Below are 230,686 nucleotides of genomic sequence, written 5' to 3'. Positions count from 1 at the left end.
CGCTGGTGGATTACAGCTTCAAGGTGATGATCTGCCTGCTGTTCTTCCTGCCGATGTACGGCGTGTTGCTGAACATGCTGCTCAAACGCATCGCGGCGCGCAGCGGCAGCCTGCAGCCGAGCTGAGCCGTGCTATTCTGGGCGGCCCTATCCTTTGGAGGCCGCCCATGACCCCAATCGTTCGCAACGCCACGCTCGAAGAAATCCACCGTCTTTATCAACGCATCCCCGAATTCGGCAACCTGCATAGCCTGGCCGATCTGCAGCGGCGCATCGGCATCGCCCCCGCCAGCCTGTTGATCGCCGAAATCGACGGTCAGCCGGCCGGTTTCAAGCTCGGTTATCAACAGCGGGAAACGGTGTTTTACAGCTGGCTGGGCGGGGTGCTGCCGGCGTTTCGTCGCCACGGCGTGGCGCAGGCCTTGTTGGCCGAACAGGAACGCTGGGCGCAGGCGCAGGGCTATCACCAGCTGACGGTCAAAACCCGTAACCGGTTCCGCGCCATGCTGACGATGCTGCTCTCCCATCACTATCAGATTGTTCAGCTGGAAAAGAAAGGCGAAGTGGCTGATTATCGGCTATTACTGGAAAAAAACTTGTGACAACATCTGCCTTGCATTTCAACCTGGAATAGGTTGCGATACGACAGTGAATCCCTACCGGAAAGGAATAAGGAAGCCCGATGCGTAAAGTAGCGAAATTGATGGGTATCAGCCTGCTGGCGCTTGGCCTCGCGGCCTGCGACGGCAACACCAAAGACACCAAGGCAGCGCCAGACGGCGCGGCGGCCAGCGCACCGGCCGGGCAGCAGGTGAGCCTGCTGGACGGTAAACTGGCGTTCACGCTGCCGGTCGGCATGGCGGATCAGAGCGGCAAGCTGGGTAACCAGGCCAACAACATGCATGTTTACGCAGACAGCACTGGTCAGCGCGCGGTGATCGTGATCCTGGGCGACAAGACCGCCGACAGCCTGGAGACTCTGGCCAAGCGCCTGGAGAATACCCAGCGCGCGCGTGACGCCAACCTGCAGGTGATCACCAACAAGGCGCTCGACGTCAACGGCGTGCCGCTGCGTCAGCTGGACAGCATCATCACCAGCAGCGGCGAAAAAGCCTATTCCTCCGTCCTGATCGGCTCGCTGAACAACAACATGCTGACCATTCAGGTGACGCTGCCGGCGGACAATCAGCAGCAGGCGCAGACCGAAGCCGAAGGCATCATCTCCACCCTGAAGCTGAAGCAGTAATCCCACAGGGGCCGGCTTGCCGGCCCTTTCGTTTTTACGCCAGCGCCTGCGCCAGCAGGGTGATCGGATGTTCACAGCGCTTGCTGGTGGACATTTCTATCTGCCATTTGCAGGTCTCGCAGTCGGTCACCACCAGATCCACCCCGCTCTCTTCGATCTGCCGGAACAGCGGTGCGCCGATGCCTTGCGAAGTGGCGTAGTTCTCCGATTTGAACCCGTAGGTGCCGGCGATGCCGCAGCACTGGGAATCCAGCACCACCAGCTCCAGCCCCGGTATCTGCCGCAGCAGCTCCAGCGTGTAGGCGGTCCAGCCCATCTTCTCCATATGGCAAGGCGTGTGATAAGCCACCCGCAGCGGCGTGTGCTTCAGCGGCAGGCTACGCCCCTGATTGATCAGGCGGTAGAGATAGCGCGTCGCCAGCTCCACCCGATCGCGCACCGGGGTGGTGTCCACGTCCAGCAGATGAGGGTATTCGTCGCGCAGGGTGAAGGTGCAGCTCGATGAGGTCGCGACCACCGGAATGCCGCGCTCCAGCACCGTTTCATGCAGCGACTCGGCGTTGACCCTGGCCTGCTTTTTGGCCTGCTCGATAAACCCGTTGGCGATCAGCGGCACGCCGCAGCATTTCTCGCGTTTCAGCAGCTGCACGCCGATATCCAGCGCGTTGAACACCCGGATCAAATCCTTGCCCAGCTGCGGATGGTTATAGTTGACGAAGCAGCCGTGGAAAAACGCCACCTGCTCGGCATAACGCTGCTGAGCCTGCGCCTGTTGCCGGTACCAGCGGCGGAAAGTGCCGAACGAGTATTTCGGCAGTTCGCGACGGTGATCGATCTTCAGCGCCTTGTCCAACAGCTTGCGCACCGGTTTCAGCCCGGTAGCGGCGTTGACGATCGGCGCGAACGGCGTCGACAGCGAGCCCATGATGTCGGTGTGGCTGAGGATGGTGTCGCGCAGCGTCGGCTTGCTCTGGGCGAAGTCGGCGCGGGCGCGCTGAATGATGTCGCCGATTTTGACGTCGGACGGGCAGGCCACTTCACAGCGCTTGCAGTTGGTGCAGTATTTCAGCGCTTCGTCGTACAGCGCCGGATCTTTCAGCCGCAGCCGCTCGCCGTCCGGCCCCGCCTGTTTTGGCCCCGGATAGAGCGGGTTCACTTTGGCGACCGGACAGTAGGTGGTGCAGACGGTGCATTTGATGCAGCTTTCAAAGCTGTGGTCCTGATGCAGGCTCATGCGTTTTCCTCCGCGGCAATCTGCTGCGCGACGTGCAGCGCACCGATCAATGACACGCCGGCGCCGCAGCCCTGCTGCAGCGGATCGTAGCCGCCGGCGACCGCGCCGATGGCATACAGATTGTCGAACGGCATTCCCTGCTTCATCGCCCGCAGCCTGCCGTCGGTGCGCACGCCAAACTGCAGATAAGGCTGCGGTGCAAACAGCTCGCGCCGGCTCCAGTCGGCGCGATCGGCGCGGCTGTGCACGTCCAGTCCGAAGATCGGTTCGCGCACCCCGTCGAAATCCGCCACCAGCCCATTGCTGAAGAAGCTGCCGCTGGCCAGCACCACCTGCTGTGCCCGCAGCGGAATATCGCCGTGGTTACGGGTATACAGGCCGGTGACGCGGCCGGCTTCACACTCGGCGCGTAGCACGCTGTCGCCAGGCATGAAAACGCCGCCCAGCTGTTGGAAACGCCGCCGCAGTGCCTGATGCAAGCGCATGCCGGGCACCGAAGGCGGCAGCGTCGGCAGCAGCCGGATCGGTTTGCCGACCGCATCCTGCAGCACCGCCAGCGACGCGTCGTCCTCCATGCCCAAACAGGCCGGCAGGAAGAGCGCGTCGGCCTCGCCCGCCAACCGCCGCAGCTCCTCGGCCATCGGCGGCAGGCTTTCCATCAAATCCAGCACCCGGGCGATGTTCACCGCGCGGAACTCGCTGGGGTTATTGCGCAATCTGTCCAGCGCCGGCATGTGCAGATAGGCTACCTCCGTCTCTACGCCGAGCTCCCGGCTCAGAGAGTCAGCGGCCATCTGCGGCTGGAAGTCGAGGAACCCCTCGATGCCGATCACTGCAATACGCCGCCACGGCAGTTGGCCGGTCAGCGGCAGCGTCGGGATCGCCTGCGGGCTGAGCCAGGTGGCGCGGCGCGTGCCTAGCGGCGTAATACGCAGATGGTTATTGGCGCCCTCGCCCTGCAGGTTCAGCCCGCAGCGCTCCAGCAGCCGCTGCGCGGCGGCGGACAGCGCCGCCACCCGGCCGGGCCCGATCAGGGCATACGGATGCTGCGGCGCCTGCTGCGCCAACTGGGGTAACGCCGCCAGCGGCATCTCGACCGGCGTGCCGTCCGGCAATCTCGCCAGCAGATCGAGCGAGCCGGAGGAGAAGTAGAGCGCGCTCTGGCCGGAACTGACCACCGCGCAGCGCTTGCCCTGTTCGGCTACGGCAATGGCGCAGCTCAGGCCGGCCAGGCCGCCGCCAATCACCACTACGTCAAATCGCATCATCCGCCTCCTGCTCCTTGTCGGCCTGGGCCTCAAGCCCGCATAACCCCTGGTAAACCCAGCTGGTAAATTCACTCTCACGCAGCGCATCGCCCCAGGCGATCGGCCGTACGCCTTTCCACCGTTCGTTGAGGAACTGCGACAGCTGCGCGATGGACTGCTGCGGCGTGCTGACCTTGAAGCGCGTCAGCAGCCCGGCGGCGCGGCAGGCGCAGAGTTCCCCCTGGCAGGTGCCCATGCCGACGCGGGTGCGGCGGCGCAGATCCACCAGGTTATTGACGGTCAGCGAGTTGACCGCATAGCGCACTTCCCCGGCGGTCACCGCCTCGCATTCGCACACCAGGCTGGTGTCGAGCCGATCGGCCGCCGGCACCTGGCTGGCGCGATCGCCGTGGCGGTAAATTGCCGAGCCGCGAATGCTGGCGGGCAGAGAAACCACGCTGCGCACCGTTTCCTCCGCCGACTGGCGGGAGCCGGGCAACGCGTCCTGCGCGGTGGTGCACGGGCGGTTTACGCCAAGCTTTTCGCACACCTTGTCAGTGGCCCACTCCGCCATCAGGCGGTAGGTCATCAGCTTGCCGCCGGTGATGGTGATAAACCCTTCCAGCCCGTCGCGAGCGGCGTGATCGAGCAGCACGATGCCGCGGCTGACGTTGCGCCCGCTGGGATCGTCGTCGCTGGCCACCAGCGGCCGCACCCCGGCATAGGCGCGCAGAATGCGGGTCTGCGCCAGGGTGGGCGCCAGCAGCGCTCCCTCGCGGATCAGAATGTCCACCTCCTGCGGGGTCACCAGCATGTTGTCAATTTGGTCGTAATCGATATGGGTCGAGGTGGTGCCGATCAGCGAGATGGTGTCGCCCGGCACCAGGATGTCGGCATCCGCCGGTTTGCGACAGCGGTTGATCACCATGTTGTTGATGCGGTGGCCGAGGATCAGCAGCGCCCCTTTGGCCGGGAACATGCGGATGCGCAAGTCGGCGTATTCGGCGATCTGCTGGCCCCAGATGCCGGCGGCGTTGACCACCACCGGCGCATGCAGCTCATAACGCCGCTGATTCTGATGGTCGTAAACGCGCACGCCCGTCACCCGGTCGCCGCTGCGCAGCAGCCCCACCACCTGGTGGTAGGTCAGGATCTGCGCGCCGTGTTCACGCGCGTCCAGCATGTTGGCGGCGGTCAACCGGAAGGGATCGACGGTGCCGTCCGGCACCCGCACCGCGCCGATCAGCGTCGGGTTGGCCGCCGGCTCCAGGCGCAGCGCCAGCTGCGGGTCGATAGCTTCAGCGTCGATGTCGGCCTGGCGACAGGCGTCGATAAACTGTTGCTGATAGTCCAGCGAGTCCTGCGGCAAGGTGATGAACAGCCCATCGGTGCGCTCGATGCAGTGGTGGGCAATGCGTTTCAGGATGCGGTTCTCTTCGATGCACTCGCGCGCCGACTCGCCGTCGGTCACCGCATAGCGCGCGCCGCTGTGCAGTAAACCGTGGTTGCGGCCGGTGGCGCCGGTGGCGATGTCGTGGCGCTCCAGCAAGATGCAGCGCAAGCCGCGCCGCGCACAGTCGCGGGCGATGCCTGCACCGGTGGCGCCGCCGCCGATGATGATCACATCCGTTTCGCCGCCGTCAAAATAGCTGCTCATGTCGCTCCCTCAGGATCGGTAGTTATGAGCCTATTGAGCCACGGTTATTAGGGTCTTTGTTTGATAAGGAACAATAACGAACATGAAACGAAATAAAAATGTCCACAAAAAACCATCAATGTGATCATAATCACGATTTTTGGACGTTTTTCTATTTCATAACGTTAACGAATCGCTCAAAATCCGCCGTGGTTTCATGAAAGTGTAACAATTGCGCCATTCGTCACAGCGACACCAGGCGTATTTGATGACAATGGCGCTCGTTATGGAACACAAAAACACCACATTCGATATCCGCTCAATCATCAAATGAACGTAAAAGGTCATATTGATGTGATAACAGATAAAGCCATCGGAGGCGCTCATGTTGAGTATTTTTAAGCCGGCCGCACACACCGCCCGTGTGCCGAGCGATAAGGTAGACCCGCTCTACCGTAAGCTGCGCTGGCAAATTTTCCTGGGGATCTTCTTCGGTTACGCCGCTTACTATCTGGTGCGTAAGAACTTCACCCTGGCCATGCCTTACCTGATCGAACAAGGCTTCAGCCGCGGTGACCTCGGCTTCGCGCTGTCGGGCATCTCCATTGCCTACGGCTTCTCCAAATTCATCATGGGTTCGGTCTCCGACCGTTCCAACCCGCGGGTGTTCCTGCCTGCCGGCCTGATCCTGGCGGCGGCGGTGATGTTGTTCATGGGCTTCGTGCCGTGGGCCACCTCCAGCATCGCCATCATGTTCGTCCTGCTGTTCCTGTGCGGCTGGTTCCAGGGCATGGGTTGGCCGCCGTGCGGCCGCACCATGGTGCACTGGTGGTCGCAGAAAGAACGCGGCGGCATCGTTTCCATCTGGAACTGCGCCCACAACGTGGGTGGCGGCCTGCCGCCGCTGCTGTTCCTGCTGGGTATGGCCTGGTTCAACGACTGGCACGCGGCGCTGTACATGCCGGCCTTCGGCGCCATCCTGGTGGCCCTGATCGCCTTCGCCCTGATGCGCGACACCCCGCAATCCTGCGGCCTGCCGCCGATTGAAGAGTACAAAAACGACTATCCGGACGACTACAGCGAAAAAGACGAAGAAGAGCTGACCGCCAAGCAGATCTTCATGCAGTACATTCTGCCGAACAAGCTGCTGTGGTACATCGCGGTCGCCAACGTATTCGTCTATCTGCTGCGTTACGGCATTCTGGACTGGTCGCCGACCTACCTGAAAGAAGTGAAACACTTCGCGCTGGACAAGTCGTCCTGGGCCTACTTCCTGTATGAATACGCCGGTATCCCGGGCACCCTGCTGTGCGGCTGGATGTCGGACAAAGTGTTCAAAGGCAACCGCGGCGCCACCGGTGTGTTCTTCATGACGCTGGTGACCATCGCCACCGTGGTGTTCTGGATGAACCCGGCCGGTAACCCGACCGTGGACATGATCTGTATGCTGGTCATCGGCTTCCTGATCTACGGCCCGGTGATGCTGATCGGCCTGCACGCGCTGGAGCTGGCGCCGAAGAAAGCCGCCGGCACCGCCGCGGGCTTCACCGGCCTGTTCGGTTACCTGGGCGGCTCGGTTGCAGCCAGCGCCATCGTCGGTTACACCGTGGACTTCTTCGGTTGGGACGGCGGCTTCATGGTGATGATCGGCGGCGGCGTGCTGGCGGTTATCCTGCTGCTGCTGACCATGCTGAACGAAAAGAAACACCACGCGGAAATCGCCGCCAAGCGCGGTTAAGCGTCACACGACTTTTGCATGATTTAAAGGCCGCCCTGCGGCCTTTTTACTACCCTGCCCCCAACAACACGGAGAAAAACGGAATGCGGACTCAAGTCAAAGCCCTGCTGACAGGGATCATTCTCGCCACCTCGATGGTCAGCGCCGCACAGGCGGCGGACAAAGTGGTGATCGCCCACCGTGGCGCCAGCGGCTACCTGCCGGAACACACCCTGCCGGCGAAAGCGATGGCCTACGCCCAGGGCGCCGATTACCTCGAACAAGATCTGGTGATGACCAAGGACAACGAGCTGGTGGTGCTGCACGACCATTATCTCGATCGCGTCACCGACGTCGCCGAACGCTTCCCGGACCGCGCGCGCAAAGACGGCCGCTACTACGCCATCGACTTTACGCTGGCGGAGATCAAATCGCTGAAGTTCACCGAAGGCTTTGAAATCGAAAACGGCAAGAAGGTACAGGGTTATCCTGGCCGCTTCCCGATGGGCAAATCCGACTTCCGCGTACACACCTTCCAGGAAGAGATCGAGTTCGTGCAGGGTCTGAACCATTCGACCGGCAAAAACATCGGCATCTACCCTGAAATCAAGGCGCCGTGGTTCCACAAACAGGAAGGCAAAGACATCTCCAGCAAAGTGCTGGCGGTGCTCAAGCAGTACGGTTACACCGGCAAGAACGATAACGTCTACCTGCAGTGCTTCGACGCCAACGAGCTCAAACGCATCAAGAACGAGCTGGAGCCGAAGCTGGGCATGGATCTGAAGCTGGTGCAGCTGATCGCCTATAACGACTGGCAGGAAACCTACGAGCAGAAAGCCGACGGCAAGTGGGTAGAATACGACTACGACTGGATGTTCAAGCCGGGCGCGATGAAGAAAATCGCTCAGTATGCCGACGGCATCGGGCCGGACTACCACATGCTGGTGGTCGCGGATCAATCCAAGCCGGGCCACATCGTGCTGACCGACATGGTGAAAGAAGCGCATGCCAGCAAGCTGGCGGTGCACCCGTTCACCATCCGCGCCGATGCGCTGCCGAAGTACGTGACCGACGTGAACCAGCTGTATGACGTGATTTACAACCAGGCCGGCGTCGACGGCGTGTTCACCGACTTCCCGGACAAGGGCGTGCAGTTCCTGCAGAAGCAGGGCCAGCACAAGTAATGCCAAGGGCGCCGCAAGGCGCCCTTGAATTGCTGACAAAGGAGGAAAAAACGTGGTTTTTCCTCCTTTGTGGATATCAGTCGAAAATCAATAAATTGATTTTCCTTGTTTTTTAGATATTGCCCTCTGTCAGCTCGGCAACGTCATCCGGTTTATCATTGACTTTAAGGGCGCCGCAAGGCGCCCTTGTTATTTCAGAGAAACGGCCGGGTGATTTCAGAGGAACATCTTGCGCAGGTAGTGCGGCACCGCGTTATCGACGTTGGAGCCGATCACTTCCAGCTCCGGCAGCATATCCTTCAGGCGCTGATGCGCGTCGCGCATGATGCAGCCCTTACCGGCCATCGACAGCATCTCCAGATCGTTCATGCCGTCGCCGAAGGCGATGCACTCTTGCAGCGTATAGCCGATGATCTTGGCCACTTCTTCCAGCGCATGCCCTTTCGACACGCCGCCCGCCATCACTTCCAGGCAGGTCGGGAACGAGAAGCTGACGTTGACCCGATCGCCCCAGCGCGCGTTGATGGCGTCTTCCACCTGCAGCAGCCGCTCGTGATTTTCGCAGGTGAAGTAGACCTTACAGACGCCGTCGGTTTCCAGTAGGCCCGGCTCGAACAGCTGATATTTGAACACCGACTCCTGGAAGAACTCTTCCTGCTCAGGGCTTTCGCGGTTGATGAACCAGTCATCGTTGCGGTAGACGTTGGTGGTGATCTCCGGATCGTCGTGCAGCATGCCGTACAGATCGCGGGCGATATCCCCGTCCAGGTTATGGCTGAAGATCAACTCGCCGGCGGTGTTGTGCACCCGCGCGCCGTTGGAGGTGATCATAAAGGCGCTGATCTCCAGGCTGTCGCGGATCTGCGCCACGTCGATATGGTGACGGCCGGTGGCGAACACGAAATGTACGCCGCGCTGGGTCAGCAACTTCAGCGTTTCTTTGGCGTACGGCGACAGGGTATGGTCGGGAGACAGCAGCGTGCCATCTAAATCGGAAGCGACGACGTGATACATAGCGTTATGTTCTAACCTCTGATGGAGTTGTCGGCGGCAGCGCGCCGCCTAAGTGTTGAGCAAAGAAGCGCAGGATTGCGTTCAGTGCTTCGGCGCGCATCGCGTCCCGCTCGAACAGGATCTCGTGGCGTGCGCCGTTGATAACCCACGGGAGCCCCCCTTCGCAAGGGCGCCCCGCGTCTGACAGAGCCTGACAAAAAGCCTGATGCGAACGGTTGTCGACCACCCGTTCCTCACCGGCCTGCAAAAGCAACAGCGGCGTTGTTATCTCCCCGGCCTGAGCAATAATCTGCCGGCCGGCGCGGATGCTCTCCCGCACCCAATGGTAGGTCGGCCCGCCCACCTGCAGCTCGGGGTAATCGGCGTAATAGCGCAGGCTGCGCCGATAGCGCTCGCGGCTATGGGTCAACACGTTGACCACATAGGGCAACGGACGCCACTGGCCGGTGCCCACCGCGTAGTAGTCGCGGATCGCCGGGCGCGTCTCCACCCAGTCGAGGATGCGGTCGGCCAGCCAGCCCGGCATCGGCAACTGGATGCCGAACATCGGCGCGCAAAACGCCGCCGCGTCGAATGCCTGCGGCCGGCGCTGCAGGAACTGCGCCAGGATCGCGCCGCCCATCGAATGCGCCAGCGCTACGCGCTGCCGATAACCGCACGATTCGACCTCGCGCTGCCAAAGCTGCTCGAAATCGTCCACGTAGTCGGCGAAGTTTACCACATGACCGCGGTGCGTATCCGCCAGTAAACGGCCGGAGCGCCCCTGCCCGCGATGATCGACGATCACCACATCGTAACCGCAGTGGAACAGATCGTAGGCCACCTCGGGGTATTTCACGTAGCTTTCGATGCGGCCGGGGCTGACCACCACCACCCGCTGATGTCGTGCGGAGCGAAAACGCACAAAGCGGATCGGCACGCCGCCCACGCCGCTGAACTCGCCCTCTTCCCGTAGCCGCCAGAAGTCCAGCAGCGGCCCGGTGGCGAAGGCAGCGAACTGCGTTTCACGCGTTAACCAGTCATCGGAGCTGAGAGTGAACGAGGTCATCGAGAGCGTTTTCCCTGTGGGGCCGGCGGAAAATGTGACCGCTGGCACAAGAAATCATACTAGCGTATTGTGATTCAATTCTTACAAAAAACGGCGCCGCCTCGGCGCATTGTGGCACAAAACGACACTTTCAGGGAGCCGAGAACCATGACCTTGGACTGGTGGTTAACCTACCTGCTGACCACGCTTATCCTCAGCCTGTCCCCCGGCTCAGGCGCCATCAACACCATGAGCACCGGCATCAGCCACGGCTATCGCGGCGCCGCCGCGTCGATCGCCGGGCTGCAGGTCGGGCTGAGCGCGCACATCGTACTGGTGGGCATCGGCCTCGGCGCGCTGATTTCTCAATCGCTGCTGGCGTTCGAGCTGCTGAAATGGCTGGGCGCCGCCTACCTGGTGTGGCTCGGCATCCAGCAATGGCGCGCCGCCGGGGCGCTGGATCTGCATGCGCTGGCGGGCAGCATGCCGCGCCGCCGTCTGTTCCGCCGCGCGGTGCTGGTCAACCTGACCAACCCGAAAAGCATCGTGTTCCTCGCCGCGCTGTTCCCGCAGTTTATCTTGCCCAATCAGCCGCAGGCCGAGCAGTATCTGGTGCTCGGCGTCACTACCGTGGTGGTGGATATTCTGGTGATGATCGGTTACGCCACCCTGGCGACGCGCATCGCCGGCTGGCTGAGAACGCCGCGCCAGATGCAGCTGCTCAACCGGGTATTCGGTTCGCTGTTCATTTTGGTGGCGGGGCTGCTGGCGACCGCCCGCAAAGCCTGACAAAAAAGGCCGGGCATCGCTGCTCGGCCTTGGGCATGTCACTGCCGATCAGCGGGTAAAGATCAGGTGTAACCCGAAGCCGGTGAACAGCACGCCCGCCACCCCGTCGATCCACTTGGCCAACCGCTGGTAGCCGCGGCGCATCGCCGGCAGCGCGAACACCACCGCCACCAGGCTGAACCAGACGAAGGTCTCGGCGACGATCAGCAGGAACAGTCCCCAGCGCGCCCCGGCGCCGACGCTGTCGCCGACGAACAGCGAGAACACGCTGCCGAAATAGATCACCGCTTTCGGGTTGGACAGATTGGTCAGGAAGCCGCGAATAAAGCTGCGCCCGGCCTTCGGCAACGCCACCTGAGTCTCCGCCGCCGGCTGCGCTTGCTGCGCCCGCGCGGAACGCAGCAGCTGCCACCCCATCCAGCACAGGTAAATGCCGCCGCCGACCATGATGATCTGATGCAGCCAGGCCATTTTCTGCAGGATCAGGTGCAGCCCCATCAAGGCCACGCCGGCCCACACCACGATGCCGAGCGAAATGCCGACCACGCCCATCATCGCCTCGCGGCGCGAGCGGCTGGCGGCGGTTTGCGACACGAAAAAGAAGTCCGGCCCCGGGCTCATCAGCGCAATCAGATGTACCAGCGCCACGGTGAGAAACAGCATCAGCATGATTTATCGCCCTTAGTCTTCGTCATTGTCGAGATGGTCGCGGATCATCGCCATAAAGGGCGCGCCGAAACGCTCCAGTTTGCGCTGGCCGACGCCGTTGACGCTCAGCAGATCGCCGGCCTTGATCGGCATCTGTTCGGCCATTTCCAGCAGCGTGGCGTCGTTGAACACCACGTAAGGCGGAATGTTTTCTTCGTCGGCGATCGATTTGCGCAGTTTGCGCAGCTTGGCGAACAGCTTGCGATCGTAATTGCCGCCGTAGGATTTCTGGTTGGCGCTGCTGCGCGACTTCAGGCTCTGGATGCGCGGCACCGCCAGCTGCAGCGCCACCTCGCCGCGCAACACCGGACGCGCCGCCTCGGTCAATTGCAGCGCCGAGTGCATGGCGATGTTCTGGGTGATAAAGCCCAGGTGGATCAGCTGACGCAGCACGCTGGTCCAGTGTTCAGTGGTTTGATCGCGGCCGATGCCGTACACCGGCAGCTTATCGTGGCCGTATTCGCGAATGCGTTGGTTGTTGGAGCCGCGCAGCACTTCCACGATGTACCCGAGGCCGAAGCGCTGGCCGACGCGGTACACGCAGGACAGCGCCTTGCGCGCGTCCTCCAGCCCGTCGTAGCGCTTGGGCGGATCGAGGCAGATGTCGCAGTTGCCGCAGTTCTCGTGCTTGCCTTCGCCGAAGTAGTTGAGCAGCACCAGACGGCGGCAGGTTTGCGCCTCGGCGAACGCGCCCATGGCGTTCAGCTTGTGGCGCTCGATGTCCAACTGCTGCCCGGCAGGTTTTTCCTCCAGGCAGCGGCGCAGCCAGGCCATGTCGGCCGGATCGTACAGCAGGATGGCTTCGGCCGGCAGGCCGTCGCGCCCGGCGCGGCCGGTCTCCTGATAATAGGATTCGATATTGCGCGGGATGTCGAAATGCACCACGAAGCGCACGTTGGGTTTATTGATGCCCATGCCGAAGGCGACGGTAGCCACCACCACCTGCAAATCGTCACGCTGGAACGCTTCCTGCACCTGCGCGCGGCGATCGTTGTCCAGCCCGGCGTGGTAGGCGCCGACGCTCAGCCCGCGGCTTTGCAGACGCGCGGCGGTGTCTTCCACCTTGGCGCGGCTGTTGCAATAGATAATGCCGCTCTTGCCGCGCTGATCCTGCACGAAGCGCCACAGCTGATCGAGCGGTTTGAATTTTTCCACCAGCGTGTAGCGGATGTTCGGCCGGTCGAAGCTGCTGACCTGCACCAGCGGGTCCTGCAGCGCCAGCAGGCGCACGATATCGCCGCGGGTGGACTCGTCGGCGGTGGCGGTCAGCGCGATCACCGGCATCGACGGGAAGCGCTGTTTCAGCTGACCCAGCGCGCGATATTCCGGCCGGAAGTCATGGCCCCACTGCGAAATACAGTGCGCCTCATCCACCGCCAGCATCGCCGGCGGACAGTGATCGAGCAGGCTGAGGAAGCTTTCCATCATCAGCCGTTCCGGCGCGATGTACAGCATCTTGATGGTGCCGTTGCGGCAGCCGGCCATAACGTCCAGCTGCTCCTCGCGAGTTTGCGTCGAGTTATAGCAGGCGGCGGAAACGCCGTAGGCCAACAGTTGGTCGACCTGATCCTTCATCAGCGAGATCAGCGGGGAAACCACCAGGGTCAGGCCGTCCATCACCAGCGCCGGGATTTGGTAACACAACGACTTGCCGCCGCCGGTCGGCATCACCACCAGGCAATCCTGCCCGCCGATCGCGGCGTTGATAATCGTTTGTTGGCCCGGACGGAATTGCTGGTAGCCAAAGGTATCGCGCAATACCTGCTCGGCCAGCAATTCTCTGTTAATCACTGCTGCGGTTGACACACACTTCCCCATTTTTTAATCGGTACACACCCAGCGGGTATGATTACATAATATCGTTCAGCATGACACCAACGCCCACCCGTGTCTGCCGGAAGTTATAGTCGATCAGCGATTCGCCGTAGCCGCTGAACACCTGGGTATAGAAACGCACGTTGCGGGTGATCGGATAGCTCCAGCCCAGCTCCGCGCCGCCGTAGCCGCTGTTCCAGTTATAGTGGCTGTCGACGCTGAATACGCTGTCGCCCCAAGCGTAACCGACCTTCAGCCGGTAGTATCCCATGTATTTGGTGATGTCCGGGTTGTCGTCGTTGCTCGAGCTCTCCGAGAAGCGGAACCAGGGCTTGAGATCCACCTGCCAGTTGCCGTTTTGCGCCATCAGCCGCGCATAGCCGCGATTCCAGCTGCGCGACGTCGGATCCGAACGGCCGTTAGACTGATGGTTAACGCCGATTTCAACATCGCGCAGCGTCCAACCGGCAAAGCGGTAATCGGTCGCCCACCCTACGAACAGCTGCGGCTCGTAGTTGGTTTCGCGGAACGGCGAAGACTCGCCGCGGTTGGACAATTGCCACCAGGAGCGCTGAGTATAAGACGCGCCGAGCACCGAGTTGTCGCCGGCAATGCCCCGCCACAGCGGAAACGCCAGGCTAAGCTGGTATTTCACCTCGTCCTTGCGCGCCTTGTCGGCCCAGTTGTACGTCTTGATGGCCTCTTTGTTGATATCGCTGGTGTCGGTGTACAACAGGTAATTGGGATCGTAAGGATACAGCGTGAACGGATTATCGTGCTCCTGCAGCAGGTTGGCGATAATGCTGCCGCGCACCGCCGGCTTATCGTGAATCTGCTGCTCTTTGGCTTCCTCAGCCAATGCCAGCGCCGGCATCAGCAGCGTGGCGGAAACGATCCCTGACAAAATGCGCATAACCTCTCCTCACTCCAACGAAAAAGGGCAAGCCCAGAAAAAATCAGGCCATTTTACACACAAAGGAGGCTTTACCGCAGCGCAGGTCGGTTTTATTGGAATAGTCTGGAAAGCAACAAAGGTTAAGCATAAAATCAACATTCCATTAACCTGGACTGACCAGTTAGCTCCCTTAAAACGCAAAAGAAAAACGGAAACCCGCTATGTCGACCACACCACTGACCCTGGAAGCCGCCCGCCGCAAGATCGGCGAAATCTTTGTCTACCACATGCCATTCAACCGCGAGCTTGGCCTGGAGCTACGCCGCTTCGACGATGATTACGTCGAGCTGAGCTTCACCAACCAACGCAAGCTGGTGGGCAACGCGGCACAGGAAATTCTGCACGGTGGCGTGATCGCCGCGGTGCTTGACGTCGCCGCCGGATTGGCCTGCGCCGGCGGCGTGCTGACGCGCCTGGAGCCGCTGATCGAAGAGGAGATCGCCGCCAAGCTGTCGCGCATGGGGACCATCGATCTGCGCGTCGATTACCTGCGCCCTGGCCGCGGCGAGCACTTCGTCGCCTCCGCCAGCGTGCTGCGCAGCGGCAACAAGGTCGCCGTCGCGCGCGTAGAGCTGCATAACCACGACGGCCTGCATATCGCGAGCGCCACCGCCACCTATCTGGTCGGCTGATGATTGTGTGCGGTGAGCGTCTTCAGTACACTCACCGCATCTTACGTTCCCCACCCGAGTGACGTCATGGACGCAAAGCAAACGCGTCAGGGCATTTTCTTCGCCCTGGCCGCCTATTTTATGTGGGGCATCGCCCCGGCCTATTTCAAACTGATTCAGCAAGTGCCCGCCGATGAGATCCTCACCCACCGGATCATCTGGTCGTTTTTCTTCATGCTGGCGCTGATCTCGCTGGGCCGCAGCTGGCCGAAAGTGCGGGCCGCCTGTCAAAATCGCAAACGGCTGCTGCTGCTGGCGGTCACCGCGCTGTTGATCGGCGGCAACTGGCTGCTGTTCATCTGGGCGGTGAACAACCACCATATGCTCGAGGCCAGCCTGGGCTACTTCATCAACCCGCTGGTTAACGTGCTGTTGGGGATGCTGTTTCTCGGCGAACGCTTCCGCCGCATGCAGTGGGTGGCGGTGGCGCTGGCGTTCACCGGGGTGCTGGTACAGCTCTGGCAGTTCGGCTCGTTGCCGATCATCGGTCTGGGGCTGGCGTTCAGCTTCGCCTTCTACGGCCTGCTGCGCAAGAAAATCGCCATCGACGCCCAGACCGGCATGCTGATCGAAACGCTGTGGCTGCTGCCGGTGGCGGCGGCCTATCTGTTCCTGTTCGCCGACAGTCCCACCAGCCACCTGAGCGCCAACCCGTGGTCGCTGAACCTGCTGCTGGTCGCCGCCGGCATCGTCACCACCGTGCCGCTGCTGTGCTTCACCGCGGCGGCCACCCGGCTGCGCCTGTCGACGCTCGGTTTCTTCCAGTATCTCGGCCCGACGCTGATGTTCCTGCTGGCGGTCACCTTCTACGGCGAAACCGTCGGCCAGGACAAACTGGTGACCTTCGGCTTTATCTGGGCGGCGCTGATCCTGTTCACCCTCGACGCGCTCTATACCCAGCGCAAGCTGCGCTGAGCCCGGCGCCGCCGGGTTACAGCCAGTTCTTGCGCTTGAAGTACAGGTAAGGGGCCAGGCCGGCCAGGATCATCAAGGTGATGGCGCCCGGGTAGCCGAACGACCATTTCAGCTCCGGCATGAATTCGAAGTTCATGCCGTAGCTGGAGGCCACCAGCGTTGGCGGCAGGAACACCACCGACACCACCGAGAAGATCTTGATGATGCGGTTCTGCTCGATGTTGATGAAGCCCATCGCCGCCTGCATCAGGAAGTTCACTTTCTGGAACAGCGATTCGTTGTGCGGCAGCAGGGATTCGATGTCGCGCAGCACTTCACGCGCCTGCTCCAGTTGGCCGGTCGGCAGACGCGCCTTGCGCACCAGGAAGTTGAGCGCGCGCTGGGTATCCATCAGACACAAACGCACCTTCCAGCCGATATCTTCCAGCTCCGCCAGCGTCGACAGCGCGGCGTCGTATTCGTCGCCCTGATGCCCTTCCATGATCACCCGGCTGAGCTGTTCCAGATCGCTGTAGATGTTCTCTATCTCGTCCGCCAACTGCTCAATCTTGGTTTCGAACAGATCCAGCAGCAGTTCGTAGGCGTTGCCTTCGAGCATGGTCTGGTTGCGGGCGCGCATGCGGTACAGGCGAAACGCCGGCAGTTCACGCTCGCGCAGGGTATACAGGCGGCCGTCGCGGATGGTGAACGCCACCGTGGAGTTGCCGGCGTGATCTTCCGCATCTTCAAAGTAGAAGAAGGAGTGGATATGCAGACCGTCTTCGTCTTCGAAGAAACGGGCGGAGGCTTCGATGTCGTCCAGCTCGGGACGCGTCGCCAGGCTTTGTCCCAGCTCATTCTGCACGCGCTCACGCTCGCCCTCTTCCGGCTCGACCAGGTCAACCCACAGCGATGACGTGAGATCATCCGAGTCGTCCAGCTCCAGACGGGACAAGCGGCGGTTATCTAATTTAAAAGCGCTCAGCATGTGCCAAAACTCCGTGAAGGTAACGGGTGCGGACAACGCGTTGAAGCACAGAAACAGAGGGGATGCGTATCACCGATTTGTTTCAGACCATGAAGAGATCTGACTCATAGCGACGCTTTGCGGGGTCGCCGACAACCACGAAGGCTATCAGCAAAAACGGAGAGCCTTAGAAGTTATACCTGCGGCGCAGGTCAGTGAGCCAGTATCTACTGGGTGTGTCCAAGGCGTCTGTCCTCAATGATAATAGTGCGCGCATGTTACGCCGAGAGGAAAAAGCCTGTCAACACGTTAGGCGGGATAATTGCGCAACAAATCATCACGATGATCAATGGTAAAAATGGCGCTTAAACCGTGCTGAAAAAGTCGCGGCGATCGCTTACCGCCACCAAGAATGTTGTTAAGATGACATCACCCTAATGGTACGACAAGCATGCGGATTTAAATGATGAAACAGATTACCGCCCATGAACTGACCGCGATGAGCGAACAGGCCGCCAGCGTGGCCCGCCTGCGCGCGCACCGCACTTTACACGAAGAGTTGAGCGACCCGGTGCAACGCCTGGCGATCGCCATGGAACCCGGCACCTATATCCGCCCGCACCGTCACCCGCAAACCTGGGAATTGCTGACGCCGCTGCGCGGCCGTTTTGTCGTGTTGCAGTTCAACGATGACGGCGTCGTCACGCAGCGCACCCTGCTCGGCGAAGAAACCAAAGTGCTGGAGATGCCGGCATTTACCTGGCATGCGGTGCTGTCGGTCGATGCCGGCGGCGTGGTATTCGAAGTGAAGCAGGGCCCGTATCAGGCACTGACCGAAGAGGACTGCATGCAATGGGCGCCGCAGGAAGGCGGCGAAGGCACCGAAGCGGTGATGCGCTGGTATGCCACCGCGCAGGTCGGCGATCGCTACCCTCACTGATAATGAACGATTGCAGGGGCGTGCCCCTGCAACTCTCCCCTCTCTTTATACCGTTTCCAGGCGAGCGTAGGCCGCCACCAGCCACTTGATGCCCTCGCCCGGGAAAGCGATCTGCAGCCGGCTGTGCTCGCCGCTGCCCTCCAGATTGACGATGGTGCCTTCGCCAAACTTGGGATGGCGCACGCGCTGGCCCAGCTTGTAGCCGGTATCGTTTTCGCTGATCGGTGTGCCCATGCGGCGGTGATTGACCGGGCGCGATACGCTGGCGCGCAGGCGCACTTCTTCCACGCACTCTTCCGGCAGCTCACCGATAAAGCGCGACGGCCGGTGGTAAACCTCTTTGCCGTACAGACGGCGCGTTTCGGCATAGGTCAGCGTCAGCTTCTGCATGGCGCGCGTTACGCCCACATAGGCCAGGCGGCGCTCCTCTTCCAGACGGCCGCCTTCATCCAGCGACATCTGGCTCGGGAACATGCCTTCTTCCATGCCGACGATAAACACCAGCGGGAACTCCAGGCCCTTGGCGGAGTGCAGGGTCATCAGCTGCACCGCGTCCTGGTAGGCGTCGGCCTGCCCTTCGCCCGCCTCCAGGGCCGCATGCGACAGGAACGCCTGCAGCGGCATCAGATCCTGATCTTCTTCCTGATAGCTGAACTGGCGCGTCGCCGTCACCAGTTCCTCAAGGTTTTCGATGCGCGCCTGCCCCTTTTCGCCTTTCTCCTGCTCATACATGATGAACAGCCCGGAATCGCGGATCACCCGGTCGGTCTGCACGTGGAGCGGCATGTCGGCGGTTTCATGCGCCAGCGACTCCACCAGTTCGATAAAGCGCTGCAGCGCCGAGGCGGCGCGGCCGGCCAACACTTTGTCCTGCATCAGCTCGCGCGTCGCCTGCCACAGCGTCAGCTGGCGATCGCGCGCCGCCTGGCGCACCACGTCAAGGGTACGATCGCCGATGCCGCGCGTCGGGGTGTTGACCACGCGCTCGAAGGCCGCATCGTCGTTGCGGTTGGAAATGAGGCGCAGGTAAGCCAGCGCATCCTTGATTTCCTGGCGTTCGAAGAAGCGCTGGCCGCCGTAGATGCGGTACGGCATCGCCGTCTGCAGCAGCGCCTCTTCCAGCACGCGCGACTGGGCGTTGCTGCGGTACAGGATGGCGCAGTCGTTCAGCGCCCCGCCGTTGTCCTGCCAGGTCTTGATGCGGTTGACCACGAAGCGCGCTTCGTCGAGTTCGTTAAAGGCGCAGTAGATGGAGATCGGTTCGCCTTCGCCGCCTTCGGTCCACAGGTTTTTGCCCATGCGCCCGTCGTTGTTGGCGATCAGGGTGTTGGCCGCTTTCAGGATGTTGCTGGTGGAACGGTAGTTCTGTTCCAGGCGGATGGTTTCCGCGCCGGGGAAATCTTTCAGGAAGCGCTGGATGTTTTCCACCTGCGCGCCGCGCCAGCCGTAGATCGACTGGTCATCGTCACCGACGATCATCACGTTGCTGTTGCCGCCCGCCAGCAGACGGATCCAGGCGTACTGGATGCTGTTGGTATCCTGGAATTCGTCCACCAGCACGTTGGTGAAACGTTCGCGGTAGTGGTTGAGGATATGCGGCTTGTTCAGCCACAGCTCGTGCGCGCGCAGCAGCAGCTCGGCGAAATCCACCAGCCCCGCGCGATCGCAGGCTTCCTGATAGGCCTGGTAGATGCGCAGCCAGGTGGCCTCTACCGGGTTGTTGTAGGTCTCGACGTGCTGTGGCCGCAGGCCCTCGTCTTTCTTGCCGTTGATGTACCACATCGCCTGACGCGGCGGCCACTGCTTCTCGTCGACGTTCAGCGCCTTGATGATGCGCTTGAGCAGCCGCAGCTGGTCGTCGCTGTCGAGGATCTGGAAATCCTGCGGCAGGTTGGCTTCCAGGTGGTGGGCGCGCAACAGACGATGCGCCAGGCCGTGGAAGGTGCCGATCCACATGCCGCCCTGGCTGGTGCCGATCAGATGTTCGATACGGTGGCGCATTTCCGCCGCCGCCTTGTTGGTGAAGGTCACCGCCATGATCGAATACGGCGAACAGTTCTCCACCGACAGCAGCCAGGCGATGCGATGCACCAGCACCCGGGTCTTGCCGCTGCCCGCCCCGGCCAGAACCAACAGGTTGCTGCGCGGCGCCGCCACGGCTTCACGTTGTTTTTCATTCAGGCTGTCGAGCAGATCGGAGACGTCCATAGGCACCACTAATGGTTAAGGGAAAACCCGCCGCTGGCGGGTTTTTCACTGGAAATTTATACAGAGTTCTGGCAGGGATTATAACAATGCTGTCAGCGATGCCAACTGCGAAATCTCAATATGCGGCAGCAGGCGGCTGTCGGCGGCCCGCATCAGATCCCGTTGCCGATCGTTGATCCAACAGGCCTGCAGCCCCGCGCGCAGCGCGCCGGCGACGTCGGTAGTCAGATCGTCGCCCACATGCAGGATCTGCTCGGGCGCCACGCCCAGCCGCTCGACGGCTAGGTGGTACATGTCCTGGTACGGTTTGGCGCGGCCGTCCGGCCCGGAGCGCAACACGAACTGGAAGTAGCCGTCCAGGCCACACTGTGCCGGATCGGCGTTGCCGTTGGTGATCGCCACCAGCGGATAGCGCGCGGCCAGCGCCTTCAGCGTGGCGTGGGTCGCTTCCGGTACCTCGATGCGGCTGCGCCACAGCGCGAAGTTTTGCATCGCCGCATCGGCCCCGATCGCCGCGTCGGCATCGCGCAGCCCCTGCCGGCTCAGCGCCAGATGAATGGCGCGCCAGCGCCACTGGGTGACGTCGTGGTAGATCTCCGGATCCTGCTCGCGCAGCTCCTGGCGCAGGCGGTGGAAATCCGCCGACTGGAAGCTGTTCAGACCGGGATGGTAGCTCTGCAGGAAGGCCACCGACTGTTGTTCGGTCTGTCTAATCACCGGGCGATTGTCATACAGCGTGTCGTCCAGATCGAAAGTCAGCGCCGCCAGCGGGCGCAGCGGGCGATAAAAATGCATCAGGATTTCCCCCGTTTGGCGCGCGGATGCGCGGCATCGTACACGTTCGCCAGATGTTGAAAGTCGAGGTGGGTATAAATTTGCGTGGTGGTCAGGTTGGCGTGGCCGAGCAGCTCCTGCACCGCGCGCAGATCGCCGCTGGACTCCAGCATGTGGGTAGCGAAGGAGTGGCGCAGCTTGTGCGGGTGGATATGGCTGTTGACGCCCTGTTTCACGCCCCATTCGGCGAAGCGCTTTTGCACGTTGCGCGTCGAAATGCGCCGCCCCTGATTGGACAGGAACATCGCGTCATCTTCCGGCCCGAACAGATCGCGCATCGCCAGCCAGTGTTCCAGCCAGGTGACGGCGGTGCGCCCGATCGGCAATTTGCGCTCTTTGCTGCCTTTCCCCATCACCCACACCTCGCCGGCGGCCATGTCGACATGGCGGCAATCCAGCCCCACCAGCTCTGAGAGGCGCAGGCCGGCGCCGTACATCACCTCCAGCATGGCGCGATCGCGCACCGCTAGCGGATCGTTGAGATCGATCTCCAGCAGCTGGTTCATTTCATCGACGTCGATGTTTTTCGGCAGATGGCGGCCGCTGCGCGGCGTGCGGATGCCTTTGGCGGGGTTGGCGTGCAATACGCCCTGGCTGACCAGCCAGTCGAGGAAACTGCGCAACGAAGAGAGCCGTAGCGCCAGGCTGGCGGACTGCAGGCCGGCGCGTTTGCTGCGCGCCGCCAGCATGCGCACCCGGGCGGCGTCCAGCGCCGTCCAGTCGGTGACGCCAATCTCCTGCGCCAGGCGCATCAGCGCCGCCAGCTGGCGCGAATAGCTGAGCTGCGTCAGCGGGCTGAGTTGCCGTTCTACCTTGAGATAACGCAGAAAAGCGTCCACCGGCTGCTGCAGGCTGGGCGCAATCGGCATCATGCGCGTTCGACCCAGCGTTCCAGCAGTTCCGGCAGCATGCGCGCCAGTTGATTGAGCATCACCGTGCCCATGCCCTGCTGATAGTGTTGCGTATCGCGGCTGCTGAAGATCACCATGCCCAGTTCGCCGTCGTCGCCCAACATCGACAGCGCCACCGAGCCAATCTGGCCAATCTGTTTGGCCTGCGGCAACAGCAGCAGCAGTTCGGGGCCGTTCAGGCCGCCGAGGTAGTGTTGTTCGCTGCCCAGCCGCTGAATGCGGAACGGCTCGAACGCCGAACGCGTCAGCGCCAGGTGGGTAAAGTCGGAAGGCGCGCCGATCTTCCAGCGTTCGGCGAACAGGCGCACCGTGGCACCGGCCAAACCGAAGCCGCGCGCCCAGCGCTGCAGCCGGTTGAGCATGTCCTGCAGGCTGTCGGCGGTGGCCAAATCGGCCTGCAGGTGCAGCAACCGGGCGAACAGCCCTTCGTTGGCGCTGGCCTGTTCCATCAACAGCGTGATCTCTTCTTCCAGCCGTTCGATGTGATTGCGCTGGCGGGCCAGATGCCATTCCACCAGCGAAACGGTGCCGCGCACCGGGTGCGGCACGCGCATCTGCTCAACCTGGCGTGCGTTGCGAATAAAGAAATCCGGGTTCTGCAGCAGATACTGCATTACGGTGTCGTCATCCAGCGCCAGGCCGGCGACGCTCTGTTCTTCTACGCTCTTCATAGATGAATAAATCCGTCATAGACATGGGTTGCCGGGCCGGTCATAAACAGCGGGTTGCCCGGCCCTTTCCAGCGAATATGCAGGCTGCCGCCCGGCAGTTCTACATGCACCTCTTCTGACAGCAATTCCTGTTGGATCCCCACCGCTACCGCCGCACAGGCGCCGCTGCCGCAGGCCTGCGTTTCGCCGGCGCCGCGCTCGTAAACGCGCAGCTTGATGTGATCGCGGCTGACCACCTGCATAAAGCCGATGTTGGCCCGTTCCGGGAAGCGCTCATGCCCTTCCAGCACCGGCCCGAGCAGCTCCACCTTGGCGGTTTTTACATCATCCACCTGCAAAACACAATGCGGGTTGCCCATCGACACCACGCCGCACAGCACGGTCTGTTCCGCCGCGCGCATGATGTAGGTCTTTTCGGCCTTGGCGGCGCGGAACGGCACCGCCTGCGGATCGAAGTTCGGCTCGCCCATGTTGACGCACACCAGCTCGTCGTCGGTGACGCTGAGCACCATGCGCCCGGTTTGGGTGCTGACGCGGATATCGCGCTTGTTGGTCAGCCCTTTCAGCCGCACAAAGCGCGCGAAGCAGCGTGCGCCGTTGCCGCACTGCGCCACTTCGCTGCCGTCGGCGTTGAAAATTCGGTAGTGAAAATCCAGCTCGGGATCGTAAGGCGGTTCTACCACCAGCATCTGGTCAAAGCCGACGCCCAGGTGCCGATCGGCCAGCCGGCGGATCAGCTCAGGTGAAAAATAGACATTCTGTGTAACGGCATCGACCACCATAAAGTCGTTGCCCAGACCGTGCATTTTGGAGAACTGCATATCATACTCCGCTATCTGGACGCGCTATCCGTCTTGATTTTGCGGCGGCGCTCGCCACCGCAAACAGGGTGTTACTGGTCGACCATCGACGGTTTTTGCTGAGAGCCAGACTGCTCCTGCTGGTTCTTTTGCACCTGATCGCCCGTTTGCACCGGCGGCTTGGCCGGTTTTTGGCCGGCGGAATCGGCAGGTGGGAAGTAAAGCGGGCCCTTCAGACCACAGCCGGCGAGGCCGGTAAGCAGAACTGCCATCAGCGCATAGCGTAGTTGTTTTTTCATTTGCATTAATGCCTGTAATTCATGCGTCCAAGGTCTCTATAATCGCAGGTGGATCATGAAAAGCAATAGGAATTGAATATGAACGACAGCGAGTTTCATCAGTTGGCCGACCAGCTGATGCTGAATATTGAAGAGACACTGGACGATTTTGACGGCGATGCGGACATCGATTACGAAACCAATGGCGGCGTGATGACGCTGAGCTTCGAAAACGGCACCAAAATCGTCATCAACCGCCAAGAGCCGCTGCACCAGGTGTGGCTCGCCACCAAGGCCGGCGGTTACCACTTCAACTACCGCGACGGCGTCTGGCTATGCGATCGCAGCGGGCAGCCGTTTTATCAGCTGCTCAGCGAAGCGGCCAGCGCACAGGCCGGTGAGGAACTGCAGTTTTCCTGAGGCGATGCAGGGCTCGGCAACCGAGCCCTTGCGGCGTCAATGCAGCTGGAACTGCTGTTTGAGCGGCTGTGCGGCGCCATCGGCCACCGTCACGCACAGGCTGGACAGCACGTTGCTGCGGAACGGGATCACCTGCGTGCGCCCGTCGAGCTGCACGATCTGATAGAACTGCGGCAGGTTGAAGTTGATGAAGCTGGAGCCGTAGGTAAAGCGATCGTGCGATGAGGAGTAGAAGCGGCTGACGTCGCGCACCAGCTCCTCTTTACTGCCCTCGCAGTGGTGATACACCTCCACCCGATTCGACTCGTCCAGAATATAGATGTTGAAGCCCTTGTCGTCCGAGGTGTCTTCGAAGAAGAACTGGATGATCCCCTCGCTGGCGAAGCCATCCACCACCGGCGGCAGATGCACCTGATCGGTTTCCACCTTGATAGACAGGCCGTGCAGCTTGTTGTTGGAGATGGCGCCGTAAAACTCCACCGCGTTCTCCAGCTTCTGCACCGACACGCTCAGGCGCTCGAAGAACAGCCCCCAGGTTTGCCCGGCGACGCGCACCGCCTTGAAGCGGCCGGGTTCCAGCCGGGTGCTGGACAGGCGCAGCTCGATGCACTCCGACACCAGCTGCTGAATGCGGGTACGAATAAGGCCGCGCAGGTGCTGGCTGTAGCAGAACACTTCCACCGACTCCGGCGGCGCGGCGTCCTGGTGCATTTTGCCGAGAATGGTTTTCAGCGCTTCCAGCACCGACTGCTCACCGCTGAAATGCAGGGTACGCACTTCGTTCCAGGAGTTGCGGTACAGCAGATCGATGCTGCCCACCAAACACTGCTGCTGCTGGCCGAAGCTGAACACGTCCAGTTTGCGGAAATCGAAGTGCACCACCTGATTGCGGAAGGCGGCGGTCGGATCGTTTTCCAGATTGACGATGATCGCCAGATGGCGAATCTCGCACGGGCTGTACAACGCTTTCGGCGTCGGTGCCGGCAGGCGCAGCGGGAAGTGATGGGAAACGTCGGCCACCAGTTCCTGCAGCTTGGCGGTGTCACACAGGTTGCCGCTCTTGATGTGCAGGCGGGTCTGCGGCGTCAGCAGGCCGTTGAAATAGGCCCAGGCCACCAGCTTGTTCAAGTAGCGGTTATATTCCAGCGGCTGATGGCTGACGATCGAATCCATGGCCGGTGCCTGATTGTACAGGTACCAGCCGGTGCGGTTGGCGCGGCCAACCGGCACATGAATAAAGGTTAAATCGTTTTCCGACAGGTCCGGCGAGATCTGCGGGTTCACCAGCGTCACCTTGCCGGGCAGCGCCTCGAACGCCGCGTACAGTTTGCGGGTCAGCACGCCGATATCCTGCGGGCTGGCGCTGACGCTGAGGTTGTTGCGACGGGCGAAACGGATCAGGTTGCGGTAGCTCTGCATCATCGCGTCGAGCAACTCGTTATGCGCTTCACGCACCCGTTCGATTTTCCAGTTGGCGCGGTTGTCCAGCATCGCCAGACGCTCTTCGCTCCAGCCCCACTCGCTGACCAGCTGGCTGAGGATCTCGCGCCGCCAGCCGACGCAGGCCTTGGCCAGCGACAGCTTTTCACACACTTTCAGGTAGAAACAGCGGCGGGCCAGATCGAGGCGGGTGGTGTCGTTGATGTCGGTCAGGTAGCGGGTCACGCGCTCGAGCATCATGCAATAGGCATCGAGCCCGAAGCTGACGATCTCCCCCTGATGCAGGCGGTGTTTGATGTCCGTCGCCAGCAACTGGGTATTGGGATATTCCCAGGAATAGGCTTCCAGCAGCAGGGTCTTCAGCACCGCCTTGTAAGGCGAATCGATGCTCTTGTACAGCTGCCACAGGCTGGCGCCGAAATACTCTTCCGCCGACAGCGAACTCAGGCCGCCGAGATCCAGCCACTCGTTCGGCGTCAGCGCGCCCTGCGCGTACAGCGACAGCACGTATTCATCGTAGTGCGCTTCTTCTTCGCCCGGCACCATGTTCCACAGGATGCGTTTGCCGGCCAGGCGCACCGCGGTGCGATAGAATTCGTCGAGCAACAGGATATGCTGCGTCGAGCCGCAGTCTTCGCCGCCCAGGCTGCCGCTTTCATTATGGCGGAAGCGGTTTTCGTCGATCAGGAAGAAGCTGACTTCCACCCCCATCGAGGCGGCCCACTTCTCAAGCAGGCTGCATTTTTGCTGCAGGCGGGTGCGTTCTTCGTTGTCCAGCCAAGACTGGTGGCAGACCCAGATGTCGAGATCCGAGCTGCAGCTTTGGCCGATAGACGAGGTGCTGCCCATCGAGTAGACGCCGGTGATCGGCAGCTCGCCGCTGGCCGGTTTGTCAAACGGGCTGCCCCATTTGTCTTCTAAATCGTTCAGGTAATCTTGTTGAGTTTCATCAGGCGTGTAGAGGCAAATGCCGTGGGGAACGTTACCGTTCAGGTAACCCGGCATCAGCGGGTGGTGGTGGTGCAGTAAGGTGGGCAGCAGACTGTATACCCGTTGAAACGCGGGCTTCATAGCCGCCAGGGCGCGATCGACGCGTAGCTGATTGATCGCATCCAGTCTCTGCTTCAATGTCTCGATGTAGAGGTACAAGACGTCTCGCCTGATTATCCCGGTGTTTAGAAAAAAACCCGTATTCCATAAGCGCCGTTAGTGTAAGAAGAATATTTGGCGACTTATTGCTGGAAACGTGATCAATTTAACACCTTGCTGATTGACCGTAAAGGAGGTAACGCTTCACAATTATTGTAGCGCTTCCCTAAACGATTTACCCGCAGTGTTAACTGCCCCAAAGCACATCACACGTCCCTTTGATTCCGTTGTCCTTTTTCCGCCTCCGGCTTCTTGCACTGACAGTATTGGCTCTCAGTGGTAGGATGGATGGCGAAATATAAAAACGGTAACAAGCATGTTAGACAAAATTATTCGAATTGCCACCCGACAAAGCCCGCTTGCACTTTGGCAAGCACATTATGTGCAGCAACGTCTGATGGCCTGCCATCCCGGCCTGCAGGTCGAGTTGGTGCCGATGGTCACGCGCGGCGACGTTATTCTGGATACGCCGCTGGCGAAAGTCGGCGGTAAAGGCCTGTTTGTTAAAGAACTCGAGCTGGCGCTGCTGGAAGGCCGCGCCGACATCGCCGTGCACTCGATGAAAGACGTGCCGGTCGATTTCCCTGCCGGCCTGGGTTTGACCACCATTTGCGAACGCGAAGATCCGCGCGACGCTTTTGTTTCCAACCGTTTCGCCTCGCTCGATCAGCTGCCGCAGGGCAGCGTGGTCGGCACTTCCAGCCTGCGCCGCCAGTGCCAACTGCGTGAACGTCGCCCGGATCTGATCGTGCGCGACCTGCGCGGCAACGTCGGCACTCGCCTGGCCAAGCTGGACAACGGCGACTACGACGCGATTATTCTGGCGGTGGCCGGCCTGAAACGCCTGGGGCTGGAGCAACGCATCCGCAGCCCGCTGAGCGCCGAAGAGTGCCTGCCGGCGGTCGGCCAGGGTGCGGTCGGCATTGAATGCCGCCTCGACGACAGCGTCACCCGTGCGCTGCTGGTGCCGCTAAACCATGCGGCCACCGAAACCCGCGTACGCGCCGAACGGGCGATGAACACCCGTCTGGAAGGCGGCTGCCAGGTGCCGATCGGCAGCTATGCCGAACTGGATGGCGACAGCCTGTGGCTGCGTGCCCTGGTCGGTGCGCCGGACGGCAGCCAGATGGTGCGCGGCGAACGCCGCGGCCCGGCCACCGAGGCCGAACGGATGGGCGTTGAGCTGGCGGAAGAGCTGCTGGCGCGCGGCGCACGCGAGATCCTGCGCGAAGTTTACCAGGGAAATCCGCCGGCATGACGATCCTGGTAACCCGCCCATCGCCTTCGGGCGAGCAGTTAGTGAGCCGGCTGCGCGCACTCGGCCGGGTTGCCTATCATGCACCGCTGATCGACTTCGCCCCCGGCGGCGATCTGCCGCAGCTGCCGCAGGCGTTGCAGCAGCTTGGCACCGGCGATCTGGTGTTCGTGCTGTCGCAGCATTCGGTGAACTATGCCGATTCGGTCATCGGCCGCGCCGGGCTGAGCTGGCCTGCGCACCTGACTTATTACGCCATCGGCCGCACCACCGGGCTGGCGCTGCACCGCATCAGCAGTTTGCCGGTGGAATACCCGCGTGAACGCGAGATCAGCGAAACGCTGCTGCTGCTGCCGGCGCTGCAAAAGCTGGCGGGCAAACGCGCGCTGATTTTGCGCGGCAACGGCGGCCGCGAGCTGCTGGGCACGACGCTGAGCGAGCGCGGCGCCGACGTCAGCTATTATGAATGCTATCAACGCAGCCCGGTGCACTACGACGGCAGCGAGCAAAGCGCCCACTGGCAGCGTGCCGGTGTGGATACGCTGGTGGTGACCAGCGGTGAAATGTTACAACAGCTCTATACTTTAGTTCCTGATTACTATCGTTCTTCATGGCTGCTGCGTTGCCGCCTGGTAGTAGTGAGCGAACGCCTGGCTACCCTCGCCCGGGACTTGGGCTGGCGTACGATTCGGGTAGCTGACAACGCCGATAATGACGCGCTGATCCGCGCGCTACAATAATCTGACTATGGGATGTGCCACTATGACGGAACAAAATACCCCATCCGCCCCGGTTGAAGAACCAACCACCGCGGTTGAGAGCTCCCAGCAGCCAGCCGCTGCCAGCCGCAAAGGAAAGAACACCGGCCCGGTGCTCGGCGCGATCGCTATCGTGCTGGTCATCGCCCTCGGCGCGGGCGGCTATTACCACACGCACAAGCAGGCGCAACAGCTGATCGCCGCCAATCAGGCGCTGCAGCAGCAGCTTGAAGGCGTGAAGCAGAGCCAACAGCAGGAAAGAAATGCGCTGGAGGGCCTGTTGCAGCAGCAGGGCAAAACCCTGGACGCCGCCGATCGCGAGCAGGCGAACCTTGCGCGCCAATTGAGCGAACTGCAGGAAAAAGTGGCGACCATCTCCGGCAGCGACGCCAAAACCTGGCTGCTGGCGCAGGCTGATTTCCTGGTGAAAATGGCCGGCCGCAAGCTGTGGAGCGATCAGGACGTCACCAGCGCCGCCGCGCTGCTGAAAAGCGCCGACGCCAGCCTGGCGGACATGAACGATCCGAGCCTGCTCGACGTGCGCCGCGCCATTACCGAAGACATCAGCACGCTTTCTACGCTGACCCAGGTCGATTACGACGGCATCATCCTCAAGGTCAATCAGCTGTCCAATCAGGTGGATAACCTGCGTCTGGCGGATAACGACACCGACGAAGCGCCGATGGATCAAAACAGCAGCGAACTCTCCAGCTCGATCGGCGAGTGGCGGCAGAACCTGGCCAAAAGCTGGCGCAATTTCATGGCCGACTTCATCACCATCCGTCGCCGCGACACCAGCGCTGAGCCGCTGCTGGCACCGAACCAGGACATCTACCTGCGCGAAAACATCCGTTCGCGCCTGCTGGTGGCCGCGCAGGCCATCCCGCGCCACCAGAACGAGACCTACAAGCAATCGCTGGAAACCGTCTCCACCTGGGTGCGCGCCTATTTCGACACCACCGATCCGGCGACCAAGGCCTTCCTGGAAGAGCTGGACAGCCTGAGCCAACAGTCGATCTCGATGGACGTGCCGGATCAGCTGAAAAGCCAGCCGCTGCTGGAAAAAGTGATGCAGACCCGGGTGCGCAACCTGATGACCCAGTCCCCTGCCGCTCACCAGGAGGGTTAAGCCATGTTACGCGTGCTATTTCTGTTCCTGGTGGTGATCGCCAGCGTGGTGCTCGGGCCGATGCTGGCCGGGCATCAGGGCTATGTGCTGATCCAGACTGACAATTACAATATTGAAACCAGCGTCACCGGCCTGGTGATTATGCTGGTGCTGCTGTTCGTGGTGCTGCTGGCGATCGAGTGGATCTTGCGCCGCATCTTCCGTACCGGCGCCCGCACGCGCGGTTGGTTTATCGGCCGCAAGCGCACCCGCGCGCGCCAGCAAACCAAAGCCGCGCTGATCAAGCTGGCGGAAGGCGACTACAAGCAGGTCGAGAAGCTGATGACACGCAACGCCGACCACGCCGAACAGCCGGTCGTGAACTACCTGCTGGCCGCCGAGGCCGCACAGCAACGCGGCGACGACTTCCGTACCAATCAGTATCTGGAGCGCGCCGCCGAAGCGGCCGACACCGATCAGCTGCCGGTGGACATCACCCGGGTTCGTATCCAGCTGGCGCAGGGCGAGAACCACGCCGCGCGCCACGGCGTCGATCGCCTGCTGAACCAGGCACCGCGTCATCCGGAAGTGCTGCGTCTGGCGGAACAAGCCTATCTGCGCACTGGCGCCTACGCGTCGCTGCTGGAAGTGCTGCCGTCGATGCGTAAAATCGAACTCCACAGCGAAGAGCAGCTGCAGGCACTGCAGCAACAGGCGTACATCGGGCTGATGAATCAGGCGATGGCGGACGAAGGCAGCGAAGGCCTGAAGCGCTGGTGGAAAGATCAGAGCCGCAAGACGCGTCACGAAGTGCCGCTGCAAATCGCGATGGTGGAACACCTGATCGAATGCAACGACCACGAACTGGCGCAGGAGATTGTGCTCGACAGCCTGAAGCGCCAATACGACGAGCGCCTGGTGCTGTTGCTGCCGCGGCTGAAATCCGGCAACCCCGAGCAGTTGGAAAGAGCGCTGCGTCAGCAGATGAAACAACACGGCGCGACGCCGCTGCTGAACAGCACGCTGGGGCAGCTGTTGATGAAGCACGGCGAGTGGCAGCAAGCGGCCGACGCCTTCCGTGAAGCGCTGAAACAGCGCCCGGATGCCTACGACTACGCCTGGTTGGCCGATACGCTGGAGAAACTGCATCGTTCGGATGAAGCGGCGCAGATGCGGCGTGAGGGACTGATGTTAACGCTGAAACAGAACGGCGGCGAATAACGCCCTGCCTGAGAGAGAAAAGCGCGGCCCCGATGCCGCGCTTTTTTTTGCCCAATGGCTTTCTGAAACGCAAAAAAAACACTTGCCGCAGGGCAAGTGTATAAAGAAGCAATCAGGTCTAGGACAACAGGGGCGGTGCCTCACTCAACGTTCTGCCCTGAGCGTGATGACGGGTTAGTCATCGTTCTCGTGGGCGATAGGCACCCTAAATCGGCTCTGCGTCATTCCCAGGGTTTATGAGGCCTAAGGCGAACATAAGAGGTGGAATGAGCATCTACGCAATAGATATAGCATTTGGCGTGCCAACTTTTAAATTTAGGCTCTCAAATAGAAAAATATATATCAATATATTGAAATTATTGGCTTTTTATTTAACCCTTCCTTTCCCATCACAAATCACTCTCTGGTGTTCCTTGCCGGCGGCCTTTATCAGGTTGTCGCCTCGAAACGACGACTTAAGTCAAAGCTAGCTTTATCTTTTAAAATCAATGAATTATTTGTCTCAACCTGACGACAGCGCAGGATGGTATTGTCGCTGAAAACCAACACGTTTGCAGGCCGACACCAGATGCTCCCCCAGGAAGGCAAAAAGCCCGTGCGGTGCTGCACGGGCTTGTCGATGTTCCCTTCGTCATGCTGAGAAGAACTTGCTTTCATAAACGACAGACGTAAAAAAACCGACTTGCGTCGGTTTCTTTGAGAGTGGTCGGCGAAAGAGGATTACGCCCATCTTTGATGTGCGCCCTGCGGGCCGTTGCTGAAGCAACGTTGTCTCGCTTCGCGAGGCTCGAACCTCCTGCGGAGGTGCTCATCCTCATAAACGACAGACGAAAAAAACCTGCTTTAAAAAGCAGGTTTTTCGAATGTGGTCGGCGAGAGAGGATTCGAACCTCCGACCCACTGGTCCCAAACCAGTTGCGCTACCAAGCTGCGCTACTCGCCGATTTGTGTTGCTCATACTACCCGATTTATCAGACCGTTGTCCATATAAATCTTATATTTATCAGATATTTTGCGTGGTGCGAAGAGAGGGACTTGAACCCTCACGTCCGTAAGAACACTAACACCTGAAGCTAGCGCGTCTACCAATTCCGCCACCTTCGCACTGTCACAAAATACTGCTAAATCTTCACTTCGTTAGGAAGTGGGGTGGCTAATGGGACTCGAACCCACGACAACTGGAATCACAATCCAGGGCTCTACCAACTGAGCTATAGCCACCATTACTACTTCTTCTTACTCACGCGGTAATATTACCACCGCAGCTCCTGCGCACAAACTTAATGGCGCGCCCGACAGGATTCGAACCTGAGACCTCTGCCTCCGGAGGGCAGCGCTCTATCCAGCTGAGCTACGGGCGCGTAGCGCCGTTGCGGGAGGGGATACTACGGATTTACGCCAATTCTGTCTAGTGCTTTTTCGCAGAAATGTTGCGTTTGATTACGCTTTGCTCACTCCCGCGCACAAAAGCGCACTCCGTAGCCCCTTTTCACCGTTTATTGGCGCGTTTCTACCCGATTTTCAGCCGGATGATGTTTCTTGTGCATGCCGAAAGCGAAGTAGCATAGGCTGACGCCGGCTAAGAAAATCGCCCCGACCAGTAGGGAAATCCGCGTATCCGGGTTGATTCCCATGCCGACCAGCACGCAAATCAGAAAAGCGATGGTCAGATAGTTCACATACGGGAACATGATCGACTTAAAGCTGTGATTTTTGATCGCTTCCTTATGGGCGCGGCGGAAATAAAGCTGGCTTATCAGCACCACGAACCACGGCACCATGCCCGGCAGCACGCTCGCGCTATAGACATAGACGAACACCTGCTCCGGATTCGGGATGATGTAGTTCAGCGCGGAACCCACCAACAGGCAGCCGATGGTGACGGCGATGCAGTTCACCGGCACGCCGCTGGCGGAAAGCTTGGTCAGCGCCGCCGGCAGCTGGCGGTTCTTGGCCAGGGCGTACAGCATGCGGCCGCCGCTGTACATGCCGCTGTTGCAGCCGGAGAGCGCGGCGGTCAACACCACGAAGTTGATGATGCCCGCGGCGGCAACGATGCCGATCTTGGCGAAGGTCAGCACGAACGGGCTGCCGGTGGTGCCGATGCCGTTCCACGGGAAGATGGTGACGATGACGAAGATTGCGCCGACATAGAAGATCAGGATGCGCCACAGGATATTGTTGATCGCGCGTTTCAGCGTCACCTGCGGGTTCTTGGCTTCTCCGGCGGTGATGCCCACCAGCTCAACCCCCTGATAGGACGCCACCACGATGCACAGCGCAAACAGGAAGCCTTTCCAGCCGCCGGCAAAGAAACCGCCGTGCGCCGTCAAATTGGCGAAACCGATAGGTTCACCGCCGTTGCCGAAGCCGAAGAAGATCACCCCCAGCCCCACCAGAATCATCACGATGATGGTGGTGACCTTGATCATGGCGAACCAGAACTCCAGCTCCCCATACAGGCGCACCGCCGCCAGGTTGGCCAGCGCCACCATCGCCACGGCGATCAGCGCCGGCACCCACTGCGGTATTTCCGGGAACCAGAACTGCACATACACCCCGATGGCGGTGATCTCGGAAATGCCGACGGCAATCCACATAAACCAGTAGCCCCAGGCGGTCAGGTAACCAAAATAGGGATTCATGTACTTATGCGCGTAAACGGCAAACGAGCCCGCGACCGGCTCGAGGAACAGCATTTCTCCCATCGAACGCATAATGAAGAACACGAACAGCCCGGCGATGATGTAAGCCAGCAGCACCGACGGCCCCGCCCACTTCAGCGTACTGGCCGACCCCATAAACAGGCCGACACCGATGGTGCCCCCCAGAGCGATAAGCTCGATATGCCGGGCCTCAAGGCCCCGGTGTAGCCCTTGCGGTTTCTCTTTGTGTGCCATAAATCCTCAATAATTTTTCTCGGGTTGTGTTTGCCTGCCGGCCGCTGCCGGTCGTTATTGTCATTATTAAAAGAATAAATCATCCCCTGCCGATCGGGTTGGCATCAACGGGTAGTCGGAGCGAAGTTACCGTGAGAGGGACATCGTTCAGCGCTGTCGCATCAGGCTTCAGCGGCCAGGGATAATTTCCGGGCGGTATCGTTTCGCATTTCGCCGCTATAAGCAAACCGCAATTTAAAACTTTATGGAATAAATGCAGCGACGTTTAGGGCCGGGGGTTATAGATATGCGGGAGAAACGTGCAAAAGCAGATTATTGGTACAGCAGACCGGAGCGGAACAGCACTTTCCGCCCCGGATGAGGGATTACATCTTGCCGCTGTAGTAGTAGCCGACAAACTTCAGCAGCTTCAACTGTCGGCCGATGCGGCTGGGCTGGCTGAGCAGGCGGTAGAGCCATTCCAGACCGAGGTTCTGCCACACCTTGGGCGCACGCTTCACATGGCCGGTAAAGACGTCGTAGGTGCCGCCCACGCCCATGTACAGCGCCTGCGGATGCACCTTGCGACAATCGCGCATCAGAATCTCCTGCTTCGGCGATCCCATCGCCACCGTCACGATAGCGGCGCCGCTGGCGCGAATACGCTCGAACAGCGCCTCTCGCTGATCCGGTTTGAAATAGCCGTCCTGGCTACCCACCAGGTTGACATTCCACTGGCTGCGCAGCTTTTGCTCGGTTTCCGCCAAGACCTCGGGCTTGCCGCCGACCAGGAAGACTGGCGTGCCTTCACGGCCGGCGCGCTGCATCAAGGCTTCCCACAGATCGGCACCCGCCACGCGCGAAACGTCCGCCGCCGGGTATTTGCGGCGAATCGAACGCACCATGCTGATGCCGTCGGCGTACTTGTACTCCGCCTCATCCAGCAACGCATGCAGCGCCGGGTCCTCTTCCGCCTTCAGGATCTTTTCCGCGTTCATGGCTACCAGCGTGCCCTGTTTTACCCGGCCGCCGTCGAACAAAAAGTCCATGCAGTGCGCCATATCGCGAAAGCCCCACAGGCTGAAACCGCGCAGCTCATACTGCGGCACCGAAATCTTTGCTTCCATCGTTCTCATTACCCTTACAAAAGACCGCTCGCCCGGGGCGGAGACGCCAGCGCGCGGGCGCGCGTCACTCTGGCCTTGATCAGCCCGGCGGTATCGAACAGCCAATACAGCAACTTCGCCAGCACCAAACAGGCGCCGAAAATAATGCAGAAAAACACCACGCGCGACACGAAAGAGTCCACCCCTTCGCGCGCCAGCACGATGATGTTGAACACCGCACCGAAGCAGAACCCCTGCAGAATGGCCGCCTTATAGCGGTTCGGTTCGGTTTTGCCCAACTCATACAGCCAGTCGAACCACTTGATGATCATGCCCACCAGAATCGCGCCGAGCGGAATAAACAGCGCACCGCCCATCACCACCAGTGAACCGATCAGCGTCGGGGAAATCGCCAGCCCGGAGTGATTGTTCAGCACTTCCCAGGTGAAATAGTTGGCCGAGTTCAGCACCACGTCCGGCCGGCCCGGCCATAGCCAGGTTGGAATAAAGACGTAGAAATCACGCACGATCGGCGCCAGGCCCTGGAAATCGATCTTGTCGTAATTTTGCAGCAGCAGCGCCAGGTTTTCCCACGGCGAGAAGGTATCGCGGGTCAGGTAGAGGAAGGTATAGAACGCTTCCGCGCCGCTGACGTCCAGGCTGTAGCGCTTCAACGCCAGCCAGAACATGCCGACCACGCCGAATATGCCCGCCGCCGCCAGCATCCACAGCGTGATCCAGCCGCGCACGATGCCGATAAACAGGAACAGCGCGAAGGCGATGATGATGTTGGCGCGGGTGCCGCCGACGATCACGTAGGTCAGAATACCGAACGCCACCGTCGCCACCAGGAACAAGAACCAGGCGCGCAGATCTTGCCGCAGGAAATAGACCACCAGCATCGCCGGAATGAAGAAGTAGAAGAACCGCTTGAGCGCCACGCCGGACACGTCGCTGGAGAAAATCTGGCTGTAGGAATTGAGCTTGAACAGCAGGAAGCCGTTCTGCATGAAGAAGATCCCAACGGTACCGATCGCCACCAATGCCAGCAGCACCCAAGTCATATGAGTCTCTACCCGGTTCATGGTAAACAGCGCCGCACGCGGCTCTGTGCGGCGCTTGCGCAGCCGGGTCTTGTAGGTGACGTAATAGATAGCGTAAAACGCCGTCGCCGACAGCAGGGCGTACAGCAGAAACTCCACCGGCACCACCTCGACGTCAAACTGGAACACCAGCAGGCAGGTCAAAGGAAAACCGAAATAGAACGTCAGTAAATACAGCAGCGAGAAGAAGACGTTGAAGTTAAAGCGCACGCGCCGAAACTCCTGGTAGGTCAGCGTCAGAATAAACGTCAGGCTGACCAGATAGACGACAAACAGGCCGCCGAATTGCGCCAACGTCATGAGTGCTCTCCCGCCGCCAACGCCAGGGCTTGCTGCCAGCCGTCGACATAGTTCGGATTGAAGAAGGCGATCGCCTGTTTATCCACCGCCGCCAGCTGACGCTGCGCTTCGCGCACCACCGACTCGTCCAGCGAATCGCCGTAGAACAGCACCGGCAGGTGCTGTTCCGCCAAATCCTGCCAGAACGGGTTTTGCCGGCTGAGCACGAAAGGCACGCCGAACTGAATCAGCAGGCACAGGGTGCCAATCCCCTGCTGGCGATTGAAAATGAAATAGCCCAGATCGCAGGCGCGTAAAATATTGAGGTAGTCCTCAAACGCCACCTGCTGCGTGAGCAGCTGCAGGTTTTTCTCGCCGAACAGCGGCAACCCGGCGGCGCGCACCTGCTCGATGTAGGCATCGTTGTTGGCCGGATAACCCATCGGCAGGATCACGCGCACGTCGGCGCCGAACTGCTGATGAATCGCCTGCAGCGCTTCGATATGCCGATTGCTGCGATCGCCGGAGTTGCCCACCAGAATCGTCATCGGCCCGGCCAGGTTTTTCTCGACGTGAACGTCGGTCAGCGCCGGATCCATGCGGGTCGGGAAGTACAGCAGCGAGGCCGGCACCCGCGCATGGCGCTGCTGGTAGTGAATCACGTCGCCGCGAGTAGCAAACACGTTCCCTACTCGCCCCTGCGCAATGCGGCGCAGCAGATAGAACAGCCGGAATTTCCAGCTGGTGGCGTCTTCATACAGATCGGCGCCCCAAATATGCCAACTGACCTGACGCGCCTTGATCTTGCCGCTCAGCAGCGCCAACCACAGCCCCGGATTGAACTGGCCGTGCAGGAAGAAGCGCGCATCGCGATCGGCCTGGGCACGGGCGATGACCGCCGCCGCCAGGCTTTTCTTGTCTGCGTAGGGCTCAATGTTCAGGGCGGGGAAATCACCCAGTGCCGCCACATCCTTGGCCGCCACCATAAAATGCCGCGTCTGCTCAGCCGGCAAACGCGGCGCCAGCACGTCGTTGAAGAAGCGCAGCACCGTCTGGTTATGATGCGGGATATCGGATCCCAGAACGTGAATCAGTATGGTCATACTCGTCTACGATAAATAAGGAACACGCAGCTACAGAGCGCGAAATACACGATGTAGGTTGCCATATAGGCCTGAGCCGCCCCCAACGCGCCGTGCAGCGGGATCAGCCAGTGCGAGAACAGCGTCAGCAGCAGAAACTGGCTGACTTCCGTCAGGATATAGAAGCGCAGCGACGCTTTGGCGATCACCAGATAGCCGAACACATAGGCCCCGACTTTCAGCACGTCGCCCACCAGCTGCCAGGCAAACAGATCGCGCATGGCGACAAACTTGTCCGAGAACAGCAGCCAAATAGCGAAATCGCGCAGCACCCAAACCGTAAAGCTCGCCGCCGCTACCGCCGGCAGCACGAATTTCAGCGAACGCACGATCTCCCGTGAGATGGCGCCCTTGTCCGTCAGCCGCGACAGCGTCGGCAGCAAATAGACGGTAAACGAAGCGGTGATAAACTGCAGATAGGCATCGGAAATGCTGCTGACGCCCTGCCAAATCCCCACCTCATCCCAGCCGTAATGGGCGGCCAACAGGTTACGCATCATCACGTAGGCCACCGGCAGCGTCACCGACGTGATCAACGCCATGAGGGTGAATTTGCCGAGATTGCCGGCCACGAGTTTGTCCCAACGCGGCGCCAGATAGCGCAGCGGCAGCGTTTTGCGCCGCCACAGCATCAGCCCGGCAGGCAACACCACCAACGCCGGCACCAGCGCCAGCCCCGCCAACGCGCCTTCATAGCCACCCAGCGTGAAGCACAGGTAATAAGCCACCACGCCAATCAGGCTGCCGCCGATCACCGCCAGCGCATTGCCCATCGCGTCGCGGTAGCCTTTCAGCACCGCCATGAACAGGTTGGCGTAGGCGATGCCCATCTGAATGAAGGCGACGGCACGCACCACATCGACGTAATCGGCATGCCCGAACAGCCCGATGCTGATCGGTTCGGCGGCGAACAGAAACACCAGCGCCAGCAAGGTCGAAAAACCCAGCACGATGCTCGACGCGGTGCCTACCGCCAGACGCAGACGCTGCGGATCCTGGTGGTACTCCGCCACGTATTTGGTGATGCCGTTAAAAATACCCGCGCCGGACAGCACGCCCAGCACGGTAATCAACTGGCGGAAGTTACCCGCCTGCCCCACCCCGCTGGGGCCAAACGCCACCGCCAGCAGCTTCACCACCAACAACCCCACGCCGATTTTGATCAGCGTGGAGCCGGCAGTCCATATCGATGCTTTTGCCAGCGACATATCAGGCAAAGAAGCTCAGGATGGTATTGATTACCGTACGCTGATTGACATCGGACATATTGTAGAACAGCGGCAAGCGCACCAGGCGCGCGCTTTCCTGCGAGGTATAACGGTCTTCGCCGGCAAAGCGACCAAAACGTTCGCCGGCCGGGCAGTCATGCAGCGGGATATAGTGGAACACCGCCATGATCTCGGCTTCCTTCAGGTAGTCGATAAAGGCCGTGCGATCGTCGATATCCCGCAGCTTGATATAGAACATGTGCGCATTGTGCTTGCAGTCCGCCGGTATGCTCGGCAGCTCGATGCGCCCGGCCTTCGCCAACGGCAGGAAACTGTCGTAGTACTTCTGCCACAGCGTCAGGCGGCGCTGGTTGATGCGTTCCGCCACTTCCAGCTGGCCCCACAGGTAGGCGGCCTGCAGGTCAGACATCAGATAGCTGGAGCCGATGTCGCGCCAGGTATATTTGTCGACCTGACCACGGAAGAACTGGCTGCGGTTGGTGCCTTTCTCGCGGATGACTTCCGCCCGATCGACCAGAGCCGGATCGTTCACCAGCGTCGCACCACCTTCGCCGCCGGCGGTATAGTTTTTGGTTTCATGGAAGCTGAAACAGCCGATGTGGCCGATGGTGCCCAATGCCTTGCCTTTGTAGGTCGACATCACGCCCTGCGCGGCATCCTCCACCACGAACAGGTTATATTTCTTCGCCAGCGCCATGATGGTATCCATCTCGCAGGCGACGCCGGCGTAGTGCACCGGCACGATCGCGCGGGTTTTATCGGTGATCGCCGCTTCGATTTTGGTTTCATCGATGTTCATGGTATCCGGACGCAGGTCGACGAACACCACTTTAGCCCCGCGCAACACAAAGGCATTGGCGGTAGAAACGAAGGTAAAACTCGGCATGATCAATTCGTCACCCGGCTGAATATCCAGCAGGATGGCGGCCATTTCCAACGACGCGGTGCAGGAAGGCGTCAGCAACACTTTCGCGCTGCCGAAACGCTGTTCCATCCACTGCTGGCAGCGGCGGGTAAAGCCGCCGTCGCCGCATAGCTTGCCGCTGCCCATAGCAGCCTGCATATATTCCAGTTCAGTGCCAACAACCGGTGGAGCGTTAAATGGAATCATGTCTACCTCTGTATAACCAGTACGCGGTGCTTTCAATCACGGCACCCTGTCGTTGATAGAGTCGTAATGCGGCGATATTGCTTATCTGGGTCGCGACCCGCAGGCGCTGCATACCTTGACGTCGACATTCGGCGATCGCCGCCGTCATCAGCCGAGTGCCAATGCCCCGGCCGGATACGCCGGGGAAAGCCGCCAGCAGGCCGATACGCATTTCCTGGCCGCCAATGTCACGCAGGCTGACAAAGCCTTCGGGTTGCCCCTGGTTGTCCAGAGCCAACAGGCACTGATGATCGAACGTGCCTAAAACGGCCTTTTCAATCCACAAAGCATAAAACCGGCCGCTGTCATCAGGTTGATACCAAGGTGCGCGAAAGCGGCTGACGGTGAACGCCTGAGCCGCCGCGGCACGCAATGCCGGGATATCGGACTCGGTTGCCAGACGGGAAGTCTCGGCTCCGTCGCCGGGTTCCGCCGCTCGTTCACGCTCAAGAGCCAGGACCAGATCGACCTCACCCTCAACCAGACGAAATCCCAAGCCGGCGAGACTATCCGCCAATGCCAGTTGCTGCGCGGGAATTTTTGCCTGCACCAGGGCATAAGCCGCCAAGTCGGCTTCGGCAAGCGCCGGGGCCGAGGAGGAGAAGCCGAGTTTCGCGCTGTCTAGCGCGAAAAACTCGCTTTCCCACGCCAAAGGCTCAATAGTGGCGTGGACGCACATGCAGCAGGTCCAACAAATACTTGCCGTAGCCCGTTTTGGACAATGAGGTGGCGGCGCGTTTCAGCCCCTTGTCATCCAGCCAGCCGTTACGCCAGGCGATCTCTTCCAGACAGGCGATTTTAAAGCCCTGGCGCTTTTCTACCGTCTGCACGAAGCTGCTGGCTTCCAGCAGGCTGTCGTGAGTCCCGGTGTCCAGCCAGGCGAAACCACGCCCCAACAGCTCGACGGTCAGTTCACCGCGCTCCAGATACATCTGGTTGATGCTGGTGATTTCCAGCTCGCCGCGTTCGGAAGGCTTCACCTGCTTGGCAAACTCCACCACCTGGCTATCGTAGAAGTACAGGCCGGTCACCGCCCAATCGGATTTCGGTTTCTTCGGCTTTTCTTCGATCGACAGCGCGCGGAAATTTTCGTCAAACTCCACGACGCCAAAGCGTTCAGGATCCATCACCTGATAACCGAACACGGTGGCACCTTCGGTGCGAGCCGCGACGGTTTTTAATTTCGGGCTGAAAGATTGGCCGAAGAAGATGTTATCTCCCAACACCAGGCAGCAAGAATCGCCGTTGATAAACTCCTCGCCGATCAGAAACGCCTGCGCCAAACCTTCCGGCTTAGGCTGCGCAGCGTAGCTGAGATTGACGCCGAACTGTTCGCCGTTACCCAACAAACGCTCGAAGGACGGCAGATCTTCCGGGGTCGAGATGATCAAAATGTCACGGATCCCCGCCAACATCAGTACCGACATCGGGTAATAGATCATCGGCTTGTCATAAATCGGCAGCAGTTGCTTGGACACGCCACGAGTAATCGGATGCAGACGCGTACCGGAACCGCCAGCCAGAATAATACCTTTCATACTTACTCCAAAACCCACCGCGCCGGCGCAAAGCGGCGCGGCGTTAAATTAATCTGACAGCCCCAAACGCTCACCGGCATAAGAACCGTCTTGCACCCGGCGCCACCAGGTTTCGTTAGCCAGATACCAGGCCACCGTCTTGCGAATGCCGCTTTCGAAGGTTTCCTGCGGCCGCCAGCCCAACTCACGATCGATTTTGCCGGCGTCGATGGCATAACGCATATCGTGGCCCGGGCGATCCTTCACGTAAGTGATCAGATCGCGGTAGTTCGCCACGCCCTGCGGCTTGTTCGGTGCCAGTTCTTCCAGCAGATCGCAAATGGTCTGCACCACTTCGATATTCTTGCGCTCGTTATGGCCACCGATATTGTAAGTTTCGCCCACCACACCTTCGGTCACGACCTGATACAGCGCGCGCGCGTGATCTTCGACATACAGCCAGTCACGCACCTGTGCGCCGTTGCCGTAAACCGGCAGCGGTTTGCCGGCCACCGCATTCAGGATCACCAGCGGGATCAGCTTCTCCGGGAAGTGATAAGGGCCATAGTTATTCGAACAGTTGGTCACGAGAGTCGGCAAACCGTAGGTGCGCAACCAGGCACGCACCAGATGATCGCTCGACGCCTTGGAGGCGGAATACGGACTGCTCGGCGCATACGGCGTGGTTTCGGTAAACAGATCGTCGGTACCGTGCAAGTCACCGTACACTTCATCGGTGGAGATATGATGGAAACGGAAAGACTGCTTCTTCTCCGCCGCCAACGGCTGCCAGTAATGGCGCGCCGCTTCCAGCATAGTGTAAGTGCCAACCACGTTGGTCTCGATAAAGGCCGCCGGGCCGTCGATAGAGCGATCGACGTGGCTTTCCGCCGCCAGGTGCATCACCACGTCCGGCTGATACTGGGCAAATACCCGATCCAGCTCGGCGCGATCGCAGATGTCGACCTGCTCGAAAGCATAGCGCTCGCTATCAGCCACCACCGCCAAAGACTCGAGGTTACCGGCATAGGTCAGCTTATCCACCACCACCACGCTATCGCCGGTGGCCTCAATGATGTGCCGCACGACTGCGGAGCCAATGAAACCGGCACCACCGGTAACTAAAATACGTTTCAACGCCATACTCCTTTGGTATCAACAACCCATGTTTGTTTTACATCTTCCGGCCGGATGGCCTTGAACTGCTGGTGATCGACCAACATCACGATCACATCGGCCTGCTGCAACGCCTCAGCGATTGGCGTCAACGTCACATGGCCCGCCAGCGACTTCGGCAGCTGTTCGACGTTCGGTTCCACCGCCAGCGTTTCGCCGACGTGCCATTCGGCAATCAGATGTGCGACCTCGACCGCCGGGCTTTCACGCAGATCGTCGATATTCGGCTTGAAGGCCAGGCCGAAGCAGGCAATTTTGACCTCGGACGCGCGCTTGTCGGTGGCGGCCAGGCAATCGGCCACCGCCGCTTTCACCCGGTCGACCACCCACAGCGGTTTACCGTCGTTCACCAGGCGAGCGGTGTGGATCAGGCGCGCCTGCTGCGGGTTCTGCGCCACGATAAACCACGGATCGACGGCGATGCAGTGACCGCCGACGCCCGGCCCCGGCTGCAGAATATTCACCCGCGGATGGCGGTTCGCCAGGCGTATCAGTTCCCAGACGTTGATCCCCTGTTCGGCGCAGATCAACGACAATTCGTTGGCAAAGGCGATATTCACGTCGCGGAAGCTGTTTTCCGTCAGCTTGCACATCTCGGCAGTGCGCGAGTTGGTGATCACGCATTCGCCCTCGAGGAAAATCTTGTACAGCGCGCTGGCACGTTCCGAACACTTCGGCGTCATGCCACCGATCACGCGGTCGTTTTGAATCAGTTCCACCATGACCTGCCCCGGCAGCACGCGCTCCGGGCAGTAGGCGATATTCACGTCCGCCGCTTCGCCCGCTTGTTGCGGGAAGCTGAGATCGCTGCGCGCCTGCGCCAGCCATTCCGCCATCTGTTCGGTGGCACCCACCGGCGAGGTGGACTCAAGGATCACCAGATCGCCCTTTTTCAGCACCGGCGCCAGCGATTTCGCCGCCGCTTCGACATAGGCCAGATCCGGCTCGTGATCGCCCTTGAACGGCGTAGGCACCGCGATCAGGAACGCATCGGCCGCCAGCGGTTTGGTCACCGCCTGCAGGAAACCACCGTCGACGGCGTCCTTGACCACTTTGTCCAGATCCGGCTCGACGATGTGGATCGCACCGCGGTTAATGGTATCTACTGCATGTTGGTTAACATCTACACCCACCACTTTTTTCTTGCGGGAAGCGAACGCCGCCGCCGTTGGCAAGCCGATATAACCCAGGCCGATAACCGAAATAGTGTCAAAACTCATAGTGTCACCTGATGATTCTTTAAAGCTTCGAGGATACGCTGGCAGGCATGCCCGTCACCGTATGGGTTGTGCGCCCGACTCATCGCGTGATATTCGCTTTCGTCCGTCAACAGCCGGGTCACCGCTTCAACAATTTTGGCTACATCGGTACCGACCAGGCGTACCGTGCCCGCATCTATCGCTTCCGGGCGTTCGGTGGTGTCGCGCATCACCAGCACCGGTTTGCCTAACGATGGCGCCTCTTCCTGAATACCGCCGGAATCGGTCAGGATCATATAGGCCTGGGTCATCAAATAGACAAACGGCAGATAATCCTGCGGCTCGATCAGCATGACGTTGTCGATGCCTTTCAAGATGCGATTCACCGGTTCACTGACGTTCGGATTGAGATGCACCGGATACACTACCTGCACTTCCGGGTGGTTGCGGGCAATCTCCGCCAGCGCGCTGCAAATTCGCTCAAAGCCGCCGCCAAAACTTTCGCGGCGATGGCCGGTGACCAGAATCAGTTTCTTGTCGGCGTCGAGGAACGGGTAACGCTGCGCCAGGTCAGCCTGCAGCGCGGCATCGCTCATCACGCGGTCGCGCACCCAGAACAACGCATCAATCACCGTATTGCCGGTCACGAAAATACGGTTGTCCGGCAGCAGCTCGCGCAGCAGATTCTGGCGCGAGTTTTCGGTTGGCGCAAAATGGTACATCGCCAGATGGCCGGTCAGTTTGCGGTTGGCCTCTTCCGGCCAGGGAGAATACAGATTGCCGGTGCGCAGCCCGGCTTCGACATGCCCGACGGGGATGCGTTGATAGAACGCCGCCAGACTGGTCGCCAGCGTGGTGGTGGTATCGCCATGCACCAGCACCACGTCCGGTTTGAAGTCTTCCAGCACCCCTTTCAGCCCTTCCAGGATGCGGCAGGTGATTTCCGTCAGCCCCTGACCGGGTTTCATGATGTTCAGGTCGTAATCCGGCGTAATCTCAAACAACCGCAATACCTGATCCAACATCTCACGATGCTGTGCCGTTACGCAGACTCTTGCGTCAAAGGCCTCATCCTGGGCCAGTGCATGTACCAGCGGCGCCATTTTAATGGCTTCCGGCCTGGTGCCGAAAACAGTCAACACTTTCACAGCGAATCTCTTTTGGTCGGTTAATCGCAGGCCCCGCCTGCGAATGGGGCGCTCACGCGCCCTGCATCAGATTATTATATTATTTTTAACTACGCGGCCGACGCGCCAAGGCAACACCCGCGCCAACCAAAGCGCCCATCGCACCCCACAGAATCAGCCAGAAGACCCGGCGTGGGCTGTCGCGTTTTACCGGCTCTTCCGGCGTACGCAAATAGCGATAGGTCTGGAACTTCTCATCCAACGTTGGGCCAACGTTCAGCGTCGCCAGCATCGCGCGGTTCTGATCGTAATCCAGGTCATAGGTCGGGCCAGAAGCCTGCAGGCCTTCCAGACGCGCCTGCAGCATTGGCCGGCCCAGCAGGAACAGATCCGAATCCGGCAGTTGCTCGGCCGGGGTGTCGGTTTGCGTGCGGCTTATCCCCTGGATCTCGGCGATTTTCAGCGCCTGCTGCGTGGTGTTCAGCTCACGCTTGTAAACCGACTCCGCCACCGCTTCCTGGCGCTTGACCTGCGCCTTCATCGAGGTGGTGCGGGCGGCCCACGCTCCCTGGATCTCTTCGTTCAGGTGCAGGGCTGCGCGGTGGCTGGCGAAGGCCACGTATTGACGCAGCAGGCGGTTGGCGTCGGCGGCGGTTTCCGCCGTCAGCTTCACGCCGTCGTTCGGCACTTTCTTGTCGTCGCGCGGCGTGAACAGGATGTTGTTGATCAGCTCGTCGAGCAACGCCGCATCGGCGCGGGCATCCCCTTCCTGACGCTGCTTGTAGTAATCGCTCTGCAGCCAGAAATCGCGACGCGTATCGTAAGCCGCCAGCTGCATGATGAACTCATTGTACGCTTCATCCGCGATGCTCGGCTGATCGCCGGCCGTCGCCGGCAGCGTGCGCACGTCCAGATTACGCAGGAACTGCTGCTGCGAGTAGTAACCGCCCAGCGCATTCACCGTCGGTCTGTCGGTGATGGCGGTCGCACTCCACTCTTGCTTAACCAGATAAGAGACGATCAGCGCGACCGCCGCGAACAGCACCGCAATGCCGATAATCCACGGTTTGCCGCGCCACAGGGTGCAGCACAGGCCGCGGATATCGAGTTCGTTATCCACCGCCGGGGTATGCTTGTCAGACGTTGTTTCTGGATTCATCACAGCCAAAAAGCCTCTGGTTAAGATACTTGCTTGTTATCGCTCGAACGCCGCAGGCGACGCTTGATACGCTTAATGTACCGCGCAACCCGCCAGGCGCGCTTGATGCAGTAACCGTACAGGAAGAAAGCAAGCAAGAATAATGCCAACATAACCCACTCTGGGATAAAAGTCAGGCGTTCGCCGATCACGCCAACCGCCGCCAGCAATGCGGCCGCCAGGGTGATCAACACGAAAGCCTGCCGCGGCGTAAAGCCGGCGCGCATGATCAGGTGGTGAATATGTTGACGATCGGGGGAGAAGGGGCTCATCCCCTTGCGTAAACGACGATACATGATTGCTATCATGTCCATCAGCGGAATAGCGATGATCCACAGCGCGGTCACCGGGTTAATCGAGTGTGCCTTTCCCTGCGAGCTTTGCAGCAGCAGCCAAATGGCGGTAAAGCCGATCAGGGTACTACCGGCGTCCCCCATGAACACCTTATAACGGCGGCCAAGGATGCCGAGGTTGAGCAAAATATAGGGAACGATGGTGGCAATCATCGCAAAGCACCAGAACGCCAGCTCATGATGGCCGCTCAGGTACAGCAACAGGCCCAGCGCGCCGAAGGAGACGCACGACAAGCCCCCCAGCAGGCCATCGATGCCGTCGACCATGTTGAAGGCGTTGATCGCCGCCCATACCGCGAACAGCGTCACCAGATAGCCGAACGGCCCCAGCAGCATCTCCCAGTCGCCCAGCACATGGCCGAAGCTGCGCAGATAGAGGCCCGCGAACACCATCATGGCGATGCCGACCAACGCCTGCACCAGGGCGCGGATTTTAACGCTGATGTCGAAACGATCGTCGAGCGCGCCCACAAACACCAGAATGCCGGCGCAGGTAAGATAAAGCTTGGCGTGCGCGATAGGTTGTTCAGAAATCCAAAACGCGAAGCACAGCCCGGCATAAACGGAAATACCGCCGACCAGCGGAATCAGCCCCTGATGGCGTTTGCGATAATTGGGTTTATCTACCAGACCAATACGTTTTGCCGCCTTGCGGGCAACAAAGAGAAAAGCCAAAGAAAACAGGAAAACAAATAGAATTTCAGTACTCATAGTGAGTAAGTTCACAGTTAACAGATCTCTGTAGAAGATAAGGCAGCTTACCACGGGCAATAGCTTGTGCCATCGGCCCCCGCCACCTTTCGGTCATTTCCTATGACAACGGTGATTCATGCCTATTTTCTTCGCTTCGGCTGACAAAACGACAGCAGCAAAGCCGACCGGCGAGAAACCGACCGACAAACAAGATGAATTCTCAATAAGTCGAGGAAACAACTTACTTTTCCATTACTGCTACTTATCGTATCCGCCAAAAGCGAAAAACGCCACGACTAGGCGTGGCGTTCAGCGAATTTTTTAACGAATTATGAGCGTTTCATCATATCGAAGAATTCATCGTTGGTTTTAGTCATCGCCAACTTATTAATGAGAAACTCCATCGCGTCAATCTCACCCATCGGATGGATGATTTTGCGCAGGATCCACATTTTTTGCAGCTCTTCGGAGGTGGTGAGCAGCTCTTCTTTACGGGTACCGGAGCGGTTGTAATCGATCGCAGGGAATACGCGTTTCTCGGCGATTTTACGCGCCAGATGCAATTCCATGTTGCCGGTACCTTTAAATTCTTCGTAGATCACTTCGTCCATCTTCGAACCGGTATCAACCAGCGCGGTCGCGATGATGGTCAGGCTGCCGCCCTCTTCCACGTTACGTGCCGCACCGAAGAAGCGCTTCGGACGATGCAGGGCGTTGGCATCCACACCACCGGTCAGCACCTTGCCTGAGGCCGGTACCACGGTGTTGTAGGCACGCGCCAGACGAGTGATGGAGTCGAGCAGAATGATCACGTCTTTTTTGTGTTCAACCAGGCGCTTGGCCTTCTCGATCACCATTTCGGCCACTTGCACGTGACGCGAAGCCGGTTCGTCGAAGGTCGATGCGATCACTTCGCCTTTCACCAGACGCTGCATCTCGGTCACTTCTTCCGGACGTTCGTCGATCAGCAGCACCATCAGCACGCAGTCAGGGTGGTTGTAGGCGATGCTCTGCGCAATGTTCTGCAGCAGCATGGTTTTACCGGCTTTCGGCGGTGCCACGATCAGGCCACGCTGGCCGCGGCCAATCGGCGCCGCCAGATCCAGTACGCGCGCCGTCAGGTCTTCGGTCGAACCGTTGCCGCGCTCCATCCGCAGACGGGAATTGGCGTGCAGCGGGGTCAAGTTCTCGAACAGGATCTTGCTGCGGGCGTTTTCCGGCTTGTCGTAGTTGACTTCGTTGACTTTCAACAGGGCAAAATAGCGCTCGCCTTCTTTTGGCGGACGAATCTTACCGGAAATGGTGTCACCTGTGCGGAGGTTGAAGCGGCGGATTTGGCTAGGGGATACATAGATGTCGTCGGGACCGGCGAGGTAGGAACTGTCTCCAGAGCGGAGGAAACCGAATCCATCCTGCAATATCTCGAGCACGCCGTCGCCGAAGATATCTTCTCCGCTTTTCGCATGTTGCTTCAGAATGGAGAAGATAATGTCCTGCTTGCGCATGCGGGCAAGGTTTTCCAGCCCCATATTTTCGCCGAGAGTAATCAGCTCAGAAACCGGCGTATTCTTTAATTCGGTAAGATTCATAGTGGTGGGTTCTTAAACTCGGGGTATGTCTCGAACTTGTATCGTGAATGGTATGGCAGCGAGATGCGTGCCTGTTTACTGGACGTTCGATCACCGGGCGCAGAGCCGTCGCGGTAAGAAATGGCTTACATCGGGCGCACGCATTGACGGTTGAAGATCGAAGGTACCTTAAAAATGATTTTTGCAAAACCGTTTGATTGCCAAAACACGGGCTGAGTTCAGTTTACTTTCAACGCCAGTGGTTCGACACAGAGTATAGCTTTAGATTCAAACTCTTTAGATTTAAAACTTCGGGCAAGTTCTATATGCAGTGTGGTTAAACTTAACACGCTTCTTGGCAGGCGTCTAGCGGTGAATTGAACATCACCGCCAGGCGCCTGATACTGGGCTTCCCGCCCGATTACAGATTCGCGTTCAGGAAATCTTTGAGCTGACCTTTGGACAACGCGCCAACCTTGGTCGCGGCCACTTCACCGTTCTTGAACAGCAACAGCGTAGGGATACCACGGATACCGTACTTAGGCGCGGTCGCCGGGTTCTGATCGATATTCAGCTTGGTGATGGTCAGTTTGCCTTCGAACTCTTCGGCAATCTCATCCAGAATCGGAGCAATCATCTTGCACGGCCCACACCATTCAGCCCAGAAATCGACCAGGATCGGCCCTTCCGCTTTCAGCACATCGGCTTCGAAGCTGCTGTCAGTCAGGTGAATAATTTTATCGCTCATGTTCTACTCCACAGGATTATGTCTACCTTGTTGGTGTAGCATTAACCAACTCAAGGTGATTTTATTGCACCGCGTTTATTTCAACGGATGTGCTTTCGTAAAGCAATAGTTAGCTGATATTCTACCACACTATGAGCAAAACACACTTGACCGAACAGAAGTTTTCCGACTTCGCCCTGCACCCGTTAGTCCTTGAAGCCCTTGAGAAAAAAGGGTTTCACAATTGCACGCCCATCCAGGCGTTAGCATTGCCGCTCACGCTCTCCGGGCGTGACGTTGCAGGTCAGGCGCAAACCGGTACCGGAAAGACGCTGGCGTTTTTGGCGTCTACTTTTCACTATTTGCTGACTCACCCGGCGAAACAGGATCGCCAGACCAATCAGCCGCGCGCCTTGATCATGGCGCCTACGCGTGAACTGGCGGTGCAAATCCACTCCGATGCAGAAGCGCTCTCCCAGAGCACCGGCCTGAAACTGGGCCTGGCCTACGGCGGCGACGGCTACGACAAACAGCTGAAAGTGCTGGAAAGCGGCGTGGACATTCTGATTGGCACCACCGGCCGTTTAATCGATTACACCAAACAGAACTATGTCGATCTCGGCGCGATGCAGGTCGTCGTGCTGGATGAAGCCGATCGCATGTACGATCTCGGTTTTATCAAAGACATCCGTTGGCTGTTCCGCCGTATGCCTACGGCCGATCAACGCCTGAACATGCTGTTCTCCGCCACCCTGTCCTATCGCGTACGCGAACTGGCCTTCGAGCAGATGAACAACGCCGAATATGTTGAAGTGGAACCGGAACAGAAAACCGGCCACCGCATTAAAGAAGAGCTGTTCTACCCGTCCAACGAAGAAAAAATGCGCCTGCTGCAGACGCTGATCGAAGAAGAGTGGCCGGATCGTGCCATCATCTTCGCCAACACCAAGCACCGCTGCGAAGACATCTGGGGCCATCTGGCCGCCGACGGTCACCGCGTCGGCCTGCTGACCGGTGACGTGGCGCAGAAAAAACGCCTGCGTATCCTCGACGACTTCACCAAAGGCAACCTCGATATCCTGGTCGCCACCGACGTCGCCGCGCGCGGTCTGCACATCCCTTCCGTCACGCACGTTTTCAACTACGATCTGCCTGACGACTGCGAAGACTACGTGCACCGCATCGGCCGTACCGGCCGCGCAGGCGCCAGCGGCCACTCCATCAGCCTGGCGTGTGAAGAGTACGCGCTCAACCTGCCGGCGATCGAGACCTATATCGACCACAGCATTCCGGTGAGCAAGTACAACAGCGATGCGCTGCTGACCGATTTGCCGGCGCCGAAGCGCCTGTCGCGTCCGCGCGGCGGCAACGGCCCACGTCGCAACTCCGCGCCTCGTCGCGGCGGTGCGCCCCGCAGCAACCGTAAACGTTCGAGCTGATCGCCATGCTCAGTTCCAGCACGCTTTATGCTGCCATCGATCTCGGCTCCAACAGCTTCCACATGTTGGTGGTGCGCGAGGTGGCCGGCAGCATTCAGACTCTGGCGCGGATCAAGCGCAAGGTGCGCCTGGCGGCCGGGCTGGATCAGAACAATCACCTGTCGCATGAGGCCATGCAACGCGGCTGGCAGTGCCTGCGGCTGTTCTCCGAACGCCTGCAGGACATTCCGCGCGAGCAAATCCGCGTCGTCGCCACCGCCACGCTGCGCCTGGCGTCCAACGCCGATGAGTTTCTGCAGGTCGCCGAGCAAATCCTCGGCTGCCCGGTGCAGGTGATCAGCGGCGAAGAAGAAGCGCGGCTGATTTATCACGGCGTTGCGCACACCACCGGCGGGCCGGATCGGCGGCTGGTCGTCGACATCGGCGGCGGCAGCACCGAACTGGTCACCGGCACCGGCGCACAGGCATCGCAGCTGTATAGCCTGTCGATGGGTTGCGTCACCTGGCTGGAACGCTATTTCAGCGATCGCAACCTTGGGCAAGAAAACTTCGAACGCGCCGAACAGGCCGCGCGCGAAATGGTGCGGCCGATCGCACCGCAGCTGCGCCAGCAAGGTTGGCAGATCTGCGTCGGCGCTTCCGGCACCGTGCAGGCGCTGCAGGAGATCATGGTGGCGCAAGGCATGGATGAACGCATCACCCTGCCCAAGCTGCGCCAGCTGAAACAGCGCGCCATTCAGTGCGGCAAGCTGGAAGAGCTGGAGATCGAAGGGTTGACGTTGGAGCGCGCGCTGGTGTTCCCGAGCGGCCTGTCCATTCTGTTGGCCATCTTCCAGGAGCTGGGCATCGAGAGCATGATGCTGGCCGGCGGGGCTCTGCGTGAAGGCCTGGTTTACGGCATGCTGCATCTGCCGGTGGAGCAGGATATTCGCATCCGCACCATCCGCAACCTGCAGCGTCGCTACCTGATCGACACCGAGCAGGCCGAACGCGTCAGCCAACTCGCCGCCAATTTCTCGCAGCAGGTCGCCAACGAGTGGCAGCTGGATGCGCGATGTCGCGAGCTGTTGCACAGCGCCAGTCTGATCCACGAACTCGGCCTCAGCGTCGATTTCAAGCAGGCTCCGCAACACGCCGCTTATCTAATCCGCCACCTGGACTTACCCGGCTTTACCCCGGCGCAGAAAAAACTGCTGGCCACCCTGCTGCAAAACCAGAGCAACACCCTCGACCTGTCGCTGTTGAACCAGCAAAACGCCCTGCCGCCGCGCACTGCGCAGCGTCTGTGCCGCATTTTGCGCCTGGCGATCATCTTCGCCAGCCGCCGCCGCGATGACACGCTGCCGGCAGTGCGGTTACGCGCCAATCAGGACGATGAACTGACGGTGATCTTACCGCCGGGTTGGCTGGAACAGCATCCGCTGCGCGCCGAGGCGCTGGAGCAGGAAAGCCACTGGCAGAGCTACGTCCATTGGACGCTGCGGTTGGAAGAACAGCGTTGAAATGATCAGGGCGCGATGAGCGCCTGAAGGTTAATGGCAAACCTGATGACATTGCCAGGTTTACAGAAGACAGCATATAAAAAATAAGGAAAATCAATTCATTGATTTTCGGCTGATAACCTCAAAGGAGGAAAAACCACGCTTTTTCCTCCTTTGTCAGTAATCTAGCCCTGTCTTTTTAATTCCCACCTTTGGCCTTGGCCAGCTGGGCGCGGATATTGGCCAGATGGCTCTGCCCCTTCTGCATCCGCTCCTGCGGGCTCACTACTTTGCGCTCGGTTTCCCACGCCAAATCGTCCTGCGGCAGCTCCAGCAGGAAGCGGCTCGGCTCCGGCCGCACCAGTTCGCCGTACTGACGGCGCTCGCGGCACAGGGTGAAGATCAGCTCTTTTTGCGCGCGGGTGATCCCCACATAGGCCAGACGCCGCTCTTCATCGACATTGTCTTCATCGATGCTGCTCTGGTGCGGCAGCAGGCCCTCTTCCATGCCCACCAGGAATACGTAGGGGAACTCCAGCCCTTTGGAAGCGTGCAGCGTCATCAGCTGTACCTGATCCAGCTCTTCTTCGCTTTCACCGCGCTCCATCATGTCGCGCAGGGTGAAGCGCGTCACCACCTGGGTCAGCGTCATCGGCTCGTCCAGATCGTTGCCTTCCAGCATCTCGGTCATCCAGCCGAACAGCGTGTTGACGTTCTTCATCCGCATTTCGGCGGCCTTCGGGCTGGTCGAGGTTTCAAACAGCCAGCTCTCATAGTCCACGCCGCGGATCAGATCGCGCACCGCCGCCACCGGCTCACGTTCCGCCTGCTGGGCGATACCGCCGAGCCAGTGGGTAAAGCGCTGCAATGACTCCAGCCCGCGCCCGGTCAAGTGCTGGCTCAGCCCCAGATCGAAACTGGCGTGGAATAAACTCTTGTTGCGCTGGTTGGCCCATTCGCCGAGCTTCTGCAGCGTCGCCGGGCCGATCTCGCGCTTGGGGGTATTGACGATGCGCAGGAAGGCGCTGTCGTCCTCCGGGTTGGTCAGCACGCGCAGGTAGGCCAGCAGATCCTTGATCTCGGGGCGCGAGAAGAACGAGGTGCCGCCGGAAATCTTGTACGGGATGCGGTTTTGCATCAGCATCTTTTCAAACACCCGCGACTGGTGGTTACCGCGGTACAGGATCGCATAGTCGCCGTAGTTGGTCTTTTTCACGAAGTGGTGGGCGATCAGTTCCCCCACCACCCGCTCGGCTTCGTGATCCTCGTTGTTGGCGGTCACCACTTTCAGCTCTTCGCCATACCCCAGCTCGGAAAACAGCCGTTTTTCAAACACGTGTGGGTTATTGGCGATCAGAATGTTGGCCGCCTTCAGGATACGCTCGCTGGAACGGTAGTTTTGCTCCAGCTTGATCACCTGCAGCGCCGGGAAATCTTCCTTCAACAACACCAGGTTCTGCGGCCGCGCGCCGCGCCAGGAGTAGATCGACTGGTCGTCGTCACCCACCACGGTAAAGCGCGCGCGGTTGCCCACCAGCAGCTTAACCAGCTCGTACTGGCTGGTGTTGGTATCCTGGTATTCATCCACCAGCAGATAGCGAATACGCTGCTGCCAGCGTTCGCGCACCTCTTCGTTGCGTTGCAACAACAGCGTCGGCAACAGGATCAGGTCGTCGAAGTCCAGCACGTTGCACGCCCGCATATGGGCGTGGTACAGGCCGTAGCAGTGGGCGAACAGCTTGTCGCGCTCCGAGCGCGCCAGCTCCGCCGCCCGCTGGGGATCGATCAGGTCGTTTTTCCAGTTGGAGATGGTCGAGATCAGCTGCGCCACCAGCGTTTTATCGCTTTCCAGCCACTTTTCGGTCAGCTCTTTCAACAGCGCCAGCTGATCCTGGTCGTCGAACAGCGAGAAGTTGGACTTCATCCCCAACGCCACGTATTCCCGTTTGATGATCTCCAGCCCCAGGGTATGGAAGGTGGAAATCATCAGCCCGCGCGCCTCTTTACGCCCCAGGGTTTGCGACACGCGCTCTTTCATCTCGCGTGCGGCCTTGTTGGTAAAGGTCACGGCGGCGATGTGCCGCGCCTGATAGCCGCAGTGGTGGATCAGGTGGGCTATCTTGTTGGTGATAACGCGCGTCTTGCCGGAACCGGCGCCGGCCAACACCAGGCAGGGCCCGGTAACGAATTCGACGGCTTGTTGTTGGCTGGGGTTTAATCGCATGGTGCTGGCTTGCTCGACTGTAAAACGTGGAAGGGAATTGTAGCAGAAAGCGCCGATGAGATTTAGCGGGTATAATCAGCGCAATTTTCGCATCGACAAAGGCATTACCATGGCAAAAACGGCGTGCGCCCTGCACATTCTGGTAGACAATGAAAAGCTGGCCAACGAGCTGCTGGCCAAGCTGAAGCGCGGCGTCAGCTTCGACACGCTGGCGCGCAAATACTCGAGCTGCCCGTCAAAACGCAGCGGCGGCTCGCTGGGCGAATTCAACAAGGGCGCGATGGTGCCGGCGTTCGATAAAGCGGTGTTCAGCATCCCACTGCTCAAACCTTACGGCCCGGTCAAAACCCAGTTCGGTTACCACATCATCAAGGTGCTGTACCGCAACTGAGGGGGCCTGAGCCCCCTGCTGCGATTACTGCGCGCCGGCGTCCGTCGCTGGCGCAGCCACCGCGGTGTCTGCCGGTTTGGCTTCTTCCGTCACCACCGCCGGCGCCGGCATCATGATGCCGTTATAGGTTTCCTGCAGCTGCTTCATGCTCATTTCCGGCTCGCCCTTCGGCTGCATCAGCACCAGCGTCGCCTCCTGAGAAAGCTGCAGCTTCAGCGCCTGATTCAGCGTCTCCAGCGTCAGGCTGGACAGGAACTCCTGACGCAGCTTCTGATACAGCTCCGGCGCGATATCCACCACCCCGCTCTGCTGCGAACGCAGGCGCTGGCTCATCAGCACGTCGGTATCGGTACGGGCGTAGGTCGCGAACAGCTTGCTCAGCTGATCGTTTTTCTGCGCCAGCAACGCATCGAATTCCTCTTTGGACAGGCCGTTGTCACGCACGTTGGCCAGCTCGCGGGCGATAAAGCCCAAGCTGCCGTTCAGATTGTTGTTCGGCGTATCCAGATGGATGGCGCACTGCCCGCGCTGGTACTGCACGCGGCAGTCAAAGCCCAGATGCAGGTTCTTCTGGTCGCTTTTTTCCAGCGTCTGCTGGAGATGCCAGAACAGCGCCTCGCGAGCAAGATCGCCACGCCAGTAGCGGAGCAGGCTCTGCGAATCGCGAATCGGATGCCACGGCGAATCCCACATGATAGACAGCGTATCCTGCTTCACCTGCTCGCTGATCAGGCTTACCGGCTGCTGTGGCAGCGGCGTCAGCGTCGGCATCGGGGCCGGGGTTTCACGTTTGCCCTGCAGCGGCGAGAACGCCTTGTTGATCTGTTCGCCCAGGCTGCGGCTGTCCACCTTGCCGACCACGAACAGCGTCATGGCGTCCGGGGTATACCACTGTTGATAGAATTTCTTCAGCTGCTCGAGATTGACCGGCCGTTTCGCCGGCTGCGCCGGATCGTGCGCCAGCAGCGTCGAGCCTTTCAGGCGGTAACGCCACCAGGCGTCTTTGGTATTGGGCGGGAAAGTGCCGACCGGATTGATGCTGGAATTCATCACCGCGTGCACCGTATGCTCGTCGATCGCCAGTTTGCCGGTGGTGTCCGCCAGCCAGGCCAGCGCTTCTTTCAGCAGGTCGGGCCGGTTGTTCGGCAGGCTGAGGTTATACATGGTGAAATCATACGAGATGATCGCCGGCGGCAGCGGCCGCTCGTTATCCACACTCTGTTGCCACAGGGCGCGCAGCTGCGGCGCGGTAAAGCTTTCGCTGCGCGCCAACGCCAGCCGCGGCAGCAGATGGGCGAAGCCGGTCTGCTGCGAAGACTCCACCAGGGAGCCGGTATTGACGATCAGCCGCAGTTCCACGCGGTCGCTTGGCCGCTGCGGCGTATCGAGAATCTGCCATGAAAACCCGTTGGCCAACGACCCCTGCTGCCAGGCAGGATCGGGTTGTAGTGCTTCAGCCTGCACGCTGCTACTGGCGGCAGCCAATAGCAGCCCACCAACTATAAGATGAATTCTGGTGCCCTGCATGTGAACCCCTACTTAATGACTATCCAATTTCTTATGCAAATGCGTGTATTCCATTCAATGGAATCATAAAAATACGCCCTGAGTTTCACAGTGGGGCGGAAAGCAGAAAGTGTACCATCGTGTTAGACCGCGCGCCTTTGCGGATGTCACTCATTAGAGTGAAAAATAATAGATAGCGGGGTTTTTAATGCAAGAAATCGTTACGAGGCAGGGGTTTTCCCTCACCGGCCGCGGCTGCGGCCGGTGATTCGCCGCCAATATCAGGCGGAAGGCTGCGTTTTGTCCGCGCCGGCGTTTTTGTTGTTCAGCGTGTCTTTCAGCTGTTTCTCATCCAGTTGGTCGCACCACTTCGCCACCACCACGGTCGCCACCCCGTTGCCCACCAGGTTGGTCAGCGCGCGGGCTTCCGACATGAAGCGATCGATGCCGAGGATCAGCGCCAGGCCGGCCAACGGCAGATGGCCGACGGCGGAGATGGTGGCGGCCAGCACGATAAAGCCGCTGCCGGTCACGCCCGCCGCCCCTTTGGAGGAAAGCAGCAGCACCACCAGCAGAGTAACCTGATGCATGATGTCCATGTGGGTATTGGTCGCCTGCGCGATAAACACCGCGGCCATGGTCAGGTAGATAGACGTGCCGTCCAGGTTAAAGGAGTACCCGGTCGGGATCACCAGGCCCACCACCGATTTCTTGCAGCCCAGCTTCTCCATTTTATCCAGCATGCGCGGCAACGCGGACTCGGACGACGAGGTCCCCAGCACGATCAACAGTTCTTCTTTGATGTAGTTGACGAATTTGAAGATGCTGAAGCCGTTGGCGCGGGCGATGCTGCCCAACACCACCACCACGAACAGGATACAGGTAATGTAGAAGCACACGATCAGCTGGCCGAGTTGCACCAGGGTGCCGACGCCGTATTTACCGATGGTAAACGCCATGGCGCCGAAGGCCCCCAGCGGCGCCAGGCGCATGATCATGTTGATGATGCCGAAAATCACCCGCGAGAAGCTGTCGATCACGTTGAAGATCAGCTGCCCTTTCTCACCCAGACGATGCAGGGCGAAGCCGAACAGCACCGCGAACAGCAGCACCTGCAGAATGTTGCCGCTGGCGAACGCGCCGATCACGCTGCCGGGAATGATATCCAGCAGGAACGGAATGATGCCCTGCTGCTGCGCCTGCTCGGCGTAGACCGCTACCGCTTTGGCGTCCAGCGTGCCGGGATCGACGTTCATGCCAGCGCCCGGTTGCACCAGGTTGACGATCACCAGGCCGATAATCAGCGCGATGGTGCTGACGATTTCAAAATACAGCAGCGCGATGGCGCCGGTGCGGCCCACCGCCTTCATGCTTTCCATGCCGGCGATGCCGGTCACCACGGTGCAGAAGATCACCGGGGCGATAATCATCTTGATCAGTTTGACGAAGCCATCGCCCAGAGGTTTCATCTCGGCGCCGAGGTCAGGGTAGAAATGGCCAAGCAGGATACCCAGCGTGATCGCCGTCAGCACCTGAAAATAGAGGCTCTTAAAGATTGTTGTTTTCATATGAACGTCCTATGGGGGGAAGACACGCACCAGGCAGCAGTCTAAACATCCAGCCTGTTCATCGCTTGCGCGGAAAATAACACCCACTTAACAACATGGAAATAATTTGTTGCACCCGCCCCACGGGGTTGATGTGAATTTAAGAGCTGAAACGCGTCAGTCTGGGTGCAAAGCTGAAAATTGCGTAAGCCTTTGTTTGCACTAACGCAAAAGAGGTAGGGAGAGAATGGCGATTTTCGGACGGGGAAAAGTACCGGAAAGGTAACGCGACGCTCACGGCGCCGCGCGGCAAAACTCGGCTTCGAACGCTTCGCGCGGCAGCGGCCGGGCAAACAGGAATCCTTGCCCGCTGCGAATGCCGTGCTTCAGCAGCCAGTCGCGCTGCTCGGCGTTTTCCACGCCTTCGGCCATCACCGGCAACGCCAGCACTTCAGAGATCGAGCTGACGATGCGCACCATCGCATCGTCGGCCGGCAGCCCCTGAATGAAACTGCGGTCGATTTTAATCAGGTCAATCGGCAGGGATTTCAAGCGGTTCAGGTACTCCAGGCTGGAGTAGCCCATCCCGAAGTCGTCCAGCGCGATCGACAATCCCAGGTCGTGCAGTTCACGCAGCAGCGCCAGCGCACGGTCGAGATCGTCGATGCGTACCGTCTCGGTGATCTCCAGCAGCAGCTTGCGCGGATCGATCCGATACTGCGCCAGCAGGTTTTTCAGATGCGGAACGAACGCCTCATCCTGCATCTGAATACCGGAAACGTTGACCGCCAGCGGCAGCTCAATGCCGCGTTGCTGCCAGTCCGCCAGGATACGGCAGGACTCTTCCAGCACCCAGTTGCCGAGGGGCACGATCACGCCCAGCTCTTCCGCGAGCGGGATAACGTCGGCCGGCAGGGTATAGCTGCCGTCATACTGCTGCCAACGCAGCAGCGCTTCGGCGCCGATCACCTCGTTGGACTGCATGTCGATCTGCGGCTGCAGGAACAGCGTAAAATGCCGCTGTTCGATGCCGTGCAAGATCTCGCTCTCCTGCGTCAACCGCTTCTGCGTGCGTTCCGTCAGGCTGGGTTCGAAGAACAGGATCTGATTTTTTCCTTCGCGGTGCGCGGACATCATCGCCGAGGTGGCGCTGCGCAGCAGCTGTTCCGCACTTTCCCCCTGATTGAGGTAGTGCGCGATGCCGATGCTGGCGTTGGGCCGCAGCGCCAGCCCCTCCAGCGTCAACGGCGCGTTGATCTCCGCCATGATGCGCCGCGCCAGCTGCATGGCGTGGAACGGCCGCTCGGTGCCCTTGGCCAGGATGGCGAATTCGGTATTGCTCAGCTGCGCCAGCACGCCGTTTTCGTCGATGCAGCCGCGCAGCTTCTTCGCCAGCGCCAACAACAACGCTTCACGCATCGCCGGGCTCATCACGCCCGAGGCCTCATGCAGCGTCTCGATGCCGATCACCAGCAGGTTAAAACGCTCGGGGCGCAGGCTGGAAGCGATATGCTGTTCCAGCAACGCGTTCAGCAACGCCGGATTCGGCAGTTCGGTCACCGGATGGCGGGTGCTGAGGCGGCTCATGTCGGCATGCGCCTTGGCCAGCGTCTGTTGATTGCGGTTGTAGTTGCGCACCAACAGGCCGAGCTCGTCGTCCTGGTGCAGCGCCGGCAGCATCAGCTGGTGATAGGGCGCTTCGTCCTGCGAGATGTTTTCCAGCTCCTTGGCCATCGCGCGCAGCGGATGCACCATCAGCCGGTTCATGCACCAGGTGATGGCCACCGACAGGATAAGCGCCAGCAGCAGGTAGGTCGACAACATGGTCGACAAAATACTGAGGATAAACTGGTACATGCGGAACGAGTCGGCCTGCAGCACCAGATAGGCCAGCGGCTGCTGGTTAGCCGGCACCCGCTCCAGCGAATAGAGCGGTACGGAAATTTGGATCGGCAGTTCAAACAGCCGGGCGATCAGCGTCGGCACCGGCCTCTCAGGCGGGAAATTGGCGTGCAGCGCCTGAAACTCGTTCGGCAAGACGATATCCGCCCGGCTCAAAATGCCGACCGGCAGCAGCGTATTCAGCACCTTTTTGGCTTCCGGCACGTCCATGCGCAGCACCGCTTCCGCCAACGGCTGGCGCACGGAATGAGCGATATTCTCCAGTTGCTGGGCGTAGTCATCCCTGCGCTGCTGCACAAAGTGGAATAACTGGATCACGATAAAGATACAGATCGTGACCAGTGCCACGCCGGACACCGTCGCCATCTGCTTAATCGTTAACGAACGCCTGACCCGCAAACCTGCTCTCCGTGAAATCGGGCTGAAACAAAAAGGGGGCTGACTCTCACCCGCCCCCTCGAACCGGGCTGAGTATACTCGATCATCGGCTGTTTTAATCTGGCTATGCCGCAGGCAAAGCCAAGAAAATCGCGGGTTTCAGTCTTTTCCTAAAGCGAACAAACGCGACCCGGACACAGGGTAACAAAACTCCCCGGTGTCCGACACTCCGAATCTTTCCCCTCCCGGTTACTTGAAGTCGGCGTAAGGCGTCAGCGGTTGCGGCGGCAAATCGAGATCTCCCTGCCAGCCGGCCAGGGAATAACGCAGATAAATCAACGCGTGGCTCGGCGTATAGTCCTTCGCCTGCTGAATGTCGATGCCGGCGCCGAGCGTCCAGTGCGAACTGAGGCGGCGTTCGACGATCGCCCGCAGCGTATAACCGACGCCGCTCGAGGCGCTGCCGTCCTCGACGGCGAACTTATCGGGCAGTGAATCCGGGATCAGCCCCTGCAGCGGATAGCGGCGCTGGCTGTCGGTTTTCGAATGGGACAGCGAAACCGAGCCGCCCAGCTCCCACGACCAGTTCTCGGTGCGCTGGCGATAGTTGACCGGCAGCGACAGCGACAGATATTGCTGCGGGCTGTAATAGCCGCCCTGCCCCAGCGAGTAGCCGCTCAAATCCTTCTGGTAGTGCCACAGCATGGTATTGAGCCCGACGCTCAGACGGCGATTGTCTTCGTTGATCAGCTTGTAGTAGTAGCCGGCCATCAACCGCTGCCGCTGGTTGTCCGCCACGTTCTTGCCGGTAATCTGGTGCGCGCTGAGATCGGCCCACACGCCGTTCGCCTCGCCGCGATCGTAGCTCGCGCTCAGGCTGACGCCGGTGGCGCGCACGCCGCCCCAGGTGGTGCCGGTGTTCGGATCTTTGGCACCGCCGAACGCCAGCAGCGAGCTGGAGATCGGCCGCCGCGAGGCCGCCAGCGTCCAACCGATGTGGTTCCAGTCGCCGCTGTAGGCCAGGCCGCCGGTCCAGTCGACCACCTCAAAGCCCATCGGCGTCGTGCCGATGTCGGCGGCCCAGCGGTCGTTTTTCCAGCCGGCCGCCACGCTGGTGCCGGTGGTTTTCTGGTGTTCATCGCCGCGGCACCCTTGCGTATTGCAGGTGCCGAAGGTCTCGTAGTACTTGCCGCTGCCGTCGGTCGAGAAGCGGCCGGCGTCCAGCTGCACGGTGTCGGTGCGCAAGAAGGCGCGCCCGTCATACAGCGGCATGTCCACCTGCAGCATGGTGTCGTGCGCGTTGAAGTCGGAAATGCCGCCGGTGCCGCTCGAGCGCCAGTAATCGTGATCGAGCGTGACGTTCACGTCTTGCTGCCGATACAGATCCGCGGCGTCGGAACGGATGCCGCGTTTCAGCCAGTCGTCGCTCGGGTTATTGCGCGTCAAATAGGTGTAGCTGTCATTGTCCTGCGGCAGCGTCGGCGTGATGCCGCCGGCCACCATCGCCTGGCGGTAGTCCTGCTGCGCCCGCTCCGGCTGCCGCTGCGCCCGTTCCAGACGGGCGGCGTCGCGGTAGATCAGCGCCTTGGTCTGCCCCACGGGCTCCGAGGCCGCCGCCGTTTTCAGCCGGTTGAAGAGCGCGTCGGCCTGCTGCGGATCGCCGACCGCACTCCAGGCGTTGGCCACCCGCCGTTGGCTATTGAGCGAAGCGTCTTGCGGCTGCGGTTCGGTTTTCAGCCGCTGGCGCGCCGCGTCCAAATCCCCTTGCGCGACATAGGCTTCGATCTCGCCCAGTTGCGCATCCGGGTTGTTCGGTTCTCGCCGTTTCACCCGCTGATAATCCTCCAACGCCGCCGCATACTCCCCGCGCGCCAGCGCCCAGTCGGCCAGCAGCAAATCGATGCGGGTGTCCGCCGGCTGCCGGCGCAGATAGGCTTCCGCCGCCGGTTCGTCGCCGGCCGCCCGCAGCCGTTCGGCCTGCGCGATCACCGCCTGCATTTTCAGCCGCTGCGCCAGTTCGCGCATGTTGTCGTTCCACTGCGCCACAGGCAGCGTATTGAGCTGCGCCAGCGCCTGGTCGTCGCGATCGCTACCGGAAAGGTAGAGCGCATAGGCATAGGCCAACTGCGGATTGACGCGCTGACGCTGCGCCAGCTGCCGGAACAGAGCGTCCGCCTGCTGCGGCTGCCCGGCCTGACGCAGCGCCTGCGCGTAGCGATAGGTCAGCCAGACATCGTCGGGATCCATCGGCTGAGCGCGGCGATAGATTTCCGCCGCCTGCTGCCACTGCTGCTGCGCCGCCAGCGCCTCCGCCTGCTGTTTCAACATATCGAGCCGCAGCCCGTCGAGGGTGCTACGCAGCTTGGCCTGTTGGCTGCGCGGCAGGCCGTTGAGGTAGGCCAGCGCTTTTTCCGGCGACTGCCGTTGATAGAGATTCACCAGGCCGCGCAGCGCGCTGCCGTTGCCGGGGTCGTGCCGCAGCGCCTGCTGATAAAATCCTTCCGCCGCGGCGTCATCCTTGCTCGCCACCGCCACATCGCCCAGGCCGATAAACGCATCGCCGTCGCTGTCGTCGAGCTGGCGCGCCTGCTGGTATTTCTGCCTGGCCAGCGCGAGATTGCCGGCCTTCAGCGCCTTGTCGCCTTCGTCGATCGCCAGCCAGTAGCCGGTGCTCTTGATCAGGCTTTGCCACTTGCCGCTGTCGTAGCCGTTCTTGTCGGCGGCCAGCGCCTGGCGGAACAGTTTCAGCGCCTGCGGGCGGTTGCCGGCGCGCGAATAGGCCTGGCCGAGCGCGCCCAGCACCTCGGCGTCGTTCGGCGCCGCCGCCAACGCCTTTTGCAACTCCGGAATGGCCGCCCGGCTGCCGCCTTTATCCACCTGTGCCAGGCCGCGTACCCGTGCCTGATACGCCGGATCGGCCAACAGTTTCTGCTGTCTGGCCAGCTCTTCGCGGGCGCTGGTCGCCTGATCGCCGGTGTCGAACACGCCGAGGAAGCGGTTGAGCGCCGCCACGCTTTGCGCGCTGACCGGCATCGCTTTGACCTTGTCCAGCCACAGATCGGCGGCATCGCCGCGCCCGGCCGGATCGGCGGCGATCTTCTGCAGCAGCTCATAGGCCTGCGCGTCCTGGTTCTGACTGAACAGCATGCGCGCCAGCGACATACGCAGCGCCACGTTGCCGGAATATTGCTGATCCAGCGCCTGCAGCTGCTTCAACGCCTTCGCCTCCTGCCCCGGCAAACGCGCCACCAGTCGCCAATATTCCACCGCCAGATCGAGCGTCGGCGGCTCGCCGTGGAACAGCGCATCGTACTGCGCCTTGGCCTCCGGCAACCGACCGGCAGTCGCCATCAGGCGGGCCTGCTGCAGCTTTTGCCGGGTTTCCGGCTGCGTCAGCAGCATGTTCATTTGCGCCTGGCGATAGGCGCTGGACTGCGGCGCGAGGGTTTTCAGCTTGTCCAACTGCTGCTGCGCCAGCGCCATGTTGCCCTGCCGCAGCGCCAAACGCATGCGCGCGGCGATCACGTCCGGGTTGTTCGGATCCATCAGCTCGAGCCGGTACAGCGACTGGCGCACCAGATCGTCCTTGTTGCCGGCCTCGCCAATACGCACCTGCTCCAGCAGCCACTGCTCCGGGGCCACGGCCTCCGCGGCGCGTGCCTGTGGCAACATCGCCAGGCTCAGCGGAATCAAATTCAGCCAGTTTATTTTGAAGTTGTGCATTGGCCGTCCCACGAGGGTTGCAATTCACCCTGACGATTAAAGCGATAACGTTGTTGATCCCACCCCTGACCGAACAGCGTCAGCGAGGCGCTGAAATAGGCGTCGTCACCCGGCGGATGTTCGCTGATGCGTTGCCGCTGTGTCGTCAGCGCCTCGGCCTGCGTCGCCAACATCGGCAGCATCGAGGCAGAAAAGCCGATCGGGCCGGTGCCGGTGGTTTTGCCGCTGGCGGTATCGGTTTTTTCCGGCGGCACGCCCTGTTTGGCGGTGAGCTGCGCCATCGGCTGGAAGCGTTCGAGCAGCGCCGCCTTGTGCTCATCGTCGTCCGCCAGCATGCCGGCCCACAGATAAACCCGAATGGCGTCGTAGCTGCCGACGTTCGGCTTGACGGTATCCGGCTGCCAGCCGGCACCGACCCGCCACACCACCCAGTCCGGTGAGAAGCCGTGCGGCGCGGTGTCCAGCCACAGCCGCTGATTGACCTGGCGCATCGCGCGCCACGGGCCGTTCAGCGCCGCAAAACGCGCCAGCAGCTGCGGCGGCAGGTAGCTGGGGTTCAGCCGCCAGCGATCTTCCGCCACGAACCCGACTTTGCCCGGCAACAGCATCAGGCCCAGGCCGGGAATGTCGGCCACTTCCTCACGGCCGATGCGTTGCAGCAGCAGCGTCCCCAGGGTTTGATAACGCCGGCTTTTCCACAGGCGGCCGGCTTCGAGCAGGTTGTAAGCTATCCACAGATCGGCATCCGACGCCGAGTTGGCGTCCAGCACCTTCCACTGCTTGTCGTCGCTCTCGCCCCACAGCCAGGCGGGCAAACGGGCGCTGAGATCGCCCGCCGCCAGGTTGTTCTCCGTCCAGGCCAGCAGCCGATCGAAGGTCGGCCGGTCGTTGGCCACCAGGGCGAAGAACAGGCCGTAACTCTGTCCCTCGGAGGTGGTGATTTTGTTCGGGCTGCTCGGATCGATCACCCGCCCCTGCGGGCTGATGTAGTACTGCTTGTACTGTTGCCAGCCCGGCCACTCGCAGGCCGCCGCCGCGCTGAACGCGCACAGCAGCAGCATGCCGAGCGACAGGCGTTGCAGCATCGCGCTCACCGCCGTCAATCCCGATCTTCAGGCGCCAGACGACGCCGGCTGAAGGCCTTCAGGCCGCGCCACAGCATCAGCCCCAGGATCACCACCAGCACTACCGCGATCACCGCCAGCAGCACCGGATGGGTGGAGAGGGCATACCACAACCGCTCCCACCACGGCAGGTGGCCGACATAGTAAATATCGCCGACGCGCAGGCTATTGACCCCCGATTCGCGGATCACCGCCACCGAGCCGAACACCGCGGCGCGCTTGCCGCTGTCCAGCAGGGCATCGTTCAGCAGCTCATAGCCGCGCGGGCTGTCCGCCAGCAGCGCCACGATGCTGCGCTGGTCGTTGAACGGCGACTGCACGCCGATGATCGCCGACATCGCCCCCTCGGAGCTGACGCTGGTCTTGCTGTCCGGTTTGGTATCTTCCGCCAGCACTTCCGCGCTGGGCAGCGGCGGCTGCCGCGTCGGCTGTTTCACCCAGCTTTGGGTCGCGTCCACCAGCAGGCTGATTTTCTTGTCGTCGCGCAGTTCCGGCGGGATGGTGCCGACCATCAGGATATCGTCGTCGCGATCCTTGGCCTGCGACCAGTCGTCGCTGAGCGTGAAGGCCAGCGCCGGATAGCCGGTTTGCGCGCCGATCACCCCCAGCGCGTTCAGCAGCGCGCTGACCTGCGCCGGCTGCGGTTTCTGGTTCACCAACACCAGCGTTTGCGACAGATCCGCCAAACGGCTGAACGGGAAGCCGGCGTTGGCGAAGGCGCGCAGGTCCGGCATCGCCATAAAGTGGCGGTAGCCGGAGAAATCGATGGTGGACGCACCGTCGATCACCGCGTGGTTTTGCGTGAAGGAGTAGGTTTCGCAGCGCCCTTCCGCGCCGCTGGCCAGCAGCGTGGTGTAATCGAAGTCAAAGCGCAGCTGGTTGGTGGCCCCGAGCCGCAGCGCCGGAATACTGACGTTCTTGTCGGAGTCGAGCAGCCCCTGCGTCAACGGCAAGCGCAGCAGCTGTGCGCCCTGTTCGTGTTCCGGCACCAGCGAGTAAGCCTGCACGAACTGGTTGTTCAGGCTGACGCTCAGCCGCGAACCGTCCTGAATGCGCGGCGCGGTATAACGGTATTTCAGGTGCATGTCGATGCCGGTGCTGCGGATCAGGAACAGATCCGGCGGCAGGTTCATGGTCAGCGAGATCGGGCCGGGTTCGATGCCGCTGGTTTGCAGCTGCTCGGCGTATTGCTGCAGCTCGGCGAAGGTCATCGGCCGATCGGTGCGCACCCAGTTCGGCGCGTCGTAAGGCTGGCGCGGCGCGAGCTGTTCTACCTTGTCCACCGTCACGTTCTGGCCGCGGAACAGAATGTTGCCCTGCGCGATGCCTTTCACCGCGGTGATCAAATCGTTGTCGTCACGCCCCTGAATCAGCAGCAGTTTGACGTACGGATTGTCCGGGTGGCTGATCATCTCCACCGTCGGGCCGTTGACCGCCGGATAATCGCGCAGGAAATCCGGGCGCTGCTGGTTGGTGGCGAACACCACCGCGTGCTGCGTCGGCAGCGCGTTGTACAGCGTCGGGAAGGATTGCCCGCGCCACTGCGCCTTGCTGCCGAACCAGGAAGCCAGAATGCCCGCCGCGCGCTGCTGGGCGAGATCCGGCTGGCCGGCGAACACCATCGGCAGCGTCAGCGGCCGATTATCGCGGCTGTCGAAGAACGGCTCAGGGAAGTGCGACAGCTCGTTTTTCACCGGCAGCGTCTGGAAACGCAGCTTCAACGCGCTCGATTTACTGACGTCAAGCCACAGCGAGGTGCTGGCCGGGTTTTCGCAGATGTTCTGATAATGGCCGACGAACACCAGCCGGACGCGGTTAAAATCGGTGATATAGCGCGGATCGATCGCCATCTGGATGCGATTGGGCTTACCCAGCTGCTCCTTGGCGATCGTGGTCACCCCCATCAGCTCGTCGTTCAGGTAAACCTTGACGTGCGACTCCACCGGGATCAGCGCCGGCGACGGCGTAAACTCCATATCGAGCATCGCCTGCGAGACCACCTCATCGCTGCGCACGCCGAATTCGATCTGCCCGTCCGGCCGGGTGCCGCGCAGAACAAAAGTGCCCGGCGGCGGCGCTATCTGCGCAAACGGCAGCGACACGTCGCGCACCGGCGCATTCGGATCCTGCGGCGCGGCGGCCGGCGGTGGCGCGGTCGCCGTATCGGCCGCCGCGGCGATCGGCGGCTGGGCCGCCACGGTCGGCGCGGTGGCGGTTTCGGCCTGCGACAGGGTGCTGATGCCTAAGGCCAGAGCAGTTAACCAGGTTATTTTTCTCGTCATCGTATCATCATCAATGTTGGAGCCTGTTCACCGGGCGAGTGAGCGGGCGGTTGAACTCGCAGCTAACCCACTGTTTCTTGTTGACCCAAGGTCGGATCCCTGCCGACGCCGCGCGGAATAAACGACACTACCCAGGCGGTCAGCGAAGTGACCCCGACCAGCAGACCGCGCACCAGCGGCGGCGCGTAGTCCGCCATGCGCACATACCCCCGGAAGCCCAGCGCCAGCACGTCGCGCAGGCTTTCGATCGGCCGGTCTTCAGGGAACCCGTCCTGCCACAGCGCCCAGGTATCGGCGCGGGCGAAGGTGCACTGAATGAAATCGATGTGTTCACGGGTGGAGAGGTCGACCAGGCGCACCCCCACCTTGTTGCCGAAGGCGCGCGTCACCACGCAGGGGAAGCTGTACTCCTGCTGGCCGCGCTTGAGCAGCAGCGAGGCTTTGTCGCCGTCTTTCAACGCGTTTTCCACCCGCATCTCGATGCCCACGCCGCCGTCGGAGTAATCGCGCAGCGTGCAGGGATACAGATGGCCGTCGGCACGCGCGATCGCCGCCGGCATGGCGATTTCCACGCGGTGCGCCTGACGCACCTGCTTGGCCTCCACCGCCACCGCCACCGCGCCGCCGAGAATCGTCATGTTGTACAGCACCCATACCAGGCTGATGATCACCGTCATCACCTCGTCCGTCGGGCCATAGGCCAACCGCCAGACGCCGAACGCCAGCCCGGCCAGGTTCAGGATCACCAGGAACATGTAAGGCCGGGTGATCACCCAGTCGACGTGCTCCTCCTCCACCAGCCCGCCCTTGGCGGTGACGTTGAATTTGCCCTTGTGCGGATTGAACAGCGCCACCGTCGTCGGCCGCGCGATATACCAGGCCAGCACCGTTTCATAGATTTCGCTCCAGAACGAATGGCGGTATTTCCCCTGGATACGTGAGTTGGTCAGGCTGGCGTGGATCATGTGCGGCAGCACATAAAGCGCGATCGCCAGCGCCGGTGCGAAGATGATGTAGGCATGCAGCAGCAAAAACGCCAGCGGCGCGGTGAGGAAGATCAGCCGCGGAATGCCCGACAGGAAGTGCAGCATGGCGTTGGCGTAGCACAGGCGCTGCGCCAGTTTCAGCCCCTTGCCCAACAGCGGGTTGTCCAGCCGGAAGATCTGCACCATGCCGCGCGCCCAGCGAATGCGCTGGCCGATGTGCGCCGACAGGCTCTCGGTCGCCAGCCCGGCGGCCTGCGGAATGCGGATGTAGGCCGAGGTGTGCCCGCGCCGGTGCAAGCGCAGCGAGGTGTGGGCGTCTTCGGTGACGGTTTCCACCGCAATGCCGCCGATCTCGTCCAGCGCGCTGCGGCGCAGGATGGCGCAAGAGCCGCAGAAGAAGGTGGCGTCCCACATGTCGTTGCCGTCCTGCACCAGCCCGTAGAACAAGGTGCCCTCGTTGGGCGTCTGGCGGAAGCGGCCGAGGTTGCGCTCGAACGGATCCGGCGAGAAGAAGTGGTGCGGGGTTTGCAGCATCGCCAGCTTTTTGTCTTTGAAGAACCAGCCCATGGTCAGCTGCAGGAAGGAGCGCGTCGGCACGTGGTCGCAGTCGAAAATCGCCACGAACTCGCCGGTGGCCTGCTTCAGCGCATTGTTGATGTTGCCGGCCTTGGCGTGTTCGTGGGTCGGCCTGGCGATGTATTTCACCCCCACTTCGTCAGCGAACGCCCGGAATTCGGGACGGTTGCCGTCATCGAGAATATAGATGTTCACCTTCTCTTTCGGCCAGTCGATGCCCAGCGCCGCGTAGATGGTGGGCTTCACCACCCCGAGATCTTCGTTGTAAGTCGGCACCATCAGATCGATAGTCGGCCAGGTGGCGCTATCGGCGGGCAACGGCACCGGCTGCCGGTTAAGCGGCCAGACGGTCTGGAAATAGCCCAGCACCAGCACCACCCAGGCGTAGGTTTCCGCCACCAGCAGCAACAGGCCGCACACCAGGCTGAGCGGATCGTCCCAGTTCAGCGTGGCGGTATAGCGCCACCACAGGTAGCGACAGGATACGGTCAGCGACAGCACGATCAGCATCAACCCCGGCAGGCGCCCCGGCACCCGGCGCACCACCATCGCGATCCCCCACAGCAGCAGGACGAACACGAACTGCGCCGGCAGATCGAACGGTTGCGAGATGCACAGCATGGCGAGGATCGCCGCCAGCACGCTGACCAGAATAAACAGCGCGCGCCGCATGCCGCGGCTCATGCGGCCGAGGCGCTCCACCGAACGCTGCTCCACGCCGGCGTTCTTCAGCCGTTGCGGCAGGCCCTGCAGCCAGTCGGCATAGCGCTGCTGCAGGCGGCGCCAACCGGCGAAATAGTCGCGCTGCACCGGCGCGCGGCCGCTGCTAAACAGCAGCAGCCACAGCCCCTGCAGCAGATAACGCAGCGCATCCGCCGGGCGCGGGCGGTCGGCGGAGAGATGCGGGAACCAATAAGCGCGGCCGGCGCGCACGCGCTGCCAGGCCGGCGATTCGAAGCGCAGCAGCAGCCAGCCCAACGCCACCAGCAGCGTGGCGAAAAAGGCGGTTAGCGCCGACGCGCCGTTGCGCCGATAGCCGCGGTAGCGCGTCTGCACCGCCTGACGCACCGGCGGCACCAGCAGCAGGCTCAGCACCCGGCTCATGGCGCAACGCCCCGCTTGAGGTTGATCAGGCACCAGTTGGCCAGCGTCAGCACTTCATCCGCCGCCAGACTCTCGGGGCGGTACTCGCCCAACGGCTGCTTGACCGCCAGCGCTTCCGCCAACGCTTCGTCGCGATGGATCACCACCGGCAACAGGCCGCTCAGCGTTTGCAGCCACAGCTGATGCAGATCCTGCTGCAGCTGGCTGGCGGAGGAGTAGTGATTGACCAGGAAACGGCAGTCGTTCGGCAGCGTCTGCTGATGGAGCCGTACCTGGCAGTTGGCGTCGGGGTTCAACAGCACGAACACGCTGTCGGCAAGCTGCAGCGCCTGCTGCGCCAGCACGCCGTCCCCGACCGGAACATCCAGCAGGATCCAGCGCAGCGGATCGCCGGCGATCAGCTGGCGCACATTGTCGCGCCAGCGTTCCGGCTGTTGCTGACACTGGCGCTGCACTTCCAGCCGTTCCGCTGCATTCAGGCGGCCAAAGGGCAGAAAGTTGAGGTTTTCACAGTAACGCAGCGCCCCTTCCTGCCAGCGCCCGCCGTCCCGCTCCGCGCGGGCCCAGCCACGCGCCAGCTCGAACGGCGTGTTGAAATGCAGGCGCAGCAGATTGTCCGGCGTGAAATCGATCGCCAACACCGACTCACCCAGCTGCTGCAACGCCCAGGCGAGCGCCGCCGTGACCGACGTCGTCCCCATTCCACCCCGCAACCCTTGCAGCGCGATCACCGGCATAGATCAGTGGCTCCCCGTGGTCTGCGCCAATTCGGCCAACAACGGCCAGCGCGTCATCATTTGCGTTAACCGCTCCTGCCGCGAAATATCGACATAGCTTAATTTCGGCAATGAAAAAGCCTGGCTGAGCGCCTGCAGGTCATCCTGGCTCTCCCCAGGTGCCGCTGCACGAAAATGGGTGGGTGCGTTATTCATTCTTCCGCCTTGGCGAAAATAGGCTATGTTAATTAACTATAGCAACGATACAAAAAGAGACAGGCAATAAGATGATTCTCAACAAATATTGTTGAATAGCGTCGGATATTTGTTATTGCCAGAGTAAAAATGGCTATCTTTAAATATAAACGCCTTTAGTCGGCTTTCAACGAAAGTAGAACACATCCTATGGCGCACTCTTTTTCTCTAGGCATTCGGCAGATTTGGGAAGAGCTGTCGGTGATGCAGGCCCCCGGGCTTTATTGGATCAATATCGACAGGCAAAGCGACGCCGCGTTGCTGTGTCGCCAGGTCATCGCCGCCCAGCCGGCCACCCACAAAGTCGCCCTGATCTGCAGCGGCGATAAACCCGAAAGCTTGCTGGCCGAGCTGGCTTCGCCTGCTTTGCAGAAGCTGCCGCTGTATCAATTACCGGAGAAAAAAGCCGCGCTGACGCAGCTGAGCGACGATCTGATGCGCGCCCTGCGGCCGCAAAATCGCTTACTTATCCTGCTGGCCCACGCCAGCCTGTGGCAAACCTTCACCACCGAAGAGCTGCGCGAGTGGACCCGTACCCTCGCCGCCTGGCTGCGGCGGCAGGGGTGTACGCTGTTGATCCTCAGCCACGGCGGCGGCATCAATAAGCTCAAGGGGCAGCTCAGCGCGCAGCATCGCATCCTGAACGGCCTGTCCAGCCTGCAATGGCAGCAGGACAGCGCGCAGTATCTGGTTAACTGGTGGAGCACCGAAAACGGCATCAATGCCAATCAGCTGCTGACGCTGTACGCCGCGGAAGGCGGCTGGCAGGGTGAGGATGAAAATAGCCAACCCTCCCCCACCGCCTTGCGCAGCGACGAAGGCCTGTATCTGGCCGAGCGCAGCATCCTGGAAGGCGCGCCGCCGCTGTCCGCCAACTGGCAGTTGCTGGGGAGCAATGACGAACTGGCGCAGCACGGCATGCTGAGACTCTCGGCGACGTTGATTTTCGCGCTGTACCAAAGCGACCAAATCGATCACCTGGCGCACCAAATCCACACCCTGCGCCGCAGCCGCGGCAACGGCCTGAAAATCGCGGTGCGCGAGATGAGCGCCAGCCTGCGCTACAGCGACGAACGGCTGCTGCTGGCCTGCGGCGCCAACCTGATCGTGCCGCACGTCGCGCCGCTGTCGCGTTTTCTGACCATGCTCGAAGGCATTCAGGGGCAGCGCTTCTCGCGCCATGTCCCCGCCGACATCGATGCGCTGCTGGCCGGCTTGCGCCCGCTGCAGCTCAAAGGCTATATGCGGCCGGAACCGTTCAGCCAGGCGGTGCTGTCGCTGATGGGCAACACGCTGCTGCCCGAGGACGGCAAAGGGGTGATGGTGGCATTGCGACCGGCCACCGGCCTGCGCGCCGAACAGGCGATGACCCTGTGCCACCTGCGGCGCTTCGGCGACGTGATGACCGTCGTGCAGGGGCGGCTGGTGCTGTTCCTCTCCACCTGCCGCATCAACGATTTGGATACCGCGCTGAAGTTCATCTTCCGCCTGCCGGTGGATGAAGCCTTCAGTAACCGGGTAGTGTGGCACCAGGACGTCGATATCATTTCGGAAATCAAACGCATGGCCCAGGGGCGCTGGCAGATTTCGGCCACCGGCACCGCCGGCGCCGCGCCGCGCCCCAGCGTGAAAGCGGCCGAGGTGCCCACAGAACGGCGCCAGCCGGTCGCCTTCACGCTGCCGCTCGGCCCGCAGGAGGAACCGCATGCTGAACCTTAACGACATCGTGCAACTGATCCTGCTGTGCGCGCTGATCTTCATTCCGCTGGGCTACGCCTTTCACCGGCGTTTTCCGCATTTGCGTCAATACTGGCAAAACCTGTTGTTATCGCCGCGCTATTTGAAATCCGCCGGTTTGTGGGTGCGCACAGGCTCCTCATCTCAGATTAAACGTAAGAAGCAGCCATGAATCCAAACTCGAAGACGCAATCCGATAACGCTCTGTGGCGCTACTGGCGCGGGCTGGGCGGCTGGAACCTCTACTTTCTGGCCAAATTCGCCCTGCTGTGGTTCGGCTACCTGAATTTCCACGCGCTGCCGAACCTGGTGTTCATGGCATTTCTGCTGATGCCGATCCCATCGCCGCGCCTGCACCGCTGGCGCCATTACCTCGCTATCCCGATCGGCATTGCGCTGTTCTACCACGACACCTGGCTGCCGGGCATCAACAGCATTCTCAGCCAGGGCTCGCAGCTGGCCGGCTTCAGCGCCCAGTATCTGCTGGAGCTGATCAACCGCTTTATCAACTGGCAGATGGTCGGCGCGGCCTTCGTGCTGCTTATTGCCTACCTGTTCGTCGCGCAGTGGGTGCGCGTCACGGTGTTCACCGTGGCGGCGCTGGTGTGGCTCAATATCGTCAACATCGCCGGGCCGGCGGTCTCACTGCTGCCCGCCACTTCCACGGCCTCGGCCGGCGGCGCCAATACGCCGGCCACGTCGGCGCCGGCGGCGGGGGACGCTGCGCCGGCAGACAGCCTGCCGCCGACCAGCGCCAACCTGACGGCCTACCTGAATCAGTTCTACGAGCGGGAAAAAGGCCGCGCCACCGCGTTCCCGGCCACCTTGCCCGCCGACGCCCAGCCGTTCGATCTGCTGGTGATCAACATCTGTTCGCTGGCCTGGGCCGATATGGAGGCGGTCAACCTGCAGAATCACCCGCTGTGGTCGAAGATGGACATCATGTTCGACAGCTTCAACTCGGCCACCGCCTACAGCGGCCCGGCGGCCATACGCCTGCTGCGCGCCAGCTGCGGCCAGCTTTCGCATCACGACCTGTATCAACCGGTGAACCAGCAGTGTTACCTGTTCGACAACCTGGCGAAGCTCGGCTTCAAGGAACAGCTGATGCTCGATCACTCCGGGGTATTCGGCAACTTCCTGAAAGAACTGCGTGAACAGGGCGACATGCAGGCACCGCTGATGTCGCAGGCCGGCATCGGCAACGAGCTGACCTCGTTCGACGGCGAGCCGATTTATAACGATCTCGAATTGCTGACCCGCTGGCTGGATCAGCAGCAAAAAGGCGGTGACGGCCGCACCGCCACCTTCTTCAACATCATTCCGCTGCACGACGGCAACCGCTTCGTCGGCTCCAGCAAGAGCGCCGACTATCAACCGCGCGCGCAGAAGCTGTTCGATCAGCTGAACACCTTCCTCGACCAGTTGGAGAAATCCGGCCGCAAAGTGGTGGTGGTGATCGTGCCGGAGCACGGCGCGGCGTTGGTGGGCGACAAAATGCAGATGTCCGGCCTGCGCGATATTCCCAGCCCGAACATCACCCATACGCCGGTCGGCATCAAACTGATTGGGATGAAGGCGCCGCATCAGGGCAGCCCGCTGCAGATCAAAACGCCGAGCAGCTATCTGGCGCTGTCTGAACTGGTGTCGCGCCTGGTGGACGGCAAGGTCTTCAGCGAGTCCAGCGTCGACTGGCAGGCGCTGACCCAGGGGCTGCCGCAGACCCCAGTCATCTCCGAAAACGACAACGCCATTGTGATGCAGTATCAGGGCAAGCCCTACATTCGCCTGAACGGCGGTGACTGGGTGCCTTACCCGCAATAAGCGCGGCCTCATCCCCCCAAAGCACGCCGCCGGCGTGCTTTTTTATTGGTTTTTTATAATAAAAATAGTGAAACCGCTCGACCGACAGAATGTTATTAACAACAAACCTTTGAATTCTATTATTCGATTATTATTTCCATACGAAGATTCTTAAAAAAATAACGATTTGTCAGAATAGCGTTAAGGGCAGAATTTAAAAAACGGGTTGTCGCGATCGTTTACTGACTAACACATTGATTGAATAATAAAAAACGCCGGCGCAGTGCCGGCGTTTGGTTTAAGCAGGAAAATCCGACGCCTTACGCCCCCGGATGCTCGTCCTGATCGACCGCAAAGCAGGCCACCATCTGCTCACCGTACTGTTTCAGCTGCGGCTGCAGCTGCACGCAGGTGCCGAAGGCGCGGCGGCAGCGGGCGTTGAACGCGCAGCCCGGCGGCGGGTTCATCGGGCTGGGCAGTTCGCCGGTCAGCTTGATGCGCTCGCGGCGCATATCCGGGTTCAACCGCGGCGTCGCCGACAGCAGCGCCTGGGTATAAGGATGGCGCGGATTGTTGAAGATCGCCTCTTTGCTGCCCTTTTCCACGCAGCGGCCGAGGTACATCACCATCACCTCGTCGGCGATGTGTTCCACCACCGACAGATCGTGCGAGATGAACACATAGGACAACCCCAGCTCCTGCTGCAGATCCATCATCAGGTTCAGCACCTGAGCACGCACCGACACGTCCAGCGCCGACACCGGTTCATCGGCGATCACCACGTCCGGGTTCAGCATCAGCCCGCGGGCGATGGCGATACGCTGGCGCTGGCCGCCGGAAAACATGTGCGGGTAGCGGTCGTAATGCTCGGTCTTCAGGCCGACCTTCGCCATCATCTCCAGCGCTTTTTCCCGCCGTTCGGCGGCGCTGAGCGGGGTATTGATCAACAGCGGTTCCTCGAGGATCTGCCCGACCTTCTTGCGCGGGTTGAGCGATCCGTAAGGATTCTGGAACACGATTTGGATCTTCTGGCGGCGCAGTTTCTCGGCCGAGACGTCCGGCTTCAGCAGGTCCTGCCCCTGATAGTACAGCTCGCCGCCGGTCGGCACTTCGATCATCGTCAGCAGGCGGCCGAGCGTCGATTTGCCGCAGCCCGACTCGCCGACCACCGCCAGCGTTTTGCCGCGCTCCAGGGTGAAGGAGACGCCGTCCAGCGCCTTGACCAGCCGCTCCGGCGCGAACAGGCCCTTTTTCACCGGGTAATGCTTCTTCAGGTCGATCGCCTGCAGTAAAGGTTGATTCTGGCTCATACGGTCGGCCTCCCCGCATCATCCAGCGGTGTGTGACATTTAACCTGACGGCCGGGAATGCTGCGCAGTTCCGGCTCCTCGTTACGGCAGCGCTCGTTGGCGTAGGGACAACGCGGGTTGAGCAGGCAACCGGTCGGGCGATCGTATTTGCCCGGCACCACGCCCGGCAGCGAAGCCAGGCGCGCCTTGTCGGCGGCGAACTCCGGCAGCGCGCGCAGCAGCGCCTGGGTATAAGGATGGCGCGGCGCGCGGAAAATCTCCGCCGCCTTGCCGGATTCCACCACCTGGCCGGCATACATCACGATGATGTGGTGCGCGGCTTCGGCCACCAGCGCCAGATCGTGGGTGATCAGCACCAGCGCCATGTTTTCGCGCTGCTGCAGGTCCAGCAGCAGTTCGATGATCTGCGCCTGGATGGTCACGTCGAGCGCGGTCGTCGGCTCATCGGCGATCAGCAGCTTCGGCCGACAGGCGATGGCCATGGCGATCATCACGCGCTGGCTCATGCCGCCGGAAAGCTGGTGCGGGTACACGTCCAGCCGCGAGGCCGGATCGGGAATGCCCACCTGGGTCAGCAGATCGATAGCGCGCTGGCGGCGAGTGCGGCGGTTGCCGCCCTGATGCACCTTCAGCGCCTCCATGATCTGGTAACCGACGGTATAGCACGGGTTCAGGCTGGTCATCGGATCCTGGAAGATCATCGCTACTTCAGAACCCACCAGCTGGCGGCGCTCTTTTTCGGAGATCTTGCGCAGATCCTGGCCGTTGAACTCCAGCTTGTCGGCCATCACCTTGCCGGGGAAATCGATCAGGCCCATGATCGCCAGCGAGCTGACGGATTTGCCGGAGCCGGATTCACCGACGATGCCGACCACCTGGCCTTGCTCCACGCTGTAACTGATGCGGTCTACCGCGCGGAACGGGGTGCCTTCGTCACCGAAGTGCACCGAAAGCTTGTCTACATTCAATAACGCCATCTCTCTCGTCCTCTGTTACTGCTTGAGTTTGGGGTCGAGAGCGTCACGCAAACCGTCCCCCATCAGGTTAAATGCCAGCACCGTCAGCAGGATCGCCAGGCCGGGGAAGGTCACTACCCACCAGGCGCTTTGCGCGAACTGCAGCACGTCGGAGAGCATGGTGCCCCACTCCGGCGTCGGCGGTTGCGCGCCCATGCCCAGAAAGCCGAGAGCGGCCATGTCCAGAATGGCGTTCGAGAAACCGAGAGAAGCCTGCACGATCAAAGGCGCCAGGCAGTTAGGCAGAATGTTGACGAACATCTGGCGCAGCGCGCCGGCGCCCGCCACCCGCGAAGCGGTGACGTAATCGCGGTTCACTTCCGCCAGCACCGCCGCACGCGTCAGACGCACATAGTGCGGCAGCGCGACGAAGGTGAGCGCCAGCGAAGCGTTGACGATCGACGGCCCGAACACCGCCACCAGCACCAGCGCCAGCAGCAGGCTCGGCAGGGCCAGCATGATGTCGACGACGCGCATGATCACCGCATCCACCGCGCCACCGAAGTAGCCGGCCAGCAGGCCGAGCACCACGCCCATGATCAGCGACAGCACCACCACCAGGCAGCCGACCAGCAGCGACAGGCGCGCACCGTACATCAGGCGCGACAGCACGTCGCGGCCCACGTCGTCGGTGCCGAGAAGGTATTGCCAGCTGCCGCCCTCTTGCCACACCGGCGGCTTGAGCAGCGCGTCGCGGAACTGATCCGCCGGCGCATGCGGCGCCAGCACCCCGGCGCCGAGCGCGATCACCAGCATCAGAACGATATACACCAGGCCGACCACGGCCCCTTTATTGCGCTTGAAATAGTGCCAGAACTCCTGAAACGGGGTCATCGGCTTCGGCGCACCTTTAACTGCAGACTCAGTGATTTGAGACATGAGAGCGCCCCTTATTTCTTGTGGCGAATACGCGGGTTGACCACGCCGTAGAGCACGTCTACCAGCAGGTTAACCAGAATGATCATACAGGCGACCAGCAACACCCCGCCCTGCACCACTGGGTAATCGCGGCGCTGCAGCGCGTCGATCAGCCAGCGGCCCAGTCCCGGCCAGGAGAAGATGGTTTCCGTCAGAATGGCGCCGGCCAGCATGGTGCCGACCTGCAGCCCGATCACCGTCACCACCGGCAGCAGCGCGTTGCGCAGCGCGTGGACGACGATCACCCGCATGCGGCTCACGCCCTTGGCGCGCGCGGTGCGGATGTAGTCTTCACCCAACACTTCCAGCATCGAGGAGCGGGTCATGCGCACGATCACCGCCAGCGGGATGGTGCCCAGCACGATGGCCGGCAGGATCATGTGCATCACTGCGTCGATAAAGTCGCCCGGCTCGCCCCAGATCAGAGTGTCTATCAGCATGAAGCCGGTCAGCGGATGGCTGTCGTCGAGGAAGACCGTGTCGCTGATGCGGCCCGACACCGGCGTCAGGTTAAGCTGCACCGACACCAGCATGATCAGCATCATGCCCCACCAGAAAATCGGCATCGAATAGCCGGTCAGCGAGATGCCCACCGCGGTGTGATCGAAGACCGAGCCGCGCTTGACCGCCGCCAGCACCCCGACCGGGATGCCTACCAGCACCGCGAACAGCATCGCGCAGAAGCCCAGCTCCAGCGTGGCCTGAAAGCGCGGAACGAACTCGCTCCAGACGGAGATGCGGCTTTTGAGTGAGGTGCCCAGATCGCCGTGCAGCACGTTGGACACGTAGGAGAAATATTGTTGATAGAGCGGCTTGTCCAGCCCCATTTCCGCCATCAGCTGCGCGTGGCGCTCGGCGGAGATACCGCGTTCCCCGGCCATGATGGTCACCGGGTCGCCGGGGATCATATGGACGAATGCAAAAGTCAGCAATGTAATGCCGATAAACGTTGGGATAACTAACCCCAAACGTCGGAGTATGAACTGCAACATATCCCGAACTCTCTGTATCAATGCCCGGCAGCTCATCGTCCGCCAGGCTTATTAACGCTCACATGCCTTTGAACGATTCGACGGCCATACGCCGGAGACTGGTCAGCAGGGGCGCAAACCTGTTGCGCCCCTGCAAGTCCATTCGTGCGTCTCCGGTAAAGCGGTCGAAATCAGTCTACAGAGACATTCTCGAAGTGATGCTTACCGAGTGGATCCACGACGTAGCCTTTCACTTCCTTACGCACAGGCTCGTACACGGTGGAGTGTGCGACAATCAGCGCCGGAGCCTGATCGTGCATCACCACCTGCGCCTGCTTGTACAGTTCGATGCGCTTGTCGTGGTTGGATTCGGCGCGCGCCGGTTGAATCAGATCTTCAAACGGCTTGTAGCACCAGCGGGAGTAGTTGGAGCCGTCTTTCGCCGCCGCGCAGCTGAACAGCGTGGCGAAGAAGTTGTCCGGATCCCCGTTGTCGCCGGTCCAGCCCATCATCACCGTCTGGTGCTCGCCCGCTTTGGCGCGCTTGAGGTATTCACCCCACTCATAGGTCACGATTTTGGCTTTCACGCCGATCTTGGCCCAGTCGGCCTGGATCATTTCCGCCATGCGGCGCGCGTTCGGGTTGTAAGGACGCTGTACCGGCATCGCCCACAGGTCGATGCTGAAGCCGTCGGCCATGCCCGCTTCTTTCAGCAGTGCTTTCGCCTTGGCCGGATCGTAAGCGTAATCCTGCACCGCGTCGTTATAGCCCCACATGGTCGGCGGGATCAGGTTCTTGGCCGCCTGGCCCGCGCCCTGATAAACCGCGTCGATGATCGCCTGCTTGTTGACCGCCATGGTCAACGCCTGGCGCACCTTCAGGTTATCCAGCGGCTTTTTCTCGACGTTGAACGACAGGTAACCCACGTTCAGGCCCGGCTGTTCCATCAGGTTGATGGACTTGTCTTGCTTCATACGGGCGATATCGGCCGGGTTCGGGTACGGCATCACCTGGCATTCGTTTTTCTGCAGTTTGGCGTAGCGCACGGAGGCGTCAGGCGTGATGGAGAACACCAGGCGATCGATCTTCGGCTTGGTGCCCCAGAAACCGTCGAATGCCTTGTACAGGATCTTGGAGTCTTTCTGGTATTGCAGCAGCTGGAACGGACCGGTGCCGATCGGATTCAGGTCGACTTTCTCCGGCGTGCCGGCTTTCATCATCACGTCGGCATATTCGGCGGACAGGATGGACGCGAAGTCCATGCCCAGGTCAGCCAGGAACGGCGCCTCCGGGCGGTTCAGCACGAAGCGCACGGTGTTGTCGTCCACTTTTTCAATCTTGGCGATCAGCTTAGGCATGTCCATGCCTTCAAAGTATTCGTAACTGCCGCCGGACACTTTGTGGTAGGCGTTGTTCGCATCCAACTGGCGCTCAAAGGAGAACACCACGTCGTCGGCATTAAAGTCGCGCGTCGGCTTGAAGTCTTTGCTGCTCTGCCACTTCACGCCTTTGCGCAGGTGGAAGGTGTAGGTTTTGCCGTCTTCGCTGACGTCCCACTTCTCAGCCAGGCCCGGCTGCAGTTCGGTGGTGCCGATTTTGAATTCGACCAGGCGGTTGTAGATCGGTACCGAGCTGGCGTCGTAGGTGGTGCCGGAGGTAAACAGCTGCGGGTTGAACCCTTCCGGGGAACCTTCAGAACAGTAAACCAACGTCTTGGCCTGAACGCTGGCCGCCACGGTCAGCGCGATCAGCCCAATGCCGAATTTCAGAACCCCCGATTTACCCAAGGAACGTGTCATCGTTAGTGCTCCATTGTGTGATGTGATGTGTGTAATTGCCGCCAGACCTGTATTTTTTATTGCGTGGCCTGTGCGATCGGCGCCCGAAGGCAGAAGGCGTACGAGGAGAGAATGCCGGATGGAACGCATCGCGGCGGGGACGTCTGAGCGCGTGGAATTCACTCAAACAACTCTCGCTCTTACCCCTGAGGCTATCAAGTTGCCAACTGTTTGGGGTGTCGTCAATATAACCAGTGGGGATTTACGCAGACTGTGAGAAACAGCAAACAAACATAAAAAAAACCTTTTGTTAACAGTTCCAGCATGAAAATTTATGCTAAGCGGTCATTTTTAGCGCATTGGTCTGACCCTCACAAACTTACTGGTTTTTAACTCCGTTAAAAAACCCCAAAACTTTGTTGCTGAATGATGAATATCTGAACGGTTATTTTTGTGATCGCCGTTAAAGACAGGAGGAAATGCTGAAGGATTACCCAAAAGGGTGAGTCCGATGGCCGCGTTTTTCCCAGGGTGTCGCCACAATCTGTGCGGCGTAAAAAAACTTTCGGCGGTGAAAAAGCCGGGGGCGAAAGGATATCCCCCGGCAACGCACTGCAACCGATTATTGAACGCCGGCGCTGTTGCCCAGGCTGGCATTCATGCTGTTAAGAATATCGCCGTTGTCCGCATCGATCTCCCAGGAGAACAGGCCGCCCAACTGCTTATCCAGCACGTACTTGCCTTTGGCCTGCACCGAGCGGGCATCGTCGAAGGTGATCAGATCGCCGGTGGAAGGCTTGAACACGTAAGGCGCTTCCGCCGTGGCGTCGTAGGTGTACTGCCACTCGCCGCTCATGAACTGACTGGCGATTTGGCGGTAGTCCACGATGCCGTTCTCCCAGGTGCCTTTAACCGGCCCGGTGGCGGTGCCGGTAAACGGAATATTGTTCTGGTAGCCGTTCACCCCGGTCCAGCCGCGACCATACATGGCGGTGCCGACCACGATCTTGCCCGGCTTGACGCCCTGCGCCAGCAGCGCATTGACGCCGTTCACCGTGGTGTAGGCGGTGTCCGGTTTCCAGGCCGGCGCATTCAGCGCGGTCTGGTGCCCCAAGTTCTTCAGATCGAAGGCGCCGTAGAAGTCGTAGCTCATCAGGAAGATGTGATCCATCGAGTTCTGCGCGACGTTGTAAGCCACCTTATCGATCTTGTCCTTGCCGGCGCTGATGGCGGAGGTGAGCTCATACTTGCGGCCGGTTTCCGCCGACAGCTGATCCAGCATCGCCCGCAGCTCCTTCATCAACAGCACATAGGTTTCCCCGTCCTGCGGGCTGCCCAGGTTCGGGTTGGCGCCTTTGCCGCCCGGGAACTCCCAGTCGATATCCACGCCGTCGAAGAACTTCCAGGTCTGCAGGAACTCTTTCACCGAGCCGACGAAGCGATCGCGCTTCACCTTGTCGCCCATGAAGAAGAACGGGTCAGACAGCGTCCAGCCGCCGATCGACGGCAGGATTTTCAGGTCAGGGCGCGCCTGCTTCAGCGCCATCAGCTGGCCGAAGTTGCCCTTGTAGGGGTCATCCCAGGCGGTGACGCCCTTCTGCGCTTTTTGCAGCGCGGCAAACGGATCGTGGATCGAGACTTTGAAGTCCTCGCGGCCCTGACAGGAGCGCTGCAATGCCTGGAAACTGCCTTCGATCTCTTTCAGGCTGTCGTTGATGCCGTTGCCGCCGCAGATCGGGATAAATCCGTACAGCAGGTGGGTCAGGTTTTGCGCCGGGATCTTGTCGACGGTGAAATTGCGCCCGTAAACGCCCCACTCGACAAAATAAGAACCGACGACTTTGCCGGAGTTTTGTTTATAAGGTTTGTTCTTTTCCAGCAGCGGCTCTTTCAACGGCGCCAAATGGCTGCCGTCGGTGTCGGCCACCACAATTTCGGTGGCGTCGCTGGCGGTGCAGCCGTCGGCATTACACAGTGCCACCTGCATTTGATAACGGCCGCCTTTATTCACTTTAAAATTCGCCGTACCGGAAGATCCGGTTGAAGGGCCGCTCCACGCCTCTTTGCCATTTAATAAAATTTTTGCCGTCGTGCCGGTATCGCCATTCCATAAATTCCAGGAGACAGAAACGTCGGCGGCATTTTTTACCTTCACCAGATTATTATAAGCGGTGGCCGCCTGGTCGACTTCGACGATAGCGAACTTGGTGTTGCCCCAGGCGATGGTCGGTTTGCCCGGTGCGGCGGCCTGCGCCGCGGAACACAGCGTGCTGCCGATCAACAGCGCCAACAGCGGTTTATTAAATTTGCGCATAACTGATTCCTTTATTCCGAGAGGATAAACATAAAAGAGTTAATCGACGCCACGCATTGCCGGAGAAAAATGATCCCGCAATAATCCACGAAGATTAACGTTAATAAATAATCACGGTATTTCCCACGCGGCGGGAATAAGAGCTCCCGCGTTGTCCATTCAGACTATAGGTAAAAAAAACGTGAAAACAAGAGCGCTATCAACCGGGTTTTATTTGGCAAGCATGAATTTATTTAAATATAAAAATAAGAACCTAATGGGAATAAGGAGTGTGAATTAATTAAGCGTAAAGGATAAATATATTTCACGAGGACGGCAGATTGACGTGCGCCATAAAGCGCAGCCGACCATATCGGAGGAGGTGCTCATCCTCATAAACGACGGGCGAAAAAAAACCTGCTTTAAAAAGCAGGTTTTTCGAATGTGGTCGGCGAGAGAGGATTACGCGCATCTTTGATGCGCGCCCTGCGGGCCGTTGCTGAAGCAACGTTGTCTCGCTTCGCGAGGCTCGAACCTCCTGCGGAGGTGCTCATCCTCATAAACGACGGGCGAAAAAAAACCTGCTTTAAAAGCAGGTTTTTCGAATGTGGTCGGCGAGAGAGGATTACGCGCATCTTTGATGCGCGCCCTGCGGGCCGTTGCTGAAGCAACGTTGTCTCGCTTCGCGAGGCTCGAACCTCCTGCGGAGGTACTCATCCTCATAAACGACGGACGAAAAAAAACCTGCTTTAAAAAGCAGGTTTTTCGAATGTGGTCGGCGAGAGAGGATTCGAACCTCCGACCCACTGGTCCCAAACCAGTTGCGCTACCAAGCTGCGCTACTCGCCGATGCGGGGCGCATCTTACTGCTGGCGGTTATAGGCGTCAATCACTTTTTTGCCCCTGCATTTCAAGTGGTGATAAAAGCGCCATAATGCGCTGCGCCGGGGGTTGCGCAGCGTATTTCACTCAGGCGTTGGCGGTTTTCAGCGCCGGCGTCTGCGCACGCAGGAACGGCAGCAGGAACAGCGCCGACAGGCAGGCAGCGATGGAAATCACCACGAAGAAGCCGTTCCAGTGCCAGATCTCCATCACCCGCGCAATCGGGTAGCCGGACAGCGCCGCGCCCAGGTAGGCGAACAGGCCGACGAAACCGGTCGCCGCACCCGCCGCATCCTTGTGCGAGCACTCCGCCGCCGCCATGCCGATCAGCATCTGCGGGCCGAAGATGAAGAAGCCGATGGCGAAGAAGCAGCAGGCCTGCAGCAGGTAGGTCACGCCCGGCATCAGCCACAGCGCCGCCACCGACAGGAAGATACCGATGGCGAAGATCAGGTTCATCGGGCCGCGGTTGCCGCGGAACAGCTTGTCGGAGCCCCAACCGGCCACCAGCGAACCGATAAAGCCGCCCACTTCAAACAGCGAAATGGCCGAGTTGGCGGTCATCAGCGAATAGCCCTTTTCCTGCGTCAGGTAGAGGTTGCCCCAGTCGTTGATCGCGGTGCGCACGATGTACACCAGCACATAAGAGACCGCCAGCAGCCAGATGTACTTGTTGGTCAGCACGTAGCGTTTGATGATCTCGCGGTTGCTCAGCCCCTGGCCTTCCGATTCCTGCACCAGCTCCATGGCGTCGTTACGCCATTTGCCGACGCTCGGCAGCCCCAGGGTGGATGGCTTGTCGCGCAGGCGCCAGCACATCAGCAGCCCCAACACCACGCCGATGATGCCGGGAATGATCATGCCGTAACGCCAGCTGAAGTGCAGCGAGATAAAGCCCACCAGCAGCGGGATCAGCGCGCCGCCGACGTTGTGCGAAGTGTTCCAGATCGCCCACCAGCTGCCGCGCTCGGAGCGCGAATACCAGCTGGTGAGGATTTTGGAGCACGGCGGCCAGCCCCAGCCCTGGAAGAAGGCGTTGAGGATCCACAGCGTGCCCAGCATCAGCAGCGACGAACTGAGGCCGAAGAAGATATTCAGCACCCCGGTCATGATCAGGCCCAGCCCCATAAAGTAACGCGGGTTGGAGCGATCGCTGATCATGCCGGAAATGAATTTCGAGCAGCCGTAGGTGATGTAGAACAGCGTGCCGAGGATGCCGACGTCGGACATCGTCAGGCCCAGATCGCTCAGCATCGCCGGCATGATGAAGTTGAAGCTTTTGCGCGTGAAGTAAAACGCGGCGTAGCCGATGTACATGGTGCACATCAGCTGGATGCGCCAGTATTTGTAGCTGGCGTCGATCTGCCGTTGATCGGTGACCTGCGGCGCGTCCGAGCGGCTTTTAAGGAAAGACCACATGTGGAACCTCAGAGGATTGAATAAAGTGCCGCTATGATGCTCCTCGCGCGCGCGGGAGGCTTACGCCGGATTCCCGACGCGGCTAGGAGTTTTTCCTAGTTTGGCGCTTGCGCCGGTGAAACTGTGGGCAAGATCACACTCAAACAGGCGCCCCGTTCAGCGGTGAACCGCAGGCTGCCGCCGAGGGCGCTGATGCGCTCCTGCATACCGCGCAGGCCATACCCCGGCTGATGGTTTTCCGCATCGAAACCCACGCCATTGTCGCGGATGGTCAGGGCGATCAGCGGCGCGGCGCCTTTGCGCGGCTGCAGGCGCGCGTCCAGCTCCAGGCGGCTGGCGCCGGCGTGGCGGCACACATTGGTCACCCCTTCCTGACACACCCGGTACAGCGTGATTTTCAGCGTTTCATCCAGCAGCTCGTCCGGCACCTGCCACTGCAGGCTGCTCACCAGCGACGCGTCCTGCGGCAGCGACTCCCGCAGCATCGCCGCCACCGCCGCCGACAGCGGCAGGTTGTTCAGCGCCGCCGGCCACAGCTGGGTCAGCACGTCGTGCACCCCGTCGTAAACCCGCAGCGCCAACGCATCGATGGCGTCGGCGCAGCCGATCACCGCCGGCTCCGGCGCCAGGCGTTTGACGATGCTGGCCTGGGTGCGGATCACGGTGATGGTCTGCCCCACTTCATCGTGCAGCTCGCGCGCCACCTCGCGCCGGGTTTGCTCCTCCGCCGTCACCAGCGCCCGCGCCAGCTGGCGGTTCTCCGCCAGCCGCAGCCGCAGTTGCTGATTCAGCTCGCGCTGGCGCTGAATGCCGGCGCCCAGCAGCAGCCCGGTCAGGCTTTGGGCCAGCAGCGACAGCAGCAGATCGCGGTGCGACTCCGGCTGCGGCGGCTCGTTGACCATCAGCGCCACGCCGTTGAGCAGCGTCGCCAACAGCGCGCCCTGCCAGCCGTAGCGGTAAGACATGAACACGATAGGAATGGCCAGGCAGAACGGCGCGAAACGGCGCAGCTCGGCGGCGTTCACCTGCTGCTGCAGCCAGATGCTGAACGCAAACAGCAGCAGATAGCTGGCCAGGTGGCCGAGGCGCAGCTCCACCGGCTTGTGGATCAGCCCCGGCTCCAGCGGCACCCAGATTTGGCGCGCCAGATAGTGCCACAACAGCAGGCAGGTCGGCGCGATGGTGAAACCGCCGGTCAGGCCGAGCAGCAGCGCGCGGGCGCCTTCGCCGCTCACCAGCTGCCACACCAGCGCCTGCAGCAAGGCGGCGGCGGCCACCACCGCGCCCTGCAACAGCGGCCACCGCCATTCGCTGTCGCTCTGCTGATGGCGCAACAGCCACGGCGAGGCCAGCAGGCTGAGCAGCACCGTCAACACCAGTACCGCCACCGACGCCCACAGCGCCGGGCCGTAACCGAACTGGTCCGCCAGCAGCGCCATCAGCAGCAGATCGGCCAGCAGGATCCCCGGCCAGAAACGGTACGGGCTCTGCAGCAAAATGCCCATGCGCAGGCCGAACGGGAACAGCAGCAGCGCCTGCCAGGGCGGGTCGATCAGCGCGGTGCCGATGCCCCACAGGCAAAAGGCGCTGGCGGCGTAGATGAAAAACAGCGCCAGCTGGGTGATCAGGCGCTGCGTCACAGGTTCAGCATCCGTCTGGCCAGCTCGACGTTATTGTTGATGCCCAGCTTGGCGAACAGGTTGGCGCGATGCACATGCACCGTCTTCGGCGACAGCCCCAAGGCGGCGGCGATCTCGCGCACCTCCTGGCCCTGCGCCAGCAATAGCGCGATCTCGCGCTCGCGGCGGGTCAACGGATCGACCCTCACCCGCGCCAGCTGCTGGGCGATTTCCGGCATCAGGTAGACGCCGCCGCCGGCGACGGTGCGCACTGCGGTGATCAGATCTTCCGGCTTGCAGCGCTTGGAGAGGAAACCGCTGGCGCCGCGTTCCAGCGCCATTTCCACCAGCGCCGGGTTGTCGTGCATCGACAGCATCACCACGCGGATGCCGGAGGGAATGTCCGCCAGCAGATCCAGCCCGCTGCCGTCCGGCATCGAAATGTCACAGATGCAGATTTCCGCCTCCAGCCCCGGCAGGCCGGCGCGCGCCTGCGCCGCGCTGCTGAACTCGCCCACCACCTGAATATCGGCCTCCAGCGACAGCAGCTGCACAAAGCCCGAGCGCACAATGTCATGATCGTCGATAAACGCCACGCGCAGGGTCATGGAAATCTCCGGTTAGAAGGGAAGTGCGCAAGTATACCGTATGCACACACCGGAATAATTGATGAAGAGAATGTATTGAGTGAAATTACCGGGTGCGCAAGGCACCCGGCGGGAAGGATTACAGGCGGGCGGGCGCCGTTTTATGCTGCGGCAGAGAGCACCAGTTGTTTTTATCCACGATGCCGCCGTTCGGCGAGGTGTAACCGAGGCAACCGAGGATGGTATCGAACAGCTCGACGTGGCGATGCGTTTTGCCGATGCGCTGCTGCGCCTGCAGCTGCTCAAAGGCGCTGAGGTGCTGCGGGTTCTCGAGGAACTTGTCCGACGCCCATACGATCATCGGCACGCGGAACTGCTCCGGCGGCGCCATTTCGCGCGGCGTGCCGTGCAGGTGCGTATTCTCGCCGATCGATTCGCCGTGGTCGGCGGCATAGAACACGATGGCCTTCTTGTCGCGCACCTGGTCGATCACATTACTGATAAAGCTGTCGGTATACAGCACCGTATTGTCGAAGGCGTTGATCAGCTGCGCCTTGGTGCAGGAATCATCCACCCCCATGCACTCCGGCTGATAGCGCGCATAGCTGCGCGGATAACGCTGCGAGTACAGGTAGTGCGAGCCTTTGGTATGCAGGATCACCAGGTGTTTGCCCTTCGGATAGCGCGCCAGCGACTCCTTCATTTCGTCCACCAACAGCATGTCATCGACCGCCTTGCCGTCGTTGCGCTTCTCGGACGCGATCATCTCGCGGAACGAATAGTTGTTCACCTCGGTGTTGTTGTAGAACCACACCTCGCTCTGCATGGCGAACAGCTCGGAAGAGAAGCCCAGATCCTTCAGCACCGCGAACACGTTCTGCTCTTTCAGCGTGCGCTGCGGGTTATCCTCGGTGCCGCCTTCGCGCACGAACATGCAGCGCAGCGACAGCTTGGTGGCGGTGTCGCACGATTCGCCGCGAAACGCCACCAGGTTCTTCTCTTTCGACAGCCGCGGCGTAGTATCGCGCTCATAGCCCAGCATGCCCATGTGATCCCAGCGCGTGGTCTCGCCGATGATGAACACCACGTAGGTATCGTCGATATCCGCCGGCGGTACATAGGTGAAGTGTTTGCCCGGATCGAACATCGTGCTCTGGTCCTGGCTTTCGTCATAGCGGGTATAGGCAAACAGCCCCAGCGCCGACAGCCAGTTGGACGGCAGATACGAGTGCGCCACCACGCCGCCGTAGCTCGGCAGATCAACGTTGGCGAGCTTCTCCTGCACGCTCTGCTCGTCGTCCAGCATACGCAGCGGCAGCCAGACCAGCGCCACCACCGCCAGCAAGACCAGCAGCGGCTTGATGCGATGACCAGGGGTTTTCAGCTGTTCGATCAGGGTGTAACGCAGGCCGTTTTTCCAGATCAGCAGCAGCGGCAAGGCACTGAGCGCCACCATCCACAGCACGAAGTGCAGGCCAACCACCTCTTTCGACAGATCGATGTCGGTGGTCATCACCGACACCACGATGCCGTAGCCGATCACCACGTTGAAAAACGTCATGTAGTAGCTGGCGGCGACCGAAATCAGCACCAGCAGCGAAGCGACGATGCGATAAAACAACCGGCCGCCGAGCGACACCAATCGCATGATAAAGAAAGTGAATAAAACGATGGCGATCACTTCCGTCACCGCCGAAATAAGCTTAATCCCCTGAATGCCGTGCGCAAGCGAGTCAAAACGGCGATAGAAAACGGACAGGTTTAAAAAGATGCCGATATAGATCGCTAACAATAACGATAAATTCTGCTGTGATAGCGATTTTATTTTGTTCATGTAGTGCGGTGGCTCCGGAGGGCGATAGCAGTTCTGAGTTTTTCAGACAGTCAATGCGGCTGCAGGTTCAGCCAACCGGCAATAAGCGTGGTTTTGCAGGCGACAATCAAGAGAATTCTCACAAAACAGGTTTTTTTTACCCTGTTGTGCGAACTCTGGAAGGGAAAGCAAGACAAGAAATGGAGGGAGACCCCTCCATTTTTCAGAGCGTCGGCGAAAAACGTTATTTCACGTTCAACGTCACGTCGATATTGCCACGGGTGGCGTTGGAGTATGGGCACACCACGTGCGCCTTTTTCACCAGATCTTCCGCCACGCTGCGCTCGATGCCCGGCAGCGAGATATCCAGCTGCACTTCGATGCCGAAGCCGTTCGGGATCTCACCGATGCCGACGGTGCCGTCGATCTTGGCTTCGGCCGGGATTTTGACCTTTTCTTTCGCCGCGACAAACTTCAACGCGCCGAGGAAACAGGCCGAGTAACCGGCGGCGAACAGCTGCTCAGGGTTGGTGACTTCGCCGCCGGCGCCGCCCATCTCTTTCGGCACGCCCAGTTTCACGTCCAACACGCCGTCGGAGGAGGTCGCACGGCCGTCGCGGCCGCCGGTTGCGGTGGCGTGAGCGCGGTAAACCACTTTCTCAATAGACATCGTTCATTCCTTCTTGCTGGTTGGCGAGATGACTACGGCTTCCACGAGGTAAAGCCGGTCACATATTTATCTTTTGCGATTAAATCGCGCACTACTTATTTTTGACACTTATTAACCAGTGTAGACCACCCGCGCCGTTCTTGCGTCCGGCGGCGGCGGGTCAAATCTGATCGATCAGGCTGCCGCGCAGCTTTTCCAGCTGCTGTTTGAGCGAGACGATCTCGTCCAGGCTGCAGTCGGTGGCGCACATCACCGCCTCGGGCACCGATTGCGCCCGCTCGCGCAGCGCGCGGCCGGCTTCGGTCAGGGCGATGATCACCTGCCGCTCGTCGGTGGTGGCGCGATAGCGCACCAGCAAACCGGCGGTTTCCAGTCGCTTCAGCAGCGGCGTCAGCGTGGCGGAATCGAGGAACAGCCGCTCGCCGATATCCGATACCGTCACCCGATCGCGCTCCCACAGCACCATCATCACCAGGTATTGCGGGTAGGTGAGTTCGAGCTGGCTCAACAGCTTGCGATAAACTTTGTGCAGCGCCAGGTTGGCGGAGTACAGCGCGAAACAGAGCTGCTGATCGAGCTGCAGCAGGTTCTTCGCCTTGGGTTGTTCGGTCTCGGTGCTTTTCATGTGTGTGAATATAGATAGCGCACGATGTAATCGCAAGCTATTTCTTGTGAGGTATGCTACATTTTTTTCATGCAGAGGATGCTCGGAGGGAAAGGAAATGACGAACACGCTTGCAGAACGCGCGCGCCGCTACGCCACCAAGGCGCATGCGGCCATCGATCAGCGCCGCAAATACACCGACGATCCGTACATCGTCCACCCGCAGGCGGTGATGGAGCTGGTGCGCAGCGTACCGCACACCGAAGAGATGCTGGCGGCCGCCTGGCTGCATGATACGGTGGAAGACACGCCCACCACCCTCGGCGACATCGACAGCCATTTCGGGCCGAAGGTGGCAGAGCTGGTGCGGATGTTAACCAACGTCAGCCACGCCGAGGACGGCAACCGCTTTGAGCGCAAAAACCGCGATCGGCGCCACAGCGCCGGCGCATCGCCGCAGGCCAAAACCATCAAGCTGGCGGATCTTATCGACAACACCCGCTCGCTGCTGGACTACGACAGCCACTTCGCCCAGACCTACCTGATCGAGAAACAGCGCCTGCTGGAGGTGCTGACCGAAGGCGACCCGACGCTGTGGCGCCAGGCCAGCCATATCGTTGAACAGGGGCTGCTCAGGTTGCAGCAGCCGCCGCACAACGTGCCCGCCAGCTGGTTCGAACACGCCCGCCGGCGCTACCGCGAGAGCGACGCGGCCTGATCAGAAGGTCACCACCGTTTTCAACGCCGTCACCCAGGCGTCCTGCGTCTCGCTGACGCCCGCCGGGTGATGCCAGTACTGCAGGCCCGGCTGCAGCTGCAGCCACGGCGTGACGTTAACCCGGTAATACAGCTCCGCCGTCACCGAGTGGCCCGGCACCGGCCGGTAGTTCGGATCGTGATAATCGCTGATGCCGCTCATCTGGTTGAGATAACGCTGATTGTCTTTGTAGCGGTCGCTCAGCTTCACCACCGAGACACCGAGCCCCAGCCAGTCGTCCGGCCGCGCATCGAACAGCCCGCGGTAACGGATGCCGGTCGAGGTAGACCAGTGCAGGTAGTTGCTGCGCTGATCTCCCAGCCCCAGGCTGTAAAACACGCTCAGGCCACGGTTGACGTCATCCGCATGGCGCGTCACCTGCTGGTTGAAACCGGTATACAGGAACCAGGTGCGATCGTGGCTGCGATAGCCCTGCGGATCGCTGGCACCCGGCCCGCCGGACACCCCTTCATAAAGATCGCTCTGGCGCGCGTTGGTGAACAGCACGCCCAGGTTATACACCCCAGGCAGCTGGTTGACGGCGTGGGTTTTCAGCTCCAGCTCCATCGGCAACAGGAAGCCTTTGCTGCCCTTGGTGGACCAACTCCAGGCGTGGCTGCGGCTGGGGGCGCTCGGGTTCTGCTCCATCACGCCGCCCTTGAGCGTCAGGCCGTCGGTCAGCTTGTATTGCAGCGTGGTGCCCCAGTAATGCACGTTCCAGTTATACCAGGTCAACGAGTTGGCGGACTTGCCGCCGCACAGCGTCAGCGTCTGAAAATCGCAGGGAATGATCTGATCGAAATCCTGCACCTTGTTCATCATGCCGATACGCCACTGCAGCCGGCGATCGAGGAAGGAACGGCTGAAGGTCAACCAACCCAGCCGGGTAATCGACTGCCCGCCAAAGCTCTCCTGCGACAGATCGGTCAGGCCGACGCGCGGATCCTGCAAGCGATCGCGGGTCAGGTTGTTGTCATGGTTGCGGTTGACGATATTGCCTTCGATCGCCGCGTCCGGAATGCCGGTCAGCGCCTGCAAATCCTGGCTGAAGGTCAACGAGAACTGGTCGATGTACGACGCCTGTTTGTCGTGGTTGTAACCGCCGCCGGCGTTATACGACAGCTGGCTGAGGTAGCCGAGGTTATAGTGGAAGCCGTGATCCTCCAGGATCGGCCTGATCCCCAGCATATCCCCCAACAGCCCGGGCTGCGGCGGCTCAAAGCCAAGCGCCACCCCTTCCCATTTGGCGGTGGGGGCTTCGACGTCCTTGCCGGTTTGCAGCGTTTCCGCCTGCGCCTGGCTACAGAGCAGCGCCAGCGCCGCCAGGGTCATGGAACGAGGTAATAAGCTTTTCATCATTATTATATTTCTCCGCATAACGGCTGACTGCGGGCAACAGCATTCCCTGGGAGAGAATTTCCCATCATGAACAGCAGCGAATAACGTTAGGTTAACGCCCGGCGTTTGCCGCCGGGCTTAGAGGCTAGCGCCGGTCTTTCAGGCTGGCGCCGTTGCTGTGGATCACATCGCGATACCAGTAGAAACTCTTCTTGCGGCGGCGCTCGAGGCTGCCGTTGCCGGCATCGTCCCTGTCGACGTGAATGAAGCCGTAGCGCTTCGACATTTCCGCCTTCGAGGCGCTGACCAGATCGATCGGCCCCCAGCTGGTGTAGCCCATCACCTCGACGCCGTCGTCGATCGCTTCCGCCACCTGCACCAGATGGTCATTGAGATAGTTGATGCGGTAGTCGTCGTGGATGCTGCCGTCGGCCTCGACGCGATCTTTGGCGCCCAGCCCGTTCTCGACGATGAACAGCGGCTTCTGATAGCGGTCGTACAGCACGTTGAGCAGGTAGCGCAGCCCGATCGGGTCGATTTGCCATCCCCACTCCGAGCTGGCCAGGTGCGGGTTCGGCACCATATCGAGAATGTTGCCGCGCGCCGTCTCGTACTGCGCCGGGTCGGCGGTGACGCAGCCGCTCATGTAGTAGCTGAACGAGATGAAATCGATGGTTTCGCGCAGCGTTTGCCGATCTTCCTCGGTGATCGCCACCTGAATGCCGTTTTCACGGAAGAAGCGCTGCATATAGGCCGGGTAATAGCCGCGCGCCTGCACGTCGCCGAAGAACAGCCAGTCGCGGTTTTGCCGCTGGGTTTCCAGCAGATCTTCCGGCTTGCAGCTCAGCGGATACAGAATGCCACCCAGCAGCATGTTGCCGATTTTGCCCTCCGGCACGATCTCGTGGCAGGCCTTCACCGCTCTGGCGCTGGCCACCAGCTGATGGTGAATCGCCTGATAGATGGCGCTTTTGTCGCTCTCCTGCGGCAGGCCGACGCCGGTGAAGGGCGCGTGCAGCGACATGTTGATTTCGTTGAAGGTCAGCCAGTGTTTGACCTTGTGCTTGTAGCGTTCGAACACGGTGCGCGCATAGCGCTCGAAGAAATCGATGGTGCGCCGATCGCCCCAGCCGCCGTAGTGCTTCACCAGGCCGTAAGGCATCTCATAGTGCGACAGCGTGATCAGCGGCTGAATGCCGTACTTCGCCATCTCGTCGAACAGCCGATCGTAAAACGCCAGCCCGGCTTCATTCGGCGTCTCTTCGTCGCCCTGCGGGAAAATGCGCGTCCAGGCGATCGAGGTGCGCAGACACTTAAAGCCCATTTCGGCGAACAGCGCGATGTCCTCCGGATAGCGGTGATAGAAATCGATCGCCACATCCTTGATGCCGCTGTCACCCGCCGTGCGCGGCGTAATGGCGCCGAAGATGCCCTGCGGCTGCAGATCGGAGGTCGACAGCCCCTTGCCGTCGGCCTGATATGCGCCTTCTACCTGGTTCGCCGCTACCGCGCCGCCCCACAGAAAATGTTGCGGAAACTTGCCGTTCATCGCTTGCTCCTCAATTAGCGTAATAAAGTCAGCAGCGGCGCCTGTTCCTGCACCGGAGACAGGCCGCTGGTCAACACGTCCACGTAGTCATCGCTGTTGCTGATGATGATCGGCGTGGTGGTGTCATAGCCGGCAGCATGGATCGCCGCCTGGTCGAACTCGATCAGCAGATCGCCCGGGGCAACCCGCTCGCCTTCCCGCACGTGGGCGGTGAAATGCGCCCCGTCCAGCTTCACGGTATCGATACCGACGTGGATGAGAATCTCCGCGCCGTCGTCCGATTCGATGCCGATGGCGTGTTTGGTTTTGAACAGCGACGCCACGCTGCCGCTCACCGGCGCCACCACGCGCCCCTGCTGCGGCGCGATCGCCACCCCTTTCCCCAGCAGGCCGCTGGCGAAGGTCGCGTCGTTCACCTGATCCAGCGGCACGATGTCGCCGGCGATCGGGCTGAGGATGGCCTGCTTGCGGTTAAGCGGCGCGGCGGCTTCAGGCTGCGCCGCGTCTTCCGCCGGTGCGACGCCGAACAGGTAGCTGGCCAGCGCGGCAAACACGAACGACAGCAGGGTGCCACCGATCGCGCCCCATACCGTGGCGTCGATGCCGCCGCCGGGGATGATCTGCGCGAAGGTGAATACGCTCACCAGGCCGAACGAGTAGACCGAGGTATGGAAGTAGCCGATCACCGCACCGCCCAGCGCGCCGCCGATGCAGCCGAAGATGAACGGGCGTTTGTTCGGCAGCGTAACGCCGTACACCGCCGGTTCGGTGATGCCGAAAATCCCGGCGCCGATGGCCGAAGCGGACAGCGCCCGCAGCTTGGCGTCGCGGGTGCGCAGCATCACGCCCAGCGTGGCGCCGACCTGCCCCATTACCGCCGGCAGCAGCAGCGGCACCATGGTGTCGCGCCCCAGCACGCTCAGGTTATTGATCATCAACGGCACCAATCCCCAATGCAGGCCGAAGATCACGCACACCTGCCACATCGCCCCCATAAAGGCGCCGGCGATGATCGGGTTAAAGGCGTAAATGCTCTGATAGCCGTTGGCCAGCAGGTGGCTGAGCCAGGTCGCCGCCGGGCCGATCAGCAGGAAGGTCAACGGCACGGTGATCGCCAGGCACAGCAGCGGCGTGATGAAATTGCGCAGCGCGCTGTGGATCACCCGGTTAAACAACGGCTCCAGGCGGCAGGACACCCAGGCCGCAAAGATGATCGGGATCACCGACGAACTGTAGTTGATGAAGGTCAGCGGAATGCCGAAGAAGTATTCGCGCACCGCACCCGGCTGCTGCGCCGCTTCGAACGCCGCCATCATCAGCGGATGTGTCAACGCGCCGCCGATCGCCATGGTGACGAAGGGGTTGCCGCCAAATTTTTTCCCGGCGGTGTAGCCGAGCATGATCGGGAAGAAGTAGAACAGCGAGTCGCTGGCGGCGAACAGCATTTTGAAGGTGCCGCCGCTCTCCAGCAGCCAGCCGCAGGCCAGGCTCAGCGCCAGGAAGCCTTTCAGGATCCCCGAAGCGGCCATCACCCCGAGCAGCGGGGTAAAAATACCGGACACCAGATCGATAAAGCGGCTGAGCAGGTTGTCTTTTTTGCCGCCCGCATCGTCGCTCGGCGCGCCCTCGGCCAACCCGCCAACGCGGTTAACCGCGTCGAACACCTCCGCCACGTGGTTGCCCACCACCACCTGGAACTGGCCGCCGCTCTCCACCACCATGATGACGCCGGGGTTTTTCTTCAGCGCTGCCGCGTTGGCGCGAGTGTCGTCACGCAGCTTGAAACGCAGGCGGGTGGCGCAGTGCACCAGGCTTTTCACATTGTCGCGGCCACCGACGCCGGCCAAAATCTCACTGGCTAATGTGTCATATTTCATACGGTTATCCTTAGACTTCGCGTTCTGCCGCTCCCCTCCCCGCACTGGCCTGGCGCTGAGGCGGAATTCGGCGCAAAAAAAAACCTAAACCTCGCGGCCTCTGCCCCATCGGGGAACAGAAACACGAGGTTTAGGTTTTGCCTGCCGTAGCAGTAACAACCCTAAATCGGTTGAGTTATGACGTTAACACCGCAGATTTTGCCGAGGCAAGCCTTTGCGCCGGCAAATTGCCGAACTGTGATCGCGGGGGCAAAACGGCCTCAATGCGCGAAATAATGCATGCCGCCATCTACCGGGATCACCGCGCCGGTGATATATCGCGCGAGCGGGGAGCAAAGAAACGCCGCCAGATAGGCCATGTCTTCCGGTTCGCCGAAGTAGCCGATCGGGATATGTTGCGCAATGAACGCCTGGCGCGCTTCATCGCAAGCGTATAAGCGCTCACGGATCTGTTCACTGTTGATACGTCCGGGTTGCAGCGTATTGACGGTAATCCCCTGCGCAGCCACGTCGCTGGCCAATCCTTTGGCCCACAGATGCAATGCGCCCTTGGCGGCGCTGGCGGCGCTCAGGCTGCGCGGCTCCATCGATCCGCTGATGTTGATCACCCGGCCCCAGCCTTGCGCCTGCATGGCCGGCAACAGCGCCTGAGTCAATCTGCGGGCCGGCGTGAAGTTCAAAGCGAAAGCGTCATCCCAGCTGCGATCGCTGTCGTTCAGCGTCGTGGGGTGAAACGCACCTACCGCGTTGATCAGGATATCAACTGTCCCCACCTGGCGCAGTGCCTGCGCCGCCAAACGGGCTATCGCCTCAGGGTCGGTCACGTCTGCAACGATCACCTGCGGACGCACCGCCCCTTGCCGTTCCACCTCATCCGCCAAGGCCTGCAGCCGGTCACCGCGTCGTGCGGTGGCCACTACCTTGACACCTTGAGCGGCCAATACCCTGACCATGCCGGCACCGATCCCTTCGCTGGCGCCCGTGACCAATGCCGTGCGTTGCTGCAATTGCAAATACATAAGAAAACCTAATTGAATAATTCAATTTAAAAGGAAACGTTCACACATTGAATCACGCCGTTATTCGTGTGAATATTCCCGAAAATCGCATCATTAATGTGCAGGAATTCACCGATGTTTGACTGGCAGGATTTAAAACACTTCGTGGCGCTGGCGCGCACCGGTTCGTTGTCGGCGGCAGCGCGGGAGCTGGGTTGCGATCACGCCACCGTCGGGCGACGCGTAGCGGCGCTGGAACAGGCGCTCGGCCTGCGTTTGATCGTGCGCCATCCGCGCAGCACACCGTTGACCCAGGACGGGCAGGCCATCGCCGGGCTGGCGGCGGAGCTCGAGGCGCAAAGCCAGGCTATTGCCCGCCATGCGCGCAGCGCCGGCGCAACGCCCCAGGCCGCCGTGCGCATCAGTGCGCCGCCGTCGATCGCCGCGCATATTCTCGCGCCGCGCATTGCCGCATTTAACCAGGCTTTTCCACAGATCGTCGTCACGCTGTCGGGTGAATCGGCGCTCGCCGAGCTGGATCGCGGCGAAGCCGACATTGCCGTGCGCATGGTGCGCCCGCAGCAACCGGAACTGCTGACGCAGCGCATCGGCATGATGCGCTACGCGCTGTATGCCGCACCGGAGCACGCCGCACTGCCCGACGCGGCGCGCCGCTTTCTCGCCTATGACCATCACTACCAACAGCAGCCGCATCAGCAATGGCTGCAACAGCTGTTGCAGGGGCGTCCGGTGGTCTTTCAGGCCAGCGATCTGTTTTCACTGCAACAAGCGGCGCGTTCAGGGCTGGGTGCCGCCGTTTTGCCGACTTTCGTCGCCGATGGCGATCCGGATCTGGTCCCGTTGCCCACGGCCAATGCCGCGCCAACGCGCGAGCTTTGGCTGGTGACGTATCCCGATTTGGCGCGCACCGCTGCCGTGCGCGCGGTGATGAATTTCCTGGTCGAAACGCTCGGCAAAACGTGCCCATTACCGGCATAAAGCATCAGAATGACTAATATAAATACTGGACAAAAGTCACGCGGGGGATTATTACTGGTCAACACTTAATCGAGAGTAGGGATGGCAGTCATCATGGTGTTGCGTACTGATGTAGGACGGATTCTGATCACCGGCGCCGGCGGCCGGGTAGCCACGGCGTTTCGTCAGGCAATGGGCGATCGCTACGCGCTGCGCCTGGCGGAACGCGACATCAGCCTGCTGAACGATCTGCAACCCGGCGACGAAGTCATCAGCTTCAACATCGCCGATCTCGACGCCTGCCGCGCGGCCTGCACCAATATCGACACCGTGTTGCATCTGGCGGCCGATCCCTCCCCCGACGCCGACTTCTGCGGCTCGTTGATGGACAACAACATTCTCGGCACCTTCAATATCTTCCGCGCGGCGAAAGACGCCGGCTGCCGCCGGGTGGTGTTCGCCAGCAGCGCACAGGCGGTGGAAGGCTATCCGCTCGACTATCAAATCCGCCCGGATGACGCGCCGAAACCGAAGAACCTGTACGGCGCCAGCAAAGCCTTCGGCGAAGGCATCGCCGCCTACTTCGCCCATCAGGAAGGGCTTTCCGCCCTGTCGGTGCGCATCGCCAACTTCACCTCCCTCAGCCCAGGCGATCGGCTCAGCGCTCGCGACATGAGCGCGTTTCTCAGCCATCGCGACGCCGCCGATCTGCTGGAGCGCTGCATTCGTGTCGAAGGGGTGCAATATGCGGTGGTGCACGGGGTTTCCAATAACCGCTACACGCGTTTATCGCTGGAAGAGACCCGTCGCCTGTTGGGTTACGCCCCGCAGGACGATGCGTTCAGCCTACTCGGCTTCGAATAGCCTGGGCGGAAAGGGAAACAACGCCGGGAGGAACCCGGCGTTGGGACAGCATTACGGTTTTTCGGCGATCTTGCGCAGATATTCGTTATTTTTAAACGCAATGATGATCATCTCGAACGCCACGCGCACGAACACGCCGCCGACGATGATGCCGAACAGGCCACGGAAGAACTCGCCGTAGAACATCATGCCGATGCCGCTGATCAACACGCCCAACAGCGCCAGCCAGTAAACGGCGGTGATGATTTTTGGCGTCAGCATCGCGTCGAAGAAGAAGATATTTCTCATGTGGATCTTTCCTTAGGCAGGTCTTTCATTATCCCAGAGGTGCCGTGCAAGCGGCCACCATGTATATACATGGTTAATGATAGCGGCTAAGAGTTGATGCCGAACAGATAAATGGGGGCGGGAGAGGATAAGCGTTTATGTTTTATGCGGCTAACGGCGTGCGGCGGATAAAAAACCGCCGCACGCTGTCACTTAGCCGTTGGCGTAAACGACTTTTGCCGCGGTGCGGCTGGTGAACAACACCAACAGCAGCGCCAACCCGGCGATAATCGCCCCCATCACCGGCACGAAGCTGTAGCCCAGACCGGCGGAGACCACCGCGCCACCGGCGGCGGCGCCCAGCGCGTTGCCCAGGTTGAAAGCGCCGATGTTGACCGAAGACGACAGCCCCGGCGCTTCGCTGGCCACGCGCATCACGCGCATCTGCAGCGGCGGCACCACGGCAAAGGTCGCCGCGCCCCAAATCACCATGCTCACCGCAGCGCCGATGTCACTGCGCGCCAGCAGCGGGATCAGCAGCATGATGGCCACCAACAGCAGCAGGAAGCCCTTCAGCGTCGCGCTCTCGGAACGGTCGGCGAACTTGCCGCCGAGGTAGTTACCGATCGAGAAACCGACGCCGATCAGCACCAGCATCACCGTCACGAACAGCGGCGTCGCCTCGGTGATGTGCTGCAATACCGGCGAAATGTAGGTATAGAGCGTGAACATCGCGCCCGCCCCCAGCACGGTCGTCAGCAGCGCGGTCAGCACCTGCGGCCGCACCAGCACCGACAGCTCGCGTTTCACGTCAGGGCGCGCGCCGGCGCTGCCTTTCGGCAACGAGAACCACAGCCCCAGCATGGCGATCACGCCCAGCCCGGCCGTCGCCAAGAACGACATGCGCCAGCCGATGGTTTCACCCAGCCAGGTCGCGGCGGGCACCCCGCCGATATTGGCGATGGTCAGCCCCATAAACATGGTCGCCACGGCGCTGGCCTGTTTCTCTTTCGGCACCACGCTGGCGGCCACCACCGATCCGAGGCCAAAGAAGGCGCCGTGGTTCAGGCTGGTGATGATGCGCGACAGCATCAGGGTGGTGTAATCCGGCGCGATGGCCGACAACACGTTGCCTAGGGTAAAGATCGCCATCAGGAAAATCAGCGCGCTTCTGCGCGCCCGGTGCGACAGCAGCAGCGTCATCAGCGGCGCGCCGACCATCACGCCGACGGCGTAGGCGCTGATCAACATGCCGGCCATCGGAATGGAGACGTCCACCCCTTTGGCGATGGTCGGCAGCAAGCCCATGGGAGAGAATTCGGTGGTGCCGATGCCGAACGCCCCCACCGCCAGCGCTAACAAGGGATAATTCACTTTCATGCAACAACTCCGGTTTACCGCTGCCGAAGCGCGGGAACAGTTAAGATGCCGAAAGTATGACATTGATCACAACAAAGATAAGCAGGCGGGAGGCTAAAAGACTTTTGCAAATTTGTTAAAAGTGCGGCGGGAGGAGGCATCCGTCATCCGGTGTGATCACGCATGGCAGCCGCCCTACCGCTGCCCTTCCATCCACGCAAGAAAATCCATCATCCGGTCGGCAAAGGCAGCGTCGTTCGCCTCGCCAACCGCATGAGCCAGCAAGTACGCCATGTCAGCCTGCTGTGCCGGATAGCGCGCCAGCAGCTGCTCGGCATAGTCGGTTAACGTTGTCGGCCAGAATGCGCTGTCCTCGGCGCGCAGCATGTTGGTCGCGCGGATCAGCTTTCTGGCCGCTTCGCGCTTTAAGCGCTTCTCATCCGGCACCGGGCTTGCCTGCAGCAGCTGCTCCCGATAGTGCGCCAACACGGGCCGTAAATCGGCATTGACCGCCAGCGCGATGCGCCGATCGGGCCGAAACAGCGGAAAAGCGGCGGACACATCTTCGCCCCACAGGCAGCGGCAGTGATGCTTCAGCCAAAATCCCCAGGAATGGCAATGCTCGGGGTTCAACGCCTCCTCGACGCTGCCGATGTCAAAGTCGACCTTGCTCACGATCCGCTGCTCCAGCTGAAAAGCCTGCCGCCACGCCTCAAGGCGCTGCAACGCCTCGCTATCGGCCGACTTGATGAGCAACAGCGTGATGTCCAGATCGGACACGCCGGGAATGGCTTCGCCGCGCGCGACGCTGCCGTAGAGGTAAATGCTGTGGATGAGCGTCGGGAATTGGCGCGGTAGCCCTGTCGTCAGCGCCTCCAGCAGCGGGATAAAAGCCTGCTGCAGCGGAAACGCTGTCACTGTAGGAATCAAGCCCACCTCATGCCCTCCCACTGCGCACTTTGCCCGAGCGCATTTCGATGTTCCGCTGCAGTTCGCGCAGCCCGCCGGCCAGGAAGCAGGCTTCCGCCAGTACGAACAGCGGGCCGATGATAAGGCCCGTCACGTCGTCCATAAACGCCGGTTTTCTCCCCTCCCAGAAGTGCCCGACAAACTGAAACAGCCAGCCGATGACGAAGCCGCCGATACCGATGCTCAGCCACGCCGCCGTCGACAGCGACGCCACCCAGGCGCCGAACCCGAGGCACAGCAGCAGCAACGCCAGCATCATGGCGCCAAGGCGCAGATTTAGCCTCAGGTAATAGAGGGCCGCGACGATCACCACCGCGCAGGCCGGCGAAAACGGCAGCCCTCCCGCGCCCCACGCCGGCCGGGAGAGCAGCGCCAGCAGGCTGACGACGATCAGCGGGATGCCGATAAAATGCGTGGCAATATTGCGCGCATCGCGGTGATAGGCGGCATAAGCGGCAAGTTGATCTTCCAGACTTCGCATGTTGACCTCCGGTATGTGCGGCCTTCGTCGCCAAACGCGCGCCGCCGAACGCGGCTGCCCTTACCCATAGCTTAGCGCGGGATCACCAAGACCGGTTGGCCAATCTCATCCAGCAGGCCGCGCGTGACGGAGGCGTTCAGCCAGCGCCCCAACGAAGACAGGTGGCGGTGCGAGATGATCAGCAAATCGCAGTTGAACAAAGCCATCTGGTCCGGGATCACCTCGATGGGCGCCCCCGCAGCCAGCAGGCCCTGGGCGTTGAAGCCCATCTGTTTCAACGCCCGCGTCACCTGCCCGACCTGCTTTTCCGCCAGCGCCTCTTCGCGCTGGGCGGCGGGATATTCTTCGCGCTCGTCGCTGTCGAAACGCAGGCCGCTGCGGCTGAGCGTGAAGGCATTGTCTACCACCGTCAGTACGATCACGCCGCCGATGCTGCCTTGCAGACGCGCCATAAAATCCAGCGCGTTGCCGCTGTGTTCAAAGCAGTCCACCGCCAATAACACTCTCTCAATCATAACCATCCTCATTCGCCCGAGTTACATCGCGCCCTTGAAATTAGCTTCGCCCTTTTTCCAATAACCTTTGGCAAACAAGGCGGCGCGGGAGATGCCCATTTCGTTGATAAAACGCGCCTTCAGATACGCGGCGACCTGGTGTTCGCAGGCCAGCCACACCTGCCCTTCCCCGGCCGGCAGTTCGCAGTGGCTGACGGCCTGCACCAGCGGGCTGTTCATCACGCTGTCGAAATGCCGGGTGCGTATTTGCCAGCTGTTCATCTGCAAAAAGGAGCAATCGACATCCTGAATCTCCTGCGCATCGCCCACTTCGGCGAACCACAGCACCGGCAGCGGGGTAGACAGCGAGGCGAGGATAGTGCGCATGGCGGGCAGCGCGGTCTCATCGCCCAGCAACAGTAGCCAGCGAGTTTGCGGCAACAGCCGGAAGCCGCCGGAGCAAGGGCCGGCAAACCCCAGCTTGTCGCCCGGCATCGCGTCGTGCGCCCAGTTCGACGCCGGGCCTTCGCCGTGCAGCACCATATCGATATCGAAAGTGCGGGCGAGTTTGTCGATGCCGCTCAGGGTGTAGGCCCGCCCGGCCAGCGTGTCGCGCCACGGGAAGAACACCTTGATCCAACTGGCCGGCTCCTGCGCGCGCGGGTCGGCGATAAACTTATCCACATCGTCGCCGCTCAACGTGATGCGGCGGATCCGGGCGGTGACTTGCCGCACGGCGCTCACCCTGGCCTCGCGTTTACGGCGGGTATCCCTTTCCAGCATCTCGTCGACAATCTTATTCAGCGTGTTGTGCATCAGCCTTCTCCTGTGGCGCCGCAGACGGGTAGGTGTGTTCCCAGCCGCCGCCCAGCGCTCGATAGATATTCACCACGGCGATCGCCGTCTCCTCCTGTGAAACAATTTGCGCGGACTGCAGATCCAGCAGCGCGCGCTGCGTGCTCAGAACGTGGATAAAATCGCTGGCGCCGTTCAGATAGCTGTCGCGCGCCAGCGCAAACGCGTGTCGGTTGGCGGCCAGCGCCTCGGCCAGATGCGTCTGGCGGCGCTGCTGGGCGCGGTAACCGGAAAGCGCGTCGTCGATCTCATGCCAAGCGCGCAGCACCGTTTGCTGGTAGGCGATGGCCATTTCCTGCTGCCGGTATTCGCTCAGGCGCACCCGCTGGGTGATTTTCCCCCCGTCGAACAGCGGCAGATACAGGGCGGGGCCGATGGCGAAGGTATGCGTGGACCAGCTGCCCATATCCGCCAGCGCCAATGCCTGGTAGCCCGCGTTGCCGGTCAGCGTGATGCGCGGATAGTAGTCGGCGGTGGCGACGCCAATCTCGGCGGTCGCCTGATGCAAACGTTCCGCCGCTTCGCGAATATCCGGCCGGCGCAATGCCAGATCCGACGGCACACCCATCGGCACCGCGCGCACCAGCGCCGGCAGCGGCCCCGTCGGCGACAACATCGCTTTCAGCGCGCCCGGCCGCTCGCCCAACAGCAGGCTGATGGCGTTGTTCAAGCGTTCCTGTCGATCGAACAGCGTCGGCAGCAGGGCATCTACCTGCGCCAACTGCACCTGCGCCTGATCGATATCCAGTTCGTTGCCCGCACCGCTTTGATAACGGCTTTGCGTCAGCTGCAGCGTGCGCAGCGCCGTGGCGCGGTTTTCCTGCGCCACCGCCAGCTGCTGCTGCGTGGCGCGCAGACGCAGATAGTCGCTCGCCACCTCCGCCGTCACCGACGTCAGCAGCGCGCGCCGATTCTCCTGCGAAGCGGCGAAGCCGGCGCGCGCGCTTTCCGATGCGCGACGCAGCTTGCCCCACATGTCCAACTCCCAGGTGGCGCTGAATCCGCCGCGCCAGAGGTTATAATCCGCCTCTCCGCCGTTGCCGGACGGATCCATGCTGCCCACCGAGGTGGCGCGCTGGCGCTGATAGGCGCCGTCCAGGCTCAGATCCGGCATCAGCGCCACCTCGGTCACGCCCAGCAGTGCGCGGCTTTGCTGCATGCGCGCCGTGGCGAGCTGCAGATCCAGGTTGCCGGCCGCCGCGCGCTGCACCAGTTGCGTCAGCGACGCATCGTTGAATATCGACCACCAGGCCACCGGCAGCGCCCCGCCGCCGGCCTGCTGACCCCAGCTCTCGGGCAGCGCGTTTTGCGGCCGAGCGTAGTCCGGCCCTACCGCCCGGCAGCCGCTCAGCGCAATCAACAGCAGCGAGATCACAGCCCTGTTCATTGCACGCCTCCGTCCAGCGTATTGATGCTGACGTCTGCGGACATGCCGACGCGCAGGGCGCCCAGCAAGGCGGCATGCTCTTTATTGATATCGAACACAATCTTCACCGGGATGCGCTGAACGATCTTGGTGAAGTTGCCGGTGGCGTTCTCCGGCGCCACGGCCGCGAAGCTGACGCCGGAAGCCGGCGCAATGCTGTCCACCTGCCCTTTCAGCGTTTGGCCGGGAAAGGTATCGATATGGATGTCTACCGACTGCCCGTGCGCAATTTTTTCCAGCTGGGTTTCCTGGTAGTTGGCGATGATGTACAGCTTGTCCTGCGGCACGATGGCCAGCAGCGCATCGCCCGGTTTGACGAACTCCCCGACCCGCAGGCTTTTCTTGCCGACCACGCCGCCGATCGGCGCGGTGATGCGGGTATAAGACAGGTTCAGTTCAGCCATCGCTTTCTTCGCCTGCGCCAACATCAGCTCGGCATCGCTGTCCGCCAGCTTGGCTTGTAGCACCTGCTCCATGTTTCGCGCCGCTTTGAGCGTCGCCTCCGCCTGCGCCACATTGGCGGAAAGCGTGTGCACCCGCGTTGTCGCCTGCTGCGCCGCCTGCTGCGAACCCGCGCCGCTGCTGGCCATTCTCTGGTAGCGGTTCTGCTCCTGGCGTGCAAACGCCAGCTCCGCCTGCGCCGCCTGCCGCTCCGCCAGCGCGGCGGCGATCAGCGCGCTCTGGCGGGTGAGGTTAGCCCTGGCGTCGTCCTGCCGGGCGCGGGCCGATTGCTCCTGCGCCGTCGCCTGCGCTAGGGCAACGTTGAATTCACGCGGGTCGATCACCGCCAGCAACTCCCCCTGTTTGACCCACTGATTGTCCCTGACCAACACCTGCGCAATTTCACCGGCAATCTGCGGAGAAATACGCGAGATATCGGCGCGAATATAGGCGTCGTTGGTATTCTGCTGTGTCTCTTTAATAAGGAATTTATTGATTAATAATCCCAGCGTAATGACGGTAACCGCCAATACGGCGACGGCGACTTTCTTGTTAGCCATAAAAGTGACTCCACTTAATATTTATTTCTGATGATAAAATGTCAGGCGGCGACCGAACGCGGCGGATAAATACGGGTCGGCATAAATAAAATCAGCACGGTCAGTAATAACGCCAGGCCGGCAACCAACAGATAAAGATCGGCGCTGGCCAGCACGTGGCCCTGCCGAGCGGCAAGCTGCGCCAACTGCTCCGCCGACCCCGATGCGCGGCTGTAGGCCGAGCCAAAACCGTCGGCGATCGTGCCGGCGTGATAGTCCCCACGCTGTCGGCTGAGCAGCGCGATGGCGCCGCCGGCTGCGGTGGCAGCGAAACCCTTCACCGCGTTGAACCAGGCCGCCGCAAACGGCCCGTCGGTCGGCAACAGCCCACCGGTCGCCTGCATGAGCAACGGGATGATCGCCATCGGTTGAGCGACCGCCTGCAACAGCGCGATAACGCGAAACGTGTCGCCGTTCCATTCCGGCGTCAGCTGGGCAGCCAGCACGCAGGCGGTGGCCATCAACAGCAGGCTGATCGCCAGCACCCAGCGGCAATCCACCCGCGGCGTATTGCATATCATGGCGACAATCGGCAGCGTAATTAATTGCGGCAACGCCACCCACAGCATTAAGTCGGAAGTTTGTTCCTGACGATAGCCCTGAATCGCGGATAAATATCCCGACGTGATATTGACCAGCGACACCATAATTAACAGCACGCCACCCAGCGTAATTAAGGAGAAGGACAAATTCCTTTTGCTTAATAACTGCAAATTGAAAAAAGGCAGCGGGTGATACCATTCGTTAATCAGAAATAACGCCAATAATCCGCCGCCACCCAATAATAAAACGTAGATCAGCGGCGAGTTCAGCCAGTCGAGGCGCTCCCCCTGTGAAATGCCCACCGTCAGCATGCCGAGCGCCACGCCGCCGAGCAGCAGGCCGCGCCAGTTGAACTGCCGCAGGCGCTCCAGCCGCAGCGGATCCTGCGGCAGACCGTAGCCGATACACACCGCAGCGATCGCCATCAGCGGCAGGTTCCAGTAGAAGTACCCGCTCCAACCCCAGTGAAAGGCGAAGGCGGCGGCGGTGGCGCCCAGCGTGGCGCTCCAGGCGGAGACCCAGCCGTAGGCACCCAGCCCCAGCACCTTGATCAGCGGCGGCATAAAACGCAGCACCACCGTCATCAGCATCGGCGGCAACGCGCCGCCGGCGAAGCCCTGCAGGCTGCGCACCGCCAGCAGCACGCCATACTGTTCTCCCAGCCAGGGCGTCAGCAGCCCACCGGCCAGGTAAATGCCGCACATCGTCAACGCCACCCGGCGCAGCGAAAAGGTCGGCCAAAAACAGGGCGTGAACCCGGAACCGATCACAAAGCCGGTGACGTAACAGGTGGTCAGCCAACTGCCGGCATCGAAGCTCAGCAGCATGCCGCCCTGTATATCCGCCAGCGCGAACTTGCTGGCGTTTTCCCCCACGCCGCTGGCCATCACCGCCAAAAACACGCCGAACAGCCCCAGCCAGGTGCGGCCGTTGATTTCGCCGGCGCTGGCGAGCCATCGATTTTTGTGGTGCGGCGTAACAGACACCTCAACCATTCCCCACTCCTGCTGTTTCAGCCTCAATCTTTGTTGTCGTGGGCAGTATCCGGGCTTATTTCGATTGTTTAAAATGAAATGATGTAATTAACTAGTTGCACAAAACGCAATCCATTGAGCGCACCACCACCGGAGAGGCCATGCCACAAAAAATTGATTTCAACCTGATCTATGCGCTGAATCTGCTGCTGGAAGAAGGCAGCGTGAGCGGCGCCGCCGAGAAGATGAATCTGAGCGCGCCGGCGATGAGCCGCATTCTGGGGCGCATCCGCCGACAGTTCGACGATCCGATCATGGTCAGGGCCGGCAAGCATCTGGTGCCGACGCCGCGCGCGCTGGAGTTGAAACGCCAGCTCGGCGATATCATCGAACAGGCCGCCGCGCTGATCGCACCGAATGATGCGTTCGAACCCGGCAGGCTGACCCGAACCTTCACCATTCGCGCCAACGACATCTTTATCGGCGCGCTGGCGGGCGGATTGCTTGAGACGCTGCGGGAATCGGCGCCGCTGAGCGGCCTGAAATTCATCGCCGAAAGCGACGGCGAGGATGACGCGCTGCGCAGCGGCAAAGTGGATCTGGTGATCGGTTCCTCACGCGACTGGCACCCGGAAATCAAGACGCAGAGCCTGTTCACCAGCACCTTTCAGGCGCTGGTGCGCCCTGGTCACCCGATCATCGGCCAGGTAACGCCCGAAACCCTGACCCATTACCCGCATATCAGCGTTTCTCGCCGCGGGCGCACGCAGGGGCCGATCGACGACGCGCTGCGCGATCTTGGCCTGCAGCGCAACGTCGCCCTGACCCTGCCGGGCTTCCATTCGGCGATGATGCTAACCATGAAATCAGACTTTATCCTGCCGCTACCGCGCCACGTGCTGCAGGGAGTAAGCAACATCCACCTGCCGTTGGCTGAGATCGAGCTGCCGCTCGAGCTGGAATCGGTGTTTATCGTGCAGGCCTGGCATCCGCGCCTCGATCGCGACCCGGCGCACCGCTGGCTGCGGCAGACCATAAAGCAGTTCTTTTTGCAAAGGGAGTAAGGGGGTTAGGTGTTGGGGAGAGAAGACGCTCGCGGCAGAACCCAAATACGCCTGCCAGATAAGCCGGTAATATGGCATTTTGCCGAAGCCCTGCGCATACTCGGTATATTCGATGAAAGCATTAATTATTCAATTAGTTAAAAAATCAGTATCTTGAGTTCCGCTCTATTAGGAGGAGCTCACGGTCTTACATTGTATTTGCTATCTTTTTAACCAATGGATTATGACATGAGAAAACATACGTTTGTCGCCCCCTTGCTACTGTGTTTGACGCCTGCGCTGGCGCTCGGTGCCGCACCGTCCCCCAAAGCTCTCATTAAAACGGCTCCCGTTTACCCTGAACAGGCCCTGTTGAAAAACACCAATGGCATCGTCAAGGTGAAATATGATATCGAGCACGACGGCACGGTCAGCCATGTGCGTATTATGCAGGCGAAACCCGCCGGGATCTTTGACGAGCCGGTGCTGACTGCCATGAAAATCTGGCACTTTGAACGCGGTCAGCCAGTGAAGGATCGTGAATTTACTTTTAACTTCACCACCAAACCGCACAACTCAGTCTATGGCAATGGGGTTCCGTTTCGCTGATCGTACGCTAAATTTTCTCTACCCACACAAGCCGTGCTCTCACAAAAGGAAGGAAGCAAATTAGCCCTACCGGACATCACAGGAGTCGCATTTGATAGCCCATTCATTTGAATTTACTCAGTTTTATCAAGTTAGATTTTGAACCATGCCCCCTATTATGCCCCCAAATGATTTTACTTGTGGGGTTTAAGGGTCAGTTTGGATATCGAAAATTATTGTACGTTAAGCTCATATTTTGACCGTTCGATTTTAGCTAATTGAAGGCGTGATAAATCCCCTGTTAGGTTTCAGCCCTCTATCTTGTCGGTATTCCTCACCTTATGACGACAACTTCTTCGGTTTCAAAGGCGCTTGAGGCTTATGAAGAGAAACCAACAATGGCAATGTAACAATTTTTTAATATGCACATTTAATGCTATCTGTTGTCATGTCGGCGAGTTTATTCAGGGGTTTGAGGGCCAATGGAACGAGATTGTACGTTAGCGAAGTAACTATCTGATATATAAAAATAATAGGCATAGAAAAATGCCCTTAAAATGGTGTCTTTTTAATCGAAAATTGGCATTTAACGGACAGCGTTGTCTGCTAATCGATTTTTCAGACGTTCATTTTTAGCTTGCCGCACGTTTTCGTACGGTTGCCCCTCAAACCCCAAGGACATCTGAGGCCGTTAAAAGCGGCGTCAAAGGCAGAAAATATCTTAACGTGAGTTTTCGTTCCACTGAGCGTCAGGCCCCGTCTCCCCCCATCGAATTGCATGCATAAAAAACGCCACCCGTTCGGATGGCGCAAAGAACATATTCAAAGAATTCTCAGATGAATTTAAATTTTCTCAATGTTACTTCAGCTTCTTTTTTCAGCGTTTTTTCATCAATTTCAATTGATGAACGATCAGGATCTGATGTGTACCGCTCAGCCAGATCAAAAATTTCGTATAAACACCCACTAATCTCCTTGCTATCCTTTGCCAGTACCCCTGAATTACCCTCATCTCGCCATAACTTAAAAAAGCGAGATTCAAAATCTTCAGGTGAAACCTTGGATGACACTAAATCTTTCGTCAAATCAATTAATTTAATACTCATTTCAAACTCCCCGTTTTAATGTAAACCTCATATTGCGGTGTTCCCACAGTTAAATGCCACCCAGATATAAAGTCACCATTTTCCTTCAAAATAACGACGTTATTTGTTTTTGGATTAAAGAATACTTTTGATCCTTTTTCATGAAGGTAAGTCCCTTTCTCCACAGTTCCTTTATCCGCCAAATGCGCCTCAATAGCATCCCTGAACTTAGTCAACGTTTCACGATTTTTCTTCGTGTCACTAACCCCAAAATCACTAGCATGTTTGAGGTATTTTCTATCCAATTGTTTACGTGTAAATCGTCCAGAATCAAGCGGATCACTCAGCACCACATACACCGGCTCTACACCTGTTCCGGCCGCGTCCGGACGCCAGTAGATAAAATCCTGTAGTCCGTTGTGGTCTGCGACCGGCGTCGTGGTCACCGTGATGGTGTCCATCGGTTTCACTTCCGTGCCAGTATGGACGGGGGTCACTGGGACCGGAGGCGGTGGTGTGCCGGTATTTGACGGCGCTGAGGGCGGCTGAGCCGGGTTAATCAGGATGGTCCGCGCAGGGACGCCTGCACCGGCAATTGCCGGAACGGTAATACGGTCCAGACCTGTTTTCGGATCACGCACCCCCGTCAGCACCTGCACCGCCGCCGGAATACCGCCGTTACCGGTTTTCAGCAGCTGCAGCGCCAGTTGCCCATTGCTCTTCACCAGACTCCCACGCGCCGGCATATTCACGGTTTTCATCCCGGCCTCTATCGCCTTCGCATCCGCCAGAGCCCGCGCCGGAAACGCAAACAGCGCAGGAACGTCGCGCCCTGGAACTTGATCACTACCCTGACCAGCAGGTTTTGAATGGAACCAAAGAGTCGCCATCGATGCCTTAAGAAGCCCCGGACTGACCGCCGGAACGGACAGTTTGGACAGCGCATTACTGAACCAGTTGGTAATACTGCCTGCCACATTACCGGCAGCTGTCCACACTCCAGCTCCAGCCAACGCTATCTGCGCCGTCCCCGGCGTCTGATTCAGCACCATAGCGCCCGGCGCTTTGAGCGCCTTATTCGCTTCTGCTACCATCGCCGGTGTATACACGGGAGCGGGTTTCACCCCGGCTTTGTCGAACAAAGCCTTACGGGCTTCCTCGGCCTTACGGGCTTCCTCGGCCTTGCGGGCTTCCTCGGCCTTGCGGGCTTCCTCGGCCTTGCGGGCTTCCTCGGCCTTTCGGGCTTCCTCAGCCTTGCGGGCTTCCTCGGCCTTTCGGGCTTCCTCGGCCTTGCGGGCTTCCTCGGCCTTGCGGGCTTCCTCGGCCTTTCGGGCTTCCTCGGCCTTTCGGGCTTCCTCGGCCTTGCGGGCTTCTGCTTCGGCTTTCGCTCTTGCCTGCGCGTCCAGTTCCCGTTGCAACCCTTCGTTACGTTGCCCGCTGAATACATGGAGAAGTGGCGCAAACCGCTGCATGTATATTCTTTTTGCGTTCGCACCATCGCCTCGACGACAGGCATCCAGCAATTCACGATAATGCTTGTCGTTTTTTATATATGGGCAATTTTTCTTTCCGCAGATAAAACAAATATTATTGGCCAGACATTCTTTGACTTTTTCATCCAACCCAGGGATCGGAATTGCAGTGACTGTCAGGGTCTCCTCTCCATTTTCCCAACTCCAAGATCCGTTTTGCCAATATAATCCGGGTTCAGGTGCCACCCCGTTATTATAATTATACGGATCGTATTTAACTTCCCATTTATGCTCCATAAAATCTCCTTTTTGATATCTGTCATTTTGCACACAAACACTGTGTTTATATATAGTGTTTGATGCTAAACCCTCCTCTCAAACCCGTCAATCAAATGATAATCATTCTCATATGTGCTAAGCGTGACACAAAAAAGCAGCCGCCTGCGACAGCTGTCACACTGACAAATGTGGGTTAATCCCGGCTGCGCGTCCGTTCCCACTCCAGCTTCTGCAACCAGTCATACTCCCGGAGGATATTCTGAAGGGAGAGTAGAGAGCATTAAATTTCAGCTTAAACAATTAATTATCTACTTAACGTACGTTTTCGTTCCATTGGCCCTCAAACCCCATTCACCCCAAACCTCCTCTCTGTTTTGTTTGATATACAGCACAACAACCAGCTGGGTTAATGGCATGTAAACTCCTTTAACTCTCGCTAAAAACAGGATGTGCATACAGTGTTTGTATGCGATTTCAACAGGAGATGAGTTATTAGTGGTGGTGATGGTAAAGACAGCCGCGGTCCTGGCGGTGGGGTGAATGGTGGGCCGACGGAGTTGGGTGGAGGTGTGGATGCATCCGATCACTCTGGCTGGAGCTCGGAGAATAACCCATGGGGAGGTAAGAATAAGGACACTGGCGGGCATACTGGTGGTGGCAACAATGGTGGGGACAGGGATCCCGGGAGCAACGTTAACCTGAGTCTGTTTCCGGAAGCACAAGCGTCTGTCGCGGTGGGGGCACAATTCAATCTTTCGTTGATCGACGGTGCGTGGGGATTCAGTCTGCTGAAATCCCAAACGGTGCAATCGTTTATCACGAAATCAATAGCCAAACAAAGTGAAAACACTCGGTATCCCTACGGTTGGAACACTGTGGCGCGGTAGCCAACAGCGAGTATTAACGGCAGAATAAGATATTGAACTTTATAGTTTTTCCCGTCACTGGCAGTTGTTCGGTAAAACCGAACAACTGAATTTTCGACCCGTTCACCTTCTGCAAAGATATGCTTTATGTGTTCGCTGATAGTCGCTTTAGCTTTGCCGTACAGTTCGCAGATCATTGTCTGGGATAGCCACAGAGTATCGCTTTCAAAGCGGCATTCAACGCGCACCTTTCCATCACCGCTGGCAAACATGACAAATTCACCTGCCGGGGATTGGGCTAAATGTTTCTCTGTCATGCCGCCTCCGCTTTAATCTAACTTACCGTGCAATAATGTCCTTGTATGTCAGAGAAACCCATCGAAGCTCATTACCCGAATAACGGTTGTTTCCCCAAAAAATTCCTGGAAGCTGATTCGCTCGGATATTATTTCGTTGAATTCAAGAAAGTGTGGAAACAGTAAGGTGGCGGAAGATCACAGGAGTCGAACCTGCCCAGGACCGCTGGCGGCCCCAACCGGATTTGAAGTCCGGCCGCCCCACCGGGGACGAGGATCTTCCTTGGAGAAGAGAAGAAGCAAGGCGCTGATTATAGCGCAGTTTGTTCGCTGCGCTAAGCGGGAAATGGCGGCCGCCGGCGATTCGGCGGCCAGGGGGAGCTACTTCAGGAAATCCTTCACGTCTAGCAGGATGAACTCGTTGTCATCCGCCATATTGGGCTGGCGGCTGGAGGAGAACGGGAAGTTGTTGTCGTTGCCGACGATGATGTGGTTGGCGTCCACCACGTCCACGTTCTCGATAGTGAAGAACGGGAAGGTCAGCACGCCGTCGTTCAGCGGCTTGCGCGCCAGCTTGTTCGGATCCTGAATGTTCATCAGGTCGATATAACCCAGTTTCTCGACCGGTTTGCCGACGTTGGCGTCCGAGAAGGCGATTTTATACACCCGCTTGAACTTGGCCACCTGGCTGAAGCAGTTGTCGGTTGGCGCGCCGGCGGCGCAGGCTTTATCCGGCGTGCCTTCGCCGTTGTCGCGCTCAATCACCAGCCCGTGGGTGGCGTCGATCATGTTGAAATCGCCGATGGCGTTCTGGTTGTCTTCCAGCACGTACTGCCAGCTGCGGCCGGTCCAGGCCTGCCGTTTGACGTCGAACTCCAGCACCCGCAGGTAGCGTTTGCCGCCGACGTTCTCGAACTGTTCGCCATCCCACAGCGCCCCTTCCAGCAGCGGGTACAGCTTGCTGCCGTCCGGCGAGGCGGCCATGCCTTCAAAGCCTTTGGAACGCGCCACCTGGAAGTTTTGCTTGCCGTCCGGCGCGCCCGGCAGGGTCAGCGTCGGGTTGTCCGGCGATTTCACCACCTTGCCGTCCACCTGGGTGTCGAACACCGCCAGCACTTTGCCGTTCAGGTCGGCCTTGATCAGGTAAGGGCCGAATTCTTCACCGATCCACAAGGCATCGTCGGCAAACTGGAAGCTTTCCGGATCGAAATCGCTGCCGGTCAGATAACGCTTCTCGGTGCTCTCGTTGATGATGTGGAACGGCACCTTTTTATCCGGATCGTGCAGGAAAACCGTCTTCAGCGGCGCGACCGTGCCGTCTTTGAAATCGATCTTGTAGTGGTTGAGATACAGCATGGCGTCCGGTGAGTTGGCCTTGCTGCCGAAGCCGTTGTCGGTCAGCACCCAGTAGGTGCCGTCGGGCATGTGTTTGATGCCGGAGTGGCCCTGCAGCGGCTGGCCGTCGATCGGCAGGCCGAGGCCGGTCAGGCGATCGGCGGATTTGCCCGCCACGCTGCCCAGCTCGGTGACGCGTTTGCCGCTGGTGTATTTGCCGCTCTGCTGCAGATCGCTCGGTGCGTCCTTCGGAGTGGAAACGGCGGATTTCACCGGCAGCAGCGCATGCCCGGCCAGCGTCGCCTGCACCGGCTGCGCGTCGGCCCACAGGTTGGCGCTCAGCGCCATGCAGCCGACCAGCAGCGCCAGCCGGGTTTTGGTGTTGTGCATGTCATGGTCCCTTTTCGTTGTTATCGCCCAGAAGTAAAAGCAACGTCACTATAGGGAGCAGCAATGACAGAAATATTATTCGGCGAACGCCCGCCGGTAGCTGTGCGGGTGGAAGCGCCAGGTGATGGCGATCAGCACCACCACCAGCAGCGCGTGGATCTGCCAGTCCAGCACGAAGCCGCCGCTGTAGTCGCGCAGCAGGCCGGAAAGGTAGGGCGTCACGCCCGCCAACAGGAAGCCGACGCCCTGCATAAAGGCCACCAGTCGCCCGGCCGCCGCCGGCTGATGCAGGTGATCGAGCGCCAGCACCAGGCACAGCGGGAACGCGCCGCCCAGCCCCAGCCCGGAGAGCAGCACCCACAGCCACGGCAGCGTCTGCGGCAGGTAAATCAAGCCGATAAAGCCGATCAGTTGCATCATCAACGCCAGCAGCAGCAGCGGCCGCCGGTCATGATTGCGCGCCAGCGCCGGCAGCAGCAGCGCGCCCACGACCTGGCCGAAGGTCATCAACGCCAGCAGCGAACCGCTGGCCTGCGGCTGCCAACCGAGCTGCATGTAATACGGCGGCAGCCAGGCGATCAGGCTGGTATAGCCGCCGTTGATCAGGCCGAAATAGGCGCCGAGCAGCCAGGCGCGCCGGTTGCGCAGCAGGCTTGGCCCGCGGTTTTCACCCGCCGCGCTCAGGCGAGACAGCCCGCGGCTGACCGGCCACCAGGCCAGCAGCGCCACCAGGGCCGGCAACGCCCACCAGGCCAGCGCGCTGTGCCAGTCGTGCCCCGCACTCATCAGCCACGGGGTGATCGCCGCACCCAGCCCGCCGCCGCCCATCAGCGCCGCCGACCACAGCCCGGCCACCAGCGCCATACTTTTGAGGAAATGATGCTTGATGATGCCGGGCATCACCGCCTGGATCACCCCGATGCCGAGCCCGCCCAGCACCGCACTCATCAGCAGCTGCACGCTGCCGGGGGCCAGTTCGCGCCAGAGCGCGCCCAGCCCGATCGCCAACAAACTTAACGCCACGGCGCTGCGTTCGCTGAATAGCCGGTTGATGGCGCCACCCGCCAACGCCATCAGGCCCATCATCAGCACCGGCAGCGTGGTCAGCAGCGCCGCGCCGCCAAAGCTCAGCCCGGTAGCCTGGCGCAGCGTCGGCAGCAACGGGCCGATCGAGGTCAACAACGGCCGCATGTTCAGGCCGATCAACACCAGCGCCAGCAGCAGAGGGTTGAACCAGCGGCGCGAAGAGGATGAATTAACAGAATGATTTAACACGGTATATTCCTGGTACTGCAAAATGAAGAGTGCGGCGTCACAGCGCGATCGCCACAGCGTTGCGTTACTGTAGGCAACGCCGCTAGTATTGGGAAATTAAATAATAAAATAGCCGACAGTGGGAAAATGAATCGCTACCCGATGTTCAATCCGCAGCTGCTGCTCAGCTTCGTCGCCGTATGCGACAGCAACAGCTTCACCCGCGCCGCAGAGCGGGTGTTTTTGTCGCAGTCCACCGTTAGCCAGCAGGTGCGCCGGCTGGAAGAGATGCTGGGCAAGCCGCTGTTTGAGCGCTCCTCGCATCAGGTGCTGCTGACCGAAGAAGGCGTGAAGCTGTTGAGCTACGCGCGCCGCATCATCGCGCTGAATGAAGAAGCCCACGACGCGCTGACCGGCATCTGGCGCGACGGCGTGCTGCGGATCGGCATGCCGGAGGATTTCGCCGTGCCCACCACCGAGCTGCTGGCCGACTTCAGCCGCGAGCACCCGCACCTGCGGCTGGACGTCGCCAGCGGCCTGAGCGCCGATCTGCACAGCGCCTACGCGCGTGAAGAGCTGGATCTGATCCTGGTGAAACAGCGCCGCCGGCAACCGCCGCGCGCCGCGCGGCCGGAACCGCTGCTGTGGCTGGACAGCCTGGCCTTCCCGGCCATCGAGCAATCGCCGGTGCCGCTGGCGGTATTTCCGCTCAGCGGCCTGTACCGCGACGAGCTGTGCCAGGCGCTGGACAACCTCGGCAAACGCTGGCGCATCGGCTACAGCAGCGCCAGCCTGGCGGCGCTGACCGCCGCTTCCGCCGCCGGGCTGGGCGTTACCCTGCTGCCGGCCGGCTGCCGTCTGCCCACGCATCGGGTGTTGGGCGAAGCCGAAGGATTACCGCCGATAGACAGCTTCGAACTGGCGCTCTACTACCGCGACGGCGCTCCCGCCGCCACGCTGGCGCTGGCCCAGCGGCTGGCGGTGTTTTGCGGGTTGAAATAAACGCCGGCAGACGCCGATCATTACCAAATCGAATAGTCACCAGTGGCAAATGTCGCTGCCAACCGGCCGGTTCCTCTCCTAAATTGGGGGATGTTTCACCCCTCACCTCTGGATTAAGGAACCGAACGTGGAAAACCCTCAACAACCGGGCCGCAGAGCCTTCCTCAGCCAAACCGGCAAACTCACCACCGCCTGCGCGGTGATCGGCCTGACGGGCGGCATGGCGCAGGCCGCGTCACCGGGCGGCGGGCAGTGCGCACCGGCACCGATGACCCTGACCGATCGCCACTACTACCTAAGTGAGGTGCGGCTGGAAGACGGCTTTGAATACGACGGCGAAACGGTGATCGGCACCCGCACCGCGCTGTACACACTGGAGATCAAAGACGGCAAGATCGCCGCCATTCACGCCGCCAACGCCTCCCAGCCCGCCGGCGTGCCCCGCTATCAGGCGCAGGGCCAGCTGCTGCTGCCAGCGTTCCGCGACATGCACATCCACCTGGACAAAACCTTCTACAGCGGCCCGTGGCAGGCGCCGCGCCCGCGCCAGGGCAAGACCATCATGGACATGATCGCGCTGGAGCAGACGCTGATACCGAAACTGCTGCCCACCTCGCAGCAGCGGGCGGAAAACCTGATCGCCCTGCTGCAGTCCAAAGGCAGCACCGTGGCGCGCAGCCACTGCAATATCGATCCGGTCAGCGGCCTGAAAAGCCTGGAGCACCTGCAGCGCGCGCTGGAAAACCACCGGGCGGATTTCAGCTGTGAAATCGTCGCCTTCCCGCAGCACGGCCTGCTGCACTCCAGGGTCGATGCGCTGATGCGCGAAGCGATGCAGATGGGCGTGCAGTACGTCGGCGGGCTCGATCCGACCAACGTCGACGGCGCGATGGAGAAATCGCTGGACGCCATGTTCCAGATCGCCCTCGATACCGGCAAAGGCGTGGATATCCACCTGCATGAGACCAGCCCGGCCGGGGTCGCCGCCATTAACTACATGATCGCCACCGTGGAGCAAAACCCGGCGCTGCGCGGCAAGGTCACCATCAGCCACGCTTTCGCCCTGACCACGCTGACGCCGGGCGAACTGGCGGAAACCGCCACCCGGCTGGCGGCGCAGCAGATCACCATCGCCTCCACGGTGCCGATCGGCGGCCTGATGATGCCGTTGCCGCAGCTCAGCGAGAAAGGGGTGTTCGTGATGACCGGCACCGACAGCGTGATCGACCACTGGTCGCCGTTCGGCACCGGCGACATTCTGGAGAAGGCCAACCTGTACGCCCAGCTGTACCGCGGCTCCGACGAGTATCACCTGTCGCGCGCCATGGCCATCTCCACCGGCGGCGTGCTACCGCTGGACGATAAGGGCCAGCGCGCCTGGCCGAAAGCCGGCGACGCCGCCGAGTTCGTGCTGGTCAACGCCAGCTGTTCCGCCGAGGCGGTCGCCCGCCTGCCTGCGCGCAGCGCCACCTTCCATCAGGGGCGTCTGGTGGCCGGCCAGGTGAGCAAAACCTAAGGTCGGTCCGCTGTTGTCATCATGATGGCCGTTTTTGGCCTTCTGCCAGAGCAAGGCGCGGCGCAAGATGGTCGCTACACACACTGGCGGAGGGCCGAAAATGTCACAGAGCGCGTTATTGATCATCGATGTCCAGCAATCATTCCAGCACCGTCCATTCTGGCAGGAGGACGATCTGCCGGCGTTTCAGCAGGCGCTGACCCGCCTGATCGCGGGCTGCCAACAACGCGGTGCGGCGCTGGTCGACGTGCTGCACGTTTCGCCACAGGGGCCGTTCTCGCTGGCATCAGGCCACGTGCAGCGCCTGCCGTTCCTTACCCACCAGGCGGATATCACCGTGCATAAGCATGTGCACAATGCGCTGACCGAATCCGGCCTCGACGCCTGGCTGCGCGAGCGGGATATCAACCACCTGATCGTCTCCGGCATCCGTACCGAGCAGTGCTGCGAAACCACCACCCGGGTGGCGTCCGATCTCGGTTATCGGGTGACCTTTGTCACCGAGGCGACGCTGACCTTCCCGATGCGCCATCCCGACGGTGAAGTCTTTACCCCCGCGCAGCTGAAGCGGCATACTGAAACCGTACTGGTCGATCGTTTCGCCCGCATCGCCAGCGTGGATGAGGCGCTGGCGCAACTCGCACAGGAGTAACCATGTCGCAGGCCGTCTATTTTCTGCTGTTGCCCAATGTGCTGTCGCTGGACGTCAGCGGCCCGGCGGAAACCCTGCGCCTCGCGGGGCAGTTCAGCCTGCGTTATCTCAGCCCGGCGCCACAGATCGTCTGCTCCATCGGCATGACGCTGAGCGGCCTGCGGCCGTTGCCCGAACGCCTGGAAGACGGAGCCATCCTGGTGCTGCCGGGAGTCGGCGATTCGCAGCGCTATTTCGCCGGGGAAGAGGCCGAGCAGGCGCGTCGCTGGCTGGCGACGCTGCGGCCCGATCTGCAGCGGCAGCGCATCACCCTAGTGTGCATCTGCTCCGGCGCGCTGCTGGCGGCGCAGGCCGGGCTGCTCGACGGCTATCAGTGCACCACCCACCACGACGTTATCGAGCGTATCCGCCGGCAGGCGCCGGCAGCGCAGGTGAAAGAGAACCGTGTCTTCGTCGAAGATCGCGGCGTCTACACCAGCGCGGGCATCACCACTGGCATCGATTTGGCGCTGCACCTGGTCCACCGCCACTGCGGCTCCGGCCGGGCGCGCGACGTCGCCCGCGATATGGTGGTCTATTTCCGCCGCGCGGGGGACGATCCGCAGCTGTCGCCCTGGCTGCGCTACCGCAACCACCTGCACCCGGCGGTGCACCGCGCGCAGGACGTGATGGCCGCCGAGCCGGAGGCCGACTGGTCGGTGCCGCAGGTGGCGGAAAAAGCGCACGTCAGCAGCCGCCATCTGGCACGGCTGTTTCGCAGCCACGTCGGCATCAGCGTGCGGGAATATCATGAGCAGCTGCGGTTGGCGGTGGCGCAACAGCGCCTGCAGCAAGGATATGGGTTGGAGAAGGCCGCGCTGGCGGCCGGCTTTTCCTCTGGGCGGCAGCTGCGCCGCGCCCAGCAGCGCCAGCGCTCGCCGCTATGACACCAGCCGGCGGGTATCCAGCCGCTGCAGGCCGACAGACAGCAGCAGGCTGAGCCCCAGCGCCACACCGAACACCCAGAAGATATCCAGCAGCGGGTGGCCGGTGAAATCCAGGTGCCGGCTGCGCATCACGTTGACGATCAGGGCGTGAAAACCGTAGATCGCCAGCGAATGGCGGGAGAACGCGCTCAGCCAGCCGATCGGCTGCGGCAGACAGTGTTTCACCCACACCAGCAGCGCCACCGCCGCCATAAACACCAGCGGGCCGCTGTAGATATAGTAGGTATCGGCGAAGTTGCCGTTGATGAACAGCTGGTGCTTGGTGCCGCGCGCGATCAGCGCCACGCACAGTGTAAATCCCAGCGCCGCCAGCCAGCCCACGACGCGCCCGCGCGCCTCCATCATGCCAATCGCCCGCCCGGCCAGCGCATACAGCAGGTAGTAGAAGGTATCGCCATAGATATACAGGTTAACCGGCAGCAGGTGCACGTTGCCGAAGGTCAGCTTGTCGGTATTCGGGTTGGCGATCGCCGCCAACACCACCAGCGCGGCGGCCAGGTAACGGCGCGACACCGGCTTGACGCTGATAAGCGGCGACAGCAGGTAAATCACCGCAATGGCATAGAAAAACCACAGATGATAGAACACCGGCTTTTGCAGGATGGCGCGCAGCGACGGCCAGAAGCCGATCTTGGTAAAGGCCGCGATATAGATCAGCGCAATGGCGCTGTAGAACAGAATGCAGCAGGCGATACGGGTGAAATGCCGCCGGCCGGCGCTCTTGTCGCCGAAGAACAGGTAGCCGGAAATCATGAAAAACAGCGGCACCGACACGCGCGACAGCGAGTTCAGCACGTTGGCGATATCCCAATTGTGCAGCCCTATCGCCGCGCCGTTGGTGACGTAATAGGTAGTGGCGTGGATCATCACCACCATCATGCACGCCATCGCCCGCAGGTTGTCTATCCAGCCGATTTTCTCGCTCAAACGCTCGCCCGATCTTGTGTCATATTGATATGTTAAGAAGAGGTTATCGGGCACGGCGTTCGGCGACAACCCAAAAGCGAAATATCAGAATGCACTTAAACAACACCTTATGATTGCGAAGGTGAACAATTGGCGGCAAAATAGCCGCCATAACTCGCTCAGTTTGCGCTTCCCGCCCTGGCAGTTCCTTTTTCTCTTTTACTATCAGTACAATAATATGAAAACGACATTACCACCTGCGGCACGTTTGGGCCGACAGGCGCTTTTATTCCCTCTTTGTCTGGTGCTGTTCGAGTTCGCCACCTATATCGGCAACGATATGATTCAGCCGGGCATGCTGGCCGTCGTGGCGGATTTCAACGCCGGCGAAGAGTGGGTGCCTACCTCGATGACCGCCTATCTGGCCGGCGGCATCTTCCTGCAGTGGCTGCTCGGGCCGCTGTCGGATCGCCGCGGCCGTCGCCCGGTGATGCTGGCCGGGGTGGCGTTCTTTATCGTCTCCTGCCTGGCGATCCTGCTGGTCACCAACATCGAGCAGTTCATCGCCATGCGTTTCCTGCAGGGCATCGGCCTGTGCTTTATCGGCGCGGTCGGCTACGCCACCATCCAGGAGTCGTTTGAAGAATCGGTGTGCATCAAAATCACCGCGCTGATGGCCAACGTGGCGCTGATCGCCCCGCTGCTCGGGCCGCTGGCCGGCGCGGCGCTGATCCACGTCGCGCCGTGGCAGAGCATGTTCGTGCTGTTCGCCGCGCTGGCGGCCATCGCCTTCTACGGCCTGTGGAAAGCGATGCCGGAAACCGCCACGCTGCAGGGCGAGGCGTTTTCCGCCGCCAACCTGTGGCGCGACTACCGCCAGGTGCTGGGCAACCGCCGCTTCCTGTGCGGCGCGCTGGCGATCGGTTTCGCCAGCCTGCCGCTGCTGGCCTGGATCGCCCAGTCGCCGGTGATCCTGATCAGCGGTGAGTCGCTGTCGACGCTGGACTACGGCCTGCTGCAAATCCCGGTGTTCGGCGCGCTGATCCTCGGCAACCTGACGCTGGCGCGCCTGACCGGCAAAAACAGCGTGGAGCGCCTGATCAAGCTGGGCGCAGGCCCGATGCTGCTGGGGTTGCTGATCGCCGCGCTGGCAACCCAGTTCTCCAGCCACGCCTACCTGTGGATGACCGCCGGCCTGAGCCTGTACGCCTTCGGCATTGGCCTCGCCAACGCCGGGTTGTACCGCCTGACGCTGTTCTCAAGCAACGTCAGCAAGGGCACGGTATCAGCCACCATGGGCATGCTGAGCATGATGGTGTTCACCGTCGGCATCGAGCTGGCCAAGGTCGCCTACGTCTGGGGCGGCAGCGGGCTGTTCAACCTGTTCAACCTCATCAGCGGCCTGTGCTGGCTGACGCTGGTGGCGCTGTTCCTCGGCAAACGCCGCAACGGCGACCCCACGCCGCAGCCGACCGGCGCGGCTTAAATGCCACGATAAAACGCCGGTCCGGTTTCCCGACCGGCGTTTTTTATGCGGCTTCAGCCGAACAGCCCCCACAGCGCATACCCCGCTCCCACTACCGCCACCCCCAACAGCAGCGACGCCGACAGGACAGAGATCGCCCGCCGCGCGTGCTGCAGCGCCATTCCCGACAGCAGGGTGATATAGGTCAGCAAGATGGCGAAGTCCGCCAGCACCCACAGCGCGGTCAGCAGCGTCAGGCTGGTGCCGATCGAGGGGGTGACGGCGATGAACTGCGGGAAAAAGGCGACGAAGAAGACAATATCTTTGGGGTTGGCGATGCCCACCAGAAAACCGTTCAGGATCGCCGAGCGTTTTTGCGGCGGCGCAACGGGCTGCGCATCGGGGGTTCGCGCGGATAAATCCTCATACAGCGAGACGATCGCCATACGGCCGATAAACAGGCAACCCAGCAGACCTACCCACTGCAGCATGCGCATATCCACGGCGAACAGCCCGGTGATAATCAGCGCGGCGATGCCGATCAGCAACAAGGAGGCCCCGTTACTGCCCAGCGCGGTCAACAGCGCACGCCGGGCGCCAAAGCGCGCGGCGGTGTTGGCCACCATCGCCACCACCGGCCCCGGCGTGGCGATCAGCAACAAAATGGCGGCGAAATACGCCGCCAGTAACGACAGGTTCATCTTTATTTCACTCACATTCAGTCAGTTGGCATCGCGCCATTATCATGCCGCCGCCACCGCCTTGAAAAAGGAGTAATCCTGTCGTTTACTGTGAATCAGACTCATTATTAGAGACGCCGCGATGGCCAGTTCCCTTCCGCCGCTTTACGCCCTGCGCGCCTTCGAAAGCGCCGCCCGCACCGGCTCGTTCACGCTGGCCGCCGAGGAGCTGCATCTCACCCCAAGCGCGGTCAGCAAGCACATCAAAACGCTGGAGCAGCACTTCGGCTGCCGGCTGTTCCAGCGCAACGGCCCGCGTATCGAGGTCACGCCGCAGGGGAAAATCTTCGCCGACGAGTTGCAGCAAGGGTTTGGCCGCATCGAGCAAGCCTGCGAGCTGTTCAGAAGCCACCGCGATCTGCTGCGGCTGAAGGCGCCTTCCACCCTGACCATGCGCTGGCTGCTGGACTGCCTGAGCCGGTTCCGGCAAACGGCGCAGGCGTTCGACGTGCAGGCAGCCAGCGTCTGGATGGACATCGACAGCGTGGATTTTTTCAGCGAACCCTACGACTGCGCCATCCTGCTCGGCAACGGCCATTTCGGCGCCAATACCGCCGCCGCCAAGCTGTTCGACGAATGGCTAATCCCGATTTGCGCCCCCGCGCTGCTCGCCGACGGGCAGCGCGATCTCGCCGCCTGCCCGCTGATCCACCCTTCGCCCGATCGGCGCGACTGGCGGCGCTGGCTGCAAAAAAGCGGCATAGCGGCCCCGTTCGATCTTGCACGCGGCCAGGTATTTGATTCGCTGGAACAGGGCAACGCCGCAGCCATCGCCGGGCACGGTGTCTCGATCGGCGATCTGGCGCTGAGCCTGCGAACCATTGAGGAGGGGTTATTGGCGCTGCCTTGTGACACCGCCGTGCGCACCGGCGACGGTTACTATCTGGTTTGGCCGGCGGAGTCGGCGAAACGGCCGCTGATCGAACGCTTACAGGCGTTTCTCACCGCCCAAACGCCCGACGTCAGCCGGGCCGCCGTCAGGTTTATCGGCTAGGGGAATTCGGCCTATCGCTCTTCGCGGGTATGCCAAATACGCAGAACATAAATCGTTGCCGGCTGCACCTGGTAACGTATCTCATAGCGGCCGACCAGAATACGCCTCACCTCCTGCGGTAAAAACTCGTCCAACCTTTCACCCAAGCGAGGATTATCGAGCAACGCTTTAGGCGCGGCGACCAAAGCCTTCACCGAATTCGCTGCCGCAGTACGGTTAGCCAAAGCAAGAAACTCAAACAAACGCGCCAAATCCGATAGCGCCTTACTCGTCCATTTTAACTCCATCAGCGCGATACCGGCAGCGGATCGTCACTGTCCAGGCTGGCAGCCCAGGCTTCTACCAACTCATGATCGATAACGTTTTGCTGTTCGACATCGGCCAGCGCCGCCAGCGTTAATCGACGGCGCTCTTCCTCTTGCTCAAGCCAGGCGGCGAGGGCTTGCTTCACTATCCATCCCCGTGAGCGGTCAAGTTTGGCGGCCATTTCATCCACCTTTTCAGCCAAAGGCAGCGGCACATGAGCGGTGATGACTTTCGTATTCATCGTCTTGCTCCTCAATACAATCGACATCAATCAAAGTGATTAAAGCTGATTATACTGCCATCAGAGAACAAAAAACACGCAATCAGTTGCCGAACAACCCGCCGTCGCGCAGCAAATGCTCGTTACCCTTGCGGCGGGTAAAACCGCTGCGATCGAAGAACTCCAGCACCTGGATCGCCAGCTTGCGCCCGACGCCGAGCCGATCGCGGAAGTCGGCGGCGTTGGCGCCGCCACGCTCCGCATCCAGCTCGCGGATCAGCGCCGCGAACTGATCGATGCGTCGGCTGAGGTAGTAGCGATCCACCACCACCGCCGTCACATAGCCCAGCTGAGCCGCCTTGCGCAGCAGCGCCCGTACCCGGCTCTCTTCCTCGCCCAACTCGCTCGCCAGATCGCGCACCCACCACGGCTCGTCGCCGAACAGCGGTTCGATGCGCGCCCACAGCGGCGCCTCTTCGGCGCTGAATGCCAGACCGTGTTCCGGCAGATGCAGCCAGCCGCGCGTATTGCGCAGCGCACCGGCCTTCAACAGCCGATCGATCATCATAAACACCAACGCTTCTGGCTGCTGAGGCAGCGCCATGCGCCGCAGGCGGGCGCGCCCTAACCCCAGCTGGTCGGCGTGCTGTTGGTGGTACTCCGCCAGCACCTGCAGCAGCCGGCTCTCCGCCTGTTGCACCTGATCCTGCGCGAGCGCCCGGTCACCGACGATCAGCAGATCGCGATCCGCCAGCAGTGCCGCCAGGCCGTCGTCGGTCAACTGACGCGCCCAGGCGAACGCCGCCAGCGACAGCGCGCCCTGCGGCAGCTCAAGCGCCAGCACCTGCGCATCGTCTTGCGCCTGCGCCAGAGCCTGCAGCCATGCCAGGTAGTCCGGCTGGCGCTTGCCGCGCTTGGGCGCGCTCAGCCTGAGCACCCGGGCCGCGCCCAGCGTTTGCCGTGCGCCGATGTCGCGCAGCACCAGCCGATCGTTTTCCGCCAGCCACAGCGGGCGATCGAGGATCAGTTCCGCCAACCCGTCGTTCAGCAGCGAAATGCGCCCGGTGATGTGGCTGGCGGCATGGTGCAGATGCAGCGGCTGCCAATGGCGGATCGGCCGATCCGCTTCCAGCGCCACCAGAATGCGTTCCGCCGCTTCCGGTGGACGCTGCGCCAGCAGCCAGTCGCCGCGCGCGATCCGGTCTTTATCGACATCGCCGCTGATGTTCAACGCAATGCGTTGCCCGGCCTGCGCCTGCTCCACGGTCTGATTTTGGGCGTGCAGGCCACGCACCCGCACCGGCGCGTCGGCGCCGGTCAGCCACAGCGAATCCCCCACCTGCACCCGGCCACCGAGCGCGGTGCCGGTCACCACCAGCCCCGCCCCTTTGACGCTGAACGCACGGTCTACCGCCAGGCGAAAACGGCGCGTCAGCGCGTGCTCGCCGGAGGGCAGCGCCAGCAAATGCGCGCGCAGCGCCTCGATGCCTTCCCCCGCCGCCGCCGCGGTAACAAACAGCGGCGCATCGGGCCAGCCCTGGCGCACCAGTTCGTCGCGCACCTGGCGGCGTACCTCGTCGACACGCGCCGCGTCCACCCGGTCGGCCTTGGTCAACGCCACCGTCAGCGCCGGGCGCCCGCTCAGGCGCAGGATCGCCAGATGCTCGCGGGTTTGCGCCATCACGCCGTCGTCGCAGGCCACCACCAGCAATGCATGGTCGATACCGCCGACGCCCGCCAGCATATTGGCGAGGAATTTCTCGTGGCCGGGCACGTCGATAAAGCCCAGCACCCGGCCGTCCGGCTGCGGCCAGTAGGCGTAACCCAGATCGATGGTCATGCCGCGGCGCTTTTCTTCCGGCAGGCGATCCGCGTTGATCCCCGAGATCGCCTGCAGCAGGGTGGTTTTGCCATGATCGACATGGCCGGCGGTGGCGATGATCATGAGGCGCTCAGCGCTTCGATCAGCGCCCCTTCCTGTTCCAGACAGCGCAGATCCAGCCACAGCCGGCCGTCGCCGAGGCGGCCGATCACCGGCTGCGGCAGGCGGCGCCAGCGTTCAGCCAACGCCTCCAGCGTGGCGCCGCGGCCGTCGCGCGGCGTGAAGGTCAGCGCATAGCTGGGCAGGCGATCCACCGGCAGTGAACCGCTGCCAATCTGCGACCAGCACGGTTCGGCACGCAGCTCGAAATCGGCGGTGAACCGTGGCGTCAGCGCCGCCAGCAGCCGCTCGGCCGCCTGTTGCATCTCCTGCTGCGGGCGGGTCAGCAGCCGCAGCGTCGGCAGCTGCTCAGCCAGTTTTTCCGGCTGCAGATAGAGCCGCAGCGTGGCCTCCAGGGCCGCCAGCGTCAGCTTGCCGACGCGCAGCGCGCGTTTGAGCGGATGCTGCTGCAGGCGAGCGATCAGCGCCTTTTTGCCGACGATGATGCCGGCCTGCGGGCCGCCCAGCAGCTTATCGCCGGAGAACGTCACCAGATCGACGCCGGCGGCCAGCAGCCGCTGCGGCATCGGTTCGGCAGGCAGGCCGTACTGCGCCATGTCGATCAGCGAGCCGCTGCCCAGATCGGTGGCGGTCGGCACGCCCTGTTCGGCCCCGAGCTGCGCCAGTTCGGCCTCGCCGACCGCCGCGGTAAAGCCCTGAATGCTGTAGTTGCTGGTGTGCACCTTCATCAACAGGCCGGTCTGCTCGTTGATGGCCTGGCGGTAATCTTTCAGATGGGTGCGGTTGGTGGTGCCGACCTCCACCAGTTGGCAGCCCGCCTGGCGCATCACGTCGGGTATGCGGAACGCGCCGCCGATCTCCACCAGCTCGCCGCGCGACACCACCACCTCTTTGCCGGGGGCGATCGCCGCCAGCATCAGCAGCACCGCCGCCGCGTTGTTATTGACGATGCAGGCGTCCTCCGCACCGGTCAGCCGGCACAGCAGACTCGCCACCGCCCGATCGCGATGGCCGCGCCCGGCACCATCCAGATCGTACTCCAGCGTCACCGCCTCCCCCATCACCGCGCTTACCGCGTCCTTCACCGGCTGCGCCAGTAGGGCGCGCCCGAGGTTAGTGTGCAGCACGGTGCCGCTGAGGTTGAACACCGGCAGCAAAGCCGGGCGTTGCTGCCGGGCCAGCTCCGCCCGCAGCGCCTGCGGCCAGTCGTCGCACCAAGCGGGTAAACGTTGCTGTTGCCTGATCGCGGCGCGCGCCTCGGCCTGCAGCCGGCGCAGCAGTTCGCCGATCAGCGTCTGGCCATGCTGCGCCACCAGCGGTTCAATCGCGGGTTCTCGCAGCAGGCGGTCAATGGCGGGCAGTTGGCTGTAAAGAAGGTGGGATTCAGTGCTCATGGTCGCTCGGTTTTCAGTTTAGACGTATCGGCATAGCAAAACCCCGCCGCGGCGGGGGAGAAAAAAGCTCAGGGAGGCGAGGTGCGGGCGAAGCTTTCGCGGGCGAACAGGCGTTCGGCCAGCTTGACCAGCGCCGGGCGCTCGACGCACCAGTTGGGCAGGATGCGGCGGAAATTGAGGTAGCCCAGCGCGCAGCCGGTGGCGATATCCGCCAGCGTCAGCCGCTCGGCATTGAGCCACGTTTTTTCCCGCGCCAGCGCCTCCAGCGCATCCAACCCCTGCGTCAGTTTGTCACGCTGGCGCAGCATCCAGTTTTCGTCCTGTTTTTCCGGCGCGCGCCGGCTTTCGCGAAACAGGGTCGCCGCCGCTTCGGTCACGCCGTCCGCCAGCGCCGCCACCTGGCGGACGCGCAACGCGGCGGTGCGATCGGCCGGCAAGAACGCCGGTTCCACCGCCAGCAGCTCAAGGTATTCGGCCACCACCGGCGAGTCGTAAAACACCTCGCCGTCATCGGCGATCAGCACCGGCACCTTGGCGAGCGGGTTCAGCTCCTTCACCCGGCTGCCGGGCTCATACGGCGGATCGTTGACGAATTCGAACGCGATCCCCTTCTCCAGCAGCATCACGGAAATCTTGCGCACAAAGGGACTGGTGTAACTGCCGATAAGCTTCATCCGTTCTCCTCCGCTTCGTCCTGGCCGCGGCGCGGCGCCCTTACTTCACCGCCAGGGTATCGATAATCCGCTGCACCAGCGCCTGGTGCACTTCCGGCGTTTTGGCCGGCGACAGCATTTGCAGCGTCACCACCCGCTTGTTGAACACCGTCAGCACCAGCGTGGACACCACCTTCTGCCCGTTGACGGTCTGCTCGGTATCCACCCGGCGAAACTTCTGTTTGCCAACGGTGAAGTTCTCTTCTTTGGTGGTCTGGATATTCTGATAGCGCTCGGCCAGCACCGTGATGGCGCTCTGCGCCAGCTCTTTCAGCATTTTGTCGCTGGCGTTGAGCTTCATGTCGTCCGGCGGGATCACCTCGGACGAAACCGCGCTCTGGCGCGACTTGCCGTCGAGGAAGCGCTGAATGGTGGAGGTGCTGTCGTTGATGATGCCGCTGTTCAGCGTCTGATCGCTAAAGCCCGGCGGCAGCTCGAAGGTGATTTTGCCCTTCTGCAGCGACACGTTCAGCCCCGGTGGCGCGGACGGAGTTTCTGCCGGCGCAGGCGGTGGCGCGGGCTGCGTCACGGTCGGCTTGGTGTCCGGTGGCGGCACCGCCGGTTTGGTGTCGTCTTTGTTGTCGCAGGCCGCCAGTCCCATCGCCAGCACGGCGACCGCGGTCAGTTTTGCCAGGGTGTTTAACATCGTGGTTCCTTTCGCTTGGCGCGTTATGGCCTAAACGTAGCAACTCGCCCGGGCGAATGCCAGAAGCCCGTTCTGAAATTGCTGGTCCGGCCCCGCGCGAACGGGGCCGGGCGGTTACTCCGCCGGGAACAGGAACGGATTGATGCTGCTGCGGCCGAAGCCTTCTTCTTCCATGCGGGCGTCCAGCACCAGCGAAGCCAGATCGTCGGCCACCGCTTCGACCTGCGGGTCTTTTTCCTGATAGAGGATCTTCAGGTAAGTACCGCAGTCGCCGCAGCTCTCCGCCTTCACCGCCGCCTGCTCGCTGTCCAGCGACCAGTAGTTGAGATCGCGGGTCTGCTCGCAGTTGCTGCACTTCACCCGCACCACGTGCCATTCGCTTTCGCACAGGTTGCAGTGCAGGTAGCGCAGGCCGTTGACGGTGCCAATGTGCACCATGCTGGAGACCGGGATGCTGCCGCACACCGGGCAGAACTGGCGCTGCTCGCCGTATTCGGCGCGCGCCTTGCCGGGGATCAGGCTGGCCATCTGCGCCCAATAGAGCGACAGCGCGGCCCAGAGGAACGGCGCCTTCTCGCTGCCCACCTTGCCGAACTCGCGGTTGAGCAAGGCGTCGGCCATCAGCTCCAGCTCGTGCGCCGAGGCTTTCTCCAGGTTGTCCAGCACCGCCAGGATATGCTCCGGCGCCTGCGGGCGCAGCTCGGCGATCAGCGACGTCAGCAGCTTGCGCCAGTGCTCGCTACGCGGGAACACGCTCAGATCGAGCGGCGGTTTGCCGCTGGCGGCGCCCTGCGCCAGCGCTTCGCTCAGATCGAGCGCCAGCGGGTTATCGTGCAGCGCATGCTGCTGCGCCTGCGCCAGCTCGGCGGCGAAGTTCAGGTAGTCGCCCAGCGGATTGTCGACCGCCAGCTGACGCAGACGATCGGCGCGGCGGCTGTACAGGCTTTTCAGGTTGGCGAAAAGTAACGGCGGGATGTTCTCCGCCGTTGTGGACTTCTCACGCTGTGCCCCTAACTGCTCTTTAGGAACGATGCGGATACTCATCAGGGTTTATCTTCCTGTCGTTTCTCGCGGACCTCACGGTACCAGCGCGGATGATGTTTCTTGGCCCAGGCCGCCGGCACCCAGCCTTCCACCATCGCGGTAATGGTGCCTTTTACCCACAATGCGGCGTAAATGTGCACCATAATCACGATAATCAGGCCGACCGCGGCCAGCGAATGCACCAGCAGCGCGATGCGGATCAGCGGGATGGAGAACGACGGCGCAAAATACGGCCGCCAGATCACCACGCCGCTGGCCAGCAGCAGCACCAGGCTGATAATCGCCGCCCAGAACACGCACTTCTGGCCGAAATTATAACGCCCGGTGTCACCCACTTCCTCGTTCATGGCGATTTTGTGGATGTTCTTGGCCCAGACGATATCTTCCCGGTTGATCAGGTTATGCTTCCAGTAGCGCAGGAACATCAGCAGGAACGCGGCAAACATGATCACCCCGACAAACGGGTGCAGAATGCGCGCCAGCTGCGGCGTCCCGAAGATGTTCATCAGCCAGTTGAAGGAGGGGAAGAAGAACCCCAGCCCGCTGATGGCGGCGAACACGAAGCAGAACGCCACGATCCAGTGGTTGATGCGCTCCGGTGCGCTGTAACGCTGAATGGGCTTTTCCTTTCTCATTTGCGCGTCTCCTCGTCGTGCGACTCGTCGTGCTCGTCCTCATCGTCGACGCGGTTAGGCCCGACGCCGACATAGTGGAACACGCTGGCCGCGAAGGTGGCGGCAAAGCCGATGGCCGCCAGGGGTTTCCACACGCCCTTCCAGAAGGTCACCGCCGGGCTGATGCTCGGGTTGTCCGGCAAACCGTGGTACAGCTGCGGTTTGTCGGCGTGGTGCAGCACGTACATCACGTGCGTGCCGCCCACCCCCGCCGGATCGTACAGACCGGCGTTCTGGTAGCCGCGGGTGTTCAGCTCGCTGACGCGATCTGCCGCTACCTGCTTCATCGCTTCCTTGGTGCCGAAGTGAATGGCGCCGGTCGGGCAGGTTTTCACGCAGGCCGGTTCCTGGCCGACGTCCACGCGGTCGACGCACAGGGTGCACTTGTACACCCGGTTGTCGTCCTTGTTCATGCGCGGTACGTCGAACGGGCAGCCGGCGATGCAGTAGCCGCAGCCGATGCAGTGCTCGGACTGGAAGTCGACGATGCCGTTGGCGTACTGAATGATCGCGCCTTCCGACGGGCAGGCCTTCAGGCAGCCCGGATCGGCGCAGTGCATGCAGCCATCCTTGCGGATCAGCCATTCCAGCTTGCCGTTTTCCTCCACCTCGGAGAAGCGCATCACCGTCCACGACTTGGCGGTCAGATCGGCAGGGTTATCGTACACCCCAACGTTGTGCCCCACCTCGTCGCGGATGTCGTTCCATTCGGAACAGGCCACCTGACAGGCCTTGCAGCCGATACAGGTGGTGACATCGATCAGTTTGGCCACTTCTTCCTGGTGGTCACGGGCGCGCGGCGCCGGCGTGAAACCATTGGTGGCGGATTTACGAATGATGTCTTGAGATTGCATGGCCATAATTCGTCTCCGTTACACCTTTTCCACGTTGACCAGGAACGCCTTGAACTCCGGCGTTTGCGTATTGGCGTCGCCGACGAACGGCGTCAGCGTGTTGGCGATAAAGCCTTTCTTCGCCACCCCTTCGTAACCCCAGTGGATCGGGATACCGATGGTGTCGACTTCCTGGCCGTGCACCTGCAGCGTGCGAATACGCTTGGTCACCACCGCCTTGGCCTTGATGTAGCCGCGGTTGGAGCTGACCTTCACGGTGTCGCCCTGCTTGATGCCTTTCTTCTCCGCCAGCTTCTCGCCGATCTCCACGAACTGCTCCGGCTGCGCGATGGCGTTCAGCCGCGCGTGCTTGGTCCAGTAGTGGAAGTGCTCGGTCAGACGATAGGTGGTACCGACGTAAGGGAACTTGTCGGATTTGCCCATCGCCGCCAGATCGTCCTTGAACACGCGCGCCGCCGGGTTGGACACCACGTTCGGGTGCAGCGGGTTGGTGCCGAGCGGCGTTTCGAACGGCTCGTAGTGTTCAGGGAACGGCCCTTCCGCCATCTTGTCGGTGGCGAACAGGCGGCCCATGCCCTCCGGCTGCATGATGAACGGCCCGACGTCGCTGCCCGGTGCGGCGGTGCTGTAGTCCGGGATATCGGCCCCGACCCACTTGGCGCCGTCCCACTCCAGCAGCTGGCGTTTCGGATCCCACGGTTTACCCTGCGGGTCCGCCGAGGCGCGGTTGTACAGGATGCGGCGGTTGAGCGGCCATGCCCAGGCCCAGCCCAGCGTATTGCCGAGGCCGGACGGATCGGCGTTGTCGCGCCGCGCCATCTGGTTGCCGGCCGGCGTCCAGCTGCCGGCGAAGATCCAGCAACCGCTGGCGGTGGTGCCGTCGTCGCGCAGCTGCGCGAACGAGCTAAGCAGCTCGCCTTTTTTCACCAGCACTTTGCCGTCGGCATCCAGCAGATCCGCCAGCGCCTTGCCGTTGTTTTCCTGCGCCACCTCTTCCGGCGACGGGTTGTCCGGCGTCAGGTAGTCCCAGCGCATGTTCAGCACCTGTTCCGGCACCGCACCGCCGTCGCGCGCATACATCTCGCGCAGGCGGCTGAAGATGCCCGCCAGGATCTCGCCGTCGTTCAGCGCTTCGCCCGGGGCATCTGCGCCTTTCCAGTGCCACTGCAGCCAGCGGCCGGAGTTGACGATCGAGCCGTTTTCTTCGGCGAAGCAGGTAGACGGCAGGCGGAACACTTCGGTCTGGATCTGCGAAGGATCCACCTCGTTGAACTCGCCGTGGTTCTGCCAGAAGTTGGAGGTCTCGGTGTTCAACGGATCGATGGTCACCAGGAACTTCAGCTTGGACAGCGAAGCCACTACCTTGTTTTTATTTGGGAACGACGCCACCGGGTTAAAGCCCTGGCAGAAGTAGCCGTTGACCTTGCCCTGCGCCATCATTTCGAAGTACTGCAGCACGTCGTAGCCTTTGTCCCACTTCGGCAACCAGTCAAAGCCCCAGCTGTTGTCCTTCTGCGCCTTGTCGCCGTAGAAGGTCTTCATCATGCTGACGAAGAATTTCGGGTAGTTGCCCCAGTAGTTCACCTGGCCCGGCAGCAGCGCCTTCGGCGTGTTGGCCTTCAGGTAGGTCTCGAGATCGGTCTGTTTCTCCGACGGCAGCGTCATGTAGCCCGGCAGGCTCTGCGACAGCAGGCCGAGATCGGTCAGCCCCTGGATGTTGGAGTGGCCGCGCAGCGCGTTGACGCCGCCGCCCGCCATGCCCATGTTGCCGAGCAGCAGCTGGATCATCGCCATGGTACGGATGTTCTGCGCGCCGACCGAGTGCTGAGTCCAGCCCAGGGCATACAGGAACGAAGCGGTTTTATCCGCGACGCAGGTTTCGGCGATGTATTCGCACACCTTGAGGAAATCGTCCTTCGGCGTGCCGCAGATGTTGGTCACCACGTCAGGCGTGTAGCGGCTCACGTGCTGTTTCAGCATGTTCCACACGCAGCGCGGATCCTGCAGCGTGACGTCGCGCTTGGCGAAGCCGTTCTCGTCGAACTGGTAGTTCCAGGTGGTTTTGTCGTACTTGCGATTTTCCGCGTCGTAGCCGCTGAACAAGCCGTCTTCGAAGGCAAAGTCTTCCCGCACCAGCAGGCTGGCGTTGGTGTAGGCCTCGACGTATTCGCGGTTGAACTTGTTGTTGGTCATCAGATACAGCAACACGCCCGACAGGAAAGCGATGTCGGTCCCGGAGCGGATCGGCGTGTAAAAGTCCGCCACCGATGCGGTTCGGGTAAAGCGCGGATCGATCACGATCAGCTTGGCATTGTTGTGTATTTTGGCTTCCATCGCCCAGCGGAACCCCACCGGATGCGCTTCCGCCGCATTACCGCCCATGACGATAATCAAATTCGCGTTCTTGATATCAACCCAGTGGTTGGTCATCGCACCGCGACCAAATGTTGGAGCAAGACTTGCTACCGTTGGTCCGTGTCAGACACGCGCCTGGTTGTCTACGGCAAGCATGCCGAGAGCGCGACTAAATTTTTGCGACAGAAAACCGGTTTCGTTGCTGGCGGCCGAGGCGCACAGCATGCCGGTGGTCAGCCAACGGTTGACGGTAACGCCCTGGTCGTTGGTTTTGATGAAGTTGGCGTCGCGGTCTTCTTTCACCAGCTTGGCGATGCGGGTAAAGGCGTCGTCCCAGCTGATGCGTTGCCATTTGTCCGACCCTGGCGCCCGATATTCCGGGTACTTGAGGCGGCTTTCGCTGTGGATGAAGTCAACCAGGCCGGCGCCTTTCGGGCAAAGCGCGCCGCGGTTTACCGGATGATCCGGATCCCCTTCGATATGGAAAATGCTTTCTTTGGCGTTCTTGGCGCCATCACCAAGGCTGTACATCAACAGCCCACAGCCGACGGAACAATACGTACAGGTATTACGGGTCTCGCGGGCGCGCAGCAGTTTGTACTGCCGGGTTTCCGCCAACGCCACTTCGGGGGCAAAGCCCAGCGCGGCCACCGTCGTTCCTGCCATACCGCCAGCGCAGATCTTAAAGAACTGCCTTCTGCTGACCTGCATGGGGGTCTCCTTTCACTCTCGATTGTCACATTGTTCAAATGCGCCTGCCCCGCTAGCGCGGCAAACGCGAATGTCACTGTTGTTATGCTTGCTACGAACGCCGGCCATATTACCACAGCGTGCTTGTGGTTGTTACACACTCGTGCTCATTCAGTGAACGCATTGGCACATTTCGATACATTTCGGCGTGGGTGCTCCCTACAGTATAGAGAGTAACCCACGCGCCGGATCGACGGCTTGAGGCGGCCATCCGCCGCCCTCTTCTATCAGTATGTTAGCGCAGCGATTTGCTCATTAACCACACAGTTCACAGGGCATTGATAATCATTTTCAATATCATTTAATTAACTATAATGATCCGACTGCTTACGCGGTGCTCGCCCTTTGCGCCGCCCATACACCACTGGAGATGATGATTATGAGTTATTCACTGCCATCCCTGCCGTACGCTTACGACGCACTGGAACCGCATTTCGACAAGCAGACGATGGAAATCCATCACACCAAACACCACCAGACCTACGTCAACAACGCCAACACCGTGCTGGAAGCCTACCCAGAGCTGGCCAAATACAGCGTTGAAGAGCTGATCCAGGATCTGGATAAGGTGCCTGCCGACAAACGCACCTTCATGCGCAATAACGCCGGCGGCCACGCCAACCACAGCTTCTTCTGGAAAAACCTGAAAACCGGCACCACGCTGGGCGGCGATCTGAAAGCGGCCATCGAGCGCGATTTCGGCAGCGTTGAGAAATTCCAGGAAGAGTTCGAGAAAGCCGCAGCCACCCGCTTCGGTTCCGGTTGGGCCTGGCTGGTGCTGAAAGACGGCAAACTGGCCGTGGTGTCTACCGCTAACCAGGACAGCCCGCTGATGGGCGAAGCCGTCGCCGGCGCTTCCGGTTTCCCAATCATCGGTCTGGACGTGTGGGAACACGCTTACTACCTGAAATATCAGAACAAACGCCCTGACTACATCAAGGCGTTCTGGAACGTGGTCAACTGGGATGAAGCCGCCGCACGCTTCGCCGCGAAGAAGTAATTCGCCCCCGTTGATGAAGATGCCCGCCACCGGCGGGTATTTTTTTGCCTGAAATCCGCTAAAGTTTGACCACTTCTTGCCGATGGTTTGTTCAATTGACGTTCGCCCGGAGAAGGAAAAACGCTATGGCGGCATTGCAAGCATTGGCAGGAAAGTTCACTCATCTCACCGTAGGTAAAAAGCTCGGTCTCGGCTTCGCGCTGTTGCTGCTGTTGGCGGTCGTCATCGCCGGCACCGGGGCGCAATATCTGCACATCATCGAATCCCGCGCCGATCGCATCGACTTCAGCAACCGGCTGAACGAGGAGATCAACCAGGCCAAATACAATCGCGCCATGTACGGCCAGACCTACCGGCCGGAGTACATTCAGAACAACCGCGCCAATATTGAGAACGCCGTCAAACTGATAGACCAGGGGCAGGCGCTGGACTGGGACGCCCAAAGCCGCAAGGATCTGCAGCGTCTGGTGACGCTGATCGGGGAATATCAACAGCAGCAAAAAGTCTTTGAGCAGGCGGTCACGGCGAAAGACGCGGTGCGCCAGAGCTGGAACATGTCGGAAGTGCAGGCCAGCCTGAGCCAGGTGGAACGCCAGCTGACCAACGGCGATCTGCAGCTGGCCTTCATCCAGCTGAACCAGAAGCTGACCCAGGTGCGCTACGGCGCGCGCGGCCTGCTGCTGAGCCTGAACAAGGAAACCGAAGCCCCGCTGATGGCGGCCATTGACGACGCGCGCGACGCGGCCAACGCCCTGAGCCGCAGGGTGAGCGACGCGCAGCGCCCGCAGCTGCAGCCGCTGCTGGCCGCCCTGGACGATTACAAAAACCGCATCGCGGCTTACCTGCCGGCCTATGAGCACGAGCAGCAGATCAGCCGGCAGCTCGGCGAACGCGCGCAAGCGATCGGCATGCTGGTCAACGCCTTTATGCAGGACGAGCTGGTGCAGACGCGCAACAACATCAATCTGGCGCAGCTGCAAATGGGCATCACCACCCTGATCGCCATCATCGCCGGGGTGCTTATCGCCTGGCGCATCACGCTGCAGATCACCCGTCCGCTGCACAGTACGCTGGCGATGGCGGAACGCATCGCCGGCGGTGACCTGCGCCAGGCGCAGACCAGCACCCGCCGCGACGAGCTGGGGCAGCTGCTGAACGCGGTGGCGGCCATGAGCCAAAACCTGCGCACCATGATTGAGAAGATCCAGATGGGGGTCAGCCAGGTTTCTACCGCCTCTGCGGAAATCGCCGCCGGCAACACCGATCTCTCTTCCCGCACCGAGCAGCAGGCGGCGGCGGTCGAGGAAACCGCCGCCAGCATGGAACAGCTGACCGCCACGGTGAAACAGAACGCCGACAACGCCCATCACGCCAATCAGCTGGCCACCGATGCCTCGCAGACCGCGCAGCAGGGCGGCAAGCTGGTGGAAAACGTGGTCAGCACCATGCGCGATATCTCCAGCAGTTCGCAGCGTATCGCCGAAATTACCACCCTGATCAACGGCATTGCCTTCCAGACCAACATCCTGGCGCTCAACGCCGCGGTCGAAGCGGCGCGCGCCGGCGAACAGGGCCGGGGCTTCTCGGTGGTTGCCAGCGAAGTGCGCAGCCTGGCGAGCCGCAGCGCCCAGGCGGCCAAGGAGATCGAAGGGCTGATCGCCGAATCGGTCAGCCGGGTGAAAACCGGCACCGAACTGGTGGAAAGCACCGGCAACACCATGGAACAGATCGTCCGCTCGGTCACCCACGTGCGCGACATCATGGCTGAAATCGCCGCCGCCTCCGATGAGCAGACGCGCGGCATCGCCCAGATTGGCCAGGCGATCGTCGAGATGGACCACACCACCCAGCAGAACGCCGCGCTGGTGGAAGAGTCCGCCGCCGCCGCCGATTCGCTGGAAGAACAGGCCGACATGCTGCTGCAAAGCGTCTCGGTGTTCCGTTTGGCGGAGCAGACCGAACCCGCCGCCGTGAAAGCCGCCGCGCCGAAAGCGCCGACGGTAAAACCCGCGGCCGCCAACGCCGCAGCGGAAGAGAACTGGACCACCTTCTGATGCCCTGCCGCCCGCCCGAGGATTTTCGGGCGGGTTGTTATGTCCCCCCGGCGTAACTCAGGCTATGCTGAGCCTTCGACGCGAGACACGGAGGCGCACATGCATCACCCAGACGTTTACATCGGCAATATTCAACCCTACGAAGGCGGACGCCCCAGCGCCATCGCCAAACGCCAGGTGGATGGCGCCATCCGGCTCACGCCGCTCGGCCTGGAAGGCGACGAACAGGCGGAAAAAAGCTACCACGGCGGGCCGGATCGCGCGCTGTGCCACTACCCGCGCGAGCATTACGCCCACTGGCGCGAGCAGTTTCCGACGCAGGCCGAGCAGTTTTGCGCCCCGGCCTTCGGCGAGAATATCTCCACCGAAGGGCTGACCGAACACAATGTGTTTATGGGCGACATCTTCCGCTGGGGCGAAGCGCTGATCCAGGTCACCCAGCCGCGCTCACCGTGCTTCAAGCTCAATTATCACTTCGCCATCGAGGACATTTCGGTGCTGATGCAGCAAAGCGGCCGCTGCGGCTGGCTGTATCGGGTGGTGTCGCCGGGCGCGGTCAGCGGCGATCGTCCGCTGGAGCTGGCGGCGCGCAACAGCGACGTGTCGGTCGCCGAAGCCATCGCCATCGCCTGGCACATGCCGTTCGACGCGGAACAGTATCGCCGCCTGTTGGCGGTGGCCGGCCTCTCCGCCAGCTGGAGCAAGACCATGCTCACGCGGCTTGCCGAAGGGCGCCTCGAGGACTTCAACCGCCGCCTGCTCGGCCGTTGAAATCGCGGGCGGAAAAGATGAAAAACGTGCGCCGAATGCCGCGTTAACCCTATTCTTCCGCCTATACTGTAGCCGCACGTTTTTTCAGCCAGGAGCCAGGTAATGACCACCCCGATCCATTCGATTCATCACGCCGCCGCCGAAGGCTATCAGGCCAACGCCGATCGCTATGTGAAAGGCCGGCCGGATTACCCGCCGGAAATCGCCGTCTGGCTGCGTGAAACTATCGGCCTGCACGCCGGCATGACGGTCATCGATCTCGGCGCCGGTACCGGCAAGTTTACCCCGCGCCTGCTGGAAACCGGCGCGCAGGTGATCGCCGTCGAACCGGTGCCGCAAATGCTGGAAAAACTGTCGGCGGCGCTGCCGCAGGTGAAAACGCTGGCGGGCACCGCCGAGGCGATCCCGTTGCCGGACGAGTCCGTCGATGCGGTGGTCTGCGCCCAATCCTTCCACTGGTTCGCCACGCCGCAGGCGCTGGCGGAAATCCAGCGCATCCTCAAGCCCGGCGGCAAACTCGGTCTGGTGTGGAACATGCGCGATGCGCGCGTCGGTTGGGTGCGTAAATTGAATCAGATCGTCGATAGCCACGAAGGCGATGCGCCGCGTTTCTATACCGGCGAATGGCGCAAATTCTTCCCGTTCAAAGGCTTTGAACCGCTGCAGGAGCAGGTGTTTATGCTGGGTCACCGCGGCGCGGTGGAGGACGTGATCTACAACCGGGTGCGTTCAACCAGCTTTATCGCCGCGCTGCCGCAGCCGCAACAGGAGCAGGTTATCGAGCAGTTGCGCCAGCTGGTGGCGGAAGAAGAGGAACTGCGGGGCCAGGACACGGTCACCGTGCCCTATCAGACCAAGGCGTATTTCACCACCAAGGTCTGATGCCCGGGGGTTCAGAACGCTTTCTTGGCGTAACCGGTGACCGCTTTCAGGCCCATCTCGCGGCCCAGCGCGGTCATCGGGTGCACCACGATCAGCCCGCGCGCGCTTTTCTTCAGCGCACCCATATCGGCCTGCTCTTTCTTGGTGATCTCGCGGCTGAACGGCAGCTTGCTCAGCTTCTGCGCTTCGGCGCTCAGCTTCTCGCCGCGCACGTTTTTCAGGCGTTCGATCTCCGTCGCCAGTTTCTCTTTCTCTTTGGTGTGCTGCGCGATCAACTCAGGGTTGCCCTGTTGGATCACGGTGGCGTCTTTGTGGTTCAAGGCGTCCAGCAGGTCGCTCAGGCGCTTGATCTCTGCCTTTTCTTTCTCTTTCATGGTCTCTGGCCCGTTGTGCCCAAAATGGCACGCTAATCAATGATACCGGCATTGTAGCAAAAGGCGCGCGCCGTTACCCGTCCTGCGCAATGCCGGGCGGCAGGCCGCTCATCTCGCAGGCCCTGGCGCCGAGCCGGGCCAACGCCTGGGTGTAGCGCGCGTTGAACGGGTAGCAGCAGGAGAGCCGCAGCGCGTTGCGGTAGCGCCCGCTCGGGGAATACAGGGTGCCCGGCGTCAAACAAATCTGCTCCTCCAACAGCTGATGGAACAGTGCCACGCTGTCCACGCCGGGGGGAAATTCGACCCAAAACACGAATCCGCCCGCCGGCTGCGTGGCCAGCGTGCCACGCGGGAAATGCCGGGCGATCAGCGCCCGCGCCTCGTCCACCTGCGCCGCATAACGCTTGCGCAGGTTGCGCAAATGGTGATCGTAGCCGCCGCTCTCCAGGAAGGTCGCCAGCGTTTCCGACAGCAGCTGCGACTCGGACATCGATGACACCGCCTTCAGCTTGCGCAACGCCTCGTGGAAACGGCCGCCGCAGATCCAGCCGACGCGAAAGTCCGGCGCCAGCGTTTTGGTAAAGCTGGAGCAAAACAGCACCCAGCCGTCGCGATCGAACGCCTTCACCGCCGGCGACAACGCGCCGCCGAACTGGATCTCGGCATACAGCCCGTCTTCAATCAACGGCACCTGATGATCGTTCATCAGCCGCGCCAGCCGCTTTTTCGCCGCCAGCGGCATAGTGCAGCCCAGCGGGTTTTGCACCGTCGGCATGGCGATCACCGCGTTCAGCCGTTTCTCGTTCAATAGCAGTTCCAGCGCGTCCAGCGACAGCCCCAGCTGCGGATCGGTGGGGATTTCCAGCGCTTTCAGCCCCAGGCTGGCCAGCAGCGGCAGCAGATAGAAATAGGTTGGCGACTCCAGCCCGACGCAGTCGCCCGGTTTGGTGGTGACGCGCAGCGCCAGCTGCAGCGCTTCCATGCAGCCGTGGGTCAGCACCACGTCGCCCGGCTCCAGCAGCATGCCCAGCGTCATCGAGCGGCGGGCGATCTGCTGACGCAGCCGCAGGCTGCCGGGCGGCAACGGGTACTGCCCGATCAGATCCGGCTGGCGGCGCAGCTGAGAGGACAACATGCGCCCCAGCTTGCCGCCGGGATAAAAATCGCTGGTCTGCGGGCAGGCCAGCGCAATGTTGGTGAAAGCCGGGTTTTGCTGGGCGGCAAACACGGTGTCGATCAGCGCCAGCACGTCGTCCGCCGGCGGTTCAATGCGCCCGCTGGGCGCCGAGGCCATCTTCAGCGCCGGCAGCGTGCTGCGAACATAAAACCCCGACTGCGGCCGCGCTTCGATCAGCCCGCGATCCTCCAGCGTGCGGTAAGCCGACACTACCGTATTGATGCTGACGCGATGGGTTTGCGCACAGCGCCGTACCGACGGCAGGCGGTCGCCGGGCCGCAGCGTGCCGCGGCGAATGGCCTCGGCCAGCGTATCCGCCAGCTGCAGGTAACGGGTATCCGGGGTTTCATCGAGCAGGGTCACAGTTTCTCTCCAGACAATGGGTACAGTTTACATTTTGCACAACTGTAACCATGACAATATCCGATTTGTGGTTCTGTCACCATCCCATCGCAGCGATTATGCTGATCCTCTCGTGATTACCGCCATTTTCAAGGAACCTGTCATGCTGGACTCCGCCTTTGTCAGCTACGTCACCGTCATGTCGATTACCCCCGGCCCCAACAACCTGCTGCTGGCCTCGTCGGGCGTCAACTTCGGCCTGCGCCGCACCCTGCCGATGCTGCTTGGCATCTGCGTCGGCTGTGCGGTGCAGCTGGCGATCATTATTCCACTGCTGGCGCTGGCGCTGAGCTGGGCCGGCGTCATCCGCCTCCCGCTGGCGGTGATCGGCTGCGCCTACCTGCTGTGGCTGTCATGGAAACTGTTCCAGGCGGCCTCGCCGGACGCCAAAGAGCAGGCGCAGCCGATGAGCCTGCTCAATGGCGCGCTGTTTCAGGCGGTCAACCCCAAGGCCTGGCTGATGGTGATCAACGTGGCGATCCTGTTCACCCCGCGCGAAGGCGCCACCTTTGTCCATACGCTGTCGGTCATCGCCGGCTTCGCGCTGCTGAACCTGCCGTGCGTGCTGCTGTGGGCGGTGCTGGGCGACCGGTTGCGCAACGCGCTGCGGGTCACCTGGAAACTGCGCGCCTTCAACGGCGTGATGTCCGGCCTGATGGCCGCCACCGCGCTGTGGTTGTTGTTCGACGAGTGGCGCGCGGCCTTTGCTTAGCCGCGGCCGAGAGGAGAGAGTCGGGAAGGTTGTTTGGCGCCGATACCGGCGATCAGATCGGTAATGGACAGCACCATGGTGGAGCGCACCATCTGCTGATAGCGCTGGCGCTGCATGGCGATCAGCGCTTCATCCGCTTCGCCCGGCTGCAGGAAGGTCGGCACCGGCGGCAGCGCGGCCACGCAGTGCAGCTCGCCGAAGGGCCCGAGGATTTCGTCGTCGACGAAGCGGTATTCCGAGCCGTCGTGGTTCAGCTCTTCGCGCATCGCCATCAGCAGCTCGGCGTCTTCATATTCGTGGCGGGAGATCACCCCCAGCCCGTACATCAGCTTCAGGCGCACCGACAGCTCCCCGAGCGGGCCGCTGCCGGACAATAGCGGTTCGACGGCATATTTCACCGCGTAGTCATCCTTGCGGAATACCTGCACCACCAGCACGTTGAGCGCTTCCGCCAGCAGCTCTACCGCCGCGATCAGGAAGCTGCGCACCGTTTTGCCCGCGTTCAGCTTTTCCAGAACCTGGTTTTCAAATGCCTGTGCTTCTTCCATCGTCGCTTTTCGAAAGGCGTGGGGAGGGCCGTCGATGCCGAACTCGGGTTGCAGGAGCGCAGCAAGCTGCGCTCGGGTGTTCATCATCACGATTCTACTTGTGCATGGCGTTATACACAGCAACGGCCTCTTCTACAACCTCGCTTTCCGCCGGCAGGCCGGAAATTTGCGCCAGCGCGGCTTTCGGCCCGAGCGTGTTCAGCAATTCCGCCAACTCCAGCGCCTGCGGATCCTGTTCGCTGCGGTAGCTCATGGCGGCGGCGATGCCCTGGATCAGGTTGGCGTGCGGCAGGCCGTATTCCAGCGTGCCCAGCAGCGGTTTGATCAGGCGATCGCCGGCGCTCAGTTTGCGCAGCGGCTGGCGGCCCACGCGCTCGACGTCGTCGTGCAGATAAGGGTTTTCGAAGCGGCCGAGGATTTTGTTGATGTAGGCGGCGTGCTTGTCGGCGTCGAAGCCGTAGCGCTTGATCAGCACCGCGCCGCTCTCTTCCATCGCCCCTTTCACCACGCGGCGGATCGCCGGGTCGAGAATGGCGTCACGAATGGTTTGCAGCCCGGCCTGTTGGCCGAGGTAGGCGGTGATGGCGTGACCGGTATTGAGGGTGAACAGCTTGCGCTCGACGAACGCCATCAGGTTGTCGGTCAGCTCCATGCCGGCGATCGCCGGAGGCTGGCCTTTGAACTGGGTCTGATCGACGATCCATTCGCTGAAGGTTTCCACCGTCACTTCCAGCGGATCGCTGCTGTCCGCCGGCGGCACGATGCGGTCGACCGCCGAATCGACGAAGCCGACGTGCTGCTCAACCCATGCCTGCTCATCCTGCGGCAGCGCGGCGAACACATGCTGCTTCAGCTGGCTGGTGCCGCGCACCATATTCTCGCAGGCGATGATGTTCAGCGGCTGCACATTGCCCTGCTGATGACGCAGCACCAGCCCTTTGGCGATCGTGCCGGCGATTTTGCCGAGAATTTGCGGGCCAACGGCGGTGGTCACCAGATCCGCCTCAGCGATCAGCGCCACCGCCGCCTCGCTGCCGCTGTTGACGGCGCTGACGTTGTTGACGTTCTCCACGCGTTCTTGCTCGCCCACCACGTGCACCGCGTAGCTTTTACGGCTGTTCAGCAAATCCAGCACCGTTTGATTGACGTCGGCGAAGGTCAGCTCAACCCCTGCGTCCGCCAGCAGCTTGCCGATAAAACCGCGGCCGATGTTCCCTGCGCCAAAATGTAATGCTTTCATAACTCTACCTTCTTAATGTCGAAGGGTGCAGCAAGCTGCACCCTTTAAAATGATTCTGTTATCCGGCTTTTTTGCCGCCGAGCAGGTCCAGCACTTCCTGCACGCTGGTGGTATTCGCCAGCCGCTCGATCACGCTCTCGTCATCCAGCGCGTTGGTCAGGCTGGTGATCACCTGGATATGCTCGTTGTTGCGCGCGGCGATGCCGATCACCAGGCGGGCCACTTCATCCTCTTCCTCGCCGAAGCGCACGCCCTGCGGGTACTGGCAGAACACCACGCCGGTGCGCAGCACCCGGTCTTTGGCCTCGATGGTGCCGTGCGGCACGGCGATCGACTCGCCCAGGTAGGTGGAGGTGAGTTTCTCGCGCTCCAGCATCGCCGGCACGTACTCCGCCTCGACGTAGCCGCCTTTCACCAGCTGCTCGCCGGCGAAGCGGATCGCCTGCTCTTTGTCGCTGGCCTGCAGGTTGAGGAACACGTTGCTCTCGCTCAGCTTGAACAGGTTCGGCTCACCGGCTTCGAAGCTGTCGTCCAGCGCGCCCAGCACCTTCTGCTGGTTGTCGCTGGTTTTGTTGGCCGCCAGCAAACGGTCGACCAGATCGCTGTACAGTTTGCTGTCGAGGAAGTTGGTCAGCGAGATGTGCTGGGCCTGCGGCGCGTGGCGCATCGCGCGCTCGGTCAGATCGCGGTGGGTGATCACCAGATCCACGTCGTCCGGCAGGCTGTTGATGGCGCTGTTGGTCACCGAGATGTTCTTCAGCCCGGCGTCGGCCACTTTCTTGCGCAGCACCCCGGCGCCCATGGCGCTGGAGCCCATGCCCGCATCGCAGGCAACGATGATTTTGCGCACGGTGCTCAGATCGCCGTCGACCGATGCCGGCGCCGCTGCGCCGCCTTTGGACTGCGACTTCATCTCTTGCATGCGACGGGTTGCGGCTTCCAGATCGTCATCCTCTTTCACCTTGGAGGTTTTCAGCAGGAAAGCGGACACCACGAAGGAGACGGCAAAGGCTGCGCACACCGCCGCAATGTTGGCGAAGTAGGCGCCTTTCGGCGTCATCGCCAGCACCGCCAGGATCGAACCCGGAGAAGCCGGAGAAACCAGGCCGCCGTTCAGCATCGTCAGGGTGAAGACGCCGGTCATGCCGCCCAGGATCACCGCCAGCAGCAGGCGCGGGTTCATCAGCACGTAAGGGAAGTAGATTTCGTGGATGCCGCCCAGGAAGTGAATGATTGCCGCACCGCCGGCGGATTGCTTGGCGCTGCCGCGGCCGAAGAACATGTAGGCCATCAGTACGCCCATGCCCGGGCCTGGGTTGGCTTCAATCAGGAAGAACACCGACTTACCGGCTTCCGTAGCCTGCTGGATACCCAGCGGCGAGAAGATGCCGTGGTTGATGGCGTTATTCAGGAACAGGATTTTCGCCGGTTCAACGAAGATGGACGCCAATGGCAGCAGGTTGTTCGTCACCATGACGTGTACGCCCGCCGCCAGCAGCTTGGAGAGCACCTCCACCAGCGGCCCGATGCCGAGGAAGGCCAGGATCGCCAGCAGCATGCCGATGATGCCGGCGGAGAAGTTATTCACCAGCATTTCAAAGCCGCTTTTGATCTTGCCGTCCACCCAGCGGTCAAAGTGCTTGATAGCCCAGCCGCCCAGCGGGCCGGCGATCATCGCGCCGAGGAACATCGGCATGTCGGCGCCAACGATGACGCCCATGGTGGTGATGGCGCCGACGACGCCGCCGCGATCGCCGCCCACCAGCCGCCCGCCGGTATAACCAATCAGCAGCGGCAGCAGGTAGGTGATCATCGGGCCGACCAGCTTGGCTAAGGTTTCATTCGGCAGCCAGCCGGTTGGAATGAATAGCGCGGTGATAATCCCCCAGGCGATAAAGGCGCCGATGTTGGGCATCACCATGTTGCTCAGGAAGCGGCCAAAGTTTTGTACTTTGACCTTGATGTCTGGTGAAAACATAAAACACACCCCTATTGTTACGCGCTGACAATAGAGCGCGTGATTATTGTTGTGACGATCCAGCCGTGTTGCCGCTGTATGCGAAACGGACTCTATCACGCTGTTTTTGTCACGCGAACTTCACGGATTTTTTGTGATACAAATCACATACAACACCCCAACAAACCACCCTTTATAGTGACAAAGATCACATTTATGGCGTGTAAAAAAAGCACAGTGAGAAAAAAACCGCCTTGAAACCCGTCATAACGTGATATTTGTCACATTTTTAACTTGGTGGTTTGTTTTTAAATTGTGACAAACATCACAATTTATTTTTGGCTGCAGCGCCCGATCGCGACGCTCTGTTTGATCTTCCCTGTGAGCACTCATCCCGCCGGGAACTAGCGAAGTGATGAATGAAAGAAAACTACATTGCCGAATGAATGGATTAATTGAAGTGTAGTACAGAAGCCTGCGCAATAAACCAGCAAGCTATTGGAAACGCTGAGGGGAAATAAAACAGGCCGGCAATGCCGGCCTGCTGCGTGCGTGGAGGCGTTATTGCGTCACGCTTTGAATGGCTTTCTGCGCGTTTACCAGGTTCTGCTGTTTGGCCACCAGATTCGACATCATGGTGTTGTACTGCGCCACCTGCTGCGCGGTACGGAACTGCACGCCGTTGTTGTTGAAGCTGACCTGATTGCCCTGGCTCTGCAGGAAATCGCCAACCTGCACCAGATCCTGCACGAAGCTGGCGGTGGTCGGGATCGCCGGCATCAGGGCGTTGGCCGGTGCGGTGACAATCTTGTCATAGGCCTGGTTATACACCGCCTTCAGATCGTCGGGCTGCTTCAGCGCCGCGCGGGCGGTATCCGCCTGTGATTTGGCGGACTGGATCTGCTGGCCCAGCAGGTTCAACGCCCCGACCGATTGCTGCAGCGCATCGCGTTTGTTCAGATAGTCCTGCGCGGTGCGGATCTGGTTAATCTGATCCAGCGCCGGCGTCAGGCTGGCGCCGACCGACTTGGACAGCTGCTGCGAGAAGCCGACCAAAATCGCGTAATCGCCGGCATAGTTGCCGAACTTCTGCTTCTGATCTTCGCTCAGCGTGGGGATGTTCGCCCCGCTGCGCATCACGGTATTCTGTAAGTAATCGATAAATGCTTTGCGCTGTTCCGGCTCTTTATCGCCGCAGGCGGTCAATTGCATGACCACCAACAATGCCAATACCGGTGCCAACCAACGCGCGAAACCTCTGCTCTGGATCCCTACCGCCATGTGACATAACTCCTGTTATAAACCTGCTTTTTCATTGGACTCCGCCCCTTTTTGCGCACTCCGTGCGCCTATAAGAATAGATCAACTGGCGGCGTTCCGATACGCGATTCCGCTTGCGATGAGCATTGCACCGGCCGGATGCGGTTGAAAATCGTGCGCAAAACGCACTGAGGTTCATTGCCGTCGGCGACCGGACGCTTCAATTTCCCCAAGTCGCCCCCCAAGTCGCCCCCCAAGTCGCCAGGCGACCTTGCCTTTGCGCCCAGGAAACGGAAATAAAAAAGGCGCCCGCAGGCGCCTTTTCACTGCAGAGAATCGCTTACTGCAGCACGGAGATGTCCGCCACCTGCAGGAACAGTTCGCGCAGCTTGCTCAGCAGCGTCAGGCGGTTCACGCGCACTTCCGCATCGTCCGCCATCACCATCACGTTATCGAAGAACGCATCCACCGGCTCGCGCAGCGCAGCCAGCTCCACCAGCGCTTCCTGGTAGTTGCCCGCCGCGAAGTACGGCTGCAGCTTGTCGCGCAGCACCACCAGATGAGTCGCCAGCTGGATCTCCGCCGCGTCCTTCAGCACCGAGGCGCGCACGCTGTCGTTCAGCGTTTCGGTGGACTTGGCCAGAATGTTGGAGACGCGTTTGTTGGCCGCTGCCAGCGCCGCCGCCGCTTCCAGCGTGCGGAAGTGAGACACCGCCTTGACGCGTGCGTCGAAGTCGGCCGGCTTGGTCGGACGGCGCGCCAGCACCGCTTGAATGGTATCGACCGCGTGGCCTTCTTCCTGATACCAGGCGCGGAAGCGGCCCAGCATGAATTCCACCACCTCGTCGACCACCTTGGCGTTGGTCAGCTTGCTGCCGTACAGGCGCACGGCCTCTTCGGTCAGGGTCTGCAGATCCAGCGGCAGGTTTTTCTCGACGATGATGCGCAACACGCCCAGTGCGGCGCGGCGCAGCGCGAACGGGTCTTTATCGCCTTTCGGATGCTGCCCGATGCCGAAGATGCCGGCCAGGGTGTCCATCTTGTCGGCGATCGCCAGGGAACAGGCCACCAGCGACTGCGGCAGCGCATCGCCGGCGTAGCGCGGCTGATACTGCTCGTTCAGCGCAACGGCGACGTCTTCCGCCTCACCGTCGTGGCGCGCGTAGTGCATGCCCATCACGCCCTGGGTATCGGTGAATTCGAACACCATGTTGGTCATCAGGTCGCACTTCGACAGCAGGCCCGCGCGGGTGGCGTGGTTGACGTCGGCGCCAATCTGGCCAGCAACCCAGCCCGCCAGCGCCTGAATGCGGTCGGTTTTGTCGCGCAGGGTGCCCAGCTGCTGTTGGAACAGCACGGTTTCCAGGCGCGGCAGGTTGTCTTCCAGGCGTTTCTTGCGGTCGGTGTTGAAGAAGAACTCGGCGTCGGCCAGGCGCGGACGCACCACCTTCTCGTTACCGGAGATGATCTGTTGCGGGTCTTTCGACTCGATGTTGGCCACGAAGATAAAGTTCGGCAGCAGTTTGCCCGCGGCGTCATACACCGGGAAATACTTCTGGTCGCCCTTCATGGTGTACACCAGCGCTTCCGCCGGCACCGCCAGGAATTTCTCTTCGAATTTGGCGGTCAGCACCACCGGCCATTCCACCAGCGAGGCCACTTCTTCCAGCAGGCTGTCGCTCAGATCGGCCTTGCCGCCAATCTTCTGCGCCGCCAGCTCGGCATCGCGCTTGATGAGGGCTTTACGCGCTTCATAGTCGGCGACCACTTTGCCGCGCTCCAGCAGGATCTGCGGGTATTGGTCGGCGTTGTCGAGGGTGAACTCGGCTTCGCCCATGAAGCGGTGGCCGCGCACGGTGCGCGCAGAGTCGATGCCCAGCACGGTGCCTGGGATCAGATCGGCGCCCAGCAGCATCGTGACGGTATGTACCGGACGCACGAACTGCACGTCGGAGTCGCCCCAACGCATCAGTTTCGGGATCGGCAGTTTAGCCAGCGCGGTGCTGACCATGCCGGCCAGCAGTTGCTGCGCCGACTGGCCTTTGACGTGGGCGCGGTACATCAACCACTCGCCCTTGTCGGTCACCAGGCGTTCAGCCTGATCGACGGTGATGCCGCAGCCGCGCGCCCAGCCTTCGGCCGCTTTGCTCGGTTTGCCCTCGGCGTCGAACGCCTGGGCGATCGCCGGGCCGCGTTTTTCAATTTCGCGATCGGCCTGCGCCGCGCTCAGGTTGGCCACTTTCAGCGCCAGGCGGCGCGGTGCGGCGAACCAGCTCACGTCACCGTGTTCCAGGCCGGCGTTGTCCAGCTCGGCGGTGAAGTTGGCGGCGAAAGATTCCGCCAGGGAACGAAGCGCCTTCGGCGGCAGCTCTTCCGTGCCGATTTCCACCAGGAAAGTCTGTTGAGTCATGGCTGCCTCTTAGTTCTCGTTCTTCTTGTTGCACATCGGGAAGCCCAGCGCTTCGCGGGAAGCGTAGTAGGCTTCGGCAACGGCTTTGGTCAGCGTGCGGATGCGCAGAATGTAGCGTTGACGCTCGGTCACCGAAATCGCCTTGCGCGCGTCCAGCAGGTTGAAGGTATGGCCCGCCTTCAGGATGCGTTCGTAGGCCGGCAGCGGCAGCGGTTTTTCCAGCGCCAGCAGCGATTGGGCTTCTTTCTCGTACTGCTCGAAGCAGGAGAACAGGAAGTCGACGTCGGCATATTCGAAGTTGTAGGTGGACTGCTCCACTTCGTTCTGGTGGAACACGTCGCCGTAGGTGGTAACACCCAGCGGGCCGTTGCTCCACACCAGATCGTACACGCTGTCCACGCCCTGGATGTACATCGCCAGGCGCTCCAGGCCGTAGGTGATCTCGCCGGTCACCGGCTTGCACTCCAGGCCGCCGACCTGCTGGAAGTAGGTGAACTGCGTCACTTCCATGCCGTTCAGCCACACTTCCCAACCCAGGCCCCAGGCGCCGAGCGTCGGGTTTTCCCAGTTGTCTTCCACGAAGCGAATGTCGTGGATGGTCGGATCCAGACCCAGCTCTTTCAGCGAGCCCAGGTAGAGTTCCTGAATGTTGTCCGGCGACGGCTTAATCACCACCTGGAACTGGTAGTAGTGCTGGAGACGGTTCGGGTTTTCGCCGTAGCGGCCGTCGGTCGGGCGGCGGGATGGCTGCACATAGGCGGCGGCCATCGGCTCCGGCCCCAGTGCGCGCAGGCACGTCATCGGGTGTGAGGTTCCCGCGCCGACTTCCATGTCCAATGGTTGAACGATGGTGCAGCCCTGGCGCGCCCAATAATCCTGCAGTGTCAGGATCAGGCCCTGGAAGGTCTTGGTATCAAACTTTTGCATGTTGAATTCGCACGCGATACAAGTGGATTTAGATGGAATGGGCCAGTATACCCTTTGACCGTAAGATATACAGCCAGAATCCGGCAACAAGTGCGAATCGGGGCGAGAAGCGCTGGATTTTCACACGTCGGCCGCAGCGTGAAGACACAGCGCTCCGGCCGGCCCCCTCGCCATCCACGAGCCGGCCTGAAAGGCGTGACGCCGCCAAATCCATTAGATGAGCTTAACAAAAATATCACTCACCGCCGTTTAAATAAGCAATTAGCTGAACGCGATATCTCCCCTCGCCGGCCAAATTCAGGCTGATTTGCGTACGCATATCCTTATATTTGCCACAAGATAAAGTTGCGCCAATGTTATTTTTGTTAATTTTATCAACTAAAAAACTCCCCTCACCGAGAGATAATGTGATCAAGTGCCAGATTATTTCTTATGAACGTGAAAAATAAGGCGATAGCGCACGGCGGACCGAGGCTCTGGGTATGAAGGGAAGGTCAGGGATGAAATACGGCGCAAACGGGCCACAGAAACAAATTGACAGTTAATCTTTGGTTATACAATAATAAATAAAATTTTCCCTGGTGTTGGCCAAGTGGCTACCTGATCCTTTCATAGGATCAGTTTTTTTTTGTATTTCCGCCAACGTCATTGCGGCCCGCATAATTCACGCCAGGCCGCCCCCCGCTTAAATTCCTCATCAGCCCTTATGGCTTCTCCTGCGCCGTTGAGTGCGCCGATGGCCAATTCAAAAACGCGCGCTGACGCCGACGTTATACATAAACTGCTCGCCGCTGCTCAGCCCGCCGGTTTGCGACACGGTGGCGAAGGCCGATACCCTGTCCGTCAACGGCATGTTGGCCCCCAGCGTGACATCCACCCAGTTTTTGTCCTGGCCCGCACTGTCGCGGGTGAACGAAGTTTGCGTCGATTTCAGGCCACCGCCGGCGCGGTAGACGTCGTCGCCGAACTGATGCTGATAACTCACTTCCGCATAAGGGTTAAACACGCCGAATTGCGTATCCAGCCGCCAACCCAGCGCGCCGATCTGCGAGTGATAAGTTTGATCGTTGAAGCGCATGGCGGTGCTGTCATCGCCATCTTCACCGTAGCCGGAAACGCGGCTGTAATCCCAGGCGAACTGCGCGACCGGCCCGGTGGTCAGGTAAGAAGTAATCGGGAAGTCATAGCCGGCGGTCACGCGCGCGCCCCACTGCTTGCCGGTGGTCGAACCGGTTTCGGTGCGCGTCAGCGGCCCCAGCCGCATGCTGCGGCGGATGTCGTCATAATCCATCGTCGCATAGTGCAGATCGGCGTTGACCCAGCCATGCTCGAATAGCGCCAGCGAACTGAAGGCCGACAGCAGCAGCCCGCGCGACTTGTAATCAAAGCGGCTGGAAGGATGCTGATCGTCGTTGGAACCGGCGATCAACGCGCCGATTAACCAACCGTCGGTCAGCTGATAGTCCACGCCGACGGTCAGGTTGTGGGTAGTGGCGTTGCCGTCCCCCGCCGCCCGGTTATCGGCATAGTCGTAGTGCTGGCCGGCGTAACCGCCGAACACGCCCAGCGATCCCTGCGGGTTGTCGCCGTTGCGCAGCTGCTGGAAGCGACTGTCGAGCGTGGCGCGGCTGTCGCGCGCCATCGCCGCGGTCGCCTGATTCAGCGCCACCACCTGCGCCGAGCCATCCAACACCGCCTGGATATAATCCGCAATCAGCAGGTGCGCCTGCGGGCTGGGGTGGAAATGGTCGGAGAACAGATAGGACTGGCTGGCGTCGAAGCCGGGCATATCGGAACGGCAAACCGCCGAGGAAACGCCCGGCGGGCAAGCCATACCGGCGGTGTTGGCGAAGCCGAACTGCGCCGGATTGGCGATCGCTTCGGCGAACAGCTTGTTGACGTCCACCCGCACGATATTGCCGCCGCCCTGCTCCAGCAGACGGTCTTCACTTTGATTATAGAAATCAGTCAGCTGGGCGGCCTGCGCGCTCAGGCTGTCATACGCCGCGATAAGCTGCGCAGCGATCGCCTGCTGCACCTGAGGAATGGCGCTGCCCTGCTTCGCCGCGGCGGCCAACGCCGCGTGGATCGCCTGCGTGCGTGAAGCGTTGTCCGGCGTCGCCACCGAATTAAGCGTGGCATAGGCCGCCTGGATCGCCGCCCCCTGCACTGGCGACAGCGCCTGTTGAATGATCAATTCCATCAGCTGCGGCGTGGAGCCGATGTTCGGCACCGTTGGCACGATCACCGTGCCGGCGCCGGCGTTCAGCAGCGAATGCACCTGCGCAGCGGCGGCCGCAGCGCTGTTATAGGCCACGCCGGGCGCGGTAGCGGCATTCAGCGCCGCCGCCGCCAGATCGTTGCCGCCGATCCAATGAATATACAGCCCGTCGCCGTCGGCCTGGCCATTGACCCGGTTCAGGTAGCGCTGCACCTGATCCTGGGTGTTGTCGACCGGGTTCAGGCCCGGCACCGCCACGGCGCCGCCGGCGGCGTAGTTTTCACCGCCGTTGTCCGAAGCCACCAGCGCCGCCCCGATGCGTTGCGCCAACGCTTCGTCGTACAACAAGTGCTGGTTGCCGTCATAGGTGAACCGGCCGTTGTTGCCGGTATCGCTCAGGCTGTCGCCAAAGACGTACAGTTGATCGTACGCCTGAGCCGGTAGGGTCACACTGCAAAGTAGCGCCACTGCAAGCGCCGCCGGGCGGGGCATGCACGTTATTTTTAGAGGCATGAATCGACTCCTGAGAGCCTGCAAATGAAGGCAATGTCGTTTTTATCGTTGACCGGTTTTCCACCGGCCATGTAGTAACTATTGTCGGCTTTTTCGTCACGTCAAGCGGGCTGATGACAAAACAATCAGAGGCTTGCCAAGTTCGGCGCTACGAGCGATGATTACTGTTCATAAACACAGCATAAGGACAGTCAGGATGGCAGACGAACGTTGCGGTTGGGTGACGGCCGATCCGTTGTATCTCGAGTATCACGACAAGGAATGGGGCGCGCCCACCACCGACGCGCGCGAACTGTTTGAAATGCTGTGTCTGGAGGGGCAACAGGCCGGCCTTTCCTGGATCACCGTTCTGAAAAAGCGCGAGAATTACCGTCGCGCTTTCCACGGTTTCGATCCGCAGCGTGTCGCCGCCATGACCACAGAGGACGTGGAAAACCTGCTGCAGGACAGCGGCATCATCCGCCACCGCGGCAAGATAGAAGCCATCATCACCAACGCCAAAGCCTATCTGGCGATGGAAGCGGCCGGCGAAGATTTCGTCGCTTTCATTTGGGACTTCGTCGGCGGCCGGCCGCAGCTCAATCGCTGGCAGGCGCTGAACCAGGTGCCGGCCAAAACCGAACAGTCCGACGCCATGTCCAAAGCGCTGAAAAAGCGCGGCTTCAAGTTTATCGGCTCCACCATTTGTTACGCCTTCATGCAGGCCAGCGGGCTGGTGAACGATCATCTGACGGGGTGCATCTGCTACCCAAAGCCACGGTGATCCGCCCCTGTGGACCGGAGGATATCGAACGGCTGATGGCGCTGTGGCTGCCCAGCACCATCGCCGCCCATCCGTTCGTGGCGGAAAAGTACTGGCGTGAGAGCGCCGCGCTGGTGCGGGAAAACTACCTGCCGCGCGCGCAGAGCTGGGCCTGCTGGCATCACGACGAGATCGTCGGCTTTATCAGCGTGCTGGACGAGCAGTTCATCGGCGCGCTGTTTGTCGATGGGGCGTTTCACGGCCGCGGCGTCGCCCAGGCGCTGATGACGCACGTGCAGCAGCGCTACCGCCGGCTCAGCCTGGAGGTGTACCAGCAGAACCTGCGTGCCTGCGCGTTCTACCACAAGCACGGCTTTCAGGTGACGCAGCGCCTGTTCAATGAAGAAACCCAGGCCTATACGCTGATCATGAACTGGTCGGCAGTCGAAAATTCAACCCATTAGGCTTAAAAAAGGCGCATCCGCACCCCGGATGCGCGCAATTAGGAATCCGCTGCATGGCGCCGCCCGGCGTTTTGTCGCATAACTCCCCCCAGCACTCCCCCGCGCTCATCATTTGTCACGTTTTTCTCCGGAACTGCCGGCGAGTCAACGCGTCATAGTAGCGCGGTGACGCGGGCCCCACCTGCGTCGCCTATTTTTTGCGCCCCCGTTTTGGGCAGGCGCGTACAGATTTTGATGCCATTAAGGACAAGAACATGAAAAAACGCATTGCAATTATTGCCGGCGCAGTGAGCGTAGCGCTCACGCTGTCGGCCTGTACCACTAACCCATACACCGGCGAATCCGAAGTCGGCAAATCCGGCATCGGCGCAGGCCTCGGGGCCGCACTGGGCGCCGGTGTCGGCGTGCTGTCCTCTTCCAAGAAAGATCGCGGCAAGGGCGCGCTGATCGGCGCGGCGGCCGGTGCGGCACTGGGCGGCGGCGCAGGTTATTACATGGACGTGCAGGAAGCCAAACTGCGCGACAAGATGAAAGGCACCGGTGTCAGCGTCACCCGCCAGGGCGACAACATCGTGCTGAACATGCCGAACAACGTGACCTTCGACAGCAGCAGCGCCACGCTGAAACCGGCGGGCGCCAACACCCTGACCGGCGTCGCCATGGTGCTGAAAGAGTACCCGAAAACCGCGGTCAACGTTGTCGGCTACACCGACAGCACCGGCTCCCGCTCGCTCAACATGAACCTGTCGCAGCAGCGCGCCGACGGCGTAGCCAGCGCGCTGATCACCCAGGGCGTGGCGGCAAACCGTATCCGCACCACCGGTGCCGGCCCGGACAACCCGATCGCCTCCAACAGCACCGCGGAAGGCAAGGCGCAAAACCGCCGCGTCGAGATCACCCTCAGCCCGCTGCAGTAATCCCGTGCGGGGCGCGCAACCGGCGCCCCGCCGCCTCCCTGCGATTTTCTCCTTACCCTTCAATACTCCCGCCCGCACATCGGGTATGGTAGTCTCCTTGGCAATTAACCGCAGGAGGGATCGGCTGTGAGCACTGTCAAGGCAACGCGCGCCTCAGGGCGCGCCACCATCAGCGATGTGGCCAGCATCGCCAAAACCGGCAAGACCAGCGTGTCACGCTATCTGAATGGTGAACAACACCTGCTTTCCGACGATCTCAAACAGCGCATCGAACAGGCGATCCGGCAGCTCGACTACCGGCCAAGCCAGATGGCGCGCAGTCTAAAGGGCGGCCAGACCCGCCTGATCGGCCTGATCCTCGCCGATATCACCAACCCCTATTCGGTGGACGTGATGCGCGGCATCGAGGCCGCCTGCCGCCAGCACGGCTTTACCCTGCTGGTGTGTAACACCAACAACGAAGTCAATCAGGAACAGCACTACCTGCAGCTGCTCAGCAGTTACCGGGTGGAAGGCATCGTGGTCAACGCGGTCGGCATGCGCGAGGAAGCGTTATCCACGCTGCAACAGTCGATGCTGCCGATGGTACTGATCGACCGCAAAATCCCCGACTTCGCCTGCGACGTGGTGGGCCTGAACAACCGCGAAGCCGCCACCGTCGCCACCGAACATCTGCTGCAACAAGGTTTCGAAGCAATCCTGTTCCTCAGCGAGCCGCTCGGTACGGTCAATACCCGTCTCGAACGCCTGCACGCTTTCAGACACACCATGGCGCAGCACCCCACGCTGTTGGCGGAGCAGGCCGAAACACCGCTCAACGATCGGCAGAAGCTGGAGCAGGTGCTGAGCGATTTCAGCGGCCGCCATCGCGGCATGCGCAAGGCGGTGATCTCCGCTAACGGCGCCCTGACGCTGCAGGTGGCGCGCGCCATGCGCCGGCTCGGCATTCAATGGGGCAACGACATCGGCCTGCTGGGCTTCGACGAGCTGGAGTGGGCGGAGCTGGCGGGCGTCGGCATCACCACGCTGAAACAGCCCACCTACCAAATGGGGCACGCGGCGCTGGAGCGGCTGGTGCAGCGCATTCAGGGCCTGGCCGCCCCCAGCGGCGAGCAGATGTTCTCCGGCGAGCTGATCGTCCGCGGCTCCACCACCCGCTAACCCGCCTTCTCCAGGGCCGTTGCCCGCCCCGCCCTCATCGGCTGTTTTTTGCTCAGCTTCGTGATTGCGATCATATTTTTACACTCTGTCGCTTTCCGCTGGAACCGGTTCCATTTAACGTACCGGTAACAGCAGCGGCGGCGACAATGCCGCCTCAGGAGTCAAAATGAAAACAGAAATCATCGTGGTCACCGGCGCCTACGGCACCGATACCGTCAAACAACACGGCGGCCAGCGCGCGCTGTTGCCCATCATCGCCGGCGCAGGCGCCGACGGGGTCGAGATCCGCCGCGAACTGTTCGCCGCCGGCGAACTGGACAGCCTGCCGGCCCTGGCGCAAGAGATCGATCGCCAGCAGCTGTTCGCCGTCTACTCCGCCCCTGAGGCGCTGTTCACCCCGCAACATACGCTGAACCCCAACCTGCCTGCGCTGCTGGCAGAAGCGCAGGCGCTGAACGCGCGCCGGTTGAAGCTGTCCCTCGGCCATTTCCGCCCCGGCTTCGATTTTACCGAGCTGAAAGTGGCGCTGGAGCAGCACCCGGTCAAATTGGTGGTCGAGAACGATCAGACGCCGGACTGCGGCATTTTGTCGATGCTGAACGCCTTTTTCCACGCCGCAGAAGATAGCCACCTGCCGGTCAGCATGACCTTCGATATGGCCAACTGGCTGTGGGTGGGGCAAGACGCCTTCGCCGCCGCCGAACGCCTGGCCCGCCACGTCGGTTACGTGCACGTCAAAGCCGCCACCCAAGGCCCGCGCGGCTGGCGCGCCGTCGCGCTAGACGATACCGACGGCAGCTGGCGCGATCTGCTGGCCCGCCTGCCGCACGATGCGCCGCGCGGCATCGAATTCCCGTTGCAGGGCGATGATCTGGAAGCCGTCACCCGCCATTACGTCAATATCTTGCGTGCGGAGTAACCCCATGATGACAACGTTAACGGCAACGACGGCGCAGCAGGTGCCCCTGGATGTGGTCACGCTGGGCGAAGCCATGGCGATGTTCGTGGCGGCGCAAACCGGCGATTTGGCGGAGGTGGAAACCTTCACCAAACGCATCGCCGGCGCCGAATTGAACGTGGCGATCGGCCTGGCGCGTCTGGGCATGAACGTCGGCTGGGTCAGCCGCGTCGGCAACGATTCGTTCGGCCGCTTCACCCTGCAGCAGCTGAAAAAAGAAGGCATCAACTACCGGCAGGTGACGGTCGACGGCCACTATCCCACCGGTTTTCAGGTGAAATCCAAAACCACCGATGGTACCGATCCCAGCGTGGAATACTTCCGCAAAGGCTCGGCGGCCAGCCACCTGTCGGTCGCCGATTTCGACCCTGAGTATTTCGGTTCCGCACGCCACCTGCACCTGAGCGGCGTTGCAGCGGCGCTGTCCAGCGAGTCGCTGGCCCTGTGCCACCATGCGGCGCGCGAAATGCGTGCCATGGGCAAAACCATTTCGTTCGACCCCAACCTGCGCCCGGTGCTGTGGCCCAGCCGCGAGGTGATGATCGAGCAGCTGAACCAGCTAGCATTCGCCGCCGACTGGGTGCTGCCGGGGCTGAAAGAGGGGCAGATCCTCACCGGCCAATCGACGCCGGAAGGCATCGCCGATTTCTATCTGGAACGCGGCGTGCAGGCGGTGATCATCAAAACCGGCCCGGACGGCGCCTGGTTTAAAACCGCCGCCGGTGACAAAGCGACAGTGGCCGCAGTGAAGGTCGACAACGTGGTGGATACCGTCGGTGCCGGTGACGGCTTTGCCGTCGGCACCCTCAGCGCCCTGCTGGAAGGCAAAACGCTGATACAGGCGGTGCAGCGCGGCAACAAAATCGGCTCGCTGGCGATCCAGGCCATCGGCGACAGCGAAGGCCTGCCAACCCGCGCGGCGCTGGCCGAATAACAATAAAAAAAACGACTTCTCCGCATGACGTCAGCCTCTGGCCCTACAACCGGGACGCGTCGGGAGAGCATCTGCCCCTTTGTCTTGCATGCCCAGCGTGCCGGGCGAAGGGGATGCAACACCACTGAAGGATACTGAACATGAACAAAGCGACTGTCGCGGCCAAACGCTGGTGGTACATCATGCCCATCGTGTTTATCACCTACAGCCTGGCCTATCTCGATCGCGCCAACTTCAGCTTCGCCTCTGCCGCCGGCATCAATGAAGATCTCGGCATCACCAAAGGCATGGCCTCGCTGCTGGGCGCGCTGTTTTTCCTCGGTTATTTCTTCTTCCAAATTCCCGGCGCCATCTACGCCGAACGCCGCAGCGTCAAAAAATTGATCTTCTGGTGCCTGATCCTGTGGGGCGGCTGCGCCTCGCTGACCGGCGTGGTCAGCAATATCCCGATGTTGGCCGCCATCCGCTTTATCCTCGGCGTGGTGGAAGCGGCGGTGATGCCGGCGATGCTGATCTACATCAGCAACTGGTTCACCAAATCGGAGCGCTCACGCGCCAATACCTTCCTGATCCTCGGCAACCCGGTGACGGTGCTGTGGATGTCGGTGGTGTCCGGCTACCTGATCCACGCCTTCGGCTGGCGTGAAATGTTCATCATCGAGGGCATTCCGGCGGTTATCTGGGCGTTCTGCTGGTGGGTGCTGGCGAAAGACAAACCGGCGCAGGCCGGCTGGCTAACAGCCGAGGAGAAACAGGCGCTGCAACAGCAGCTGGACGAAGAGCAGAAAGGCATCAAGGCCGTGCGCAACTACGGCGAAGCCTTCCGTTCGCGCAACGTGATCCTGCTGTGCGTGCAGTACTTCGCCTGGAGCATCGGCGTGTACGGCTTCGTGCTGTGGCTGCCTTCTATCCTGCGCAGCGGCATGCAGATGGGCATGGTGGAAGCCGGCTGGCTGTCGGCGGTGCCTTACCTGGCGGCGACCATCGCCATGATCGTGGTCTCCTGGGCGTCGGACAAAATGCAAAACCGCAAGCTGTTCGTCTGGCCGCTGCTACTGATCGGCGCGCTGGCGTTCTTCGGCTCTTACGCCGTCGGCACCAACCACTTCTGGATCTCCTACGGCCTGCTGGTGGTCGCCGGCGCCGCGATGTACGCCCCCTACGGGCCGTTCTTCGCCATCATTCCGGAAATGCTGCCGAAAAACGTCGCCGGGGGCGCCATGGCGCTGATCAACAGCATGGGCGCGCTGGGGTCGTTCTTCGGTTCGTGGTTCGTCGGCTATCTGAATGGCGCCACCGGCAGCCCGGCGGCCTCTTACATGTTTATGGCCATCGCACTGGTGGTGGCGGTGGTGCTGACGCTGATCGTCAAACCCGCCCGCAACGAGATCCAGCCACAATTGGCTTGATCCGGTTATACTTTTTATCTGTTAACCCAACCGGGGGGGCGCCATGCCCCCTTTGGCCCAGCTGGAGTTCGTGATGAAGCCTTCTATCGTATTGTACAAAAGCCTGCCTGCCGATCTGCGTGAACGTCTGGAACAGCACTTCACCGTGCACGCCTTCAACGGCCTGCAGCCGGAGAACCGCGACGAACTGCGCCAGGCGCTGCAGCAGGCCGAAGGGATCATCGGTTCCGGCGGTAAAATTGACGAAGCCTTCCTGCAGCAGGCGCCCAAACTGCGCGCGGCCTCGACCGTTTCCGTCGGCTACGACAACTTCGACGTCGAGGCGCTCAACGCCCATAACGTGCTGCTGATGCACACCCCGACGGTGCTGACCGAAACCGTCGCCGACACCATCATGAGCCTGGTGCTGGCGACCGCGCGCCGGGTGGTGGAAGTGGCCGAGCGGGTGAAGGCCGGCGAATGGCGCGGCAGCATCGGGCCGGACTGGTTCGGCGTCGACGTGCACCATAAAACCATCGGCATCCTCGGCATGGGGCGCATCGGCCTGGCGCTGGCGCAGCGCGCGCATTTCGGTTTCGGCATGCCGGTGCTGTACAACGCCCGCCGCACGCATGAAGAGGCGGAACAGCGCTTCAACGCGCGCCGCTGCGATCTGGACACCCTGCTGGCCGAGTCGGATTTCGTTTGCATCACGCTGCCGCTGACCGAACAAACCTTCCACATGATCGGCCGCGAACAGCTGGCGAAAATGAAGAAAAGCGGCATTCTGATCAACGCCGGCCGCGGGCCGGTGGTGGATGAGCAGGCGCTGATCGAAGCGCTGCAAAACGGCGTGATCCACGCCGCCGGGTTGGACGTGTTCGAGAAAGAGCCGCTGCCGGCCAACTCGCCGCTGCTCAGCATGCCGAACGTGGTGGCGTTGCCGCACATCGGCTCCGCCACCCATGAAACACGCTACGGCATGGCCGCCTGCGCAGTGGATAATTTGATCGCCGCGTTGACCGGCACGGTGAAAGAAAACTGCGTCAACCCGCAGCTGTTGCGGAAATAACTCAGCGCGGCCGGTGCTCTGCGGATAACCGGCCGTGTTGCTCTTCCTGCTGCGGCGCGAACAGCGCCTGCAGCTGATGTTCTTCGGCAAAGTGCTGCAATTCGGCATCCTGAATTGCCTGAACGATCTCTTCTCGCCAGTTTTTGTCCGTCATCGCTAACCTCCTTTGATGTTCATCGTTTAATCTGCCGCAGCGCGCGCGCAAAGCCAAGCCGAATCAATCTGAAAACGCTCCGCCCTTCCTCTCCTCCCCGAAAAACCCCCGCAGGGAGGAGGCCATTTTTCCACCGTTTGCCACACTGGGCGCTACCCTGCGAAAAAACGCTTCCTGCCGCGCGTAAGGAGAGCCATGAAACTGTTACCCCTGCCCTTGTTGATGCTGCTGTCGCCTTCGGCGCTGGCCGGCTGGACGCTGCCGGGCTTCCCGGCCTTCGACGAAACGGCCGCCGGGCTGTTCGCCAGCCAGGCCGCGCTGCCCAAAGGCCAGCTGCCGCTGCGGCTGTATCAGGATAACCACTGCTGGCAGCCGGCCGAGGCGGTGAAGCTTAACCAGACGCTGTCGCTGCAGCCCTGCGGCACTCATCCGCCGGTCAGCTGGCGGCAGTTCCGCGCCGGCGACTATCAGGTGCGCATCGACACCCGCAGCGGCACGCCGACGCTGCAGCTCAGCCTGAGCAGCGCGCCGGAAAGCACCACCGTTGCCGTCCGCAGCTGCCCGCGCTGGGACGGCAAGCCGGTCACGGTCGACGTCGCCTTCACCTTCGCCGAAGGCGAAACGCTGCGCGATTTCTATTCCGGCCAAACGGCGCAGGTGAGCCAGGGGAAAATCACGCTGCAGCCCGCCGCCGCCAGCGGCGGCCTGTTGCTGCTGGAATCCGCCGCCACGGCGAAACCGGCGGCGTTCAGCTGGCATAACGCCACGGTCTACTTCGTGCTGACCGATCGCTTTGAGAACGGCAACCCGGCCAATGACCACAGCTACGGGCGCCGCAGCGACGGCCTGCAGGAAATAGGCACCTTTCACGGCGGCGATCTGGCCGGCCTGACGCAGAAACTGGATTATCTGCAGCAGCTGGGCGTCAACGCCTTGTGGATCAGCTCGCCGCTGGAGCAGATCCACGGCTGGGTTGGCGGCGGCACCAAAGGCGATTTCCCGCATTACGCCTATCACGGCTATTACGCGCTGGACTGGACTCGCCTCGACGCCAACATGGGCACCGAACAGGAGCTGCGCACGCTGGTCGAGCAGGCGCATCGGCGCGGCATTCGCATTCTGTTCGACGTGGTGGTGAACCATGTCGGTTACGCCACGCTGGCGGATATGCAGACGTTCCACTTCGGCTCGCTGTATCTGCAAGGTACAGAGGTGGAGAAAACCCTGGGGAAAAACTGGAGCGACTGGCGCCCCGGACCGGGGCAAAACTGGCACAGCTTCAACGACTACATCAACTTCAGCGACAAAGCGGGCTGGCGCCAATGGTGGGGGAAAAACTGGATCCGCACCGACATCGGCGACTATGACTCACCGGGCTATGACGACCTGACGATGTCGCTGGCCTTCCTGCCGGACATCAAAACCGAAGCGCCCGGCGCCAGCGGCCTGCCGCTGTTCTATCGCCACAAACCCGACACCGCCGCGCGCGACATTCCCGGCGCCACCACCCGCGATTACCTGACCGTCTGGCTCAGCCAGTGGGTGCGCGATTACGGCATCGACGGTTTTCGCGTCGATACCGCCAAGCACGTGGAAAAACCGACGCTGGCGCTGTTGAAGCAGCGCGCCACGGCGGCATTGGCGGCGTGGAAAGCGGAGCATCCGCAGCAGGCGCTGGATGACGCGCCGTTTTGGATGACCGGCGAGGCCTGGGGTCACGGGGTGATGAAAAGCGACTATTACCAAAACGGCTTCGACGCGATGATCAACTTCGACTTCCAGGACCAGGCGGCGCAGGCATTGGGCTGCTTTGCCGACATCGATGCCACCTACCGGCAGATGGCCGAGCGGCTGCAGGATTTCAACGTGCTGAGCTACCTCTCTTCGCACGACACCCGGCTGTTCTTCGCCAGCGACGCCAAAGGCTCGCTGCCGCTGCAACAGCGGGCGGCGAACCTGCTGTTGCTGGCGCCGGGCGCGGTGCAGATTTACTACGGCGATGAAAGCGGCCGCCCGCTCGGCCCAACCGGTTCCGATCCGCTGCAGGGCACCCGCTCCGACATGAACTGGCGTGACCTGCTGGGGGAAAAAGCCCCGCTGCTGGCCCACTGGCAACGGTTGGGGCAGTTCCGCGCTCGCCACCCGGCGATCGGCGGCGGCGTGCAAACCCCGCAGCCGCACGCCGCCTACTACGCCTTCAGCCGCCGGCTCGGCGACGATAAGGTGATGGTGGTGTGGGCCGGCGAACGGTCACAATAATCCAGTGTAATATGCTACCAATCGGCAAATGGGCGAAATTTGTGCCCATTGGTCGATTTATAGGCCGCGTTGCAGCGGGATTTGTCTGGCGGTATGGTGGGGGATTACCTGCTAAGAAACAGTACTGCTGCACCTATGACTTTCTCACTTTTCGGCGAAAAATTTACCCGTTATGCGGGCATTACCCGTTTGATGGACGACCTGAACGAAGGCCTGCGCACCCCCGGTGCCATCATGCTCGGCGGCGGCAACCCGGCGCAGATCCCAGAGATGGAAGCCTACTTCAAACAGCTGTGCCAGGAGATGCTCGATCAGGGCAAACTGACCGAAGCGCTGTGCAACTACGACGGCCCGCAAGGCAAGGACGCGCTGCTGAAAGCGCTGGCCAATCTGCTGCGTGACGAGCTCGGCTGGGAGATTTCGCCACAGAATATTGCACTGACGAACGGCAGCCAAAGCGCGTTTTTCTACTTGTTCAACCTGTTCGCCGGCCGCTACGCCGACGGTTCGCGCCGCCGCGTGCTGTTCCCATTGGCGCCGGAATATATCGGCTATGCCGACGCCGGGCTGGACGAAGGGCTGTTCGTCTCCGCCAAGCCGAACATCGAGCTGCTGCCGGACGGCCAGTTCAAGTATCACGTTGATTTCGAACACCTCACCATCGGCGACGACATCGGCATGATCTGCGTTTCACGGCCGACCAACCCAACCGGCAACGTGATCACCGACGAAGAGCTGATGAAGCTCGACCTGCTGGCACAGCAGCGCGATATTCCGCTGGTGATCGACAACGCCTACGGCGTGCCTTTCCCCGGCATCATCTTCAGCGACGCCACGCCGCTGTGGAACCCGAACACCATCCTGTGCATGAGCCTGTCCAAGCTCGGCCTGCCGGGCTCGCGCTGCGGCATCGTGATCGCCGACGAGAAGGTGATCACCGCGCTGACCAACATGAACGGCATCATCAGCCTGTCGCCGGGCAGCATGGGGCCGGCGATGGCGACGGAAATGATCGCACGCGGCGATCTGCTGCGCCTGTCGAACGAGGTGATTCGCCCGTTCTACAAACAGCGCGTCGAGCACACCATCGAGATTATCCGCCGCTACCTGCCGCCGGAGCGCTGCCTGATCCACAAACCGGAAGGGGCTATCTTCCTCTGGCTGTGGTTCAAGGATCTGCCGATCACCACCGAAGTGCTGTATCAGCGCCTGAAAAAGCGCGGCGTGCTGATGGTGCCGGGCCACTACTTCTTCCCGGGGCTGGAGCACGACTGGCCGCACACCCACCAGTGCATGCGCATGAACTACGTGCCCGACCCGGAGAAAATCGAGCGCGGCGTAGCGATCCTGGCGGAAGAGATCGAACGCGCGCATCAGGAAGGCTAACGCCAGCTGATTGAAAATCGACCGATAAAGATATACGATGCATATATCGTATATCTTTTTTTTGGAGGGCTAGCGATGACCCGCATCGTGATCGATTTACCTGAAGAAGACCTGCGGCAGCTCGACAATCTGAAAAATATCCGCCACGTTCCCCGGGCCGAAATCATCCGTCAGGCCGTCTCCCGTTATCTGACGGAGAACCACGTTGAAGATCCCAGCAATGCTTTCGGGCTCTGGTCCGGGGCGATGGGCGATGGCGTAGACTACGAAAATCGTCAGCGCGAGGAGTGGGAATAATGGTGGTTCAACGGGCGCTATTCGACACCAATATCCTGATCGATTATCTCAACGGCATTCCTCAAGCCAAAGACGTTCTGACCGAATACCACATCAACCCGGCTATTAGCGCCATCACCTGGATGGAAGTGATGGTGGGTGCCAAAAAACAGGGGCCGGCGCTGGAGCTGAAAACGCGCCAGTTTTTAGGGCAATTCCTGCTGTTGCCTATTACCGATGAAGTTGCCGAACGCGCCGTAGAACTACGCCACTCACAGCATGTGAAGCTGCCGGACGCCATTATCTGGGCCACCGCGCAGGTGGGGTTCCGGACGCTCATCTCCCGCAACCCCAAAGATTTCGGCACTGACAACGGCGTGTTAATGCCTTACCGGCTGTAGTCGGGCAGCGTTACAGCGTCCAGAACAGCACCGCCAGCAGCTGCGGCGACATGATGCGCAGGAACATCGCCAGCGGATACACGGTGGCGTAAGACAGCGCAGCGGCGCCGCTGGTAGGATGCAGACCGTTGGCGAACGCCAGCGCCGGCGGATCGGTCATCGATCCCGCCAGCATGCCGGACAGCGTCAGGTAGTTCATCTTGCCCACCGTGCGCGCCAGAATACCGACGCTCAGCAGCGGAATGGCGGTGATCAGCGCGCCGTACCCGACCCACGTCAGCCCCTCGCCGTGCAACAACGTATCGATGAAGTTGCCGCCCGACTTCAATCCAACCACCGCCAGAAACAGCACGATGCCCAGTTCGCGCAGCGCCAGGTTGGCGCTCGGCGGCATAAACCAATACAGCTTGCCGATGCTGCCGATGCGCCCCAGGATCAGCGCGGCCACCAGCGGCCCGCCGGCCAACCCCAGCCGCAATGCCGCCGGGAAGCCGGGCACGAACAGCGGAATGGAGCCGAGCAGCACCCCGAGCCCGATGCCGATAAAGACCGGCAGCATCTGCACCTGCTGCAGTTTTTGTTGGGCGTTGCCGACGATTGCCGTCACCGCGTCGATGGCCTCCGGTCGACCGACCAGGTTGAGAATGTCGCCGAACTGCAGCGTCACGTTGCTGCCGGCCACCAGCTCCACGCCGGCGCGGTTGAGGCGTGAAATCACCACGTCATACTTCTGCTTCAGGTTCAGATCGCGGATTTTCTTGCCCAGCACCTGCTCGTTGGTCACCACCGCCCTCACCACCTGCAGCGCGGTGCCGCGCGTCGACAGCGAGGCGTCCACCTCTTCGCCGATCACCAGCCGGGCATTTTCCAGATCTTCGCGTTTGCCCACCAGATGCAGGTAGTCGCCAAGCTCCAGCCGCTCGTGCGGCGCCGGCACCATCAGCAGCTCCCCGCGTTTGAGGCGCGAACAGACGATCGCTTCACCGTTGAGCAGCGGCACCTGCTTGATCGCCATGCCCTGCAGATTGGGATTGCGCACCGCCACGTTCATGGCGTGCAGCAGCTCACGCTGATTGCCCAGGCTGCTTTCAAACGCCTGCGCCTCGCGCTCGATGTTGATGCGGAAAAACAGCCGGATCAGCCACATCACCAGCAGAATGCCGCATATGCCGAACGGATAGGCCATGGCGTAGCCCATGCCCATCCCGTCCACCAACGCCGGATCGGAACCGAGATCGGTCAGGATTTGTTGACCGGCACCCAGCGCCGGAGTGTTGGTGACCGCGCCTGAGAACACGCCGAGGATAATCGGCAGCGGCACGTCGAACAGCTTGTGCACCGCCGCCGCCACGACGCCGCCGGTCAGCACCAGCAGCACCGCGAAGGCGTTGAGGCGCAGACCGGAGACGCGCAGCGAAGAGAAGAAACCGGGGCCGACCTGAATACCGATGGTGTAGACAAACAGGATCAGGCCGAACTCCTGGATAAAGTGCAGCATGTCCCCGTTCAGGCTGATTTGCCCGCTCTGGGCGAAGTGACCGACCAGGATGCCGCCGAACAGCACGCCGCCGATGCCCAGTCCGACGCCGTACAGCTTCCAGTTCCCCATCCACAACCCAATGACGGCCGCCAGCGCCAACATGCTGACGGTCAGGGCGATATCGCTCATAGGTCACATCCTTGCCAAAGTTGAATCGGGAATTCACGGTTAAAAGCACACAATTAACAAGGATTATGACATCGGACAAACGGGGGGACTGTGGCGTGCGCCACATAACGCAGCGGGGGAGATCCGTCTGGATCTCCCCCGCATGATGATGACCGTTTTTCAGTCGGTTATTTGGCTTCCAGCTCCGGCGTCGCACCGATGGCGATGCGCTGCGGCTGCAAGGCTTCCGGCACCTGACGCACCAGATCGATGTGCAGCAGGCCATTTTCAAATTTGGCCTCGGACACCTGCAGATGCTCCGCCAGGGTGAAGGTCAGCTGGAACTCTTTGCACACCAACCCCTGATGCAAGTATTCGACCTGTTTTTCCGGCGGCGTAGGTTTACCGCTGACGGTCAACCGCGGCCCTTCCACTTCGATATTCAGTTCGCTCTGCCGGAAACCGGCCAGCGCCAGAGAAATGCGGTAGTGATTGTCATCGCTTTTCTCGATGTTGTACGGTGGGAACCCTTGGGGTTCCTGGCCCCCCATTGAACTGGCCAATTTATCAAAACCAATCCACTGACGCAGAAGCGGGGATAAATCGTAATTACGCATAGGAACAACTCCTTTCATTAAGCGAGATGTGTTTATTCAGCCCCCTGACGGCAGGCTAGGTATTATTTTCCGGCAGCGTACCTGCCGGCGAAACGGAAATTTATTTAATTTCGATGCGGCGCGGTTTTAATGTTTCCGGCACGATGCGTTGCATGTCGATATACAACAGGCCATTCTCCAGTTTGGCGCCTTTAATTTGAATATGTTCGGCCAGCTGGAATTTACGCTCGAAATTACGCTCGGCGATGCCCTGGTATAAATAGGTTTTTTCTGCCGGTTCGTTATTGTGCGCCCCGCGCACGATCAGCAGATTATCTTGCGTGGTGATCTCCAGCTCCTGCTCGGCAAACCCGGCTACCGCGATGGCGATGCGATAATGATTTTCGTCCACCAGCTCGACATTATAAGGCGGATAACCGCCGTTGCCCTGACTCTGGCCGGCTTCCAGCGCGTTGAACAGGCGATCGAAGCCAATGGCGGAACGGTATAGCGGGGAAAGATCAAAATTACGCATAAAACAGCCTCCTAAGGCACTTCAGCGAGGTTGAAATAAATACGCCTTCCACTCTGGACAGGCTAATTAAGCCAGAATTCCCTTACGGCGAATTCTCAATTCGGCTCTGATGATAAAATGGGGGTTGATTTCATCAATTCAACAGGCGAGGATCAAAAAAACTTCGCACCGATTAGGCGAAAGTTTTTTTACCACTTACACTAAAGTGAGAGAGCCGCCACAGAGCGGGATTTTGCTTCTTTAAAAGCAGCAACAGGATGTTATAAATCAGCTTAATTTAGGGGAACAGCAACCCTGCAGGATGGATTAATGACGACGATGAAAGCGATAGCGACGGGCTGCATGTTGTTGGCGACCAGCGGTTGCTCCAGCGTGATGAGCCATACCGGCCCGAATCAGGGTTACTACCCCGGCACCCGCGCCAGCGTGGACATGCTGAAGGACGACAACACCAGCTGGGCGATGATGCCGCTGGTGGCGCTGGATCTGCCGTTCTCAGCGGTGATGGACACCGTACTGCTGCCTTACGACTATCTGCGTTCCGGCAACGACGCCACCGCAGACTCGCCAAAAGCGCGCATCCTGCGCAGCGAGCAGCAGAATCTGGCGGCAACCGGCAATCCCGGCGAAGGCAACGACAGCACCGCCACCCACTAATCGCGCACGCAGCGGGCCGCCAGGCCCGCCTTACACCTCAACCACAAAGATCTGGTTGAACCCCGCTATCTCGCGCATAAACGCCACTTTCTTGCCATCCGGTGAAAACACCACGGCATCCGCCGACGGCGGCTGCGCGCTGCGCTGCGTTAAACGCTGCAGGCGGCCGCCGGCGACCTCGCACAGCATCACGCTGTTGTCGCACACCAAGGCAATCGCCCCGCCCTGCGGGTGCCAGCTGAACGCTGACTGGATGTCATGCTCGCTGCGGCTCACCTGCCGCGGCTCCCCGCCGTTTGGCGACACCGTCCACAGCTGCACCACGCCGCCGTCGTCCTTCATCAAAAATGCGATTTGGCTGCCGTCCGGCGAGCTGCGCAGCCAATGGCGCGGCGCACCGGCAATGCCCGGATAACGACGATCGCCGGTAAAGGTTACCCGCCGCTGCCTTACGCCCTGCGGCGGCGCCGGCAACTCGCTTTCCGTCCCCTGCAACGGCAAAGCGCCCGCCCTGGCGTAATCGGCATCGTTCTCCGGCAGATCGACAATAAACACCTCCGGCAGCTTCTCGCCGGCGGCGGACAGCGTATCGCCGATGAACGCCAACGCCCAGCGCTGCCGGCTGCCGTCGGCCTTACGGTAACCCTCGCGGCCGATCCAGCCTTCTTCGTAGGCGCGATTGATCTGATCGCTGCCCGGCTGCGGCTGCGGCACCGTCTCGCTGACCAGCACGCAATAGTGGCTACCGTCATACTCGCGCGGGTGCTGTTTCGGCGGATTGACCCCGTGCAGCGGCACGGCCACCCCGACGTTGCGCAGATCGCGCGCCGGATCGCGTTCGTGCATGACGTGGTCGTTGTAGGTAAAGCTGAGGCGGCTGCCGTCCGGACTGAAAACGTGCACATGGCTGCCGCCGCGCAGCGCACCGGGCGTGTAGGGGGCGGTGATATCCAGCGCGTCGAGGGTGATGGCCAACTCGCGATCCGGTTCGCTGACGATCACCCCGCGGCGGTGGTGAAAATCATACTGCCAGGCGCTGTCGGGGTGTTCCGGACCGTGGATAAAGGCATAGCGCGCCGGCGCATCGGGACTGACCGTGACCACGCCGACGTGGGCGCCGTGCTGGGCGCGATAAACCACCTCCACCGCGCCGCTGGCGACGTTGACCCGCTCGATGCTCAGACCGGTGAAAGAGGCGCCGCGCGGGCGCACGTCATAAGCCAGCCATTGGCTGTCCGGCGTCCAGACGTTGATATTGGTTAACTGATGCCCGCGAGGGTCGAAAGTCAGTTGTTTTTCCCGATGGCTCATGGCGGTTCTCCTGCGCATGCCGGCACTGAGTCGCCATCTTACCGGATCGGCGACAGCGTTTCACATGGCCTGCGCGGGTAAGGCGGGAGGATTTTTCGGTTCGAAATGACGCAATTATTTTTCAGCGTCTTATCATTTAAACCGAACGACGGCGTCGGCAGGAAATAAGCGGCCGATTAGGCGTTCGCATTCCTGGCGGCGAAACTCAACGGCGCCCATGCCGTATAGGCGGATGCCGCGAGCGCTATTTTTTTCATTCTCATTTCCTTCATCAAAATAAGTCAGCGGCAGCACCTTCCTTAACGCAAATAAATAAAAAATCGTGTCGCTAAACGACAGGTTAATGATTATTTTCAACGCCAACGCGATGCTCTTCCCCGGCCGTTGCCGCTGGCGGGCCGGGTTGCCCGGCGGTCGGGCGACGGGGTTTACAATCAATACAAAAAAGTACAAACTGGATTTTTAAGTCCAAAATATTACGGAGCCGGTATGAATCCCCTCTTCGATGCCATTGTTTCTGCCCATCAGCAACTGCGCCCTCAGGTACGGGTCACGCCCCTGGAGCGCAGCGTGCTGCTTTCGCAGCAGCTCGGCTGCGAGCTGTATCTGAAATGCGACCATCTGCAGCACACCGGCTCCTTTAAATTTCGCGGCGCCAGCAACAAGCTGCGGTTGCTGGATAGCGAGCAACGCCGGCGCGGCGTGATTGCCGCCTCAACCGGCAACCACGGCCAGGCGGTCGCCCTGGCGGGGCAGCTGATGGGCGTTGGCGTCACGGTTTATGCGCCAGAGACGGCCGCGAGCATCAAGCTAGACACCATCCGCGCGCTGGGCGGCACCGTGGAATTGGTGCCGGGCGATGCGCTGAACGCCGAACTGGCCGGGGAACAGGCCGCCCGCGAACAAGGAAAAACCTATATTTCGCCGTATAACGACGAGCAGGTGATCGCCGGCCAGGGCACCTGCGGCATGGAGCTGGTTGAACAGCTCACCGATCTGGACGCCGTGTTCGTGGCGGTGGGTGGCGGTGGCTATATCGCCGGTATCGGCACCGTTTTGCGGCAATTGTCGCCGAACACGCAGCTTATCGCCTGCTGGCCGGAAAACGCCACCAGCATGTACAGCGCGCTGGAAGCGGGCCACATCTTCCCGGTGGAAGAGCAAGAAACGCTGTCCGACGGCACCGCCGGCGGCGTCGAGCCGGGCGCCGTGACCTTTCCCCTGTGCCAACAGCTGATCGACCGTAAAGTGCTGGTCAGCGAGGCAGAGATCAAACACGCGATGCGCCGGATCGCCGCCAGCGATCGGTGGATTATCGAAGGCGCGGCCGGCGTGGCGCTGGCGGCGGCGATTAAACTGGCGCCGGAATATCAGGGGAAAAAAGTGGCGGTGGTGCTGTGCGGCAAAAATATCGTGCTGGAGAAATACCTTAAGGCCATCGCCGATGCGCATCCTTAATCAGCAGCAAATCCTCGCCGCGTTCGACGCCGAGGCCATAACCGCGCTGCTGAAGCAGGGGTTTATCGCCTATTCGCAGCGGCAGGTGCAACAGCCGCCGGTGCAGCATTTCCTGTTCGAACAGGCCGCCGGCGATTGCTGCATCAAATCCGCCTGGCTGGAAGGCGACGAGCTGTTCGTGGTCAAGGTGTCCGCCGGTTTCTATCGCAACGCCGAACGCGGCCTGGCCAGCAATCAGGGATTGGTGATGGCGTTCTCCGCCCAGACCGGCGAACCCCGGGCGCTGCTGCAGGATGAGGGCTGGCTGACCGCGCTGCGCACCGCACTGGCCGGCCGCATCGCCGCCGAGCTGTGCGCGCCGCCGCATATTCAGGCGATCGGCATGGTCGGCACCGGCCTGCAGGCGCGGCTACAGCTGCAATGCCTGAAACCGGTGACCGATTGCCGCGAGGTGTGGGTGTGGGGCCGCAACGAACAGGCGCTGGCGGCGTATCGGCGCGATGCCGAGGCAGAAGGTTTTCGGGTGCTGACCACGCAGGACGCGGCGGAGCTGGCGGCGCACTGTCAGCTGATCGTGACCACCACGCCCAGCCGCGAACCGATCTTGCAGGCGGCGGATATCCGGCCCGGCACGCACATCACCGCCGTGGGCGCCGACGCGCCAGGCAAGCAGGAGCTGGCGACCGATCTGGTGGCCAATGCGGACGCGCTGCTGGTCGATGCGCTGGCGCAATGTGCTGACTACGGCGAGATCGCGACGGCTTATCGGCAAACTAGGCTCACTTCAACGCCAATCGTCGAAATGGGCGCCCTCTTGGCACAGGGCGGGCGGTTGCGAAGCGAGCCGCAGCACATCACCATCGCCGATCTTACCGGGCTGGCGATTCAGGATCTGCAGATCGCCAAAGGGGTGTTGGCGGCAATATAAAGGGGCGCCGCAGCGCCCCATTTTATCAGCCGTTGAGCACGAACTTCTCGATGGCGCGCGCCACGCCGTCTTCGGTATTGGCGCTGGTGACAAACTGCGCCACCGCTTTCAGCTCGGGAATGGCATTGCCCATCGCCACGCCGACGCCGGCATACTCAATCATCGCCGTATCGTTGGCCTGATCCCCCAGCGTCATGATGTTTTCCCGCGCCACGCCGAGGTGCTCGGCCAGCATTCTCACCCCGGCGCCCTTATCGACGTTCTTATGCAGGATTTCGAGGAAGTAAGGCGCGCTTTTCAGAATGGTGTAACGCTCGCGCGTTTCCGCCGGGATGCGCGCAATGGCGCTATCCAGCAGCTCCGGCTCGTCGATCATCATCACTTTAGGGAAACGCATCTGGCGATCCATCTCCTCCACGCTGCGGTATTTCAGCGGAATACCGGTCATTGCCGCCTCGTGTATGGTGTATTTGCCAATGTCTTTATTCGGGGTATACAGGGTGTCGAAATCAAACGCCTGGTAGTGAACGCCGAACTCGCGCGCCATCTGCTCGAAGTGCAGATAGTCCTCGAAGCCCAGCGTTTCCTGCAGGATGCAGGCGCCGTCGACCGCACGCAGCACCAGTGCGCCGTTATAGGTTATACAGAAATCGCCGGGGCCCTGAATGTCCAACTGGCGCAGATAATCCTGCACGCCGACATAAGGCCGCCCGGTGGCCAGCACCACGTGCACCCCTTTGCGCCGCGCTGCCGCGATAGCCTGCTTTACCGCCGGCGTGATTTGGTGCTGCGGATCCAGCAACGTGCCGTCCATGTCGATCGCAATCAGTTCAATAGCCATTCAACGCTTCTCCCAGTGGTTTTTTCTCATGCTAACGCGTTTCAGCCTCGGCTGTCAGCGCCAAAAAAGGCGTAAAAAAATCCGCGCGGGTCGCCCGGCGCGGATTTTCACAGCCATTAACGCATCAGATATCGATGTTCGCCGCTTTCAGGGCGTTTTCTTCGATAAAGGCGCGGCGCGGTTCAACCGCATCGCCCATCAGCGTGGTGAACAGCTGATCGGCAGCGATGGCGTCCTTGACGGTCACGCGCAGCATGCGGCGGCTTTCCGGATCCATGGTGGTTTCCCACAGCTGCTCCGGGTTCATCTCGCCCAGACCTTTATAACGCTGCACCGACAGGCCGCGGCGCGACTCTTTCACCAGCCACTCCAGCGCCTGCTCGAAGCTGTCTACCGGCTGACGACGTTCGCCACGCTCGATGAACGCACCGTCTTCGATCAGCCCGCGCAGCTTCTCGCCCAGCTGGCAGATCTTGCGATATTCGCCGCCGTGGATGAAGTCGAAGTCCAGCTTATAGTCGGTATCCACGCCGTGGGTGCGGATGCGCAGCGCCGGCTCGAACATCTGGCGCTCACGGTTCTCGAAGATCACGAAGTCATAGCTGCTGCCGTGCTGCTCTTTGTCGTTCAGCGCCTGCACCAGCGAAGCGATCCAGGTTTTCACCTTGGCTTCATCGCTGAGATCGCCTTCGTTCAGCGTCGGCTGGTAGATCAGGCTGTTCAGCAACGCGCGCGGGTAGCGGCGCTCCATGCGGCCAATCAGCTTCTGCACGCCGTAGTGTTCGGCCACCAGTTTTTCCAGCTGCTCACCGCCGAGCGCCGGTGCGCTGGCATTGGTGTGCAGCGTAGCGCCGTCCATCGCGATGGCGATCTGGTACTGATCCATCGCCTCGTCATCTTTGATGTACTGCTCTTGCTTGCCTTTCTTCACCTTGTACAGCGGCGGCTGCGCGATGAACACGTGGCCACGCTCGATGATTTCCGGCATCTGGCGGTAGAAGAAGGTCAACAGCAGCGTACGGATGTGCGAACCGTCGACGTCGGCATCGGTCATGATGATGATGCTGTGGTAACGCAGCTTGTCTGGGCTGTACTCGTCGCGGCCAATGCCGCAACCCAGCGCGGTGATCAGCGTCGCCACTTCCTGCGAGGAGAGCATTTTGTCGAAACGCGCTTTCTCGACGTTGAGGATTTTCCCCTTCAGCGGCAAGATAGCTTGGTTCTTGCGGTTGCGCCCCTGCTTGGCAGAGCCGCCCGCGGAGTCCCCTTCCACCAGGTACAGTTCGGACAGCGCCGGATCGCGTTCCTGGCAGTCCGCCAGTTTGCCCGGCAGGCCGGCCAGATCCAGTGCGCCTTTGCGGCGGGTCATCTCACGCGCTTTACGTGCCGCTTCGCGCGCGCGCGCCGCGTCGATGATTTTGCCGACCACGATTTTCGCGTCACCTGGATTTTCCATCAGGTAATCCACCAGCTTCTCGTTCATCAGCGTTTCAACCGCGGTTTTCACCTCGGAGGAGACCAGCTTGTCCTTGGTCTGAGAAGAGAACTTCGGATCCGGCACCTTCACCGACACCACAGCAATCAGGCCTTCACGCGCGTCATCGCCGGTGGCGCTGACCTTGGCCTTCTTGCTGTAGCCTTCCTTTTCCATGTAGCTGTTCAGCGTACGGGTCATCGCGGTACGGAAACCGACCAGGTGCGTGCCGCCGTCGCGCTGCGGAATGTTGTTGGTGAAGCAGTAGATGTTTTCCTGGAAACCGTCGTTCCACTGCAGCGCCACTTCCACGCCGATATCGTCTTTCACGGTCGAGAAGTAGAACACGTTCGGGTGGATCGGGGTTTTGTTCTTGTTCAGATACTCGACAAACGCCTTGATGCCGCCTTCGTAATGGAAGTGGTCTTCACGGTCGGTGCGCTTGTCCTTCAGGCGGATAGACACGCCGGAGTTGAGGAAGGACAGCTCGCGCAGACGCTTGGCCAGAATGTCGTACTCAAAATCGGTCACATTGGTGAAGGTCTGATGGCTCGGCCAGAAGCGCACCATGGTGCCGGTCTGTTCGGTTTCGCCCACCACGGTCAGCGGCGCCTGCGGCTCGCCGTGGCTGTAAGTCTGTTCGTGTACTTTGCCTTCGCGGCGGATCACCAGCTCCAGTTTCTCCGACAGGGCGTTAACCACCGAGACGCCCACGCCGTGCAGGCCGCCGGAAACTTTATAGGAGTTGTCGTCGAATTTACCGCCGGCGTGCAGCACGGTCATGATGACCTCTGCGGCTGAAACCCCTTCTTCAGGGTGAATGCCGGTCGGAATGCCGCGGCCGTCATCCTGTACCGATACCGAGTTGTCGGCATGGATGGTGACCTGAATGTCACTACAGTGGCCCGCGAGCGCTTCGTCGATAGCGTTGTCCACAACCTCGAATACCATGTGGTGCAGACCGGTGCCGTCATCGGTATCGCCGATATACATGCCCGGGCGCTTGCGCACCGCATCCAGCCCTTTTAATACCTTGATACTTGAGGAGTCATAAGAATTCGACATCAACGTTTCTCGCTCATTTTAGTCCTGTGGTTGAACCTCTATTTTACCCTGTTCCACGCGGAACATCTTGCCCTTTTCACCGGCCATGTCGGTCACTTGTTCAGCGCTGACCGCGCTGACAAAAACCTGGGCCTGGGTGGCTTTCAGGCGATCGGCCAGCAACCGGCGACGGCCGGTGTCCAGCTCGGAGGCAAAATCATCAATCAGATACAGGCAACGCCGCCCGCTCTGCCGGGTGAGAAACTCACCCTGCGCCAAGCGCAACGCGCACATCAGTAGCTTAAGCTGACCGCGCGATAACAAATCCTCTACCGGCGTGCCGTCGGCACGAATGCGGAAGTCCGCTTTATGCGGCCCCACCGCGGTATAGGTCAACGCCCTGTCGCGCTCAAACTGGCGCTCCAGCAGCTCGCCGTAGTCGCTCTCTTTGTCCCAGCCGCGCTGGAAGGAGAAGCTCAGGGCGAATTCAGGCAGAAACTGCGCGCAGGTCGCGGTGATATCCGCGGCGATCGCGTCGCTGTATTCTGCCCGCCATTCGCTGATGCGCTCCGCGAGCGGGATCAGTTCCTGATCCCAGGCGCGGATCTGCGCATAGCGACTCACCTGGCGCAGCGCGGCATTGCGCTGCTTCAGTAACCGTTTCAGGTTGCTCCAGGCGGTGAAAAAACCAGGTTCGTTATGAAAACAGCCCCAGTCCAGGAAGGCGCGCCGGAATTTCGGCCCGCCGTTCAGCAGAGTAAAACCTTCGGGGGTGATCAGCTGCATGGGCAGCAGCTGCGCCAGCTCGGCCACCTTGTGGCCGTCGCTGCCATCGATGCGTACTTTGCTGTCACCCTGACGGCTCTTGCTCAATCCTACTGACAGCTCGCGCTCCGTACCTTCTATGCGGCCGTGCAGCACGAACTCCGGCTGGTCGTGACGGATCACCCGACCGGCCTGCAGGCTGCGAAAGGCGCGGCCGTGCCCAAGCGTATATACCGCTTCCAGCACGCTGGTCTTGCCGCTGCCGTTGGCGCCGACCAGGAAGTTGAATCCCGGCGCCAGCGCCAAATCCGCCGCCTCGATATTGCGGAAATCTTTAATTAATAAACGCGTCAGAGCCATGCAATCTCTTTACCGATGACGGTGCTGTAATTCAAGGTAACGAGACTACAACCGCATTGGCATGACAACGTAGGCCGCCGCCTGGCTGGCGCCGTCTTCGATCTGCACGCTGGAGACCGAGTCGGTCAACAGCAGGCGCACGTCTTCACACTTGAGCGCGTTCAACACGTCCAGCACGTAGCTGACGTTGAAGCCGATCTCCATCTCCGCGCCGTCGTAGCTGACGTCGAGGATCTCTTCCGCCTCTTCCTGCTCCGGGTTGTTGGCGGTGATCTTCAGCTGGTTCTGGCTGACATACAGCCGCACGCCGCGGAATTTCTCGTTCGAGAGAATGGCCGCGCGGGCAAACGCCTGCTTGAGCAGATCGCAGCCGGCTTCCAGCGTTTTATCCGGGTTCTTCGGCAAGACGCGGCGATAGTCAGGGAAACGGCCGTCAACCAGCTTGGAGGTGAAGATGAAATCGCCGACGTGGGCGCGAATGTTGTTGCTGCCGATCTGCAGCTGCAGCAGCGAATCGCCGCCGTCCAGCAGACGCACCAGCTCCATCACCCCTTTACGCGGCACGATCACCGAATGCGACGGCAGCTGTTGGCCGATCGGCATCGAACACACCGCCAGGCGGTGGCCGTCGGTCGCGACGGTGCGCAGCTCTTCGCCTTCGGTTTCAAACAGCATGCCGTTCAGGTAGTAACGCACGTCCTGATGGGCCATCGAGAACTGGGTGGCTTCGATCAGGCGCTTCAGCGTCGCCTGCGGCAAGGTGAACTCCACCTCGCTCTGCCAGTCGTCCAGGTTCGGGAAGTCCGCCGCCGGCAGCGTGGACAGCGAGAATCGGCTGCGGCCGGACCGCACCAGCATGCGCTCGCTCTCCAGCGTGACGGCGATCTCCGCCCCTTCCGGCAGGCCACGGCAGATATCAAAGAATTTACGCGCGGGCACGGTGGTCGCGCCCGCCTCGTGCGGTTGGGACAGGGCGACGCGCGCCACCATCTCCATCTCCAGATCGGTGCCGGTCAGCAGCAGGGAGCCTTCCGTCACCTGCAGCAGCAGGTTGCCCAGGATCGGCAAGGTCGGGCGGCCGCCCAGCGGGCTGCTCACCTGTTGCAGCGGTTTTAGCAGATGCTCACGTTCAACGATAAATTTCATAGCGCTATGAAGATAATGTTCTGATTAAATTGGAGAAATCTTCTTTGATGTCGTGACTTTCCTCACGCAGCTGCTCGATCTTCCGGCAGGCGTGCAACACCGTGGTATGGTCGCGGCCACCAAACGCATCGCCGATTTCCGGCAGGCTGTGGTTGGTGAGTTCCTTCGCCAGCGCCATCGCCATCTGGCGCGGGCGGGCAACGGATCGCGAACGCCGCTTGGACAGCAAATCCGCGACTTTAATCTTGTAATACTCCGCCACCGTCTTTTGAATATTGTCGATGGTGACCAGCTTTTCCTGCAGCGCCAGCAGATCGCGCAGCGCTTCGCGCACGAAATCGATGGTGATGGCCCGGCCGGTAAAGTTGGCGTTGGCGATCACGCGGTTCAGCGCCCCTTCGAGCTCACGCACGTTGGAACGCAGGCGCTTGGCGATGAAGAACGCCACTTCGCCCGGCAGGCGAATGTCGTTCTCGTCGGCCTTTTTCATCAGGATCGCCACGCGGGTTTCCAGCTCCGGCGGCTCGATCGCCACCGTTAGCCCCCAGCCGAAGCGGGACTTCAAACGATCTTCCACCCCGTTGATCTCTTTAGGGTAGCGATCCGAGGTCAGGATGATCTGCTGATTGCCTTCCAACAGGGCGTTAAAGGTATGGAAGAACTCTTCCTGCGAACGCTCCTTGTTGGCGAAGAATTGGATGTCATCGATCAGCAAGGCGTCGACCGAACGGTAGTAGCGCTTAAACTCTTCGATAGCATTGTTCTGCAACGCTTTGACCATGTCCTGCACGAAGCGTTCCGAGTGCATGTAGACCACTTTGGCGTTGGCTTTGCGCGCCATGATGCCGTTGCCGACCGCGTGCAGCAGGTGAGTTTTACCCAGGCCGGTGCCGCCATACAGGAACAGCGGGTTGTAGGCGCCGCCCGGGTTGTCCGCCACCTGGCGAGCCGCCGCGCGCGCCAGCTGGTTGGACTTACCCTCGACGAAGTTGTCGAAGGTGTGCTTGGGGTTGACGTTGGAGCGGTAAGAGAGCTCGGGTTGCGCCGCCGCGTTGTCCCAGCTCGGGCGCGAAGGCGCGGCCGTGCGCGCCGCCAGGGCTGCGGGGGCGCTGCTGACGCTGGCGGTCACGGTCTGGCTGATCACCTGCGTGATCGGCTTGCTGCCGACTTCAAAACGCAGCAAAGGCGCATCCGTGCCGCAGAAATCATTCAGCAGACCATTGATGTTGTTTAAGTACTTATCGCGAACCCAATCCAGCACAAAACGGTTAGGCGCGTACAGCGCCAGGGTGTTGTCACTCAGTTCCGCCTGCAATGGGCGAATCCACATACTAAATTCTGTGGCAGGTAACTCATCCTGCAATCGGGCAAGACACTGCTGCCAAAGCGAAAGTGACACGGCGGACTCCACTCGAACAAGATCAATAAAGAAAAGAAACGGGCAACTTTTTTATAACTCATGATTTTTGACACATACCCGGCATCGGCTGTTTGCCTGTGGGGGATGCGAACCGCCTTTCACGGTTTGTGTCCCTCACGATCCCGGTATGAGGGATCGCGATCGGAATGACGGATCATAGCGCAATCCGCGCAAGAGATCCTCCCCTTCCTCACAGATTAGATCCATTTTATCCACAGGCCGCGGCCGGCGGCGATCTTTTCGCCGCTGGCGCCGAATGGCCGCGCAGATCCCGGCCGCTGCGCCGCGTTTTTTACATTGTCAACCGGTTATACCCTGTTATCCACGCCGGATCCTGCGATCGCGCGCAAAGGATCTCACGGGGATCCTTGCGATTTCACCCCGAGTCCGTATAATCTTCGCCCTACGTGTGATACCTGGTTCCTTATGGTGCGTCATTAGCCAGACAGGATTCTGCGGTGACCACGGGCCAAGACCGGATTTTGTTCCGTTATTGGCAGACAACCAGGTAGGCTGGCGCGATGCGAATTGACTCAGGACTGTACAATTATTACAATCCCGCTTCTTTATGTATTGCGATTGAGGCGTCGGTCATCTTCACGCCGAGTAGCCAAACGCGTTTACTGATCAGTAATTATTTTAAGTTTAGGTAGAAATCGCTATGAAACGCACTTTCCAACCGTCCGTATTGAAGCGCAACCGTAGCCACGGTTTCCGTGCTCGTATGGCCACCAAAAATGGTCGTCAAGTTCTGGCCCGCCGTCGTGCGAAAGGCCGTGCTCGTCTGACTGTTTCTAAGTAATAAAGCTAACCCACTGAGTGGTTAAGCTCGCTTTTCCCAGGGAGTTACGTTTGTTAACTCCCACTCATTTCACTTTCGTCTTCCAGCAGCCACAACGGGCTGGCACGCCGCAAATCACCATCCTCGGCCGCCTGAACCAGCTGGGGCATCCCCGCATCGGTCTTACCGTCGCCAAAAAACACGTCAAACGCGCGCACGAGCGTAATCGGATCAAACGCCTAACCCGCGAAAGCTTCCGCCTGCGTCAGCACGAATTACCGGCGATGGATTTTGTCGTGGTGGCCAAAAAGGGGATAGCGGATTTGGATAACCGCGCGCTGACGGAAGCTTTGGATAAATTATGGCGTCGCCACTGTCGCCAGGCTCCCGCATCCTGATCGGGCTGGTGCGGGCCTATCAGCTCGTCATCAGTCCGCTGCTAGGGCCTCGTTGTCGCTTCCAGCCGACATGCTCTCATTACGCAATTGAGGCATTAAGCAGGTTTGGCATGATAAAAGGCAGTTGGTTAGCATTGAAACGCGTATTAAAATGCCACCCTTTGAACCCAGGTGGCGATGATCCGGTGCCGCCAAAAACCGACGATAACAGAGAACACTAACGATGGATTCGCAACGCAATCTTCTCCTCATCGCTCTGCTGTTCGTGTCTTTCATGATCTGGCAGGCATGGCAAACGGACAACGCTCCGCAGCCGGCCGCACAGACCACGCAACAGACTTCGAACGCAGTAGCCGGTGATGCCGCCAGCCAGGCCGTGCCAGCCAGTGGTCAGGGTAAGCTGATTACCGTGAACACCGACGTGCTGTCACTGACCATCAACACCCGTGGTGGCGATATCGAGCAGGCTAAACTGTTGGCCTACCCGGATACTCTGGGTTCATCGACTCCGTTCCAACTGCTGGAAACCACTCCGTCGTTCGTCTATCAGGCGCAAAGCGGCCTGACCGGTAAAAACGGCCCGGACAACCCGGCCAACGGCGAACGCCCGCTGTATCAGGCGGCACAGGACAGCTACACCCTGCCGGAAGGCCAGGACGAGCTGCGCATCCCGCTGACCTACACCGATAAAGACGGCGCTGTCTACACCAAGACCTTCGTGCTCAAACGCGATCACTATGCGGTCGGCGTGGATTACAGCATCGATAACAAAGGCGCGACGCCGCTGGAGCTGACCCTGTTCGGCCAGCTGAAGCAGACCACCGAATTGCCTAAGCACCGCGACACCGGCAGCAGCAACTTCGCGCTGCACACCTTCCGCGGTGCGGCGTACTCGTCCAGCGATGACAAGTACCAGAAATACGCATTCGACAAAGACGAAAACCTGAGCGTCACCACCAAAGACGGTTGGGTCGCCATGCTGCAACAGTACTTCGCCACCGCGTGGGTACCGGCGACCAAGGGTGACAACACCTTCTACACCGCCAAACCAGGCGACAACCTGTCCACCATCGGCTTCAAATCTACGCCGGTCGTGGTGCAGCCGGGCGCTCAGCAGCAGCTGAACGCGACCCTGTGGGTCGGCCCGGAGCTGCAGGACCAGATGGCCCAGCTGGCGCCGCACCTGGACCTGACCGTGGATTACGGTTGGCTGTGGTTCATCTCCCAGCCGCTGTTCAAACTGCTGAAGTTCATCCACGGCTTTATCGGTAACTGGGGCTTCTCCATCATCATCATCACCTTCATCGTGCGCGGCATCATGTACCCGCTGACCAAGGCGCAGTACACCTCGATGGCGAAAATGCGCATGCTGCAGCCGAAGCTGCAGGCGATGCGCGAGCGCATCGGCGATGACAAACAGCGCATGAGCCAAGAGATGATGGCGCTGTACAAGGCGGAGAAAGTGAACCCGCTCGGCGGCTGCCTGCCGCTGATCATTCAGATGCCGATCTTCCTGGCGCTGTACTACATGCTGATGGGTTCGGTCGAGCTGCGCCACGCGCCGTTCGCCCTGTGGATCCATGACCTGTCGGCGCAAGACCCGTACTACATCCTGCCAATCCTGATGGGCGTGACGATGTTCTTCATTCAGAAGATGTCGCCGACCACCGTGACTGACCCGATGCAGCAGAAAATCATGACCTTCATGCCGGTGATCTTCACAGTGTTCTTCCTGTGGTTCCCGTCCGGTCTGGTGCTGTACTACATCGTCAGTAACCTGGTGACCATCCTGCAGCAGCAGCTGATTTACCGTGGTCTGGAAAAACGCGGTCTGCACAGCCGCGACAAGAAAAAAAGCTAAGCGTATTGTAGGGGTTCGGCGCGCCGACCCTTGCAGTCACACCAAAGGCGGTCATTAGACCGCCTTTTTGCATCTTAATCGTCAGAGAGAACCGTTATGAGCACCACCGATACCATCGTAGCCCAAGCCACCCCGCCGGGACGCGGCGGCGTCGGCATTCTGCGCATTTCCGGAAGCCAGGCCAAAGACGTCGCCCAGGCGTTGCTCGGCAAGCTGCCGAAGCCGCGCTACGCTGACTATCTGCCGTTCCGCGACGCCACGGGCGCCACCCTCGATCAGGGCATCGCGCTGTGGTTCCCGGGGCCGAACTCCTTTACCGGCGAAGACGTGCTGGAACTGCAGGGCCACGGCGGGCCGGTGATCCTCGATCTGTTGCTCAAGCGCGTGCTGGCGCTGCCCGATGTGCGCATCGCACGGCCCGGCGAGTTCTCCGAACGCGCGTTCCTCAATGACAAACTCGATTTGGCGCAGGCCGAAGCGATTGCCGATCTGATCGACGCCAGCTCCGAGCAGGCGGCACGTTCGGCGATGAACTCGCTGCAGGGCGCCTTCTCCACCCGCATCCACCAGCTCGTGGAAGCGCTCACTCACCTGCGAATCTACGTGGAAGCGGCGATCGACTTCCCCGACGAGGAAATCGACTTCCTGTCCGACGGTAAAATCGAGGCTCAGCTCAACGACGTGATGGCGGATCTGGACAGCGTGCGCGGCGAAGCGCGCCAGGGCAGCCTGCTGCGCGAAGGGATGAAGGTGGTGATCGCCGGGCGCCCCAACGCCGGTAAATCCAGCCTGCTCAATGCGTTAGCCGGGCGTGAGGCGGCGATCGTCACCGATATCGCCGGCACCACCCGCGACGTCCTGCGCGAACATATCCATATCGACGGCATGCCGCTGCACATCATCGACACCGCCGGCCTGCGCGACGCCAGCGACGAGGTTGAGCGTATCGGCATCGAACGTGCGTGGAACGAGATCGAACAGGCCGACAGAGTGCTGTTTATGGTTGACGGCACCACCACCGCCGCCACCGAGCCGGCGGAGATCTGGCCGGAGTTTATGGCGCGCCTGCCGGGCACGCTGCCGATCACCGTGGTGCGTAACAAAGCCGACATCACCGGTGAAACGCTGGGCCTGACGGAAGTGAACAACCACTCACTTATTCGCCTGTCGGCCCGCACCGGCGAGGGTGTCGATGTGCTGCGCGATCATCTGAAACAGAGCATGGGCTTCACCAGCAACATGGAAGGCGGCTTCCTGGCGCGCCGTCGCCACCTGCAGGCGCTGGAACTGGCGGCACAGCACCTGGTGCAGGGCAAAGAACAGTTAGTGAGCGCTTACGCGGGCGAGCTGTTGGCCGAGGAATTGCGCCAGGCGCAGCTGGCCTTGAGTGAAATCACCGGCGAATTCACCTCCGACGACCTGCTGGGCCGCATCTTCTCCAGCTTCTGTATCGGTAAATAACGCCGCCAGACGCCTTCACGGCCGGGACAAACCCTTGTTCCGGCCGTTTTTCTTTCCCGCGCTCGCTCTGCGCGCCGGCTCACAGAGCCGCTACCGCCCTCCACGCTATACTGAAAAGTCAGGAATCTCTCTCAGGAACGAGTCAACATGGCATTGACCCTCAAGGTACTGCTGGAAAACCGCCGCGCCGCCGGCGCCGACCCATTATTGCAGGCCAAGGCAGGGCTAAGCCTGCTGATTGAGGATGAGACGACGTCCATACTGTTCGATACCGGCCCCGACGACAGCTTTCTGCGCAATGCGGCGCTGATGGGCGTCGATCTCTCCCGTATTACCGCAACAGTGCTCTCCCACGGCCACTATGACCACTGCGGCGGCGTCGCCTGGCTGCCGGACAACAGCCGCATCATCTGCCACCCGCAGGTCGGGGATGAACGCTATGCGGCGCTGAAGGTGCTGGGCCACACCCGCAAAATCAAAAAGCTCTCCTTGGATATCGACTACTCGCGCCACCGCATGCACTACAGCCGCGAACCGCTGGCGATCGGCGATCGCTTTATGTGGTCAGGCGAAATCGCGGTACCCGCCCCGCGCGCCTACGGGGTGATCGCCGGGGACAACGCGGCGGTAGATTACGTGATCGACGAAGGGGTGCTGATTTACAAATCGGATCGCGGTCTGGTGATCGTGACCGGCTGCGGGCACCGCGGGATCGTCAATATCGTGCGCCATTGCCAGAAAATCACCGGGATCGATCGGATCCACGCCCTGATCGGCGGTTTTCATCTGCGCTGCGCTTCCCCGCGCACGCTCTGGCGCGTCCGCCGTTTTTTGCGGCAGCATCAGCCGGAAAAGATCATGGGCTGCCACTGTACCGGCGCCTGGGGCCGGCTCTGGCTGCCGGCAGGGATCTCACCGGCCACCGGCGATACGCTGATCCTGGATTAGACGTACCGCCTTACACAAATAGCGTCGCTATCACCGCGATGCCGCAGCACAGCACCGCTATTCCCACCATCTTTTGCCGGCCGTCGCCCCGCTGTAAAAAATACAGTGATGGGATGAAAAAGACGGTCATCACGATAACGGGTATCGACCAGCTCGAGATGATCTTGATAATACTCGGATTAATCGTGCCGATAAGCGTACAGACAATAATGTTCCCCGCGATAATTCCCTTTTTTCCCGCCATACCGAAGGACGTAATACCGTCGATTACACCAGTCAACGTGCCCATATAAGCACCACCGGTGAGCAAACACAGCAATAGGGCTGCGCCTAACCATGCCATCGAGTTGCCGGTCAAGCCGGCGGTATAAAACAGCGCATCCACATTACGGCCGTTAATGATCGAGATATCATCCAACGTCAGCAAGCGGCTGATAGCGATAACGATCATGGCGATAAACGCCAAGATCAGTATCTTGCCGAACAGAATACTGCGCGCCTGCGGCCGCACGGCGCTTTTCGCAAACCGCTGGATGCACGGGGTAAAGTTAAACGTAAAAAGAAAAATCGGCAGCAGCATCAACGTCTGCAATGAAATGCTCGGCGGCGCAGGCGCCAGCTGAGCCCCAGCAGGTTGTAACAGGAAAAACACCGTCAGGATCGCCACCATCACGATAGAAACCAGTGCCATTCTGGAGATCAGGTGCTCAATTCGCTGGCTAAACGCCAACCATGCAGCCGACAGCATCGCACTCAACAACAGCGAAATACCGCCCCGAATCCAGAATCCATCGTGGAAAAAAGACACGACAACGTTAACCAGAGTAATGAAATTTATCAGCACGATAATGATCATCGACAGAATAAACAGCACACAGACAATTGACGCCGCCCGCTCGCCGATAAACGTCGATGATGCCGCCAGGAAATCTTTCTCCGGGTGCGAAGTGATGAATTTGAAAAAAAGATAGTGCGCCATCATCGATACCGACATGGCGATAACGATAAACAGCGCGAACGCTTTCATCCCCAACACGCCCGGCCCCACAGCCTGGGGCAAAAAGAAAATCCCGGCGCCGAATGCCGTGGAGAAAAAGGTAACTGGCCAATACAGGTGTGAAATTTTCATGATGATGCTCGACCATCATGGCTATGCGGCAACGCATAGCCAACTGGCAAAAAAAATGTCATTCGAAACAGGATCTGCCGAAGAAGACCAGTAAGGAAGGCAAGGAGAAGTTATCGTAAAAAGTCGCGGCTGCACGATAGCCGTTAAGCACGTTAACGCGCGAACACAGCGGAAAAACGCCAATATGCGACGTGTAATTATCGAAGACTTTATTGGAGGAAATGCGATACCGAATGGCCCTGAACGTCGCGGCATTTCCCGCCGCGCAGGTCGGTTTATTTTCCTTGATGATATCGAACCTATGCTCTCCCACCGTCATCTTCACATTGCCGTCTTGGCGCTGAAAATACGCCTCTTTATCCATACGGTTCTTAATATGGCGTTTAAAGCGATCCGCCATGTTTTTTTCACTGACATAAAATGTATTTATATCAATACCATGTCTTTGATTCGACGCCAGAATGTAGTCATTTATTTTTTCCGGAATAATATACGGCGATGTCGCTATCTTCCTGAATTCGTTAGCGCCGTCTATCTCGCTGCCATCGCTTTTTTCCATATAGAAATCATTTATTTCCATCAAGAAGTCCGGCTGAACATTGAGTTGTCGAATGGATTCGGCTATGTAGTCAATGCAGAATTGCGCTGATTTTTCCACTTCACTGCTGACAGAAAAACGATCGTCCAAATTAACCACGGTATGCCCACCGGAAATCAGCACCTTATCCGTCAAAAAAGGCGATGCCAGCGCGATGAGCTCTTCGACGTTGTTATTTGAAACCTCATTATTGACCACCTCAATGATTCCATTCTGATCGGCTTTGTAGACGATAAAACGATCTTCACCCTTCCAACCTTTTTTGCAGTTGCATTTATATTCTTTAAAAACAACACGTTCAGCTGTCTTATAAAATTCGGCGCTTTGCAGCGGCATTAACTCGAGATCTGGCATGCCCTTCTTCCCTATTCGTAGCCAATGACGCCAATTTTTTATAACAATAGCTAATGTAAATTTAGTGATCTGACTCTGATAATTAACAATCACCCACATAAATCATGGTTTTTTTGGCCTTGGTCACACTTCCAAGTTTAGGTTATTTTAACCATTTTTATTTTGTGGTTTTATGTGTCCAACAAACGGATGCGGAGAGGTGGGCGAGTGGTTTAAGCCAGATTTAAGAAACTAACCGTTTCTTAAATCCACACGAGTCATCGTGTCGTAGGTTCGAATCCTGCTCTCTCCGCCAACTTTTTCTTATCTGATAGTTATTTTTATAGATTCATTAGACGCCGTCGATTCGAACGTGGTTGGTTTCGGTACTGATTAATTTTATGCGCTTATTCAGATCCGCACGCTCTTCTCCCTCCCCCGCCTATATAGCGCAAAAGCCAACAAATCGGATAAAACGCATAGTGTTTTTTGATGATAAATCCTCAACTTAGTCTTAATCTAACACCCCTGCGTTCTTAGCGACCCTCTGTCATGGAGTGAACAATGGCGTGTCATTTTGCCCGCTGGACCCCGGCCTCCCCTGTCCTGGATACCCAAAGACTCTCCGACGAAGTGATAGCCGCCACCCGCACCTTTTCCGTTAAACGCCGCACGCGCTTTCTGCAAGGGCGCATTCTGCTCGCCGAAATGATGTTCTATCTGTACGGCCTGCCGACGCTGCCCCCCATCGCCACTACGCCGACCGGCCGCCCCTGTTTCGCCGATCATCAGCTGCCCGACTTTAGCCTCGCTTACGCCAGCAACACCGTGGGCGTGCTGCTCAGCGACGAGGGCAAAGTCGGACTGGATATCGAAGTGATGCGCGCGCGCGGCACCCGGCAAAGCGCGCTGCAACACGCGCATCAGACGCCAGCGGAAAGTGCCTGGATCGGCGCGCAGGACGATCGGCTGGAGGCAGAGACTCAGCTGTGGAGCATCCGGCAAAGCGTGCTGAAAATTTCCGGCCTCGGCAACAGCGGCCAGGCTACGCTGCGTCTGCATCCCTTCTCCGGCCACCTGCGCTCCAGCGCCACGCCGGACGTTCAGGTGATGAGCGACGCCGACGAATACCTGAGCTGGGCCTGCGCCGGCAGCCCCGGCCTGGACCGCCTGCTGTGCTGGCGCTACGAAGAGCGCCGCGGCCTGCACAAAGACGGGGAAATCTCGCCGCGCAGCCCGGCGGCATCCTCGCGCTTCGTTAAACTGACGGGCCTGAAGACGCCCGGTTAACGCAGCGCAAAGCGGATAACGCTGTCTTTACCGCACAAGTTGCTGGATTAAATTGTAAAGACAGCTAAATGTTGAGCAATCGCCTATTCTCGACCCGCGCTTTAGCCTACTATTCGCCCATGTTGTACGCTGAATCTGCTCATTCGAAAGGGAGAATCACCATGTCAGACCAAGCCTTGAAAATCGTCACTCTGCTCGGCAGCCTGCGCAAAGGCTCCTACAACGCCATGGTGGCCCGCGCCCTGCCTGGGCTGGCCCCACAAGGCGTCACCATTGAAGCGCTGCCTTCCATCCGCGATATCCCGCTGTACGACGCCGACATGCAACAGGGTGAAGGCTTCCCTGCCGCTGTCGAGGCGATCGCCGAACAGATCCGCCAGGCCGACGGCGTGATCATCGTCACCCCTGAATATAACTATTCCGTGCCCGGCGGGTTGAAGAACGCCATCGACTGGCTGTCTCGCTTGCCGAATCAGCCGCTGGCCGGCAAGCCGGTCGCCATTCAAACCAGCTCGATGGGGCCGATCGGCGGCGCGCGCTGCCAATATCATCTGCGCCAGATCCTGGTGTTCCTCGATGCGATGGTAATGAACAAGCCTGAGTTTATGGGCGGCGTGATCCAGAGCAAGGTCGATGAACAGGCCGGTGAACTGAGCGATCAGGGAACGCTGGATTTCCTGACCGGCCAGCTGTCCGCGTTCAGCGATTTTATTCGCCGCGTGGAGTGACCGTCTCGCGGCGCCCGCGGGGCGCCGCAACAGGACATGAAGTCCGTCAATTCATTGAAAATTAAAGCCATAGCATCATGTATTTTTTCATTTTAGCGTTATTTTTTGTTTCCATCACCAGTCCCGCTTTCGCCGCAGACATGCGTTATCCCGCCGGTGAAGAGCCGCTGGAGCTGCCGGCACACAGCGCGCTCAACGCCCAGCTGTCGCGATCCGCGCAAAACCAGGAAGACAAAAAGCTGGGCGCCATGTCGCTGTACCTGACGCTGATGCGCGAAGACGGCCGCAACGTCTGGGCGCCCTACCAGCTGGCGGTATCGTCGGCGGAGAAAGGCCAAACCGAGCTGGCGGAGCGCTACCTGCAGCTGAGCGCCGACCGCGGCCTGTGGTACTACTACAACCTGCTGGAGGACGACGCCTTCAACAGCATCCAGCACTCCGCCACCTACCAATCGATCCTGGCCGCCACCAAAGCGCGCTATCTGCAGCACGCCCGTCACTATGAAGGCAAGGCCAGCTACGCGATGCCGGACGGCGAAGCGCCGCCCGAAGGCTGGCCAACGGTGATCTTCCTGCATACCTACGGCAAAGCCGCCGCCATCAGCCCCGAAGAACGGCTGCTGTTCGGCGAAATGGGCGTGGCGTACATCGAGATCAACGGCACGCAGATGCTGTCGGAAAACAGCTTCCGCTGGTCGAATTACAGCGACGAGAGCACCCACACCGCCATTCAGCGTACGCTGCAACAGCTGGCTCCGCAGCTAAAGCTGAATACCCAACGGATTTACCTCAGCGCCCGCGGCCAGGGCGCACTGCACGCCGCCAACCTGATCGCGAAGTACCCGCAGTTTTACGCCGGCGCGCTCCTGATCGCCCCCAACGGGGAGATCAAGCCGGCCCAGCAGTCGCTGGCGGCGCAAAAGAAAATCGTGATGGCGTATTACGATCGGCAGAACTTCAGCGAGCAGGCGCTGGCATTGCACTTCGCCAATCTGTTCGGGGAGGATAATCAGGTGTAGACGCTGCACTTCGCCCAGGGAGAGGATGCCGCCGGCAGTTGGCAGGCGCGCTTCAGGCGGCCATTGCAGTGGGTGTTGGATCGGGCGCCGGATGCGACGCCGGGCGTCTAGGGGTTCAGGGCCGGCAGGCGCCGGCCCTTTGGCGGTCAATGGCCGTCGACGAAGACGATCTTCAGCACGAACAGCAGCGCCACCACCACCACACACGGGCTGATTTCACGCCAGCGGCCGGTGCCGAGCTTCATCACGCAGTAGGAGATAAAGCCGAGCGCGATACCTTCGGTGATCGAGAAGCTGAACGGCATCATCACCGCGGTAACAAACGCCGGTACCGCTTCGGTCAGATCGTCCCACTTCACCCGCGCCAGGCTGGAGGTCATCAGCACGCCGACGTAGATCAGCGCACCGGCGGCGGCGTAAGCCGGCACCATGCCCGCCAGCGGCGACAGGAAGATCACCAGCAGGAACAGCAGGCCGGTGACCACCGCCGTCAAACCGGTGCGGCCGCCGACGGCGACGCCGGAAGAGCTTTCGATGTAAGCGGTCACGGAAGAGGTGCCCGCCAGCGAACCGGCCACCGAGCTGATGCTGTCGACGTACAGCGCCTGCTTCATACGCGGGAACTTGCCCTGGCTGTCGGTCAGGCCGGCTTTATCGGTAACGCCGATCAGGGTGCCTGAAGAGTCGAACAGGTTCACCAGCATAAACGAGAAAATAACCCCGGCCAGCCCGATGTTCAGCGCGCCGGCCACGTCGACCTGGCCCACCACCGAGGTGATGCTCGGCGGCAGGGAGAACAGGCCGCCGTATTTCACGTCGCCCAGCATCCAGCCGATAAGGGTGGTGACCACGATCGACACCAGCACCGCCGCGTGGAAGTTACGCGAAGAGAGCACGGCGATGATGAAGAAGCCGAGCGCGCCCAGCAGCACATTGTGCGAGGTCAGGCTGCCGATGGTCACCAGCGTGTCCGGGTTGGCCACTACGATGCCGGCGTTTTTCAGCCCCATCATGCCGATGAACAGACCGATGCCGCTGGTGATGCCGACCCGCAGGCTGACCGGAATGTTGGCGATCATCCAGTAGCGGATGCGGAAAATGGTCAGCAGCAGCAGGCCGACCGCTCCCCAGAAGATGGCGCCCATGCCCACCTGCCAGGAGATGCCCATCGCCCCGACCACCACGAAGGCGAAGAAGGCGTTCAGGCCCATCGCCGGCGCCAGCGCCACCGGCAGGTTCGCCAGCAGGCCCATAAAGATGCTGCCGAAGGCGGCGATCAAACAGGTAGTGACAAATACCGCCTGGGTATCCATGCCCGCCGCGCCCAAAATTTGAGGGTTAACGAACACGATATACACCATGGTGAGGAAGGTGGTGATACCGGCAATCGTTTCCGTACGCGCCGTCGTGCCATGTTGCTTGAGTTTAAACACGCGCCCAAGCAAGCCTTGCTCAGCGTCAAGGCCAGATACTGGTTTGGTCATTATCAGAATTCCGAAAATGGGAATGGACAGTCGCCGGCTATCCTATAACAAAAAGTGGGGCTTTTGACGCCGGTCACAGGTTTTTTTCGCCGTCTTTACGGCTAAACGCGTCAACGGCTTGTATTTACAGGCTTTCATTCCCCGTTCCCGCCCGCTGCGTTGCCGTTTGCCGGCACGGCCGATAAAATGGCCTATCGCATCTCTTACCCTACCCGCTAAAAAAACAGGAATCCGCATGTCTTCGACCTTTATCGATAAGCTCGCGTTAATTACGCTGAAAGATGACAAAGTGGCGCTGGTGCGTTCACACAATAAGACGCTGTTTTATGTCCCGGGCGGAAAACGCGAAGCGGGTGAAACCGACGAACAGGCGCTGTGCCGCGAAATCGACGAAGAGCTGACCGTTGCGCTGCTGCCGAGCTCCATCGCGTTTTACGGCGAGTTCACCGGCCCGGCGGACGGCAAGCAGGACGGCACCCAGGTGCGCATTCGCTGCTATCAGGCCGACTTTACCGGACAGCTGCAGCCGGCCGCCGAAATCGCCGAACTCAGGTGGTGCGACAGCCGCGATTTACCGCACTGCTCACACGTCGCCGCGCTGATTTTGCACGATCTTAAGGCGCGTAACCTGATCAAGTGATCGCTGAGCGGCCTCAGCGGCGTTAACCCGAAGGAACCTGTCCCGCATGAATCAGATTGACTGCATTTTGTTCGACTGCGACGGCACGCTGGTGGACAGCGAAGTGCTGTGCAGCAAAGCCTATGTGCACATGTTCGCCCGCTACGGCATTCACCTGTCGCTGGAAGAGGTGTTCAAGAAATACAAAGGGGTGAAGCTGTACGAGATCATCGATCGGGTCAACGCCGAGCAGGGCACTAACCTGGCAAAAGAGGCGCTGGAACCGCTGTATCGGCAGGAGGTGGCGCGGCTGTTCGACAGCGAATTACAGCAGATTGCCGGCGCCCGCGAGCTGCTGGCGCAGGTGACGGTGCCTGTCTGCACCGTCTCCAACGGGCCGGTCAGCAAGATGCAGCACTCACTCGGCCTGACCGGCATGCTGCCTTATTTTGATGACCGGTTGTTCAGCGGCTATGACATTCAGCGCTGGAAGCCGGATCCGGCGATCGTGTTTCACGCCGCCGAACGGATGCAGGTACCGGTGGCGCGCTGCATCCTGGTGGACGACTCGCCCGCCGGCGCCCAGGCCGGCATCAACGCCGGCATCCCGGTCTTTTACTTCTGCGCCGATCCGCATAACCCGCCGATCGACCACCCGCTGGTGACGACGTTCGACGACCTGGCCCAGCTGCCCGCGCTGTGGCGCGAACGCGGCTGGCGGCTCACGGCCGATTAACTGGCCGGCAACGGCGGCTTGTTGCGCCACCAGCGCCAGGACCGTTTCAGCGCGCGGGTTTGCGCGCCGAAGCGGCGGTTAATCGCGTTGGCCAGCAGATCGAGCGCCAGGCAGAACACGAAATAGACCAGCGCCACGAACAGGAACACTTCCATCGGGTAGACCATGCTGCGGTTGTTGACCTGGGTCGCCAGAAAGGTCAGTTCGCCAACGCCGACGATATAAGCCAGCGAGGTGTCTTTGATCAGGGAGATCCACTGGTTAATGAACGACGGCACCATCATGCGCAGCGCCTGCGGCAGCACGATCATGCGCAGCGTCTGCCAACGGGTCAGCCCCAGAGAAAGCCCGGCCTGCCACTGGCCGGGGCCGATCGCGGCGATGCCGGCCTTCACCGCATGGGCCAAATAGGCCGAAGCGATCAGCGCCAGCGCGCACACCACGGTAGTGATTTCCGGGATCTCGACGCCAAACACCATCGGCAGCAGGAAATAGGTCCAGAAGATCAGCATGATGACCGGAATGGCGCGGAAAAAGCCCAGCACCGCCGCCAGCAATCCGGCAGCGACGCCGCGCGACATCGCCAGCGCCACGCCGAGTAAGGTACCAAGCACCGCCGAAGCCACGCCGGCCATCAGGCTGATCGCCAACGTCAGCGCCGCGCCGCCCAGCGGTCCGTCCGGCCAGGTGCCCCACAGCAGGTAGCCCAGGTTATCGTGAATTACGCTGAAATCCATCTCAATGCCCTCCCAGCGATTTACGCTGTTGGCGCCACATGCCCCAGCCTTCCAGCAGCGCGATGATGGCGATATACAGCACCGTCGCCACGCCGAACGCCTGGAAGGTGCGCAACGTTTCGGTTTCGACCTGACGCGAGGCGTAAGAGAGTTCGGCAACGCCGATCGCCATGGTCAGCGACGAGTTCTTGATCACGTTCATGTATTGCCCGAGCAGCGGCGGCAGCGCGATTTTCAGCGCCTGCGGCAGCACCACGTAGCGCATCGCCTGCCAGCCGGTCAGCCCCAGCGCCTGGGCGGCATATTTCTGCCCGCCGGCGACGCCGCGAATACCGGAACGGATCTCTTCGGCGATAAAGGCGGTAGAGTAGAGCGTCAGGCCGAAGAAACCGGCGAGAAACTCGAACGACGGCCACTCAAGCGGGCCGACCTGATGCGAGCTGTTCAGCCACTGCATGGCGGCGGACGGCAGGATCTGCCCGGCGGCGAAATACCAGAAGAACAGCTGCACCAGCAGCGGCGTATTGCGAAACAGCGAGCTGTACCCCATCGCCAGCCAGCGCAACGGCCGCAGGCTGCTGTCGCGCATCGCCGCCAGCACAAAGCCCAGCAGCGTGGCCGCCAGGCCCGCGCAGGCGGAAAGCCACAGCGTCAGCAGAAAGCCGTGCCACAGCCAGCTCAGGTATTGCGGCGCCAGCAGCCAGTCCAGGTTCATGTTCAATCCTTGTCTTGCAGAATGCATCAGGGGCGCAGCAAGCTGCGCCCCTCCGTGCCGATCTCACCGCGAGCGGTTAAATCAGGCTTTCGGTTGCTGATCCAAAGGCGCGATTTTGAAATCACCGCGCGGTTGGGCGGATTGGGTTTCCGGCCCGAACCAGCGATCGTAAATCTTAACCGCTTCGCCGTCTTTTTCCAGCTTGATCAACGTCTCGTTCACCGCGGCGGTCAGGCGATCTTCGCCCTTGGGAATGCCGACGCCCTGGTACTCTTTGGTCAGGCTGAACGGTGAAATTTCAAACTCCGCCTTCTGCGCCGCCGGCAGGTTGCCGAGCAGGCCGACCAGCTTGGCGTCGTCCTGAGTGATCGCCTGCACGTTGCCGTTACGCAGCGCCACAAACGCCAGCGGGGTGTCATCGTAAGAGATCACTTTCGCCGTCGGGAAACGCTCGCGCAGGGTGATTTCCTGCACCGTGCCCTTATCCGCGCCGATGCGCAGCTTCTTGATGTCTTCCGGGGTTTTCAGCACGCCTTTGCGGGCGATGAATTTCTGGCCGGTAGCGAAATATGGCACGCTGAAGTTCACTTCCTTGGCGCGCTCGTCGGTAATGGTGAAGTTGGCGGCGATCAGGTCAACCTTCTTCGACACCAGCAACGGAATGCGGTTGGCCGGGTTGGTGGCGCGCAGCTCCACTTTCACGCCCAGCGCTTTACCGATCGCATCGGCGACGTCCACATCGTAGCCCACCAGCTTCTTGCTCTGCGGGTCGATGTAGCCGAACGGCGGGTTGCTATCGAACACCGCGATACGCACCACGCCGGCTTGCTTGATATCGTCAAGTTTGTCCGCGTGCGCGGCGCCGGCGGCGAGGCCGGTCAGACTGGCTAACAACGTTAAGGCCAAAGCGCGATGTTTCATAGAAAGCTCCTAAGTGGTTGATGTCCTGCTGGCGGATAAGCTAGCAAGCGCCACATAGGTCAGGAAATAATATAAAAAGCTATATTTATAACCTTTTTATCTTTACGCGCTTAAGATGGAATAAAGGCGCGGGAAACCGCGCCTTTGAAGGATATTACCCGGAAAGGGTTAGTCGGCCTTTTCGTCTTTACCGCCCGGAGAGAGTAGCTTTTCCAGGGCATCACCACCCAAATGACGGAAGTCCTGCCCTTTGACGAAATAGAAGATAAATTCGCAGATGTTCTGGCAGCGGTCGCCGATGCGCTCGATAGAACGGGCGCAGAACAGCGCGGTCAACACACTGGGAATGGTGCGTGAGTCTTCCATCATGTAGGTCATCAGCTGACGCACGATGCCTTCATACTCCTGGTCGACCTTTTTATCTTCACGGTAGATACGGATCGCCTCGTCCAGATCCATGCGCGCGAAGGCGTCCAGCACGTCGTGCAGCATCTGCACGGTGTGGCGCCCCAGCGATTCCAGGCTGACCAACAGCGGCTGGTGCTGGTGCGAGAACTTTTCCAGCGCGGTGCGGCAAATTTTGTCCGCCACGTCGCCGATGCGCTCCAGCTCGGAAATGGTTTTGATGATCGCCATCACCAGGCGCAGATCGCTGGCGGTTGGCTGGCGCTTGGCGATGATGCGCACGCAGGCTTCGTCGATCGCCACTTCCATCATGTTGACCTTGGCGTCGCCTTCGATCACGCGCTTGGCCAGCTCGCCATCCTGATTGTGCATCGCGGTGATAGCGTCAGTCAGCTGCTGCTCCACCAGCCCGCCCATGGTCAGCACCTGGGTGCGGATATGCTCAAGCTCTGCGTTGAACTGGCCGGAAATGTGTTTATTTAAATTCAGGTTATCCATGATGCTTCCTATCAACCATAACGGCCAGTGATGTAGTCTTCAGTCTGCTTTTTCTGCGGCGCAGTGAACAGGTTATCAGTATCACTGAACTCGATCAGCTCGCCCAGATACATAAATGCGGTAGAGTCGGAGCAGCGCGCCGCCTGCTGCATGTTGTGCGTCACGATCACCACGGTGTAGTCGGCCTTCAGCTCGCTGATCAGCTCTTCAATCTTACCGGTGGAGATCGGATCCAGCGCCGAGCAAGGCTCATCCAGCAACAGCACTTCCGGACGAATGGCGATGCCGCGGGCGATGCACAGACGCTGCTGCTGGCCGCCGGAGAGGCTGTAGCCGCTCTGGTGCAGCTTGTCCTTGGTTTCGTTCCACAGCGCCGCCTTGGTCAGCGCCCACTGCACGCGCTCGTCCATATCGGCGCGCGACAGCTTTTCAAACAGGCGAACGCCGAAGGCGATGTTGTCGTAAATCGACATCGGGAACGGCGTCGGCTTCTGGAACACCATGCCGACCTTGGCGCGCAGCAGCGCGATATCCGAGTTGTCGGTCAGGATGTTCTGGCCGTCCAGCAGGATGCCGCCTTCCGCGCGCTGTTCCGGGTACAGCTGATACATCTTGTTGAAGGTGCGCAGCAGGGTGGATTTGCCGCAGCCGGATGGGCCGATAAACGCGGTGACCTTGTTCTTGGCGATATCCAGCGTGATGTTCTTCAGCGCATGGAATTTGCCGTAGTAGAAGTTCAGATCGCGTACCTGAATTTTGCTGCTGGAAGCGTCAGTAACCATACTCATCAAGACTTCTCTCTTTTCATCAGCGCCGCCAAAGCGGCGCTCAAAATTTTATGAATGCTTTTTCTTGGCGAAAATCACGCGCGCCAGGATATTCAGTAACAGTACGCACAGGGTGATCAACAGCACCCCGGCCCAGGCCAGCTGTTGCCATTCGGCGAACGGGCTCATGGCGAATTTGAAGATGGTCACCGGCAGGTTGGCGATCGGCTGCATCAGGTCGGTGCTCCAGAACTGGTTCGACAGCGAGGTGAACAGCAGCGGTGCGGTTTCCCCGGCGATGCGCGCAATCGCCAGCAGCACGCCGGTGATGATACCGGACACCGACGCCTTCAGCGTGATGGCGGAAATCATGCGCCATTTCGGCGTACCCAGGGCGTACGCGGCCTCGCGCAGCGTATCCGGTACCAGCTTCAGCATGTTTTCGGTGGTGCGAATGACGATCGGCACCTGCAGCAGCGCCAGCGCCACGATGCCGGCCCAGCCGGAGAAGTGTTCCATCTTCGCCACCACGATGGTGTAAACGAACAGGCCCACCACGATCGACGGTGCGGACAGCAGGATATCGTTGATAAAGCGGATCACTTCCGCCAGCCAAGATTTACGGCCGTATTCCGCCAGGTAGATGCCGGCCATGATGCCCAGCGGCGTACCGAAGATGGTCGCCCACAGGATCAACAGGCCGCTACCGGCGATGGCGTTGGCCAAGCCGCCGCCCGCGGTATTCGGCGGCGGGGTCATTTCGGTGAACAGCGCCAGCGACATACCGTCGAAGCCTTTGGTGACGGTGGCGATCAGGATCCAGATCAACCAGAACAGCCCGAACGCCATGGTCGCCATCGACAGGAACAGCGCGAGGCGGTTTTTCTGCCGGCGCCAGGCCTGCATTTTGCGGCGGCTTTCCGCCAGAACGACTGCGTTTTGCATATCCATCGTCGCCATGTTAACGCCCCTCATTCTTGGCCAGACGCATGATCATCAGTTTCGACAGCGCCAGCACGATAAAGGTGATAACAAACAGAATCAGGCCCAGCTCCATCAACGCGGCGGTGTGCACGCCGGACTCGGCTTCGGCGAATTCGTTGGCCAGCGCCGAGGTGATACTGTTGCCCGGCATGTACAGCGAAGCGCTGTCGAGCTGGTAGGTGTTACCGATGATAAAGGTCACCGCCATGGTTTCCCCCAGCGCGCGGCCCAGGCCCAACATCACGCCGCCGATGACGCCGTTTTTGGTGAACGGCAGCACGATGCGCCAGATGACTTCCCAGGTGGTGCAACCGATGCCGTAGGCCGACTCTTTCATCATCACCGGCGTCTGTTCGAACACGTCGCGCATGACCGCGGCGATGTAAGGAATGATCATGATCGCCAGGATCACCCCGGCGGCCAGAATGCCGATGCCGAAGGCCGGGCCGGAGAACAGCTCGCCGACGATCGGAATGCCCGACAGCACTTCGCCCACCGGCGTCTGGAAGTATTCGGCGAACAGCGGGGCGAACACGAACAGGCCCCACATGCCGTAGACGATGCTCGGGATGGCCGCCAGCAGCTCAATGGCGATGCCCAGCGGCCGCTTCAACCAGTTCGGCGCCAGTTCGGTCAGGAACAACGCGATGCCGAAGCTCACCGGCACGGCGATGATCAGCGCGATAAGCGAGGTGACCACGGTACCGTAGATCGGCACCAGCGCGCCGAACTGCTCCGCCGGCGCGTCCCACTCTTTGGTCCACAGGAAAGCGAAGCCGAATTTCTGCATGCTTGGCCAGGAGGCGAAGATCAGCGAAACGATAATGCCGCCCAGCAACAATAGGGTAATCAGCGCAGCCAGTCTCACCAGCGCGCTGAAAATGATGTCACCGTTTTTGCCCGGTGCTTTGATGGTCGGCTTGTACTCAGCCATAGATTACTCTCTGTTTGAACCCTGGCAGCCCCAACCGGGATCGGAGCCTGAAGAACTGTGTGGGGCGCGGCGAGCCCGCGCCCCTGCGTTGTTAGTACAGCGCTTTACCTGAACTGTCTTTTACGTTGGTTTTCCAGGCCGCGCGCACCTGCTCAACCACTTCTTTCGGCAGGGTGGCGTAATCCAGCTCGTTAGCCTGTTTGCCGCCGGTTTTGTAAGCCCAGTCGAAGAACTTCAGCACTTCGGCGCCCTGAGCAGGGTTTTTCTGCTCTTTGTGCACCAGGATGAAGGTGGTGGAGGTGATTGGCCACACGTTGTCGCCTTTCTGGTCAGTCAGATCCTGAGCGAAGGTCTTGCTCCAATCCACGCCTTTGGCCGCGTTGCTGAAGCTCTCTTCAGTCGGGCTGACCGGTTTGCCGTCGGCGGAAACCAGCTTGGTGTAAGCCAGGTTGTTCTGCTTGGCGTAAGCGTATTCTACGTAGCCGATAGAGCCTGGCAGACGCTGAACGAAGGCGGCGATGCCGTCGTTGCCTTTGCCGCCCAGACCGGTCGGCCAGTTAACGGTAGAACCGGCGCCAATCTTTTCTTTCCACTGCGCGTTGGCCTTGGACAGGTAGCTGGTGAACACGAACGAGGTGCCGGAACCATCGGCGCGGCGCACCACGGCGATGTTCTGGTCAGGCAGTTTCACGCCAGGGTTCAGCTTGGTGATAGCCGGGTCGTTCCATTTTTTGACGTTGCCCAGGTAGATATCGCCCAGGGTTTTACCGTCCAGAGTCAGTTCGCCGGATTTAATGCCCGGGATATTCACGGCCAGCACCACGCCGCCAATCACGGTCGGGAACTGGAACAGGCCGTCGGCCGCCAGCTTGTCGTCAGACAGCGGGGCGTCGGAGGCGCCAAAGTCAACGGTGTTGGCCACGATTTGCTTCACGCCGCCAGAGGAGCCGATGCCCTGATAGTTAACTTTGTTGCCGGTTTCTTTCTGATAAGAATCTGCCCACTTGGCGTAAACCGGAGCGGGGAATGTCGCACCTGCACCGGTCAGGCTGGCAGCAGCGAACGCGGACACGGCGGTCAGGGAGAAGGTCGCTGCCACAATACTGGCGACGGTGGTACGCATCAGTTTCATAATCCCTCCTAATGGGATATTTAAAATCGACTTCGAGTCGTTTTAATCAGAGTAAGTATTGCTGCAGGAGGGAAAATAGGACAGTTTGGTGACAGAAAAATGTACGCAATATGACAGTTATATTACAGTGCATTTGAGGGGTGGTGATTTATATAAAAATCAACTTGTTAAATCAAAAACAGCGCAATAGCCAAGCAATAAAAAAACCGTTTGGCCACGCCCTATCCGCTTGAATATGACAACGTTTATCCCTGAATCGGCGCCGCTGTCATCTTTCGCGTTACTCATGAAAAAAGCCGGCGCTAAGGCCGGCTTTTGCAGTTTACCTGCGGCAGATTACTCTACGGTGACAGACTTCGCCAGGTTGCGCGGCTGGTCAACGTCGGTGCCTTTGATCAGCGCCACGTGGTAAGACAGCAGCTGCAACGGCACGGTGTAGAAGATCGGCGCCACGATTTCCTCGACGTGCGGCAGAGGAATGATGGTCATGCCTTCGCTGCTGACGAAGCCAGCGTCCTGATCGGCGAACACATACAGCTGGCCGCCGCGCGCGCGCACTTCTTCAATGTTGGACTTCAGCTTTTCCAGCAGTTCGTTGTTCGGCGCCACCACAATCACCGGCATATCGGCGTCGATCAGCGCCAGCGGGCCGTGTTTCAGCTCGCCCGCCGCATAAGCTTCGGCATGAATATAGGAGATCTCTTTCAGCTTCAGCGCCCCTTCCATGGCGATCGGATACTGATCGCCGCGGCCGAGGAACAGCGCATGGTGCTTGTCGGAGAAGCCTTCCGCCAGCGCTTCGATCTCTTTATCCATCGACAGCATCTGCTCGATGCGCGCCGGCAGCGCCTGCAGGCCGTGCACGATCTCCTGCTCCACGCTTTCTGCCATGCCTTTCAGGCGGCCCAGGCGCGCCACCAGCATCAGCAGCACGGTGAGCTGCGTGGTGAAGGCCTTGGTCGAGGCTACGCCGATTTCCGTGCCGGCCTTGGTCATCAATGCCAGATCGGATTCGCGCACCAGCGAAGAGCCCGCAACGTTACAAACGGCCAGCGAACCGAGATAACCCAGCTCTTTGGACAGGCGCAGCGCCGCCAGGGTATCGGCGGTTTCGCCGGACTGCGACAGGGTGATGATCAGGCTGCCCGGACGCACCGCCGATTTGCGGTAACGGAACTCGGAGGCGATCTCGACGTCGCACGGCACGCCGGCCAGCGCTTCGAACCAGTAACGCGCCACCATACCGGAGTGGTAAGAAGTGCCACAGGCGATGATCTGCACGTGCTGCACCTTGGCCAACAGCTCATCGGCGCGCGGGCCCAGCTCGCTCAGGTTGATTTGGCCATGGCTGAAACGCCCTTCCAGGGTGTTTTTCAGCGCCAGCGGCTGTTCGTAGATCTCTTTTTGCATGTAGTGGCGGTAAGCGCCTTTGTCGCCGGCGTCATACTGCACCTGGGATTCGATCTCAGGGCGCTCGATGGCGTTGCCCTGCTTGTCGAAGATGTTGACGGTGCGGCGAGTCACTTCCACCACGTCGCCTTCTTCCAGGAAGATGAAGCGGCGGGTGACCGGCAGCAGCGCCAGCTGGTCGGAAGCGATGAAGTTTTCCCCGACGCCGCGGCCGATAACCAGCGGGCTGCCGGAGCGCGCCGCGACCAATACGCTCGGATCGCGGCTGTCCATCACCACGGTGCCGTAGGCGCCGCGCAGCTGTGGGATCACGCGCTGAACCACTTCCAGCAGCGTACCGCCCTGCAGTTGTTCCCAGTGCACCAGGTGCGCAATCACTTCGGTGTCGGTTTCGGAGCTGAAGCGATAACCGCGTTCGATCAGCAGTTCGCGCAGCGGTTCGTGGTTTTCGATGATGCCGTTATGCACCACGGTAATGTAGTCGGAAACATGCGGGTGCGCGTTCGCCTCGGTCGGTTCACCGTGCGTTGCCCAACGGGTGTGAGCGATGCCGGTACCGCCGTGCAGATCGGTCTGCTCCGCCGCTTCGGCCAGTTTTTGCACCTTGCCTACGCGGCGCAGGCGGCTGACGTTGCCTTTTTCGTCGACCACTGCCAGACCGGCGGAGTCATAACCGCGGTACTCAAGACGACGTAAACCTTCCAACAGGATTTCTGCGATATCACGTTGCGCTACTGCGCCTACAATTCCACACATCAGTTATATTCCTAATGAACGCCCTTCATGGGCGCTTTCGATGCCTTGACCTGATTTTTGCCGGTTTTTACCGTGCGCCCCCCGAGCCTGTAGATGGTGGGGGTTATTATGTTTTGTATTGGGCTCGTGAACGGAGCCCAACGCAAAACACACTATGACTTCTTCTTCACCGGACGTTGCCAGCCCTGAATGTGCACCTGCTTGACGCGGCTCAGCACCAGTTCGTTCTCGGCTATATCGCGCGTCACCGTGGTGCCGGCGGCGATGGTGGAGCCTTTGCCGACCGACACCGGCGCCACCAGCTGTGTATCGGAACCGACGAATACGCCGTCGCCGATCACCGTCTTGTGCTTGTTGGCGCCATCGTAGTTGCAGGTGATGGTGCCGGCGCCGATATTCACGTCATCGCCAATTTCGGCATCGCCCAGATAGCTGAGGTGGCCGGCCTTGGAGCCTTTACCCAGACGCGCCTTTTTCATTTCCACAAAGTTGCCGACGTGAGCCCCTGCCGCCAGCTCCGCGCCTGGGCGCAGGCGGGCGAACGGCCCCACGGTGCAGTCGGCTTCCAGCACGCTGTCCTCCAGCACGCTGTAAGGGCTGATCTCGCAGTCATCGCCAATCACGCAGTTTTTCAGCACGCAGCCGGCGCCGATTTTCACCCGGTCGCCCAGCTTGACGTGACCTTCGATAATCACATTCGCATCAATAGTGATGTCGCGGCCGTGAACAAGTTCCCCGCGCAGATCGAAACGCGCCGGATCCAGCAACATCACGCCGGCTAACAGCAGCTTTTCAGACTGTTCCGACTGGAAGACGCGCTCCAGGGTCGCCAGCTGCAGGCGGTTGTTCACGCCTTCCACTTCACTCAGGCGCAACGGGTGCACGGTTTCGATTTTCTTGCCGTCGGCATGGGCCAACGCAATGATATCGGTGATGTAGAACTCACCCTGTGCGTTGTCGTTATTCAACATCCCCAGCCAGCGCTTCAGATCGCGCCCGTTCGCCACCAGGATGCCGGTATTGATCTCGTTAATCTGGCGCTGCGCCTCGCTGGCATCCTTGTGTTCGACGATGCCCACCACGTTGCCCTGCTCGCGCACGATGCGCCCGTAACCGCTCGGATCGTCCAGCTTGACCGTCAGCAGCCCGATACCGCCCTGCGGCTTGGCCGCCAGCAGGCGTTGCAGCGTATCCACGGAGATCAACGGCACGTCACCGTACAGCATCAGCACGTCTTCATCGTCGGCAAAGTGCGGCGCGGCCTGCTGCATCGCATGGCCGGTACCCAGTTGCTCGGCCTGCAGCACCCAGTTCAGCGCGCCGTCAGTCAACGTACTCTTCAGCAGATCGCCGCCGTGGCCGTATACCAGGTGGACATGTTGCGCGCCCAGTTTCATCGCGGCATCAATGACGTGTTGCACCATCGGCTTGCCGGCCAACGGATGTAAGACCTTGGGAAGATCGGAATACATGCGTGTTCCCTTGCCCGCGGCGAGGATAACCACGCTCATTGCGCTGTTCGACATAAGCAACCTGATAACTCCATTTTGATAGACGAAAGTAAAACCGTTTAGCGACGATATTACTACATATTTCTCTGCACGAACCCGGTGCAGACCGCGTGGGCCTTGGCCTGCCGCTATCGCGGCCAATTCGGCGTCGGGACGAAAAAACTGTCGGCGATCGGCGACGTTTATTTCCCGATATCAGGGGTTATACACCACACTGTCCGCCGGGCTGCAATGCTTATTTTAAAGTAAAAAAAAAGCGACCCTATAGGCCGCTTTCTTAAAGTTGGGTGCCAGGCACCCAAACATTACATCGCTTTTCTGGTGAGCTCGATAACGCGCAGTTTTGCGATCGCTTTCGCCAGTTCAGCGGATGCCTGAGCATAGTCGACATCGCCATGAGAGCTGCGAATGTGTTCTTCAGCTTTACGCTTAGCTTCCAACGCTCTCGCTTCGTCGAGGTCAGTACCACGGATAGCAGTGTCCGCCAGCACGGTAACCACGCTCGGCTGCACCTCGAGGATGCCGCCGGACAGGTAGATGAACTCTTCTTCACCGTGCTGCTTAACAATACGCACCATGCCAGGCTTGATGGCAGTCAGCAGCGGCGCATGGCCAGGGAAGATCCCCAGTTCACCTTCGCTGCCTGTCACCTGGATCTTCTGCACCAGGCCGGAAAACATCTGTTTTTCCGCGCTGACTACATCCAGATGGTAAGTCATAGCCATATCACCCTCCTCTCAAGGCGTTACAGTTTCTTGGCTTTTTCCACTGCTTCTTCAATGGTGCCAACCATGTAGAACGCCTGCTCCGGCAGGTGGTCATAGTCGCCGTCCATAATGCCTTTGAAACCACGGATGGTGTCTTTCAGCGATACGAACTTGCCCGGAGAACCGGTGAAGACTTCTGCCACGAAGAACGGCTGAGACAGGAAGCGTTGGATCTTACGCGCACGGGATACGACCAGTTTGTCTTCTTCAGACAGCTCGTCCATACCCAGGATCGCGATGATATCTTTCAGTTCCTGGTAGCGTTGCAGAATGGACTGCACGCCACGCGCTACGTCGTAGTGCTCCTGGCCAACAACCAGCGGATCCAGCTGACGGCTGGTGGAATCCAGCGGGTCAACGGCCGGGTAGATACCCAGAGAAGCGATGTTACGGCTCAGTACCACGGTTGCGTCCAAGTGCGCAAAGGTGGTGGCTGGTGACGGGTCAGTCAAGTCATCCGCAGGAACGTAAACGGCCTGTACGGAAGTGATGGAACCGGTCTTGGTCGAGGTGATACGTTCTTGCAGAACGCCCATCTCTTCCGCCAGCGTTGGCTGATAACCTACCGCGGATGGCATACGGCCCAGAAGTGCGGACACTTCGGTACCGGCCAGGGTGTAACGGTAGATGTTGTCAACGAACAGCAGAACGTCACGGCCTTCGTCACGGAATTTCTCCGCCATGGTCAGACCGGTCAGCGCAACGCGCAGACGGTTACCTGGTGGCTCGTTCATCTGGCCGTAAACCAGGGATACTTTGTCCAGAACGTTGGAGTCGGTCATTTCGTGGTAGAAGTCGTTACCCTCACGAGTACGCTCGCCCACGCCCGCAAACACGGAATAACCGGAGTGCTCGATCGCGATGTTACGGATCAGCTCCATCATGTTTACGGTTTTACCCACGCCCGCACCGCCGAACAGACCGACTTTACCGCCCTTGGCGAATGGACAAATCAGGTCCATTACCTTGATACCGGTTTCCAGCAGTTCCTGGGAGCTGGACAGCTCTTCGTAGCTTGGCGCCGCGCGGTGAATCGCCCAACGCTCTTCTTCGCCGATGTCGCCTTTCATGTCGATTGGTTGACCCAATACGTTCATGATACGGCCCAGGGTAGCTTTACCCACCGGCACTTCAATCGGGTGGTCCAGGTTGTTCACTTTCAGACCGCGACGCAGACCGTCGGAGGTCCCCATTGCGATACAGCGAACCACGCCACCGCCCAGCTGTTGCTGAACTTCCAACACCAGTTTTTCGGTGCCGTTTTCTACCTCAAGGGCATCGTACACTTTTGGTACGGCATCCTGAGGGAACTCGACGTCCACCACGGCGCCGATTACCTGGATAATCTTTCCAGTAGCCATCTTGAATCCTCTACGTAATTCGTAAACCTAGCTTAAACCGCGGAGGCTCCCGAAACGATCTCGGTGAGTTCCTGAGTGATGCTGGCCTGACGCGCCTTGTTGTATACCAACTGCAGCTCTTTGATCAGGCTACCGCCGTTATCGGTTGCGGCTTTCATCGCGACCATTCGTGCGGCCTGCTCGCTGGCCAGGTTTTCCACGACGCCCTGATAAACCTGCGACTCCACATAGCGGCGCAGCAAGGTATCAAGCAGCACTTTTGGATCGGGTTCATACAGGTAATCCCAAGGCGTTTTCTTCAGCTCTTCGTCATCGGCTGGCGGTAACGGCAGCAGCTGAAGCACCTGTGGCTCTTGGGACATCGTATTAACAAATTTGTTGCTGACAATGTACAGCTTGTCCAAACGACCTTCGTCGTAGGCCTGCAGCATCACTTTCACCGGCCCGATCAGATCCGACAGGGAAGGTTTGTCCCCCATGCCGGTCACCTGGGCAACCACGTTGCCGCCCACGGAACCAAAGAAAGAGGCCGCTTTAGAGCCAATCAGCGCCAAATCGGTTTCGACGCCTTTTTCGGACCAGGCTTTCATCTCCGCCAGCAGCTTTTTGAACAGGTTGATGTTCAAGCCGCCGCAGAGACCACGGTCAGTAGACACCACCAGATACCCGACGCGCTTAACGTCACGCTCATCCAGGTACGGGTGCTTGTACTCCAGATTCCCTAACGCAAGGTGACCAATCACTTTGCGCATGGTCTCTGCATAAGGACGGCTGGCCGCCATGCGATCCTGCGATTTACGCATTTTGGAGGCGGCGACCATTTCCATCGCTTTAGTGATCTTTTGCGTGTTTTGCACGCTAGCGATCTTACTACGTATCTCTTTTGCGCCGGCCATCTCTGCTTCTCCTCAGTGCCAGACGGCCTGCTGTCTTTCAACAGCAGGACCGTTCGGCGTTACCAGGACTGGGTTTTCTTGAAGGTCTCGAGGATGTCTTTCAACTTGCCCTCGATCTCATCATTGAAGTTGCCAGTTTGGTTGATGTGGTTCAGCAGCTCGGCGTGCTCGCGGTCCGCATAGGCGACCAGCGCGGCTTCGAAGCTCACCACTTTGGCGACTTCGACGTCGTTCAGGTAACCGCGTTCTGCGGCAAACAGCACCAGAGACTGTTGTGCAACCGACATCGGCGCATACTGTTTCTGTTTCAGCAGCTCGGTCACTTTCTGACCGTGGCTCAGCTGTTTGCGGGTCGCGTCGTCCAGATCGGAGGCGAACTGGGAGAACGCAGCCAATTCACGATACTGCGCCAGCGCGGTACGGATACCACCGGACAGTTTCTTCATGATCTTGGTCTGCGCGGCGCCACCAACACGGGATACGGAGATACCCGGGTTAACTGCCGGACGAATACCGGAGTTGAACAGGTTGGATTCCAGGAAGATCTGACCATCGGTAATCGAGATTACGTTGGTCGGAACGAACGCGGAAACGTCACCCGCCTGGGTTTCAATGATCGGCAGAGCGGTCAGTGAACCGGTTTGGCCTTTAACTTCACCTTTGGTGAAGGCTTCAACGTATTCGGCGTTAACGCGCGCTGCACGCTCCAGCAAGCGGGAGTGCAGGTAGAATACGTCGCCTGGGTAAGCTTCACGACCTGGCGGACGACGAAGCAGCAGGGAAATCTGGCGGTAAGCAACGGCCTGTTTGGACAGGTCATCGTACACGATCAGCGCATCTTCACCACGGTCACGGAAGTATTCGCCCATTGCGCAACCGGCGTATGGCGCCAGGTATTGCAGTGCAGCGGATTCGGAAGCGGTCGCCACCACCACGATGGTGTTGGCCAGTGCGCCGTGCTCTTCCAGTTTGCGCACCACGTTAGCGATGGTGGACGCTTTCTGGCCGATAGCCACGTAAACGCATTTGATGCCGGAGTCGCGTTGGTTGATGATCGCATCGATCGCCAGCGCGGTTTTACCGGTCTGACGGTCACCGATCACCAGCTCACGCTGGCCACGGCCGATTGGAATCATGGCGTCAACGGATTTGTAGCCAGTCTGAACCGGCTGATCAACGGACTGACGCTCGATAACGCCTGGCGCGATAGCTTCTACCGGAGAGAAGCCGTCGTTCTCAATCGGGCCTTTGCCGTCGATTGGTGCGCCCAGGGTGTTAACTACGCGGCCCAGCAGACCACGACCGACTGGAACTTCCAGGATACGGCCGGTGCATTTAACCTTCATGCCTTCGGCCAGATCCGCGTACGGACCCATAACCACGGCACCTACGGAGTCGCGCTCCAGGTTCAATGCGATTGCGTAACGGTTACCAGGCAGCGCGATCATTTCGCCCTGCATAACTTCGGCCAGGCCGTGTACGCGGATGATCCCGTCGCTGACGGAAACGATAGTACCTTCATTGTGAGCTTCGCTCACTACATTGAACTGAGCAATGCGCTGCTTGATCAGTTCGCTGATTTCGGTGGAATTCAGTTGCATGCTCCAGTCCCCTTAAGACTGCAAGACGTCTGTCAGGCGTTCAAGACGACCGCGAACGCTGCCATCAATCACCATATCGCCGGCGCGAACAACGATGCCGGCCAGTACAGACTTGTCAATTTTGCAATTCAGCTTAACTTTGCGTGACAGACGTTTTTCCATCGCAGCGGCGATTTTCGCCTGCTGTTCGTCGCTCAGCGCGCTCGCAGAGAGCACTTCGACTTCGACGGTGGATTCCAGCGAGGCGCGCAGTTCGATGAACTGCTGCAGCACGGCAGGAAGAACCAGTAAACGTCCATTTTCGGCCATTACACGGATAAAGTTCTGGCCATGTTCGTCGAGCCGATCGCCACAAACCGCGATGAACGTCTTGGACAGCGTTTCTGGCGCGACCGCGCCAGACAGCAGTTCAGAAATCTGTTCATTGCGAGTGACTTCAGCCGCAAACGCCAGCATTTCCTGCCAGCGCTCTACGCTTTGGTGCTCAACGGCAAAGTCAAAAGCTGCTTTGGCGTAGGGGCGAGCTACAGTTACAAATTCAGACATCAGCCCCTCCCTCCTTACAGTTCAGCGACCAGTTTATCAACGATGTCGCTGTTAGCAGCTTCATCCACGGAACGTTCGATGATCTTCTCGGCGCCGGCAATTGCCAGCATCGCGACTTGCTTACGCAACTCTTCACGAGCGCGCTTACGTTCGGCTTCGATCTCAGCCTGAGCCTGCGCCACGATTTTGTTACGTTCCTGCTCGGCTTCGGCTTTCGCTTCATCCATGATCTGAGCTTTGCGTTTGTTCGCTTGCTCGATGATCACCTGAGCTTCTGCTTTAGCAGTTTTCAGCTGGTCGGTCGCATTGGCTTGCGCTAAGTCCAGATCTTTTTTGGCACGCTCTGCGGAAGCGAGGCCGTCAGCGATTTCTTTCTGACGTTTCTCGATGGCAGCCATGATCGGCGGCCATACGTACTTCATGCAGAACCAGACAAACAGAACGAACGCGATGGCCTGGCCGAGGATTGTTGCGTTAAGATTCACAGCACAATGCCTCTTTAAAAGTTAATAGTTTGGTTACGTCGTAGAGAGTTACTCTACTTACGCGACGGCGAACATCACGTACAGACCCAGACCTACAGCGATCATCGGGATGGCGTCGACCAGACCCATAACGATAAAGAACTGTGTACGCAGCAGAGGAATCAGGTCAGGCTGACGAGCAGCGCCTTCCAAGAATTTACCACCCAGGATGCCGATACCGATCGCAGCACCGATTGCCGCTAAACCCATCATCACAGCGGCAGCCATGTACAGCAGATCCATACTCAGGTTTTCCATGACAGTCTCCAGTTTGTTTCAGTTTAAAAGTGCAAGTGTTTTAAGAAAATCAGTGCTCTTCAGACGCCATCGACAGATAGACGATCGTCAGAACCATGAAAATAAAGGCTTGAAGCGTAATGATCAGGATGTGGAAGATAGCCCAAGGCAAGCTCAGGACCCACTGTGACCACCACGGCAACAGGCCGGCAATCAGGATGAAGATCAACTCACCCGCATACATGTTGCCGAACAGTCGCAGACCCAGTGAAACAGGTTTGGACAGCAGGCTGACACCTTCAAGAATCAGGTTGATAGGAATGAATACAGGGTGGTTGAACGGCTGCATGGTCAACTCTTTAACGAACCCGCCAACGCCTTTCATTTTGATGCTATAGAACAGAATCAGGATAAACACGCCCAGCGCCATCGACAGCGTGACGTTCACGTCGGCGGTAGGCACGACGCGCAGCGCAGGCAGACCGAGAACGTGGGTGCCGAGATAAGGCAGGAAGTCAACCGGGATGAGGTCCATCAGGTTCATCAGGAACACCCAGACGAACACGGTCAGTGCCAACGGCGCAATGACCTTGCTCTTGCCGTGGTACATATCGCGCACGCTGCTGTCGACGAAACCGACCACCAGCTCCACGGCGGTTTGCAGTTTACCCGGCACGCCGCTGGTGGCGTTTTTGGCCACTTTGCGGAAGATCACCAGGAAGAGCGCCCCGAGGACGACGGAGAAAAACATCGAGTCGAGGTTAATCGACCAAAACCCAGTCCCGACCTGAAGCTGCGTCAGGTGGTGACCGATATACTCCTGTGGAGTCAAGACTTCTCCTGCAGACATGATGCCTCTTACCCTTATTTAGTTAAGTTCGGTAACTGTTAATCACGGCCGGTGCCACTATCTGCACCACTAACACCGCTAAATAGGTCAGGCCAAGCGGTATAAACTCCGCCTTGAACACCCCCAGCGCCACGATCAGCAAAACGATGGTGATCACGACCTTTAGCCCCTCGCCGATGGCGAACGACCAGGCAACCCTACCGGGCGCCGGCGTTTGCGCCTGATGGCGCAAGGCAAACAGCATAAACATTGCACTCGGCAACCAGGCGGCGAGACCGCCTACCAGCGCCGAAGCGCTCCATTCCGGGCTTTTCAGCCAGAAAGCAACGCTGATCAGAACAAAAGTCATTAACTGCAAAAACAGCAGTTTGCGTGCGACTTTCCCGCTGTAAAGGGACACAGACATGACGTTTGTTCTCTCCGTACCCCAGAGGGGGTATGCTGAGTGACGTATACAACTGTTTTTGCTGTCCTGAGTCAAGCAGCAAAAAACGAGCAAATTATACGGGGCATACCAACGAATTCAATCGATAAGTAGCGAAAAGGTGAACAATTATTTAAATTTCCCTATTCCAGCCTATTTTCACAAGAAAACGGTCGGAATAATAGGGCGCATTTAATTGTCTGATTATTCCAGCGTTGCGTTTAGAAACGCGAAGCCGATCACAGTAATGTCCCTTCCTGATTTATAGCCGATGGTCAACCAAACCGTCTTTAGCAATTTGAGCGATCAAAAGATTATATAAATCAAAACATTATCAGTTAACTGTTCAAAAACAATCCGTATACCCGATGAAAACCTTTTATTGACAAGCAGCGGGGCAATATTCCAACAGCCAATTAACATTAGCAGCAAACGCCAATCTTTCGCACATGATTGCTAACGTGACTATTTCCAAATGCAATTACTCTATTGTCGCTAATTAGCCGCGTTTTTTGTGTTAATAGGAAGTAAATTAACTAAAAAAAGCGGCCAACTAATTAGCCTGCTTATCTTTCTGCCTGGTACTGCCTTTAATTCACGCTTGTTTGATCAAAAGCAAACTCAGTTTGCCTTAAGAATCACCAGATGGCGTTCGCCTTCCAGTTCAGGCACCTGCAGCCGCACGATAGACTCCAGGCTAACGCCTGCAGGCAGCTGCGTCAGCTCTTCATCCGGGCGCACGCCTTTCAACGCGTAAAAACGCCCCTGCCCTTTCGCCGGCAGATGATGGCACCAGGACAGCATATCCTGCAGCGAAGCGAACGCGCGGCTGATCACGCCATCGAACGGTGGCTCGGCCGGAAACTCCTCAACGCGGCTCTGCACCGGCTCGATATTGTTCAGGCCCAGCTCATGCTGCACCTGACGCAGGAAACGCACGCGCTTGCCCAGGCTGTCGAGCAGCGTGAAATGCGCGTCCGGGCGCACGATCGCCAGCGGAATGCCCGGCAACCCGGGGCCAGTGCCGACATCGATAAAACGCGAGCCCTGCAGATGCGGGTTGACCACGATGCTGTCGAGGATGTGGCGCACCAGCATTTGCTGCGGATCGCGCACCGACGTGAGGTTATAAGCCTTGTTCCATTTATCCAGCATGCCGACATAGCCCAGCAGCTGCTGTTTCTGCTGATCGGGCAGCTCAATGCCTGCTGCCGCAAGCAGCGAGTCTAATTTTTTTTGCACAACGGATCCTCTGGCAGGCGCTGAACGACCAGCGGATGGTTAGCTGGCGCAATGAGGCGACTATGATAATTCAGGGCGCAAGTGATGTCAGCGGCCGTTTGGCTACGGGATGAACAAACGGCCGCCTGGATGCGAGATTTATGCGCTGCGGCGCAGCAGTCCCTGCTTTTTCAGCCAGATCAGCAAAATCGAGATCGCCGCCGGCGTAATGCCGGAGATACGCGAAGCCTGGCCGATGGAGTTCGGTTTGTGATCGTTCAGCTTGGCGATCACCTCGTTCGACAGCCCCGAAACCTGACGGTAATCGAGATCCAACGGCAGCACGGTATTCTCGTTGCGCTGCTGTTTTTCGATCTCTTCCTGCTGGCGAGCGATGTAGCCTTCGTATTTGACCTGGATCTCGACCTGTTCGGCAGCTTGTACGTCGTCCAGCGGCGGCGCGAAGACGTCGGTGCCGGTCAACTGCGCGTAATCCATCTCAGGGCGGCGCAGCAGCTCTTCGCCGTTCGCTTCACGCGACAACGGCGCTTTCAGCAGCGCATTGACCTGTTCGACGTTCTCGGCGTGCGGGTGCATCCAGATGTCGCGCAGGCGCTGACGTTCGCGTTCGATTCGCTCCAGCTTCTCGCTGTAACGCGCCCAACGCACATCGTCCACCAGGCCCAGTTCACGGCCTTTTTCCGTCAGGCGGAGATCGGCGTTGTCTTCGCGCAGCATCAGACGATACTCGGCGCGTGAGGTAAACATCCGGTACGGTTCTTTGGTGCCGAGGGTGCTGAGATCGTCCACCAGCACGCCCAGATAAGCCTGATCGCGACGTGGCGCCCAGCCTTCCTGTTCGTCGGCGAAGCGCCCGGCGTTCAAACCGGCCAGCAGGCCCTGCGCAGCGGCTTCTTCATACCCGGTAGTGCCGTTGATCTGGCCGGCGAAGAACAGCCCCTGAATGAATTTGCTTTCCAGCGTCGGCTTCAAATCGCGCGGATCGAAGAAATCGTACTCGATGGCGTAACCAGGGCGAATAATACGCGCGTTCTGCATGCCTTCCATCGAACGGACGATCTGCATCTGCACGTCGAACGGCAGGCTGGTGGAGATCCCGTTAGGGTAAATCTCGTTGCTGGTCAGGCCTTCCGGTTCGAGGAAGATCTGGTGCGCGTTGCGATCGGCAAAGCGCATGACCTTGTCTTCGATCGACGGGCAGTAACGTGGGCCGATCCCTTCGATGATCCCGGCATACATCGGGCTGCGATCGAGGTTATTGCGGATCACGTCATGGGTTTTTTCATTGGTATGGGTGATGTAGCACGCCATTTGTTCTGGGTGCTGGCTAGCATCGCCCAAGAACGAGAATACCGGCACCGGCGTATCGCCGTGTTGTGGCGCCAGTACGCTGAAATCGATAGTGCGAGCGTCGATGCGCGGCGGCGTACCGGTTTTCAAGCGGTTAACGCGCAGCGGCAGTTCTCGCAGGCGCTGCGACAGCGAGATTGAAGGAGGATCCCCGGCGCGGCCGCCGCTGTAATTCTCCAGGCCAATATGGATCTTACCGTCCAGGAAAGTGCCGACGGTCAATACCACCGCCTTGGCGCGGAATTTCAGGCCCATTTGGGTGACGGCGCCCACTACGCGATCGTTTTCGACGATCAGATCCTCAACGGGTTGTTGGAAGATCATCAGGTTGGGTTGGTTCTCCAACGCGGTACGGATCGCCTGGCGATACAGTACGCGATCCGCCTGAGCGCGGGTGGCGCGAACGGCTGGGCCTTTGCTGGCGTTTAGTATCCTAAACTGGATGCCGGCATGGTCGATCGCCGTGGCCATCAGGCCGCCGAGTGCATCAATTTCCTTAACCAGATGCCCTTTACCAATACCGCCAATCGCCGGGTTGCAGGACATCTGTCCCAGCGTATCGATATTGTGTGTCAATAATAAAGTCTGACGTCCCATGCGTGCCGCGGCCATGGCGGCCTCGGTCCCTGCATGGCCACCACCGATGATGATGACGTCAAATTGATCTGGATAAAACATGGAACTGCACCTCGCCGTATTGCGAACGATCGTTATTTGCCCTGGGGTGGGGGATTCTACTCAAGTTTAGACGATCGACCAAGTGGTCAGGATCGTAGGTAATTAAAAGAAGATCTTTTTTATTTAAAGATCTCTTTATTAGATCTCTTATTAGGATCGCGATCCTCTGTGGATAAGTGACTATTCACGATGAAGATCAGCAGATTAAGGAGGATCGTTTGCTGTGAATGATCGGTGATCCCGACGCAGATAAGCTGGGATCTAAAAGGCTTGTTATGCACAGTACAAAAAGCGCACTACGGTTGTTATTGGGATAACTACGGCTTTTACCCTGCTTTTAAGTATAGTTATCCACAATCGTTCGCACGATCTTTAGGCAAATTAGAGTAAATTAATCCAGTTTTTTACCCATTCCTCGGCCGGATCCTCGGGAATTTCATGTTCGGTCACGTCGATCTCGAGACGATCGCCGATCCTTTTCGCGCCTCTGGCGATCAACAGATCGTCGATCTGTTTGATCGCACCGCAGAAGGTGTCGTATTCCGAACTGCCCAAACCGACGGCGCCGAACTGCACCTCGGAAAGATCCGGCTGTTGTTCGGCGATCTGCTCCAGCAACGGCTGAAGGTTATCCGGCAGTTCGCCGGCGCCGTGCGTGGAAGAGACCACCAGCCAGCGACCGGTCAACGGCAGCTCATCCAGTTCAGGGCCGTGCAGCATCTCGGTAGAGAAACCCGCGTCTTCCAGCTTTTCAGCCAAATGTTCAGCCACGTATTCGGCGCTGCCAAGCGTACTGCCACTGATCAGAGTAATGTCTGCCATGAACCAACGATCCCAACCTTCTCACTCAAAGTGGCTGCATTGTACGCTGTGAATCGGCTGGGATCTACCTGTGGATAATGTGGGTATGCAATTTGGCGGGTTACGGCACGATGGTGCGCATAATGGGGTTCTGCAGCGAGATCAGCGTTTCGGTAGACTGGATCTCGTCGATGGTCTGGATCTTGTTGATAAGTACCTGTTGCAGCGCGTCGATCGATCGACACATCACCTTGATAAAGACGCTGTAGTGGCCGGTGGTGTAATAGGCTTCCACCACTTCTTCCAGGCTTTCCAGCTTCTTCAGCGCCGAAGGATAGTCTTTGGCGCTCTTTAATATGATGCCGATAAAGCAGCACACGTCATAGCCCAGCTGTTTGGGGCTGACGTCGATGCGCGCGCCGGTGATGATCCCGGCCTGTTTCATCTTCTCTACCCGCACATGAATGGTGCCGGGGCTGACGGCGAAGTTTTTCGCCAGTTCGGCGTACGGTGTGCGCGCGTTGTCCATCAGTGCGTTGAGGATGCCGCGATCGAGATTATCGATCTGATAAATTTCCGCCATTTAATCCCCCATTAATTAACGATTGTTGAATTCTGTCCGGGTAAAAATGAACGATTAAAAGTGAAAAGGCAATATTGATTAGTGGATATTGAATTGGCGTATCATTTTGTTGCTTAATCGATGGCAACAGAGACAGGTTTACAAGAGATACGGCAATGAAAAAACAGTTTATCCAAAAACAACAACAAATCAGCCAGGTCAAATCCTTCTTCTCCCGCCAGCTGGAGCAACAACTCGGTCTGATCGAAGTGCAGGCCCCGATCCTCAGCCGTTTGGGCGATGGCACGCAGGATAACCTCTCCGGCAGCGAGAAAGCGGTGCAGGTTAAGGTCAAAACCCTGCCGGACGCCACCTTCGAAGTGGTGCATTCACTGGCGAAATGGAAACGCAAAACCCTGGGTAGTTACGATTTCGGCGCTGGCGAAGGCCTGTACACCCATATGAAGGCGCTGCGCCCGGATGAAGATCGCCTGACGCCTATCCACTCGGTGTACGTCGATCAGTGGGATTGGGAGCGGGTAATGGGCGATGGTGAGCGCAGCCTGGACTACCTGAAAAGCACCGTGCGCAGCATTTACGCCGCCATCAAGGCGACGGAGGCGGAAGTCAGCCGCGAGCATGGTCTGACTCCGTTCCTGCCGGAACAGATCCACTTTGTGCACAGCGAAACCCTGCTGCAGCGCTACCCGGATCTGGACGCCAAAGGGCGCGAGCGGGCGATCGCCAAAGAGCTGGGCGCGGTATTCCTGATCGGCATCGGCGGCAAGCTGTCGCACGGCAAATCGCACGATGTGCGGGCGCCGGATTATGATGACTGGACCACGCCGGCGGCGGATGGCCTGGCGGGCCTGAACGGCGACATCGTGGTGTGGAACCCGATGCTGCAGGACGCTTTCGAGCTGTCCTCTATGGGCATCCGCGTCGACGCCGCCGCGCTGAAACATCAGCTGGCGCTGACCGGTGACGAAGAGCGCATGAAGCTGGAGTGGCACCAGTCGTTGTTGCGCGGCGATATGCCACAGACCATCGGCGGCGGTATCGGCCAGTCGCGTTTGGTGATGCTGCTGTTGCAACTGTCGCATATCGGCCAGGTGCAGTGCGGCGTGTGGTCGCCGGAAGTGCGCGGGGCGGTCGAAGGCCTGCTCTGATCCTGCCTAGCGCCGCCAGCGGCGCATCAAACGGCTTTTCAGCCCGGTATCAAAGCGCCAGATATGATCGAAGATGCGCATGATGCCGGGTTTGCCGTAGGCGGACATCGCCACCGCATGGAAACGCTGCTGGTGGCTTTGCTGCTGCTGTTTTACCTTCTTTATTACCTCCTCCGGCAATCGCTGGGCGATAAAATCGGAAATGATCACCGCATCGGCGTCGAACCAGCCGCTTTCCGCCATTTTGGTGACGGTGGCGTTCAGGCAGGCCGCCAGATCGGTGCCGCCGCGAAACTGCTGGCCGAGAAAGCGCACCGCCTGTTCGATGCCGCTGGCGGCGGTGAGTTCGTAATGCACGATCTGGTTGGCGAACAGCATGATGTAGCAGCGGCGGTTGTCCGCCAGCGCAATGCGCAGCAGCGCCAGGCAGAACGCCTTGGCGCACTGTTCGTTGAAGCCGCCCATCGATCCTGAGGTGTCCACGCAGACGATAAACGGCCCGCGCGGCTGTTGATCCTGCTGCTGGTGGGTGACCTGGCGGATCAGGATCTGTTCCTGCCAAACGTCGCCCTGCAGGCGGTAGCTCAGCAGCCGCTTTTCCAACAGGCGGCGATAAAACTCGAACTCCAGCTCTTCAATCCCCAGCGTCGCCAGCTCCGGCGGCAGCAGGCGCAGGATGTCATCGCTTTGATGAATGCCGCTCACTTCTTCCGGCAGCGTGGCCGGCACCTGTACCATGACCCTGAACGGTTCGGGCTGCGCGTCCTGTTGCTGCACTGCCTTGGCCTGATAGCTGCGGCCCAGCTGCTGCGCCAACTTTTTCAGCTCTGGCTGCTGCTGCAAAAAGTTGCCGTACTCCACCAGCCGTTGGTAATCACCGCGCTGCAGCTGGCCTTTGCTCATGTCCCACAGCCTGCCGGCGGCGGTGTCGTTCTCCGACAGCAGCGGCTCCAGCGCGCCGCTCAGCGCCAGGCGCTCCTGCAGTTCCGCCATCAGTTGCTCGCGCTCTTGTTCCAGCAACTGGTGGTGCAGCATGGTGGCCTGCAGCGTCAGGCTGATGCGCCAGCGCTGCAAGAATAGGGTTTGGAAGCTGTCGTCCAGCGGATGATTGGGCAGATCGGCGGCGTCCACCAGCGCGCGCGCCTGTTCATAAAACGGCGAGACCAGCTGGCGCAGCAGCTCCATCGTGTCGTTGAGGTTGTGATAGAACTGGGTGTTATTCTCCAGTTGGCACTGTTGGTAGCGGTAAAATTCCTGCGCCAGCGCCGGCGGCACCATGGCCTCCTGCAGACGCTCCTTGAGCTGCAGTTTCCAGCGTGGCAGATCGCGATCCAGCGCCCGGCGAATGGCCGGAAACTTTTTAAAGAACACCGACAGCTGCGGCGCCGCCAGCATGCCGACGATCATCTCCTCGATCATCTCGCCTTCGGTGATCGCCAGCAGCAGATCGAGCGTCTCCAGACTGAGCATGGTTACTGGCCGCGCATTTGCTGCAGTTGCTGTTTAACCTGCTCTGCCACCTGCAGCAGACTGGCTTCGATCTTGGCCAGGCCGGCGGCGGGGGTGAACAGACAGGGCTGATGCTGGCTGAAGGCGCGGCGCTGCTCCGCCAGGCGCTGGGCCAACGCGTCCATTTCATCCAGCAGCGCCTGCGGCGTGGCGGTGGCCTGTTTGCCCGGCAGCGCCAGCAGCGAAGGCTGGCGGCTGACGTCCAGCACCGTCAGGTGCAGTTGGTCGTCGACCTCCAAATCGATCGGCTGCGCGAAGCCGATGCCGTTCAGCTTGGCGCGCACGTCGCCGCCTTTTTGCAGCCAGTTATCCAGCACGCTGCTCTCGATGCTCAGATGGTTGACCTGAATGTCATGCAGCTGCAGCGGTTTTTGCAGCAGCAGAGTGAGAGTGCCGCCGGCGAACGGCGTGGCCGGCGCGTATTGCTGTTTGCGGCTGAACATGCCGCCCTTTTTCACCAGGCTGATGGCCTGCCGGTCGCTTTGTTGTTGCTGATCCTGCAGCCAGCGGGTGTGGATTTGTTGCAGTTGGATCAACATCGACTGCTGCTGATAGGCCGATTCGGTCAGCAGCTGATCGATCTGCTGTTGCAGCAGCTTCAGCGAGGTGAGATCGTGCCACAGGCAGTCTTTCAGCAGCATCAGGTCGAGCGGGGCGATGGCGTCGCGTCCGCTGAAGAAGGCGCAGGCCTGCAGCAGGCGCAGGGCCTTTTTCCAGCGTCGGTCGGAGACGTACGGCGCCTGTTCCAACGCGTCCAGCCGCTGGCGCAGCTGGAAAATCAGTTCAAAGCAGGCTTCCGGCAGCGCCACCTTGTCGATCTGCGGTTGCCACTGCAGAAACTCTTCGTCGCTGACGCTCAGCGCCGCCGGCACCGGGTTTTGGCTCTCGTTCTGGCGGTTGACCAGCAGCGAGCGGAAATTCTGTTTATCCTGCACCTTGTCCAGCCACAGGCGGATCAGCATGCGGTCATACAGGGCTTCGAGGCTGTTGTCTGCTTCGGGCAGTTCGTTGGAGGCGGTGACCAGCAGGCGCAGCGGGATCGGTTCTTCGCTGTTGCCGTTGCGAAAGCGCCGTTCGTTGATCGCCGTCAGCAGGGTGTTGAGGATCGCCGGGCCGGCCTTCCAGATTTCGTCCAGAAACACGATCTCTGCTTCGGGCAGGTAGCCGGTTGTCAGGCGCTGATAGCGCCCTTCATCTTTCAGCGCCTGAATAGAGAGCGGGCCGAAGACCTCTTCCGGCGTGGAAAATCGCGTCATCAGGTATTCAAAGGAACGGGCGTTGCGGAAGGCAAACTTCAGCCGGCGCGCGATCAGGCTCTTGGCGATGCCGGGCGGGCCGAGCAGGAATACGCTTTCGCCGCTCAGCGCCGCGAGCAGGCACAGGCGGATCGCTTCTTGCCGCTCATAAAGACCGCTCTCCAGCGCGCTGCTGAGGCGGGAAATTCGTTCTGCCAGAAGGGATGATGGCGTCATATAATTGTCGCATTGTCCGAGAGTTAGCCAATCTTGGTCGATAATCCGATGATAAACCACCATTATTTTTAGTGGTATAGCTTATTGATTAGTAATATTTTTCTAAGCTGTGCCGGATATCCGGTTCACATTTTGTTTATTTTTCGGCTCTGATATAAGGGTAGGCAAGGCGTATAAATGGTGCATACTGTGCGGCTTTCTGGTGGGCGTGACGGATCTTTGAGCCCGTATTTTGCCTGATGCGGATGCATCGCTAACGGATGTTCTGATAAAGAAACGAATTATGAGCGCAGAGCATAAGCAGTCCTTATCGGCGGTAACCCTGGCGGCCATCGGCGTGGTCTACGGTGATATCGGAACCAGCCCTCTCTATACGCTGAGAGAGTGTTTCTCCGGCCATTACGGCTTCGATGTTCGTCCAGACGTGGTTTTCGGCTTCCTGTCGCTGATTTTCTGGATGCTGATCGTGATCGTTTCCCTCAAATATCTCACCTACGTGATGCGCGCGGACAACGCCGGCGAGGGCGGTATCCTGACGCTGATGTCGCTGGCCGGGCGCAACACCTCGGCGCGCACTACCGCCGTGCTGGTGATACTGGGCCTGATCGGCGGCAGCTTCTTCTATGGCGAGGTGGTGATCACCCCGGCTATCTCGGTGATGTCGGCGATCGAGGGGCTGGAAATCGCCGCGCCTGCGCTTGACGCCTATATCGTGCCGCTCTCCATTCTGGTACTGACGCTGCTGTTCGCCATTCAAAAGCACGGCACCGGCAGCGTTGGCAAGCTGTTCGCTCCGGTGATGCTGCTGTGGTTCATCGTGTTGGCGGTGCTGGGCGCGCGCAGCATCATTTCGAACCCGGAAGTGCTGCAGGCGCTGAACCCCAAATGGGCGCTCAACTTCTTCATGGAATATAAGAAGGTATCGTTCTTCGCGCTGGGGGCGGTGGTGCTGTCGATCACCGGCGTCGAGGCGCTGTATGCCGATATGGGGCACTTCGGCAAGTTCCCGATTCGCCTGGCCTGGTTCACCGTGGTGTTGCCATCGCTGGTGCTCAACTACTTCGGCCAGGGCGCGCTGCTGCTGAAAAACCCGGAGGCGATCAAAAACCCGTTCTTCCTGCTGGCACCCGACTGGGCGCTGATCCCGCTGCTGATTCTGGCGACCCTGGCAACGGTTATCGCCTCGCAGGCGGTGATTTCCGGCGTCTTCTCGCTGACTCGCCAGGCGGTGCGTCTGGGCTATCTGTCGCCGATGCGTATCATTCACACCTCGGAAATGGAATCCGGCCAGATCTATATTCCGGTGATCAACTGGACGCTGTACATCTCGGTGGTGCTGGTGATCATCGGCTTCGAACACTCCAGCAATCTGGCGGCGGCGTACGGCATTGCCGTCACCGGCACCATGGTGCTGACCAGCATTCTGGTCACCTCGGTGGCGATCAACAACTGGCACTGGAATCGCTTCCTGGCGATCGGCATCGTGACCATCTTGCTGATCATCGACGTGCCGATGTTCTCCGCCAACGCCCTGAAGCTGTTCTCCGGCGGCTGGTTGCCGCTGACCTTGGCGCTGGTGATGTTCCTCATTATGACCACCTGGAAGAGCGAGCGTTTCCGCCTGCTGCGCCGCCTGCATGAACACGGCAACTCGCTGGAGGCGATGATTGCCTCGCTGGAGAAATCGCCGCCGGTGCGGGTGCCGGGTACCGCGGTGTTCATGTCGCGCGCCACCAACGTCATTCCTTTTGCGCTGCTGCACAACCTGAAGCACAACAAGGTGCTGCATGAGCGGGTGGTGCTGCTGACGCTGCGCACCGAAGATGCGCCTTACGTGCACAACGTGCGCCGGGTGACCATCGAACAGCTGTCGCCGACCTTCTGGCGGGTGGTGGCCAGCTACGGCTGGCGTGAAACGCCGAACGTCGAGGAAGTGTTCCACCGCTGCGGGCTGGAAGGGTTGCCGTGCCGCATGTCGGAGACCTCGTTCTTCATGTCCCATGAATCGCTGATCCTCACCAAGCGGCCGTGGTACCTCTATTTGCGCGGTAAACTGTTCGTCGCCCTGAGCCGCAACGCGCTGCGCGCGCCGGATCAGTTTGAGATCCCGCCGAACCGGGTGATCGAGCTCGGCACGCAGGTCGAGATTTAACCCGCCTGATAAGGGGCTCAGCATGGCTGAGCCCCTTTTGTTTGTGCTTTGTCCGTGCGTGAACGAAACGTTTCGATAGCGATCACACTTCTGCATTGTCCCGGTTGCCTTCCCCTGCCGTTTTTTTAAACTCCCCCAGAGAGCGAAACGTTTCGCTAGCGGAGTGAGAAGATGAAAAAAGGCGTATTACTGAATTCCGACGTGTCTGCCGTGATTGCCCGGCTGGGGCATACCGACCAGCTCACCCTGTGCGATGCGGGCCTGCCGATACCGACGGAAACGCAGCGCATCGATCTGGCGCTGACGCAGGGCGTGCCGACCTTCATGCAGGTGTTCGCGGCGGTCACGCAAGAGATGCAGGTAGAAAGCGCCATCCTGGCGGAAGAGATCGTGAAACAGAATCCGTCGCTCCACGAGGCACTGTTGGCTGAACTGACCGCATTGGGTCAACGCCAGGGCAATACCATCAGCGTGCGCTATATCAGCCATCAGGCGTTTAAAGCGCAAACCGGGCACAGCCGGGCGGTGATCCGCAGCGGGGAGTGTTCGCCTTATGCGAACGTGATCCTGTGCGCCGGCGTAACTTTCTGAGGCGCGTATGCAACCTTTACTGCAACTGAAAGGGATTGATAAAGCCTTTCCCGGCGTGAAGGCGCTTTCCGGCGCTGCCCTCAGCGTCTATCCCGGCAAGGTGATGGCGCTGGTGGGAGAAAACGGCGCCGGGAAGTCCACCATGATGAAAGTGCTGACCGGCATCTACCAGAAAGACGCCGGCAGCCAGTATTTTCTCGGTAAAGAGGTGGCGTTCAACGGGCCTAAGGATTCGCAGGAAGCGGGCATCGGCATTATCCATCAGGAGCTGAACCTGATCCCGCAGCTGACGATTGCGGAAAACATCTTCCTCGGCCGCGAGTTCGTCAACCGTTTCGGCCGCATTGACTGGAAGCGCATGTACGCCGAGGCCGATCGCTTGTTGGCGCGTCTCAATCTGCGCTACAGCAGCCACCGACTGGTGGGCGAGCTGTCGATCGGCGATCAGCAGATGGTGGAGATCGCCAAGGTGCTGAGCTTCGAATCGAAAGTGATCATCATGGATGAACCGACCGATGCGCTGACCGACACCGAAACTGCCTCGCTGTTCAAGGTGATCAACGAGCTGAAGGCCGAAGGGCGCGGCATCGTGTATATCTCGCACCGCCTGAAAGAGATTTTTGAAATCTGCGACGACGTGACCGTATTCCGCGACGGGCAGTTTATCGCCGAGCGGCCGGTGAGCGAGCTGCAGGAAGATTCGCTGATTGAGATGATGGTCGGCCGCAAGCTGGAAGAGCAGTACCCGCGCCTGGATTTGCCGCGCGGGGAAAAACGGCTGGACGTCAGCCACCTTTCCGGCCCCGGCGTTGAAGACGTCAGCTTTACGCTGTACCGCGGCGAGATCCTCGGCGTGGCCGGGCTGATGGGCGCCGGGCGCACAGAATTGATGAAAATCCTGTACGGCGCCGCCCCGCGCAAGGCCGGCTCCGTCAGCCTGGACGGTCGCGACGTGGTCACCCATTCGCCGCAGGACGGGTTGGCGAACGGCATCGTCTATATCTCGGAAGACCGCAAACGCGACGGCCTGGTGCTGGGCATGTCGGTGAAGGAAAACATGTCGCTGACCGCGCTGCGCTATTTCAGCCGCGCCGACGGCAGCCTGAAACAGGCCGACGAGCGGCAGGCGGTGGGGGATTTCATCCGGCTGTTCAATATCAAAACGCCGTCGATGGAGCAGCCGATCGGTCTGCTTTCCGGCGGCAATCAGCAAAAAGTGGCGATCGCCCGCGGCCTGATGACCCGGCCGAAGGTACTGATCCTCGATGAGCCGACGCGCGGCGTCGACGTTGGCGCCAAAAAAGAGATCTATCAGTTAATCAACCAGTTCAAGCAGGAAGGGCTGAGCATCATTCTGGTGTCTTCGGAAATGCCGGAGGTGATGGGCATGAGCGATCGCATTCTGGTGATGCACGAAGGGCATCTCAGCGGCGAGTTCCCGATTGAACAGGCCACCCAGGAAGCGTTGATGGCGGCAGCCGTCGGCAAGCAATACGGCGTAAAGCAGGAGTAATCAGATATGAGTTCCCAGACTATCGCAGCTAAGCGCTGGTTCAGTAAAGAGTGGCTGTTAGAGCAGAAGTCGTTGATTGCGCTGCTGGTGCTGATCGCCGTGGTCTCTTCCATGAGCCCGAACTTCTTCACCCTGAACAACCTGTTCAATATTCTGCAGCAGACCTCGGTGAACGCCATCATGGCGGTGGGGATGACGCTGGTGATCCTCACCTCCGGCATCGATCTGTCGGTAGGATCGCTGCTGGCGCTGACCGGCGCGGTGGCGGCGTCGATCGTCGGCTTTGAGGTCAACGCGCTGGTGGCGGTGGCGGCGGCACTGGCGCTGGGCGCCGCGGTTGGCGCCTGCACCGGGGTGATCGTCGCCAAAGGCAAAGTGCAGGCCTTTATCGCCACGCTGGTGATGATGCTGCTGCTGCGCGGCGTCACCATGGTGTACACCAATGGCAGCCCGGTCAACACCGGTTTCACCGACGTGGCCGACACCTTCGGCTGGTTCGGCATCGGCCGCCCGCTGGGCGTGCCTACGCCGATCTGGATCATGGCGATCGTGTTCATCGCCGCCTGGTATATGCTGCATCATACGCGCCTGGGCCGCTATATTTATGCCCTGGGCGGCAACGAAGCGGCGACCCGCCTCTCCGGCATCAGCGTCGATAAAGTGAAGATTATCGTCTACTCGCTGTGCGGCCTGCTGGCGGCGCTGGCCGGGGTGATCGAAGTGGCGCGCCTGTCGTCGGCGCAGCCGACCGCCGGCACCGGCTATGAGCTGGACGCCATCGCCGCCGTGGTGCTGGGCGGCACCAGCCTGGCCGGCGGCAAGGGCCGCATCGTCGGCACGCTGATCGGGGCGCTGATCCTCGGCTTCCTGAACAACGGCCTGAATTTACTGGGTGTTTCTTCCTACTACCAAATGATCGTGAAGGCAGTGGTGATACTGCTGGCGGTTCTGGTAGATAACAAAAGCAACAAGTAACCTCCCCCTACAGGAATCACGATGATGAAAATGAAAAAACTGGCAACCTTAGCTTCCGCCATCGCGCTGAGCGCCACCCTGAGCGCCAATGCCATGGCCAAAGACACCATCGCGCTGGTGGTGTCCACCCTCAACAACCCGTTCTTCGTCTCGATGAAGGACGGTGCGCAGCAAGAGGCCAACAAGCTGGGCTACAACCTGGTGGTGCTGGATTCCCAGAACAACCCGGCGAAAGAGCTGGCCAACGTGCAGGATCTGATGGTGCGCGCGCCCAAGCTGCTGCTGATCAACCCGACCGACTCCGACGCGGTAGGCAACGCCATCAAGATGGCCAACCAGGCTAAGATCCCGGTCATTACGCTGGACCGCGTGGCGAGCAAGGGTGACGTGGTGAGCCACATCGCTTCGGATAACCGCGTGGGCGGCAAAATGGCCGGCGACTTCATCGCCAAGAAAGTGGGTGCCGATGCCAAGGTGATTCAGCTGGAAGGCATCGCTGGCACTTCCGCCGCGCGTGAACGCGGTGAAGGCTTCAAACAGTCGCTGGATCAGAATAAATTCAAACTGTTGGCCAGCCAGCCGGCCGACTTTGATCGCACCAAGGGCCTGAACGTGATGCAGAACCTGCTGACTGCGCACCCGGATGTGCAGGCGGTGTTCGCTCAGAACGATGAAATGGCGCTGGGTGCGCTGCGCGCGCTGCAAACCGCCGGTAAAACCGACGTGATCGTGGTAGGCTTCGACGGCACCGCCGACGGCGTGAAAGCGGTCGAAGGCGGCAAGCTGGCGGCGACCGTGGCGCAGCGTCCCGATCAGATCGGCGTGATCGGTGTGGAAACCGCCGATAAAGTGCTGAAAGGCGAAAAAGTGCCGGCGACCATCCCGGTCGATTTGAAACTGGTCACTCAGTAAGTCATACCAGCGCCATCGGAACGGGGCGTTTACGATGGCGCGCAATTCAGGAATCAATGCGATGGAAACAGGTAAGCTGGTGGTTCTTGGCAGCATCAATGCCGACCATATCCTCAATATTGAACAGTTCCCCCACCCGGGCGAAACGGTGATCGGGAAACAGTATAAGGTGGCGTTTGGCGGCAAGGGCGCGAATCAGGCGGTGGCGGCCGGGCGCAGCGGGGCGGAGATCGCCTTTATCGCCTGCGTGGGCGCTGACGACATCGGCGAACGTGTCCGCCGGCAGCTGGCGAGCGATCGCATTGATACCCAACCGATTGAAGCCATCGCCGACAGCACCACCGGCGTGGCGCTGATCTTCGTCAACGCCGAAGGCGAGAACGTGATCGGCATCGATGCCGGCGCCAACGCCGCGGTGACGCCGGATTACCTGGCGCGCTACCAACAAAAAGTGATCGATGCCGACGCTTTGCTGATGCAGTTGGAGTCGCCGCTGGATACGGTGATCGCCGCCGCCCGCCTGGCGAAGCAGCATCACACGCAAGTGATCCTCAACCCGGCCCCGGCGCGTGAGCTGCCGGACGAGCTGCTGGGCATGATCGATATGATCACTCCGAATGAAACCGAAGCCCAGCGCCTGACCGGCATCGCCGTGGACAACGACGCCGATGCGGCGCGCGCGGCGCAGGCGCTGCACGACAAGGGCATCGCGACGGTGATCATCACCCTTGGCAGCCGCGGCGTGTGGCTGAGCGAAAACGGCAACGGCAAACTGGTGCCCGGCTTCAAGGTGCAAGCGGTGGATACCATCGCCGCCGGCGATACCTTTAACGGTGCGCTGGTCACAGCTCTGTTGGAAGGCAAGATCATGGCCGACGCGGTGCGTTTCGCCCATGCGGCGGCGGCGATCGCCGTGACCCGCCCTGGCGCGCAGCCTTCGGTGCCGTGGCGTGAAGAGATCGACGCCTTCTTGCAGCAGCAGGGGTGATCCTTTGGCCACCATGAAAGATGTCGCCCGCCTGGCGGGCGTTTCAACCTCTACCGTTTCGCATGTGGTCAACAACAATCGCTTTGTCAGCGACAGCGTGCGCGACAAGGTCATGGCGGCCGTGGAACAGCTGAACTATGCGCCTTCCGCGCTGGCGCGCAGCCTGAAGCTCAATCAGACGCGCACCATCGGCATGCTGGTGACCGCCAGTAACAACCCGTTTTATGCCGAAGTGGTGCGTGGCGTGGAGCGCAGCTGCTATGAACGCGGCTACAGCCTGATCCTGTGCAACACCGAAGAAGACGCCGCGCGCATGAACCGCAGTATGGAGACGCTGCTGCAAAAGCGCGTCGACGGTTTGCTGCTGATGTGCACCGAAAACCACCGGCCATCGCAAGATGCCCTGAGCCGCTACCCGTCACTGCCGATCGTCATGATGGACTGGGCGCCGTTCGAGGGCGCCAACGACATTATTCAGGATAACTCGCTGCTGGGCGGCGAGATGGCGACCGATCATCTGATCGCCTGCGGCTACCGCAAGATCGCCTGCATCGCCGGCCCGCAGGATAAAACCACCGCCCGTCACCGACTGGAAGGCTATCGCAACGCGATGCGGCGCGCCGGATTGCCGGTTCCGCCAGGGTATGAAGTGCATTGCGACTTTGAGTTTGAGGGCGGCGTGAACGCCATGCGCCAACTGCTGGCGCTGGACGAGCCGCCGCATGCGGTGTTCGCCGGTAACGACGCGGTGGCGGTGGGCGTTTATCAGGCGCTATATCAGGCCGGGCTTTCCGTGCCGCAGGATATGGCGGTGATGGGCTACGATGACATTGAGTTGGCGCGTTATCTGGCGCCGCCGCTGAGCACCATTCATCAGCCGAAGGATTCGCTGGGCGAACTGGCGATCGATGCGCTGATCAATCGCCTGCAAAACCCGGAGCGCGCGCCCCAGGTGCTGGTGCTGACGCCCGAGCTGGTGGAACGCGCCTCGGTGGGCCGCCGTTAACTGGCCGCCTTCGCTTCTTTCTTGCTTTCCTGGCCGCTGATCAAATTGCGGCCATCCTTCCTTCTCAGCAACATAAACACCAGCGCCGACGCCACGGTGACGATCCCCATGGTGATAAAGGTGTAATGGAAGTGGTCGATCATGGTGCCTAACGACAGGGATTCGTAAAAACGCAGCACCGCCGCGCTGATTGCCACGCCGAAGCTGATGGACAGCTGCTGGGTGACCGCCAGGACGCTGTTGCCGGCGCTGGCGTTGGCGTCGTTCAAATCCGCCAGGCTGATGGTGTTCATGGCGGTGAACTGGGTGGACATCGCCATGCCCAGCACGAACAGCGGCAGGATCATCAGCCACAGCGGCATGCCCGGGCTTTGCAGGGCGAACTGGGCGATCAGCACCCCGATGATAACGGTGATGCCGACCAGCGTTTTACGGTAGCCGAACCAGCGCAGCACCTGAGTGACGGTGGATTTCGCCATCAGCGAACCGATGGCGGTCGGCGCCATCATGCAGCCGGCGACGATCGCCGTATAACCGAATCCCACCTGCAGCATGAGCGGCATTAAAAACGGCACGCAGCCGGTTCCCAGCCTGGAGGCGACGTTGCCGGCGATACCGACCGAGAAGGTGCGGGTTTTGAACAGGTCGAGACCGATCAGCGGCTGAGGATGGCGGCGTGCGTGCGCGATATAGCCGAACAGCATCACGAAGCCGCTGAGCAGAATGCCCAGCGAAACGTAGCTCGCCAGCACCCGCTCGCCAAACAGCTCCAGTCCGGTAGAGATCAGCACCAGGCTCAGGCCGAACAGCATGAAGCCAAGGAAATCGAAGCGGCGCTTGGGCGTGGTGAAGTCCGGCATGTACTTGCGCGCATAGACGATGCCGAGCAGGCCGATAGGGATATTGATCAGGAAAATCCAGTGCCAGGTGGCGTAGGTGACCAGCCAGCCGCCCAGCAGCGGCCCGAGAATCGGCCCGACCAGGCCGGGCATGGTGACGAAGTTCAGCACCGGCAGCAGTTCGCTGCGCGGATAGGCGCGCAGCAGCGCCAACCGCGCGACCGGCATCATCATCGCGCCGCCGATGCCTTGCAGCACGCGAGAGGCGACCAGCACGCTTAACGTAGGGGACAGGGCGCACAGCAGCGAGCCAAGGGTGAATAACGTCACGGCGAAGATGAACACGCGGCGGGTGCCGAAGCGGTCCGCCAGCCAGCCGCTGACCGGGATCAGCATCGCCACCGTCAGCGTGTAGCTGATGACGGCCGATTGCATCGCCAGCGGTGAACGCCCCAGGCTTTGGGCGATCGCCGGCAGCGCGGTGTTAAGGATGGTGGCGTCCAGCGCCTGCATAAAGAACGCCATTGCGGCGATCCACGGTAGTCCTGCCATACTGCGCGCGGATTGGGTCATGGTCGGTCCTGGTTAAATGGTCGTCTGTCCCTCGTCTCTTTCTTCTATATATAAGCGGGGAGCGTGTCTAGTCTTTCTCTTTCAGCAGTACCTGGCAGGCGACGAGCGCGCCGGCGCTGTCCCCGGCGAGTATCGCATCGACGATAGCCTGATGATGGCGCAGCTTGATCACTTCATTGCCGGTGATGGCGCGGAAGTAGCTTTGGTACACCGAACTGAACAGGTTGGCGAACGAGGTCAGGAACGGGTTGCCGCTGGCCTCGTAGATGAGCTGGTGGAATTGGGTATCGACCTGGATCCAACGCTCGCGATCAAACTGGGTATGCAGCGCGCGCATTTCCGCCATCAGCTCCGCCAGCAGCTTGGTTTGCTGCGGGCTGGCGTGGTTTGCCGCCAACGCGCAGGCCTGCGGCTCCAGCGAAGTGCGCAAGATAAGGAAGTGTTGCATCACCTGATCGAAGTTTTCCCGCGTCATCCACCAGGTCAGTAAATCCTGATCGAGAAAATTCCATTGGCTTTGCGGCATCACGCGGGTGCCGATACGTGGGCGCGGCAACAACATGCCTTTGGCGGCTAACATCTTTACCGCTTCGCGTACTGCGGTGCGGCTGACGCCGAATTGCTCGCCCAGTTCCATTTCACCGGGCAGGATGCTGCCGGCCTGATAATCGCCCGCCAGAATTTGTTGGCCGAGTTTCTCTGCAAGCAGATAAGAAAGATTGCGTTGGGCGGCCTGTTGTTGTGCATTTAGCGGCATGGCTGCGGGTCCTTACTGACATCGTTATTTCTATTTTACTCCAGTGATCGCCAGCTTTTATGGCTGTTTGCCGGAAAAAGTGACATAAATTCGTCGCTTTTTCGCCCTTTTGTTGAAAAAAAGCGCGCTTGAAAAGTTTTTTGCAATTAGGGGTTGCGGCCCGCCGAGAACTCCCTATAATGCGCCTCCACTGACCGGGAACAACGACTGACAAGCCGCCGGGTCAGCGAGAGAAAAGCGAAATAAACGCTTGACTCTCCTGGTGAAAAGCGTAATATACGCCACCTCGAGTTAGCAAGCGAAAGCGCCTAACTCACTGCTCTTTAACAATTTATCAGACAATCTGTGTGGGCACTCCACA

202 protein-coding genes, 6 tRNA genes, 3 other RNA genes and 3 pseudogenes (1 of these 214 cut by a window edge) are annotated in these 230,686 nt (G+C 60.4%); 71 read left to right on the top strand and 143 right to left on the bottom strand.

The annotated features are described in order from the left end of the window. The 3 genes from ACUXAC_RS22710 to ACUXAC_RS22700 all read left to right on the top strand — a co-directional run. Positions 1 to 125, top strand: partial view of a 7-cyano-7-deazaguanine/7-aminomethyl-7-deazaguanine transporter gene (locus ACUXAC_RS22710; RefSeq protein WP_060424186.1) — the end only. It extends 535 nt beyond the left edge of the window; only the last 125 of its 660 coding nucleotides appear in the window; its start codon lies beyond the left edge, outside the window; the stop codon is at positions 123 to 125. A gap of 41 nt (positions 126 to 166) precedes the next feature. Further along, a complete protein-coding gene (locus tag ACUXAC_RS22705; protein WP_421115352.1) occupies positions 167 to 601 on the top strand; it encodes a GNAT family N-acetyltransferase in 435 nt (144 codons plus the stop codon). Between the two features lie 80 nt (positions 602 to 681). Next, positions 682 to 1,245 carry a DcrB family lipoprotein gene (locus tag ACUXAC_RS22700; protein ID WP_047729417.1) on the top strand — a complete coding sequence of 188 codons (564 nt, stop codon included), beginning with the start codon at positions 682 to 684 and terminating at the stop codon, positions 1,243 to 1,245. A gap of 34 nt (positions 1,246 to 1,279) precedes the next feature. On the opposite strand, the gene glpC is transcribed toward ACUXAC_RS22700, so the two are convergent. The 3 genes from glpC to glpA are packed head-to-tail and all read right to left on the bottom strand — an operon-like array spanning position 1,280 to position 5,383. Then, entirely contained in the window at positions 1,280 to 2,479 is a 1,200-nt protein-coding gene (gene glpC, locus ACUXAC_RS22695) for an anaerobic glycerol-3-phosphate dehydrogenase subunit GlpC (protein WP_421115351.1), read from the bottom strand. Beyond that, the gene (gene glpB, locus ACUXAC_RS22690) at positions 2,476 to 3,744 is read right to left on the bottom strand and encodes a glycerol-3-phosphate dehydrogenase subunit GlpB (protein ID WP_387444052.1); all 1,269 of its coding nucleotides are present in this window, start codon (positions 3,742 to 3,744) and stop codon (positions 2,476 to 2,478) included. The genes glpC and glpB overlap by 4 nt, the downstream gene beginning before the upstream one ends. Beyond that, a complete protein-coding gene (gene glpA, locus ACUXAC_RS22685) occupies positions 3,734 to 5,383 on the bottom strand; it encodes an anaerobic glycerol-3-phosphate dehydrogenase subunit A (RefSeq protein WP_387444049.1) in 1,650 nt (549 codons plus the stop codon). The genes glpB and glpA overlap by 11 nt, the downstream gene beginning before the upstream one ends. A gap of 364 nt (positions 5,384 to 5,747) precedes the next feature. Here glpA and glpT point away from each other — a divergent pair, with 364 nt between their 5' ends. After that, positions 5,748 to 7,100: a glycerol-3-phosphate transporter gene (gene glpT, locus ACUXAC_RS22680; RefSeq protein ID WP_047729425.1), complete on the top strand. Its 1,353-nt coding sequence runs from the start codon at positions 5,748 to 5,750 to the stop codon at positions 7,098 to 7,100. Between the two features lie 83 nt (positions 7,101 to 7,183). Further along, complete coding sequence (gene glpQ / locus ACUXAC_RS22675) at positions 7,184 to 8,263, top strand: glycerophosphodiester phosphodiesterase (protein WP_015376272.1); 1,080 nt, start codon at positions 7,184 to 7,186, stop codon at positions 8,261 to 8,263. A gap of 216 nt (positions 8,264 to 8,479) precedes the next feature. On the opposite strand, the gene yigL is transcribed toward glpQ, so the two are convergent. After that, positions 8,480 to 9,277 carry a sugar/pyridoxal phosphate phosphatase YigL gene (yigL, locus tag ACUXAC_RS22670; RefSeq protein ID WP_387444045.1) on the bottom strand — a complete coding sequence of 266 codons (798 nt, stop codon included), beginning with the start codon at positions 9,275 to 9,277 and terminating at the stop codon, positions 8,480 to 8,482. A 4-nt stretch (positions 9,278 to 9,281) separates the two neighbouring features. After that, positions 9,282 to 10,325 (bottom strand): lysophospholipase L2, encoded by a 1,044-nt coding sequence (gene pldB / locus ACUXAC_RS22665; RefSeq protein WP_387444042.1) that lies wholly within the window; start codon positions 10,323 to 10,325, stop codon positions 9,282 to 9,284. A gap of 147 nt (positions 10,326 to 10,472) precedes the next feature. Between pldB and rhtB the strand changes: the two genes are divergently transcribed. Then, positions 10,473 to 11,093: a homoserine/homoserine lactone efflux protein gene (rhtB, locus tag ACUXAC_RS22660; protein WP_025304879.1), complete on the top strand. Its 621-nt coding sequence runs from the start codon at positions 10,473 to 10,475 to the stop codon at positions 11,091 to 11,093. A 48-nt stretch (positions 11,094 to 11,141) separates the two neighbouring features. Here rhtB and rhtC read toward each other — a convergent pair whose 3' ends face one another. The 3 genes from rhtC to pldA are packed head-to-tail and all read right to left on the bottom strand — an operon-like array spanning position 11,142 to position 14,529. Next, positions 11,142 to 11,762: a threonine export protein RhtC gene (gene rhtC, locus ACUXAC_RS22655; RefSeq protein ID WP_142109126.1), complete on the bottom strand. Its 621-nt coding sequence runs from the start codon at positions 11,760 to 11,762 to the stop codon at positions 11,142 to 11,144. A gap of 12 nt (positions 11,763 to 11,774) precedes the next feature. Continuing rightward, positions 11,775 to 13,607, bottom strand: coding sequence for an ATP-dependent DNA helicase RecQ (recQ, locus tag ACUXAC_RS22650; RefSeq protein ID WP_149571822.1), 1,833 nt, complete (start codon positions 13,605 to 13,607; stop codon positions 11,775 to 11,777). Positions 13,608 to 13,650: 43 nt separating this feature from the next. Next, positions 13,651 to 14,529 carry a phospholipase A gene (pldA, locus tag ACUXAC_RS22645; RefSeq protein WP_004934270.1) on the bottom strand — a complete coding sequence of 293 codons (879 nt, stop codon included), beginning with the start codon at positions 14,527 to 14,529 and terminating at the stop codon, positions 13,651 to 13,653. A gap of 203 nt (positions 14,530 to 14,732) precedes the next feature. On the opposite strand from pldA, the gene ACUXAC_RS22640 reads away from it, so the two are divergent. Beyond that, positions 14,733 to 15,203: a thioesterase family protein gene (locus ACUXAC_RS22640; RefSeq protein ID WP_033649641.1), complete on the top strand. Its 471-nt coding sequence runs from the start codon at positions 14,733 to 14,735 to the stop codon at positions 15,201 to 15,203. 66 nt (positions 15,204 to 15,269) lie between these two features. Further along, positions 15,270 to 16,157, top strand: coding sequence for an EamA family transporter RarD (gene rarD, locus ACUXAC_RS22635; protein WP_060424204.1), 888 nt, complete (start codon positions 15,270 to 15,272; stop codon positions 16,155 to 16,157). Between the two features lie 16 nt (positions 16,158 to 16,173). Here rarD and corA read toward each other — a convergent pair whose 3' ends face one another. Continuing rightward, entirely contained in the window at positions 16,174 to 17,124 is a 951-nt protein-coding gene (gene corA / locus ACUXAC_RS22630; protein WP_004934262.1) for a magnesium/cobalt transporter CorA, read from the bottom strand. A gap of 445 nt (positions 17,125 to 17,569) precedes the next feature. On the opposite strand from corA, the gene ACUXAC_RS22625 reads away from it, so the two are divergent. Continuing rightward, complete coding sequence (locus ACUXAC_RS22625) at positions 17,570 to 18,043, top strand: WbuC family cupin fold metalloprotein (RefSeq protein ID WP_025160392.1); 474 nt, start codon at positions 17,570 to 17,572, stop codon at positions 18,041 to 18,043. A gap of 45 nt (positions 18,044 to 18,088) precedes the next feature. Here ACUXAC_RS22625 and uvrD read toward each other — a convergent pair whose 3' ends face one another. The 6 genes from uvrD to lptM form a co-directional block, all read right to left on the bottom strand. Then, positions 18,089 to 20,251: a DNA helicase II gene (uvrD, locus tag ACUXAC_RS22620; RefSeq protein WP_038874108.1), complete on the bottom strand. Its 2,163-nt coding sequence runs from the start codon at positions 20,249 to 20,251 to the stop codon at positions 18,089 to 18,091. Positions 20,252 to 20,329: 78 nt separating this feature from the next. Continuing rightward, positions 20,330 to 21,046: a 5-amino-6-(5-phospho-D-ribitylamino)uracil phosphatase YigB gene (gene yigB, locus ACUXAC_RS22615; RefSeq protein ID WP_060441210.1), complete on the bottom strand. Its 717-nt coding sequence runs from the start codon at positions 21,044 to 21,046 to the stop codon at positions 20,330 to 20,332. Further along, positions 21,046 to 21,957, bottom strand: coding sequence for a tyrosine recombinase XerC (gene xerC, locus ACUXAC_RS22610; RefSeq protein ID WP_387444033.1), 912 nt, complete (start codon positions 21,955 to 21,957; stop codon positions 21,046 to 21,048). The genes yigB and xerC overlap by 1 nt, the downstream gene beginning before the upstream one ends. Next, entirely contained in the window at positions 21,954 to 22,667 is a 714-nt protein-coding gene (locus ACUXAC_RS22605) for a DUF484 domain-containing protein (protein WP_038874100.1), read from the bottom strand. The genes xerC and ACUXAC_RS22605 overlap by 4 nt, the downstream gene beginning before the upstream one ends. Further along, positions 22,664 to 23,488, bottom strand: a complete 825-nt coding sequence (gene dapF, locus ACUXAC_RS22600; RefSeq protein ID WP_197862238.1) for a diaminopimelate epimerase — start codon at positions 23,486 to 23,488, stop codon at positions 22,664 to 22,666. Before dapF ends, ACUXAC_RS22605 begins: the two co-directional genes overlap by 4 nt. Positions 23,489 to 23,559: 71 nt before the next feature. Beyond that, a complete protein-coding gene (gene lptM, locus ACUXAC_RS22595; protein ID WP_048232385.1) occupies positions 23,560 to 23,766 on the bottom strand; it encodes an LPS translocon maturation chaperone LptM in 207 nt (68 codons plus the stop codon). Positions 23,767 to 23,844: 78 nt separating this feature from the next. On the opposite strand from lptM, the gene cyaY reads away from it, so the two are divergent. Further along, complete coding sequence (gene cyaY / locus ACUXAC_RS22590) at positions 23,845 to 24,165, top strand: iron donor protein CyaY (protein ID WP_049200053.1); 321 nt, start codon at positions 23,845 to 23,847, stop codon at positions 24,163 to 24,165. A 36-nt stretch (positions 24,166 to 24,201) separates the two neighbouring features. On the opposite strand, the gene ACUXAC_RS22585 is transcribed toward cyaY, so the two are convergent. Beyond that, the gene (locus tag ACUXAC_RS22585; RefSeq protein ID WP_019452546.1) at positions 24,202 to 26,754 is read right to left on the bottom strand and encodes a class I adenylate cyclase; all 2,553 of its coding nucleotides are present in this window, start codon (positions 26,752 to 26,754) and stop codon (positions 24,202 to 24,204) included. A gap of 316 nt (positions 26,755 to 27,070) precedes the next feature. Between ACUXAC_RS22585 and hemC the strand changes: the two genes are divergently transcribed. The 4 genes from hemC to hemY are packed head-to-tail and all read left to right on the top strand — an operon-like array spanning position 27,071 to position 31,096. Beyond that, on the top strand, positions 27,071 to 28,012 hold the full coding sequence (gene hemC, locus ACUXAC_RS22580; protein ID WP_387444026.1) for a hydroxymethylbilane synthase: 942 nt from the start codon (positions 27,071 to 27,073) through the stop codon (positions 28,010 to 28,012). Continuing rightward, positions 28,009 to 28,749, top strand: coding sequence for a uroporphyrinogen-III synthase (gene hemD / locus ACUXAC_RS22575; RefSeq protein WP_225529361.1), 741 nt, complete (start codon positions 28,009 to 28,011; stop codon positions 28,747 to 28,749). Before hemC ends, hemD begins: the two co-directional genes overlap by 4 nt. Positions 28,750 to 28,771: 22 nt before the next feature. Then, positions 28,772 to 29,896 (top strand): uroporphyrinogen-III C-methyltransferase, encoded by a 1,125-nt coding sequence (hemX, locus tag ACUXAC_RS22570; RefSeq protein WP_038874084.1) that lies wholly within the window; start codon positions 28,772 to 28,774, stop codon positions 29,894 to 29,896. A 3-nt stretch (positions 29,897 to 29,899) separates the two neighbouring features. Continuing rightward, entirely contained in the window at positions 29,900 to 31,096 is a 1,197-nt protein-coding gene (gene hemY / locus ACUXAC_RS22565; RefSeq protein WP_019452550.1) for a protoheme IX biogenesis protein HemY, read from the top strand. Between the two features lie 429 nt (positions 31,097 to 31,525). On the opposite strand, the gene ACUXAC_RS22560 is transcribed toward hemY, so the two are convergent. The 21 genes from ACUXAC_RS22560 to trxA all read right to left on the bottom strand — a co-directional run bounded on the left by ACUXAC_RS22560 (position 31,526) and on the right by trxA (position 49,563). Beyond that, positions 31,526 to 31,753, bottom strand: a complete 228-nt coding sequence (locus tag ACUXAC_RS22560) for a hypothetical protein (protein WP_387444021.1) — start codon at positions 31,751 to 31,753, stop codon at positions 31,526 to 31,528. A gap of 46 nt (positions 31,754 to 31,799) precedes the next feature. Further along, a non-coding RNA gene (locus ACUXAC_RS22555) (RtT sRNA) lies at positions 31,800 to 31,929 on the bottom strand. Between the two features lie 33 nt (positions 31,930 to 31,962). Then, positions 31,963 to 32,039: transfer RNA gene (locus tag ACUXAC_RS22550), tRNA-Pro, on the bottom strand. A 74-nt stretch (positions 32,040 to 32,113) separates the two neighbouring features. Continuing rightward, a tRNA-Leu gene (locus tag ACUXAC_RS22545) sits at positions 32,114 to 32,200 on the bottom strand. Between the two features lie 41 nt (positions 32,201 to 32,241). Beyond that, a tRNA-His gene (locus ACUXAC_RS22540) sits at positions 32,242 to 32,317 on the bottom strand. 63 nt (positions 32,318 to 32,380) lie between these two features. Then, positions 32,381 to 32,457: transfer RNA gene (locus tag ACUXAC_RS22535), tRNA-Arg, on the bottom strand. A 135-nt stretch (positions 32,458 to 32,592) separates the two neighbouring features. Further along, a complete protein-coding gene (thrP, locus tag ACUXAC_RS22530) occupies positions 32,593 to 33,996 on the bottom strand; it encodes a bifunctional threonine/serine APC transporter ThrP (RefSeq protein WP_038874078.1) in 1,404 nt (467 codons plus the stop codon). Positions 33,997 to 34,361: 365 nt separating this feature from the next. Then, positions 34,362 to 35,102, bottom strand: coding sequence for a lipopolysaccharide N-acetylmannosaminouronosyltransferase (gene wecG / locus ACUXAC_RS22525; protein WP_060424217.1), 741 nt, complete (start codon positions 35,100 to 35,102; stop codon positions 34,362 to 34,364). 14 nt (positions 35,103 to 35,116) lie between these two features. Continuing rightward, the gene (gene wzyE, locus ACUXAC_RS22520; protein ID WP_387444018.1) at positions 35,117 to 36,484 is read right to left on the bottom strand and encodes an ECA oligosaccharide polymerase; all 1,368 of its coding nucleotides are present in this window, start codon (positions 36,482 to 36,484) and stop codon (positions 35,117 to 35,119) included. Further along, entirely contained in the window at positions 36,481 to 37,566 is a 1,086-nt protein-coding gene (locus tag ACUXAC_RS22515) for a TDP-N-acetylfucosamine:lipid II N-acetylfucosaminyltransferase (RefSeq protein WP_308345082.1), read from the bottom strand. The genes wzyE and ACUXAC_RS22515 overlap by 4 nt, the downstream gene beginning before the upstream one ends. Then, complete coding sequence (wzxE, locus tag ACUXAC_RS22510) at positions 37,563 to 38,813, bottom strand: lipid III flippase WzxE (RefSeq protein WP_049198179.1); 1,251 nt, start codon at positions 38,811 to 38,813, stop codon at positions 37,563 to 37,565. The genes ACUXAC_RS22515 and wzxE overlap by 4 nt, the downstream gene beginning before the upstream one ends. A 1-nt stretch (position 38,814) precedes the next feature. Further along, entirely contained in the window at positions 38,815 to 39,945 is a 1,131-nt protein-coding gene (rffA, locus tag ACUXAC_RS22505; protein ID WP_387444014.1) for a dTDP-4-amino-4,6-dideoxygalactose transaminase, read from the bottom strand. Continuing rightward, positions 39,932 to 40,663, bottom strand: a complete 732-nt coding sequence (gene rffC / locus ACUXAC_RS22500) for a dTDP-4-amino-4,6-dideoxy-D-galactose acyltransferase (protein WP_087762627.1) — start codon at positions 40,661 to 40,663, stop codon at positions 39,932 to 39,934. Before rffC ends, rffA begins: the two co-directional genes overlap by 14 nt. Continuing rightward, positions 40,641 to 41,522: a glucose-1-phosphate thymidylyltransferase RfbA gene (gene rfbA, locus ACUXAC_RS22495; RefSeq protein WP_060441218.1), complete on the bottom strand. Its 882-nt coding sequence runs from the start codon at positions 41,520 to 41,522 to the stop codon at positions 40,641 to 40,643. Before rfbA ends, rffC begins: the two co-directional genes overlap by 23 nt. A gap of 48 nt (positions 41,523 to 41,570) precedes the next feature. Further along, complete coding sequence (gene rffG, locus ACUXAC_RS22490) at positions 41,571 to 42,644, bottom strand: dTDP-glucose 4,6-dehydratase (RefSeq protein WP_183907057.1); 1,074 nt, start codon at positions 42,642 to 42,644, stop codon at positions 41,571 to 41,573. After that, the gene (wecC, locus tag ACUXAC_RS22485; protein WP_060441219.1) at positions 42,635 to 43,897 is read right to left on the bottom strand and encodes a UDP-N-acetyl-D-mannosamine dehydrogenase; all 1,263 of its coding nucleotides are present in this window, start codon (positions 43,895 to 43,897) and stop codon (positions 42,635 to 42,637) included. Before wecC ends, rffG begins: the two co-directional genes overlap by 10 nt. Beyond that, positions 43,894 to 45,024 (bottom strand): non-hydrolyzing UDP-N-acetylglucosamine 2-epimerase, encoded by a 1,131-nt coding sequence (gene wecB, locus ACUXAC_RS22480; RefSeq protein WP_180547993.1) that lies wholly within the window; start codon positions 45,022 to 45,024, stop codon positions 43,894 to 43,896. The genes wecC and wecB overlap by 4 nt, the downstream gene beginning before the upstream one ends. 85 nt (positions 45,025 to 45,109) lie before the next feature. Next, positions 45,110 to 46,162: an ECA polysaccharide chain length modulation protein gene (gene wzzE / locus ACUXAC_RS22475; protein ID WP_387444140.1), complete on the bottom strand. Its 1,053-nt coding sequence runs from the start codon at positions 46,160 to 46,162 to the stop codon at positions 45,110 to 45,112. Positions 46,163 to 46,182: 20 nt separating this feature from the next. Next, positions 46,183 to 47,280, bottom strand: a complete 1,098-nt coding sequence (gene wecA, locus ACUXAC_RS22470) for a UDP-N-acetylglucosamine--undecaprenyl-phosphate N-acetylglucosaminephosphotransferase (protein WP_004934192.1) — start codon at positions 47,278 to 47,280, stop codon at positions 46,183 to 46,185. Between the two features lie 296 nt (positions 47,281 to 47,576). Then, the gene (gene rho, locus ACUXAC_RS22465) at positions 47,577 to 48,836 is read right to left on the bottom strand and encodes a transcription termination factor Rho (protein ID WP_004934188.1); all 1,260 of its coding nucleotides are present in this window, start codon (positions 48,834 to 48,836) and stop codon (positions 47,577 to 47,579) included. A gap of 400 nt (positions 48,837 to 49,236) precedes the next feature. Then, positions 49,237 to 49,563 carry a thioredoxin TrxA gene (gene trxA, locus ACUXAC_RS22460; protein WP_004934187.1) on the bottom strand — a complete coding sequence of 109 codons (327 nt, stop codon included), beginning with the start codon at positions 49,561 to 49,563 and terminating at the stop codon, positions 49,237 to 49,239. 131 nt (positions 49,564 to 49,694) lie between these two features. Between trxA and rhlB the strand changes: the two genes are divergently transcribed. Together rhlB and ppx are read left to right on the top strand one after the other, a co-directional pair. Next, the gene (gene rhlB, locus ACUXAC_RS22455) at positions 49,695 to 50,981 is read left to right on the top strand and encodes an ATP-dependent RNA helicase RhlB (protein WP_060424233.1); all 1,287 of its coding nucleotides are present in this window, start codon (positions 49,695 to 49,697) and stop codon (positions 50,979 to 50,981) included. 5 nt (positions 50,982 to 50,986) lie between these two features. After that, positions 50,987 to 52,483, top strand: a complete 1,497-nt coding sequence (gene ppx, locus ACUXAC_RS22450; RefSeq protein WP_047729463.1) for an exopolyphosphatase — start codon at positions 50,987 to 50,989, stop codon at positions 52,481 to 52,483. Between the two features lie 178 nt (positions 52,484 to 52,661). On the opposite strand, the gene rep is transcribed toward ppx, so the two are convergent. Beyond that, complete coding sequence (rep, locus tag ACUXAC_RS22445) at positions 52,662 to 54,686, bottom strand: DNA helicase Rep (RefSeq protein WP_004934177.1); 2,025 nt, start codon at positions 54,684 to 54,686, stop codon at positions 52,662 to 52,664. Positions 54,687 to 54,795: 109 nt separating this feature from the next. Here rep and ppiC point away from each other — a divergent pair, with 109 nt between their 5' ends. Further along, positions 54,796 to 55,077 (top strand): peptidylprolyl isomerase PpiC, encoded by a 282-nt coding sequence (gene ppiC / locus ACUXAC_RS22440; protein WP_060441278.1) that lies wholly within the window; start codon positions 54,796 to 54,798, stop codon positions 55,075 to 55,077. Positions 55,078 to 55,101: 24 nt separating this feature from the next. Here the strand turns inward: ppiC and ACUXAC_RS22435 are convergent, their stop codons facing one another. The 9 genes from ACUXAC_RS22435 to bcsR form a co-directional block, all read right to left on the bottom strand. Next, positions 55,102 to 56,604, bottom strand: a complete 1,503-nt coding sequence (locus ACUXAC_RS22435) for a M16 family metallopeptidase (protein WP_142109119.1) — start codon at positions 56,602 to 56,604, stop codon at positions 55,102 to 55,104. 260 nt (positions 56,605 to 56,864) lie between these two features. Then, the gene (locus ACUXAC_RS22430) at positions 56,865 to 58,151 is read right to left on the bottom strand and encodes a dicarboxylate/amino acid:cation symporter (RefSeq protein WP_038874048.1); all 1,287 of its coding nucleotides are present in this window, start codon (positions 58,149 to 58,151) and stop codon (positions 56,865 to 56,867) included. 273 nt (positions 58,152 to 58,424) lie between these two features. Further along, the gene (gene hmsP, locus ACUXAC_RS22425; RefSeq protein WP_038874045.1) at positions 58,425 to 60,431 is read right to left on the bottom strand and encodes a biofilm formation regulator HmsP; all 2,007 of its coding nucleotides are present in this window, start codon (positions 60,429 to 60,431) and stop codon (positions 58,425 to 58,427) included. Between the two features lie 228 nt (positions 60,432 to 60,659). Then, positions 60,660 to 64,133, bottom strand: coding sequence for a cellulose synthase complex outer membrane protein BcsC (bcsC, locus tag ACUXAC_RS22420; RefSeq protein ID WP_225529358.1), 3,474 nt, complete (start codon positions 64,131 to 64,133; stop codon positions 60,660 to 60,662). Continuing rightward, positions 64,115 to 65,227: a cellulose synthase complex periplasmic endoglucanase BcsZ gene (gene bcsZ, locus ACUXAC_RS22415; protein WP_080432962.1), complete on the bottom strand. Its 1,113-nt coding sequence runs from the start codon at positions 65,225 to 65,227 to the stop codon at positions 64,115 to 64,117. The genes bcsC and bcsZ overlap by 19 nt, the downstream gene beginning before the upstream one ends. A 5-nt stretch (positions 65,228 to 65,232) precedes the next feature. Further along, positions 65,233 to 67,539 carry a cellulose biosynthesis cyclic di-GMP-binding regulatory protein BcsB gene (bcsB, locus tag ACUXAC_RS22410; RefSeq protein WP_159318820.1) on the bottom strand — a complete coding sequence of 769 codons (2,307 nt, stop codon included), beginning with the start codon at positions 67,537 to 67,539 and terminating at the stop codon, positions 65,233 to 65,235. Positions 67,540 to 67,601: 62 nt separating this feature from the next. Next, positions 67,602 to 70,205 carry a UDP-forming cellulose synthase catalytic subunit gene (bcsA, locus tag ACUXAC_RS22405; RefSeq protein ID WP_454266883.1) on the bottom strand — a complete coding sequence of 868 codons (2,604 nt, stop codon included), beginning with the start codon at positions 70,203 to 70,205 and terminating at the stop codon, positions 67,602 to 67,604. Further along, positions 70,202 to 70,942: a cellulose biosynthesis protein BcsQ gene (gene bcsQ, locus ACUXAC_RS22400; RefSeq protein WP_060424245.1), complete on the bottom strand. Its 741-nt coding sequence runs from the start codon at positions 70,940 to 70,942 to the stop codon at positions 70,202 to 70,204. The genes bcsA and bcsQ overlap by 4 nt, the downstream gene beginning before the upstream one ends. 3 nt (positions 70,943 to 70,945) lie before the next feature. Beyond that, entirely contained in the window at positions 70,946 to 71,137 is a 192-nt protein-coding gene (gene bcsR, locus ACUXAC_RS22395; protein WP_033649881.1) for a cellulose biosynthesis protein BcsR, read from the bottom strand. Between the two features lie 189 nt (positions 71,138 to 71,326). Here bcsR and bcsE point away from each other — a divergent pair, with 189 nt between their 5' ends. The 3 genes from bcsE to bcsG are packed head-to-tail and all read left to right on the top strand — an operon-like array spanning position 71,327 to position 74,737. Then, positions 71,327 to 72,895 carry a cellulose biosynthesis protein BcsE gene (gene bcsE, locus ACUXAC_RS22390; RefSeq protein WP_387443996.1) on the top strand — a complete coding sequence of 523 codons (1,569 nt, stop codon included), beginning with the start codon at positions 71,327 to 71,329 and terminating at the stop codon, positions 72,893 to 72,895. After that, a complete protein-coding gene (bcsF, locus tag ACUXAC_RS22385) occupies positions 72,882 to 73,085 on the top strand; it encodes a cellulose biosynthesis protein BcsF (RefSeq protein WP_004934139.1) in 204 nt (67 codons plus the stop codon). Before bcsE ends, bcsF begins: the two co-directional genes overlap by 14 nt. Continuing rightward, a complete protein-coding gene (gene bcsG / locus ACUXAC_RS22380; protein ID WP_180547989.1) occupies positions 73,082 to 74,737 on the top strand; it encodes a cellulose biosynthesis protein BcsG in 1,656 nt (551 codons plus the stop codon). Before bcsF ends, bcsG begins: the two co-directional genes overlap by 4 nt. 299 nt (positions 74,738 to 75,036) lie before the next feature. Here bcsG and dppF read toward each other — a convergent pair whose 3' ends face one another. The 15 genes from dppF to ACUXAC_RS22305 form a co-directional block, all read right to left on the bottom strand. Next, on the bottom strand, positions 75,037 to 76,026 hold the full coding sequence (gene dppF / locus ACUXAC_RS22375; protein ID WP_047729477.1) for a dipeptide ABC transporter ATP-binding subunit DppF: 990 nt from the start codon (positions 76,024 to 76,026) through the stop codon (positions 75,037 to 75,039). Beyond that, positions 76,023 to 77,003 (bottom strand): dipeptide ABC transporter ATP-binding protein, encoded by a 981-nt coding sequence (gene dppD, locus ACUXAC_RS22370; protein WP_038874024.1) that lies wholly within the window; start codon positions 77,001 to 77,003, stop codon positions 76,023 to 76,025. The genes dppF and dppD overlap by 4 nt, the downstream gene beginning before the upstream one ends. Before the next feature lie 15 nt (positions 77,004 to 77,018). Next, positions 77,019 to 77,921, bottom strand: a complete 903-nt coding sequence (dppC, locus tag ACUXAC_RS22365; protein ID WP_038874021.1) for a dipeptide ABC transporter permease DppC — start codon at positions 77,919 to 77,921, stop codon at positions 77,019 to 77,021. Between the two features lie 11 nt (positions 77,922 to 77,932). Further along, a complete protein-coding gene (dppB, locus tag ACUXAC_RS22360) occupies positions 77,933 to 78,952 on the bottom strand; it encodes a dipeptide ABC transporter permease DppB (protein WP_043129106.1) in 1,020 nt (339 codons plus the stop codon). Positions 78,953 to 79,122: 170 nt separating this feature from the next. Continuing rightward, the gene (gene dppA / locus ACUXAC_RS22355; RefSeq protein ID WP_047729481.1) at positions 79,123 to 80,730 is read right to left on the bottom strand and encodes a dipeptide ABC transporter periplasmic-binding protein DppA; all 1,608 of its coding nucleotides are present in this window, start codon (positions 80,728 to 80,730) and stop codon (positions 79,123 to 79,125) included. Between the two features lie 601 nt (positions 80,731 to 81,331). Continuing rightward, positions 81,332 to 83,023 carry a glycosyl hydrolase family 18 protein gene (locus ACUXAC_RS22350; RefSeq protein ID WP_049198206.1) on the bottom strand — a complete coding sequence of 564 codons (1,692 nt, stop codon included), beginning with the start codon at positions 83,021 to 83,023 and terminating at the stop codon, positions 81,332 to 81,334. Positions 83,024 to 83,447: 424 nt separating this feature from the next. After that, a non-coding RNA gene (locus ACUXAC_RS22345) (RtT sRNA) lies at positions 83,448 to 83,576 on the bottom strand. 34 nt (positions 83,577 to 83,610) lie between these two features. After that, a non-coding RNA gene (locus ACUXAC_RS22340) (RtT sRNA) lies at positions 83,611 to 83,739 on the bottom strand. Between the two features lie 35 nt (positions 83,740 to 83,774). Further along, positions 83,775 to 83,851: transfer RNA gene (locus ACUXAC_RS22335), tRNA-Pro, on the bottom strand. A gap of 120 nt (positions 83,852 to 83,971) precedes the next feature. Continuing rightward, positions 83,972 to 85,303 (bottom strand): MFS transporter, encoded by a 1,332-nt coding sequence (uhpC, locus tag ACUXAC_RS22330; protein ID WP_038875891.1) that lies wholly within the window; start codon positions 85,301 to 85,303, stop codon positions 83,972 to 83,974. Between the two features lie 95 nt (positions 85,304 to 85,398). Next, a complete protein-coding gene (gene uhpB / locus ACUXAC_RS22325) occupies positions 85,399 to 86,943 on the bottom strand; it encodes a signal transduction histidine-protein kinase/phosphatase UhpB (protein ID WP_049202602.1) in 1,545 nt (514 codons plus the stop codon). Beyond that, complete coding sequence (gene uhpA, locus ACUXAC_RS22320) at positions 86,940 to 87,530, bottom strand: transcriptional regulator UhpA (RefSeq protein ID WP_004934117.1); 591 nt, start codon at positions 87,528 to 87,530, stop codon at positions 86,940 to 86,942. Before uhpA ends, uhpB begins: the two co-directional genes overlap by 4 nt. Before the next feature lie 118 nt (positions 87,531 to 87,648). Continuing rightward, complete coding sequence (gene eptB, locus ACUXAC_RS22315; protein ID WP_060441225.1) at positions 87,649 to 89,343, bottom strand: kdo(2)-lipid A phosphoethanolamine 7''-transferase; 1,695 nt, start codon at positions 89,341 to 89,343, stop codon at positions 87,649 to 87,651. Between the two features lie 223 nt (positions 89,344 to 89,566). Continuing rightward, positions 89,567 to 89,992, bottom strand: coding sequence for an organic hydroperoxide resistance protein (locus ACUXAC_RS22310; RefSeq protein ID WP_004934114.1), 426 nt, complete (start codon positions 89,990 to 89,992; stop codon positions 89,567 to 89,569). Positions 89,993 to 90,152: 160 nt separating this feature from the next. Next, positions 90,153 to 90,617, bottom strand: coding sequence for a MarR family winged helix-turn-helix transcriptional regulator (locus tag ACUXAC_RS22305; RefSeq protein WP_049202597.1), 465 nt, complete (start codon positions 90,615 to 90,617; stop codon positions 90,153 to 90,155). A 97-nt stretch (positions 90,618 to 90,714) separates the two neighbouring features. On the opposite strand from ACUXAC_RS22305, the gene ACUXAC_RS22300 reads away from it, so the two are divergent. Beyond that, the gene (locus tag ACUXAC_RS22300; protein ID WP_049274352.1) at positions 90,715 to 91,314 is read left to right on the top strand and encodes an HD domain-containing protein; all 600 of its coding nucleotides are present in this window, start codon (positions 90,715 to 90,717) and stop codon (positions 91,312 to 91,314) included. Here ACUXAC_RS22300 and ACUXAC_RS22295 read toward each other — a convergent pair whose 3' ends face one another. The 4 genes from ACUXAC_RS22295 to ACUXAC_RS22280 form a co-directional block, all read right to left on the bottom strand. Next, positions 91,315 to 92,685 carry a carbohydrate porin gene (locus ACUXAC_RS22295; RefSeq protein ID WP_369803993.1) on the bottom strand — a complete coding sequence of 457 codons (1,371 nt, stop codon included), beginning with the start codon at positions 92,683 to 92,685 and terminating at the stop codon, positions 91,315 to 91,317. A gap of 151 nt (positions 92,686 to 92,836) precedes the next feature. Further along, positions 92,837 to 94,240 (bottom strand): glycoside hydrolase family 1 protein, encoded by a 1,404-nt coding sequence (locus ACUXAC_RS22290; protein WP_038875902.1) that lies wholly within the window; start codon positions 94,238 to 94,240, stop codon positions 92,837 to 92,839. 14 nt (positions 94,241 to 94,254) lie between these two features. Next, positions 94,255 to 96,117 (bottom strand): PTS beta-glucoside transporter subunit IIABC, encoded by a 1,863-nt coding sequence (gene bglF, locus ACUXAC_RS22285; RefSeq protein WP_060424259.1) that lies wholly within the window; start codon positions 96,115 to 96,117, stop codon positions 94,255 to 94,257. 260 nt (positions 96,118 to 96,377) lie between these two features. After that, positions 96,378 to 97,136, bottom strand: a complete 759-nt coding sequence (locus tag ACUXAC_RS22280) for an SDR family NAD(P)-dependent oxidoreductase (protein ID WP_197862228.1) — start codon at positions 97,134 to 97,136, stop codon at positions 96,378 to 96,380. Between the two features lie 114 nt (positions 97,137 to 97,250). Between ACUXAC_RS22280 and ACUXAC_RS22275 the strand changes: the two genes are divergently transcribed. Both ACUXAC_RS22275 and ACUXAC_RS22270 read left to right on the top strand, forming a co-directional pair. Continuing rightward, on the top strand, positions 97,251 to 98,114 hold the full coding sequence (locus ACUXAC_RS22275) for a LysR family transcriptional regulator (RefSeq protein ID WP_147840571.1): 864 nt from the start codon (positions 97,251 to 97,253) through the stop codon (positions 98,112 to 98,114). A gap of 93 nt (positions 98,115 to 98,207) precedes the next feature. Next, positions 98,208 to 98,957, top strand: a complete 750-nt coding sequence (locus tag ACUXAC_RS22270) for an NAD-dependent epimerase/dehydratase family protein (protein WP_149571872.1) — start codon at positions 98,208 to 98,210, stop codon at positions 98,955 to 98,957. A gap of 51 nt (positions 98,958 to 99,008) precedes the next feature. Here the strand turns inward: ACUXAC_RS22270 and ACUXAC_RS22265 are convergent, their stop codons facing one another. The 9 genes from ACUXAC_RS22265 to ACUXAC_RS22225 form a co-directional block, all read right to left on the bottom strand. Beyond that, positions 99,009 to 99,245 (bottom strand): DUF4282 domain-containing protein, encoded by a 237-nt coding sequence (locus ACUXAC_RS22265; protein ID WP_019452598.1) that lies wholly within the window; start codon positions 99,243 to 99,245, stop codon positions 99,009 to 99,011. A 192-nt stretch (positions 99,246 to 99,437) separates the two neighbouring features. After that, positions 99,438 to 100,604: an MFS transporter gene (locus ACUXAC_RS22260; protein ID WP_039568202.1), complete on the bottom strand. Its 1,167-nt coding sequence runs from the start codon at positions 100,602 to 100,604 to the stop codon at positions 99,438 to 99,440. Between the two features lie 174 nt (positions 100,605 to 100,778). After that, positions 100,779 to 101,501, bottom strand: a complete 723-nt coding sequence (locus tag ACUXAC_RS22255) for a nucleotidyltransferase domain-containing protein (RefSeq protein WP_421115344.1) — start codon at positions 101,499 to 101,501, stop codon at positions 100,779 to 100,781. Positions 101,502 to 101,520: 19 nt separating this feature from the next. Beyond that, positions 101,521 to 102,033, bottom strand: a complete 513-nt coding sequence (locus ACUXAC_RS22250) for an Mpo1 family 2-hydroxy fatty acid dioxygenase (protein ID WP_060441232.1) — start codon at positions 102,031 to 102,033, stop codon at positions 101,521 to 101,523. A gap of 71 nt (positions 102,034 to 102,104) precedes the next feature. Beyond that, positions 102,105 to 102,548 (bottom strand): universal stress protein, encoded by a 444-nt coding sequence (locus tag ACUXAC_RS22245; protein WP_060423462.1) that lies wholly within the window; start codon positions 102,546 to 102,548, stop codon positions 102,105 to 102,107. 21 nt (positions 102,549 to 102,569) lie between these two features. Beyond that, positions 102,570 to 103,343: a siderophore-interacting protein gene (locus tag ACUXAC_RS22240; protein ID WP_060424273.1), complete on the bottom strand. Its 774-nt coding sequence runs from the start codon at positions 103,341 to 103,343 to the stop codon at positions 102,570 to 102,572. Then, positions 103,324 to 104,769: an efflux transporter outer membrane subunit gene (locus ACUXAC_RS22235; RefSeq protein WP_454266882.1), complete on the bottom strand. Its 1,446-nt coding sequence runs from the start codon at positions 104,767 to 104,769 to the stop codon at positions 103,324 to 103,326. Before ACUXAC_RS22235 ends, ACUXAC_RS22240 begins: the two co-directional genes overlap by 20 nt. Continuing rightward, positions 104,766 to 105,809 carry an HlyD family secretion protein gene (locus tag ACUXAC_RS22230; RefSeq protein WP_387443970.1) on the bottom strand — a complete coding sequence of 348 codons (1,044 nt, stop codon included), beginning with the start codon at positions 105,807 to 105,809 and terminating at the stop codon, positions 104,766 to 104,768. Before ACUXAC_RS22230 ends, ACUXAC_RS22235 begins: the two co-directional genes overlap by 4 nt. Before the next feature lie 41 nt (positions 105,810 to 105,850). Continuing rightward, positions 105,851 to 107,386: an MFS transporter gene (locus ACUXAC_RS22225; protein ID WP_089186643.1), complete on the bottom strand. Its 1,536-nt coding sequence runs from the start codon at positions 107,384 to 107,386 to the stop codon at positions 105,851 to 105,853. Positions 107,387 to 107,526: 140 nt separating this feature from the next. Between ACUXAC_RS22225 and ACUXAC_RS22220 the strand changes: the two genes are divergently transcribed. Next, positions 107,527 to 108,429: a LysR family transcriptional regulator gene (locus ACUXAC_RS22220; protein ID WP_169317938.1), complete on the top strand. Its 903-nt coding sequence runs from the start codon at positions 107,527 to 107,529 to the stop codon at positions 108,427 to 108,429. Between the two features lie 228 nt (positions 108,430 to 108,657). Next, positions 108,658 to 109,017 (top strand): TonB family protein, encoded by a 360-nt coding sequence (locus ACUXAC_RS22215; protein ID WP_193776825.1) that lies wholly within the window; start codon positions 108,658 to 108,660, stop codon positions 109,015 to 109,017. 812 nt (positions 109,018 to 109,829) lie between these two features. Here the strand turns inward: ACUXAC_RS22215 and ACUXAC_RS22210 are convergent. The 6 genes and pseudogenes from ACUXAC_RS22210 to ACUXAC_RS22185 all read right to left on the bottom strand — a co-directional run bounded on the left by ACUXAC_RS22210 (position 109,830) and on the right by ACUXAC_RS22185 (position 115,994). Beyond that, positions 109,830 to 110,102, bottom strand: coding sequence for a colicin immunity domain-containing protein (locus ACUXAC_RS22210; RefSeq protein WP_072270057.1), 273 nt, complete (start codon positions 110,100 to 110,102; stop codon positions 109,830 to 109,832). Continuing rightward, positions 110,099 to 111,850, bottom strand: coding sequence for an S-type pyocin domain-containing protein (locus ACUXAC_RS22205; protein ID WP_454266881.1), 1,752 nt, complete (start codon positions 111,848 to 111,850; stop codon positions 110,099 to 110,101). The genes ACUXAC_RS22210 and ACUXAC_RS22205 overlap by 4 nt, the downstream gene beginning before the upstream one ends. An 862-nt stretch (positions 111,851 to 112,712) precedes the next feature. Further along, a pseudogene (locus tag ACUXAC_RS22200) lies at positions 112,713 to 113,015 on the bottom strand (hydroxyacid dehydrogenase); the annotation flags it as partial. 167 nt (positions 113,016 to 113,182) lie between these two features. Beyond that, positions 113,183 to 113,277: transfer RNA gene (locus tag ACUXAC_RS22195), tRNA-Sec, on the bottom strand. Positions 113,278 to 113,375: 98 nt separating this feature from the next. Beyond that, on the bottom strand, positions 113,376 to 114,719 hold the full coding sequence (locus ACUXAC_RS22190; protein WP_387443847.1) for an esterase-like activity of phytase family protein: 1,344 nt from the start codon (positions 114,717 to 114,719) through the stop codon (positions 113,376 to 113,378). A gap of 75 nt (positions 114,720 to 114,794) precedes the next feature. After that, entirely contained in the window at positions 114,795 to 115,994 is a 1,200-nt protein-coding gene (locus ACUXAC_RS22185; RefSeq protein ID WP_074181166.1) for a cyanate transporter, read from the bottom strand. A gap of 126 nt (positions 115,995 to 116,120) precedes the next feature. Between ACUXAC_RS22185 and ACUXAC_RS22180 the strand changes: the two genes are divergently transcribed. From ACUXAC_RS22180 to ACUXAC_RS22165, 4 genes are all read left to right on the top strand, one after another. Next, entirely contained in the window at positions 116,121 to 116,975 is an 855-nt protein-coding gene (locus ACUXAC_RS22180) for a LysR family transcriptional regulator (protein WP_041037265.1), read from the top strand. A 127-nt stretch (positions 116,976 to 117,102) separates the two neighbouring features. Further along, positions 117,103 to 118,491, top strand: coding sequence for an amidohydrolase family protein (locus ACUXAC_RS22175; RefSeq protein ID WP_102985085.1), 1,389 nt, complete (start codon positions 117,103 to 117,105; stop codon positions 118,489 to 118,491). A gap of 100 nt (positions 118,492 to 118,591) precedes the next feature. Then, a complete protein-coding gene (locus tag ACUXAC_RS22170) occupies positions 118,592 to 119,143 on the top strand; it encodes an isochorismatase family protein (protein ID WP_060441240.1) in 552 nt (183 codons plus the stop codon). Positions 119,144 to 119,145: 2 nt separating this feature from the next. After that, entirely contained in the window at positions 119,146 to 120,069 is a 924-nt protein-coding gene (locus ACUXAC_RS22165; RefSeq protein WP_387443843.1) for a GlxA family transcriptional regulator, read from the top strand. On the opposite strand, the gene ACUXAC_RS22160 is transcribed toward ACUXAC_RS22165, so the two are convergent. After that, positions 120,064 to 121,056: an acyltransferase gene (locus ACUXAC_RS22160; RefSeq protein ID WP_060443756.1), complete on the bottom strand. Its 993-nt coding sequence runs from the start codon at positions 121,054 to 121,056 to the stop codon at positions 120,064 to 120,066. The genes ACUXAC_RS22165 and ACUXAC_RS22160 overlap by 6 nt on opposite strands. A gap of 217 nt (positions 121,057 to 121,273) precedes the next feature. Between ACUXAC_RS22160 and ACUXAC_RS22155 the strand changes: the two genes are divergently transcribed. Continuing rightward, positions 121,274 to 122,521 (top strand): MFS transporter, encoded by a 1,248-nt coding sequence (locus ACUXAC_RS22155; RefSeq protein WP_387443839.1) that lies wholly within the window; start codon positions 121,274 to 121,276, stop codon positions 122,519 to 122,521. Positions 122,522 to 122,574: 53 nt separating this feature from the next. Here ACUXAC_RS22155 and ACUXAC_RS22150 read toward each other — a convergent pair whose 3' ends face one another. Then, the gene (locus ACUXAC_RS22150; RefSeq protein WP_197830663.1) at positions 122,575 to 123,201 is read right to left on the bottom strand and encodes a LysE family translocator; all 627 of its coding nucleotides are present in this window, start codon (positions 123,199 to 123,201) and stop codon (positions 122,575 to 122,577) included. A 121-nt stretch (positions 123,202 to 123,322) separates the two neighbouring features. Here ACUXAC_RS22150 and ACUXAC_RS22145 point away from each other — a divergent pair, with 121 nt between their 5' ends. Next, on the top strand, positions 123,323 to 124,234 hold the full coding sequence (locus tag ACUXAC_RS22145; protein ID WP_387443836.1) for a LysR family transcriptional regulator: 912 nt from the start codon (positions 123,323 to 123,325) through the stop codon (positions 124,232 to 124,234). Between the two features lie 11 nt (positions 124,235 to 124,245). On the opposite strand, the gene ACUXAC_RS22140 is transcribed toward ACUXAC_RS22145, so the two are convergent. The 10 genes from ACUXAC_RS22140 to fdnG form a co-directional block, all read right to left on the bottom strand. Next, positions 124,246 to 124,521, bottom strand: coding sequence for a type II toxin-antitoxin system RelE/ParE family toxin (locus tag ACUXAC_RS22140; RefSeq protein WP_033636570.1), 276 nt, complete (start codon positions 124,519 to 124,521; stop codon positions 124,246 to 124,248). Further along, a complete protein-coding gene (locus ACUXAC_RS22135) occupies positions 124,521 to 124,781 on the bottom strand; it encodes a CopG family ribbon-helix-helix protein (protein WP_387443832.1) in 261 nt (86 codons plus the stop codon). Before ACUXAC_RS22135 ends, ACUXAC_RS22140 begins: the two co-directional genes overlap by 1 nt. An 82-nt stretch (positions 124,782 to 124,863) precedes the next feature. Then, complete coding sequence (gene selB, locus ACUXAC_RS22130; protein ID WP_147840583.1) at positions 124,864 to 126,705, bottom strand: selenocysteine-specific translation elongation factor; 1,842 nt, start codon at positions 126,703 to 126,705, stop codon at positions 124,864 to 124,866. Beyond that, entirely contained in the window at positions 126,702 to 128,096 is a 1,395-nt protein-coding gene (gene selA / locus ACUXAC_RS22125; protein ID WP_159318803.1) for an L-seryl-tRNA(Sec) selenium transferase, read from the bottom strand. The genes selB and selA overlap by 4 nt, the downstream gene beginning before the upstream one ends. 68 nt (positions 128,097 to 128,164) lie before the next feature. Further along, a complete protein-coding gene (locus ACUXAC_RS22120; RefSeq protein ID WP_060424313.1) occupies positions 128,165 to 128,770 on the bottom strand; it encodes a glutathione S-transferase in 606 nt (201 codons plus the stop codon). Positions 128,771 to 128,810: 40 nt separating this feature from the next. Beyond that, complete coding sequence (locus ACUXAC_RS22115; protein ID WP_387443827.1) at positions 128,811 to 129,455, bottom strand: DcrB-related protein; 645 nt, start codon at positions 129,453 to 129,455, stop codon at positions 128,811 to 128,813. 114 nt (positions 129,456 to 129,569) lie between these two features. After that, a complete protein-coding gene (gene fdhE, locus ACUXAC_RS22110) occupies positions 129,570 to 130,499 on the bottom strand; it encodes a formate dehydrogenase accessory protein FdhE (RefSeq protein ID WP_025304790.1) in 930 nt (309 codons plus the stop codon). Then, a complete protein-coding gene (gene fdoI / locus ACUXAC_RS22105) occupies positions 130,499 to 131,134 on the bottom strand; it encodes a formate dehydrogenase cytochrome b556 subunit (RefSeq protein ID WP_004934017.1) in 636 nt (211 codons plus the stop codon). Before fdoI ends, fdhE begins: the two co-directional genes overlap by 1 nt. After that, positions 131,131 to 132,033, bottom strand: coding sequence for a formate dehydrogenase subunit beta (gene fdxH, locus ACUXAC_RS22100; protein ID WP_033649532.1), 903 nt, complete (start codon positions 132,031 to 132,033; stop codon positions 131,131 to 131,133). Before fdxH ends, fdoI begins: the two co-directional genes overlap by 4 nt. 12 nt (positions 132,034 to 132,045) lie before the next feature. After that, complete coding sequence (gene fdnG, locus ACUXAC_RS22095; protein ID WP_100396610.1) at positions 132,046 to 135,093, bottom strand: formate dehydrogenase-N subunit alpha; 3,048 nt, start codon at positions 135,091 to 135,093, stop codon at positions 132,046 to 132,048. A gap of 418 nt (positions 135,094 to 135,511) precedes the next feature. Here fdnG and sodA point away from each other — a divergent pair, with 418 nt between their 5' ends. From sodA to ACUXAC_RS22075, 4 genes are all read left to right on the top strand, one after another. Beyond that, on the top strand, positions 135,512 to 136,132 hold the full coding sequence (gene sodA, locus ACUXAC_RS22090) for a superoxide dismutase [Mn] (protein ID WP_004934003.1): 621 nt from the start codon (positions 135,512 to 135,514) through the stop codon (positions 136,130 to 136,132). 125 nt (positions 136,133 to 136,257) lie between these two features. After that, complete coding sequence (locus ACUXAC_RS22085; RefSeq protein ID WP_308345050.1) at positions 136,258 to 138,186, top strand: methyl-accepting chemotaxis protein; 1,929 nt, start codon at positions 136,258 to 136,260, stop codon at positions 138,184 to 138,186. A gap of 99 nt (positions 138,187 to 138,285) precedes the next feature. Then, on the top strand, positions 138,286 to 138,957 hold the full coding sequence (yiiM, locus tag ACUXAC_RS22080) for a 6-hydroxyaminopurine reductase (protein ID WP_087762489.1): 672 nt from the start codon (positions 138,286 to 138,288) through the stop codon (positions 138,955 to 138,957). A gap of 102 nt (positions 138,958 to 139,059) precedes the next feature. After that, positions 139,060 to 139,839 carry a class I SAM-dependent methyltransferase gene (locus ACUXAC_RS22075; protein WP_060424323.1) on the top strand — a complete coding sequence of 260 codons (780 nt, stop codon included), beginning with the start codon at positions 139,060 to 139,062 and terminating at the stop codon, positions 139,837 to 139,839. Between the two features lie 11 nt (positions 139,840 to 139,850). On the opposite strand, the gene ACUXAC_RS22070 is transcribed toward ACUXAC_RS22075, so the two are convergent. Next, positions 139,851 to 140,213 carry a YibL family ribosome-associated protein gene (locus ACUXAC_RS22070; protein WP_004933989.1) on the bottom strand — a complete coding sequence of 121 codons (363 nt, stop codon included), beginning with the start codon at positions 140,211 to 140,213 and terminating at the stop codon, positions 139,851 to 139,853. Between the two features lie 73 nt (positions 140,214 to 140,286). Then, on the bottom strand, positions 140,287 to 141,753 hold the full coding sequence (locus tag ACUXAC_RS22065; protein WP_038875970.1) for an aminotransferase-like domain-containing protein: 1,467 nt from the start codon (positions 141,751 to 141,753) through the stop codon (positions 140,287 to 140,289). A gap of 142 nt (positions 141,754 to 141,895) precedes the next feature. On the opposite strand from ACUXAC_RS22065, the gene ACUXAC_RS22060 reads away from it, so the two are divergent. Next, a complete protein-coding gene (locus ACUXAC_RS22060) occupies positions 141,896 to 142,504 on the top strand; it encodes a LysE family translocator (RefSeq protein WP_038875972.1) in 609 nt (202 codons plus the stop codon). Here ACUXAC_RS22060 and ACUXAC_RS22055 read toward each other — a convergent pair. The 7 genes from ACUXAC_RS22055 to ACUXAC_RS22025 form a co-directional block, all read right to left on the bottom strand. Then, positions 142,501 to 143,052, bottom strand: coding sequence for an MltR family transcriptional regulator (locus tag ACUXAC_RS22055; protein WP_016929575.1), 552 nt, complete (start codon positions 143,050 to 143,052; stop codon positions 142,501 to 142,503). The genes ACUXAC_RS22060 and ACUXAC_RS22055 overlap by 4 nt on opposite strands. 94 nt (positions 143,053 to 143,146) lie before the next feature. Continuing rightward, positions 143,147 to 144,292, bottom strand: coding sequence for a mannitol-1-phosphate 5-dehydrogenase (locus tag ACUXAC_RS22050; RefSeq protein ID WP_060424325.1), 1,146 nt, complete (start codon positions 144,290 to 144,292; stop codon positions 143,147 to 143,149). A gap of 58 nt (positions 144,293 to 144,350) precedes the next feature. Then, positions 144,351 to 146,270 carry a PTS mannitol transporter subunit IICBA gene (locus ACUXAC_RS22045; protein WP_038875977.1) on the bottom strand — a complete coding sequence of 640 codons (1,920 nt, stop codon included), beginning with the start codon at positions 146,268 to 146,270 and terminating at the stop codon, positions 144,351 to 144,353. Between the two features lie 540 nt (positions 146,271 to 146,810). Further along, a complete protein-coding gene (locus ACUXAC_RS22040) occupies positions 146,811 to 147,530 on the bottom strand; it encodes a DUF3053 domain-containing protein (protein WP_016929578.1) in 720 nt (239 codons plus the stop codon). A 319-nt stretch (positions 147,531 to 147,849) separates the two neighbouring features. Then, positions 147,850 to 149,919: a glycine--tRNA ligase subunit beta gene (gene glyS, locus ACUXAC_RS22035; protein ID WP_038875981.1), complete on the bottom strand. Its 2,070-nt coding sequence runs from the start codon at positions 149,917 to 149,919 to the stop codon at positions 147,850 to 147,852. A gap of 9 nt (positions 149,920 to 149,928) precedes the next feature. Beyond that, positions 149,929 to 150,846 (bottom strand): glycine--tRNA ligase subunit alpha, encoded by a 918-nt coding sequence (glyQ, locus tag ACUXAC_RS22030; RefSeq protein WP_004933966.1) that lies wholly within the window; start codon positions 150,844 to 150,846, stop codon positions 149,929 to 149,931. Positions 150,847 to 151,591: 745 nt separating this feature from the next. Next, positions 151,592 to 153,580 (bottom strand): autotransporter outer membrane beta-barrel domain-containing protein, encoded by a 1,989-nt coding sequence (locus ACUXAC_RS22025; RefSeq protein WP_454266880.1) that lies wholly within the window; start codon positions 153,578 to 153,580, stop codon positions 151,592 to 151,594. Positions 153,581 to 153,776: 196 nt separating this feature from the next. Between ACUXAC_RS22025 and ACUXAC_RS22020 the strand changes: the two genes are divergently transcribed. The 8 genes from ACUXAC_RS22020 to ghrB all read left to right on the top strand — a co-directional run bounded on the left by ACUXAC_RS22020 (position 153,777) and on the right by ghrB (position 161,216). Further along, positions 153,777 to 154,343 (top strand): DNA-3-methyladenine glycosylase I, encoded by a 567-nt coding sequence (locus ACUXAC_RS22020; protein ID WP_038875986.1) that lies wholly within the window; start codon positions 153,777 to 153,779, stop codon positions 154,341 to 154,343. Next, positions 154,340 to 154,786: an N-acetyltransferase gene (locus tag ACUXAC_RS22015; protein WP_387444125.1), complete on the top strand. Its 447-nt coding sequence runs from the start codon at positions 154,340 to 154,342 to the stop codon at positions 154,784 to 154,786. Before ACUXAC_RS22020 ends, ACUXAC_RS22015 begins: the two co-directional genes overlap by 4 nt. Before the next feature lie 254 nt (positions 154,787 to 155,040). Beyond that, complete coding sequence (locus tag ACUXAC_RS22010; RefSeq protein WP_016929583.1) at positions 155,041 to 155,703, top strand: OmpA family lipoprotein; 663 nt, start codon at positions 155,041 to 155,043, stop codon at positions 155,701 to 155,703. A 126-nt stretch (positions 155,704 to 155,829) separates the two neighbouring features. Continuing rightward, on the top strand, positions 155,830 to 156,864 hold the full coding sequence (locus ACUXAC_RS22005) for a LacI family DNA-binding transcriptional regulator (RefSeq protein WP_038875990.1): 1,035 nt from the start codon (positions 155,830 to 155,832) through the stop codon (positions 156,862 to 156,864). A 166-nt stretch (positions 156,865 to 157,030) separates the two neighbouring features. After that, positions 157,031 to 157,783, top strand: coding sequence for a sugar phosphate isomerase/epimerase family protein (locus ACUXAC_RS22000; protein WP_060424332.1), 753 nt, complete (start codon positions 157,031 to 157,033; stop codon positions 157,781 to 157,783). 7 nt (positions 157,784 to 157,790) lie between these two features. Beyond that, entirely contained in the window at positions 157,791 to 158,756 is a 966-nt protein-coding gene (locus ACUXAC_RS21995; protein ID WP_454266884.1) for a sugar kinase, read from the top strand. 140 nt (positions 158,757 to 158,896) lie between these two features. Beyond that, positions 158,897 to 160,165 carry an MFS transporter gene (locus tag ACUXAC_RS21990; protein ID WP_100396611.1) on the top strand — a complete coding sequence of 423 codons (1,269 nt, stop codon included), beginning with the start codon at positions 158,897 to 158,899 and terminating at the stop codon, positions 160,163 to 160,165. Between the two features lie 73 nt (positions 160,166 to 160,238). Then, positions 160,239 to 161,216 carry a glyoxylate/hydroxypyruvate reductase GhrB gene (gene ghrB, locus ACUXAC_RS21985; protein ID WP_060424337.1) on the top strand — a complete coding sequence of 326 codons (978 nt, stop codon included), beginning with the start codon at positions 160,239 to 160,241 and terminating at the stop codon, positions 161,214 to 161,216. A gap of 1 nt (position 161,217) precedes the next feature. On the opposite strand, the gene ACUXAC_RS21980 is transcribed toward ghrB, so the two are convergent. Further along, a complete protein-coding gene (locus ACUXAC_RS21980) occupies positions 161,218 to 161,370 on the bottom strand; it encodes a hypothetical protein (protein WP_187181583.1) in 153 nt (50 codons plus the stop codon). 195 nt (positions 161,371 to 161,565) lie between these two features. Between ACUXAC_RS21980 and ACUXAC_RS21975 the strand changes: the two genes are divergently transcribed. The 4 genes from ACUXAC_RS21975 to ACUXAC_RS21960 all read left to right on the top strand — a co-directional run bounded on the left by ACUXAC_RS21975 (position 161,566) and on the right by ACUXAC_RS21960 (position 165,692). After that, positions 161,566 to 163,629, top strand: a complete 2,064-nt coding sequence (locus ACUXAC_RS21975; protein ID WP_421115346.1) for an alpha-amylase — start codon at positions 161,566 to 161,568, stop codon at positions 163,627 to 163,629. Between the two features lie 135 nt (positions 163,630 to 163,764). Then, positions 163,765 to 165,015, top strand: coding sequence for a valine--pyruvate transaminase (locus ACUXAC_RS21970; protein ID WP_060441256.1), 1,251 nt, complete (start codon positions 163,765 to 163,767; stop codon positions 165,013 to 165,015). A 75-nt stretch (positions 165,016 to 165,090) separates the two neighbouring features. Next, the gene (locus ACUXAC_RS21965) at positions 165,091 to 165,312 is read left to right on the top strand and encodes a ribbon-helix-helix domain-containing protein (protein WP_004933932.1); all 222 of its coding nucleotides are present in this window, start codon (positions 165,091 to 165,093) and stop codon (positions 165,310 to 165,312) included. Then, a complete protein-coding gene (locus tag ACUXAC_RS21960) occupies positions 165,312 to 165,692 on the top strand; it encodes a type II toxin-antitoxin system VapC family toxin (protein ID WP_060424343.1) in 381 nt (126 codons plus the stop codon). Before ACUXAC_RS21965 ends, ACUXAC_RS21960 begins: the two co-directional genes overlap by 1 nt. A gap of 10 nt (positions 165,693 to 165,702) precedes the next feature. Here the strand turns inward: ACUXAC_RS21960 and ACUXAC_RS21955 are convergent, their stop codons facing one another. The 3 genes from ACUXAC_RS21955 to ibpA form a co-directional block, all read right to left on the bottom strand. Beyond that, positions 165,703 to 167,361, bottom strand: coding sequence for a putative transporter (locus ACUXAC_RS21955; protein WP_047729572.1), 1,659 nt, complete (start codon positions 167,359 to 167,361; stop codon positions 165,703 to 165,705). Positions 167,362 to 167,528: 167 nt separating this feature from the next. Beyond that, a complete protein-coding gene (ibpB, locus tag ACUXAC_RS21950; RefSeq protein WP_004933922.1) occupies positions 167,529 to 167,957 on the bottom strand; it encodes a small heat shock chaperone IbpB in 429 nt (142 codons plus the stop codon). Between the two features lie 100 nt (positions 167,958 to 168,057). Then, on the bottom strand, positions 168,058 to 168,471 hold the full coding sequence (gene ibpA, locus ACUXAC_RS21945) for a small heat shock chaperone IbpA (RefSeq protein ID WP_004933919.1): 414 nt from the start codon (positions 168,469 to 168,471) through the stop codon (positions 168,058 to 168,060). 309 nt (positions 168,472 to 168,780) lie between these two features. Between ibpA and ACUXAC_RS21940 the strand changes: the two genes are divergently transcribed. Next, complete coding sequence (locus ACUXAC_RS21940) at positions 168,781 to 169,128, top strand: YceK/YidQ family lipoprotein (RefSeq protein WP_016929593.1); 348 nt, start codon at positions 168,781 to 168,783, stop codon at positions 169,126 to 169,128. 30 nt (positions 169,129 to 169,158) lie between these two features. Here ACUXAC_RS21940 and ACUXAC_RS21935 read toward each other — a convergent pair whose 3' ends face one another. After that, on the bottom strand, positions 169,159 to 170,439 hold the full coding sequence (locus tag ACUXAC_RS21935) for a DUF3748 domain-containing protein (protein WP_126191938.1): 1,281 nt from the start codon (positions 170,437 to 170,439) through the stop codon (positions 169,159 to 169,161). Between the two features lie 132 nt (positions 170,440 to 170,571). Continuing rightward, on the bottom strand, positions 170,572 to 170,892 hold the full coding sequence (locus ACUXAC_RS21930; protein WP_126191937.1) for a hypothetical protein: 321 nt from the start codon (positions 170,890 to 170,892) through the stop codon (positions 170,572 to 170,574). 36 nt (positions 170,893 to 170,928) lie between these two features. On the opposite strand from ACUXAC_RS21930, the gene ACUXAC_RS21925 reads away from it, so the two are divergent. Together ACUXAC_RS21925 and ACUXAC_RS21920 are read left to right on the top strand one after the other, a co-directional pair. After that, positions 170,929 to 171,897 carry a threonine/serine dehydratase gene (locus ACUXAC_RS21925; RefSeq protein ID WP_343181628.1) on the top strand — a complete coding sequence of 323 codons (969 nt, stop codon included), beginning with the start codon at positions 170,929 to 170,931 and terminating at the stop codon, positions 171,895 to 171,897. Continuing rightward, complete coding sequence (locus ACUXAC_RS21920) at positions 171,884 to 172,825, top strand: ornithine cyclodeaminase family protein (protein ID WP_084827021.1); 942 nt, start codon at positions 171,884 to 171,886, stop codon at positions 172,823 to 172,825. The genes ACUXAC_RS21925 and ACUXAC_RS21920 overlap by 14 nt, the downstream gene beginning before the upstream one ends. Positions 172,826 to 172,850: 25 nt before the next feature. Here the strand turns inward: ACUXAC_RS21920 and yidA are convergent, their stop codons facing one another. From yidA to dnaA, 5 genes are all read right to left on the bottom strand, one after another. After that, positions 172,851 to 173,666, bottom strand: coding sequence for a sugar-phosphatase (gene yidA / locus ACUXAC_RS21915; protein WP_087762483.1), 816 nt, complete (start codon positions 173,664 to 173,666; stop codon positions 172,851 to 172,853). Between the two features lie 124 nt (positions 173,667 to 173,790). Beyond that, the gene (gene gyrB, locus ACUXAC_RS21910; protein WP_060424357.1) at positions 173,791 to 176,205 is read right to left on the bottom strand and encodes a DNA topoisomerase (ATP-hydrolyzing) subunit B; all 2,415 of its coding nucleotides are present in this window, start codon (positions 176,203 to 176,205) and stop codon (positions 173,791 to 173,793) included. Between the two features lie 18 nt (positions 176,206 to 176,223). Next, positions 176,224 to 177,309: a DNA replication/repair protein RecF gene (gene recF, locus ACUXAC_RS21905; protein WP_033636531.1), complete on the bottom strand. Its 1,086-nt coding sequence runs from the start codon at positions 177,307 to 177,309 to the stop codon at positions 176,224 to 176,226. Between the two features lie 45 nt (positions 177,310 to 177,354). Next, positions 177,355 to 178,455 carry a DNA polymerase III subunit beta gene (gene dnaN, locus ACUXAC_RS21900; protein WP_064290625.1) on the bottom strand — a complete coding sequence of 367 codons (1,101 nt, stop codon included), beginning with the start codon at positions 178,453 to 178,455 and terminating at the stop codon, positions 177,355 to 177,357. 4 nt (positions 178,456 to 178,459) lie between these two features. Continuing rightward, positions 178,460 to 179,854: a chromosomal replication initiator protein DnaA gene (dnaA, locus tag ACUXAC_RS21895; protein WP_421115347.1), complete on the bottom strand. Its 1,395-nt coding sequence runs from the start codon at positions 179,852 to 179,854 to the stop codon at positions 178,460 to 178,462. A 682-nt stretch (positions 179,855 to 180,536) separates the two neighbouring features. On the opposite strand from dnaA, the gene rpmH reads away from it, so the two are divergent. The 6 genes from rpmH (at position 180,537) to ACUXAC_RS21865 (ending at position 185,324) form a co-directional block, all read left to right on the top strand. Continuing rightward, entirely contained in the window at positions 180,537 to 180,677 is a 141-nt protein-coding gene (gene rpmH / locus ACUXAC_RS21890; protein WP_000831330.1) for a 50S ribosomal protein L34, read from the top strand. Between the two features lie 17 nt (positions 180,678 to 180,694). Next, complete coding sequence (gene rnpA / locus ACUXAC_RS21885; RefSeq protein ID WP_004933883.1) at positions 180,695 to 181,054, top strand: ribonuclease P protein component; 360 nt, start codon at positions 180,695 to 180,697, stop codon at positions 181,052 to 181,054. Beyond that, positions 181,018 to 181,275 carry a membrane protein insertion efficiency factor YidD gene (gene yidD, locus ACUXAC_RS21880; protein WP_004933881.1) on the top strand — a complete coding sequence of 86 codons (258 nt, stop codon included), beginning with the start codon at positions 181,018 to 181,020 and terminating at the stop codon, positions 181,273 to 181,275. The genes rnpA and yidD overlap by 37 nt, the downstream gene beginning before the upstream one ends. A 2-nt stretch (positions 181,276 to 181,277) precedes the next feature. Beyond that, a complete protein-coding gene (gene yidC / locus ACUXAC_RS21875) occupies positions 181,278 to 182,915 on the top strand; it encodes a membrane protein insertase YidC (protein WP_049200579.1) in 1,638 nt (545 codons plus the stop codon). A gap of 96 nt (positions 182,916 to 183,011) precedes the next feature. Next, positions 183,012 to 184,376: a tRNA uridine-5-carboxymethylaminomethyl(34) synthesis GTPase MnmE gene (gene mnmE, locus ACUXAC_RS21870; protein ID WP_038876016.1), complete on the top strand. Its 1,365-nt coding sequence runs from the start codon at positions 183,012 to 183,014 to the stop codon at positions 184,374 to 184,376. A 147-nt stretch (positions 184,377 to 184,523) separates the two neighbouring features. Continuing rightward, positions 184,524 to 185,324 (top strand): MBL fold metallo-hydrolase, encoded by an 801-nt coding sequence (locus ACUXAC_RS21865; RefSeq protein ID WP_060424361.1) that lies wholly within the window; start codon positions 184,524 to 184,526, stop codon positions 185,322 to 185,324. A gap of 10 nt (positions 185,325 to 185,334) precedes the next feature. On the opposite strand, the gene ACUXAC_RS21860 is transcribed toward ACUXAC_RS21865, so the two are convergent. Beyond that, positions 185,335 to 186,453: an amino acid permease gene (locus ACUXAC_RS21860; protein ID WP_387443782.1), complete on the bottom strand. Its 1,119-nt coding sequence runs from the start codon at positions 186,451 to 186,453 to the stop codon at positions 185,335 to 185,337. Positions 186,454 to 186,511: 58 nt separating this feature from the next. After that, on the bottom strand, positions 186,512 to 187,405 hold the full coding sequence (locus ACUXAC_RS21855; RefSeq protein WP_060424366.1) for a hypothetical protein: 894 nt from the start codon (positions 187,403 to 187,405) through the stop codon (positions 186,512 to 186,514). A gap of 193 nt (positions 187,406 to 187,598) precedes the next feature. On the opposite strand from ACUXAC_RS21855, the pseudogene ACUXAC_RS21850 reads away from it, so the two are divergent. The 4 genes and pseudogenes from ACUXAC_RS21850 to ACUXAC_RS21835 all read left to right on the top strand — a co-directional run bounded on the left by ACUXAC_RS21850 (position 187,599) and on the right by ACUXAC_RS21835 (position 190,532). Then, a pseudogene (locus ACUXAC_RS21850) lies at positions 187,599 to 187,700 on the top strand. 248 nt (positions 187,701 to 187,948) lie between these two features. Continuing rightward, a complete protein-coding gene (locus ACUXAC_RS21845) occupies positions 187,949 to 188,674 on the top strand; it encodes a 4'-phosphopantetheinyl transferase family protein (protein ID WP_387443778.1) in 726 nt (241 codons plus the stop codon). Between the two features lie 161 nt (positions 188,675 to 188,835). Further along, positions 188,836 to 189,402, top strand: a complete 567-nt coding sequence (locus tag ACUXAC_RS21840; RefSeq protein ID WP_025304752.1) for an NADPH-dependent FMN reductase — start codon at positions 188,836 to 188,838, stop codon at positions 189,400 to 189,402. A gap of 77 nt (positions 189,403 to 189,479) precedes the next feature. After that, positions 189,480 to 190,532 (top strand): annotated as a pseudogene (locus tag ACUXAC_RS21835) (hypothetical protein). Between the two features lie 35 nt (positions 190,533 to 190,567). Here the strand turns inward: ACUXAC_RS21835 and ACUXAC_RS21830 are convergent. Then, complete coding sequence (locus ACUXAC_RS21830; RefSeq protein ID WP_028128066.1) at positions 190,568 to 191,905, bottom strand: NCS2 family permease; 1,338 nt, start codon at positions 191,903 to 191,905, stop codon at positions 190,568 to 190,570. A 235-nt stretch (positions 191,906 to 192,140) separates the two neighbouring features. Here ACUXAC_RS21830 and ACUXAC_RS21825 point away from each other — a divergent pair, with 235 nt between their 5' ends. Further along, a complete protein-coding gene (locus ACUXAC_RS21825; RefSeq protein ID WP_060424368.1) occupies positions 192,141 to 192,545 on the top strand; it encodes an NUDIX hydrolase in 405 nt (134 codons plus the stop codon). A 46-nt stretch (positions 192,546 to 192,591) separates the two neighbouring features. Further along, positions 192,592 to 193,260, top strand: a complete 669-nt coding sequence (gene yieH, locus ACUXAC_RS21820; protein ID WP_060424370.1) for a 6-phosphogluconate phosphatase — start codon at positions 192,592 to 192,594, stop codon at positions 193,258 to 193,260. Here the strand turns inward: yieH and ACUXAC_RS21815 are convergent. From ACUXAC_RS21815 to asnC, 23 genes are all read right to left on the bottom strand, one after another. Continuing rightward, positions 193,257 to 193,997, bottom strand: coding sequence for an amino acid ABC transporter permease (locus ACUXAC_RS21815; RefSeq protein ID WP_100396620.1), 741 nt, complete (start codon positions 193,995 to 193,997; stop codon positions 193,257 to 193,259). The genes yieH and ACUXAC_RS21815 overlap by 4 nt on opposite strands. A gap of 1 nt (position 193,998) precedes the next feature. Continuing rightward, complete coding sequence (locus ACUXAC_RS21810) at positions 193,999 to 194,712, bottom strand: amino acid ABC transporter permease (protein WP_387443770.1); 714 nt, start codon at positions 194,710 to 194,712, stop codon at positions 193,999 to 194,001. An 81-nt stretch (positions 194,713 to 194,793) separates the two neighbouring features. After that, on the bottom strand, positions 194,794 to 195,633 hold the full coding sequence (locus ACUXAC_RS21805; protein ID WP_019455482.1) for an ABC transporter substrate-binding protein: 840 nt from the start codon (positions 195,631 to 195,633) through the stop codon (positions 194,794 to 194,796). Between the two features lie 168 nt (positions 195,634 to 195,801). Then, positions 195,802 to 196,536: a phosphate signaling complex protein PhoU gene (gene phoU / locus ACUXAC_RS21800; RefSeq protein WP_016929613.1), complete on the bottom strand. Its 735-nt coding sequence runs from the start codon at positions 196,534 to 196,536 to the stop codon at positions 195,802 to 195,804. Between the two features lie 11 nt (positions 196,537 to 196,547). Continuing rightward, positions 196,548 to 197,318, bottom strand: coding sequence for a phosphate ABC transporter ATP-binding protein PstB (pstB, locus tag ACUXAC_RS21795; RefSeq protein WP_016929614.1), 771 nt, complete (start codon positions 197,316 to 197,318; stop codon positions 196,548 to 196,550). Between the two features lie 54 nt (positions 197,319 to 197,372). Continuing rightward, positions 197,373 to 198,263 (bottom strand): phosphate ABC transporter permease PstA, encoded by an 891-nt coding sequence (pstA, locus tag ACUXAC_RS21790; protein WP_019455481.1) that lies wholly within the window; start codon positions 198,261 to 198,263, stop codon positions 197,373 to 197,375. Between the two features lies 1 nt (position 198,264). Continuing rightward, entirely contained in the window at positions 198,265 to 199,221 is a 957-nt protein-coding gene (gene pstC / locus ACUXAC_RS21785) for a phosphate ABC transporter permease PstC (RefSeq protein ID WP_004933822.1), read from the bottom strand. 91 nt (positions 199,222 to 199,312) lie between these two features. Beyond that, positions 199,313 to 200,353 carry a phosphate ABC transporter substrate-binding protein PstS gene (gene pstS / locus ACUXAC_RS21780; RefSeq protein ID WP_038876034.1) on the bottom strand — a complete coding sequence of 347 codons (1,041 nt, stop codon included), beginning with the start codon at positions 200,351 to 200,353 and terminating at the stop codon, positions 199,313 to 199,315. A 336-nt stretch (positions 200,354 to 200,689) separates the two neighbouring features. Further along, the gene (gene glmS, locus ACUXAC_RS21775) at positions 200,690 to 202,519 is read right to left on the bottom strand and encodes a glutamine--fructose-6-phosphate transaminase (isomerizing) (RefSeq protein WP_049200563.1); all 1,830 of its coding nucleotides are present in this window, start codon (positions 202,517 to 202,519) and stop codon (positions 200,690 to 200,692) included. A 152-nt stretch (positions 202,520 to 202,671) separates the two neighbouring features. Next, positions 202,672 to 204,045, bottom strand: coding sequence for a bifunctional UDP-N-acetylglucosamine diphosphorylase/glucosamine-1-phosphate N-acetyltransferase GlmU (gene glmU, locus ACUXAC_RS21770; RefSeq protein ID WP_060441268.1), 1,374 nt, complete (start codon positions 204,043 to 204,045; stop codon positions 202,672 to 202,674). A 290-nt stretch (positions 204,046 to 204,335) separates the two neighbouring features. Continuing rightward, positions 204,336 to 204,755, bottom strand: a complete 420-nt coding sequence (locus ACUXAC_RS21765) for a F0F1 ATP synthase subunit epsilon (RefSeq protein ID WP_004933814.1) — start codon at positions 204,753 to 204,755, stop codon at positions 204,336 to 204,338. A 20-nt stretch (positions 204,756 to 204,775) separates the two neighbouring features. After that, positions 204,776 to 206,158: a F0F1 ATP synthase subunit beta gene (gene atpD, locus ACUXAC_RS21760; protein WP_004933813.1), complete on the bottom strand. Its 1,383-nt coding sequence runs from the start codon at positions 206,156 to 206,158 to the stop codon at positions 204,776 to 204,778. Positions 206,159 to 206,190: 32 nt separating this feature from the next. Continuing rightward, positions 206,191 to 207,054 carry a F0F1 ATP synthase subunit gamma gene (gene atpG / locus ACUXAC_RS21755; RefSeq protein ID WP_004933811.1) on the bottom strand — a complete coding sequence of 288 codons (864 nt, stop codon included), beginning with the start codon at positions 207,052 to 207,054 and terminating at the stop codon, positions 206,191 to 206,193. 59 nt (positions 207,055 to 207,113) lie between these two features. Then, the gene (atpA, locus tag ACUXAC_RS21750; protein ID WP_004933808.1) at positions 207,114 to 208,655 is read right to left on the bottom strand and encodes a F0F1 ATP synthase subunit alpha; all 1,542 of its coding nucleotides are present in this window, start codon (positions 208,653 to 208,655) and stop codon (positions 207,114 to 207,116) included. Positions 208,656 to 208,667: 12 nt separating this feature from the next. After that, positions 208,668 to 209,201 (bottom strand): F0F1 ATP synthase subunit delta, encoded by a 534-nt coding sequence (gene atpH, locus ACUXAC_RS21745; RefSeq protein WP_033649565.1) that lies wholly within the window; start codon positions 209,199 to 209,201, stop codon positions 208,668 to 208,670. A gap of 14 nt (positions 209,202 to 209,215) precedes the next feature. Further along, entirely contained in the window at positions 209,216 to 209,686 is a 471-nt protein-coding gene (atpF, locus tag ACUXAC_RS21740) for a F0F1 ATP synthase subunit B (protein WP_004933804.1), read from the bottom strand. Between the two features lie 57 nt (positions 209,687 to 209,743). Continuing rightward, a complete protein-coding gene (gene atpE, locus ACUXAC_RS21735) occupies positions 209,744 to 209,983 on the bottom strand; it encodes a F0F1 ATP synthase subunit C (protein ID WP_004093904.1) in 240 nt (79 codons plus the stop codon). Between the two features lie 49 nt (positions 209,984 to 210,032). Continuing rightward, positions 210,033 to 210,812: a F0F1 ATP synthase subunit A gene (gene atpB, locus ACUXAC_RS21730; protein WP_025160299.1), complete on the bottom strand. Its 780-nt coding sequence runs from the start codon at positions 210,810 to 210,812 to the stop codon at positions 210,033 to 210,035. 22 nt (positions 210,813 to 210,834) lie between these two features. Next, the gene (atpI, locus tag ACUXAC_RS21725) at positions 210,835 to 211,218 is read right to left on the bottom strand and encodes a F0F1 ATP synthase subunit I (RefSeq protein WP_172906150.1); all 384 of its coding nucleotides are present in this window, start codon (positions 211,216 to 211,218) and stop codon (positions 210,835 to 210,837) included. A gap of 639 nt (positions 211,219 to 211,857) precedes the next feature. Next, the gene (gene rsmG, locus ACUXAC_RS21720) at positions 211,858 to 212,478 is read right to left on the bottom strand and encodes a 16S rRNA (guanine(527)-N(7))-methyltransferase RsmG (RefSeq protein WP_047729585.1); all 621 of its coding nucleotides are present in this window, start codon (positions 212,476 to 212,478) and stop codon (positions 211,858 to 211,860) included. A 138-nt stretch (positions 212,479 to 212,616) separates the two neighbouring features. After that, the gene (gene mnmG / locus ACUXAC_RS21715; protein WP_060424381.1) at positions 212,617 to 214,506 is read right to left on the bottom strand and encodes a tRNA uridine-5-carboxymethylaminomethyl(34) synthesis enzyme MnmG; all 1,890 of its coding nucleotides are present in this window, start codon (positions 214,504 to 214,506) and stop codon (positions 212,617 to 212,619) included. Positions 214,507 to 214,887: 381 nt separating this feature from the next. Further along, positions 214,888 to 215,328 carry an FMN-binding protein MioC gene (gene mioC, locus ACUXAC_RS21710; RefSeq protein WP_016929621.1) on the bottom strand — a complete coding sequence of 147 codons (441 nt, stop codon included), beginning with the start codon at positions 215,326 to 215,328 and terminating at the stop codon, positions 214,888 to 214,890. Positions 215,329 to 215,428: 100 nt separating this feature from the next. Next, positions 215,429 to 215,890 carry a transcriptional regulator AsnC gene (asnC, locus tag ACUXAC_RS21705; protein WP_004933786.1) on the bottom strand — a complete coding sequence of 154 codons (462 nt, stop codon included), beginning with the start codon at positions 215,888 to 215,890 and terminating at the stop codon, positions 215,429 to 215,431. Positions 215,891 to 216,045: 155 nt separating this feature from the next. Between asnC and asnA the strand changes: the two genes are divergently transcribed. Next, positions 216,046 to 217,038, top strand: a complete 993-nt coding sequence (gene asnA, locus ACUXAC_RS21700) for an aspartate--ammonia ligase (RefSeq protein WP_387443735.1) — start codon at positions 216,046 to 216,048, stop codon at positions 217,036 to 217,038. 6 nt (positions 217,039 to 217,044) lie between these two features. Here asnA and viaA read toward each other — a convergent pair whose 3' ends face one another. Together viaA and ravA are read right to left on the bottom strand one after the other, a co-directional pair. Continuing rightward, positions 217,045 to 218,508: an ATPase RavA stimulator ViaA gene (gene viaA / locus ACUXAC_RS21695; protein WP_049200559.1), complete on the bottom strand. Its 1,464-nt coding sequence runs from the start codon at positions 218,506 to 218,508 to the stop codon at positions 217,045 to 217,047. A 2-nt stretch (positions 218,509 to 218,510) separates the two neighbouring features. After that, on the bottom strand, positions 218,511 to 220,019 hold the full coding sequence (gene ravA, locus ACUXAC_RS21690; RefSeq protein WP_387443732.1) for an ATPase RavA: 1,509 nt from the start codon (positions 220,017 to 220,019) through the stop codon (positions 218,511 to 218,513). Between the two features lie 283 nt (positions 220,020 to 220,302). Here ravA and kup point away from each other — a divergent pair, with 283 nt between their 5' ends. From kup to rbsR, 7 genes are all read left to right on the top strand, one after another. After that, complete coding sequence (gene kup, locus ACUXAC_RS21685; RefSeq protein ID WP_049200553.1) at positions 220,303 to 222,171, top strand: low affinity potassium transporter Kup; 1,869 nt, start codon at positions 220,303 to 220,305, stop codon at positions 222,169 to 222,171. A gap of 171 nt (positions 222,172 to 222,342) precedes the next feature. After that, on the top strand, positions 222,343 to 222,762 hold the full coding sequence (gene rbsD, locus ACUXAC_RS21680) for a D-ribose pyranase (protein WP_060441271.1): 420 nt from the start codon (positions 222,343 to 222,345) through the stop codon (positions 222,760 to 222,762). A 7-nt stretch (positions 222,763 to 222,769) separates the two neighbouring features. Next, entirely contained in the window at positions 222,770 to 224,275 is a 1,506-nt protein-coding gene (gene rbsA, locus ACUXAC_RS21675) for a ribose ABC transporter ATP-binding protein RbsA (protein WP_060441272.1), read from the top strand. A 6-nt stretch (positions 224,276 to 224,281) separates the two neighbouring features. Further along, complete coding sequence (gene rbsC / locus ACUXAC_RS21670) at positions 224,282 to 225,250, top strand: ribose ABC transporter permease (RefSeq protein ID WP_019455467.1); 969 nt, start codon at positions 224,282 to 224,284, stop codon at positions 225,248 to 225,250. Positions 225,251 to 225,274: 24 nt separating this feature from the next. Continuing rightward, complete coding sequence (gene rbsB, locus ACUXAC_RS21665; protein ID WP_025160300.1) at positions 225,275 to 226,162, top strand: ribose ABC transporter substrate-binding protein RbsB; 888 nt, start codon at positions 225,275 to 225,277, stop codon at positions 226,160 to 226,162. Between the two features lie 61 nt (positions 226,163 to 226,223). Beyond that, positions 226,224 to 227,150 (top strand): ribokinase, encoded by a 927-nt coding sequence (gene rbsK, locus ACUXAC_RS21660; protein WP_084827032.1) that lies wholly within the window; start codon positions 226,224 to 226,226, stop codon positions 227,148 to 227,150. A gap of 4 nt (positions 227,151 to 227,154) precedes the next feature. After that, positions 227,155 to 228,156, top strand: a complete 1,002-nt coding sequence (gene rbsR / locus ACUXAC_RS21655) for a ribose operon transcriptional repressor RbsR (protein ID WP_016929629.1) — start codon at positions 227,155 to 227,157, stop codon at positions 228,154 to 228,156. Here rbsR and mdtD read toward each other — a convergent pair. After that, positions 228,153 to 229,568: a multidrug transporter subunit MdtD gene (gene mdtD, locus ACUXAC_RS21650; RefSeq protein WP_060424392.1), complete on the bottom strand. Its 1,416-nt coding sequence runs from the start codon at positions 229,566 to 229,568 to the stop codon at positions 228,153 to 228,155. The genes rbsR and mdtD overlap by 4 nt on opposite strands. Positions 229,569 to 229,635: 67 nt before the next feature. Beyond that, entirely contained in the window at positions 229,636 to 230,325 is a 690-nt protein-coding gene (locus ACUXAC_RS21645; protein ID WP_033636503.1) for a FadR/GntR family transcriptional regulator, read from the bottom strand. Positions 230,326 to 230,686 lie beyond the last annotated feature (361 nt).

This window comes from Serratia sp. 121840015-1 (genome assembly GCF_053627655.1).
This window is presented reverse-complemented; position numbering and strand designations above follow the sequence as displayed.

Coding starts and splice junctions, on each gene's coding strand:
- ACUXAC_RS22705 (WP_421115352.1), top strand. CDS start 167: ATGACCCCAATCGTTCGCAACGCCACGCTCGAAGAAATCCACCGTCTT.
- ACUXAC_RS22700 (WP_047729417.1), top strand. CDS start 682: ATGCGTAAAGTAGCGAAATTGATGGGTATCAGCCTGCTGGCGCTTGGC.
- glpC (WP_421115351.1), bottom strand. CDS start 2,479: ATGAGCCTGCATCAGGACCACAGCTTTGAAAGCTGCATCAAATGCACC.
- glpB (WP_387444052.1), bottom strand. CDS start 3,744: ATGCGATTTGACGTAGTGGTGATTGGCGGCGGCCTGGCCGGCCTGAGC.
- glpA (WP_387444049.1), bottom strand. CDS start 5,383: ATGAGCAGCTATTTTGACGGCGGCGAAACGGATGTGATCATCATCGGC.
- glpT (WP_047729425.1), top strand. CDS start 5,748: ATGTTGAGTATTTTTAAGCCGGCCGCACACACCGCCCGTGTGCCGAGC.
- glpQ (WP_015376272.1), top strand. CDS start 7,184: ATGCGGACTCAAGTCAAAGCCCTGCTGACAGGGATCATTCTCGCCACC.
- yigL (WP_387444045.1), bottom strand. CDS start 9,277: ATGTATCACGTCGTCGCTTCCGATTTAGATGGCACGCTGCTGTCTCCC.
- pldB (WP_387444042.1), bottom strand. CDS start 10,325: ATGACCTCGTTCACTCTCAGCTCCGATGACTGGTTAACGCGTGAAACG.
- rhtB (WP_025304879.1), top strand. CDS start 10,473: ATGACCTTGGACTGGTGGTTAACCTACCTGCTGACCACGCTTATCCTC.
- rhtC (WP_142109126.1), bottom strand. CDS start 11,762: ATGCTGATGCTGTTTCTCACCGTGGCGCTGGTACATCTGATTGCGCTG.
- pldA (WP_004934270.1), bottom strand. CDS start 14,529: ATGCGCATTTTGTCAGGGATCGTTTCCGCCACGCTGCTGATGCCGGCG.
- ACUXAC_RS22640 (WP_033649641.1), top strand. CDS start 14,733: ATGTCGACCACACCACTGACCCTGGAAGCCGCCCGCCGCAAGATCGGC.
- rarD (WP_060424204.1), top strand. CDS start 15,270: ATGGACGCAAAGCAAACGCGTCAGGGCATTTTCTTCGCCCTGGCCGCC.
- corA (WP_004934262.1), bottom strand. CDS start 17,124: ATGCTGAGCGCTTTTAAATTAGATAACCGCCGCTTGTCCCGTCTGGAG.
- ACUXAC_RS22625 (WP_025160392.1), top strand. CDS start 17,570: ATGAAACAGATTACCGCCCATGAACTGACCGCGATGAGCGAACAGGCC.
- uvrD (WP_038874108.1), bottom strand. CDS start 20,251: ATGGACGTCTCCGATCTGCTCGACAGCCTGAATGAAAAACAACGTGAA.
- yigB (WP_060441210.1), bottom strand. CDS start 21,046: ATGCATTTTTATCGCCCGCTGCGCCCGCTGGCGGCGCTGACTTTCGAT.
- xerC (WP_387444033.1), bottom strand. CDS start 21,957: ATGATGCCGATTGCGCCCAGCCTGCAGCAGCCGGTGGACGCTTTTCTG.
- ACUXAC_RS22605 (WP_038874100.1), bottom strand. CDS start 22,667: ATGAAGAGCGTAGAAGAACAGAGCGTCGCCGGCCTGGCGCTGGATGAC.
- dapF (WP_197862238.1), bottom strand. CDS start 23,488: ATGCAGTTCTCCAAAATGCACGGTCTGGGCAACGACTTTATGGTGGTC.
- lptM (WP_048232385.1), bottom strand. CDS start 23,766: ATGAAAAAACAACTACGCTATGCGCTGATGGCAGTTCTGCTTACCGGC.
- cyaY (WP_049200053.1), top strand. CDS start 23,845: ATGAACGACAGCGAGTTTCATCAGTTGGCCGACCAGCTGATGCTGAAT.
- hemC (WP_387444026.1), top strand. CDS start 27,071: ATGTTAGACAAAATTATTCGAATTGCCACCCGACAAAGCCCGCTTGCA.
- hemD (WP_225529361.1), top strand. CDS start 28,009: ATGACGATCCTGGTAACCCGCCCATCGCCTTCGGGCGAGCAGTTAGTG.
- hemX (WP_038874084.1), top strand. CDS start 28,772: ATGACGGAACAAAATACCCCATCCGCCCCGGTTGAAGAACCAACCACC.
- hemY (WP_019452550.1), top strand. CDS start 29,900: ATGTTACGCGTGCTATTTCTGTTCCTGGTGGTGATCGCCAGCGTGGTG.
- ACUXAC_RS22560 (WP_387444021.1), bottom strand. CDS start 31,753: ATGAAAGCAAGTTCTTCTCAGCATGACGAAGGGAACATCGACAAGCCC.
- thrP (WP_038874078.1), bottom strand. CDS start 33,996: ATGGCACACAAAGAGAAACCGCAAGGGCTACACCGGGGCCTTGAGGCC.
- wecG (WP_060424217.1), bottom strand. CDS start 35,102: ATGGAAGCAAAGATTTCGGTGCCGCAGTATGAGCTGCGCGGTTTCAGC.
- wzyE (WP_387444018.1), bottom strand. CDS start 36,484: ATGACGTTGGCGCAATTCGGCGGCCTGTTTGTCGTCTATCTGGTCAGC.
- ACUXAC_RS22515 (WP_308345082.1), bottom strand. CDS start 37,566: ATGACCATACTGATTCACGTTCTGGGATCCGATATCCCGCATCATAAC.
- wzxE (WP_049198179.1), bottom strand. CDS start 38,813: ATGTCGCTGGCAAAAGCATCGATATGGACTGCCGGCTCCACGCTGATC.
- rffA (WP_387444014.1), bottom strand. CDS start 39,945: ATGATTCCATTTAACGCTCCACCGGTTGTTGGCACTGAACTGGAATAT.
- rffC (WP_087762627.1), bottom strand. CDS start 40,663: ATGTGCGTCCACGCCACTATTGAGCCTTTGGCGTGGGAAAGCGAGTTT.
- rfbA (WP_060441218.1), bottom strand. CDS start 41,522: ATGAAAGGTATTATTCTGGCTGGCGGTTCCGGTACGCGTCTGCATCCG.
- rffG (WP_183907057.1), bottom strand. CDS start 42,644: ATGGCGTTGAAACGTATTTTAGTTACCGGTGGTGCCGGTTTCATTGGC.
- wecC (WP_060441219.1), bottom strand. CDS start 43,897: ATGAGTTTTGACACTATTTCGGTTATCGGCCTGGGTTATATCGGCTTG.
- wzzE (WP_387444140.1), bottom strand. CDS start 46,162: ATGAATCCAGAAACAACGTCTGACAAGCATACCCCGGCGGTGGATAAC.
- rho (WP_004934188.1), bottom strand. CDS start 48,836: ATGAATCTTACCGAATTAAAGAATACGCCGGTTTCTGAGCTGATTACT.
- trxA (WP_004934187.1), bottom strand. CDS start 49,563: ATGAGCGATAAAATTATTCACCTGACTGACAGCAGCTTCGAAGCCGAT.
- rhlB (WP_060424233.1), top strand. CDS start 49,695: ATGAGCAAAACACACTTGACCGAACAGAAGTTTTCCGACTTCGCCCTG.
- ppx (WP_047729463.1), top strand. CDS start 50,987: ATGCTCAGTTCCAGCACGCTTTATGCTGCCATCGATCTCGGCTCCAAC.
- rep (WP_004934177.1), bottom strand. CDS start 54,686: ATGCGATTAAACCCCAGCCAACAACAAGCCGTCGAATTCGTTACCGGG.
- ppiC (WP_060441278.1), top strand. CDS start 54,796: ATGGCAAAAACGGCGTGCGCCCTGCACATTCTGGTAGACAATGAAAAG.
- ACUXAC_RS22435 (WP_142109119.1), bottom strand. CDS start 56,604: ATGCAGGGCACCAGAATTCATCTTATAGTTGGTGGGCTGCTATTGGCT.
- ACUXAC_RS22430 (WP_038874048.1), bottom strand. CDS start 58,151: ATGAAAACAACAATCTTTAAGAGCCTCTATTTTCAGGTGCTGACGGCG.
- bcsC (WP_225529358.1), bottom strand. CDS start 64,133: ATGCACAACTTCAAAATAAACTGGCTGAATTTGATTCCGCTGAGCCTG.
- bcsB (WP_159318820.1), bottom strand. CDS start 67,539: ATGACGAGAAAAATAACCTGGTTAACTGCTCTGGCCTTAGGCATCAGC.
- bcsA (WP_454266883.1), bottom strand. CDS start 70,205: ATGAGCCGGGTGCTGAGCCTGCTGCTGGTGCCGCCGGTGCGTCAGGCG.
- bcsQ (WP_060424245.1), bottom strand. CDS start 70,942: ATGCCGGTGATCGCGCTGCAAGGGTTGCGGGGTGGAATGGGGACGACG.
- bcsR (WP_033649881.1), bottom strand. CDS start 71,137: ATGAATAACGCACCCACCCATTTTCGTGCAGCGGCACCTGGGGAGAGC.
- bcsE (WP_387443996.1), top strand. CDS start 71,327: ATGGCGCACTCTTTTTCTCTAGGCATTCGGCAGATTTGGGAAGAGCTG.
- bcsF (WP_004934139.1), top strand. CDS start 72,882: ATGCTGAACCTTAACGACATCGTGCAACTGATCCTGCTGTGCGCGCTG.
- bcsG (WP_180547989.1), top strand. CDS start 73,082: ATGAATCCAAACTCGAAGACGCAATCCGATAACGCTCTGTGGCGCTAC.
- dppF (WP_047729477.1), bottom strand. CDS start 76,026: ATGAGCCAGAATCAACCTTTACTGCAGGCGATCGACCTGAAGAAGCAT.
- dppD (WP_038874024.1), bottom strand. CDS start 77,003: ATGGCGTTATTGAATGTAGACAAGCTTTCGGTGCACTTCGGTGACGAA.
- dppC (WP_038874021.1), bottom strand. CDS start 77,921: ATGTCTCAAATCACTGAGTCTGCAGTTAAAGGTGCGCCGAAGCCGATG.
- dppB (WP_043129106.1), bottom strand. CDS start 78,952: ATGTTGCAGTTCATACTCCGACGTTTGGGGTTAGTTATCCCAACGTTT.
- dppA (WP_047729481.1), bottom strand. CDS start 80,730: ATGACACGTTCCTTGGGTAAATCGGGGGTTCTGAAATTCGGCATTGGG.
- ACUXAC_RS22350 (WP_049198206.1), bottom strand. CDS start 83,023: ATGCGCAAATTTAATAAACCGCTGTTGGCGCTGTTGATCGGCAGCACG.
- uhpC (WP_038875891.1), bottom strand. CDS start 85,303: ATGTGGTCTTTCCTTAAAAGCCGCTCGGACGCGCCGCAGGTCACCGAT.
- uhpA (WP_004934117.1), bottom strand. CDS start 87,530: ATGACCCTGCGCGTGGCGTTTATCGACGATCATGACATTGTGCGCTCG.
- eptB (WP_060441225.1), bottom strand. CDS start 89,343: ATGAACAAAATAAAATCGCTATCACAGCAGAATTTATCGTTATTGTTA.
- ACUXAC_RS22310 (WP_004934114.1), bottom strand. CDS start 89,992: ATGTCTATTGAGAAAGTGGTTTACCGCGCTCACGCCACCGCAACCGGC.
- ACUXAC_RS22305 (WP_049202597.1), bottom strand. CDS start 90,617: ATGAAAAGCACCGAGACCGAACAACCCAAGGCGAAGAACCTGCTGCAG.
- ACUXAC_RS22300 (WP_049274352.1), top strand. CDS start 90,715: ATGACGAACACGCTTGCAGAACGCGCGCGCCGCTACGCCACCAAGGCG.
- ACUXAC_RS22295 (WP_369803993.1), bottom strand. CDS start 92,685: ATGACCCTGGCGGCGCTGGCGCTGCTCTGTAGCCAGGCGCAGGCGGAA.
- ACUXAC_RS22290 (WP_038875902.1), bottom strand. CDS start 94,240: ATGAACGGCAAGTTTCCGCAACATTTTCTGTGGGGCGGCGCGGTAGCG.
- bglF (WP_060424259.1), bottom strand. CDS start 96,117: ATGAAATATGACACATTAGCCAGTGAGATTTTGGCCGGCGTCGGTGGC.
- ACUXAC_RS22280 (WP_197862228.1), bottom strand. CDS start 97,136: ATGTATTTGCAATTGCAGCAACGCACGGCATTGGTCACGGGCGCCAGC.
- ACUXAC_RS22275 (WP_147840571.1), top strand. CDS start 97,251: ATGTTTGACTGGCAGGATTTAAAACACTTCGTGGCGCTGGCGCGCACC.
- ACUXAC_RS22270 (WP_149571872.1), top strand. CDS start 98,208: ATGGTGTTGCGTACTGATGTAGGACGGATTCTGATCACCGGCGCCGGC.
- ACUXAC_RS22265 (WP_019452598.1), bottom strand. CDS start 99,245: ATGAGAAATATCTTCTTCTTCGACGCGATGCTGACGCCAAAAATCATC.
- ACUXAC_RS22260 (WP_039568202.1), bottom strand. CDS start 100,604: ATGAAAGTGAATTATCCCTTGTTAGCGCTGGCGGTGGGGGCGTTCGGC.
- ACUXAC_RS22250 (WP_060441232.1), bottom strand. CDS start 102,033: ATGCGAAGTCTGGAAGATCAACTTGCCGCTTATGCCGCCTATCACCGC.
- ACUXAC_RS22245 (WP_060423462.1), bottom strand. CDS start 102,548: ATGATTGAGAGAGTGTTATTGGCGGTGGACTGCTTTGAACACAGCGGC.
- ACUXAC_RS22240 (WP_060424273.1), bottom strand. CDS start 103,343: ATGCACAACACGCTGAATAAGATTGTCGACGAGATGCTGGAAAGGGAT.
- ACUXAC_RS22235 (WP_454266882.1), bottom strand. CDS start 104,769: ATGAACAGGGCTGTGATCTCGCTGCTGTTGATTGCGCTGAGCGGCTGC.
- ACUXAC_RS22230 (WP_387443970.1), bottom strand. CDS start 105,809: ATGGCTAACAAGAAAGTCGCCGTCGCCGTATTGGCGGTTACCGTCATT.
- ACUXAC_RS22225 (WP_089186643.1), bottom strand. CDS start 107,386: ATGGTTGAGGTGTCTGTTACGCCGCACCACAAAAATCGATGGCTCGCC.
- ACUXAC_RS22220 (WP_169317938.1), top strand. CDS start 107,527: ATGCCACAAAAAATTGATTTCAACCTGATCTATGCGCTGAATCTGCTG.
- ACUXAC_RS22215 (WP_193776825.1), top strand. CDS start 108,658: ATGAGAAAACATACGTTTGTCGCCCCCTTGCTACTGTGTTTGACGCCT.
- ACUXAC_RS22210 (WP_072270057.1), bottom strand. CDS start 110,102: ATGAGTATTAAATTAATTGATTTGACGAAAGATTTAGTGTCATCCAAG.
- ACUXAC_RS22205 (WP_454266881.1), bottom strand. CDS start 111,850: ATGGAGCATAAATGGGAAGTTAAATACGATCCGTATAATTATAATAAC.
- ACUXAC_RS22190 (WP_387443847.1), bottom strand. CDS start 114,719: ATGCACAACACCAAAACCCGGCTGGCGCTGCTGGTCGGCTGCATGGCG.
- ACUXAC_RS22180 (WP_041037265.1), top strand. CDS start 116,121: ATGAATCGCTACCCGATGTTCAATCCGCAGCTGCTGCTCAGCTTCGTC.
- ACUXAC_RS22170 (WP_060441240.1), top strand. CDS start 118,592: ATGTCACAGAGCGCGTTATTGATCATCGATGTCCAGCAATCATTCCAG.
- ACUXAC_RS22165 (WP_387443843.1), top strand. CDS start 119,146: ATGTCGCAGGCCGTCTATTTTCTGCTGTTGCCCAATGTGCTGTCGCTG.
- ACUXAC_RS22155 (WP_387443839.1), top strand. CDS start 121,274: ATGAAAACGACATTACCACCTGCGGCACGTTTGGGCCGACAGGCGCTT.
- ACUXAC_RS22150 (WP_197830663.1), bottom strand. CDS start 123,201: ATGAACCTGTCGTTACTGGCGGCGTATTTCGCCGCCATTTTGTTGCTG.
- ACUXAC_RS22145 (WP_387443836.1), top strand. CDS start 123,323: ATGGCCAGTTCCCTTCCGCCGCTTTACGCCCTGCGCGCCTTCGAAAGC.
- ACUXAC_RS22140 (WP_033636570.1), bottom strand. CDS start 124,521: ATGGAGTTAAAATGGACGAGTAAGGCGCTATCGGATTTGGCGCGTTTG.
- ACUXAC_RS22135 (WP_387443832.1), bottom strand. CDS start 124,781: ATGAATACGAAAGTCATCACCGCTCATGTGCCGCTGCCTTTGGCTGAA.
- selB (WP_147840583.1), bottom strand. CDS start 126,705: ATGATCATCGCCACCGCCGGCCATGTCGATCATGGCAAAACCACCCTG.
- selA (WP_159318803.1), bottom strand. CDS start 128,096: ATGAGCACTGAATCCCACCTTCTTTACAGCCAACTGCCCGCCATTGAC.
- ACUXAC_RS22120 (WP_060424313.1), bottom strand. CDS start 128,770: ATGAAGCTTATCGGCAGTTACACCAGTCCCTTTGTGCGCAAGATTTCC.
- ACUXAC_RS22115 (WP_387443827.1), bottom strand. CDS start 129,455: ATGTTAAACACCCTGGCAAAACTGACCGCGGTCGCCGTGCTGGCGATG.
- fdhE (WP_025304790.1), bottom strand. CDS start 130,499: ATGAGTATCCGCATCGTTCCTAAAGAGCAGTTAGGGGCACAGCGTGAG.
- fdoI (WP_004934017.1), bottom strand. CDS start 131,134: ATGAGAAAGGAAAAGCCCATTCAGCGTTACAGCGCACCGGAGCGCATC.
- fdxH (WP_033649532.1), bottom strand. CDS start 132,033: ATGGCCATGCAATCTCAAGACATCATTCGTAAATCCGCCACCAATGGT.
- sodA (WP_004934003.1), top strand. CDS start 135,512: ATGAGTTATTCACTGCCATCCCTGCCGTACGCTTACGACGCACTGGAA.
- ACUXAC_RS22085 (WP_308345050.1), top strand. CDS start 136,258: ATGGCGGCATTGCAAGCATTGGCAGGAAAGTTCACTCATCTCACCGTA.
- yiiM (WP_087762489.1), top strand. CDS start 138,286: ATGCATCACCCAGACGTTTACATCGGCAATATTCAACCCTACGAAGGC.
- ACUXAC_RS22075 (WP_060424323.1), top strand. CDS start 139,060: ATGACCACCCCGATCCATTCGATTCATCACGCCGCCGCCGAAGGCTAT.
- ACUXAC_RS22070 (WP_004933989.1), bottom strand. CDS start 140,213: ATGAAAGAGAAAGAAAAGGCAGAGATCAAGCGCCTGAGCGACCTGCTG.
- ACUXAC_RS22060 (WP_038875972.1), top strand. CDS start 141,896: ATGCTGGACTCCGCCTTTGTCAGCTACGTCACCGTCATGTCGATTACC.
- ACUXAC_RS22055 (WP_016929575.1), bottom strand. CDS start 143,052: ATGGAAGAAGCACAGGCATTTGAAAACCAGGTTCTGGAAAAGCTGAAC.
- ACUXAC_RS22050 (WP_060424325.1), bottom strand. CDS start 144,292: ATGAAAGCATTACATTTTGGCGCAGGGAACATCGGCCGCGGTTTTATC.
- ACUXAC_RS22045 (WP_038875977.1), bottom strand. CDS start 146,270: ATGTTTTCACCAGACATCAAGGTCAAAGTACAAAACTTTGGCCGCTTC.
- ACUXAC_RS22040 (WP_016929578.1), bottom strand. CDS start 147,530: ATGGCGGTAGGGATCCAGAGCAGAGGTTTCGCGCGTTGGTTGGCACCG.
- glyS (WP_038875981.1), bottom strand. CDS start 149,919: ATGACTCAACAGACTTTCCTGGTGGAAATCGGCACGGAAGAGCTGCCG.
- glyQ (WP_004933966.1), bottom strand. CDS start 150,846: ATGCAAAAGTTTGATACCAAGACCTTCCAGGGCCTGATCCTGACACTG.
- ACUXAC_RS22025 (WP_454266880.1), bottom strand. CDS start 153,580: ATGCCTCTAAAAATAACGTGCATGCCCCGCCCGGCGGCGCTTGCAGTG.
- ACUXAC_RS22020 (WP_038875986.1), top strand. CDS start 153,777: ATGGCAGACGAACGTTGCGGTTGGGTGACGGCCGATCCGTTGTATCTC.
- ACUXAC_RS22010 (WP_016929583.1), top strand. CDS start 155,041: ATGAAAAAACGCATTGCAATTATTGCCGGCGCAGTGAGCGTAGCGCTC.
- ACUXAC_RS22000 (WP_060424332.1), top strand. CDS start 157,031: ATGAAAACAGAAATCATCGTGGTCACCGGCGCCTACGGCACCGATACC.
- ACUXAC_RS21995 (WP_454266884.1), top strand. CDS start 157,791: ATGACAACGTTAACGGCAACGACGGCGCAGCAGGTGCCCCTGGATGTG.
- ACUXAC_RS21990 (WP_100396611.1), top strand. CDS start 158,897: ATGAACAAAGCGACTGTCGCGGCCAAACGCTGGTGGTACATCATGCCC.
- ghrB (WP_060424337.1), top strand. CDS start 160,239: ATGAAGCCTTCTATCGTATTGTACAAAAGCCTGCCTGCCGATCTGCGT.
- ACUXAC_RS21980 (WP_187181583.1), bottom strand. CDS start 161,370: ATGACGGACAAAAACTGGCGAGAAGAGATCGTTCAGGCAATTCAGGAT.
- ACUXAC_RS21975 (WP_421115346.1), top strand. CDS start 161,566: ATGAAACTGTTACCCCTGCCCTTGTTGATGCTGCTGTCGCCTTCGGCG.
- ACUXAC_RS21970 (WP_060441256.1), top strand. CDS start 163,765: ATGACTTTCTCACTTTTCGGCGAAAAATTTACCCGTTATGCGGGCATT.
- ACUXAC_RS21965 (WP_004933932.1), top strand. CDS start 165,091: ATGACCCGCATCGTGATCGATTTACCTGAAGAAGACCTGCGGCAGCTC.
- ACUXAC_RS21960 (WP_060424343.1), top strand. CDS start 165,312: ATGGTGGTTCAACGGGCGCTATTCGACACCAATATCCTGATCGATTAT.
- ACUXAC_RS21955 (WP_047729572.1), bottom strand. CDS start 167,361: ATGAGCGATATCGCCCTGACCGTCAGCATGTTGGCGCTGGCGGCCGTC.
- ibpB (WP_004933922.1), bottom strand. CDS start 167,957: ATGCGTAATTACGATTTATCCCCGCTTCTGCGTCAGTGGATTGGTTTT.
- ibpA (WP_004933919.1), bottom strand. CDS start 168,471: ATGCGTAATTTTGATCTTTCCCCGCTATACCGTTCCGCCATTGGCTTC.
- ACUXAC_RS21940 (WP_016929593.1), top strand. CDS start 168,781: ATGACGACGATGAAAGCGATAGCGACGGGCTGCATGTTGTTGGCGACC.
- ACUXAC_RS21935 (WP_126191938.1), bottom strand. CDS start 170,439: ATGAGCCATCGGGAAAAACAACTGACTTTCGACCCTCGCGGGCATCAG.
- ACUXAC_RS21925 (WP_343181628.1), top strand. CDS start 170,929: ATGAATCCCCTCTTCGATGCCATTGTTTCTGCCCATCAGCAACTGCGC.
- ACUXAC_RS21920 (WP_084827021.1), top strand. CDS start 171,884: ATGCGCATCCTTAATCAGCAGCAAATCCTCGCCGCGTTCGACGCCGAG.
- yidA (WP_087762483.1), bottom strand. CDS start 173,666: ATGGCTATTGAACTGATTGCGATCGACATGGACGGCACGTTGCTGGAT.
- gyrB (WP_060424357.1), bottom strand. CDS start 176,205: ATGTCGAATTCTTATGACTCCTCAAGTATCAAGGTATTAAAAGGGCTG.
- recF (WP_033636531.1), bottom strand. CDS start 177,309: ATGGCTCTGACGCGTTTATTAATTAAAGATTTCCGCAATATCGAGGCG.
- dnaN (WP_064290625.1), bottom strand. CDS start 178,455: ATGAAATTTATCGTTGAACGTGAGCATCTGCTAAAACCGCTGCAACAG.
- rpmH (WP_000831330.1), top strand. CDS start 180,537: ATGAAACGCACTTTCCAACCGTCCGTATTGAAGCGCAACCGTAGCCAC.
- yidD (WP_004933881.1), top strand. CDS start 181,018: ATGGCGTCGCCACTGTCGCCAGGCTCCCGCATCCTGATCGGGCTGGTG.
- yidC (WP_049200579.1), top strand. CDS start 181,278: ATGGATTCGCAACGCAATCTTCTCCTCATCGCTCTGCTGTTCGTGTCT.
- mnmE (WP_038876016.1), top strand. CDS start 183,012: ATGAGCACCACCGATACCATCGTAGCCCAAGCCACCCCGCCGGGACGC.
- ACUXAC_RS21865 (WP_060424361.1), top strand. CDS start 184,524: ATGGCATTGACCCTCAAGGTACTGCTGGAAAACCGCCGCGCCGCCGGC.
- ACUXAC_RS21860 (WP_387443782.1), bottom strand. CDS start 186,453: ATGAAAATTTCACACCTGTATTGGCCAGTTACCTTTTTCTCCACGGCA.
- ACUXAC_RS21855 (WP_060424366.1), bottom strand. CDS start 187,405: ATGCCAGATCTCGAGTTAATGCCGCTGCAAAGCGCCGAATTTTATAAG.
- ACUXAC_RS21845 (WP_387443778.1), top strand. CDS start 187,949: ATGGCGTGTCATTTTGCCCGCTGGACCCCGGCCTCCCCTGTCCTGGAT.
- ACUXAC_RS21840 (WP_025304752.1), top strand. CDS start 188,836: ATGTCAGACCAAGCCTTGAAAATCGTCACTCTGCTCGGCAGCCTGCGC.
- ACUXAC_RS21830 (WP_028128066.1), bottom strand. CDS start 191,905: ATGACCAAACCAGTATCTGGCCTTGACGCTGAGCAAGGCTTGCTTGGG.
- ACUXAC_RS21825 (WP_060424368.1), top strand. CDS start 192,141: ATGTCTTCGACCTTTATCGATAAGCTCGCGTTAATTACGCTGAAAGAT.
- yieH (WP_060424370.1), top strand. CDS start 192,592: ATGAATCAGATTGACTGCATTTTGTTCGACTGCGACGGCACGCTGGTG.
- ACUXAC_RS21815 (WP_100396620.1), bottom strand. CDS start 193,997: ATGGATTTCAGCGTAATTCACGATAACCTGGGCTACCTGCTGTGGGGC.
- ACUXAC_RS21810 (WP_387443770.1), bottom strand. CDS start 194,712: ATGAACCTGGACTGGCTGCTGGCGCCGCAATACCTGAGCTGGCTGTGG.
- ACUXAC_RS21805 (WP_019455482.1), bottom strand. CDS start 195,633: ATGAAACATCGCGCTTTGGCCTTAACGTTGTTAGCCAGTCTGACCGGC.
- phoU (WP_016929613.1), bottom strand. CDS start 196,536: ATGGATAACCTGAATTTAAATAAACACATTTCCGGCCAGTTCAACGCA.
- pstB (WP_016929614.1), bottom strand. CDS start 197,318: ATGGTTACTGACGCTTCCAGCAGCAAAATTCAGGTACGCGATCTGAAC.
- pstA (WP_019455481.1), bottom strand. CDS start 198,263: ATGGCGACGATGGATATGCAAAACGCAGTCGTTCTGGCGGAAAGCCGC.
- pstC (WP_004933822.1), bottom strand. CDS start 199,221: ATGGCTGAGTACAAGCCGACCATCAAAGCACCGGGCAAAAACGGTGAC.
- pstS (WP_038876034.1), bottom strand. CDS start 200,353: ATGAAACTGATGCGTACCACCGTCGCCAGTATTGTGGCAGCGACCTTC.
- glmS (WP_049200563.1), bottom strand. CDS start 202,519: ATGTGTGGAATTGTAGGCGCAGTAGCGCAACGTGATATCGCAGAAATC.
- glmU (WP_060441268.1), bottom strand. CDS start 204,045: ATGTCGAACAGCGCAATGAGCGTGGTTATCCTCGCCGCGGGCAAGGGA.
- ACUXAC_RS21765 (WP_004933814.1), bottom strand. CDS start 204,755: ATGGCTATGACTTACCATCTGGATGTAGTCAGCGCGGAAAAACAGATG.
- atpD (WP_004933813.1), bottom strand. CDS start 206,158: ATGGCTACTGGAAAGATTATCCAGGTAATCGGCGCCGTGGTGGACGTC.
- atpG (WP_004933811.1), bottom strand. CDS start 207,054: ATGGCCGGCGCAAAAGAGATACGTAGTAAGATCGCTAGCGTGCAAAAC.
- atpA (WP_004933808.1), bottom strand. CDS start 208,655: ATGCAACTGAATTCCACCGAAATCAGCGAACTGATCAAGCAGCGCATT.
- atpH (WP_033649565.1), bottom strand. CDS start 209,201: ATGTCTGAATTTGTAACTGTAGCTCGCCCCTACGCCAAAGCAGCTTTT.
- atpE (WP_004093904.1), bottom strand. CDS start 209,983: ATGGAAAACCTGAGTATGGATCTGCTGTACATGGCTGCCGCTGTGATG.
- atpB (WP_025160299.1), bottom strand. CDS start 210,812: ATGTCTGCAGGAGAAGTCTTGACTCCACAGGAGTATATCGGTCACCAC.
- atpI (WP_172906150.1), bottom strand. CDS start 211,218: ATGTCTGTGTCCCTTTACAGCGGGAAAGTCGCACGCAAACTGCTGTTT.
- mnmG (WP_060424381.1), bottom strand. CDS start 214,506: ATGTTTTATCCAGATCAATTTGACGTCATCATCATCGGTGGTGGCCAT.
- mioC (WP_016929621.1), bottom strand. CDS start 215,328: ATGGCAGACATTACTCTGATCAGTGGCAGTACGCTTGGCAGCGCCGAA.
- asnC (WP_004933786.1), bottom strand. CDS start 215,890: ATGGCGGAAATTTATCAGATCGATAATCTCGATCGCGGCATCCTCAAC.
- asnA (WP_387443735.1), top strand. CDS start 216,046: ATGAAAAAACAGTTTATCCAAAAACAACAACAAATCAGCCAGGTCAAA.
- viaA (WP_049200559.1), bottom strand. CDS start 218,508: ATGCTCAGTCTGGAGACGCTCGATCTGCTGCTGGCGATCACCGAAGGC.
- ravA (WP_387443732.1), bottom strand. CDS start 220,019: ATGACGCCATCATCCCTTCTGGCAGAACGAATTTCCCGCCTCAGCAGC.
- kup (WP_049200553.1), top strand. CDS start 220,303: ATGAGCGCAGAGCATAAGCAGTCCTTATCGGCGGTAACCCTGGCGGCC.
- rbsD (WP_060441271.1), top strand. CDS start 222,343: ATGAAAAAAGGCGTATTACTGAATTCCGACGTGTCTGCCGTGATTGCC.
- rbsA (WP_060441272.1), top strand. CDS start 222,770: ATGCAACCTTTACTGCAACTGAAAGGGATTGATAAAGCCTTTCCCGGC.
- rbsC (WP_019455467.1), top strand. CDS start 224,282: ATGAGTTCCCAGACTATCGCAGCTAAGCGCTGGTTCAGTAAAGAGTGG.
- rbsB (WP_025160300.1), top strand. CDS start 225,275: ATGAAAATGAAAAAACTGGCAACCTTAGCTTCCGCCATCGCGCTGAGC.
- rbsK (WP_084827032.1), top strand. CDS start 226,224: ATGGAAACAGGTAAGCTGGTGGTTCTTGGCAGCATCAATGCCGACCAT.
- mdtD (WP_060424392.1), bottom strand. CDS start 229,568: ATGACCCAATCCGCGCGCAGTATGGCAGGACTACCGTGGATCGCCGCA.
- ACUXAC_RS21645 (WP_033636503.1), bottom strand. CDS start 230,325: ATGCCGCTAAATGCACAACAACAGGCCGCCCAACGCAATCTTTCTTAT.